Raw genomic sequence first — 227,448 nt, 5'->3', positions numbered from 1 at the left:
CTACCGCACCCGATTCGGGTCGGCGCTCACCGCGGCCATGGATCAGCGCTCGGCGCTGCAGGTCAGTCGCGACGTACAGACCCGATGGCGCAGTTTCAGCCGTACCGGGGTGCCCGGGGATGATTGGCCGCGCTACACCGCTCCAGAGCGCCCGGTACTGGTATTCGACCGGCGCACCCGGGTCGAACACGATCCGCACGCTCATCGCCGCACGGCATGGGAAGGCTTTTCCCTCGCCAGCCGCTAGCCTGACCAGGGCTGAATTGACACCCGTCAAGAAATGGCCGCAAAACCCTATGTGCGGCCGCTGATCTGTCTTACGTTGGTCGCGTGCAGACCAATGACATCGTCATCGAACGCCCGAGTGATCTGACCGCCGAATGGTTGGCAGCCACGATCGGGGCACCGGTGACCGGGTTCAGCATCGACCGCATCGGCACCGGCCAGATGAGCGAGTGTTATCGCATCGGGCTGACCTACGGCGACGGCGACGACGGTCCCGCTTCGGTGGTCCTGAAGGTCGCCGCCACCGACCCGACCAGCAGACAGACCGGACTCGCGCTGGGGCTCTACGAGCGGGAGGTGAAGTTCTACTCCGATGTGGCGCCGGGCCTGGGCGGTCCCATTGCCGAGTGCTATCACACGGCCTATGACCCCGAGACGGGCGTCTTCGCGCTACTGCTCGACGACGCCGCGCCCGCCGAGGTCGGCAACGAAATCCTGGGCGCCACAATCGATGACGCCGTACTCGCGCTGACCCAGCTGGGCCGCCTGCACGCCCCGGTGATCGGCAGCGAGAGCCTGTCGGATGCCGAATGGCTCACCCGTCCGGCTCCGCTGAACCAGGCTTTGGTCGGCCAGCTGTGGGCCGGGTTTGCCGACCGCTACGGGGATGCGATCACCCCCAATCAGCGGCTGGTGTGCGAACGCCTGGTGGCCGGCTTCGATGCCTACCTGGCCGAGGAATCCGGGTCCGATCGGGTCAAGGGACTCGTGCACGGCGACTACCGGCTGGACAACATGCTGTTCGGTCGCCCCGGGTCCCGGCGCGACCTCACTGTGGTGGACTGGCAGACCGTCACCTGGGGCCCGGCGATGACCGACGTCGCGTACTTTATCGGGTGCGCGGTCGGCATCGAGGACCGACGGGCCCGCTACGATGACCTGCTACGCGCGTATCACCAAGGGCTCGGCCCTGATTCGCCGTTGACGCTCGATGACGTGCGCGACGGCGTGCGGCGCCAGAGTTTCGCAGGCGTGATGATGGCGGTGGTGTCGTCGATGCTCGTAGAGCGCACTGATCGGGGCGACCGGATGTTCTTGACGATGCTCGACCGGCACACCAGCCACGTGCTCGATACCGCGGCCCTGGACCTCTTGCCCACCGGTGAGGCTCCTCCGGCGCTGACACCCGACCCGGCAGACGAGGGCGCCCACGCGCCGGGCGACGAGGCGCTCTGGAACGAAAGCTGGTACTGGGATTTCGCCGACCTATCGCAGGGTGTCGGGGGCTGGATCCGGCTCGGCTTGGTGCCCAATCAGAACGTCGCGTGGATCAATGCGCTGGTGTGCGGCCCCGATATGCCGACCGTCGCGCTGGTGAACTTCGAGGTGCCACTGCCCGCCGATCCCACGGTGGCCCGCGCCGACGGCGCCGAACTGCGCCACGGCGCGATCACGCCACTGCAGTCCTATCGCGTCGAAGTCCGCGGTGCCGCAGAGGAATATGACGATCCGTCGGATCTGTTGCTGGACGAGCCGGGACGGCCCGTCGAGCTGACGATGGACCTCACGTGGACGTCGGTCGGAATCCCGTATGCGTACCGCATCACCAGCCGTTATGAAATTCCCTGCACCATTACCGGAACCGTCACCATCGGCGATCGCGTCTGCCAGTTCGAGGCGATCCCGGGGCAGCGCGACCACTCTTACGGTGTGCGGGACTGGTGGAGCATGGACTGGGTGTGGAGTGCACTGCACCTCGAGGACGGCACGCATCTGCACGGTGTGGATCTGCGCATCCCGGGCATCGAGCCGATCAGCGTCGGTTATGTACAGCGCTCGGGCGAGCCGGTCATCGAGACGACGGCTGTCACCGCCCAGGCGAGGTTCGCCGATAACCACCTGCCGGCGACCACGAGCATCGTCTACGAGCCCGGCCCGGTACAGACGACGGTCGACATCCGAGGCCACGCACCCGTTCGGTTAATCGGACCGGACGGACAGATCAGCCTGTTCCCGCGGGCCTGGGTTGGCGTCGAGACTACCGACGGCCGGACCGGTGTCGGCTGGGTGGAGTGGAACCGGAACCTCTGAGGCGCCGGTTACACCCCTGCTGAATTGTGTCGTCGAGCTCGTCGCGGCGCAGGCCCATCGGGGTGGCCGCCGGAACATCGCCGCCGGCGATAACCTGCCGGGTGATCGGTCCGTAACTCGATGTGCTCCTTCAGCGCCTACCCGGTCACCGTTGTGGTGAACCACCACCCATGAACGCCTTATCGCAACGGTCGCTTGGTATCTTGCTCGCGGACGTGCGGGCCACCGCATCGCCGCCACATCTGCCGGAGGTCATCATGCTTTCAACAATGGTGCTGCCGCGGGTGGGTGCCGCGCTCGCGGCTGCAGGCCTTGCCGGTGCGGTACTGGCGGGGTGTTCATCCAGCGCCAGCACCGGGGTGTCGGTGTCGAAAACCGATCTCGAAAAAGACATCTCCCAGCGGTTGGAGAAAGCCGGGCAGAAGCCGCAGACGGTGACCTGCAAGGACGACCTGAAGGGTGAGGTGGGCAAGATCGCTCGCTGCGAGGTGATGCTCAGCAGCGACAACAGCTTCGAACCCGTCGTCACTGTCACGAAAGTCGAAGGCACCACCGTCAGCTATGACATGACCCCGGCGCTGTCGAAGACCCAACTGGAGAAAGGCGTGTCCGGTCTGGTGGCCAGCGCCTCCAATGTCACGGTTGACTCGGTGAGTTGTGACGGCGGCCTTGATGGCAAGCTGGGCAACGAGACTCACTGCGATGTCACGGTCGCCGGCGCGACAGCGAAGCGCACCGTCGTGGTCACCAGAGTCGAGGGTCTGATGATGTACTTCAACGTGCTGCCGGTGCTGGAGAAGGCTCAGGTCGAAAGCTCGCTGCTGGATCAGCTCGCAACGCAGCTGGGTAGCCGGCCGGATTCGGCGACGTGCGCGGGCGACTTGGAGGGCAAGGTCGGCAATTCCCTCACCTGCACGGTGGTCGCGGGCCCCGAGACCCAGGACTTCGCCCTGACCGTCACGGAAGTCAACGGCGACCGGATCGACTTCAACTACAAGCCCGCCGGTTGAGGTCAGGTTGGCCGGGGAGGCAAAGCCTCGGCCAGCGCGGCGGCCGACTCGTCGATGATCGCGCGCATCGCGCATTCGGCGGCGGCCTCGTCGCGCAGTCGGATCGCCCGCGCCACTTCATCGTGCAGTTCGATCGCGGTCGGGTTGGGGCGGGCGGGCATCATGCCGTGATGGGTGCGCCCGGCGAGCACCTCGGCCACCACGTCGTTGAGGGCACGGAACATCTCATTGCCACTGGCTTCCAACAGCGTGCGGTGAAAGAACTTGTCCGCCAACAGGTATGAATCCAAATCCCCGGATCGGCCATGTACCACCATGTCGGACACGGCGGCCGCCATGATGCGGCACTGATGGGGATCGGCCCGCCGCGCGGCCAAAGCGGCGGCTGCGGGCTCGAAACCACGCCGCAGCTCCGACAGTGACGCCAGTTGTACGGTCCGGTCGCCAGCGTCGAGCCGCCACCGAATCACCCTGGGGTCGAAAACATTCCATTTGACGGACGGCTGAATCGTGATGCCCACCCGCCTACGGGGGGCGACCATCCGCATCGACTCCAACACCCGGATGGCCTCGCGGGCCACCGAACGGGACACGCTGTGCTCGGCGCTGACTCCGTCGAGTGTCAGTACCTGGCCGGATTGATAGCGCCCGGACACGATGCCTTCGCCGAGCGCGGTCAACACATTGCTGTGCAGCTCGCTCACGATTGGCTCTGGTGTCACGGATACATCTTGTCATAGATAGGCAATAGCGAGCTAAAAGCCGATTCAAGATGCGTAGGTCTTGCAAAAGTATGACTATTAAAGAACGCTGTGTGGCATGGGCCACAGCAGGGTAGACGCAGGCATGCCATTACCCATCGTCGTTATGGGAGTGTCCGGCTCGGGGAAATCAACCGTTGGCGCGGCGCTGGCCCAGCGGTTGCGTGCTCCCTTCGCCGATGCCGACGACTTCCACCCGCCGGCCAATATCGCCAAGATGACCGCCGGGCATCCGCTCGATGATGATGACCGCTACCCGTGGCTCGAATCCATCGGTCAGTGGCTTGCCGAACACCGCGACGGCGGGGTGATGAGCTGTTCGGCACTCAAGCGCATCTATCGCGACCAACTCCGGCAGCATTGCGCCGACGTCAGGTTCCTGCATCTCAGCGGGACCGAGGATGTCGTCGCCCGCCGGCAGGCAAGTCGGCCGGGCCACTTCATGCCCGCGAGCCTGGTGCACTCGCAATTCGAGACCCTCGAACCTCTCGATCCCGACGAACACGGATTCAGCATCGACGTCGACCAGAGCATCGATTCGATCATCGACACCTACGTAGCCCGCGCCGAAGGAGCATGACGCCGATGAACCTGAACGCCACTCTGTTGGCCGAAGCCCCGAAGTTAGTGACACCGGTCGCTCCCGGCTGGCAGCTCATCCTCGCCTTCGTCGCGGGTATCGCGGTGATCGTCGTCCTCATCACACTGCTCCATCTGCATCCGTTCCTCGCGTTGATCTTTGGCGCACTGACGGTCGGAATCGTCGCCGGGGAAAACCTGGAGAAGGTGCTGAAATCGTTCACCGACGGTTTCGGTAGCACCGCTGCGAGCGTCGGCATCCTGATCGCGCTGGGCGCGATGTTCGCCAAGCTCCTCGCCGATTCCGGTGGTGCGGACGAGATCGTCGATACGATCGTCGGGCATGCCTCACCACGGGCCTTGCCGTGGGCGATGGCTCTGGTCGGCGCCATCATCGGTCTGCCGATGTTCTTCGAGATCGGCCTGGTTCTGTTGATGCCGGTCATCTACCTGGTGTCGCGACGCTCCCAGCTCTCACTGATCACGGTCGGAATCCCCGCGCTGGCAGGGCTTTCCGCGATGCACGGTTTCGTACCGCCGCACCCGGGACCGCTTACCGCGATCAGCTTGCTGCATGCCGACCTGGGGCTGACGCTGGCTCTTGGTGTCGCGGTGGCGATTCCGACGATCATCGTGGCCGGCCCGTTGTTCGGGAAGCTGGCCGGACGTTGGGTCGTCGTGGAGGCGCCCGACACGTTCGGTTCCGGCTCAGCCGCGCTCGGACCCGAGGGTGAAGTGGTTCCTGACCAGAACCGCGGTGCCCGCCGGCCCTCCTTCGGAGTGACGTTGTTCAGCGTTCTGCTACCCGTCGTGCTGATGCTGGGCAAGGCGCTTGTCGACATTTTCATCGACGACGAGAACCAATGGTTCCGAATCACTTTCGACGTCCTCGGCACCCCGCTGGTGGCCCTGCTGATCGCGGTCATCGTCGGGATCTTCACCCTCGGACGCGGCGCAGGCATGTCGCGGTCCGCAGTGATGAAATGTGTGGAGTCGGGCCTGCCCCCGGTGGCCGGCATCATCCTGATCGTCGCCGCGGGCGGCGGCTTCAAGCAGGTCCTTGTCGACAGTGGCATCGGAACGCTGTTGGCCGACTGGGCCAAGAGCGCCAACATCTCCGTAATCCTGCTGGCCTGGGTGCTCGCCGTGCTGATCCGGCTGGCGACCGGCTCCGCGACGGTGGCCACCATCACCGCCTCGGCACTGGTGCTCCAGCTGGTGGAGGGCCTCAGCACCGGCCAGGTATCACTGGTCGTCCTTGCCGTCGGAGCCGGCTCGCTGTTCTTTTCCCACGTCAACGACGCCGGATTCTGGTTGGTCAACCAGTACTTCCGGATCACGGTGGGTCAGACCATCAAGACCTGGTCCCTGATGGAGACGGTCTTGTCGGTGACGGGTCTGGGCGTCGTGATGCTGCTCAGTCTGATGATCTGAGCGGGGCGCTCAGCCCTGGACGACCTGGGTGCCACCGGCCAGTTCGTCGTGCTTTCCCTGTTTGGTCGGGCTGCCGTTGATCGTCACACCGATGATGATGTCGGCGACCAGGCCGAGCGCCCAGCCCACCCACGGGATGATCGACAGCAGCATGAAGGCATTGCGGATCGCCGACTGCTTGGCAGTCGGCTTCGGGGTGCCACCGGGTCCGCGGACCGAGAGCCCCAGAAGCTTCTTAGCCGGTGTCCAACCCTGCGAGACCTCGAAGCCAACGAAGTAGGCGAAGGGCAGCAGGCCGGATAGGACGCCCGCCACAATGCCGTAGCTGTCGCTGGCATAGAACGCAAACGAGAGTGCGAACACGACGACACCGGTGATGATCCCGTCAATCAGCCGGGCGCCGAGTCGAATCCACACGCCGGCGGGTTGCTGGCCGGTAACGGCCGGCGGCGGGTAGCCACCTGGACCGGGCTGACCGTAGGGGAGTGGCGGGGATACCCGGGCTGACCGTAGGGGGGTGGCGGGGGATACCCGGGCGGACCGTAGGGGGGTGGCGGGGGATACCCGGGCGGACCGTAGGGGGGTGGCGGGGGATAACCACCGGGCTGGCCGGGCGGGGGCGCGGGATAGCCGGGCGGAGGCGCGGAATAGCCGGGCGGGGGCGGTGGATAGCTGCCGGGCTGACCCGTCGGAGGCGGCGGGGGATACCCGCCGGGTTGGCCGTAAGCGTTTGGGTCGTAATTACCCGTGGTCATTGATCGCTCCTCCCGCTACCGACAGTCCGGCCCAATGTACCTTGGTGGCCGAACGCGGCAGCGGCTTCACCGCCGCGCGATCCGAATGCTCAGCGCCTGGCCAACTTCTTCGCCTGCTTCGTGGCTTGTTTGTTGGCCTTCTGGGCGCGAGAACGCGTGGTGTCGATCAGTTCGCCGCCCTGATCCCTGGCCACCTCAGCGAATTCGGCCCCGCGCTTGCGGGCCATTTCGGCGAATTCGGCGCTGCGCTCACTGGCGACGTCGGCCAGTTCGGCCCCGCGCTCGCGGGCGATCTCGGCGAACTCAGCGCCACGCTTGCGGGCGGTTTCCAACAGCGGGGCACTGCGCTCACCAGCGGCCACTGCCAGTTCGCGACCGCGTTCGGCGCCAACCTGCAGACCATGGCCGACCTTGGGGCCCACCTTGTCCAGTAGCTCACTGTCCAGCAGGCCATGACTCGATCCCGGCAATCCGGCCGAGACGGCTTCGCTCACCTTGCGTGCCGCGCGGCGGCCACGCCAGCCCAGTGATGGTTTGCCGGCGGTATCGGCCGAGGCGATGATCAGCCCGCCGAGCAGACTGAGATCGGTCAAAAACGCTCGGCGCTTCTCGGCTTTGAGTTGCTGGTCGGACTCGTCCCAGAACATGTGCGCACCGAGATTGGCCGGAATCACGCAGACCGCCAACGCCGCTGAGGCCAGCCGGGGCAGTCGTCCGGACGCCAGGAGCAGCCCGCCGCCGATCTGGACGGCCGCCGTGATCCGTGCCAGTGTCTCCGGGTCGCTGGGGACACCGGAGCCGACCGGCTCCGGCAGCTTCTGTAACCCTTCGAGAGCCGGCCGGGCGGCTTCAGCTGCCGGCTTCGGGCTTCTCAGCGCTTCGAATCCTTGGCCGATGAACACCGCCGCCAACATAGGCCGGGCAACTCTGCGAATCAACATGAGGCCATAGTTCCCTACTGGCCACGGGGTCAAACCCGTTACGTCACGGGTTCGGTGTCAGGTCAGCAGCAGGCGGGCGGACGCTTCCAGCCTGCTGGCGATCTCGGTGTAGGAGGCGTATCCCATGCCGGCCCGCACCAGCGCGCCGGCATAGAGCTGTTCGAGCGATTCGACAACGTTCGAATCGCATTGCGCGCCAAGGGCGGAAATCAATCGCTGATGGATTTCGCGACCGATGCGGAAGCGCAGGTGCTCGACATCGGGATCCTTGCCGAGTAGCGCGGTTGTCACCGCGCCAGCGAGTTCCGGCTCATCGGCGACCAACAGCGCGATGTGCCGCAGCACACCCACCACGCGCTCGATGGGGTCCGGGGAGTCGTCGGGTGGCACTGGTGTCGAGGCCAGCCGACGCCAGAACACCTCGGCGACCAGATGCTCTTTGGACGAGAAATATGTGTAGGCGGTTGCCGCGCCGACACCGGCCTCGGCGGCCACCATCCGGATCGTCAGGCCGGCGAATCCTTCTCGGCTCAGCACATCGACAGCGGCGCGACCCAACCGGTCGACGGTGGCGGCCTGTTTCGCTGACAATCGACGGCGCGTCGATTCCCGAGCTACCGGATCAGACACATGTCCGGACGCTACTACAACTCACCAGCACCGACAAGGTGCGCGCTGGCCATGCACCATCGCGACGGGTTAGGTTCGGAATATGAGCCGCACCGACACTACCCGCGCAGCGCAAACTTCTCGTCTTTTCGAATTGGCTGAGCAGGTTGTGGGCTTTATGCCCGCTGACGAGGGGCGTGCGCTCCACGACGCGGGCCTGCGCTACCTGGACGCCGGGGTCGCCGTCGAAATCGGTACATACTGCGGCAAGTCCACCGTCATGCTGGGCGCCGCCGCGGCGGCGACCGACAGTGTGCTCTACACCGTCGACCACCATCACGGATCCGAAGAGCACCAGGCGGGCTGGGAATTCCACGACACGACCATGGTCGACCCGGTCAGCGGCCGGTTCGACACACTGCCCACCTTCCGCCGCACCTTGGACGCCGCCGGCCTGGACGACACGATCGTCGCGGTGGTCGGCAAATCGCCGGTCGTGGCTCGCGGCTGGCAGACCCCGCTGCAGTTGTTGTTCATCGATGGCGGGCATAGCGAGACCGCCGCACAGCAGGACCTCGCGGGCTGGGCCAAATGGGTTGCCGCCGGCGGCGCTCTGGTCATCCATGACGTCTTCCCGGATCCCCGCGACGGAGGCCGGCCGCCCTACAACATCTATTGCCGCGCCTTGGAATCCGGTCATTTCACCGAGGTTGCCAGCCTGGGTTCGCTGCGGGTGCTGGAGCGCACTGCCGGATCGGCAGGCGTGGATCCGCTCAGCGCCTGACGCATTCACAGTCGTAGTCGCCTTCCAGGCCGCGCGGCAGACCGGCGGCACGGAAGATGTCGCTGCCTCCGGTGGTCGCGGACAACGCGTCGGCGGCAAGGATCACCGCCGCCGCGGTCCAGGTGGTCCGCTCGACGGGCCAGCGCTTGCCGTCGGCGAATACCAGCCCGGTCCAGTAGGAGCCGTCCTGCTCGCGCAGGTGCTGCATCGCGGCGAACTGATTGACCGCCCTCCGCCGGTCGCCCATCGCGTCCAATGCCATGACGAATTCGCATGTTTCGGCCCCGGTCACCCACGGCCGATCGTCGACGCAGCGGATGCCCAGCCCGTCGACCACGAAATCGTCCCAGCGCTGGGCGATTCGGGCGGTTGCGGCCGAGCCGCGCAACGCACCACCCAGAATCGGGTAGTACCAGTCCATCGAGTGGTGTGGCTTCTCGGTGAAGGCGTCGGGGTGTTCGGCGATCGCGTGGCCGAGCCGGCCCAGCGCAACTTCCCATTCGGGCTGCGGATCATCGAGGCGCTCGGCCAGCGCCACCGCACAACGAAGACTGTGATAGATACTGGCGCAGCCGGTCAGAAGCGCCTCCGGAAGAACGCCGGACGGCCCTTGTGCCCAATAGATTTCACCCGTGCCGGCCTGCAGGCCGAGGACGAAGTCGATACCGCCGCGAACCGTGGGCCACATGTGCTCGGCGAACCCCGCATCGCCGGTCACCAGGAAGTGATGCCACACCCCGGCGGCGATGTAGGCGCAGAAGTTGCTGTCGCTATTGGCATCTTCGATCACGCCGCGGCGGTACTGGATGGGCCAGGAGCCATCGGCACGCTGCTCGCGGCGGCACCATTCGTAGGCCGCGCGGGCGGGTTCATGCAGACCCGCTGCGGTCAGGGCCATGGCGCATTCGACGTGATCCCACACATCGGTGTGCCCAGTCTCCGACCACGGGATTTCGCCCGAGGATTCCTGCACGGCCGCAATGGACTCCGCCGTCTGGCGGCATTGCTGCGGCGTGAGGATGCGGGCGACGCCCGGCACACCCTCGAGATCAGACCGGCGAGTCATTCGAGATCGGCTTTTCGAAGTAGAGGGCGACACTCTTGCCAACCAGCGGATTGAGTGCGGCTTCGGTCACTCTGGTCAGAGCGGGGCGAGACATCATGTCCCACACCAGCAGCTGGTGGTAGGCCTTGACTGCCGGGTGATCCGGCTTCTCCACACCGACAGCGCATTTCAGCCACCAGAACGGGGAGTGCAGCGCGTGGGCGTGATGTGAGTGGGTGAAGGTGAGCCCGCCGCGAACCAGTTTGGCCTGCAACTGGTCGGCCTTGTAGATCCGGATATGGCCGCCCTCGTTGGCGTGGTATTCGTCCGACAGCAGCCAGCAGATCCGTTCCGGCAGCCACCGCGGCACGGTCACCGCCAGCGTGCCGCCGGGCTTGAGGACCCGGATCAATTCGGCGATCGCGGCATCGTCTTGCGGGATGTGCTCGAGAATTTCCGAGGCGATCACGCAGTCGAACTCGCCATCCGGGTAGGGCAGTGCGAGCGCGTCGCCGACCACGACCTGCGCCTTGGCTGACGCGGGCGCCTCGCCGGCCTCGCCCATCGCCTGCAGGAGGGTGTCGACATCGGCCAGCCCGGCGGCGTCCATATCGAAGGCGATGACGTCGGCGCCGCGGCGGTACGCCTCGAAGCTGTGACGGCCACGGCGCTCGAATCGAAGTCGAACACCGATCCACCGCCGTCGCCGAACGCGCAGTGCGGCCACAGTCACCTCATCCGGACAGGCCGCTTGGCTGATGGTGCACGATATCGGCCGATACCCGGTCGTCGGCCGATGTGGCTGATACCCAGTTCGGCGATGAGCTTCTCGGTCGGTCCGTTCGGCTCCAGCTTGGCCACCAGCTGCAACTCCAGGTCGTGCTCGGTACGCAGCTTGGCCACGGCGTGCAGCAGGTGCCCGATTCCCTTGAGAGGGCGATCCGCGCTCGAAATCGCGATGATGCGGCCGGGGGCGCGTGGTTGGTCGGAGGGCTTGAACAGATCGGTGTCCACGCCGAGTGGCACGACACGAAGCTGCTCTGGGCTCACGCCGAAATCGTCGGCGATATCGGTGGCCGACGACGAGGACACCGTCAACAGGTCCGGAATATTCTTGGCGACGCGCTTCTGCATCTGCGCAAATCCATACCATCTGTGCACCAACGGCTTTCGCCACCATTTGGCGGCGGCCAGATCGAGCACGCGGTCGCGAGTGATCGGGTGGTGCACGGTGGCCACGACGGGAAGGCCCATCTCGGCGATCCGCAGCAGGCCGGTGCCCAGGCACTGGTTGTCGTGCACGATGTCGAACTCGTCGAGGCGTGCGGCCAGCAACCGGGCTGCCCGCAGACTGAAGGTGCGAGGTTCAGGGAAGCCCGAGGTCCACATGGTGGCCAGCTCGAGCGCGTCGATCCGGTCGCGGATCTCGCTTGGCCGCGGCACCCGAAACGGGTCGGGTTCGCGGTAGAGGTCGAGGCTGGGGACCTCGGTCAGTCGAACCCGCGGATCGAGGATCTCCGGGTAGGGCTGGCCGGAGAAAACCTCGACGTCATGGCCCAGTTCCACCAACCCGCGACTCAGGTGCCGGACGTAGACGCCCTGCCCGCCACAGTGGGTCTTGCTGCGGTAGGACAGCAACGCAATCCGCATCTTCACACTCCTGCAACGTCCATGACCGATACGGCCGAGTCACTCGCGGGGCACGCATATGTCATCGTTTGACTCACATATCTCATCGTGAGTAAGGCCGGACACGATCAGCGAGCTGTCTGGACATGTGTCTGGACTATAATTCGCTTAGCTACATACTGCAACGTAAGTGCCCGACGCCCACCCTATGCCAGGACCGTTTCCTGGTGTTGTCCGCTCCCGGTGGGGAGCGGTTTCCAGCGGCGTCTGCCCTTGCCGCCACCCGGCCCCCGGTGTCACTGCGGCGCTCGGGTGCGGTGTCGATGAGGCTTTGCTGATCGATTGCGGTGCAACACTTTCCGAAGGCGCCGGGAGCGCAGAAGATGTGGTGATCCGCCACCACTTCGGCCATGTCCGTAGCTCGTTCGGCTTCGGTACGGCCGTCCAATATTGCTTCACAAGCTGACTCACCAGCCGGTAGAGAGCACCCGGTCGAGCATATCGGCGAAGTAATCGGCCGATTCGGCCGTGATGCACATCGGCGGCTTGACCTTCAGCACGTTCTGCCGGTCGCCGGTGGGCTGGACGATGACGCCCAGCTCACGCAGCCGCTCGCAGATCGCCGCGGTCTCCTCGACGGCGGGTTCCAGAGTCGCCCGATCACGGACCAGCTCGACGCCCATGTACAAGCCACTGCCGTGCACGGTGCCGATCAGCTCGTGGCGAGTCGCCAGCTCTTCGATGCGGGTCTTGAGGTGCTCGCCGACGGTCAGGGCGTTGTGCTGGAGCCCCTCGGACTCCACCACGTCGAGCACCGTCAGCCCGACCACGCAGGAGACCGGGCTGCCACCGGCCGAGGAGAAGAAGTACCCCTGGGTGCGGTACTTCTCGGCGATCTCTCGGGTGGTGATCACCGCACCGAGCGGCTGGCCGTTACCCATCGCTTTGGCGACGGTGACGACGTCGGGCACCACGTCCTGCTGCTGGAAGCTCCAGAACGACCGGCCGGTGCGGCCGTAGCCGACCTGCACCTCATCGGCGATAGCGAGCCCGCCGGCGGCGCGCACCGCCGCATAGACGGCCTGCAGATAGCCGTCGGGCAGGGCCATCCCGCCGGCATTGCCGTAGAACGGTTCACAGATAAAAGCGGCGGGTGGTTTTCCTTGTGCGGCAAGGCCTTCGATGACTGCGACGGCCTCGGGGGCGTAGCGCGCCGCATCCGCTCCGCGATGCTCGCCGCGGTAGGAGTTGGGCGAGGGCACCGTGTGCACCCAGCCCGGCCGGGTGGCCAGTGCGTTGGGATTGTCGGCCACCGATGTCGAGATGGCGTCGGTGGCGTACGTCCAGCCGTGGTACGCCTCGGCCACCGCCACCACGTCGTGGCGCCCGGTCGTGGCCATCGCCAGGCGCAGCGCCAGGTCTACGGCCTCGGAGCCGGAGTTGACCAGGAACACCGTGTCCAGCGGCTCGGGCAGGGTGGCGGCCAGACGCTCTGACAGCTCGACGACGGCGCCGTAGTTGAACCGGGAATTGGTGTTGAGCCGCCGCCACTGCCGGGCGACGGCATCGGCGAGCACCGGATGGCCGTGGCCGAGGATCGCGACGTTGTTGACCATGTCGAGGTAGCTGCGGGCGTCGTTGGACAGCATGTGCTCGCGCCAGCCGCGCTCGATGCGCGGTGGGTTGAGGTAGTAGTGCTCCTGGACGCTGGCGAAGGAGTCCGTCCGGCGGCGCCACAGCGCCTCGCCGTCGCCGTCCGACGGAGTCACTGGCGCCAGGCCGAGGAGCACACCGGGGTCGTCGACCAGGCTCAGCCAGCCCGCGGCATATTCAGCCCGGACGAAGTCGGGGACCGCCAGCTCTGGCTGCCTACGGCTCTGCAACCAGACATGGCCCTCGATGGTGCCCAGCGCGGTGCCTGCGCTGACACTCTGGCCCGGCTGCAACTGGCCGCTGACCTGCAGCGCACCGCGCAGCTCGAGTGAACCGGCGGTGCCGGTCAGGGTCAGCGAGTCAGCGGATACGGCATCCAGCGCTCCGCTCCACGGAGCCGTGATCGGCAGCGGTGAACCCGGCCAGAGATCCACACCGGTCCCGACGGTGGCCGCGGACTGCGGACTCAAGGGGACCGACCGAGTCAGCCGCGGCTGACCAAAGGTGGTCACTACCGCCGCGGCGCCATCGGCGAGTGCCTCGGCAACCAGGTCTTCTTCGCAGCCGGCGGTCAGCCACCGGCCGCAGTCCATCGCGTCGGATTCGGCGGATAGATCCAGGCGGGTCACCGAGCCAGGTTCCAGCCCGCCGATCAGTAAGCCTTCGACTGCCAGCGGATCTTTGGCGTGCCCCGCACCCAGCGCGGCGCGAATCTGGGCGGTCATCACCTCGCTGGGCACCTCGACAGCGCGTTCGAAGATCCGCCACTCCCACTCGACGGCGCTGGTCGCGTAGTCATTATCGGCATCGATCGTGGCCTGGTGGATACCGCTGACCACCAGCACGGCGGCGCGTAGAACGACCAGCGGCCACAGCGCGTCGATTTCGGCCGGGGCAAGCGGGCGCACGGCGTGGAACGCGGCGATCGCGCCCACGGTGGCCGCGGGTTCACCACCCGCGTGGCGCAACAGCGACGACACCGCGATCGCCAGTTCACCGACGGTCCAGGACCGGGTGAGATCGCCCAGGTCGATGATCCCGTCAGGGAAGCTGCCGCTATCCGGTGAACCGCATACCACGTTGTCATCGGTGAGGTCGCCGTGGATAACCTGGACTGGCAGGTCGTCGCTGAGGTCGGCGACCAGCTGCCAGGCCGCGGCGGCGGCTGCCTCGACGGTCTCCCGGCGTGCTGTATCGGTGATGTGGGGCGCCAGCACTTCGACCGTGCGCTGGGCATGGCGCAAGTCCCACTGCAGGACGCGATCGACGCCCGGGTGGTCGAAGCCGGCCAGAGCCCGGACCGTGCGCCCGGCCAGCGCGCCCAGCGCCGCCGATCGGGCGGGCGTGAGGTACCGCTCGCCGGTCATGGTGCCGCCGTCGAGATGAGCGATGATCCGGGGGTGCAGCACCGTGCCGTCGTCGCGCCGTAGCTCGGCGATCGCAGCGACGCCGGCCAGGTTGACATTCGTGGCGGTGCGGACATCGGGTTCGATCTGCCGGATATGAGCCGCCGCGGCGTCCTGAGCCTCGAGCTCAATGCGGGAAAACGCCGGGTTGGCGATCTTGAGCACCCCGATCGGATCGCCGTCGGGCGTGTTCAGCAGAAAGTTGGCGTCCTGCTGGCTGCCCAGCGGGGTGACGTGCGCGTCGAGCCCGAACTCGGTCTTGGCGATATCGCGAGCCTGTGCCGGAGTGACCGCCGGCACCGGAAGCTCCTCGGCTTGGAAGAAGTCGAACAGTGTCATGGCCAACTCACTGTACTGCCGGGCCCGAGCCGGTAGTCCGGCAACGGATCTGCCGATACGGTGGGCAGATGCGGGCGCTGATCATCGTCGACGTGCAGAACGACTTCTGCGAAGGGGGATCGCTGGCCGTCGCCGGGGCCGGCGCAGTGGTCCGCGCGATCAACGCGCTGCTGGCCGGGGACCACGGCTACGACCACGTCGTGGCGACCAAGGACTATCACGTGAACCCCGGAGCCCATTTCGCCGACCAACCCGACTTCGTCGACACGTGGCCGCGGCACTGTGTGGCCGGAACCACCGGTGCCGACTTCCATCCGGAACTCGACACCGGGCCCATCGAGGCGGTGTTCCACAAGGGGGCCCACACCGCCGCGTACAGCGGCTTCGAAGGGACCGCCGACCATACGCCGTTGACCGATTGGTTGCGCGCCCGTGGCGTCGATGACGTTGATATCGCCGGCATCGCCACCGACTACTGCGTGCGCCAGACCGCGGCCGACGCCGCACGGAACGGATTCAAAACCCGTGTCCTGGTGGATCTTACGGCCGGGGTCGCCCCCGCAACGACGTCAGAGGCGCTCGACGAGATGCGCGATCGCGGAGTCGAATTGGTTCACAGCGCGTGATGGCAGAACTACGCACCACTCTGCTCGACCTCGTCGATCGCTCCCCGCTGATGGCGGCTGAGCACGACCGTGCCGGCTGGGTGGGGCTGTTCGCCGCCGACGGTCAGGTCGAGGATCCGGTGGGTTCCCGGCCCCATGCCGGGCTGGAGAGCATTGGGCGGTTCTACGACACGTTCATCGCGCCGCGCCAAATTGTCTTCCATCATGAGGCCGATCTCGTCTCGGAGACAACGGTTATCCGCGACGTCGTCCTCGAAGTCGGGATGGGACCGTCGGTGACGATGCGCATTCCGGCGCTGTTGCGTTATGACCTGTGTGAGGTGAGGACGCAATGGCGGATTTCGCGTCTGCGGGCCTATTGGGAACTGCCGGCGATGGTCGCGCAGTTCGCCGGCAACGGGTTGGCGGCCGGTCCGCAGGCGCTGGATTTGAGTCGCGCACTGATCCGCAATCAGGGGCTGCGTGGGTCGCTGGGCTTCGCCTCGGGTTTTCGCGGCGCCCGATTCCGCGGCAAGCGCACCGTGCGCGCCTTCCTTGACGCGGTTTCAGCCGGCGACCAATTGCGAGCCTGGCGCTCACTGGGTCCCGGTGCATTGATCACCCGAGGCGAACGAAACCCGGTGAAGTTCAGCACATTCAGCGACGAAGTGGCAGGAACGTCCTGGACCAAGCTGATCGCCGCCGGCTCGTCGGTGACCGCCTCGCTGCGTGGTCCGCGGCCCGCAGTGCTGATCGCCGAACTGGGGGCTGGCGGCGGCGCGATCACCCGGCTGCAGTACTTCGCCGAATAGACGCACATAGACGGCCGCACCGCCCAGCACGATTCCTTTTGCGGTGTAGCCCGCGATATCCATGCCATCCTCGATGGGATGTCCCTGCCGGGTACGCAGCGCGGCGGCCTGGCGGATCGCCTATTCGACGAAGCGGGTGTGCTTGGAGGCCGAGGCCTCCCAGCCGACGATCGTGCCGGCGTGAGCATCGACGACGAACGTGACGTAGACGAACACCCCGGTCACCAACTTCACGTAGGTGAAGTCGGCAACGAGCAACACGTTGGCGCACTGACGCCGAACTGGCGGTCCACCAGATCCGGCGGGCGTACCGCGTCCGGATCGGCGATCGTGGTGCGGACCTTCTTGCACCGGCGAACACCTTGCCAGCCGTTTCGGCGCATCAGCCGCTCCACCGTGGACTTGGCTACCGGGATGCCCTCGCGCTGCAGGTGTGCCCACATCGTCAACGACCCGTAGAGCGACTCGGGCTTCTTTCTGCCGTCTTCGTCGGGTTCGTAGTAGCCGGCCAGGATCTCGGTGATCGTGGCGTCCCACAGGGCCCGTTTCGACGGCGCCCGCGTCACCCACGCGTAGAACGTTCGCGGGGCGATCGGCACCCCGCGCTCGCAGAGCACGCGGCAGATCGGAGCGACCCCGAAACGGTCCCTATGGGCGGCGATGAACTCGCAGACCTTAGCGGTCAGCGGCGGTCGCGCGGGTCGCTCTCCCGCACGAAGAAAGACGTTGCCACCTTGAGGATTTCGATGGTCTGCTCAAGCTCGGCGTTGCGGCGTTGCGGCGTTGCGGCGTTGCGGCGTTTCAAGGCCCGGATCTCCGCGGCGGGGCAGCTGCCCCACATCTACGTCAGAGGTTTGCGCAAGGTTTCCCAGTCGTGCTCGGTCTCGAGTTGGGCGATCAGGCGTTTGGTGCGCTCCTTGAGCAGCATTGTCATCGCGATACCGACACCGATCGCGACGAGCAGGGCGATCCAGGAGAACCGAGACAGCCATTTCTCGGCGGCCAGCCCGAGGTAGTAGACCACCGCGGTGGTGCCGCCGGCCCAGCACAGCGCGCCGGCTGCGTTGGCGGCCAGGAACTGCGGGTAACGCATGTGCAGCGCACCGGCCAGCGGGCCGGCCAGGATGCGCAGCAGCGCGATGAAACGTCCGAAGAAGACCGCCCACACACCCCACCGGGAGAACAGCTGTTTAGCCAGCGCCACATGGCCCGTGCCGAAGTGTTTCGGAAAGCGTTTGGCGAGCCGCTCGAACAGTCCCATCCCGAACTTGCGGCCGATCGTGTAGCCGATCGTGTCGCCGATGATGGCCCCCATGGTGGCTGAAGCTCCCACCCAGACGGGGTCGATGTCGAGGGTGTGCCGCGAGGCCAGTAGTGCCGCACTCACCAGCGCGATCTCGCCCGGCAGCGGGATACCGAGGCTTTCGATGCCGATGATCAGCCCGACGGCCAGGTAGACCGCCAGCGGCGGGATGGATTCCAGAATCGAGTCGACCGTCACCCGCCAAGGATGCCGTATGAACCGGTGCCACCGGCGCGAACCAGCGGCTTCGCGTGTCGGACTCAGGTGTCGCGCTTGCGCCGGTACAGCGTTCCGAGAGCTAATAGGATCAGGCTGGCCACCAGGATCGCCGTGGCGAGCACGTTGATCTGAGGTGGCACAGCGGCTTTCACCGCCGCGTTCACATATAGGGGATAGGTCACCGTCGAGCCGCTGACGAAATAGGTGATGATGAAATCGTCCAGCGACAGCGCGAACGACAACATCGCCGCAGCGACGATGCCCGGCACGATCAGCGGCAGGGTCACCTTGAAGAATGTCCGAGTGGGGCCGGAGCCCAGGTCCAGGGAGGCATCTTCGAGTGTCCAGTCGAAGCCGCGGATCCGTGCGCGCACGGTCATGGCGATGAAGCTGATTTCGAAGGCCACATGAGCGATCAGGATCGTGCCGTAACCGGTGGCCCAGCCCAGGTCGAGGAACAAGGTGAGCAGCGAGGCGCCCATGACGACCTCGGGTGAGGTCAGGGGCAGCACCAGGAAGGTATCGACCGCCTTGCTGCCGCGAAAGCGTTGGCGGACAAGGGCAATCGCGACAAGGGTGCCGAGCACGACAGCGATCAGCGTCGAGACCGCGGCGACGTTCAGGCTCAACTTCAACGCCTCGGTCAGGGCCGGGTACTTGAACGGGTCGGCCCAGTTGTCCAGCGTGAAGCCCTGCCACGTGTAGTTGAACTTGCCGGCCGGCTTGTTGAACGAGAAGACGATGATCACCAGGATCGGCAGGAACAGATAGAGCAGTACCAACCCGGCGATCACGCGTAGGGCGATGTCGCCGAGCTTGAAGGTGCCCCGAATGTTGCGGCCCGGCTTGGCCAGTCTGCCGTGGTCGATGGTCTGCGCGATGGCGGCCCCGGCCTCGGTCGTCATACGAGGTCCTCCGTGCCGAGCGCCTTCGTGTACAGCAGCACACCGACGAGGATCAGTGCCATCAGCACGAAGCTCAGCGCAGCGGCGACCGGGTAGTCCTTGACGACCAGGAACTGCTTCTGAATGACGTTGCCGATCATCCGAGTCTGCGTGCTCCCGAGGTAGTCGGCATTGATGAAGTCGCCCACAGACGGGATGAACACCAGCATGCTGCCGGCGAGCACGCCGGGCATCGCCAACGGCATGATCACCTTGCCGAACATCCTGCGGTTGGTGGCGTAGAGATCGCGGGAGGCCTCCAGCAGGCGTGCGTCGATCTTCTCCAGGCTGACGTACAGCGGCAGGATCATGAAGATGATCCAGTTGTACGTCAGGCCGCCGATCACCGCCCAACTGGTCGACAGCAGGCGTCCATCGGACGGCAGCAGCCCGATCGTGCCCAGGGTGTGGACCACCCAGCCGTCGTCAGCCAAGATCGTCTTCCACGCCAATGTGCGAATCAGGAACGTGACGAAAAACGGCAGGATCACCAGGCCCAGCAGCAGGTTCTTGAATCGTCCTGCCTTGAAAGCGAGCACGTACGCCAGGGGGAAAGCCAGTAGCGCGCACAACACAGTGGCGGTCAACGCATAGCCGAACGAACGCAGGATCTGCTCGCGGTACCCGGTCAGCGCCGCACCGTAATTGCCGAAGTTCCAGGCGAAGGTCAGCTTCGGCAGATAGATAGACCCGCCCATTTCCGATAGCGATGTCCGGAACAGCGACACGAACGGCACGACGTAGAAGACGCCGAGGTACGCGAGCGCGGGCAGGATCATCAGGTAGGGAGCGAGTTTGCTCCGCTGCCGGTTACTACTGGCTACTCCCGCCATCGCGTCAGCCGCCGGTGACTTCGGCGTATGCCTTGTTGAACTCCGCGGTCTGCTCGTCGGTCAGCGCAGCCCAGGCCTTCAGGTTGTCCAGGGTGGCCTTCGGCGGGTTGATCAGCGGGTTTGCAGCCAACTTCGGATCGATCTTGTTGAGCTCGTCGGTCATATCCGACAACACCGGCACGTACTGCGTGTGCGCGATGAGCTTGGCGTAGTTGGGCCGGTCGTAGACGTAGTTGATCCACGCCTCGGCAGCCTTCTGGTTCTGGGTGGTGTAGGGGATCACCATGGTGTCGACGAAGGTGGTGCCACCGGTGGTGGGCACCACGAACTTCAGATCCGGGTTGTCCTTCTGCAGCTGCACCACGTCGCCCGAATATGCTTGGGCGATAACGACATTCCCGGAGGCGAGGTCGTCGGCGTAGTCGTTGCCGGTGAACCGGCGGATCTGTCCGGCGTCTTTCTGCTGCTTGATCAGCCCGACTGCCTTGTTGACGGCGTCGCTGGTCGGATCCTCTACCGAGCCGCCCTGCGAGAGCATGATCATCCCTAGGCCGTCCTGGGTGTCGGCAAGCAGGCTGATCTTGCCCTTGAAGGCCGGATCCCACAGGTCGTCGATCTTGGTGATGTCACGGCCGGTGGCTGCCCGGTTGTAGGCCAGGCCCACCATTCCGGACATGTAGGGCGCGCTGAACTTGCGCCCCGGGTCGGCCTTGGCGTTGAGCAGATCGGGCCGCATGTTTTTCTTGTTGGTCCAACGGCTTTCGCTGATCCCGTTCAGCCATCCCAGCCCGTTGAGCCGAGCCGCCAGGAACTGGGTGGGCACCACCAGGTCGGCACCGATGTCCTGCTTACGCGACAACGGCTCCTTGTTCTTGGCGAACCACTCCTCGTTGTCGTTGAAGTCTTCTTTGTAGTCCACTGTCAGGCCGGTCGCGGTCTGGAATGCCGCCACGAAACCGTCGGCCATGTACAGCGGCCAGTTGGAGATGCGCAGTTTCCCGGTGGCGGGGGAGCCGTCGTCGGACGGGGTGGCGGGTCCGCTGGAACTGCTCGAAGTGTTCGACGACTTGCCACACGCGGCGAGGAACGACGGTCCCAGGACCAGCGCGGCCGCGGCAGCGGCACCGCCACCGATGAAGCGGCGTCGGGAGGACAGCGAAGCGATGATCCGAGGGTCGATCTCTGTGGCCATGTGCCGTAGTGCCTTTCGGTGGTGGAAGGTTCGGGGGACGAAGCGGGAGCCGGACTACGCGAATGGACTAGGAGTCGTCGAGCATCTCCTCGAGATCCTCGGTGGTCGGGATGTCGGCGGCAGGCAGGACCAGCGACGCCTCCGGGGCCCAGCACACGAACACGTCGTCACCGGGACGCAGCAAGGGCAGATCCTGCTCGGGTCCGATATGAGCCAGGATCGGGGAGTCGTCAGCAGCGGCCAGCGAGAGCCGCAGCACCGGTCCCTGGAACGTCAGGTCGACTACCTTCGCGGCGACGCTCGCCACATCTCCGGTGGGTTGTTCCATCGACACCCGCACCCGCTCGGGGCGCACCATCAACGTGGCCTGGCCGCCGGGCTCGATCGTGGTGTCGCCGGGCCGGGCCTTGAGCGTTGTGCCCAGCACCTCCACCTCGACGTAATCGCGGTTGGTGCGGCCGGTCTGTCGGCCGTGCCAGAGGTTGGCCTGGCCGATGAAGCCGGCCACGAACACCGTTGCGGGCCGATCGTAGATCTCGGTCGGGCTGCCGATCTGCTCGACGTTGCCCTGGTTCATCACCGCGATCCGGTCGCTCATCGTGAGCGCTTCTTCCTGATCGTGGGTCACGTAGACGAACGTGATGCCGACCTCACGCTGGATGCGCTTGAGCTCGAACTGCATGACGTGGCGCAGCTTGAGATCCAGCGCGCCGAGCGGTTCGTCGAGCAGCAGGGCGCTGGGGTAGTTGACCAGCGCGCGCGCCAGCGCGACGCGCTGCTGTTGGCCACCGGAGAGCTGGGCGGGCTTGCGCTGCGCGAAGTCGGTGAGGCGGACGATCTCGAGCATCTCGTCGACGCTCTTCGTTACTGTCGCCTTGTCCTTCTTCTGGCTGCGCGGCCCGTATGCCACGTTGTCCCAGACCGTCATATGCGGGAACAGGGCGTAGTGCTGGAACACCGTGTTGACGTTGCGTTTGTGTGGTGGCACCCGCGAAACGTCAACACCCGCGAGGCGAATCGCGCCTTCGGTCGGCTGTTCGAAGCCGGCGATCATGCGCAGAGTCGTGGTCTTCCCGCAGCCGGACGGGCCGAGCATCGAGAAGAATTCACCGGCACCGATCGAGAAGTCGGCGTCGTTGACGGCGACGTAGTCCTCGAAGCGTTTGACGACGTGGTCGATCTCAATGACCGGCGCGCCGGTGGTGCGCTTGGATCCGGTTTGCCCGGTGGTCTGCTGGGTGGCGGTGGCGCCGGTCTCGGTCAGGGCCCGTCTCCTTAAGTCCCGCGGACCGACCGGCACTGCGACCTGACGGCCCCGCCCCTAAACGATTGCGGATTTGCGTGCTCTTCGCAACCGATTCCGCAACGAAATATGAATTCTTCGATGGAATCGCTCGTCACGACCACGGTTGGCGCACGGCTTTCGATCCGACGGCACCACCTGACGGGGTGTCGACGGTCGGATCGTATCGCCGTTCAGGCCGTCGTGAGGCCCCGTGCGATAACCAACCTCTGGATTTGGTTGGTGCCTTCGAAGATTTGGGTGATCTTGGCTTCCCGCATGTAGCGCTCGACGCGGTAGTCGCGGGTATAGCCGACACCGCCGAGCACCTGCACGGCATCGGTCGTCACCTTCATCGCGGCGTCAGTGGCTACCAGCTTGGCGATGCTGGCCTGCTGCGAGTAGGGCCGGTCGGCATCGCGGCGCCGCGCGGCATCCAGATAGGTGGCCCGCGCGCTGGCCACCGCGGCGGCCATGTCGGCGAGCAGGAACCCTAGTCCCTGATGGTCGATGATCTTGCGGCCGAATGTCGTTCGGTCGTTCGCGTAGGCGCAGGCCTCATCGAGGGCGGCCTGTGCGATCCCGACGGCCACGGCCGCGATGCCCAACCGGCCCGAATCCAGCGCGCTGAACGCGATCTGCAGGCCTTGCCCCTCGGTGCCGATCCGGCGCTCGGCGTCGATCGCGGCGTTGTCGTAGAACGCCGATGTCGTCGGGACCGCGGCCAGCCCCATCTTCTCCTCGGGCTTGCCGAAACTCAGCCCAGGCTGGTCGGCCGGCACCAGGAAGCAGGAGATCCCTCGGGAGCCCTCGCCGGTGCGCGCGAACAGCTTGTAGAAGTGGGCGCGTCCGCCGTGGGTGATCCAGGCCTTCGAGCCGTTGATGACGTACCCGGTGTCGGTCCGCATGGCTGTGCACTGCAGGGCCGCGGCATCCGAACCCGCCTGCGGTTCGGACAGGCTGTAGGCCCCGATCTGCTCGCCTGAGAGCATGCCGGGCAGCCAACGTTCTTTCTGCTCGTCGGTGCCGAACGCGAGCAGCGGATTGCACGACAAGCTGTGCACACTGACCGCTACCGCCACTGCGGCCCAGCGGGCGGCGATCTCCTCGAGAACCTGGAGGTAGACCTCGAAGGGTTGGCCGCTGCCACCCCATTTCTCCGGCTGCGGCAGGCTCAGCAGCCCGGCGGCGCCGAGCTGGCCGAACACACCGTCCGGATACGTCTCCGTGCGTTCGTGCTCATCGACGAGCGGGGTCAGCACCTTGTCCGCGATATCGCGGGTCAGCGCGATCAGATCCGCGGCGTCCTGGTCGGGGAGGAGTCGGTCGACGGGCATGTGCGGAACCTCTCGATTGATACTACAAATAGTACTGAATTACATCTATCAGTACTATTTCACGCATGGCCACCCGCACCTCCCCGGCGTTCGGGACCCGGCGTCGCGGCGAGTTATTCGACGCCCTACTGGCCCTTTTTCTCGCCGAGGGCTTCGCACATCTGACCCTCGACGACATCGCCGCCCGGCTGCGCTGCTCGAAGGGAACGCTATACACACTGGCCGGCAGCAAAGAACAGCTGGTCCACGCCGTCACCGTGTATTTCTTTCGGCGGGCGACCGACGATGTGGAACACCGCGTCGCACAGGTACGGGGTGCCCGTGATCGGATCACCGCCTACCTCACCGCCGTCGGCACCGCTCTCGACGTCGCGTCCGATCAGTTCATGGCCGATCTCGACGCGTTCGCGCCGGGCCGGGCCGTCTACGAGCAGAACACCGCTATCGCAGGCCGCCGGGTTCGCGAATTGATCGTCGAAGGTGTTGTCGCCCAGGAATTTCGGGATGTGCATGCGGCGTTCGCCGCGGATCTGGCCGCGGCCATGATGGTGCGAATTCAGCAGGGGACTGTGCGGTCCGCCACCGGTCTGGACGACGCGGCGGCCTACCGCGAACTTGCCGCCATCCTGACTTCAGGCATCAACGCCTGACTGTCATGTGAGCCTGACTCACATGTGCGCGCCGCCGTCGATGCGGATCTCGGTGCCCGAGACGAAATAGGCGTCCGGGCTGCCCAGCATCGCGACCACGTTCGCGACCGCATCCGGCTTCGCGAACATCTCACCCTTGGGCAGCGGCAGCAGCGGCGCGACCCGGCCGAACAAGCCGTAGTCGACATCGGCGGGCAGGCCGGGGCCGACGCTCTGTTTTGACTCGCCGGAGCCGTCGGTCATCCCCGACGAGATCGAGCCGGGCTGCACCGAGTTGAACCGGATACCGTCCTTGGCGAACTCGGCCGCCAGCGCGTGCGTCATCGCTTGGACCCCGCCCTTCGATGCGGCGTACGCGGACATATAGGGGTGGGCGAAGCCGGCCGATGTCGAGCTGAAGTTCACCACTGCCGGCGCGTTTCCGGCGCGCAGAGCGGGAATTGACTCCCGTGTCACCAGGAATGTGCCGACGAGATTCACCCGCAGCACCTGCTCGAATGAGGCGAGTGTGGTGTCGAGGAAGTGATCCGACCGCAGAATGCCCGCGACATTCACCAGGGTGTCGAGGCCACCGAGGGCGGAAATCGCTTCACCGACACCGGCTTTCACCGACTCCTCTGCGCCGACGTCAATAACGACGGTGGTCAGCCGGTCGGCGGCGTCGCCGGCCTTGGCTGTGGTGTCCTTCAGGCCGGACTCGCTGATGTCGGCGGCAACCACTCGGCCACCCTCGCCGAGAATGCGCAGTACACAGGCCTGGCCTATACCAGATCCGCCGCCGGTGATCAGCACACGACGATCGGTGTAACGCTGCAAAATCGCCATGCGGGTCAGCTCCTGCGTCGGATCGGAGATAGCGGCCTCGATCATGGTGGGCCGCACTCGCCGGCACATGACGGTGATCCCGCTGACCGGGAGTCAGTACCGGTGACCGGCCAATGGTGCGATCCACTCATCGGTCGTGAGCGTCGTGCCCGGAATCCCAGCTGTCCCAATCGAGTCGACGCTGGCGAGGGGAAGGACGAGACACATCAGCTCAATTCGTCTCGAAGTCGCGCGGAGAAACACCGACACCACCGGTCACAGGTATCGATTGCCGAGATTCGCTACCGTGCGGGCGGTAAGTGCTCTAATCTTCGTTGGCGTCGTTGGAACACGTTCCAGTTTTGTACTGGTTGGTGCCAGGACGCTGGGGCTGTGACGACTGCGACGACGTTGGAGGTTGTGAAGACACCCATGGCGAATCGCGCAGCGGAACGTTGGTCACCGGGTATTTCGTTGAAGAGTGCTGCGGGTCCGATGCAGGCTATTGGCGGGTTGTTCGCGATGTCGGCGGATGCGGTGCGGTTTGTGTTTCGGAAGCCGTTTCAGTGGCGGGAGTTTTTGGAGCAGTCGTGGTTTGTGGCGCGGGTGTCGTTGGCGCCGACGTTGTTGGTGGCGATTCCGTTCACGGTGTTGGTGAGTTTCACGCTCAATATTCTGTTGCGGGAGTTGGGGGCTGCGGATCTGTCGGGGGCTGGTGCGGCGTTTGGCGCGGTGACGCAGGTCGGTCCGTTGGTGACGGTGTTGATTGTGGCTGGTGCTGGTGCCACGGCGATGTGTGCGGATTTGGGGTCGCGCACGATCCGTGAGGAGATCGACGCGATGGAGGTGCTGGGGATTAACCCGGTGCAGCGGTTGGTGACTCCCCGGGTGTTGGCGTCGGGTTTGGTGGCGCTGTTGCTGAATAGTTTGGTGGTGATCATCGGGATTTTGGGTGGTTACGTGTTCTCGGTGTTTGTTCAGGATGTGAATCCGGGTGCGTTCGCTGCGGGGATCACGTTGTTGACCGGGGTGCCGGAGGTGATCATCTCGTGTGTGAAGGCGGCGTTGTTTGGGTTGATCGCGGGTTTGGTGGCGTGTTATCGGGGGTTGACGATCTCTGGTGGTGGCGCCAAGGCGGTGGGGAACGCGGTCAATGAGACGGTGGTGTACGCGTTCATGGCGTTGTTCGTGGTGAACGTGGTCGTGACCGCTATTGGTATCCGGATGAGCGCGAGGTAGGACCGGTGGCGTCGCTACAGGGTGTGTATCCGCGGATCGCGCGGCAGGTCAGGCGTCCGTTGGGGACGTTTAGTCGTATTGGTGATCACACGATTTTTTATGGGCGTGCGATCGCTGGCACTCCGCACGCGACGGTGCATTTCCGGAAAGAGATCATCCGGTTGATCGCGGAGATCTCGATGGGTGCGGGCACGTTGGCGATGATCGGCGGCACCGTGGTGATCGTCGGGTTCTTGACGTTGGCTGCCGGTGGGACGCTGGCGGTGCAGGGTTATAGCTCATTGGGCAATATCGGTATCGAAGCGTTGACGGGCTTTTTGGCCGCGTTCATTAATGTGCGGATCAGTGCGCCGGTGGTGGCTGGGATCGGGTTGGCTGCGACTTTCGGTGCGGGTGTGACTGCGCAGTTGGGTGCGATGCGGATCAATGAGGAGATCGACGCGCTGGAGTCGATGGGTATTCCGCCGGTCGAATACCTTGTCAGTACTCGGATTGTGGCCGGGATGGTCGCGATCACCCCGCTGTACTCGATCGCGGTGATCTTGAGCTTTGTGGCCAGCCAGTTCACCACGGTGGTGTTGTTCGGCCAGTCCGGGGGTTTGTATGACCATTACTTCACCACGTTTTTGAATCCGATCGATCTGCTGTGGAGTTTCTTGCAGGCGGTGTTGATGGCCATCACGATCTTGTTGATCCACACCTACTTCGGCTACTTCGCCACCGGTGGACCCTCCGGTGTCGGGGTAGCAGTCGGTAACGCCGTGCGGACCTCCCTGATCGTGGTCGTCTCGGTCACCCTGTTGGTCTCCCTGGCCATCTACGGATCCAACGGCAACTTCAACCTGTCCGGATAGCCGAGGAGCCCGATGAAATCAGGTATCGCGCGCCCGCTCGCCGGATTGGCGACCGTGGTGGTCCTCGTGGCGATTGTCGCGTTGGCCGTTGGGCTGTTCCAGGACAGCTTCACCAAAACCGTTCCGGTGACTGTGATCTCGCAGCGGGCCGGTCTGGTGATGTACCCCGACGCCAAGGTCAAGCTCAACGGTGCCCCGGTCGGTAAGGTCGCCTCCATCGAACTGCTGCCCGACGGACGTGCCGCGCTACATCTGGCGCTGAACCCGGACCGGGTCAACGACATTCCGGCCAACGTGAGCGCCGACATCACCTCCTCCACGGTGTTCGGCTCCAAGTTCGTCGAGTTGAACCCGCCCCAGGACGCTTCGCCGAAGAACATCCAGGCCGGGCAGGTGATCGACGGAAAGCATGTCACCGTCGAGATCAACACTGTCTTCCAGCAGCTGGTTTCGGTGCTCTCGCAGATCGAACCCACCAAGCTCAATCAGACGCTCGGCGCGATCGCGAAGTCCTTGGACGGTCGCGGTGACAAGTTCGGTCAGACCCTGGTGGACCTCGACTCCGCGCTTGCCAAGCTCAACCCGAGTCTCGACACGCTCAACCATGAATTAGCGATCGCGCCAAAGGTGTTGGATGCCTACGGCGACGCATCCGATGATCTGGTGTCGACCGTCAAGAACGCGGTGAACATCAGCGACACCATCGTCGACCAGAACCAGAACCTGGACACCCTGTTGGTCAGCGCCATCGGCCTGGCCGATGTCGGCACCGAGGTGCTCAGCGTAAACAAGGACCCGCTGGCCACTGTTGTGCATCTGCTGGTGCCCACCACCGACCTGCTCAGCGAATACAGCCCAGCTCTGAATTGCGGTATCGGCGGTCTCGTTCCGCTGGCCACCGGCCCCGGCTTGCCGCTGCCAGGCGCGGTGCTGTTGCAGTCGTTCTTCCTCGGCCGTGAGCGCTACCGGTATCCGGCCAACCTGCCCAAGGTCGCCGCCACCGGTGGCCCGCAGTGCACCGACTTGCCGAAGGTGCCGTTCGAGACCAGCCCGCCGTTCGTGGTCTCCGACATCGGCGCCAACCCCGCCCAGTACGGCAACCAGGGCATCCTGCTGAACTCCGACGGACTCAAGCAGGCGCTGTTCGGTCCGTTGGATGGTCCGCCGCGCAACTCCGCACAGATCGGACAACCGGGATGACCGCGCTGTGGAAGACGCTCGTCAAGGTCGGCGTATTCGGCGTCGTGATGACCTTGCTGACCGTGGCGTTGTTTGCGATCTTCGGCCAATACCGGACGGGTTCGGATAACTCCTACTCGGCCGTCTTCGCTGACGCGTCGAGCCTGAAGTCCGGCGATTCGGTGCGGGTGGCCGGTGTTCGCGTCGGCACCGTCAAGGACGTTGCGCTGCAACCCGACAACAAGGTGATCGTCGATTTCGACGCTGACCGCAAGATGGTGCTGACCTCGGGAACCAAGGCGACCGTACGCTACCTCAACCTGGTCGGCGATCGGTACCTGGAGCTGGTCGACAGCCCGGGATCGGCGAAGATTCAGCCGCCGGGCAGCCAGATTCCGTTGGACCGCACCGAGCCGGCTCTGGATCTCGACCTGCTTCTCGGTGGGCTCAAACCCGTTGTGCAGGGCCTCAACCCGCAGGACGTCAACGCGCTGACCAACTCGCTGATCCAGATCCTTCAGGGTCAGGACGGCAACATCGAGTCGCTGTTCTCCAAGACGACTTCATTCACCACCGCGCTGGCCGACAACAGGCAGAACGTGCAGCAGGTGATCGACAACCTCAACACCGTGATCGCCACCATCAGCAAGGATGGCGACAAGTTCTCCGGGGCCGTCGACAAGCTCGAGAAGCTCGTGACGGGGCTCGCTGCTGACAAGGACCCCATCGGCCAGTCGATTACTGCGCTGGACAACGGCACGGCGTCGCTGACGGACCTGCTCACCCAGGCGCGCGCACCCCTGAACGGCTCCATCGACCAGCTCGGCCGGCTGGCGCCGCTGCTGGACCAAGACAAGGAATTGCTCGACATCTCGATCAAGAAGGCACCGGCCAACTACCGCAAGGTGGTACGGCTCGGGTCCTACGGCAGTTGGATCAACCAGTACCTATGCGGACTGTCGCTACGTGTCAGTGACCTGCAGGGCCGAACGGCCTACTTCCCCTGGGTCATCCAACACACTGGAAGGTGCGCGGAGCCCTAATGCTCAAATATCGTGGGTCCTCGCTGATCAAGGCAGGCTTTATCGGCCTGGCGTTGATCCTGCTCGTCATCATCATCGGGTTGCAGCCCGAGCGGCTGGTGTCGCTTGCCACCGCGATCCGGCATCAGGCGGTCTTCACCGAAGCCGGTGGCCTGCAGCCGGGTAACGACGTCAAGGTGTCCGGTGTCAAGGTCGGCACCGTCTCGGATGTGTCCTTGCAGCACGGCAAGGCGCTGGTGACCTTCATGGTCAAGGGCTCCGTGCGGCTGGGTGAAGACACCAGTGCCCATATCCGCACCGGAACACTGCTGGGACAACGGATTCTGACCCTCGAGCCCAGCGGTAAGGGGACGCTTCGGACGGCCGATGTCATTCCGGTGACGCGCACCGGGTCGCCGTATTCGCTGACCGAGTCATTGTCGGACTTCGCCGCCAACACCGCCGACACTGACACCGCCGCGGTCAACCAGTCACTGGAGACGTTGAGCGACACCCTGGATCGCATCACCCCGCAGCTGGGTCCGACGTTCGACGGGATCAGCAATTTGTCGCGGATGATCAACGAGCGCAACGACTCACTGACCAACCTGCTCAAGAGCGCGGCCAACGTCACCGGGATCCTCTCGCAGCGCAGCGCGCAGGTGAACACCCTGCTGCTCAATGCCAACGACCTGATCGGTGTCCTGCAGCAGCGGCGTTACGCCATCTCGAACCTCTTGGCCAGCACCTCGGCGCTGTCGAAAACACTGAGCGGGATCGTGGCCGATAACGAGAAAGAACTGGCGCCGGCGTTGGAGAAGCTCAACTCGGTGACTGCGATGTTGGAGAAGAACAATGACAACATCACCGCGGCCATGAAGGGTCTGGCCAAGTTCCAGCTGACCCAGGCCGAGGCGGTGAACAACGGCTTCTACTACAACGCATTCGTCGCGAACCTCAGCCCGGCACAGCTACTTCAGCCCTTCTTCGACTACGCGCTGGGCTTCCGGCGTGGTACCGACGCAGGGCAGCCGGCCGACAACGCCGGACCGCGTGCGGAAATCCCGTTCCCGTACAACGGAATACCGCAACCTAATGAGCGATGGGGGCAGCCATGAAGTCACGCAGCCGGCTGACGGTCGCCGTGGCCGTGGTACTGGCGTTGGTGGTCGTCGGTGCCGTCGGATGGTTCGTCCGGTACGCATTTTTTAAGCCCAACACCATCACCGCGTACTTCACCAGCGCCACCGCGATCTACCCAGGTGACGAGGTTCGGGTGGCTGGGGTGAAGGTCGGCAAGATCGAGTCGATCGACGCTCAGGGGACCAAGGCCAAACTCGTGCTGGCCGTCGATCGAGATGTGCCCATCCCGGCCAATGCCGAGGCCGTGATCGTCGCGCAGAACCTGGTGGGTGCCCGCTACGTTCAGCTGACGCCGCCCTATGAAGACAAGGGTCCCACCATGCACGACGGTGCGGTGATCGGCTTGGACCGCACCGCGATCCCGGTGGAATGGGATGAAATTAAGACTCAGTTGACTCGCCTGGCAACCGATCTCGGGCCCTCCACGCCCGGGGAGACCACGCCGGTCGGGCGCTTCATCGACACCGCGGCCACCGCCCTGGACGGTAACGGCGAGAAGCTGCGCGACACCATCGCGCAACTGTCCGCGGTGAGCAAGACCTTGGCCAACGGCAGCGGCAACATCGTCGACACGATCAAGAACCTGCAGGTTTTCGTGACGGCGTTGCGCGACAGCAACACCCAGATCGTGCAGTTTCAAGACCGCCTCGCATCACTGACCAGTGTGGTCGACGGCAGCCGGTCCGATATCGATGGAGCGCTGACCAACCTGTCCAGCGCCGTTGTCGACGTTCAGCGATTCATCGCCGGTAGTCGTAACCAGACCGCCGAGCAGTTTCAGCGCCTGTCCAGCGTGACCAAGAACCTCGCCGACAACAAACTGGTCGTGGAGAATCTCCTGCACGTGGCACCCAACGCAATCGGGAACGCGTACAACATCTATAACCCCGACTCAATGAGCGCACTGGGTGGGTTCGCGCTGGCGAACTTCTCCAACCCGATGCAGGTGGTGTGCTCGGCGATCGGCGCCGTGCAGAACGCGACCGCTGACGCGACCGGCAAGCTGTGCGCCCAGTACCTCGGGCCGGCCCTGCGGCTGCTCAACTTCAACTACCTGCCGTTCCCGTTCAACGCGTACCTGGGCAAATCGACCAGTCCGGACAAGCTGATCTACAGCTCGCCGGGGCTGGCGCCTGGTGGCGCCGGCGGGACTCCGCCCGGCTACGAGGTTCCACCTGCGGTGTCGGCATACACCGGCCACAACGGCGACGTGCCGGGACCCGCCGGGTGGGGTGGACCGCCGAATACGCACCAGGGTTCCTACGCCCCCAACGGATTACCCGCTGATCCGTCACCTGCGCTGTTCCCCGGTGCGCCGATCCCGCCGGGCGTGCCGGTCGGGCCGGCGGCTCCGGCGCCATCGAACCTGGAGGGCATCCTGCTTCCGGCCGAATCGGCACCTCCGGCGCCGGCTGAAGGGAATCCGCCATCATGATCCGTCGAGGTTCGGTGCAGCGTTTGGTGGTGACCGCGTCGTGTGTGGCGGTGACTGTGACCGGCTGCAGTTTCGGTGGTCTGAACTCACTGCCGCTACCCGGCGCGGTTGGACACGGTAAGGGCTCGAGCACCTATCACGTCGAAATCGCCAATGTGGGTCAGCTGGAATCGAACTCACCAGTCCTGGTCAGTGATGTTGTGGTCGGCAGTGTCGGCGAGATGACGGTGACCGACTGGCATGCCGACGTCGAGATCTCGGTGGAACCCGGTGTGGTGATTCCTGCCAACGCGGTGGCCTCGGTGGGGCAGACCAGCCTGCTGGGTTCGATGCACCTGGCCCTGAACCCGCCGCTGGGTCAGGCACCCAACGGAGTTCTGCAGCCCGGCGCCACCCTTGGCCTCAACCGCTCCTCGACCTATCCGTCGACCGAACAGACCCTCTCGGCGCTGTCGGTGGTCGTCAACGGTGGAGGACTGGGCCAGATCGGCGACATCATCCACGAGTTCAGCGCTGCCCTGGGCGGCCGGACGGACCAGATCCGCGACTTGCTCACCCGGCTCAACGATTTCGTCGGACTGCTGGCCGCCCAGCGCGACAGCATCAACGAGGCGGTGAACTCACTGAACCGGCTCGCCGGCACGTTCGCCGGGCAGCAGCAAGTCCTCACCGACGCGCTCAATCGGATCCCGCCCGCGCTCGACGTCTTGGTGAAGGAACGGCCCCGCATCACGACGGCGCTGGAGAAGTTCCGCGATTTCTCCAATTTGGCCACCGGCTTGGTCAATGACACCAAGACCGACCTGGTGCGCAATCTGCAAAACCTTGAGCCGACGCTGAAAGCCTTGGCGGACGTGGGGCCGAAGCTGGACACCGCGCTGGCCTACCTGCCGACATTCCCTTACACGCAGCAGGTGATCGACCGCGCGATTCGTGGTGACTACCTCAACCAATTCATCATCTTCGACTTCACCGTGCCGCGGCTGAAGAAGACCCTGATGCTCGGTACGCGCTGGGGTGACGAGAACGCCAAACTTGTTCCGGCGCCTGGAGATCCGTGGTACGCGACGTATACCTACGATCCGCTTCACGCCCCGTTCAGCCCGGCGCCGCCGCCCACACAGGTTGCCGATATAGACACCGGTATGCCACCCGAGCCCGGCCAACAGGCGTCTCTCACCGGCGCCACACAACCCGCACCCGTCCCGGCCACAGGTCCGCTGCCGGGTCCCGACGCTGGTCCGCTAGCCGGCCCGGCGACTGGCCCACTGCCCGGCCCGGCGACTGGCCCACTGCCCGGTCCGGCCCCGCAAACAGTGCCACAGGACGGGGGTAACTGATGCTGACTCGGTTTGTCCGAAACCAGCTGATCATCTTCACGATCGCGTCGGTGGTCGGTATCGGCGTCATGGTGGTGGCCTACCTGCAGGTGGGAACCTTGCTCGGTATCGGCAAGATGAACGTCACGCTCCAGCTGCCGAGAACCGGTGGGCTCTACCAGTTCTCGAACGTCACCTACCGCGGTGTTCAGCTGGGCAAGGTCACCGAGGTCCGGCCTACCCGCACCGGTGCTGAGGCCACGTTGTCGCTGGACACCAGCCCGAAGGTGCCCGCCGATCTCGAGGCGCGGGTGCTTAGCGTGTCGGCGGTCGGTGAGCAGTACGTGGATCTGGTGCCGCGCACCGATTCTGGACCGTATTTGCACGACGGCTCGGTGATCTCGGTGAAGGACGCCAGAATTCCGCAGGCGGTCGGCCCTATGCTCGATCAAACCAACATGCTGCTCAAGAGCATCCCCACCGACCGCCTGACCGATTTGCTGAGCAACGCCTACCAGGGTTTGAACGGTACGGGCGATGACCTCACCACGCTCAACGACTCCGCGTCGAAGCTTGCCGCCGATTTCAGCGGTGCCGCGGATCAGGCCCGTACCCTCGTCGAAGACAGCCGGCCGTTGCTGGATGGTCAGGTGGCCTCCTCCGATGCGATCCGCACCTGGGCACGTAGCCTGGCCGGGATCACAGATCAGCTCAATATCAATGACCCGCAGTGGCGCGGCATCCTGGCCAATGGCCCCGGTGCAGTCGATGAGGCTTCGGAGCTGCTGCGCCAGGTCAAACCAACATTGCCGGTGCTGCTCGCCAACCTCACGACGCTGGGGCAGGTGGGCGTGACGTACAACAAGAGCCTGGAGCAGTTGCTTGTTCTGCTGCCGCCCTATATCGGTTCGATCCAGGCGGTCGGCTCGCCGTTGAACAACCCGACCGGTATGACGCTGGGTGACTTCACGCTGACCATCAGCGACCCGCCGCCATGTACCGTCGGGTTCCTGCCGCCGTCGCAGTGGCGCTCGCCGGAGGACACGTCGGACGCGGATACCCCCGACGGGCTGTACTGCAAGCTGCCGCAGGACTCGCCGACCGCCGTCCGCGGTGCGCGCAACTACCCGTGTATGGCTCAGCCCGGTAAGCGGGCGCCGACCGTCGAAATCTGCGACAGCGACAGGCCATTCGAGCCGCTGGCCATGCGGCAGCATGCGACCGGTCCCAACCCGATCGACCCGAACCTGATTGCCCAGGGCATCCCGCCCGACGATCGCGCGACGTTCCAGGACCACATCTTCGGCCCGCTGCAGGGCACGCCGATGCCAACGGGACCGGTCCCGGCGCCGCCGGCTGGTCAGACGGCACCGCCTGGTGGATTCCGCGGACCGGTGGGTGCCCCCGATATCGCACCGGCCGATACCGGCGGTGGCCCGGGAGTCGCGCCGAGCGCGTTTACGCCGGGACCGTCCGGTGGTGGTCCGTCGGTTGCGATCGCGACGTACGACCCGTCGACGGGTCAGTACGCGACGCCGAACGGCAACGTATTCCGGCAGACCGATCTGGCACGCACCGGCGGAGACCAGTCGTGGAAGGACATGTTCCCGACGACATGACCGCACGTGAGGGGAGAGGCCCAATGCGCACACCGCGAATGTTGATCAGCGTTGCGGCGCTGACCGCTGCGACAGTCGCTGGTGTCATGTACCCAGCGACCGCCTCGGCCAATGACAAGTGGGCGCTCAACGGCACGTTCGTCGCCACGTCCAACGGCGAGTGGGCCACCACCAACGATGTGTTCCACGACGAGCGCAGTGTGCGCAGCATGTGGACGATCACGTCGACGTGCAGCTATCCCACCGAGTGCATCGGCACCGTCAGCAGCGACGCGGGGTGGACGGCGCCGATTTTCCAGACCGGCGGAGACTGGCGGGTCAAGCGCACGATTCCGGATTGGATGCCCTGCCAGGACGGCACCAGCGCACCGGGGTTTCAGGTGTTCCGATTCCATAGGTCCAGCCCCGGCGGCGATCAGACCGACCCCACCTCCAACATGCTGGTCGGCCAGGACTCGACCACCGGTGAGTCCGGGGCCTGCGGGCACAGCCTGGCGCTGTTCATCAACATGCCGTTTAAGTTGGTCAAGCAGACCTGACGTCATCGACCATGTCGAGCGCGGCGAGATGGCTGAACAACATTGACGCCCCGATGGGGTTTCCACCACCCGGGTATGTCGTCCCGCTGACCGCTGCCATGGTGTTACCCGCTGCGTACAGGCCGGGAATCGGCCGACCGGATTCGTCGAGCACCCGGGCCCTGGTATCGGTGCGCAAGCCGCCCTTGGTGCCCAGATCGGACAGGCCGAACGCCGCGGCGTGAAAGGGTGCGGTGTCGATCGGCACCAGTGGGGATTCGCCACCGGAGAAGGCGCGGTCGTAGGCCTCGTCACCGCGCCCGAAGTCGGTGTCGGCGCCCGCGGCGACCATTGCGTTGTAGCGGGCGACCGTCTGCTCCAGTGTGTCGGCGGGCACCCCGATGACCTCGGCCAGCTCAGCCAAAGTAGCTGCGCTGCGCCATAAGCCGGCGGCGCGGTACTGCTCGGCATCCACCATCGAGACATTGGTGGCCTTGACCGGCGGGACGTCACCGTCGCGGTTGTCGTAGACCATCCAGAACGGCACATCGAGCCGGCCGGCCGCCATCTCGGCGATGATCTCCCGGCCAATCCGATCGTAGGCCGCGGACTCGTTGACGAACCGCTGGCCGGCCTGGTTCACGAAGATGCCGCCGGTGAACCACAGGGAGAATGCCGAACGTCCATCCGGGTGGGTCAGGCCAGGCGACCACCACGCCTGATCCATCAGATCGGTCGCAGCACCCGCCCGGATGCCGGCTTCCAGTGCCGCCCCGGTGCTACCCGGGCCGCCCATGCTGTCTCTGGTGTCACCCGGTACCCCGTAGATCCGCCGCAGCGCGGCGTTCTGCTCGAATCCACCTGCAGCCAAAAGGACTCCGCGCCTGGCGCCGATCCGTGCCGGGGCTCCGTCACGCTGCACGATGGCGCCCACCACCCGGCCGTCGTCGGTGATGAGGTCAGTCAGCGCGGTGTTGCGGTACAGCGCGGCATCGGGATAACCGGCCAGTGCGGCAAGAAATCGGCCGATCAGCGCCCGGCCACCGAACAGCTTGTCCGGCGCGGGTGTGCCAAGACGATCACGGTCGAGCGGCCCACGTACGAAAGCGGCGTAGGGGCCGAGCTTCTCGCCGCGGATCGGTGCCGCCACGATGTGGCGCATCCCGTCACCGCGCGAGTCGGGTGCCTTGCCGAAGTAGTCCGGCCAGGGCAGCACGCCGAACGTGAAGTGTTCGGGGTCGGCCTCCAGGTATTCGATCAGGCCCGGCCCGCGCCGAATATAGGTCTCCTGCAGTTCCACCGGGGTGCGGTCACCGATGACGGCGTGAAAGTAGCGGAACGCCTTCTCGATTGTGTCGTCGCTGCCCGCGCGTTGCAGCACCGGGTTGCACGGAAACCACATGCCCCCGCCACCGGAGTATGCCGTCGTCCCGCCGAAGAATTCCGTCGCCTCGACCAACGCCACTGACAGACCCTCGCGGGCGGCCGTATAGGCCCCGGCGATGCCGCCGCCGGAACCGGCCACGATGACGTCAACGGTCTCGTCGAATGAGCTGTCCTGCGCGGTCATCGGCCTCCTTTGGTGGGTGCACCTACTGTCGCCGGTGACCGGACGCGAAGCAACCACGACTCCCGGTGAGCGAGTGTCAGGCCGTGAAGCGCTCGCGCGTGGGCCGGGCGATCACGCGGGTGCTCACGGCGTCGCCGATGCTCGGGGCGAACGCCGGCCGTCACCGCACAGCCGGTCTTCGAGCGTCATCGCCTCGATCATGTACAGGCTTATGACGGGGAGGCCAGGAACGGCTGCGACGAGACGCCAACGGCATTCAAACAACTGCGGTGACATCAGCACCGGGAGCAGGCCGAAGATCCCGATCAGGACGGCGGCCTGGGCGGCGGCGTCCAGAGCGGCCTGGGTGTTCCTGATCCGTCGCGGTAGGCGGCGGCGACGAGGTCGGCAGTTTGAGCGAGCTGTCCAATCAGCGGGGTGGCGCAGTGTCCAGCACAGCTGTCTGCCGCGGGTGAATGAACACACCTTCGGCGCGGACGGTCACGCCGTCTTCGGTACTGAGGTGCCCGACCGCGTAGGTCTTCGCTCCCTCGACTCGATCTACGCGAGCTTCAGCCCGTAAGGGTCCGAGTCGCGTCCCCAGCTCGTAACGCAGCGTGAGCGTTCCGGTGACGGCGGGCCGGCCGGGCTTGTGCGCGGTCGCGCCGAGAACGTGGTCAAGAAGGAGCGCGCAGATTCCACCGTGCACATGGCCCGGTGGTCCTTCGTATGCCGCGCCCAGAACGACATCGGCCCAGACACTTCCGTCGGCTTCATGGTGGACGATGAGAGGCGGAGCCAGGGCATTGCGCAATCCGATGACGGCGTTGCCCCACGCCCGAGGCCGCCCGTCGCTGCCCGCTTCAATGCCGAAAGACCCTGGGATCAAGGCGTCGCTCAATTCGGTGGCCGCGGCGTCGATTTTCGCCTTCGCTGACACGATCGTGTCGGGATCGGATTGACTCCGGATGGTGACATCGACGAGCCGGCGAACGGACGAGGTCAGCGACGCGTACAGCGCCTCGGGGTGCATCCCCTCAGGATTCAGTCGGTACGGGTCGCTGTGCAATGCGGCGTCCCGACCAGCGGTTGGTAAGAGCGAAACCGTGTGACCTGGGTTGATACCCTATAAGCCGTGACGGAACCCGAACCTGCAACCATGCCGCCGCTGTCCGCGACCGGCTGGGCACTGCTCGGGATGCTCTCGTACGAGACGGAATTGTCGGGTTATGACATCCGCAAGTGGATCGACTGGAGCATGCGCTACTACTACGGCAGCCCGGCCTTCAGCCAGATCTATTCGGAGCTGAAGAAGCTGGAAAAGCTGGGTCTGCTCACCTCACGTCTGGACGGCGCCGGCGCACGCAACCGTCGCCTGTACAAGATCACCGATTTCGGTATGGACGTCGTCACGCGATGGGCGCGGGAGGCTCCACTCGAGCCCCCGTCGCTGAAGCACCCGGCGATCTTGCGGGTGACATTGGGCCACTTGAGCGATCCCGCCGCACTCAAGCAGATGCTGCAGGAGCACATCGCGTATGTCGACGACATGCAGCGCAGTGCTGCCAAGGAAGCCCGATGGGCCGCAGCGGATCCGTCGTGGGCCTATGCCAAGGTCGCACTGGACTGGGCGGAGCGCTACTACGCGTCCGAGCGCGAGCTCACCCTGAAAATGATCAAAGATCTCGACGAGGCAGAGGCCAAGTTTCCCAAAGTTGGTGAGGGCGCGAAGATCCCGTGGCCGGATCCGGCTTACTGGTATGAGATCGAACGCAAAGCCGATGCCGAAGACGCCGACTGACTATGGTCCGTTAGCCGCGTCGAGGGCAGCGAGGTACCCGTACACCAATCCTTGCGCGATTGTCGCGCCGGCCCCCGGATAGGTGTTTCCGAACGCGTTGGCCGCGGTATTGCCTATCGCGTACAACCCGTCGATGACGGACCCGTCCTCGCGGAGCACACGGGCGCGGTCATCGGCCCGCAGACCACCGCAGGTACCCAAGTCGCTCAGCACCATTTTGACGGCGTAGAACGGCCCTTTGACAAGCGCCCGCAGGTTCGCATTCGGGGTGACCGTGGGATCGCCGTAGTAGCGGTCGTATGCGCTTCGGCCCCGCTGGAAGTCGGGGTCCTCGCCGGCGAACGCGTTTTCGTTGAATCGGGCCACCGTTGCGCGGAAGCCGTCGAGGGGAACACCCATCTTGGTGGCGAGGGCACTGAAATCGTCTGCTCGGACGGCGATTCCAGCGTCATACCATTTTTGGGGGATCGGCATGCGGGGGAACAGTTCAGCGGCGAAGACGTAGCTGTTGCGGTACTGCTGGTCGAAGACGATCCACATGGTGTCCACCGGCGTCCCCGCAGCTTCGAGCTGGAGAACCCGCTGCCCGAAGCTCATGTAGTCAGACGATTCGTTGGCAAACCGCTGACCGTTGTGGTCAACGATGAACGAGCCGGGCAGCGACCGCTCAGCCAGCATCACCGCAGGGGCGGCACCGGGCAGCGGCGCGACAGCGGGAAACCACCACGATTGATCCATCAGTGCAATGTCGGCGCCGATGTCCTGACCGATCCGAATTGCGTCACCGGTGTTGGACTCGGCGCCGAGGCTGAGATTGCTGGGGAGGCTTTCCGATTGGAACTTCCACCGCATATCCATGCTGTGGTCGAAGCCGCCGGCGGCGAGCACGACGCCGCGTCGCGCGGTGATGGCGACGGACTTTCCGGCGTGCTCAACGATGGCGCCGGTGACGCGGGTTCCGTCGGTGACCAACTCCGTCAGGGCAGTTCGGAGCCAGATCGGGATGCCGGCGCGAATGGCGCCTGCGAAGAGACCGGCGGCCAACGCCTGGCCTCCGGCCGCGTAGCGACGGCCCAGGGCCAGGCCCCCGACGCCTTGCGCAAGCCGCTTGATGATCGTCGGTAACCCCTTGCGCGGCACCCGGCTCACGAGGTTCATCCAGCGGTAGTCCGCGCCGGTGGTCGGCATCGGAATGCTGGCCTCCATGATCCCCGGGCGCAGAGCGGGCAAGTACTGGCCGAGAATCGCCGTGTCCAGCGGACGGCACTCGCAGGTGCGTCCGGCGGCCGATCCACCCGACACCTCGGGGTGGTAGTCGGAGTACTCCTTGGCCCAGAACAGCTTCATCGGTGTGGTGCGACGGAGCATCTCGACGGTCGAGGGCAGACCGTTCAGATAGCCCGTGGAACGCTCCCGCGGAGCGGAGCCTGCGACCACGCCATCAAGGTAGGTCTGCGCCCGGGCCGCGGAATCAGAGCCACCGCATTCCTCGATCACCGAGCTTGACGGTAGCCAGAGAGCGCCGCCGGATCGGGCTGTTGATCCGCCGACGTGGGAGGACTTCTCGACGACAAGCACGGACAATCCGAGCTCGTGGGCGGCCAGCGCAGCCGAAAGTCCGGTTCCTGACCCAATGACCAGAAGGTCCACTTCGGCGTCAGCGATGGTCAGTCCGGTGGGGACGGTGTCGTGGCTGGTGGCGATCACAATTGCCGACGATAGGACCGCGCGGGAAGATTTCGGCTTCGACATCCCTTTGAGCGGAACGCTGCCCTTCTGCGGAGCCGTTCTGCGAAGTTCAATGGAGACCAGCCCGCGAATCCATCGATCGAAGGACGGACGCACTATGACGACGCATGTCGAGGCCGACGATATTCGCTTGATCGAGGCCGGCGCGGTGCCCACCCGATTTGCTCGCGGGTGGCATTGCCTGGGTTTGGTCCGTGATTTCGCCGACGGAAGGCCACACCAAATCAATGCCTTCGGCCAGAAGCTGGTGGTGTTTCGCAGCGAGGACGGCGCCATCAACGTGCTCGACGGGTACTGCCGGCACATGGGCGGCGACCTGTCGCAGGGGACGGTGAAGGGTAACGAGATCGCATGCCCGTTCCATGACTGGCGATGGGGCGGCGACGGCCGGTGCAAGTTGGTGCCGTACAGCAAGCGCACACCCCGGCTGGCGCGCACTGTATCATGGCCTACGGTGCAGCAGGACGGCATGTTGTTCGTCTGGAACGACCCCGAACGGAACGCGCCGTCAGACGACGTGACCATCCCACGTATCGCGGGTGCGACGAGTGACGAGTGGACCGACTGGCATTGGTATACCACGGTTGTGCACACGAACTGCCGCGAGATCATCGACAACGTCGTGGATATGGCGCACTTCTTCTACATCCACGGATCGCTTCCGACACAGTTCAAGAACATCTTCGAAGGCCATGTCGCGACGCAATATATGAACAGTGCCGGCCGTCCCGATATCGGGGAACCTGGCGAAAGTCAGATGTTGGGGACGACATCAGTGGCGTCGTACTACGGTCCGTCGTTCATGATCGATGATTTGACCTACCACTACACCGATGTGGACCACCGAACCGTTCTGATCAATTGTCACTATCCCATCGATGCCAATTCCTTTGTGCTGCAATATGGGATCATTGTGAAGAAGTCGGCTGAGCTACCTGATGACCTGGCCATGCAAACGGCAATAGGTCTCGGCGACTTCGTCAAGATGGGCTTCGAGCAGGACGTCGAGATCTGGCGCAACAAGGCCCGTATCGATAACCCGCTGTTGGTGGAAGAGGACGGGCCGGTGTATCAGTTGCGACGCTGGTACGAGCAGTTCTATGTCGACGTCGCCGATGTCACGCCAGACATGGTGGACCGCTTCGAATTCGATCTTGACACCACTCAACCGACCGCGGCATGGATGAAGGAAGTGGAAGCCAATATCGCGGCCAGGGCGTCGGCGTCCGGACCGGTGGGATAACGATGGTCGTCCGTCCGGACAATCGTCTCGCCGACGCGCCGATGGTTCCGGTGGACTGTCGGCGCTGTGGGGCCGGGGTTCAGGTGCGGAAAAGCAGCTGGAACCAGACCAGCGTGCAATGGACAGGAACCGCGCTGGATCGATGTGAAGAGCGTTGCACTGCAGCCCAATTAGCGGGCGACGGTGGTCACCATCTCTTTCTGTCCTGCCGCGCGCTCAGCGAATCGATCACCGACGCAGTGCGCACTGGCATTCTGTTGGTGGTCGACGGCTCAGCCTGAGCCTCATGGATTCGTCAATGGCGGCAGGGCCCCGACGATCATCTGCACGGCGGTCTGGCTCGGCTTGCCGGACATGTACCGACTGATCATCGATTACCAATACCCGGGCCCCCCTTAACCTCGACGAGTACGTTGCCCCCATCGTGGTCTCCTTGCCTTGCTCAAGCGAATTGAAAGGCGCTCACCGGTGCATCATCTGGGTAGCTCGTCGGGCCGCCGAGATCGTAGGCAGCGTTGAGCGCTCCGATGAACTGTGGGTCGTGCAGTGGCTCGCCGGGGACATCGAGGGTGATGCCCTTGCCTGTGAGATCGTCGACCATCATGCCGATCGCCCGTTCGATCGTAATGTCGTCGGAGCCGTCCATGTTCTTTCGTAACTCGTCGAAGTCCTCGAACACTTCGGCTGACCAGTGCACGAGGAACCGCAACTCATTCGTGTGGTGGCGCGCGATGACGTCGTCGCCGTTCCTCAGCAGCCATTGATCACGATCGGCGGGGTCGCCGGTGAACACGGTACCGAAGGCCAGACCGGTCGGAACCTGCTGGCCGAGTGGGCCATTGGCCTCACCGCGATGCACCATCATCTCGTTCTGCACGACAACGCCGCGATTGTTGATGGGTGGTAGGACGCGGGCGGGGGGCTTGAGCGGGCCGTCGGGCCAGTAGGTGAAACCCGACCCTTCATCGAGGGAGAACCAGGTGATGACCTGCGCCATCTTGATCAGGTAGTCGGTGAACAGCCCTGATTTACCCATCACACTGCACAACCAGGTCGGTGCGTTCTCGTGGCGAACCCCACGGAAGCTGGGGGAGTCCAGATGTCCGGGGTCGCGGTTGGCGCACGGCCCATTGATGTTGAACAGCATCATCTCTGGCTTGGCGTACGGGGCGTTCCAGTAGCGCTTTGCCTGCTCGATGAAGCCGGCGTTGTAGAAGCAGTCATGCAGCTCGGGGTAAAGGACCGTTCCGTAGTTGGCCAGATACCCGCGGAACGTCGGGGTCAAGAATAGGTCGAGCGACGGAGTGAAGCCCTCGGGAAACGCACCACTCATGGTGGCGATCAATTCATCGGCCGAGGCGAAGTGCTGAGCGATGATGAGCTTCCACGGCCCCTCAGCGTGCACGACATTGAGCAGTCGCTGTCGCTGATCGTCGGTATAGACATCGCTGATCTCGCGTGGCGGGGCGACGGGACGCAGGACATCGGACAGTTCGAGACGCCGCTCATCGGTCAGCATGGTGCTCTCCTTCGGTGGTGAGGGATTCGATTGTCGGCAGCGCCTGCTCGGATAGCGTGATCGGCGTCCGTTGATCGGGAGAATCGTTCAGAAGGTGGGCAAATTTTGCGCGCAGTAAAGCGCCAATCTCTGCGATGGCCAAGCGGCCGCGGGCCGTGCTGTCCGAGCGCATCAGAAAGCCGTGGTAGACACCGGGATAGCGCGTCAGGGTGGTCTGCACCCCCGCATCGGATAACCGGCGGGGATCGTGGGGCGACCCGGCCTCGCCATCGACCAACTCGTGCATGTACAGGATGTCGTCACGGCGCAGCATCGGCGCGTCCGGCATCGAGGTGATCGACGCCGCACCCAGATCCCTGTCCAGGCCGGGGTAAAGCAACACTTGCGCGCAGAGTGGGGGACTGTTGCGGTCCCTTGCCGCCAGGGCAACGGCCGCGGCCAGCGAACCGCCCGCACTGTCGCCGACGACGGCCAGCCGACCGACGTCCAGATCGAGGTCATCCCCGTGGCTGCTGACCCATTCGGTGGCCGCGTAGGCGTCCTCGAACTGCGCAGGCGGCGGAGCCTCGGGCGCCAACCGATATTCGACGGCGACAACCGCGGCACCGCTGGCGTGGGCCAGCTCCCGCGCCAACGGCTCGAACGAGTGGTTGGTGCCCATCACCAGCCCGCCGCCGTGTAGGTAAACGACTACCGGAGAGCGGGATTCGATGGTAGGTCGATAGATGCGCAATGGAATCGGTCCTGCTGGTCCCGGTACGCTCAGGTCCTCGATACCGACCATTGCCGGCATATCTGGCCGCTGCGCGGATTCGAGGCCAGCGCGCACCGCCGCCAATCCCCGGGTGCGCATCGGCGGCATGTCACCGAATGATGCGACGCGGTCGGCGGCGTCAGGATCTAGCCTGGGGAGGCGCATATCAGTCCTGGGTGGGATCGAACCGGCGTTGGCTACGCAGCCGGGGTGCCTCTTGACTGGTCAAAACGCGTGCCCGCTCCAGCATCGCCGATCCGACATACTCAGGTTGGGTGAGAAGGTAAAAGCGGCCTTCGGCGGCTTGCTCGAACACCGCTTGGGCGGCGGCCAGTGGGTCCATCGCCTCGGCCTTGATGTCGAGCATCGCGCTGCGCTGGGCCTCGGCAGCACTGGTGTCACCGGATTGCACCCCGCCTGCGGACTCAAAGATGTTGGATACCACCGCGCCGGGCAATACCGCCTGCACGTGCACGTGGTGATCGTGGCCGGCGGACTGCACTTCCAGGCGTAGGCATTCGGTGAGAGCGAGCACCGCGTGCTTGCTCATGATGTAGGGCGCCTGCAAAGGGACTACCGCGACCCCGCCGATTGAGGACAGATTCCACACCCAAGCGGGGGCGGTGGTGGCCATCATCTTCGGTAGAAACGCCCGAATGCCGTGGAATACGCCGCTGATATTGACATCCAGAACCCGCTGCCAATTGGCAACGGAAGTGTCCCAGAGGTAGCCGAACTGCTCGACACCGGCGTTATTGACCAACAGCTGCACGGCACCCACATCGCGGTACACGTTGTCGGCAAGGGCCGCCACGGCCTCGGCGTCACGCACATCGCAGACTATGTCGATCGCGGAACCGCCTGCGGCGGTGAGTTCGTCGCGGAGAGCCGCGACCGCTGGGCCGTCGATATCGACCAGTACCACCGTCATGCCCAGTCGGCTGGCGTGGCGAGCCAAGCCGGCACCGATTCCGGCGCCGGCACCGGTGATGACGGCGATGCCGCCGGCGAAGGTGTCGCGAGCGTTCACGCTGGCTGCGTGCTGGCGGCCGCGGCGTGCTGGGCGAACGGCACCGAATCCTCGGCGTCGAGCACAACGGTCATGAACGTGAAGACAAGTCCATCGGCCGAGCGTCGGAGGCCGGCATCGACAACACCGCTGGATACGGCAAACGGAATGTTGTTGGTGATTTGGTTGACGAGCAGGTAGAACCGGACCGTCGTCACATCACCATCGATCCCGGTCCGGAAGACGTTGGTCGCGTGATGCCGGCAGGGGTAGGGGTTTTCGTTGCGGTGCGCAGTCAGCCAGGTCAGAGTTTCTGCACCGCCGTGCAATTCGGCGGCCAGCAGATGTTCGAACGGGCAGCTACCGGAGTCCGAGCGGCTCAGGTACTCCATCTCGTCGCCGACGCGGGCAGCTATCTCGTCGAAGTGGCCCTGGTCGTAGTGAAACCAGAATCCGGCGATGAACTCCTGAACCTCGGACAGGGCGATCTCGTTGCGCATGGTCGGCAGTCAACCTGGATGAGGCACTCGTGACGCTACTGATGACCGATGAGTGGAACACTTGGCAAACCCTAGTCTCCCGCTGAGTAGACAACAGGATCGCCGGCGTTGTGCACCTCTTCGATACTCGGGTGTCATGAGCACTGGATCATCTGCCGCCATGGTGAGCACCGACGTCGAGAGCGCAACGCTGCGGCATCACCTGTTACAGGCCGATCCAGGCGTCCTGTTGGCTGTCCTGGCGCAGATGACCGGTGACGCCACGGTCCTTGACCGGTATGCGGGCAAGATTGACCACGTTCCCGATCCGCCCGAAAAGGCGGGTAGGACCGATCAGGCCACGGCCGAGGCCCTGGCGGACGAGATCGTGGTCGCGCTGCGCGAACCTCGGAGACCCGACGCACCCGCCGCCGATGACCGAGAGCTGTTCGCCCGGCTGTTGCCGGTGGCATTGGGCACAGTCGTCGACGACGAACACATCGATCTGCTCCTCGAGCAGGGCGGCTTTCGGCCCTCGCAACCCACGCTGCCTCGGACCACACCGATTCCGTCAACGACCACGATGGCGATCATCGGCGCTGGGATCGCCGGCATCGCGGTGGCGCTCGCCGCCGCCGAGGAGGGTGTGAAGTTCACCATCTTCGACCGCAACGCCGAAGTCGGCGGGACCTGGCTCACGACAACGTATCCCGGTATCGGTGTGGACACACCGTCGGCCTACTACTCACTGTCGCGGGAAGTGAATCCGGAGTGGTCGAGCTACTATCCGATCGGGGCGGAATACCAGGCATACCTGGTGGGCCTGGCCGACAAACACGACCTGCGGCAGCATATTCGCTTCGGCGCCGAAGTGGAAGCGCTGTGGTGGGACGAACAGTGCCAACAGTGGCAGATACATTCGCGCGCCGCCGACGGCACCCTGAGCTTCGGCTATGCCAGCGTCGTCGTCACGGCGGCCGGGTACCTGAATCGGCCGCGCTTTCCCGATGTGACGGGACGCGACACGTTCGGCGGTATCAGCGTCCACTCGGCGCGCTGGGATCACACCCTCGATCTCACCGGGAAACGGGTGGCGATCATCGGCGCAGGCTGCACCGCCGTGCAGATCGTCGACGCGTGCGTCGACGAGGTCGAACATCTCACTGTATTTCAACGCCAACCGCATTGGGTCGCGCCACGCAAGCGGCTCACTGACGAGGTTCCCGAGCACCGCCGCTACCTAGGAAGGGCGCTGCCCTTCTACGCGATGTGGCATCGACTGAAATCGTATTGGGGCACCGCCGACAACAACTACCCGATCATCCTGCAAGATCCCGAGTGGTCGCAGACCCACCTGTCGATCTCGCCGGCCAACGACGTGCTTCTAAAGATGTGCCAGGAGTACATCGACCGGACATTCGGTGCGGGAACTGCGTTGGCCCGCAAGGTCACCCCGGACTTCGCGCCCTATGGCAAGCGCATCATTCGCGATCCCGGGGGCTACTACTGCGCATTGACCCGTGATCATGTCGATGTCGAAGCCAGTGAGCCCGCGGAAGTGAACGCTGCCGGCATCGTCACCGCCGACGGACGCCAGATCGATCTCGACGTCATCATCTACGCCACCGGATACCATCTGGATTTCCTGTCTACCGTCGACATCCGCGGCCGCGATGGCAAGACCCTGACCGAGGAGTGGGGAATTAGTCCGCGTGCGTACCGGGGCGGGACCGTCCCGGGATTTCCGAACCTGTTCATCACCTCGGCGCCCAACTACAGCCCCGGCCATGGTGCGGGCGCCAACTTCTCGATGGAGGTGCTCGCCCACTACATCCTGGAGTGCCTGCAATTGATGGCGCTTCGCGGCGCGACCACAATCGAAGTCAGTCAGCGTGCCTACGAGGACTACGTCGCCAACCTCGACGAGGCGATGCAACGCACCGTGTGGTGCCACACCCCGAATGCCCACACGTACTACCGGTCCGAGTCCGGACGGGTCGTGGTGGCCACCCCGTATCGACTCGTTGACCTGTGGCAACAGCACCGCGCGCCCATCGAAGACGATTTCATCCTTCGATGAGCCAGATCTTGCTCGGCAGAACGGCATTGGTGACCGGCAGTAGCCGGGGGATCGGTCGGGCGATTGCGCAACGCCTGGCCGCCGAAGGCGCCACCGTCGCGGTGACCGCCCGCGCCGACACCCCCTCGCTATCGGTGCGTTCGGGGGTCAGCGAGGCGATACCGGGCACTATCGCGGAGACCGTCGCGCTTATCGAAGCCGCCGGCGGCACTGCGTTCGGACTGGCCGCTGATCTCGAAGACCCCACAGCGCGCGGTGGTTTGGTCGAGGCGGTGGTAGACCGGACAGGCCGTATTGACATTGTGGTCAACAATGCCGGCTTTGCCGACTACGGTGTCGTCGAAGACATGGCCTTGGAGACGTTTGACCGGACCGTCGAGCACTACTTGAAGACCCCCTTCATCTTGACGAAAGCCGCAGTGCCACATATGCGGCGACAGGGTGCGGGGTGGATCGTCAACATTGGCTCGGTCACCGGGGTTGCTCCGGTTCGGCCCTACCGGGACTACAACAAGATTGCCGGTGATGTGATCTACGCGTCGTGCAAGGCCGCTTTGCACCGCTTCACGCAGGGACTTGCTGCCGAGCTGCTCGACGCCAATATCGCCGTCAACTGTGTGGGCCCCTCGACGGCGGTGCGGACCCCCGGAGCGGCGGCACTGATTCCCGAGAGTTTTCCGACCGAGCCCGTGGAGTATCTAGCCGAAACTGTGTTGGCGATGTGCCACCTGCCGGCCGAACAGCGAACGGGCCTGGTGGCTTTCAGCTTGCACTACCCATGGTCGCAGCAGTTGACGGTGCATTCGCTCGACGGTGCCACGGTGTTGCCGCCGTTGGAGCCGCCGGCTTCGGCGAACCCGAATATTCTGCCCGCTGGGGTCTAGAGGATCGGTGCCGGTATCTCGCAAAAGCTATGGCACACCCGGTCTCGGATGATCACGTCGGTGGTTTCGGGATCGAACCAGCGGTCCACGACCGCCCAGTGGACGGGGTGCATCAGGTAGGGGCCCATCAGGCCGTCTACGTCGGTGAACTCCTGCTCGAAGACGTGGGTCCAGTCACTCGTGCCGACCGCGTCGTCGACTCGGCTCAGCTGCCACGCCGTGATTGTTGACACGTAGCGCGGCATCATCGCTAGCTCGCGTTCGAACGCGGCGACCTGTTCCTCGGATGCTTCGGGGGAGACCCGCACCAGCAGTGTGCGGTACACGGTGCCGGTGCCGCGGCGACGCGGTGTTCCCCGGTAGGTCACCCCGTTGACATGAGTGATCGCCGGGTCGCGCAGTACGTGAGCGAAATCGGTGTCGTTCCATGCGTGGTGGTCGGGGAAGCGGATGTGCACCAGGATATCGCCGCCGTTGCGCGACCCAGGCAACGTTGGTTGCACCAGAGCACGTAACGCACCGCTGGCTTCTGTTGCCGCCCTCAGCGCGCTCAGTACACGCTCGCGGTCGGATTCGACGACATCGAGCAACCGCGTGACACCCGCAGTCGCGACGCCGTCGGACACATCAGGGGGTGCCGGCGGCTCCGCGTCATCCAGGTCGTCGGCGGGTGACGCCACACTGCGGCTGCGTTCGGCGACGAGATCTGAGATTTCCGTCCACCATTGAGCCACCGACGGATCGGGTCGCCCTTGCCACGTCATCTGCCACCAGGCTTGCGGGCTCGGTAATGACCACGTGATCGTCACGACGTTGGAACGGTCGCCGAACAAGATCGGTGGACTCACCAGAACGTCACGCAGATCCATCCCACGCTCGCGGGCTCCCGGGGCGTAGCCGGACAAGTAGGCGTCGATGAACGCTTGTGCGCACCCAGGGGCGGTCACCACCCGGTCGATCACCACGACCTCAGCCATGATTGAGTACATCGCCCAGTGATCGGCTCGCCTCTCGGCGTGCTCGATGGGCGAGGTCGAACATGGGCATCGTCATGAAACCGTGGATGCCGCCGTCGAATTCGCATCGGGTGGTCGGTACTCCCGCGGCATCCAGAGCGTCCGCATAGGCGATTCCCTCATCGCGCAACGGGTCGTGGCCCGCCACGACGACGACGGCCGGCGGCAGTCCGGTCAGGTCGGCCTGCAACGGTGAGGCATAGGGATGCATACGGTCGTCTATGGTCGGCACGTATTGATCCCAATACCATTGCAGCGCAAGACGCGGGTTGTAGAAGCCCTGCCCGAACGTTCGGTAGGAGTCGGTGCCGAAGTCGGCGGCGATCACCGGATACAGCAGGAGCTGCGCAGCGATACCCGGGCCGCCTCGATCGCGAGCCATTACCGCGGTAACTGCCGCCAGATTGCCGCCGGCGCTGTCTCCGCCGACGGCAATGCGGGTGAGATGGCCCCCGAACTCAGGTGCGTGCGCCGCGGCCCACTCGGTGACGGCGAGGACATCTTCGGCAGCGGTAGGCCAGCGATGCTCGGGCGCGAGCCGGTAGCCGACTGAGATCACCACGGCAGGAATGAGATTCGCCAAAGTGCGGCATAGCCCGTCGTGACTGTCCACGTCACAGAACACGAACCCGCCACCGTGGGCGTAGACAAGTATCGGTAGTGGTTTGCTCGATACCGGGCGGTAGATCCGGACGCCGACCTGGCCACCGACCACGTCGACGTGGTGGTCGGTGACAGCAGAGACGGGCTCGGGGTTCGGGTTGGGGACGAAGCGCGCCCGGATCGCGGCGCGGGCCTGGGCGCCGGTCATCATGTGCACCGGTGGGAAGCCGGCGTCGAGAGTGTCGATCAGGCCGGCGATCTGAGGGTCGAGAGTCACGCCGGTTGCAGGGTGGCCGAACCGCCGCGCAGCGGACGCAGTGGCTGCAACGTGGGAGCGACGCGGTCGGGGCCTGCGTCAGCGCTGCGCCAAATACCCATCGCCGTCATCCGCACCGGTGCGACCAGTCTGCTGTCGAAAGCCATCCGATTCATCGGACCGCACACGGAAACCGCCGCCACGGCTCGACCGGCCGGGCCGATTGCTGCTGCCACACAACCGAATCCGGGCAGTGACTCTTCCCGCTCGAAGGCCACTCCGTGGGCGCGAACCTTGGCCAAGTCGGCAGCGAGTTGCGAAGCGGTGGCGATAGAGAACCGTGTCCTTCGGTTGGACAGATCGACCTCCGTGGTGTCGTTGTCGGCCAGGATGGCTTTGCCTACCGCCGTACAGTGCGCAGGCTGACGCCCGCCGACCCGGGTGGGGATCGCTGCCCCCATCTGGTCGCCGATCTTTTCCAGATACACCACGTCCGAACCATCCAAGACCGCCAGGTGCACAACAAGTCCCGTGGCCCTGTGCAGATCGCGAAGCAATGGAATGGCAGCGCGGTGAATGCGGTCCTGGTGCAGTGCCAGCGATCCCAACTCGACCAACCGCATCCCCAGCTCGTAGTCGCGCCCGTCGCGACGCAGCCAGCGCAACGCGACGAGACGTTCAAGCATGCGGTGCGCAGACGACCGCGGTAGCCCGGTGCGGCGCACGATCTGTGCCAGCGTCAGCCGTCCTGGTCCGTCGAATGAATCCAGGACCAGCGAAATCCGATCAATGACGGCGCTCGGTGTCTCGCCCACCTTCTCGACAGCCATTGTCATGAGGGCCTCCTACTCGACAGCATGCCAATCCGGCATATAACTATTAGTCATATGGTTTTAGCACAGTGCTGTGGTCGCTGTCACATGAAACGCGAAGTGAGTTGGCCGTCGCCGAGGTCGGGAAACGCAAACGAGCGCAGCCACGACATGGCTGCGCTCTTCCAGAACTGGGGTTATCGGTCGCTAGGAGTTGGCGGCCGTGCGACCGGCGCGGCGACCGTAGAAGCTGCCATCGCCCAGCGAGACACCGCTCGCGTAGCCCCACGCCGACAGTCCGGCGGTGCAGCGGCCCGCCGCGAACAGTCCCGGGATCGGCTCACCGCTGACGTGCATGACCTCACCGTCCAGCGAGGTCAGCAGCCCGCCCAGGGTGAACCCGCCGCAACTGGCCCGCAGATCGATCGCGCCGACCGGGGTACCGACCGGCTTGATCCACTCCGGTTTCTTGTGCAGCAGTGGGTCCTCGCCGCGCGCGGCCGCCTCGTTGTAGGCGCCCATCGTCGCTTGCAGGGAGCCGGCCGGCAGGCCGATCTCGGCTTCGAGCTCGGCGACCGTGTCGCATACCCACGTCGCAGGTCGCTTCAGAAACGGAGTGGCCGACGTCGCCGCCATTGCGTCGTCCTGGGCGTCGCCGTCGATGATCAGGTAGGCGGTGTCCTCCTGCCGGTACAACGTCAGTTGTCCGATCCGGCCGGAGTACATGTCCTCGGGGACGTATCGCTGACCGAGGCCGTTGACGAGAACACCGCGCGCGGTCTGTTGTGGATCGATCAGGAATGCCACCTCGGTGGCATCCATGTGGGCGAGATCCGCACCGAGCGCCTGCGCCATGCGGATCGCACGCCCGTCGTGTTGTTCGATCGAGGCGGCAGGACGTCCGGCGATTCCTGGTGCGAACTGCTTGATCATCGACTCGCTGTAGGCGAAGCTGCCCGCAGCCAGCATGACCCCGCGCCTGGCGCGTACCCGCACCGTTTCGCCATATTGTCGCGCCAGCACTCCGGCCACCCGACCGTCGGATTCGACTATCAGCGCCTGGGCCCGCACGTCGTAGACGGCTCGCACACCGAGCGACGTCGCAGTCTCGATGAGGGGCTTCATCAACATGAATCCACCACTCTTCTCGCCGGCGACCTTTCCGGTCATCTGCGGAATGTGCCCGCGCGGAGCGGGTTCGGCGATCGTGTTGAACGGGTAGGCGTTCTCGCCGCCGGTGAACATCAGCCCCTGGTCACCCGGCGGCTCCCATCCGGGCTCGCCCCAGAACTCCGGTTTGAACGGCACGCCGCAATCGGTGAGCCAGTCGAAGTGGGCGAGACTGCCGTGGCAGTAGTCGGCGATGCGATCCGCATCGGCGCCAGGCCCCATCGCCACGTTGAGAAACGCCGCCATGTTGTCTACGGAATCGTGGAAGCCACAGGCCTTCTGGATCGGCGTGCCGCCGCCGAGGTAGACGAACCCGCCCGCCATCGACGCGGCCCCACCCCATGACCCGGTGCGCTCGAGCACCAGGACGTCGGCGCCGGCCCGCGCCGATTCCACCGCCGCTGCCGCACCTGCGATGCCGTAGCCGACGATAACCACGTCGGCCTCGTGGTCCCAACTTGTGATTGACGACGCGGCAACCGGGGCGACGTCATCCTCGGCGGTCATGGGCGCATCGCCGCGGGCAAGTCCGACACCCACTGGTGGCCCCAGTAACTGTCGGCGGTGATTTCCTCGGCGGTGTAATACGTTTCGTCCACCCGCGTACCATCGGTGCCGAACTCGATGTCCCAGTCCCCTGGGGAGCGCACGTAGAACGACACCATCTTGTCGTTGGTGTGCCTGCCCAGCGTCGATGACAGCTGGAAGCCGTCCCTGTTCACCCGGTCGAGGGCCTGGCCCACCGCGTCGAGAGTGTCGACCTCGACCATCACGTGGATCACGCCGGGGTCCCGCAGCGTCATCGCAGGGCACAGCGCAAGACTGTGGTGGCGCTGGTTGATACCGAGGAACCGGACCCGAATCGGGCCGAACTCAGGCGGGGCCGGTACCCGGAATGCGCCGCGCGACACGAATCCCAATACCTCGGTGTAGAAATCGAACAAACCGGGCACGTCGAGCGCGGGCAGCACGACATGTCCCAGACCCTGCTCGCCAGTGACGAACCGCGCGCCGAACGGCGTCACTACGGGGCTGTGGTCGAGGACGGCACCGTGGAACACCTCTGTCGAAGTGCCCGCCGGGTCATCGAATGCGATCACCTCTTCGACCCGGCGCGCGTTGGCGTCGGCCTGCGAGAGTTGTTTGACCGGAACGCCTGCGGCGTCCAGCGCCGACTTCACCCGCTGCAACGCCGGGTGGTCGCGGACCTCCCAGCCGACGGTGACGATCCGGTCGGCGTCCCCGGGGACGACGATGATCCGCGCGGCGCGTTCGTCCATCCGCAGATACAGCGCATCGGAATCAGGGCCCGAGCCCTCGGCGAAGCCGAGAACGTCAAAGGCGAACTGTCGCCACCGCGAGATGTCGGCCGCTGCAACGGTGACATAGCCGAGGCTCTTGACATCGCCCATCAGATCATCGCCCGCAGCGGGCCCTGCGGGTCCACGTCCAGCGAGCTCAACGCCGACGCGTGATACACCGTTCCGGGGACGTGAATGGCGTGCGCCTGGCCAACGTGCACATCACGCCAGTACCGCTGCAGTGGATTGTCCATACGGGTCGCATTACCGCCGCACCGCGCAAAGATCTCGTCGACCGCGGCCACCGCGCGCCATACCGCGCGCACCTGGGTGCGCCGACCCGCGGCGCGATCCTCGAAGGACACGTCCTTACCCGCGTCGACCATATCGAAGATGCGGTCGGCGTTGGCGAGCAATTCCTGCCTGGCGGCGTTGATGTCGGCTGCGGCCTCACCGATGGCGTACATGACGTAGGGATCATCCTTGATCGCGGTGCCTGCCGCGCTGACCCGCTCTCGCTGGTAGTCCAGTGCGGCCGCCAGAGCGCCTTCGGCGATGCCGATCGTCGCTGAACTGATGCCCAGCGGGAACATCGTCGACCACGGCATCAGGTACAGGGTCTCGGTCATCCCGGCTTCGCGCTGAGCCGTGCCATCCATCACCTTCGTGGCGTCCATCGTGCGATAGGACGGTACGAACGCGTCTTTCACGACGACGTCCTTGGAGCCGGTCCCGCGCAGCCCCACCACATTCCAGGAGTCCTCGACGATCTCGTAGTCTTTGCGCGGCAGGATCATGTGCAACATCTGCGGCGGCATCAACGGTTTGCCCTCGGCGTCGCCGATCAGCGCGCCGAGGAAGATCCAGTCGCAGTGGTCGGTGCCGGAGCTGAACTGCCACCGGCCGGTGAACAGGTACCCGTCGTCGACCGGCCGCGCCACCCCTTGTGGGGCGTAGGGCGAGGCGACCCAGGTATCGACGTCATCGGCCCAGATCTCCGCGGCAACTCTGGGATCGGCGTAGGCCAATTGGTAAGGGTGCACACCAACGACACCGTTGATCCAGCCGGCGGATGGATCGAGGGCGGCCGTGGTCATGACGGTTTCGGCGAACTCGCGAGGGTGTACTTCGAGGCCTCCGTGGGCTTTTGGCTGCAGAAGGCGGATATTGCCCGCGGACTTCATCAGCTTGACGGTGTTGTCGGTGAGTTTGCCGATCTTCTCAGCCTCGGCGCCCTGGTCACGCAGTTGGTCGGCGATCTCGCGCACCCGGTCGATTACACGCTCAGTCATGATCTGGTCCTATCGTCGGTCGCTATTCTCATCGTGCGCCGCTCGGCTGCCGACACCCGCTCTCAATCCCGTTCAGTGGAAGGCTGTTGCGGTCGCGGCCTTCAGAACTCGATGTGAAGGTCGTCCGAGATCGGCGCCCGCTGACCGGGAAGCATGCCGCACATCCGCGTCAGGACCGCCTAGCGTTCGGGCGCGTGAGCAGTGAATCGAAGACTCCTGTCGATGTCGTTGTGGTGGGGGCCGGGTTTGCCGGCCTGTACGCCCTGCACAAGTTCCGCTCACAGGGGTTGTCGGCACGGGTCCTCGAGGCCGCGCCCGATGTGGGAGGTACGTGGTACTTCAACCGATATCCAGGTGCCCGATGCGATGTCGAAAGTGTGGACTACTGCTACTCGTTCTCCGACGAGTTGCAGCAGGAATGGACGTGGACCGAGAAGTATGCCACTCAGAGTGAGATCCTGGCCTACATCAACTGGGTTGCCGACAAGCTTGATCTGCGCTGCGACATCACCTTCAACACCCGAGTGGTGAGCGCGGTGCTTGATGAGCAGACGTTGCGGTGGAGGATCACGACGGACGCCGGGCACAGCGTGGAGGCGAGGTTCGTCGTGATGGCGACCGGCCCACTGTCGGCGGCGATGACTCCCGACTTCGCCGGACTGAACGCATACGGTGGCGAGGTCTATCACACCGCGCGCTGGCCGCATGAGGACGTCGACTTCACCGATAAACGGGTCGCTGTGATCGGCACCGGCTCCTCGGGCATCCAATCCATCCCGATCATCGCTGAACAGGCTCGACATCTCTACGTGTTCCAGCGCACGCCCAACTACAGCGTGCCGGCAGGCAACCGGCCACTGACAGCCGAAGAGGTGGCCGACATCAAGGCGAACTACGCCGAGCGACGGCGGGTGTCCTGGCGCAGTGGCGGTGGCTCACCGCATGTTGCGCATCCGAAGCTGACGATGGACGCGACGCCCGACGAGCGGCGGGAGGCGTTCGAAACACGTTGGGAACTCGGCGGCGTGCTGTTTTCCAAGACCTTCACTGATCAGATGGTCTCATTGCAGGCCAACGACGAAGCCCGCAAGTTCTACGAAGACAAGATCCGCTCCGTCATCGACGATCCGGATCTTGCCGAACTGCTCATCCCCACCGACCATCCCATCGGGACCAAGCGAATTTGCACCGACTCCAACTACTTTCAGACGTTCAATCATCCCAACGTCACGCTGGTGAGCGTAAGGAAGACGCCGATCGAATCGGTCGACGAGACAGGCATCAACACATCAGAAGCCCACTTCGACGTCGACGCGCTGGTTTTGGCCACCGGTTTTGACGCGATGACCGGCACACTCGCCAAGATCGACATAGTTGGTCGTGGTGGCCACACGTTGGTCGACGACTGGGCTGACGGGCCGCGCACCTATCTAGGCTTGGGCACCGACGGATTTCCCAACCTGTTCCTGGTGTCGGGACCAGGCGCGCCGGCAGTCTTGGCCAATATGGTGCTGCATGCCGAGGCGCATGTGAATTGGATTGCCGACGCTATCGGTTACCTCGACCGACAAGGCTGTGCCGCAATGGAACCGACGGCGGATGCGGTCGACAGCTGGATCGCCGAGTGTGCACAACGTGCTGAGGCAACACTGTTCACCAAAGCCAACTCCTGGTACATGGGCGCGAATGTGCCCGGCAAACCGCGGCAATTCATGCTGTTCATCGGCGGTTTCGCGACATATCTCGATATCTGCGACGAGGTGGCCGCCGCTGGGTACAAAGGATTCGATCTGATCAAGGCACCGTGATGTTCGGTCTACGCGACAAGGTTGCGTTGGTCACCGGCGCCGGCCGGGGCACGGGGCGAGCGCACTGCGAGCGGTTCGCCGATGTCGGGGCTGACCTCATCATGCTTGATCACAGTGACGCCGCCGACGACCTGATCGTGACTGCGCGACTGGTGCGGGACCGAGGCAGACGCGCTGTCACGGGCGTGGCCGACGTGACGAGCCTCGTCGAACTCGGCGCCGCGGTTGACGCAGCTGTTGCGGAATTGGGTCGATTAGACGTGATCGTGGCCAATGCAGGTGTCCACTGTCCCGGCGGGCGGGCGTGGGAGATCAGTCCGCAACAGTGGCAGCGCACACTTGACATCAACCTCACCGGCGTCTGGCACACGGTCAATGCCGGAGTGCGACACATCGGTGCTCACGGCGGCTCCGTCACGATTATCAGTTCCACCAACGGGTTACGCGGGACGGCAGGGACCGCGGACTACACATCCAGTAAACATGCCGTGGTTGGATTGGCCCGTACACTCGCCAATGAACTGGGGCCCAGGAACATTCGCGTCAACACCGTGCACCCAGGCGCGGTCGCCACACCTATGGTGCGTAATTCGGCAACATACAAGCGGTTGCGGCCAGACTTAGACAATCCCACCGAGGCCGATGCCGCCGAGGTCCTCACCGCCCGGAACCTGCTACCGGTGCCCTGGGTGGAACCGATCGACGTTGCGGACGCGGTGGTATTCCTGGCATCCAATTGCGCCCGCTACATCACGGGCACCCAACTCGTCGTCGACGCCGGCCTCACTCAGAAGACGACATGACCGGGCGGCTGGCGGGTAAGACCGCATTCATCACGGGGGCCGCCCGCGGCATCGGCCGAGCCCAGGCAGTTCGCTTCGCGCAAGAGGGTGCGGCGATCGTAGGCGTCGACGTGTGCGGGCCGATCGAATCGGTGCGCGGGCCGTCCAGCGCACCAGCCGATCTCGATGACACCGCACGGCTGGTTGAACAGGCGGGCGGACGGATCGATACCGCTATCGTCGATGTGCGGGATCTGGACGCCCTACGAGCAGCTGCGGATCGCGGTGCCGGCCACTTTGGCGGGATTGACATCGTCTGTACCACAGCGGGTATTACCTCACGCGGCGCTGGCATTGAGATGACGGAATCGACGTGGCGCACCATGCTGGACGTCAACCTCACCGGTGTGTGGCACACATGTACGGCCGCGGTACCGCATCTGATCAGTCGAGGCGCGGGCTCGATAGTCATGGTCAATTCGATCGCTGGGTTACGTGGCCTGATTGGCGTCGCGCATTACACTGCGGCCAAACACGGCATGGTCGGTCTGATGCGCAGTTTGGCAATTGATCTGGCGCCGCACAGGGTCCGAGTCAACTCGGTGCACCCGACGAACGTCGATACACCGTTGATCCAGAACGACGCCGTGCGCTCCGCGTTTCGGCCCGACCTGACCCGGCCACCGACCAAAGACGAATTTGCCGAGGCTGCGACCCGGATGAACATGCTTGCCGTGCCTTGGGTCGATCCGTTGGACGTCGCGAACGCCAGCTTGTTTCTCGCATCCGACGAGGCCCGCTACATCACTTCGGTCAGCCTGCCGGTTGATGCGGGAAGTAGCCAACGCTAGACGGAAGGCTTGACATGACAACACTCAGCAGTGATGTGGTGACCCACGACATCGTCGGCGGGACGGCATTTGTCCAGCTCGACGGCCGTAGAAACTACCGTCCCCCAACGAGATTCCACTGGCATGGCTTTACGAGGCCAGGCCGGCGGTATAGCCAGCGATCACCACATCGGCTTCATGATCCCAGCTCATCACCGAGGCTGCTGGGACAGGGCGCAGGTCGTTGCCCATGTCAGGGCCGCATGGCGGCCGGCATATCGCCGACCCACTTGTGGCCCCAGTAGCTGTCCGCGGTGATTTCCTCAGCGGTGTAATGGTTTTCGTCGACCCTAAGGCCGCCGGTACCGAACTCGATGTCCCAGTCTCCGGGCGCACGCACATAGAACGACACCATCTTGTCGTTGGTATGGCGGCCCAGTGTGGACGACAGCTGGAAGCCCTCGGCGGCGATGCGGTCGAGAGCAGCACCCACCGCGTCGAGCTCATCGACCTCCACCATCATGTGGATCAGCCCGGGGTCGCGATTGTGCATGGCCGGCGCGATCGCCAGGCTGTGATGGCGCTCGTTGATGCCGAGGAAACGAATCCGGATCGGGCCGAACTCCTTGGGTAACGGCACCCGGTACGCGCCCCGCGACACGAAACCCAGCACCCCGGTGTAGAAGTCGAACAGGCCGGGTGCATCCAGCGCGGGCAGCACGACGTGGCCCAGCCCCTGGTCGCCGGTGATGAACCGGGCGCCGAACGGGGTGATCACGGGGCTGTGGTCGAGGACCGCGCCGTGGAACACCTCCAGGTGGGTGCCGGCGGGGTCGTCGAATGCCACGACCTCCTCGACCCTGCGGTCGTCGGCTTCGGACTGTGAGAGCTGCTTGTGGACCACCCCGGCGCCATCGAGGAGTGTCTTCACCTGTTCGAGCGCGGCGTGGTCGCGGACCTCCCAGCCCACGGTGGCGATCCGGTCACCGTCGCCAGGCACCACGATGATCCGGGCGGCCCGCTCGTCCATCCGCAGATACAGCGCCGAGGGGTCCGGCCCCTTGCCCTCGGCGAATCCCAATACACCGAAGGCGAATTGGCACCAGCGGTCGATGTCCGCGGTGTGGATTGTGACGTAGCCGAGGCTCTTGAGGAGGCTCACCAGTCCGCTCCTGTCAGATCATCGCTCGCAGCGGACCCTGGGGCTCGACGCCGAACGAGCTCAGCGCGGCGGCGTGGTAGGTGGTGCCCGGCACGTGGATGGCGTGCGCCATAGCGGTGTGGGCATCGCGCCAATAGCGCTGCAGCGGCTTGTCCATCCGCATGGCGTTGCCGCCGGAGCGGGCGAAGATCTCGTCGACCGCGCTGACCGCACGCCACACCGCGCGGACCTGGGTGCGTCGCCCGGCCGCACGATCGGCGAACGACACCTCCTTGCCCGAATCCACCATGCCGTAGATCCGGTCCACGTTGGCCAGGAGCTCCTGGCGGGCGGCGTTGATATCGGCGGCGGCCTCACCGATCGCGTACATCACGTACGGGTCATCCTTGATGGCGGTGCCCGCCGCGCTGACCCGCTCACGCTGGTAGTCCAGATGCGCGGCCAGCGCGCCCTCGCAGATACCGATGGCCGCCGAAGAGATGCCCAGCGGGAACATCGTCGACCACGGCATCAGGTAGAGGGTCTCGGTCATCCCGGCCTCGCGCTGGGCCGTGCCATCCATCACCTTGAACGCGTCCATCACGCGGTAGTCGGGGACGAAGGCGTCCTTGACAATGACGTCCTTGGAGCCGGTGCCGCGCAGCCCGACGACGTCCCAGGAATCCTCGACGATGGTGTAGTCCTTGCGCGGCAGGATCATGTGCAGCATCTGCGGCGGCATCTGGATCTTGCCGTCAGCGTCGCTCTTGATCGCGCCGAGGAAGATCCAGTCGCAGTGGTCGGTGCCGGAGCTGAACTGCCAACGACCGTTGAAGATGTAGCCGCCGTCGACCGGCCTGGCGATGCCCTGGGGGGCGTAGGGGGAGGCCACCCAGGTGTCGACGTCGTCGGCCCAGATCTCCTCGGCCACCCGCGGGTCGGCGTAGGCCAGCTGGTAGGGGTGCACCCCGACCACACCGTTGATCCAACCGGCGGCGGGGTCGAGTGCCGCCAGTGCCATCACGGTCTCGGCGAACTCGCGCGGATGCACTTCCAGGCCGCCGAACTTCGCGGGTTGAAGCAGCCGGATGTGCCCGGCATCTTTCATCGTCTTGACGGTCTGGTCGGTGAGCTTGCCGATCTTTTCGGCCTCTACTGCCTGCTCGCGCAGCTCATCGGTTAGCTGCATTGTCTTGTCGAGCACCGAAGCGGTCATGATGCATCCTTGTCCGGGTCTGGGCTGTTGGTTTCATCCTCGCCTGTTTTCATCCTCGCCCCGCGAGACGGCCAGTATCGGGCAATGTCCCGATGAGCGGGGCAAGTTTGCCGGTGTCGACTTACGCTGCTCGGCATGTGCGCAGGCGGCGAACGCACGCGATGTGGTGGTGGTCGGGGCCGGTTTCGCCGGGCTCTACGTGCTACACAAGTTCTGCCAGCAGGGACTTTCCTACAGCTACTCGTTCTCCGACGAGCTGCAGCAGGAATGGACGTGGATCGAGAAGTACGCCGCCCAGCCGGAGATCCTGGCCTATCTCAACTGGGTCGCCGACAAGTTCGACCTGCGCTGGGCGGTGATGAGCCGAGGACGGCCAACGGTTCACGGCTCGCTTCGTCGTTATGGCTACCGGGGCGTTGTCCTCGGCCATCACACCGGCATTCGAAGGCCTCGAGGTTTTCGGTGGCGAGATCTACCACACCGCGCAGTGGCCGCACGAGGGCATGGATTTCACCGGCCGGCGGGTCGCGGTCATCGGCACGGGCTCCTCAGGCATTCAATCGATTGCGATCATCGCCGAGCAGGCCCATGTCGATCTCGACGCGATCGTCTTCGCTACCGGATTCCACGCGCTCACCGGCTCATTGGGCACGATCGACACCGTCGGACGCGGGAGAGAGCTGCCGCGCGACGATTGGGCCCACGGTCCGCGCAGTTATCTCGGACTGGGTGACGACGGCTTCCCGAACCTGTTCGTGGTCACCGGCCCTGGCGCGCCCGCGGTGCTGGCTAACATGGTGCTGCACGCCGAGTCGCATGTCGAGTGGATCGCCGAGGCGATCGGCTATCTCGAAGCGCACGGATACGCCGCATCGAGCCGATGCCGGATGCCGTCGAGAATTGGCTCGCCGAACTCAATCAGCGCGCCGCGACCACCCTGTTCCCGAAAGCCAACTCGTGGTACTTGAGCGCCAACGTGCCCGGCAAACCAAGGGTTTTTCATGCTCTTCACCGGCGGGTCAGGCGTCTACAACGACATCTGTGCCGAGGTGGTTGCTGCCTGCTACAAGGGTTTCGAGTTGCTCAAGGCGCCGTGAGCGGCTAGTCCCGCTGCAGGAAGCCCATCACGGTGCTCTCGAAGGCCTGCTTCGCTTCGATCATCACCCAATGCCCGCAGTTGGGGAACACATGCAGCTCGGCGTTTTCGATGGTGCGCATCGGGATCAAGGCCATGTCCAGCGGGCTGACACGGTCGTCGCGGCCCCACGTCAGCAGGGTCGGTGCCGTCACTTTGTGCATGGTGGCCCAGGGCAGCGGGAAATCGGCGTTGCGCATCATCTTCGTCATCGCCGCGAATGCGGCCTTGCCGTACATCCGGCGCGCGCTGGCCAGGGTCTCGGGGTCGGTCGCCAGCGCCCAGCGCTCCTCGATGAGCTGGTCGGTCACCAACGCCGGGTCGTAGACCATCGAGTTGAGCCAGTCGATGAGCCGCTGGCGGGTGGGCTCCTCGGTGAATTCCTGCAGCAGTCGGATGCCCTCGCTGGGCCCCGAGCTGAAGATATTGGTGCCGATACCGCCGATGGTCACCAGCTTGCCGATCCGGTCGCGGTGGTTGGTCGCGAAGTTGATGCCGACCCCGCCGCCCATGGAGTTGCCGATCACGTCGACCGTCTCCAGGCCCAGGGCATCGACGAAGGCTGGAACGGCCGCCTGCGCATCCAGCATCGGGTGCCCGCCGAAATCGTCGCTGACTCCGAAACCGGGGAATTCCAGCACCAGGCACCGGTAATGCTCGGCGAAAAATGCCAGGTTGCCGCGGAAATTACGCCAGCCGGTGACCCCCGGCCCGGAGCCGTGCAGCAGCAGCAGAACGGGGCCTTCGCCGGCCTCGTGGTAGCGCAGCACGCCCTTCTCGGTGGAGATCTCGCGCTGCGTGCCTTCGTAAGTCGTGTCCACGGGTGCTATCCGAACATCGTGGCCGCCGGCGTGGCAACCAGCCGTACCGGTGGGCGGGCCGCGACATCTATAAACTCACCATTGGCCACAGCAGCCTCATCGGTCACATGGTGCGGTAATCTGCTCGCCGACCCGTGTTTTTCGGGTCATGGCGGGCGAAGGGATGCCGATGACGCAGGTGTCTGAACAAGACGCTGCCGAGGCGGTCACCGAAGCGGACCCGGCGGCGGACTTCCCGCGAACACGCCTGGATCGTTTCCGCCGTCGCCGGCTACTGGCCCACGTCAGCATTCTGTCCAAATTGATCCTGATGATGGTGCTCTGCACCGTGATCGCCTCGGTGGTGATCGGTGGTATCGCGTTCCATGCCGGGCGCACTGAGATGCGCGATGCCGTGTTCAGCCGGTTGACCGAGGTGCGGGAGTCCCAGACACGCGAGTTGACCTCTCAGATCACGGATCTCAGGAGTGCGCTGATTATCTATACCCACGGAGTGGTCGCTCGCAACGCGCTCGAGGCGTTCACCGCGGGATTCGACCAACTGGCGAACGCCCAGATCAGCCCAGAGCAATCGCAGTCGATCGCCGACTACTACGACAACGGCTTCATCAAAGAGGTCGAGCAATTCAGCGGCACCAAGCTTGACCCCACCGCCGTGCTTCCGAGATCCAACGCCCAGCGATACCTGCAGGCTAACTACACCGCGAAGAGGCCCCTCAATCTCGATGACGGCGATCAATATGCCATCAGTCTGGATGACGCCCACGATGGAAGCGCGTGGTCAGCGGCCAATGCTCAGTACCAGGACTTCTTCCGGCAGATCACGACACGCTACGAGTTCCAGGACGCGCTTCTGATCGACGGGCGGGGCAACGTCGTCTACAGCGCCTACAAGGATGTCGACCTCGGTACGAACATCGTCGATGGCCCCTATACCGGATCCAAGCTCCACGCGGCGTATCTGAAGGCGATGTCGTCCAACACGGTCAACTATGTCGGGTTTACCGATTTCGAGTTCTATCAGGCGGCCGAAATGCAGCCGACCGCGTGGATGGTGGCCCCGATACTCAAGGACGGCCGCGCGTCCGGGGTGCTGGCGCTGCAGTTCCCGATCACCAAGATCAACCGGTTGATGACGTTCGACAAGCAGTGGCGGCAAGTCGGTATGGGCGACACCGGTGAGACAGTGTTGGGTGGTCCCGACGAATTGATGCGATCGGATTCGCGTCTCTTCCTGGAAAACCCTCAGCAGTACAAGGCCGATGTCGTCAACGCCGGCACGCCTCCGGACGTCGCCGACATGGCGATTCGGCAGGGTGGCACCACGTTGGTTCAGCCGATGACCTCGGCGGCGACCCGCAACGCCCAAAAAGGCGAGACCGGAACCATCATCACTCAGGACTACCTGGGGCAGGACACGCTTCAGGCTTACGCGCCCGTGGTGATCAAGGACTCGGACCTGCATTGGTCGATCGTTGCGAAAGTGGATACCAGCGAGGCGTTCGCTCGCGAAACGTCGTTCACCAAGATCATGGTTTTGGTCACTACCGGGATCATCTTCGTGGTGTGCCTGCTGGCGATCTATTTGGCTCAGATATTCGTACGACCGATCAGACGCCTCGAAACCGGTGCGCAACGCATCAGCGCCGGCGACTACAACGTCACCATCCCCGTCGATACTCGCGACGAAATCGGTGATCTGACAGAAGCTTTCAACGAGATGGGCCGTAGCCTGACGGTCAAGGAAGATCTGCTCAACCAGCAGCGCAAAGAAAACGACCAGCTGTTGCGCTCACTGATGCCAGAATCGCTCGCCGAGCGGTTCAAGCAGGGTGAGGAGACCATCGCCGTCGAGCACCAGAATGTGACGGTCATCTTCGCCGACATCATCGGGCTCGATCGACTTCAGGCCGAATTGACCCCCGACGCATCGTTGACGTTGATCAACGAATTAATTCGCCAGATCGATGCGGCCGCAGAGACTCTCGGAATGGAAACCGTTCGTACCGTGCGTAACGGGTACCTGGCGAGTTGCGGCCTCATCATCCCACGGTTGGACAATGTGCGCAGGACGTTGGATTTCGCGTTGGAGTGCCAGCAGATCGTCGGCCGGTTCAATAGCGAGACCGGCAACGACCTCAGCGTGCGCGCGGGCGTCGACACCGGTGCCGTCAGCAGCGGCCTGCTCGGCCGGCCCTCTGTGGTCTACGACATGTGGGGTTCGGTCGTCAACCTGGCCCACCAGATCAAGGATGGCTCACCGCAACCCGGAGTTTATGTCACCGCAAACGTTCACGAGGTCTTGCAGGAGACGATGCGGTTCGAGTCGGCGGGAACCACGCTGGTTGACGGTCAGGCGCAACCGATCTGGCGACTCTCGGAGAGCCGCTGATGGCTAACGTGTTTGCCTCGGCATGGTTTTACTGGGCCATTGGGATCGCCGTCGGTTTGCCGCTGGGCCTTGTTGCGCTCACCGAGTGGCAACATGTGTTGCAGCGCAGGCAGAGTGTGCTGCTGCGACCCGTCACGATCCTGCGAAACTACTTGCTGCCGCTAGCCGCGCTGCTGCTGTTGATGCTGGAGGCCAACCGGGTTCCGCCGCACGCGACGTCGGTGCGAGTTGTCTCCACACTGGCAGCCTTTGTGGTGCTGGTCCTCATGCTGTCGGGAATCAATGCGGCACTGTTCCAGAGCGCCCCCGACGGCTCGTGGCGCAAACGCATGCCATCAATCTTCCTCGACGTGGTGCGTTTCGTGCTCATCGCTGTGGGTCTGGCGATGATCTTCGCCTACATCTGGGGCGCCAACGTCAAAGGATTGTTCACCGCGCTGGGGATCACCTCGATCGTCGTCGGCTTGACGCTGCAGAACTCGGTGGGACAGATCATTTCCGGGTTGTTGATGCTCTTCGAGCAGCCGTTCCGGCTGGGCGACTGGTTGCAGACACCTCAGGCCAAGGGCCGTGTGGTGGAAGTGAACTGGCGCGCCATCCATCTTGAGACCAGCACCGGACTTCAGATCACCCCAAACTCGGTGCTGGCCGCGGCGTCATTTACCAACCTCAGCCGCCCCGAAGGTAAGCACACGTGCGAAGTGGAGACCGTCTTCGCTCACGACGATCCACCCGAACGGGTATGCGCCATGCTCACCCGGATGGCGTCGGAGCTTCCCCAGCGCGACCCGAGCCGAAACCCCAACACCATTGCCCTCGGCGGCATGCAATACCGGACGAAGATCCCGCTCATCTCCCCGGCTGAGGACGGCAAGGCGACAGCCAGGTTCCGGCGCTGGATCTGGTACGCCGCGCGCCGCGAAGGGTTGCACCTCGACGAAGCCGATGACTCGTTCTCGACACCGGAGCGGATTGAAGAGGCCATCTTCAAGGTCGTCGGCCCAACCTTCCGGTTGAGCCGTGACGAGCACGAGGACCTGGTCGAGCATGCCAGAATCGAGTGTTACGCCGACGGCGAGCGGATGCAGCGGGCGGGCGAGACACCCTTGGGGATGACATTCGTCCTAGCGGGCGCCGTGCAGATGAACGCGATCATGGAAGACGGCTCCGAGGTAGTCGCCTGGACGCAGGAAGAGGGTTCCTTCCTGGGGCAGTCGACACTCACCCGCCAGCCGGTTCTCGGGTCCGCCTATGCGGTCGGGGAAGTCACCGCGGTATACGTTGGCCGTGACAAGATCGCCGAGTTGGTACAGCGCAATCCGCGCCTGCTGCAAGAGTTGGGCCGGACCATCGAGGAACGACGCCAGCACGTCCTTCGGGCACTGGACCAGACGACCGAGGTGGATATTGATTGAGCGGCATGGCTTCTGCCGGTGCACATGACCTGGTGGTTGTCGGCGCAGGCATAGTCGGTCTGGCCGTAGCCAGAGAGTGGACCATGCGCCGCCCCGCCGACTCGGTTTGTGTTCTCGAACGCGAGGACGGACCGGCACGCCATCAGACCGGTCACAACTCCGGAGTGATCCACGGCGGTATCTACTACCAGCCGGGATCGCTCAAGGCCCGGTTGTGCGTCGAGGGTGCTCGCCTGATGTATGAGTATTGCGAGCACAACCGCATCAGCCATGAGCGATGCGGCAAGCTGATCGTCGCGCTGTCTCCCGATGAGTTGGGCAGGCTCGACGACCTGCAGGCGCGAGGCATCGCCAACGACGTGCCGGGGTTGCGCCGGATCGGCGCGCAGGAAATCGCCGACATCGAGCCCAATGCCGTTGGACTGCAGGCACTTCACGCACCCAACACCGGTATCGTCGACTATCCCGCAGTCGCCGGCGCTCTGGTCGGCGAACTCAGGGCGGCAGGTGTGACGGTCCGCTTCGGCAGCTCGGTCACTGCGATCGACGGTGCGGGCAGTCCGATAGTCCACACCTCAGATGGTTCGTTGCGCGCGCGAAACGTGATCGCGTGTGCCGGTCTGTGGGCCGATCGTCTGGCCCGCCGGGCCGGAGCGCCGCGCGAGCCCCAGATCGTGCCATTCCGCGGCGCCTATCTCGGACTGACACCCAGCGAGCGGCCCCGGCTGAACGGGATGATCTATCCGGTGCCCAACCCCGAGCTACCCTTTCTCGGGGTACACATCACCAAAAACATCACCGGTGACGTGACGCTCGGGCCGACTGCCATGATCGTCGGTGCTCGCGACGCATACGCATTGCGCCGGTTGAGTATTCGAGATTCCTGGGAGACGCTGATCTGGCCGGGAACCTGGCGGGTGGCGCGCAGGTACTGGCGGGTGGGACTCGACGAGATCCAGATGGCAGCCAGTCGGCGGGCGTTCGTCACCGCTGCCGCACGCTACATGCCGGGCCTGACGCTGGCCGATCTGGACGGCAGCTCGCACGCCGGTGTGCGAGCACAGGCGGTTGGCCGGGACGGGGCACTGGTCGATGACTTCGTGATCTCCCGCGACGGACACGTCTCACACGTACGCAACGCGCCGTCACCAGCCGCGACCTCGGCGTTCGCTTTGGCGCGCGAACTGGTCGACCGCGTCACCGGCTGAGCGGCGTCACCCCAGTCGCCGAGTGCGCCACCGTGAAAGATCCGCGTCCAGCACCGCAGGATCGCGTTCGGGGAACACCTTCTCGGTGATCTCCAGGTGCCGGATGCGGTCGAGTTGAAATCCTCGGATGTCTTCGCGCAACCGGCACCATCCCACGAACAGCCACGCATCGCCCCCGTGCAGCAGACCCATTGATTACGTCGTCTGATGATCCGGGCACCGACACCGGAGGACGCTATGCGAGGATGCCCGGATGGCCAGCCGACCGGCTCATTTCATTTCCGATCCTGACGGCATCTTCCACCCGACGGAGAACGCCCGAAGTCGCTGGGGTACCGACATGCTCAACGGCCCGGCCGTGGTGGGTCTGGCGGCGTTCAACCTGGAGCACCGGTTCGACGTGCCCGGCTTCCTGCCCGCTCGACTGACGGTCGACCTGTTCAGGGCGGCGAAGCGCGTCCCGACGATCGTCCAGTCGCGGCTGGTCCGGGACGGTCATCGGGTGCGCAACAGCGAGTGCGATGTCATCCAGGGCGACGTGATCGTCGCCCGCGCCACGCTGGTGCAGTACCGGCAGTCCGAACCGCCGCCGGGCGAGGAGTGGTCGTGCGTGGCTTCATTCAACCCGCCGCCTGAGACGGAGGCGCACGCATACGTCATCGGTAGCGATGACGCCGGTTGGAGCCCCGGCGGGGGCATACACCAGAACACGTCACGAAAGCGCGTGTACCACAGCCCGATCGACGTGGTGGCCGGCCACGACATCACCCCGTTTTTGCGCACCGTCATCGTCGCCGAGGCCACCAGTCTGGTCAGCAATATGGGCACCATGGGCATCGGCTACATCAACGGTGATCTCACCGTCGCGCTGAGCCGGCTTCCGAAATCAGAAGGTATTGGTGTTCAAGGTGATTCGCACTGGGTATCGGACGGAATCTCGGTCGGTACCGGAACACTATTCGACGACGAGGGGCCGTTCGGGACCGGTCTGGTGACAGCGATCGCCAACCCGGCGGCTCAGATCGACTTCACCGAACCCGATGCGATGCCTGAGCTGAGCGGGTGACTCACAGCAGGGCGCGCAGCTGATCGTGGGGTAGCGCGGGGGAGCGGTGACCGTCGCGGCCGACCATATCGGCATTGACCACCAAGGCGTTGAGTACAGCCTCTTCGACGCTGTGCACGACCGCGGTGTACAGGTCATCCATCCGTCCCCACGGCAGGAACCGCACCTTGCCGAACTCGTCGTCGTCGACATCGCCGGTGGGGAAGCGGCTGCCGAGATCTGGCGCCTCGGCGGTGGAGAAAGCCACGAAGATATCGCCGGAGAAGTGGCTGCCGGTGGTGCCGGTGCGGGCCAGGCCCAGCGGTACCCGCCGGGCAAGTGCCTTGCACTGGCCGGGAAGCAGTGGCGCGTCGGTGCCGATCACCGCAATCACCGAGCCTGCGCCGGGTGGTGGGCGGTTGAGGTCGCGCTCGAACCAGTCGCCGTCGAGCGGATTGTCGGCAACCACATGTGGGCCGATATGACGTCCGGCAACGGTGAGTTCTTGGCGCGCACCGAAATTGGCTTGCACGAAGGCGCCGACTGTGAAGGTGTGGCGGCCGTAGCGCACCAGGCGCGATGCCGTGCCGTTGCCGCCCTTGAACTCATAACAGTTCATTCCGGTCCCACCCCCGACTGACCCTTCCGGAACTGGCCCTCCGGTCGCGTTGTCCAGCGCGGCCTCGGCATGTTCCGGGCGCACGTGACCACCATTGATGTCGTTGAGGTAGCCGTCCCAGGTTTCGGCGCATACCGGCAGCAGCCATTGGCGTGCCAGTACCGGATCAACTCGATTGACCCACGATATGACGCCGGTGTGGCAGGCGCCGACTGCGTGTGTATTCGATAGCAGGACAGGGAGATTGAAGGTGCCCGACTCTTCGATCCAGGTGGTTCCGGTCATCTCGCCATTGCCGTTGAGTGAGAACCACCCTGCGGCACAGGGTGCTCCGAGCCCGGTTCGGCCGCGGGGAAGGATGGCGGTCACACCGGTGCGCACAGGTCCGCGGCCCACCGTCATCGCCCCGTCGCCGGCCACCAGCGTGATCACCCCGACCTCGATACCGGCGACATCGGTGATCGCATTGAGCGGACCGGGGTCGCCGGGCAGCGGGATGCCGAGTCCGCGGGCTCGGGGCAGGCCATCGGAAGTGAATGCCGCTGGGGATGTCATCGGCCGACCTTACTGTCGGCCCGCAGGGGGTTTCTACCCAGAAATGACAACGGACGCCGGGGAAGGTTGTGAAGCCTTCCCCAGCGCCGCCTGTGCCCGCACCACACCCCCCAGTCGTGGTGCGGGCCACCAGGCGATTCCGGCACCCCCTGCGGAACCCGTGTCGCGACTGATGTTGATGCCAAACTATCGGGCGCCGGTGCCCCCGCGCACGCGTAGTGCACTACTCGATTAAGCCAATTCTCAGGTTGACTACCTGGCGCAGCGGGGCCTCCATGAGTGGGGCATGATCGTCGGTGGCCGGTGACGGAAGGAACGGAGATTCGATGGCAGGTCGCGCGGACGTGTTGATAACTGCCAGAGCACTGGTCAGCCACCTGGCAGCCGGCGATTCGGTGACGGTCCTGGACGTGCGCTGGACCCTCAGCGAGCCCGATGGACGTGCGCACTACCTCCAGGGACATCTGCCGGGTGCGGTGTACGTGTCGTTGGACGACGAGCTGACCGACCACACCGTGCCCGACCGGGGCCGCCATCCACTGCCGTCAGGTGCTGCGGTCCAGGAGGCTGCGCGGCGCTGGGGGATTCACAGCGGCGTTCCCGTCGTGGTCTACGACGACTGGAACCGGGCCGGATCGGCGCGGGCCTGGTGGGTGCTGACCGCGGCCGGCCTGCCTGATGTGCGCATCCTCGACGGTGGCTGGTCGGCTTGGAAGGCCGCCGGCGGTGCCATCGAAATAGGTCCAGTCGATCCAGCACCCGGCGACATCACCGTCACCCACCAGGATTTGTACGCGGGCGCGATGCCGACCCTGACGGCCGACGAACTCGACCGCGGCCCGCTGCTTGACGCCCGCGCACCGGAACGGTTCCGGGGCGAGGTCGAGCCGGTCGACCCGGTCGCCGGCCACATCCCCGGGGCGCGGAACCTGCCCAGCACGGCGCTGCTCGCCGGCGACGAGACGTTCGTCGCCGACGCCGTGGTCGACAAGTTCCTCGGCGAGCGCGCCGTCGACGCCGACACCCCGATTGGCGTCTACTGCGGCTCGGGGATCACCGCGGCCGTCGCCGTCGCGGCGTTGACCGCGGCCGGTCGGGACGCAGCGCTGTTCCCCGGATCCTGGTCGCAGTGGAGTTCGGATCCGGACCGGCCCGTCGCCACCGGCGAGTGATGATGGAGACGTTCCTGGTGTATGTGAAGGTTCAGGCGATGTGCCTGGTGTTCGGCATCGTCGGACATCTTTTTGGTCCTCTAGCTCGCGATTCAGCCAGACCCTTTCAGCGTTGACCGGCAACCGTGGATTCCGGGATTCGAGCCGCCCCACATCGTCGCGATCGTCGAGATCGCTGAGGAACCCGACGTGCGGCTGATCACCAATGTGGTGGATGTCGAACCTGAGGACCTGCGCATCGGGCTCGCGGTAGAGGCGTTCTTCGAGGATTGGACGGGATTGTCGGGCGCGGAGGACACCAGGGTGTGGGTTCCGTTGTTCCGGCCCTCAACCCGCTGAGGAGTCGAGCTCAACCGTTGTGAGACAACGGGACTGGGGTCAGTCGCGAACCCAGACGGAGATGTATCCGATCGGGATGCCGGTGCGGGTGGCGATGCATTCGCGGGCGGCCAGTTCGACCTTGTCGCGCGCGGTCGCCTCAGTGGCATCGTTGATTTCGGGAATCAGGATCACCCATCGGTTGGTGTCGAACCGAATCTCGATCTCGAAGCATTGGCCGGCCATCGGCCGGAGCAGGGAATGGGTGCGAAGACCCCGTTGCGGACGAGTAGAGAAGCCGCGAGTTCGGTAATGAGTACGCATCTTCAGGCTTTCCGGAACGATTCTGGGCCGCGGGAAAAGATACTCTTCTCAGTCACGGAATACAAAATCGTTCGCGTCTATGGCTACATGGGTGTAAGGACGACGACGACATCACCGCCTCACAACGGGTCGAAGAGTGGAGATGGCGTGGCGTGCCGGTGTGGTCGCGTGCCGGCATGATCTGCGCCGGGGGAGACGTACAAGAACGCGGTCAAGATGAGGTTCGCCAAGGGCGCGGCGCTTGCTGATCCATCGGGTCCATATCGTCGTCAATGGACGCGCCGTGGGCGGCAGGCTTCGCCGGCGACGGCGCATCGCACTCGGGTGACTGCGGTGGGGGCGGCCAGGTGGGGTTGGCGCTGGCGGCGCTGGTCCGCCCGGTCACCCGTCGCTCAGCTTTAGGGCGTCCGGTAGATGTCTGAGCGGTGGTCGACGCGGTGCACCCAGACGGTTTTGGTCGTGTCGTCGATGCGGAGGAGGAGGCGGTAGGGGCCTCGCCGGGCACTGTGCTGACCGACGAGGTCGCCGCGCAGCGGCTTCCCAACCAGACGGGGAGCTCGTGCCAGATCTCCAAACGCGAACTCGATCACGGCTGCGAGAATCCGCGGCGGGAGTTTGTCCAGATCGCGCCGAGCCGAGGCTGTGAACCGCGTCGCGTAGTCAGCGTCGGATTCCATCTCAGCGTGGTCGCCGAGGCGCGTGGTACGCCGCGCGAATCTCGTCTTCACCGAACGTGCGCCCCGCGGCGACGTCGGCCTCTGATTCGGCCACCGACTCGGTGATTCCGGGCTGAGAGAGCCAGTACAGCGTTTCCTTGATCGACTCCCACTCATCAACACCGATGAGTACGGCCGCTGGCGAACCGTTCTTGGTGATGGTGATCTGGTCACGCGTCTCGGCGACAGCATCGACGTACTCGTTGATCTTGCTTTTCACCTGAGAAATCGGCAGTATCCGCATGGGTCAATGCTAGTCCTATATTTGGTATCGGATACGACCCAAATAACTGGCGATGCGCGTGCCGTAACGTGTGCGGGCCGCGACCACCGTCGGCGGAGCGTCCCGAGCCGGTTAGGTCCGCAGAAGATTGCGCGACTATCAGTCTCGCCTGCGAGCGCTGTCAGCGGGCGGCCCTACTGCGCTTCGCATGGAGCCAGACGTCCACGCCGAGCACGTCGCTATACTGGCTCTGCTCCACAACCCGGGTGCTGAACTCCAAGTTCACAACACTCGCTACGACCTGCCCAGCCGACACCGCCGTCAGCACGCATGAACGCCAAGCCCGTTGCCCCAGATTCAATGAGAATGCCCCAACTGCGGTGAGAACGGACAGGCATCCGCACGGCTGTCCGTTCTCATTCGAGCTGATACAAGAACAATGCGTTGACCTGCGGTGCATCAGATTGGATGAGAACTCTGATGGCTATTCTTTCTCACTTAATCTGATACAGATGGCCATTGGTGCCCGCGAAATTGGAGGCATTCGGGAGCCGATGGTTGACGGGGCCGTGTTGAGGATCGGCCCCGCCAACTGCGGCTCTATGGTGTGGTCTGGCAAAAGCGGATTGTGTTGGAGAACGGGTCGATGACTTCCATGGTTGGGCCGCCCGGTGAGTCGACCTCGATGCCGGGGTTCATCCGGTCGTATCCGGTGGCGTGGAGTTCCGTGTGCAACGCGGTGACGTCGCTGACGGGTACCCAGACCGTCGATCCGGGGGTGCCGTCCCCGTGGTGCTCAGACAAATCGAGGACGAACTGATCGCGACGCAAGCGAATGTAGAGGATCGACTGGGCGTAATCGAAACGATGTTCCCATTCGACGCTGAAGTGAAGGTAGTCGATGTAGAACTCGCGGGCACGGGCCTCATCGAGGCTACGGAGCACAGGTACCGGGGCGCTCATGCCTTGCCAATTTGGAAGCCGCGCCACGGCGGTGTTCCAGTCGCGGAAGCCGAGCTGTTGGGCCACGATCTCGAGCGCTTTGGAATGCGTGAGATTGATGTCAGGCAGTTGGTCGCGGAGTACGCGGGCTGCGCGTTTTGCGTCGTTAATGGTCATGTCCATCACTTCACCTACGGTTCCGGTGCCGGTGTGCAATTCAGTGCCCGCGTTGCTGAGCTGTCGAGGCACCGTTGCTCGTAGACAAGTGCGATGGTGACCGAACCCGATGTATTCACCTGACCGATGTCTCGGCGCGGGCGGCAGGTCACATCGAACCCGTGTGCACACGTTACGGCTGTGAGCAAGGGGTTTCAAGTCTTAGCCTGCCGGAATAGTCCGTCATGTCGAAACCATTCGATGCACGATCAGCTGTGGTCGCGCCGAAATACGTAGCCAATTCTTGCAGCGAATTCACCCGCAGATCGGCGAGTGCCACTTCATCTTTAAGAGCGTGAATGTGGCCCCATGGTCCGCGTCGGATGAACACCGTGCGCATTCCGATCGCCCGGGCGGGAAGTATGTCGTTATCGAGCCGATCACCCACGTGGATCGGCAGCGTGATGGTGGTCCAAACGGGCTTGCGGCCCGAATTGGCGAAAGGCCGCACCGTCAGCCGCGTATTCGTCCTGGTGATAAACGCGGCACCATTCCCAGCGCACCGCGGCATCGGGCGGTTCCCAGCACCAGGTCGCATCTTTGTCTACGGTCGGCAGCGGCCGCGCCGGTGGCCGTAGCCGTCTGATCATCCGGCTGCAGTAAGCGCTTGTGCGACCTTGATGACCGATGCGCTACCGTGGGCGACCAGTTCGTCACGCGGGGTACGCCCATCAAACTCGATGTTGGGGTGCATGATCCACCGCGACAGGCTGACCGGTCCACCGGGAAACGACGACTGCAGGACGTCGAGATCTGGTAAGGCACCGGTCACGTTGTCCGGGTTGAATTGCCATCGGGGGAGCCGCCATTCTCTACCCACTTTGATACCGACCAGTTTTCGCGATTCGAGCTTGTCGGTGACGCTTTGCGGACTGATGGAAAGCAGCTGCGCAGCAGCTTGTCTGCCAATGCTGTTGGCGGCGAGCTGGCGGCGCTGCGCGAATTGATCGGTGAGGTCAGCGACCACCGCCTCGGTGACGGCCACTGAGTCCGGTGCCGGCCCCCAAAAGCGTTCATCGAGGCCATCGCGTGGCGCTCCAGTCGCCGCAGCCTCCAAGCGTGCCCGTTCAGATTCGTCGGCTTGGTTGACTAGTGCCTCCAACTCGGCGCGAAGCCGAGCCTTATCGACGAGACCTACCGCCGGTGCCGGGTCGACAGTGTCGTCGACGCGTCCGACCGCGACGACGGCCAAGCCAGCATCTTGAAGCGCACTCTCGAGCTGCTCGCGTCCACGAATATCCCATGGCAGATCGTCGGGCAAGGGGCGCGTCTGCTGACCCACCGCTGCGCGCTCTACAATCATGAAAGAGCCCACCTCTGCAGGATACGCTATATACGCGTGTCGCGCTAGGAGGGGCTGACCTACCTCTTTGACTGCTGCACGGAGGCTTATTCTCTGCCTGAAATCGAAAGCCCGCGAGGCCGAATTTCGACATTCGCCCGTAGTCCCGGACGGCCGAATCGGACACCGTGCGCTCGGGCTTGGGCTTCGAGCGTTTGAGGGCTGTCGCCGAGAGTTTCGGCGAGGATGGCGATCGGGGTGGTCTGTGTGAGTTCGTTGAGTGTGCCTAGGCGTGCTTCGAGTGTTGGGGACGACTGATCCGCAGATGGTTACGCAGGTGTGTCGGCGTGACATGCATCCCTGGGCGCTATCCACGAGGAAATACCCAAGGCGAGTTGGGATGTGCCGCGGTCCGGTTGTTGTAATTGCTCGCCGCCAGCGCGCGAACCGGTTCATCCAGCGGAGGCGGGAGCTCGATCGGCGTCCCAGCCAGGTCGATGCTCACGGTGTCAGCGCTGATGGTGATCTGTTTCCAGGTGGAGGCGCTACGGATCTTTGAAGACGTCATGGTCACCGACCCGACGCCAGCGGCATCGCAGCTGCTCGTCGACGGTGACAAGTTCGAAGGTCGCCCGGCCGTCAGGGCTCGCAAACGACCACGTCATCTCCAACACGCCTGGGGCGCCTTGGACGGATTTCACCCGCAGCCCTTTCGGCCAGACTGCTGCAGGATCGACTTCCAGTGCCGCGCATGCGGGTATGAACTTGGCCTTCAGTGCCTCTCGGAATGCCGCTCGATGTTCGGGCTTGAGCCGTTTGAAATCTGCGTCGAAGGCAGGGGTGGTTTCATACCTCATTGGCCGTCTGCGTGCGCGTCGAGCTGGCCGAGGTGTTCCAGTAACGCGTCACCGTCACGGTGCACCGAAACCTCACCCGCGGCGACATGGCTGTCCACCTCGCGCTCCCGCTGCTGCCACCGTTGGGTCCAGAACCATCGCTGATCGGCCGGAATAGGCAATGCGGGCCTGAGTTCCAACACTCCGTCGCTGCGCTCGACGATTTCAACCTGTGCGCCTGGTTCGTCGAGGTGCAGCCTGCGACGCACCTCGACCGGCAACGCCACAACTCCTCTGGACTGAACAGTTACATACCCACGGAACGCCATACGATCATCTTCACACGAGTGCAGTATTACCGCAATACGGAATAACCGTTTTACTGGTACCGGTGCGTGCTCAACAGGGTTCGAGCTGTAGCGCGTCGAGTCGCAACTCGGGCATTCCGTCCAGCAGGAATCAATCAGATGACGGGAACTTGCGTCGATCAGCCTCGAGGCGCCTGCGCATCTCTATCAGTGCCGGATCTAACTAGTTCCGGATCGGACAGCCCCAAAAGTGTCCGATCCGGAAATATCTGAGAGTGCGGGGGAGTGCTCACCAGCGCGCCCTCAAATAGTTCCGGACGGGATGAGGCCGAGAATTCCAAGATGATATGAGAGTGCCGGATGAAATCCGGGAAGACTTGAGAGCGCCGGACAACGCCGGCGCTGAAGGGTCGCGTGCAATCTGAGATCGAGTACTTCTTTGCGGGAGCACCCCCGGTGCGGGACCACTGCGCGATCGCGTCGGTCGTTCGAACCGTCCCTCCTTCGTCGGCCGTCCCGAATAGGCTGCCACCGTGAGTTTCGTGCAATTGAAGCAACTGGTGCTCGACCACAGGGAGCTAGTGAACCCGCTGGCGCTGATCGCGAAGTAAGCGTGATGGCGTCCAACATGCGCGACCAGCTGACAACGCTAGCGACCCTATTGCGCCGCTTCCTCGGCCGCGAACTTCCAACACTCGGCCCCGACTGGTGGAACCAAGGCGTGCTCGCCAAGCTCTCGTATCAGCAGCGAGCGCAGGCCGACGAGCAGCGGTGGTCGACCTTGGACGACCTTGACGTCGCTGCCACGCTCCGAGTGGTCGACCAGAACTGGGATCTGTTCAGGCGCCGTGGACTGGTCAAGTGGGACGATCGGAACTGGCTGAAAGAGGCGGCCAGTGTCCGCAACCGCCACTCACACGATGCCCCCGGTCGAGAGCCGAGCCCGGAGCGCGTCTACAGGGACATCGACACGCTCGCGCTTCTCGCCGAAGCCGTTGACGCAGACAGTGACGAATCCCGTGAGCTTTCGGCGGCAAGGACCCACGCGTTGGGGGCGCTTGCGCCCCCAACCAACGAAGGCGCTCCATCAACGGCCCAGGCGGCCACCGCCTCTGGGCCGTCGTCCAGCTCGTTCGTACCTGGAGCAATGATCCGCTTGAAGGCGCGACCTGAACTCACCGGCGTAGTCACGCAGGCGGATGATTCCGGGTCACAGACGCGCTTGACCGTGTTCCACGGCAGCGTTACGCAGACCTACTACGAGAGCCAGGTCGAGTTGGTCGAGTCGAAGTCCGTCGAACATCTGTCGGCGGATGACATGAAGGCCCGGCTCACGGCGGCCCACGTCTTGCACCCGTCGGTCAGCCGCCTCTATTCGTTGAACAGTGGACGCATTGACTACGAGCCATACCAGTATCGCCCGGTCATGAAGCTGATCAACGCGGACCGGCCAAGGCTCCTGATCGCCGATGATGTCGGTGTCGGCAAGACCATCGAGGCCGGGCTGATCATCAAGGAACTGCAGGCGCGCCAGAAGCTCGACTCGATCCTCGTGATCTGCCCCAAGCCGCTCGTTGTCGAGAATAAGTGGCGGTCGGAACTCAAGCGGTTTGACGAGGACTTCGCCCACCTCGACAGCGCCACCCTGCGGCACTGCGTCGACGAGACGCGGGCGGAAGGTCGATGGCCCGCGCGGTATCGAAAGGCGATCCTTCCCTACTCCCTGCTCGATGAGCGGCTGCTCTTGGGAGAGACCTCGGGACGCCGGCCGAGGACGAGTCTTGCTTCGCTCATTCCGCCGGCCAAGTTCGACTTGGTGATCGTCGACGAGGCACACCATGTTCGCAACAGTGACACTTGGAGCCATCGGGTCGTCAAACATTTGCTGGACTCAGCCGAAGCCGCCGTTTTGATCTCGGCGACGCCGATACAGACAGGCAGCGAGGATCTGCGCACGCTCTTGCGTCTTCTGCGTCCAGACATGTTCGTCGACAACCAAACCTTCGACCTGATGCGTGAGCCCAACGCTCACCTGGCAAACGTTGAAAGCGCGGTTCGAATCGCCGATGACGGTTGGCAAGCGGAGTCGGCTCGAGAGTTGGAGGCCGCCCTCGCCACATCATGGGGCAGCCGTGTCATTCGCACGGACCCTCGCGCTCAGGAACTGCGCGACCTCCTCGATCAGGATTCGATGGACGACCGCAAGCGAGTCAGCGCCCTTCGGCTCACGCAGTCTCTTAATACATTCTCCGGGCTCATCAACCGCACGAGGCGTCGGGATATCGGATCGTTTACAACGAGGAAGCCGGAGACTTTCGAGGTCGACTTCACTCCAGAGCAGCAGACGGTCCACGACTTGTTGCTTGACCTGGCTGGACGTATCTCCACGGCCAAGGGCCACGGCAGGTCGCTCGACTTTGTTCTCTCCACTCTCCAGCGTCAGGCGGCGAGTTGCCTCAACGGCCTGGCGCCATTCGTGGAGGATCTGCTCAGGCGGAAGCTCAGCGCCGAGGAGTGGAGCGAGGCCGACGTCGAAGCGGACGAGCTCGACACCTCTGACCTGGATGGGTTCGTTGACGAGATCCGGGAGATTGCTCAGCAGGCCGCCGACTTGACCGAGGATCCGAAGTTGGACCGGCTGCTTGCTTACGTAGATGAGAAGCAAGAACTCGACAACAACAAGCTGCTGGTGTTCAGCACCTTCAGGCACACGCTCAGGTACCTGGTGGACCACTTGGCGGTCACGGGAGTCCGAGTCGGCCTCGTGCATGGAGGGGTGCCAGACGACGAGAGGCGCGACCTTCGTGCGCGCTTCGCGAAGGCCCGGACCGACCCAGAGGCCCTCGATGTTCTGCTCTCGTCCGAGGTCGGTACAGAAGGTCTCGACTACCAGTTCTGTGACGCCCTGGTGAACTACGACCTCCCGTGGAACCCCATGCGCATCGAACAACGCATCGGACGTATCGACAGACGCGGACAGGCGAGCGAAACCGTAGCCATCAAGAATCTGGTCGTCAGTGGCACGGTCGACGCCGTCATCTTCGAGCGATGCCTTGAGCGGATCGGAGTGTTCAAGCAAGCGCTGGGTGGAAGCGAGTCCATCCTGGGAGACCTCACCCGCGACATCCGGAAGATCGCAGAGGACCTCACGCTGACTGTCGCCGAGCGCGAAGCTCGGTTCCAGCAACTCGCGGACAACAGAATCGGTCGGATACAAGAGCAGGCAGAACTCGAAGAGCGAGAGAGCGCTCTGTTCGGGCTCCCGTTGAGGAAGCTCGACGAGGAGGGCGTCGAGCAGGCGGCAAGTCCCTGGCTTGCTACCGAGCAGCTTGCTCGTCTCGTCCAGCGCTACCTGTCCAGCCGCGGCTACGAGCGGGCCGAAGCGATGTTCGAGCGTCCTGTCGCCCTTTTCCGCCCCGGAAAGGAGATCCGGGCATCGTTGCGGGAGGATCTGCTGGCCGCAGCACCTGACAGCACTTCCCAATGGCGGCGCTGGCTCGAATCCGGTTCGGACCAATCGCGACAGTTCACCTTTGACGCCGCCCTGGCTTCTAGTGGCGACATCGAGCTCCTCTCGCCCGTGCACGACCTTGTGCGGGTCGCAGCCGTACACGAGGAGACGTTCGCGCCCGAGAGCACCGTTGGCCTCCGGGTGCCGTCGACCTCGGTACCAGAAGGCATCTATCCGGTCGCGGTTCATTCGTGGACCTATCTCGGTGCACGGGACGACTTCGAGATCGTTGTGACCGCGACTACCGGCGGCTTGGCCGACGAGCTCGAGCGCACCTTGGTGGACGCCGTCGACTCGGACGTGTCGGCAGCGCAGCTGATCGACTCGCTGGATGACGAGCACTACGCGGCCTGGTCGGACGCGCGAGGGACACACATGGACCGCACGCGCGTCCACGTCGACAGCCAGCTCGCCTCGCTAACCGCCACCCACCAAGCCCGCCAGCAGTTGCTCGAGGACCAGATTCTGTCGGCGACGCATGACAACATCCGTCGCATGCGGGAATCCGAACTGCGCTCACTCGAAGAAGACTTCGTGGCGCGCCGCAGGCGCCTCGAAGACAGCATCCGGCGCAGTGACATCACAACGTCAGTGCTGTGCAGGGCAACGGTCGAGGTCGTTCATGGCTGAGAGCACCGACTTCGAGAATCTGCGTCAGAAGCGCCTCCGGTACGTGGAGTCTGCACGCGAGAACAACTTCGAGGAAGGTCTGAAGAGACTTCTGTCTGACCTCTACCCAGACAAGGCGCACTTCATCTATGAACTTCTCCAGAACTCGGAGGACGCCCTCGCAACGACGGTTGGGTTCACGCTGAAGGCTGACCGGCTCACGGTCAGCCATGACGGGAAGCGGCCGTTCTCCGTTGCCGATATCGAGTCGATCACCAGCATCGGCCAGTCGACCAAGGGAGGCGATTCTACGCAGATCGGCAAGTTCGGCGTGGGCTTCAAAGCCGTCTTCGCCTACACAAGCCGTCCCGAGATCCGTTCAGGCGCACATTCGTTCGCGATCAATGATCTCTTTGTTCCAACAGCGATCGACGGGCTGGCTCAGCCCGGGCTGACGACGTTCACCTTTCCCTTCGATCGCGAGTACAAGCCGGCCGAAACGGCTTGCTCAGAAGTCGAACGGGGACTCTTAACCCTCGACGAGAAGACCTTGCTGTTTCTCGACCACATCCGCACTATCACCTACGAACTGCCTGACGGCACCGTCGGGATTATCGAGCGGCGTCCGGTCGACTCACGGGTCGTTGCGATTAAGCGGTCCGTAGGCGACGAGTTCGTCGAATCACAGTGGCTCAGGCTGAGCGGCAATACCAGCGTCGATGGACCGCCTGGCAGCGCATTGAGGGTGGCGGTGGCTTTCAAGGTGGAGTCCGCAGATGGTTCGCAAAGCAAGAATGCGAAGCAGGCCGAGGGTCAGGGCGCTGCACCTCGGCGATCGATCGTCCCCGTCAACGATGGCGACGTGTCGATCTACTTCCCGGCAGTCAAGGAGTCGTCCGGCCTGCGTTTCCACATCCACGCTCCCTTTGCCTCCACGGTGGCCCGCGACAGCGTGCGGGACGACCCGGGCAACGTGCGCCTGGTAGGAGACATCGCGAGGCTGATCGCCGAGGCGCTACCCGGCATGTGCACGGATGGCCTCATCGACGACAGCTTCCTCGACGCTCTCCCAAACGACGATGACCAGATCGGTCGCCTGTACGACCAAATCCGAGACGCAATCACGGAGGCGTTCAACGACTTAGAGATCACGCCCGTTCGAGGCACAGGAGCCGGCTTCGCGGCTGCCCGGACGCTCGTGGCGAGCCCGAGCGAGTTCCGCAACTGGTTGGACCCCGCTGACCTCCCAACGCTGCTTGACTTCGCCGGCATCGCGTCCGCTGTCACCCCACGTTGGATTCGGCACCGCGATGGGCGTGCTGGCAAGTTCCTTGCGGGTCTGGACACCATTGAGTTCGGCTGGGAGGAGTTGAGCGAAGCACTGAGTGCGGCTATGAGCGCCGACGAGATCCTCGAGGACGCTGACGAGGTCTACGACGACGATGACAAGGTCACGCCGAACGCGTGGTTCGCCTGGCTGGATGCAAAAACCGACGACTCGCTTCTTGGTCTCTATCTACTGATCGGCGTCGGTGCGCGCCACCACAAGCCCTACTACGGACTTGAGGACGTCCCGATCGTGCGCGTTCGGAAGCGCGATGTCGTTAATCATGTACGCGGTTCTGCCACGTTCCTCCCGTCCGGACGCAGCGACACGGTCCAATCGCGGGTGCCCATCGACCTCGCCTACTTCGAAGACGACGAGGACGCCACCCGGTCAGCCAACCTGAAAGCGTTCTACCAGTCAGTCGGAACGAAGCGCTGGGACGAGTCGGCACGCGCCGAGCAGCGGCTTGAGGCATATCGAGACCCGGAACGGGCAATCCCTGATGGCGACGAGCTGACCCAACACCTGGCAGACGTTCGAGCCTTCCTTCGCTACGCGGCGAAGCTGGGTACCGCGGTCGCCCGTGGGAAGCTCGCCGACGTTCCCATGTTCTTGGCAGAACAGTCTCGAGGCGGTCAGCGGTGGGTGACGGCACTGGAGACGTTCGTCGACCTTCCATTCGAGGACACCGGTCTCAGCGGGTTGTATCCCCGAGTGCCGCTGTTCTGGGACGGTGGCAGCCGAGCCGGCGAATACGCGTACGACGCGGAGCCCTATGCGCTGGCAGGCATCTACCTGGAGGTCGAGGGAGTCGTCGACTTCGTCGGCTCGCTTGGCGCGAAGACCGGCATCGAGATCACCAAGGCGAATGTCACGAGGAACGTCGACTTCTCAACGTCTTGGCGCTACCGTGAGTCTTCCCTGGCACAGCGGTCCGACTGGAACATCGATCGCTTGGACGACATCATCGAGATGGGCGATCACGACCTTCTCCGCGCGTTGTGGAGCGCGGTCGTCGTGGCGCCTGCATTGAAGGCGGTTGCTGTCTACCAAGCCAACGCCAGCGTCCAGCGACACCAGATGGCGTCCCAGCTTGCTCGCACCTTGACCTCGACGCCGTGGGTCCTCAATCGCGATGGGGATCTCAAACTTCCGCGCGAGGTCTCAGTTGAGGAGTTACCCGACGACTGGCAGGTACCGCAGCAGACGTCGCTCGTCTACAAGCTCGACTTTGGAGCCGACGCTGGGCGACGGCGACAGAAGCAGAAGGGTGTCACCGATTTCCTCCGCGAGGAGGGGTTCGACGAGGATTCGCTCGACCTACTTCAGCAGATGAAGGAGGCCGGGCTAGACCCAAGAGCGATCCTCCGCGAGCACGCGGCGATGTCGCGATTTCCCGACGGCCCGTCTGAAGATCCCGTCCGTCGAGCCGCAGTGGCGGCAGTCGACGCTGTCTCGGCGCCTGAATACAGCACATCCAATCGCGAACGTAGTGTCGTCGATGGTCAAGCTGAGGCTTCAGCTGAGTCGAAGGCTTACCTACGAGCGCAGTACACGACTCCCGCCGGTGAGATGCACTGTCAGGCATGCCGGAACCCGCTGCCCTTCAAAATTAAGGGCGGCTCCTGGTACTTCGAAGCGGTCAGGCTCGTAAATGCGCGCAAGCAGGTCCACACACCTAACGCCATAGCCCTATGCCCGCTCTGCGCCGCCCTCTACAAGTACGCCCGGGGAACCAAGAACGAAGCGATCCTCGACGAACTCGACAGCACGACCATCGACACCGGCCAAGGGCCGGTCGAGATCCCCGTTGTCCTGGACGGCAAGCGCATCAAACTTGGCCTCACCGGCAAGCACGCGATCGACATCAAGACCGCGCTCGGCGTCGCCGGGGACGAGCGTCCGGAGGCTGACTAGTTCAGTTGCCCCTGTTCAGCAAACATGCCCATCCTTCCGGGATCCATCATCCCGAGCGCTTCCCGCTGGGTGTGCCGGCGGCAAGCTTACCGAACATCCCTCAGGCTGAAGCTTTTGTCTGACGTCCTGTTGAATGCTGCGCCCGGGCGATCTGTTCTGTCAGTCGATGAAGCATGTTGTGAGACTTTATCTTCGGTGTCAGCTGAGGCCGCTGTCCGATCGGGAAAACCTGAGAGTGTGGGGGAGCGCTGACCAGCGCACGTTCAACTAGTTGTAAAATTGTCAGGTCGTGTGAGCTTCCCCAGTTTGAGTGGACACCTGAGATAGCGGGGCCGAGGGTCCTGCTGGAAGGATGTCGGGATGTCTCGAACTCGTCGGTCGTTTACACCGGAGTTCAAAGTGGAGGCTGCTCGGCGGGTGATTGATGGTGGCCGATCGGTCACTGAGGTTGCCCGGGAGTTGAACGTTCATGAGAATCTGTTACGTAAATGGGTTGTAGCTGAACGGGTTCGGGCCGGTGCCGCTCTCGACGCGCGCGAGCTACCGCCGGACGGGGACCGGTCGGCGGTCGAGCACGCGGAGTTGGTGCGGTTACGTGCTGAGCTTGCCGAAAAGGACCGTGATATTGCGTTCCTGAAAAAAGTATCGGCGTACTTTGCGGCACAGCAACACCGGTGAGTCGTTTCGAGCTCATCGCCGCGGAGTGCGCCGACCACGACATCTCGAAACTCACCGAGCTGCTGGGTGTTTCGCGGTCCGGTTTCTACGCGTGGGCGGCACGGCAATGCCGGGTCGAGCTGTCTGCGCACCAGCAGTGGCGCCGGGATCTGGAGGTGAAGATCCTGTCCCATTGGAAGGCCTCACGCCGCACGTACGGGTCGCCGCGGATCACTGCCGATCTGCATGCCGAAGGCGTCACCGTCTCGGAGAACACCGTCGCCAAGGTGATGGCCGAGATGGGCGTCGAAGGCATCAGCCCGCGCACGTTCAAGGTCAAGACCACCGTTGTCGATCCGACCGCATCGTTCCCGCCGGACCGGGTCGGCCGGGTCTTTGACCCAATGCCGTTAACTTTAGCGTCGTCGCAGGTCAGCGGGATTAGGATCGAAAGCTGTTGCTGTAGAGCGTGTTCAGTGGATGTGAACGGTGCCGATCGAGCGAAGGTGATGTGTTGGCCGGCACGTTCTTCGCGCCTCAGATTGGCTCCTAGAAGTATTGCGCTGCAAAGGATTACGCATCACACTTATTCGTGTGGTCGACGAGGGTGCCGGTGGTGAAAGCGGTCGTAGGGACCGGTTGACCGACCGGATCGGCTTGGTGTGCTGACCAGGCTGGTGCACCGCGATCTCGTCGACGAGGTGCTCGCCGACACCGGCCGCACCGAACGGCGCCGTCGGCTGCTGCCGGCCCGGGTGGTCGCCTACTTCGTGCTGGCTATGACGTTGTTCTTCGACGACGCCTACGAAGAGGTAATGCGCAAACTCGTCGACGGGTTGCGGTTTCTGCGGTCCTGGGACGAGGACTGGCAGCTGCCCACCTCCTCAGCGCTGTGCCCGGGCCCGGCTGGGTGCCGAACCGATCCGCGAGCTCTACGCGGGTCGCCCGGCCGCTGGCCGGGGCAGGCACGCCGGGCGCGTGGCTGGGGGATCTGCGGGTGATGGCCATCGACGGCGTCCAACTCGACGTTCCCGACACCGCCGACAACGAAGACGCCTTCGGTCGCGGTGTCAGCCAGGGCCTGGACGCCCCCTACCCGAAGGTCAAGGTGCTCGGACTGGGCGAATGCGGCACCCACGCGGTGATCGACGCCCACCTCGGTGGCGTCCTCGTCGACGAGCGTGAACTCGCCCGCCCCTTGCTGGCCAGTGTCGAACCCGGGATGCTCGTGCTTGCCGACCGCGGGTTCTACAGCCGCGAATTCTGGCAGGAGGCCACTGCGACCGGCCGAATTGCTGTGGCGGGTGCAGTCAGCACTGAAATTGCACGTAGTCACCGACCTGGCTGACGGCTCGTATCTGAGCGTGCTGCTGACCACCATCGAACGTCAACGCCTGCGACGCCACGAGGCCCGCGGCCTGCACGCCGTCCTCGAGGCCCCATGGTGCGCGTCATCGAGTACGACATCACCAACCGCGAGACCCACAGCGGATCGCCCATCCGGCTGATCACCACCATCCTCGATCCGGAGCTAGCCTCCGCCACCGAGCTCGCCGCGGTCTATCACCAACGCTGGGAATTCGAATCCAGCCTCGCCGAGATCGAAACCCGCCAACGCGGCAGCTACCGGGTCCTGCGCTCGCACAGCCCCGAGATGGTGCGCCAAGAGATCTGGGCGCTGTTGTTGACCCACTACGCGATCCGCGCGCTGATGTATGAGGCCACCAACCCCGACGGACTCGACCCGCTACGGATGTCGTTCATCCGCACCCTGCGCATCGTCCGCCGCCACGTCACCGGGCAGGCGGGTTTTCCCTAACCGACTCGCCACCAGCCTGCGTCACGCCGTCGCCGAGATCCTCCAGCGACCCAACCCGGCCAGACGGCACCGCACCTACCCCCGCGTCACCAAACGAGCCAGCGGCACAAAGTTTCCGCGAAAAACCCTGGACCACAAAAACATCAGACACCGAGGGCCACCCGACATCCGACTCACCCGCCTACAAAGTTAACGGCATTGGTCTTTGACCAAGGGCGTATCGATGCGGTGTGGACCTCTGATATCACGTACTTGACCTGCGGTGAAGGGATGCCTTCCTGTGTGCGATTCGCGATGAACACTCGCGGCGGGTGTTGGGTTGGTCGCTGGCCGACCACATGCGCACTGAGCTGGTCGAAGCCGCCGTCGATGCTGCGGTGTTCATCCGCGCCGGCAACGTCGCCGGCACCATCCTGCATGCCGATCGAGGCGGTCAATTCACCAGCCACGACATGGCCCAGGTTTGTTCTGAGCATGGCTTACTGCGCTCTATGGGAGCGACCGGGATCTGCTGGGACAACGCCGGAGCCGAATCGCTATGGTCGACGGTCAAACATGAGTATTACAAACGCCACGCGTTCACCACGTACGCGAATCTTACTGCAGGACTTGACAATTACATCAGATTCTACAACCATGAAAGGCGACACAGTTCGTTAGGGATGATCTCACCCATCGACTTCGAGATCGCCTCACAGCCACGTCAGCAATCAAGCTAACCGTGTCCACTTTTTCTGGGGAACCTCAGTTAGTCCGCAGTCAGGAATGCAATCGAGAAAGACGCGGGGAGGATCGGAGACGGTGTCAAAGTAACCGTTCTCGTACTGGATGGCGCTAATTCTGACCCCGACGGCGCGGCCATCGACGTAACGGTCACGGTTGTAGACGATACGAGACGCAATGCCTTGGTCCACTTCCCATTCTGTGCCGATTGCACCGGCTGGCGTTGCGGGCATTTCATTCCTTCTCGTTACTGCTGCCACGATGGTCCCTCCTGTGGTTGTGGATATGCACTTGCGTATCGATTCGATGCGGCGATTTCGACTTCAGCTGGCGGGTCGTAGAGGTCGGCCAGGATTGCTTGACGGAAGGGATCCGAAGCGCCACCGGGTGACAGACCGGGCACGACGTCGCGCAGTAGGGCGAGGCCGTGTGCGATCACATCCGCGGTCGACGTTCGTGTCGTCGCAATCTCGCGTCGTAGGGACAGGACAGTCTCGGTTAAGGCGACTGCGTTTGGGTACCAGGCGGCTACTTCTCGAGGACTCAAAGGTATTGCATCCTCAGTGATTCCGAGTAGGTCGAGTCGTTGCCTTATGTCGGGAGCACGTGTTATCGCCGGCCACCTCGACCAGGTCCTGAAGCATGTGACAGCGGCGGCGAAACAGGCGAAGGCAGAGTCACGGCCCCACCGTCTGATGAGACCCTGGTGTCTGAGATTTGCTACTGCGATGTCGGGACATCTGCGAACCGAAAACTGTTCGTGCGGAGCGCATTTCAGTTCCAAGCTTCCAGTCCACCTTCGGTGGATATGACAGAGCACCTGTTCATGACTAGCGAAGACAGTAACTGTTGACGGTCCACTGTTGGTTCGTGCGGCGACACAGTGGTTGCACGCGGCACGGACGCCAGCTCTGACTGATGCCTGCCCGGCGATGTGGGGCCATCGCTCGAGGGCATGCCAAGTGCGTAGTTCCGGAAGTGCGGATACCAGGCTGCGCTCGGTCAGTCCGGTCAGCTCACACAGACTCGGAGTGAAGTGAGGTTGGCGTGAGAGTTGGGACAACCAACGCGGGCGGAGGAGATTCTGCTCTGTAAGTCGCCGAAGATAGCTTACGAGCGTCTCCGCGGTTAGGGGCGACGAGGGGAGCGGCAGGCGCTGACGGATCTGGCAGGCAGGCGTTGCTGCAAGAACATACTGCGCTTCTGTGTGAGGCGGCATCAGCGTCCCCCAGGGTCTACGTCATCAATAGCGATTGAGTCGAGCAGATCCAACGTGATTGCTTCAGTACCGAAGTCGATGGCGTCAGTGGCTGCATCGATGACCAGGTCACTTAGGGACGCGATCGAGCCGCCCGTGCGGTGATAAAGGTAGTCGGAGTGGCGTTCGAGCAGCCCGTGTTCGTGAAGCGGCAACGGCAGGATGCGCTCGAGGGCAGCAACCAGCTGCACCCACTCCTGGTGATCGGCTTCGTTCGCGAGCGCGTAATGGCTCAGGTTGACGGGTCGCGTGCGTTTGCGCCATTGCTCGCCGTTCTCGCCGCTGAACAGCGGCGCGGTCTCTAGGGAGATGCCGGCGAAGAGCATGGTTGCGTCGAGGTTCTCGGCGAAGGTCTTGATATTGTCGGCGACTTCGGCCCCTGCGACGCGGTCGGTGTTGAGTCGCTGTACGTCATCAAGGATCACGAATTTTGTGCCAAGACTCTTGAGTAGGCGGGCAAGGTCGACCAGGCGCTCATCGGCGTTGCTTCCGCGCAGTTCCCTGGCACCGACGAAATCGGCGAGGCGTACCCAAAGTTTGTTGGTCGTGGTGGCAGTTGCAATCGTTGTATAGACGACCGGCAGGAACGACAGATCGTTCTCGCGGCCGCAGGCTCGACGTATTTCGGCGTCCAAGCGTTTGCCCGCCGCCATGACGTCGGTGGTCTTACCGGTCCGCGGTTCACCCGAGACCCTAATACCGGGCCTGGCCACGAACTTCTTGGCCCGCGACCTTCGAAGCAGTCGTCGTGCGTGGTCCAAGATTCGGGTCAGGTCCCGCGTGGGAAACACTCGTTCTTCGTTGAGGTAGTCGATCCGCCGTTCGTTGTACGCCGAACGTTCCGCGGAGCTGAGCTTTTTGATGTCGTCCACGCTCAGCAAAGGACGCTGAGAGTCGGGGGTGGGCTCATATGTGCAGTACTCGCGCCACTCTTCCCGAGTGGTCGGTGAGGCCATGGGTCACCACCCTTCCGACAAGCGCATGGGGCGCATCGGCTCTACTCGTCCGGCGGGCACCGGCGCAGCGAGCTCGGTGGGCGGGGCGGTAGCAGTGGGTCCCGGCTCCACTTCGGCGGGAGGGGCGGAGCAGAGTTCTTGTCGTGCAAGGTTCGCCCGGCCCGCCGAGGCTTCCGCTCGAGTCAGTGGCCGGAGTTTCGGCTCCGATGGGCCACCGAGCAACTGGCGGTGGATCTGCTCTGTGCGCTCAAGCACGTGCTTGTCGCTGGGGTTCTCGCCGAGCTCACGGCGCACCGCCTTGAGTACGTCCATGCCGAACGGGATGGCGGCGTATTTGGCCAGAACCCAACGGCATTCGATCCATCCATTGTCCTGAACAGTGCGCTCACCCTCGTCGGCGAAGGACAACGTCTCATCTCGAACCCAAATCTGCATCAGGTTGTTCGGGTCGTATCGCACCTCCCATTTCCCTTTCTGTTTGGAGTTCATGGATTTCGCCTGCCGCATCTGATGGAAGCGCGGCGAGTCGTTGTCATAGACGAGGTTGAAGAGGTTGATGCCGTAGCGGTTGATGCGTCGAAACTCATGGGGGTGCATGGAGATCCATTCGTCACGGGTCAGCGTTCGCACAGGGGTGGGGGCGGATGCGGACATCGCTCGGTAGATGGCGTTCGGGGAGAGCTTCATCCGAGGGGCAGTCGTGAGCTGAAGACCCGCATGTGGTCGGTTCTGGTAGACCGTGATGACCCACTCGTCGAGCAGCGCTTGGAGGACGAACAGGGGCCACACAGCGTCTTTCTCCGGTGCTCGGCCGCGATGGCTGACCGAACGCCCCTTGTATCCAGGGATCCATCGGACGAAGTCGTCGCCGATGGTCTTGAATAGCCGCTCGATATGGGGCTTCGCGGTCGGCGAGTATGGCGGCGCAACGCGACAATTCACGCCACGCAGTTCGGTTGCCCGATCGAAGGCCGCCGATACGAAGATCTTTCCGCGATCGACGACGAGACCCCGTACGTCTATGACGGGCTTATTCTCGAGGGCCTTCTCGAACTCTGCTGTGGGGGACATCGCGTCCGAAAGGTAGCTCCGCGCCAGTGCCATGTTCTCCGTCCATCCGGGGAGCACATGTTGCGGGACCGAGGAATTGGCCCATAGTTCGAGAGCGTCGACAGTCTTGCAAGCGTTGGGGCGCAAGATCGCCGCGGTGATGGTGCCTGTTGCTACGTCGATCCCGGCAGCGAGGTCAACCCGGCAAGGTTGACCGTCGGCCAACACAGCCATCGCATCCAGCGGGGTGGAGTCCAGTTGGACTTCTTCGCCTGGATAGAGGCCGACAATCTTCCCAAACGCTCGGTCGGGGCTGTTAGCGTGGCTACGACGCGAGGTCGCATCGCCTGTGGTGTGCTCGCCTCGGTCCAGCTCGGACAACAACGCGTACATCGACGACTTGCACGGGACCGGAACGCCGTCGTCCGCGAGTCGAGTTCTAGCGATCTCGATGATCTGTTTCTTGGTCGGCGTTGACTTACTCAGATAGTGGCGCTTCACCATTTCCAACGTGATGAGGACGCGTTGATCCACCTTGGACAGCCGCACACGCCCGGGCATGCCGCGCTGATCGATACATCCAAGCAGGCCAGCCTGATTGAATCCTTGCCATCTCCTCCACATGGTGGACATGGAAACACTCCTGCCCAAGCGTTGAATCTCGTCACGCTTCTCAGTGAGCCGTGTTTGGATAGTCGTTGTCGGAACGCCATTTTCGGTACCTCGGTCTGTAAGTGCGACGGCATGTTTGAGCTCGCACATGTGGTCGTACCAAAATTGAGCTTCGCGCCGACGTTCGACGGTGGCCAGGTCAAGCAGCCGCTGATCTGCGACGCTTGGACCGCTAGCATCGGGGGCGACGAACGACGCGTCGGAGAGCAGTATGCCTATGGGCAGGGCGAGGTCGCTTCCGTCATCGAGACACTTGAGACGCAGCGCCAGTCCGTCGCTTTCCCGGATATGCCAACTCTGGTTGCGGAAGCCGATGATGTCGCCGATTTGAAGATTGATCATGCTGCGATCACCGTGTTCCAGGACAGCGGACGAGTCAGGTCGGCGTGCATCGCACCGCTCCACACCAAGTGGTAGATACCGCAGATCAGGCGATCTTCGCCCAGGTGTATGCATTCAGAAGAAGCAGCGTCAATCAGATCGCCTAACCGCGTACCACCGTTTCCAGACTTCTGCAGACAGCGCACGATCGCGGTACGCGCCTCGGCCGGCGGCTCGAACCGTTGGTGGTGGTAGCCGCAGAGCAATCGTAGATTGCGCTCAATTGTGGCATCAATACTGGTGAATTCCTCGTATTCCCAGCCTAATTCGTTGCATACCTCGCGGGTACGGTCATGCTGAAGTCGATCTTTGTCTTTGAGCCGGTCAGCCGGTTTGACGTCGATGACCTGGGCTGACCCATCGCATCGGCGGATGAAGAAATCCGGAGCGTGGCGCATGGGCGCAACACCCTTTGGCCACAACAGCCAGAACGGGTTGGAGCTGACTGCAATTGCGTCGCCACGGAAGTCCAGCATCATCAAGGCCGTCATTTCGAACCGCGACTCGAAACCGACATGGCGCTGCGACCGCGAGAACCAATACTTTCCCTGGTGGGAACGACGCCCGCGGTATGCGGGAAAGTTTCGTATCGGGCGGCATAGCTCAAAGGGAACTCGTGCAATCTCGGGAGTGAGACGGGTGCGCAAGCGCCGTCCGGTCGCAGGGTCGTCGTAGAGCACGGTGGTGTACGGTGCGTCGTTCACCGGCAGGGTCGACTTACCGGGGGCCGATTGTGCGGTCATGCGCGTTTCCGTCGTGGATGCGGACCTGAAGCCGACGCGGCTGTCTCGCGCCCGGTATCGACGAAGGGGTTGACATCGTGCAGAGAGCACGCTGAAATGAACATGTCTCCTCCTGGGGGACGAAGTGAGTAAGAGCGGCGCGATGCCGCACCGAAGAAGCCGGGCTACCGACCCGGCTTTTTCAGCATCTGGAGATGTTTAGCGCCCTGCAGTTAGGCGCAATCGGAATCCTCTGGTCGGTGCGACCTCCTTCTTGGACTCGTCATTCGGCCGTCTTCCGCTGGATACAGAGGTCGAGCCAGCTGCGCCTAGCGGGCGCACAGCCCGCTTCCCAACGGAATTCGTGAATGCAAGTTCAGCACAACATGACAGACCCGCACAAGGGTTTCAGCAACCATGGCGGAATGGCCCGCGATGCTGAATGAGACAAATCGAACGCCGAGCTGTTTCACGGCTGACTTGAATGCGGATCTCCTCCAAATCGCGTGACCCTGAGGCGGAATTCCTGATCATATCGAATGTTAGACAATGTAATCCGGCTTTACTCCATGTCAACGTGCCACAGCGTGTCACCGCTGCGAGCGGTTGAACTTTGCAGATCAGAGTCCGGATGTAGCTCAATGACAACAACCACGAACTGTGTTTCTCAGCAAAAAGGTGTAACTAAACACCTGCCAGGCCGGTTAATATTCATCGAGGAAGAAAAGCCACAAGATCAAGTGCAGATGGCCAGTGCCGATAGGTGTCCTCGACTTCCTCATCGCGCAGCAGCTCTGTGTGCCGGTGTGTCCGGCTATCGCGTCCTTGGATACACACGGAGGAAGTGTTTGACGATCATCTTCGCCCAATTGCCCGGACGCTAATTATTCTGTGCAACAGCCTGATTGATCTTCTCGCTTTTAGCGATCGACAACTCCTCAACTACAGTATCGGGATCGATGATAAGCGAGTACAGACCGTTTTGTGCTGCTGCACTTCGGGTTTCAATACCGGCTGCCGTCACGTAGCGCTGCGATGTCGTCATTGACTCATGGCCGAGCAGCTTCATGAGCGTATAGACGCTGACATTCGCGGTTGCGAGCTCAGTGGCATAGGTGTGCCGGAGGCCGTGTACCAAGGCGCCCGGCACTGGTCGTGCATCTGGTCCAGCACGCTTGAACGCTCGCTTGATTCGAGATTGCAGCGTGCCCCGCGTGATTCGTTCACCATCTCGACCGACGAATAGCGGTACGGAAGCTGGCCATCCCGACAGGGCGGTGCTTTCCGATATAGGTGAGCGCTTCTTGCTCTGCGGGAAACGAACGGCACGACTCGCCATGTAGGTACCGATCACTGCCAGCAGCTCTGACTCGATGGGGACGTTGCGTTCCTTGCCGCCTTTTCCTTTGACATTGACCACGGCGGAGCCGTCGTCGAGGGTCCTCACGTCCCCGACATCGACAAGGCGAAGTTCCTCCGCCCGCAATCCTGCTAGAAGAGCAGTAAGAATGAGGGCGAGATCCCTTTCAGCCCAGTCTGTCTCGCGCGGAACTGGGTCTTGACCGGCGGCGGCGAGTAGCGCCTCGACTGCGGTCCGGGGGAGCGCCTTTGGGAGCGGCTTTTTCAGCTTCGGCCTCCCTACGAGCTGCATAGGATTGGCGGCCATCAGTTCGTTGGTGTAGAGAAAGGTGCACAGCACATTCCACGTGGACCAGCAGCGCCGGATCGATGCAGCTTCGTGTTCGGCGGCGAAGGTGGCGAATGCTGCCCGCATCGAATCGCGAGTTATGTCAGCAGGGGCGAGTCGGGCCGGCTCGCCGTCTGACATGAGGTTGGCGATGGCGGTGAAGTCTTGTCGATAGGCCTTCATAGTGTGCGCCGAAGGCTTGCTGGTCTGCCTGTGGTCCAAAAACTGTTGGAACCATCCAGGGACGTCATCGGTAGCCGTCGACACCGCGTCAGCTCCTTGTGGCGGCAACGGAGCAGTCGCGGGTTGCTTTCTCGGACACAGCATCAGCGTCACAGATAAATGATGGATAATCAACGTTATCCACCAAATGTGCGTAACCCGCTGCAGCGCAGTGACTTCACCGTTACGCACAGTGGGGTAGAAGTGTCACGGTGACGAAAGTCTGGCTTCACGCTGGTGTCGCGGCGTAAAGTATCAACATGAATGGCGGATCCGCCGACCCGGAACCCAGCGACTTGGCACACCCGCCCGAGCTGCTCGATGAGCGCGCAACCATAGAGCGCGAGCTCACACAAGCTGATGCCGACTACGCCGCCGGGAACACGGTTAGCGGCGAAGACTTGCGCAAACGCTTCGGGCTCACCGAGGCAACCCCGGCGCCTCACCGCAAGTTCGGCCAATTGCCCGACCTCGTCATACCGGACAACTTCGGCGCCCCGCTTCCAGACTTCGAAGACGCCACGCCGGAAGGTCCCTTGGACGCCTAGTCCCGCCTGCGCCTTTCCCGCCAGAGCGCAGGGGTTACGTCACTGTGACGATAGTGCGCAAAAGGTCGGAGTGTTGAAGTTTCGTTGGTGACCGCGCCGTCCGGCGTTATCAGTTAGTCCTGGACAGCATGTCCGGCACTGTCAGATTGTCGTGGATTCTGCGATAACCAGGTCGGCCGTGCGGCTACCAACGGCTACAACGGCCCAACACGCTGCAAGAAAAGCACTGTCAAATGGTTCCGGAAACCAGGTGCAGAATCGGACAGCTTTCAAGTAGTCGCGGAACATTCTCAACTAGTTCCGGATCGGACAAAAAGCAGGTAATCGCGAGTATTCATCTAGTGATGACCTCGATAGAAAATTTTGCCGATAAGCCACATTATGTCAACTAAAGTACTGCATATTCCATTTTTGTGACTCTCGCCTGCTGTCGGATGACAACCTATTTGAGACTTTGACACCCTATCTGAGACTCAGTGACAGATAGTTGAGATTGTCGGGCCCGTCAGCTTGTCGTACCCCCGCAATATGGTCGGGCTCATGTCCAGTTGCACGTCCGTGGAATCATCGGCAGATTCGTCGGCGCAGACTGGGATCGACACGGTCTCGTGGATCACCGCCGACGGGAACGAACGATCGGCTGCGGTGTCGCCTGCCCTGCTTCATGAGCATTTCCACCGAGCTCTGCCCTGGCGTGCCGGCGTCCAGTTTCAGAACCGGCTGAATAGGCACTCGCGGCAGTACTTCGCCTCGCAGCGCACGCATGTGTGGTGCGAATCAGGCCTGGAGGCCGAATCATTACTGTCGCTGGACTTCGACGGCCTGGTTCGCCAGATCGCCTCGCAGCCCATGAAAATCAGCTTCGCCGACGGCTCGACCCACTTCCCTGACTTCTTCGCCACACTCCGTAACGGTGACCAGGTCCTCTATGACGTCAAACCATCGGGTCGCATGACCGATGCGACGGCCGAGCAGTTCGCGAAGACGGCGGACGTATGCCGCACGGTCGGCTGGAAGCATCAGGTGCTGCACGAATTGCACCCGACCAAGCTACGCAACCTCGAATGGCTTCGTGCAGCACGGGGCCGGGATCAAGTCCGGACTACGCACGCCTCAACTGCATCAACCTGCTCTGGTCGAGAATGCCATGGGCACAGAGGCATTGGCGCTGCTCGCTGCCTTGGACACCGCGTGCGCCAATGTCGACGAGCTCGGCCGGGCTTCGGCAGAGTTGTTCCAACAGCACCCCGATTACGCGATCATGACCAGTTTTCCGGGGTTGGCGGACTCGACCGGCGCCCGGGTGCTCGCCGAGATCGGTGACGACCGCGATCGCTTCGCCGACGCCCGAGCGTTGAAGGCCTACGCGGGATCTGCACCTGTTACCCGAGCCTCTGGACGCTCTCTATCGGTGACGCATCGCCAGATCAAGAACAACCGGCTGGCCAATGTCGGCTGGATATGGGCCTTTTCAGCGGCGTCCAATTGCGAACCTGCGCGGCAGTATTACCGGCGGCGCCGCGATCACGGCGACCGTCACGCCGCCGCCACCCGCCACCTATTCAACAAGCTCCTCGGCCAGCTCTACCACTGCCTTCAAACCCAGCAGAGGTTCGACGGCGCGAAGGCGTTCGCAGTACCGCTGAGTGAAGCGGCCTAGGGAGAGCGAGTCAAGTTTTGTCCCCAAATCCTGATGACCGCTTAGCGGCAAGCGCCGAGATCACGGACCGCTCCGCGATCTGCGGAGGTCGCCAGCAGTGCGTAGGCGCGCAGTGCTGTCGAGACGGGCCGGTCACGTTCGCGCGGTCGGTATCCGCCGGCGTCCATCAACTCGCTGTGCCGTTGGGCGAGTGCCTCATCAGTGACATCGAGAATGATTGAGCGCGAGGGTATATCGATGACGATGCGGTCACCGTCGCGAACCAGCCCGATGGTTCCGCCTGCAGCGGCCTCCGGTGACACGTGCCCGATCGCCAGCCCGGAGGTGCCGCCGGAGAAGCGGCCGTCGGTGATGAGTGCACAGGTTTTGCCCAGGCCGCGTCCCTTCAAGAACGATGTCGGGTAGAGCATCTCCTGCATACCCGGCCCGCCCCGGGGACCTTCGTAGCGGACGAGCACCACATCACCAGCGGTGACTCGACCACCGAGGATGGCAGCGACCGCCTCCTCTTGCGACTCGACGACGATCGCTGGGCCCGCGAAGGTCAGCATGTTCTCGCCGACGCCGGCGGTCTTGATGACGGCGCCGTCGGGCGCGAGATTGCCGGTGAGGATCGCCAGCCCGCCGTCGGGTGAATAGGCATGTGTCACATCGCGAATGCATCCATTCGTGGCGTCGGTATCCAGGCTCTCCCACCGTTCGGATTGGGAGAATGCTGTGGCGCTACGCCGCCCGCCGGGGGCAGCATGGAACAACTCCAGGGCCTCGTTGGTCGGGTCGGTTCCTCGAACGTCCCAGGCGGCGAGCCAATCGTCGAGTGTGGCGGCGTGAATGGCGTGCACATCGGTGGCCAGCGATCCCGCGCGGTGCAGTTCACCGAGGATGGCGGGGATTCCGCCGGCGCGGTGCACGTCCTCCATTAGGTATGCGCCATTGGGGGCAACCTTGCACAAACACGGGACGCGACGGGAGATTTTGTCGATCTCGCCGATCGCGAAGTCCAGCTCGGCCTCATGTGCGGCGGCCATCAGATGCAGCACGGTGTTGGTGGACCCGCCCATCGCGACATCCGTGGCCATCGCGTTCTCGAATGCCGACCGGGACGCGATGGCCCGCGGCAGCGCCGACTCATCGCCACGGCCGTAGTACCGGGTGGTGAGGTCGATGACGGCGGCGCCGGCTTTCTCGTACAGCGCTCGCCGGGCGGTGTGGGTGGCCAGCACCGAGCCGTTGCCCGGTAGTGCCAGGCCCAGCGCTTCGACCAGGCAGTTCATCGAATTGGCCGTGAACATGCCCGAGCAGGAACCACATGTCGGACAAGCGGCCTCCTCGATACGGGCAAGGTCTTCCTCGGATATCGCCGGGTCGGCGGCGCCGGCCATCGGATCGATCAGGTGCAGCCCGGTGCGGACCCGGCCATCGACGAGCGTGGCGCGGCCGCCCTCCATCGGGCCGCCGGAGACGAACACTGCGGGGATGTTGAGTCGCAGTGCCGCCATCAGCATGCCCGGAGTGATCTTGTCGCAGTTGGAGATACACACCAACGCATCAGCGCAGTGCGCTTGCACCATGTACTCGACCGAGTCGGCGATGAGATCGCGCGAGGGCAGTGAATACAGCATGCCGGAGTGGCCCATCGCGATGCCGTCGTCGACGGCGATGGTGTTGAATTCGCGCGGGATGCCGCCGGCTGCCTGGATCGCTGCGGAGACGATCCGACCGACAGGTTGCAGATGAGTGTGTCCGGGGACGAACTCGGTAAAGCTGTTCGCCACGGCCACGATCGGCTTGCCGAAATCCTCGCGGGCCACCCCTGCCGCGCGCAGCAGTGCCCGGGCTCCGGCCATATTGCGGCCGTGGGTGACGGTGCGGGAACGCAACGGGATCATCACTCCACTGTGGGGCCTGCCGCCGCATGCTGGGAAGACGCCCTCACTACTAGCGGTGGCAGTACTAGTCTTGGCCGGTGCCCACCGATGATGACCGCCGGGCCGAACTCGGTGCCTTCCTGCGTTCGAGCCGCGAACGGCTGGGCCGCGCCGACTTCGGTCTACCTCCGGCGGGCCGGGGCCGGACGGTCGGGTTGCGACGTGAGGAGGTGTCCTACCTGTCCGGGGTGAGCGTCACCTGGTACACGTGGCTCGAACAGGGCCGCGATATCAACCCCTCGCGGCAAGTGCTCGACGCCCTCAGCCACACCCTGCGCCTTGGAGTGCCCGAGCACCGCTATGTTCTCAGCCTGGCCGGTTTCGCGCCGCTGCCCGCCCGATCCGCGGGTGATGTCGAGCCGCCGCCGCCGCACCTTCAGCGTTTCCTCGACGCGATCGGCGACAACCCCGCCTATGCGTTGACCGCGGAGTGGGGTATCGCCGGCTGGAATGAGGCTTACCAACGCCTCTACCCCAACGTCGCGTCGACCGCGGCCACCGAGCGCAACCTGTTGTGGGTCGTCTTCACCGACCCCGCCGTGCGCAACCTGCTCGGCGACTGGCAGCTGACAAGCCAACGCTTCCTTGCGGAGTTTCGCGCCGAAATCGGTTCGCGTCTGGGCGATCCCGCTATATTGGACCTCGTCGCGCGACTGTCCGAGGCCAGCGCCGATTTTCGCGCCGGGTGGGAACGCCACGATATCCACGGCTTCGAATCGCGCGAGCGGGTTTTCCACCACCCCGAGTTCGGCACCGTGCGCTACGAACACCACCAACTGCGCCCATCGGACCAACCCGAGTTCCAACTCGTCGTCTACACACGTGCGTAAAGGAGACGAACGAAGACGCTGACTCCTTAGCCAACCAGACCCTTCTCTGATGCGGCTCCACTATCAGTCGCAAACCCCTTCAGCGGCCGTACTGCCCGACGAAAAGACTCTCGGCGATAAACGGTTTCGCGCCCACCTCATTGACCTGTGCCCGGTACGCGCTTGACACTTGGAACCATCGGAGGTCTGTAACGAGCTGAGGTCCAGATAAGCAGGATCTATTTCTATTCCGTGCCGCGGCCTGTCACGGCTTCGCCAGCAACCGTGTGGGACGTCCGGCGGGGCGCAGTGGTTTGGCAGGTCAATGCCTTCAGCCTTTGTGTTTGAGATCGCGAGCTGCACGTTGCGCGCATGCGAGCCACTGGCGAACGAACTAGCCCGACTCGGCCTATACGCGCCCGCGGTGAGTGAGTGGACGTTGGACAATGAAGGCAACGGGCGCACCGCAGGTCTCGACGCAATCATCAACGGAATGTCATCTGGCACAAAGTTCTTCGTGGAAGTCCATCCTGTGCCTTAATCGGGCCACTCAGCGCCGCCGGTCCCGATGGCGCTGACCGGGGCCTCGGTTACACGCCTCCCGATCCGGTTCGCGTGCCGCCGCCAGGCTCATCGCGCGAGTGCGTAACCACACATGTTGTGCTGCCCCGCGCTACTGTTTACAGGGAGGAATTCGACAGAATCCATTGTCGCGGATTACCGGTCGAGGTCTGTAATTTTATTGCGCCACAACATATTTCAGTGAAGATATCCGACGGGTCGTGCAATCTCCTAGAGATCGACGGCCACCGTGCAGTAGCCGACATCGAGGACATCATGATCTAACAGCTCTGCGTAAGTCTGTTGCCATCGTTGAGAAGCGAGATCGTCCTTGAGTCGACTAAGACCCGGCACTAGCAAGGCTGAATCAGTCCTGGCCAACATCGATATCCCGGCCCGAACCTCGGGATCGAGGTAGGCATGCGGGCGGCGCCAATAGGCGGCCCCGAACCCGTCAGAGCAATCGTGCGGAACGGGCACTGATACAACGTGCATCTCAGACCCCGGCACCGCCGCGGCAACAGTTTCCAGCGGAACTGCCACCTCCGCATCGGCCGCGGCTGCAGCAGGCAGATAGTCCCGCAGCAACCAAAACTGGGCAATCATCTCGGGACGCCACGTGAAGAAGACTAGGCGGCGGCGCGCTACGCGCTGCATTTCCCAAATGCCCGCTGACACATCTGTCCAATGATGGATGGTGAGCACCGCCAACGCGGCGTCAACGGATTTGTCCCGCAGCGGTAGCGCCTCTGCCAACGCCCGCACGGCTGGCGCGGCCTCCGGCTGACGCTGACTGATCATGACTTGACTGGGCTCGACGGCCAGAACCGTATTCGAGGGTTCGTAGGAACCAGCCCCCGCCCCGACGTTCACTACGCTCGTCACGTCGCCAAGAGCAAGTCGAATCGCAGCCGCGATTCGCGGATCGGCACGTCGCGTCTGAGCATAGGTAGCCCCGATCACGTCGTAGATCACCACCTCCAGATCATTGCCTCCCGCCTCAGTCCTGTCGAGATGAAAACGCAGACCCACTGAGATTCCAGCCCCTCATGCCGCACCAACACTTGTTTCAGCAAACTATCTCGCGGGGCAGTGGTGATGAACGGCGCCTCTGATGGCACTGCCGAAACAGAGCGCAGCCACCCAAATGCCCGTCGACATCTCCCCACCGACATTGAGACGGCGTACGAGGAATACGACGGAATCGAATACTGAGGGTTACCAGTACGCCGCTGCGCAACATGTTTCATGCTTATCGCCCGGGTTGCCGGGGCGGTCGGCGGCGGTTTTGGAAGTGCCATTGTCGGTGCTGGAGCTACTCGCCGACGAGGAGGAACCCGAGGTGGCGGCGGGTTCGGCGTGGGCCAGACCCGAACCGTTAATGAGCGCCGCACCCAACCCCACCGTCAACGCCGAATTCGCCACCCACGTCGGCACCGCATGGGCCCCATGTTGACCGTCATCGAGGATGCAGACGTCGCCGTCATGGTTGGTGTCGATGGTTCTGATGAAGCTCGACACATCAAACTAACGGATATAGCCTGGTGTTAACTATCGTTAGAGGAGGCCTCATGTCCGTCTCGCTCCAGCTTGAACAACTGCTGCGTGAACGCTTCGAGATCAGTCCCGATGACTTCGTCGCTGCCCTGAAACACCTGCCGGCTTCGCGCCCGTGGGCGGCATCCCTGACTGAAGCTGAAGCCCGCCTGCTCGACGAAGCCGACTTCCCCGAGGACCGTGACGCCTTCATCGCTGCAGGCACCGAGATCGCCGGACACACGGCCCATCTCGCGGTCACCGCGTTCACCGCCGACGAGGTCGCCAGCGGACTGGGCATCAGCGCTTCCCGCGTACGTCAAAAGCGCCTCGCCGGCGAGCTGTGGGCCATTGCAGACGGGCAGACCTGGCTGTTCCCCATTCTGCAGTTCGAAACCGATGACAACGGCGGCCCCACCCGCCAGGTCCGGGGTATCGACCAGGTCCTCAAAGCTCTCCCCGATAACCTGCATCCCGTGGCAGTGGCCGGCTTCTTGCGCACGCCGCAGTCGAACCTGTTCCATGACCGCCCCATGACCCCGATCGAGTGGCTGCGCGCCGGCGGCGATGTCGACCAGGCTGTCGCTGCGGCTGGCGCCGTCGACTGGTACGCAACGTGACCGCGCGCCTGCCTAACCCGCCTCCAACCGCCGACTTGCGCGCCATCGGCATCCGCGACGGGGAATGCCGATTGGTCCCGGCCGACGAGACTTGGTGGCGAGTACACCGCACCACTGGCGCTCACGTGCTGGGTTGGAAAGCCTTCCGCGAGCACGGACCGCACCTGCGGTTCGACCCCCACCCGCCACCAGCTCGCCACCACGACGGGATCGGTGTCTGGTTCGCCGCTTCCGAGCCGCTGTCTGCGCTGGCCGAAGCCTTCCAAGCTGTCCGCACCATCGACCGGTTCCGCGGTGATCCCTACCTCACTGCGGTGCGGTTCACCCGCGACCTTGCGCTGCTCGATCTCGCCGCCGACAGCGCCGGCTCCTGGCCCACCCGCGCTGGCGGCACCTTCGCGCTGTCCACCGGGCCGCACTCCATCACCCAACGCTGGGCCCGACGCATCACCGAGGCCTTCCCCGACCTCGACGGCCTGCGCTACAACAGCCGCTTCGCCGGCCAACCCTGCATTGTCCTCTTCACCCCCGCGGCCACCGCGATGCCAGCCCGCCCAACACTGTCGCTCCCTTTGACCCACCCCGGGTTAACGACCCGCATCACCGCCGCCGCCCAGCGACTCGGCTACCTCACCATCTAATCGTCCTGCACTCTGCCGACCTAGCTGGATCAGGTCCTACTACCGGGTTCTCTTGAAGGTTTGACCACCTAAGGTGGGATTGCAGTTGTGAGCCGGTGGCGCAGAAGCAGCGGGCGTTGCGCGACATTCGCGACCTAGTGGTCCGTCTCAGATTTTGGCCTTCCCCCGGGACCGTGGAGGCATCAGCTATAAGGAGTAGCGATGTCAGAGAAACGGAAGAAGTACGACCGGGAGTTCCGTGAGGGGGCTGTTCGGATCGTGCGTGAGACGGGTAAGTCGATCGCGCAGGTGGCTCGGGATCTGGGGGTTCACGAGGGCACTCTGGGTAATTGGGTCACTCAGGACCGTGAGGCACGGGAGGGTCGTGGGGAGTTGACCCGCGATGACCTGGCCGAGCTCAAGCGTCTGCGCAGCGAGAACGCCGAGTTGCGGATGGAGCGTGATGTCCTCAAGCGATCGGTGGTCCTGTGGGTGAAGGAGGCGACGAAGTGAGCGTGGCACGTTTCATTGCCGACCAGAGGACCAAATACCTAGTGCCACATGCATTTACGTGTGTGTTGTTGGGTGTGAGCGTGTCGTGGTTCTACAAGTGGATCGCTCGCGCGGGCAATGCCGATGGGTTGCACACTGACACCGATCGGCGTCGCGCGCAGCTCGATGCCGCGGTCGCGTCGGCGTTCACGGCGGCCAGAGGGTTGCATGGGTCGCCGCGGCTGATCGCTGACCTGCGCGATCTGGGCTGGGAAGTGTCGGAGAAGACGGTGGCCGATTCGATGCGCCGTCAGGGTTGGTGGCGCGCCGTATCAAGCGCCGCAATGGGTTGACTAAGCAGGACAAGACGGCACCGAAGTTCCCTGACCTGGTTAAACGGGACTTCACTGCGGCTGCGCCGAACCTGAAGTGGGTCGGTGACATGACTGAGATTCCCACCGAGTGCGGGCAGAAGTTGTATCTGGCTACCGTGATCGATCTCTACAGCCGCCGGTTGCTAGGCGCGGCGATGGGCCTGCATCCGGATGCCGAGTTGGCCTGTGCGGCGATCACGATGGCCGTGGCCGCCCGCGGCGGCCGCCAAGCGATCTGGCGGGACGAGGAGTCCGAGCGGGTCATTTTCCACACTGACCGCGGCAGCACCTACACGGCGAAGGCGTTCACCACGCTGTGCCGCACCGTGGGGATTCGCCAGTCGATGGGTCGGGTCGGATCGTGTTTCGATAATGCCGCCGCGGAGGCGTTCTTCTCCTCGCTGGAATGGGAAGTGTTGTCCCGCAATCAGTTCCGTGATACCTTTCATGCGCAGGCGGTAGTTATCGACTGGTGCTATACCTTCTACAATCACCAACGCCGGCACAGTGCCGCCGACGGGCTATCGCCCGTCAACTATGAGATCAGGGAATCCAAGACCAAGCCGGAAGCGGCATAGGAAACCCTCCACGATTTCGGGGGAACCACATTTGATTGACTTGTTCGAGTTTGGTCCTCGGCTATGATCCGGGTCGCTACGACGCGTGCCGCTGGTCTATGAGGGCCGCCTTGAGGTCGTGAAAGGCTGCGACCCGTGAGGTCACCACGTCAGCGGCCTCAGAGGTGGCCTCTGTCGGCACTCCCTCGGCACCGTAGAGAATTGACCCAAGGCGATTGCGCAGGTCGTCGCGTCGTGCCGCCATCTTCACGTTCTCGCGACCCTCGCTTAGTGCAAGGTCAATGCTGTCGGCTTCTTTGGCGCACTCGAAGATAAGCAGGATGCTGCGTTCGACGGAGCCCTCCAGTTTGGCCACTGCGGCGTTGGCGTCGCGAAGCATTTGCTTGTCCGACTCGGTCAATATGCGGATCGAAGAGGCGTCCGCGGTCACTGATCGGATCTTATCCGCCTTGCGCAGGTTGTCGGCGATCGCCTTCAGGTCTGCGCGGAAGTCGTAGGCGGCGGGATCGTCGCCCAGCCAGCCGGTGCGCGCAGCCTCGGATTTGGCGATTCTTGCCACCGACACTGCGGCCTCCTCATATCGTTGCGCACCCGCCAGTCCGAAGTCCACCTTTCGCTGCTCCTTGAGAGCCGCAAGGCGCCGAACTTCCTCCTCCTCGCGCGCTTTTTCCGCCTTCTCGCGCGCCGATTGGACCCTTGGCACTATGACGATGGACGCCAGGATGATCAGCCAGATCGCCTCGAAAACCCAGCCCGTCACGCTTCGCTCGGTTGACGGATTCTCCGCGCCAGCTCGCACAGCCATCCAGGTGCCCAGCAAGTAGGGCCAAGCGACCGCGAAGAATGCGATAACCGCGAGAATCGCGTAGGCAAGGTCCTGGTCGGAACTCTTTTTTGCCATTCAGAAAATATAAACGCACGCTCGTGCTCGGGCGGCGGAAGTTCATCGGCCCCATTGACCCCGCGCTGCGGCGACGCCGACCGGCGACCGGGCGCAGCCATGGGCCGACCGGTGCGGCCGATCAGCACGAACCCCACTGTTCGTTCGGCATAGTGGATTTCGAAAAGCGCCGCGACAGACATCGCCCGTGGACAGACCGTGGCGCAGAGCGTGCCCGTTACTGCCCGTCCTCAACGAGGGCGTACAGGAGGGAGTCCCGACCAACCCCGCCGATAAGTAGGTGACTGCGCATCAGGCCCTCGTAGTTCAGCCCGGCCTTCTGCAACACACGCGCCGATGCCTGATTAGCGGGGTCGCACGTCGCCTCGATCCGACGCAGCCGCAGGTGCTCGAGCCCGAACTGGACGAGCAACTCAGCGACTTCGGTGGCATAGCCCTGTGACCAGTAATCGCAGTGACGACGTAGCCGAGCTCCCCGCGATGGTGATGGGCGCTCGTCACACCGATCACCCCCGAACCGATCAGCGTGCCAGAGTCGATCTGCACCGCCGCTAACGTGAATTCGGCCCTCTCGGCAGCCTCACGCTGGGCGACAGCACCGGCCAGGAACGCGTGAGTCTCAGCTGCTGTTCGGACCCCAATCAGTGAACGTGGTGACCTCGGGATCCGAGGCGTAGGCGTGCACCGCTGGGTGGTCCTCGGCGAGGAATTCTCGCAGCATCAGCCGGTCACCGAATAGCCACGCTCCAGACTGGGCCACCACCCAGCCCTGTGATGACGCAGCCTCCGGTTTGAGCAGGATCCGATACGACTCCTGCTGCGAACATGGGGAACTGGCCAGCTCACCGACGTCGACGAACCCCAACGAGGCCGCGAACCGCCGACTGCGCAGATTCCACGACTGAATCACCGCGCGCAAGGGGTGCCCAGGATACTTGCGGCCCAGGTGATCGAGCACCACTTCCCCGAATGCGCGACCGCTCCCCTGGCCGACCAGGCAAGGATCCATTCCAACGCCCACGTCCAAGATCTCCGGATCCGCGCTCATGCCACGGACGCGGGCCGCGGACTCTAGGCAAAAGAATCCGATCAAGGTGCCGTCGGCATCGGTGACCGACCAGTACAGGTCGAGTTCGTCCAGGATGTCGGTCGAGGACTGTAGGTCATACACCGACCACCGATGCGGGTAACGCCAGCTAGACACATGCGTGGCGTCATCGACGGTCATCGGACGCACCCGCACCGAGGCCATCGCCATCACAGATCCTTCTGCATAGCTATGCCCAGAGGGCCCCGGCCCTGGCCAATGTCCTCGAAACCCCTGCGCTGATATAGCTTTCGCGCGGGGTTGCGCGCATGAACGTTCAGGCACAGCGCGGTCTGGGTTCCCGCGCATTGCACAAACAGGGCATCCAGTAGTGCATTACCCACCCCGTTGCCACGCATATCGGGCACCACGGCAATGCAGAGTTCCGGCAACGGAACTCCGGCAGAGCCGACGCGCAAGGGAGGCTCGTTGTGAAGTGTCCACACCGCGCCAACTCGCCTACCCCCGGCTTTTACCGCGACTATCGACACCTCACCGTCGGCAGGCAGCAGACTGTGCACGCCTTCAGATTCCAAGTCAGGAAGGGGCCAGCCCTCGATGACGCTGGCGTGACGGGCCATCTCGACGATGAACACGTCATCCTCGGGGATCGCCAGACGCAGCTGCACTGCCGGATCGAGGAGCATTCGGCCAGTGTTGCAGCCTCGGCCGCCGGCTGTCGTCAACATTTCGCCGAGCTGTCGGACGAAGACGGCTCAGGCGACTATTCTCCCCGCAATCCATACCGAGCCTGCAAGGGAAAGCAAACAATCACCGGCCGATTGCTACTCCTGACGAGAGCTCCCACGGGCTGAGCCAGCAGTCAGCCCACCGTCGCGACACTCGAATACGTTGCTACACAACGCAGGAATACGACCAAATGGAATATGGAGACTTACCGGTCGATTGAAGCGCACCCCCGTTGAACTGCCTGTGTCCGGTCTCAGTGTTGTTGTCGGAGATTGCGGCTTGTAGATCTAGCACGGGAATGTGGTCTATCTGCTTCTCAGTTCAGCAGGGCCTTCCGGCGCACCGTTCGTGAGACGCCACACCAATGGCTTATCCGGCAGCGCATCGAGCGCGCGAAGGTCCTGCTCAACGCCGCGTTCGAGCGAGACGTCGCGGCCAATCAGCACATCGTCACCGCCGAACGTCTCTTCGGCGAGCCCGACTTCACCTTGCGCGTGCTCGCCCGCGATCTCGCCGGCTACCAGAACATCTACGACAATGAGCTCGGTGCGCTACCGGGCGTCCAGCGCCTCACGTCGACATTGGTGATGAAGCGGATCGGTGTCGACCGGTCCGTACCGATCCTGTGGGTGCCGCCAAGTGACCTGCTGCGCAGGCATTTTCCCGGCACCGTCGTGATCGGCCTCGCGCGGCTGGGCAGCGAAGGTAGTGTCGACCGATCGACGCATCCGACGCCTGGAGGACCGATACCGGAATGAGCCCAGTCGCCGAGTTCGACTTCATCATCGTCGGAGCGGGCAGCGCAGGCTGCCTGCTCGCCAACCGGCTCAGCGCCAACCCCGATCACCATGTGCTCCTGATCGAGGCCGGCGGCGCAGATGACTGGTTCTGGATCAAGGTGCCGGTGGGCTATCTATACACCATCGCCAACCCCCGCACCGACTGGTGCTTCATCACCGAGGCCGACCCTGGTCTGGCCGGGCGAAGCATCCTGTACGCGCGGGGTCGTGTGATCGGCGGTAGCTCGTCGATCAACGCGATGATCCACATGCGCGGACAGGCCAGCGACTACGAACTGTGGGCGCAGGCCACCGGCGACGACCGATGGCTTTGGGGTGGTTCCGACGGTCCCGGCGAGACGCTGGCGATCTACAAGGACTTAGAAAACTACTTCGGCGGCCCAGACCAGTGGCACGGAACCAGCGGTGAGATTCGCGTCGAGCGGCCGCGTGTCCGCTGGAAAATCCTGGATGCCTGGCAGGCCGCCGCTGCCGAGGTGGGAATTGCTCCGATCGACGAATTCAACCGGGGCGATAACGCCGGCAGTGCGTACTTCCACGTCAACCAGCGACGCGGCCGTCGCTGGTCGATGGCTGACTCCTTCTTGCATCCCATCGCCCACCGACCCAATCTGACCGTCTACACGCAGACGCACGCGTTACGGCTGTTGATGGACGACGAGGTCCATGAGCATCAACGTCGCGGCGCCTGGATCACGGCGCGGCACCGAGCAACCGGCTTACGGTTGCTCAAAAATGGTCACACCATCGACGTCCGAGCCCGTCAGGAGGTGATCCTGAGCGCCGGAGCCATTGGCTCGCCGCATTTGATGCAAGTCTCGGGTCTTGGGCCCGCCGCCCTGCTTGCCCGGCATCACGTGCCGGTGGCAGTCGATCTGCCCGGAATTGGCGAAAACCTCCAGGACCACCTGCAGCTGCGAACGGTCTACCAGATCGGGGGCGCCCGGACCGTCAACACGCTGTACCGGAACTGGATCACGCGTGGCGGCATGGGACTTCAGTACCTGCTCATGCGATCGGGGCCGATGACCATGCCCCCTTCTACGCTGGGGGCATTCGCCAAGAGCGACCCCGCGCTCGGCAGTCCCGATTTGGAATGGCATGTTCAGCCCTTGTCGTTGCCGAAATTCGGTGAACCCCTGCACTCCTTCGCCGCGATCACTCCCTCAGTCTGCAATGTGCGACCCAGCTCGCGTGGCCACGTGCGCATGGCCGATGCAGATCCTCTGACTGCTCCGAAGATCCTGTGCAACTACCTGTCGACCGAGGCCGATCGTGTAGCGGCGGTGACCGGCCTCCGGATGACCCGGCAGATCATGGCGGTGCCGGCGCTGGCCCGCTACCGCCCGCAAGAGTTGCTGCCCGGATCGCAATTGGTGAGTGACGACGATCTGCAGAAAGCGGCAGGCGAACTGGGTACGACGATCTTCCACCCGGTGGGTACCTGCGCGATGGGAGCCTTTGACCCACACGGCATTCCACGGTCGGCCGATACGGTGCTCGACACCGACTGCCGCGTCTATCGCGTCGCCGGCCTTCGGGTGGTCGATGCGTCGGCGATGCCAACCATCACCTCCGGCAACACGAACGCCCCGGTGATGCTGATCGCCGAGCGCGCAGCGCGAGCGATCCTTGGATGAATTGGCAACACCGTCCCAGCTACTCCCCTGCGCCAAAGTTGCTCGATGGCAGCGGTATTCGGGGTTTGAGCCGGCTTGGCCAGTCTTGCCGGTTAGCCTGTGTCGATGAGCGAACGCATCGAGGTTCAACGGTTCATTCCCGCGCCGGCCGTGGACATCTTCGCCGTGCTCTGTGATCCGCAAGGGCACGTTGCGATCGACGCCACAGGCATGTTGCAGGATGCCGACGGGCGGCGGGTGCGCGCGGTCGGCGACAGCTTCGTGGTGCACATGGACCGCGAATCGCTCAACGACTATCCGCTGGGCAAGTACGACGTCACCGTGTCGATCACGCAGTTCGAACAGGACCGGCTGATCGCGTGGACGATCTTCGGTCAACTGAAGCCGGATATCGGGCACGTGTACGGCTACCGCTTGGATCCCGCGGACGGCGGTACGGCGGTCACGTCGTTCTACGACTGGTCCGACATCGATCCGCACTGGCGTGATGCCAAGATCTTCCCGATTGTCGGAGAGTCGGCGTTGCGTGGCACCTCGGGTATCCTCGAGCGAGCCGTGCGGCGGGGCTACCCGCAGTCGTCTACCTAAGGGCCCTCGCTGATCGACGAGTGAGGTCACTTTTCCGGCCACCGACGGATCTGACAATGCGGATTTTCCTGGCCGTAAGCGCAGACGGACGCCGGCAGCGGTCACCGTCTGATCGGAGAACGCATGGGCCTATTTCGAAAGAACACGCACCATGAAGCCCCTCCCACCGATGCGCGCGTCTCCTACTCCACTCGCTTTGGAGGCACCAGGGAGGGCGAGCAGAAACTGTTCTTGCTGCAGCGAGATGGCGCGTCATGATTCCCGGTTTCCGAAGTCTGGACTCGATGAAAGAGTTCTATGAGCGCTCCATTGAACTGTTGAAGGGCGCGCGGATCGTCATCGAGCCGTTGAGCGCTGATCCGGTTGAAGTAATGCCGTCGTAGATATCCAGTCTTTCGACTCGCTTTTCCGGCGGCCGCACCCGCCGGGACCACTCGGTCGTGACCGCCCCCCAAAGAGTCGGTGCATGCAGCGCCGAGGCTCCGCCAAGATGTCGGGCCCGCGGACTACGATTTCGGCGGCACACCCGTGCACGCCGACGTGGGTAGCGGGCGGGGCCTGCGTTTCAGCCCGCCCGTCCCCCAGCCTTGACGGAAAAGGACGAGCAGTGAGTTACACCGCGGCTGACATCACCGAACTTGACGATGTCCAGCACACACGCCTGCGCCCGGCGGTCAACCTCGGGCTGGACGTGCTCAACACTGCGCTGCGCGAGATCGTCGACAACGCGATTGAGGAGGTCGCCGAACCCAGTCACGGTGGGTCTACCGTCACGATCACCCTGCACGCCGACGGCTCGGTCAGCGTGGCCGACGACGGCCGTGGCCTGCCTGTCGACTCCGATCCGGTGAACGGCAAGAACGGCATCGTCAAGACACTGGGTACCGCGCGTGCCGGCGGCAAGTTCTCCGCCCACACCGACGCCGCCAGCACCGGAGCCGGCCTCAATGGCATCGGTGCCGCAGCGGCAGTGTTCATCTCTGCGCGCACCGATGTCACCGTCCGCCGTGCTGGGAAGACCTACCTGCAGAGTTTCGGCGCCGGCTATCCCGGTGAGTTCGACGGCAAGGACTTCGACCCGAACGCCCCATTCACCCGCGCCGACACGCAGAAACTGCGCGGTGTCGGGAACCGCAAACCCGACGCGCACGGCACAGAAGTGCGCATCCTGTTCGACGCGACGGTGGTGCCGGATTCCAGTGTGGACATCAACGAGGTTCTGCTGCGGGCACACGCCGCCGCGCGGATGTCCCACGGTGTGCACCTGATCGTCGTCGACGACGGCTGGCCCGGCGAGGACGTCCGGCCCGAGTTGCTCGAACCGTTCAGCGGCCCGTGGGGCACCGACACCCTGCTCGACCTCATGTGTTCCGCCGCAGGCGCCCCGGTGCCCGAGGCTCGCGCAGTGGTAGATGGCCGCGGCGAATACACCACTAGCCGCGGCCCGACGCCGTTTCGCTGGTCATTGACCGCCGGACCCGCCGAACCAGCCACCGTCGCCGCGTTCTGCAATACGGTGCGCACCCCCGGCGGCGGATCCCACCTGACCGCCGCAGTCAAGGGACTATCCGAAGCGCTGGCTGACCGGGCGTCGCGCATCCGGGACTTAGGCCTGGCCAAAGGCGAAGACGGCCCGGAGGCACAGGATTTCGCCGCCGTCACCTCGCTCGCCGTCGACACCCGCGCACCCGATGTGGCCTGGGACTCGCAGGCCAAGACCGCCGTCTCCTCGCGCTCACTCAACGTGGCGATGGCCCCCGACGTGGCCCGTAGCGTGACCATCTGGGCCGCCAACCCCGGCAACGCCGATGCGGTGTCGCGTTGGACCACATTGGCGTTGGAGGCCGCCAGGGCGCGGCGCAGCGCCGAGGGTGCCAAAGCCCGCTCCCGTGCGGCATCCAAAGCCAAGGGGCTGGGGACGAACCTCTCACTGCCGCCCAAGCTGCTCCCCAGCCGGGAAAGTGGTCGTGGATCGGGTGCGGAGCTCTTCCTGTGCGAGGGCGACTCAGCGCTGGGCACCATCAAGGCGGCCCGCGACGCCACCTTCCAGGCGGCCTTCCCGCTGAAAGGCAAGCCGCCCAACGTGTATGGCTTCACTGTAAGCAAAGCCCGGGTCAAGGACGAGTTCGATTCGATCGAGCGCATCCTGGGTTGCGGAGTGCGGGACAACTGCGATCCCGAGTCGTGCCGATATGACCGGATCTTGTTCGCTTCCGATGCTGACCCCGACGGCGGCAACATCAACTCCAGCCTCATCTCGATGTTCCTGGACTTCTACCGGCCCCTCGTCAAGGCGGGGATGGTGTATGTGACGTTGCCGCCGCTGTTCGTGGTCAAAGACGGTCAGCAGCGGATCTACTGCCAGGACGAGTCCGAACGCGATGCCGCAGTGGCCCAGATGAAGGCCACCTCCAAGCGCAAGGTGGAGGTGCAGCGCAACAAAGGTCTCGGCGAGATGGACGCCGATGACTTCTGGAACACAGTGCTGGATCCGCAGCGGCGCACCGTGATTCGGGTGCACCTCGACGACGGCGATCCGAAACTGCATCACACCCTGTTCGGTGGGCCTCCAGAGGGCCGGCGCACGTGGATGGCCGATGTCGCCTCCCGCGTCGACACCTCGGCCCTCGACCTCGACTAGGAGTATCACGTGCCCGCCACCCTGGACATTCCTGAACAGAATGCCGACCTGGTTCTTGAACAGAGCGCCGACGACTACTGGAACCACTACCAGCTGACCTTTGCGCTCTACAGCGTCAGCGACCGCGCCATCCCGTCCGCGTTCGACGGGCTCAAGCCCGGCCAACGGCGGCTGCTGTATCAGATGTACGATTCCAGGCTGCTGCCCGGCAACAAGCCGCAGAAATCCTCGAAGGTCTGCTCGGCGGTCACCGGTAACCTGCACCCGCACGGCGGCGCATCGATGTACGGTGCGGCGGCGTTGATGGCCGCCGAGTTCCAGCGCGTGAAAGTCATTGACGGGCAGGGGGCTTTCCCCCGGATCCAGGGAGACATTCCCGCCGCGGACCGCTACACCGAAATGCGGCTGTCGGCACCGGGTGCTGCGCTGACGGCCGAGCTCGCCGACCATGCGGTGCCGATGGTCGCGACGTTCGACGGGGAATGGATCGAGCCGACGGTGTTGCCGGCCCAGTGGCCGGTACTGCTGTGCAACGGCGCCATCGGCATCGCCGAAGGCTGGGCCACGAAGGTACCCGCCCACAATCCGCGCGAGATCATGGCCGCCTGCCGGGCGCTGCTGAAGACCCCCAACATGACCGACGACAGATTGGTCAAGCTCATCCCCGGCCCCGACTGGGGCAGTGGCGCAACGGTGGTCGGCACGGCCGGCCTGCGCGAGTACATCACCACCGGCCGCGGGCAGTTCACAGTGCGCGGCACCGTCTCCGTCGACGGAAAGAACGCCGTGATCACCGAACTGCCACCCGGTGTCGCGAGCAACACTGTGCAGGAACGGATCCGGGCCCTGGTCGAGTCCGGTGAGATGTCGGGTGTGGCGGATATGTCGGATCTGACCGACCGCCGCAACGGGCTGCGCATCGTCGTCACCGCCAAACGCGGCCACAGTGCCGAGCAGATCCGCGATCAGCTGCTTGCCTTGACACCGCTGGAATCGTCATTCGCCGCCAGCTTGGTCGCTTTGGACGAGGACCGCGTGCCGCGCTGGTGGTCGGTGCGAGAGTTGATCGCCGCGTTCCTGCACCTGCGTGACTCGGTGGTGTTGCGCCGCAGCGAGTATCGGCTGGAGAAGGTCACCGCGCGGCGCCACCTGGTCGCCGGCCTGATGACCATCCACCTCGACATCGACGCCGCGGTCGCGGTGATCCGCGGATCCGACACCGTCGATGACGCGCGCCAGGGTTTGCAGGAGCGGTTCGGGATCGACACCGAGCAAGCCGATTACGTTCTGGCGCTGCAGCTTCGGCGTCTGACGAAGCTCGACGTCATCGAATTGCAGGCCGAGGCCGAAAAGCTGGACGCCGAATTCGCCGAACTTACCGAGTTGGTGGCCAACCCCGACGCCCGCCGGGTCGTGATCGACAACGAGCTGGTTGAGACGGCGAAATTGTTCAAAGGCCCTGAATTCGACCGTCGCACCGTCCTGGACTTCGATGCCACCCCGATCGCGTCCGGCTCCGACGAGGATGGCCCCCGTGCGCGCAAGACGAACGCGGCCTGGCGCCTTGACGACCGAGGGGTGTTCTCCGACAGTCACGGCGTCCTGCTGACCTCGGGGCTCGGCTGGGCGGTATGGGCCGACGGCCGGATCAAGTTCACCACCGGCAGTGGTCTGCCGTTCAAGATCCGGGATATCCCGGTGGCGCCGGATATCACCGGGCTGCTGAGCTCTGGGGTGCTGGCGCCGGGGTCGCATCTGGCTTTGGTGACCCGACGCGGAAAGGTGCTGCGGATCGATCCGGCCGCAGTGAACCCGCAGGGCGCGGCGGGCAATGGCGTCGCCGGGGTGAAGCTGGCGGCCGACGGCGACGAGGTGATCGCCGCCTTGCCGCTGACCTGCGAGAACGGCGAAGCCATCCTCTCTGTATCCGAAAAGGGTTGGAAGGTAACAGAAGTCGCCGACATCCCAGTGAAGGGCCGCGGGGGCACCGGTGTCGGCTTCCATCCGTTCGTCAATGGTGAAACCACGCTGCTGTCGGCGGCGGTCTCCCCCACCGGATTCGTCCGTGGCAAGAAGGCCGTGCCGCCACAGAACCGTGCCAAGGCGTCGGTCAAAGGCTCCGGCAGCGACATAACACCAGCGACCTAGGCGTTGGCCGGCCGAACAGCGGCACCTCCAGCCCATCTTGTAGCCCCTGGACCTCGACAGCATCCGGCAGCATCACCGATGCGACGAATCGCGCGGTGAGGGCGCGTTGTCCGCGCTCCTCACGGTCGGTCAGCACGTGAGTCCGCAGTGTTGAGAGCTCTGATTGGGCGCTGATCAAGGCCGATACGCCCTGAGTTTGGACATGCCTGGCGGGTTTTTGGGTGCGTAGCGTCGTGACCAGCGCTTTCCCGCATCGGGGTGGGCGATTTGAAACGCCCTGGTTCTGCCGGAGGCTCGGGCTATTGGATTTCGACCAGGTGTTGGTCGCTCCGTTGGGCATCGTAGAACGTGGCTTCGAACTCAGCGGGCGGGACGTCGTTGAGGTAGCCGTGTAAGCGGTTGGTGTTGTGCCAGAAGACCCAACTGAGGGTGGCCAGCTCGACGTCCTCGACGGTCTTCCACGGCCCGCTGCGGGCGGGACCGTAGATCAGCTCGGCCTTGTAGTAGCCGTTCACCGTCTCCGCCAAGGCGTTATCGAAGCTGTCCCCGATCGAACCTATAGAGGGGACCGCGCCGATCTCGGCGAGCCGTTCGCCGTAGCGAATGGAGGTGAACTGCGACCCAGCATCGGAGTGACATCTCAAGCCCGCCAACAGGTTTCCGCGCGACCAGCGCGCCATCTCCAACGCGTCGAGGACCATCGAGGTCCGCATATGGCCGGCCACCCGCCAGCCCACGATCATCCGGGAGTACGCATCGACGATGAAACACGCGTACGCGACGCCGGCCCAAGTCGGCACGAATGTCAGATCCGTCACCCAAAGCTGGTTCGGCGCGGTCGCGGTGAACTTGCGCTTCACCAGATCGGGTGCCGCGCAGCTGGCATCTGGCTTCGTGGTCTTGACCCGTTTACCGCGCCGTGCCCCGCAGATACCGGCAGCCCGCATCAACCGGCCCACCTGATCGCGGCCCACGTCGTGGCCATTTCGGCGGGCGGTCTTCCACAGTTTGCGGGCCCCGTAGACGCGGTAGTTGTCCTCCCAGAGGGCCACCAGGGCGGCCCCAGTTCGGCGTCACGTTGCGCGCGCGCCGACGGACCGCGGGACTTGGCGTCGTAGTAGTGCTCGGGGCCATCACCACGCCTGCCGATCGCAGGACGGTGATGATGGGCTCGACCCCGAACTCCTCGCGCTGGGCGTCGATGAAATCGACTATTTCTTGTGTTGGCGGTCGAGCTCCGCCCCGAAAAAACTGGCCGCACGTTTCAGTATTTCGTTGGCACGCTTGAGTTCTCGGATCTCCTGCTCGAGCTCTTTGATCCGTGACGACTCCGCGCTGGACACTCCCGGAGCGCATCCCTCGTCAATATCGGCTTGACGCACCCAGGACCGCACCGACTCCACCCCGTAGCCGAGTTGGCGGGCCACCCGCGACACGGTTCCCTGCTCGGTCCCCAACTCGGCACGCAGAGCCCGGACCATCCGCACCGCAGCGGCCTTCTCCTCCGGGCTGTAACGACGCGCCGTGGGCTTCCCGGCAGACTGTTCCTTCGGCATACCTGCATCCTCGTTTCCAAGGTCAGGAGCCTCCGGGATTTCCAGGGCGTTTCAATTTGGGGTACTAACGGGGTAGATTCCGGTGGTGGCGTACGTGCGGAAGGTGCGCACCGCGTCCGGTGCCGTCGCGGTTCAGGTGGCGCGTAGAGACCATGGTCGGGTGGTCATCGTGGCCCACGTTGGCTCCGCCCATACCGATGCTGAGCTGGGCGTTTTGCTCGATGAAGCCCGTCAGATCGTCATCGGTGAGCAAGAGTCGCTCGACATCGAGGTACCGGCACAGCCGACCCGAGTCTCGGATGTGTCAGATTGGCGAACCGCGACGCTGATACCCGCCCCAGCCGCCCCCACGGGCGCCCCGGTGGGCTCGGGGCGTACCGCGGCGACGCACTCGCGGCTGCTCTATGACGTCTTGGGCGCGGTCTATGACTGGCTGGGGTTCGACGCCGTGGCCGACCGCGTGTTCCGGGACTTGGTGATCGCCCGCATCGTGGAGCCGACCAGCAAGCTCGACGCGCTGCGAGTCCTGGCCGATCTCGGCGCAGACGTGTTGTCCTACAAGACAATCGACCGCCACGCCCGCAGCATCACCTCGAGTCGGTACCGCGACGTGGTCGCCGAGAAGTGCTTCGCATACGCGCGCGACTGCGGCGGGCTGAGCCTGCTGCTCTACGACGTCACCACCTTGTACTTCGAGGCCGAGAACGAAGACGAGTTGCGCAAGGTCGGTTACTCCAAGGAGCGTCGTGTTGACCCGCAGATCGTGGTCGGTCTGCTGGTCGACCGCACCGGATTCCCGTTGGAGATCGGCTGCTATGAAGGCAACACCGCCGAGACCACCACCATCGTCCCGATCATCACCAGCTTCCTGGACCGCCACGACCTCGATGGGACGCCACTAGTGGTAGCCGCGGATGCGGGCATGTTGTCGGCATCGAACCTCAAAGCCCTCGATGAGTTGGGCTGCTCGTTCATCGTCGGGTCGCGGTCGACGAAGGCGCCTACGGATCTGGAATCCCATTTCCATTGGCACGGCAATCTTTTCGCCGACGGGCAGATCATCGACACCGTCACACCCCGGCACGGCAACACCACAGTCAACGACACAGCGTTGCGCGCTGAGCCGGTCTGGAACCCCGAATCCCATCCCGGGGCGTGGCGGGCCGTCTGGGCCTATTCGGCCAAGCGGGCCCGCCGCGACCAGAAGACCCTGGCCGCTCAAGAAGCCCGTGCCCGAGCCATCGTCGATGGCGAAAAGGTCGCCAAGGCAGCACGATTCGTCAAAACCCTGGGCTCGGCCCGCAGCCTCGACGAGGCTAGCCTGGCTCGCGCAGGATCTCTGGTCGGTCTCAAGGGCTATGTCACCAACGTGCCCGTCGAGGTGATGCCGGCTGCCGAAGTGATCGCCAAGTACCACGACCTGTGGCACGTCGAGAAGTCCTTCCGCATGTCCAAGACCGACCTGGATGCCCGGCCCATGTTCAACCGTGTGCGCGATTCCATCGAAGCCCACCTGACCATCGTGTTCGCCGCCCTGGCTGTCTCCCACGCGATCCAACAGCGGACCGGGCTGGCCATCGCCAAGACCGTCAAGCAACTGCGTCCCCTGCGCAGCGCCACCATCACGATCAACGGCGCCTCGCAAACCTTCCCGCCCGAAATCCCTGCCCCGCAACGCGACATCCTCGATCACCTCGGCTTCAAACCCGGGTACTAAGCCAAATGTCCAAACTCAGGCCTCACGGTCGGTCAGCACGTGAGTCCGCAGTGTTGAGAGCTCTGATTGGGCGCTGATCAAGGCCGATACGCATTCACTGATCGCGATCGTCGGCGTCGGCGTCGGCGTCGGCGTCGATACCGGGAGCCGCTGCGGTCGGCTGTCGTGGGTTAGCTTCGGGCGTTTCTCGTCGGCCGCGGGACGGTTCAAACTGCCCCTGTTTGGGCACCACAAATCCCGTTGTATCCGCAACAATCCCGTGCGCGGACACGGTCACGTACGCGTCATCGGAGGCGCGAAGGAGGGTGACTGCAGCCCCGTCGGCTTTAGGCATGAACGCACAGGTCTGCTCGGCCATACGGCCCATCAGCGATACTGGATCGACCGACGCAGCCAGCGCCCGAACCGGCCTTTCCACAGCACCCGTGCAGGGCCACCCGGGTGACGCAGCCGGAAGGCAGATTCGTCGCCGAGATGCGGTCGCCTGTTCCGGTCCGCACCGTGCGCACATCTGCGTCCAGGCTACCGAGGGCTACGGTACCGACCGGGCCTGCGACACGGGGCGATCTTTTGAAGTCGACCGCTCCGTGGCGCAGCCACATCGCCCTGAAACCGCGAGCGCCCAGTTCCCTGTCGAGCGAATGGGTTTGGAACTGATGGATCGGGTAATTCCAGCTCTACGATGTTTCAACAACTTCACAGATCGGATCGACCATGATCGTGCTTGGCATCATCCTTCTCTTGATCGGGTACTTCACCGGGCTCTCACTCCTCTACACCATCGGTGGCATTCTGATTCTCGTCGGTGTCGTGCTGTGGATTTTGGGTGCGGTGGGGCGTCCGGTGGGTGGCCGAAAAGTCTGGTTCTAGCGCGATTTCGCGGCGCATAGTGATCGTCTACGACTTCCTCGGCTTTGACCGCTGGGGTTATGACCGCAACGGGTAGGACAGCGACGGCCGCAACGGCTGGGGTCAGCGCCGCGACCACCCCGCAGATCCGCGTTATCGGTTCTGGTACAACGGCCGCGACGCCAACGAGCAGTACTACCAATGGAAACTCCAGAACAACGGCCTGAGGCGCCGGCTCGGCAAGCCCCTGTCCACGAAGCTCCTACGCAGCGGGCACCGGACGTGGCTGCGCAGCAGCCCGCCCGACAGGCACCGCCGGCGCACGAAGCGCCGCCTCCTGCCGCGCGGCCTGCGTTAGCCTGCTTGTAGGAGGTTGAGTCTGATGAAGTCGACACAGAGCCAGCCGAGCACCCCGGTGTTGCTGTATGACGGCGCGTGCGGCGTCTGCAATCACGCTGTGCAGGCCATACTTCGATCCGATCGCGAGGGATCCCTGCGGTTCGCTGCCCTGGACAGTGACTTCGCTCGCGGGACAACTTCTCGCCACCCGGAGCTAGTCGGTCTGGATTCCGCGGTCTACGTCCGCAATCCCGGACAGGGCAACGAGGCGGTGTACGTCCGGTCTGCGGCTCTGTTGCAGATTGCCGCGTATCTCGGCGGTTGGTGGCGGCTGACGTTGGCGGCTTATGCGATCCCGGCACCGGTGCGCGATTGGCTTTACGAACGGTTCGCAGCCGTGCGCTACCGCATCGGCGGCCGCCATGACACCTGCCCGATCCCGACACCCGACGTGCGTGGCCGATTCCTCGATACCGCGTAGGTTGATGGCCGTTGCCACAAGCGAAAGTACCGACGTGACAACCTTCGTCATCGAGGCACAGGTGGCCATCGACCTCGCCATTGGCGAAGGGATCATTCCACCGGAGCACGGCTTGACGGCACCCTACGGATCCGTTTGCTCGGCGATCGAGCGCTGCAGGACCGCGCCTGGCGGATAGCCGCACAACCTACCAGGCCGAATACATCGCATTGACCCAACTGCAGGGGGACGCCCTGGCCACCGTGGAACCCACACTTGCCGCTGCGGCGCGGGCGTTCGTCGAAGTCGTCTCCCCCGCCGCCATTCTGCAGCCGTAGGGTCACGGTCGGAACTCAGACCGGACACGGCCCGCATGGATACACCGGTAACAGCAGTCGCATGGTTAACATCACGCGATGCACGATTGGCTTCCGGCTGCCAACCTTCAGCCGTCACGTCCGGTGACTCGCCGTGACGCGCTGCGCTATGCCACGGCATTGGCCGGTTTGGGAGCGGCGTCGTTAGGTGCCTGCGCGCCCACCGCGGCGGCTGCGGCCGCTCCAACGCTGATCGATTTCGCCGCCAAACAGATCCCCGCACAGGACATCCGCGCCGCCGGCCACGCCGGGGTGGTCAACTACGTCTCGACGTCGCGTCCTGGTTCAACGTTTGGTGCCAAGCCGATCACCTTGCCCTACGCTCAATCGCTGGCGGCGGCGGGACTGGTGATCGTGAGCAACTTCCAATACGGCAAGCCAGGCGGGACGGCGCCGTCGGACTTCCTGCGCGGCTATGCCGGTGGCGTCGCCGACGCTCGGACCGCCTGGCAGTTGCACACCGCGGCCGGGGGCGGCCAGAGTGCGCCGGTCTATTTCACCATTGACGAAGACATCAACCGAGACACGTGGAACCGTGTTGCGCTGCAGTGGTTTCGCGGGATCAACTCGGTTCTTGGCGTCCAGCGCACCGGTGTCTACGGTGGCATCGATGTGTGTGAGTGGGCCGCCGCCGACGGCGTGATCGGGAAATCGAGTACGCCGGGCCGCTGGTGGGCTTGGCAGACCAAAGCCTGGTCCGGCAATCAGGTCCATCCCGGTGCCGTTCTCTACCAACGCGTGGTGAGCACCGCGTCGAATCCGGGTCCGTTGGTCGGCGGGCTCGAAGTCGATGTCAACGACGCGCTTGCCGGCGATGTCGGCCAGTGGAACCTACATCGCTGATATCACCACGCAGGGTCGTCGCCGCTCGTGCAGGCCACGCAGCCAACGCCGCGCGCGCGATCCCGAGATCCGAGGTGAAGCCGGTCTGTCGTTCGTTGCTCAGGCCCCGGATCGCGGCGGGCAAGACACACGATGGGCAGCGCAGCGCTTCGTGCGACGTTGACTTTGGGTCATCAACCCTTGGAATTACTTGTTGGCCGCGTTCTCACAGCTGAGCCACGGCATCCCGGTGTACATATGGCGATCAGTCCTTGACGGTGGAGGCTGGGCATATGTGGTGGTTAGGCAGACGAGCTGTTACCGCGCTTGGAGCTGGCATGCTGGTTGCAGTCGGAGGCTGTGCGCACTCCGAGACCGGCATCGCCGCCAAAGCTCCTGGTGGTCTGCCACATGGCGCGGTCGACGTAGAGCTGTTGAGCACGGGAACATTCCCGACCCAGCCATTGCCCGCGCTGGGCCTCGCCGCCACAGCTTCAGTCGGAGCGCTGATCGACGCTCGGCGGATGGCGGACTACGTCGTCGGGCCGTGGCAGGTCGACCCGGCATTAGTGGTTCCCGGCGCCAACCGTGCGATCACGCTGAAGGACGCCGACTCGGTTGATCTTATCGAGCCGTTAGAGGTGGCCAACGCCGTGCGAGCTCACAACCTGATCAATGGATTCGCTTCAGACCGGCAGGACGGCGGTCAAGGGCGACTGGTCAATGCGGTGCTTCGGTTCCCCGACCCCCAGTCGGCGGCAACAGCTGTCCACGACATGGCGGCCGCATCGCGCAGCCAGCAGACCGACGCGACCGCACCTGCCGTCCTCATCCCCGGTTACACCGAGGCCCGGGCATCCGCTGTCAGCTCGTCGTTGGACTCCGGTGCCGACCAACCCGTCACGGTTTACTCATATACGCCCCATGGCGTATATGTGCTGTGCCAGATAGCTCACGCCCCCAATCTCGACACCGCAACCACCCTGATCACCCGCACCCTGGACCTCCAGGTGCCTTTGATTGACCAATTCGTCCCAACTGATCCGGCCGACTTCGCCGGCCTAGCGGCAGACCCCACCGGCCTACTGGCGCACACCTTGCCGTCGCCTTTGTGGCCCGGAGAGCTTCCGGCACCGCCAAACCCGAATGTCGGTGTGTATTTGCCGCACGGCGCACTGCATTTTCAGGATGCCCCGCCTGACGTTTCGGGCGCCTTGTCCGGCGCGGGCGTTCGGGCGGTGTCCTACTACACCACCACCGTCTTCCAGGCACACGATCCGGCCGCGGCTGCCCAGTTAGCCGATGATTTGGCCGACATCGCGATACGCACGCAGCAAGCCGCCTCGATCAACGGGGTGGACTTCATGCCTGCCAGTCGCTGCATCCAAGGCAAAAGCCCCTCTGCGGCAACTACATCCGAGTACTACTGCTTTGCTTCCGTCGACACCTTCGCCTTCGAGGTCCATAGTGCCGACCCAACTGGCGCGCGCGAGCAGACGGCCGCCCAGTACAAGATCCTGCTCGCGCGATAGCCGAACGGATAATGGGTCTTCTCTGGACGCGTGGCGATCGTGCGGCGTCTCGGCGGCAGGATGCCGTCAGCGAACTCGGCGTCGATCCCGCTCGAGCACGCAGATCTGAACTGGCACTGCTGGGATATGCAATCGCCGTAACGGCTGCCGGCCTGACCATCGTCACCTCAACCTTGCAGAGCCCCGGCCGTCCTGTGTTGGGGGCCATCATCGTTTTGGCTGCGGCGCTGCTCTGCGCCCACGGAACAGTGCGTCGGTTCGCCCCCGACGCGGACCCGGTGCTGCTTCCCGTCGCGGCGGTGCTCAATGGCCTAGGGCTGGTGATGATATATCGGCTCGGCGTGAGTCAACAGGACACGACACTACTCAATCCCGTTTTGGCGCAACTGATGTGGACCGTAGTCGGGATCGGCGCATTCTGCGGCGTACTGATCGCGGTTCGTGACCACCAGGTTTTCGCCCGCTACGGCTACCTGTGCGGTAGCGCCGGCCTGCTACTACTGGCGATACCGGCTGTCTTGCCCGCAGCGCTCGCCGAGCAGAATGGCGCCAAGTTGTGGATTCGGCTGTGGGGCCTTTCGATCGAGCCGGCCGAGTTTGCAAAGATCTTGCTGATCATCTTCATGAGCGTTGTCCTAGTAGCCAAACGCGACCTGTTCGAGTACGCGGGCACCAAGGCGGCCTTCCTGAACTTGCCCAGACCGCGGGATCTGGCACCGCTGGCCGCGGCGTTGATCATCGCCATGATCGTGATGGTCTTCGAGACCGATCTGGGTGCAGCGCTGCTGGTCTATCTGACGTTCCTCACCATGGTCTACATCGCTACTGCGCGGGTCGGCTGGGTCCTGATCGGGATTGCGGTGTTCGCCGCCGCCAGCGTCGTGGCGTATCACATATTCCGCCACGTCCAGATCAGAGTGCATAACTGGGTAGATCCGTTCGCGGACCCCGATAACACTGGATATCAGATGGTCCAGTCGATGTTCAGCTTCGCCACCGGCGGACTGCTGGGCACGGGCCTGGGCCGGGGCCAACCCGAACTCATCCCGGTCGCGTCATCCGACTTCATCACGGCTGCCTTTGGTGAGGAACTCGGCCTTGTCGGCTTGTCCGCCGTGGTGTTGTTGTACGGCATACTCACCCTGCGCGGACTGCGTACTGCTATCGCTGTTCGGGACAGCTTCGGCAAGCTACTCAGCGCCGGTCTGGCAACCACACTTGGATTACAGGTCTTCCTCACCGTCGGCGGCGTCACCAATCTGCTGCCCCAGACCGGTTTGACCACACCGTGGCTGTCCTACGGCGGATCGTCATTGGCGGCCAACTATGTGCTCCTAGCGATCCTGTTGCGTGTTTCTGATGCCGCACGCCGGCCCATACGATCCCCTCGCGTTCCGGGACCAGCGCTCGCCGGTGCCCGGACCGAAGTTATCGCGGCCCGGGCACCGGTTCAGGCACCACGCCCAAGCTGAATTGCTTTGACTACTAACAGGATAGCCCCAATAACCAGATAGCCGCGCAGGGCAATCATGCCAAGTCGGGTTCCTGCGTTCCATCGGACCGGCTCCAACAGCGCCAAGGGTGGCATCCGCCATGTTTCGCGGGGCCGAGTGTCCATCGAATTCGTTTGCGCGGTCGCTGGTTGACTACGCGACAGCCAGCGCAGTGCGACCATTCCGATCGCGGCACCCGCCACCAAACCACCGGCAAGATACTCGGTCACTGCGACCACGTCGAGATTGCTGAACAGCGTGGTCGCCATCAATATTCCAGACAACAGCAGCAGTACCCCGACGATAAGCGCGGCAACGGCATTCAACCAGGGACGATTCACCCAGGGCCCCAGCACTTCCCGATCGTTGCACAACAGCAGCAGGAATACGGTGGCGCTGGGCAGTAACAATCCCGCGAGTGCTTGCACAGCGGTGGTGATCAACCCCAGCGGCGCCCCTGGGATGAGCACGATCGCCGCAGCCAGCGCGATCATGGCGCAGTAGGACACATAAAACGCCTTGGCGTCTTTGAATCCGCGGTGTAGGGAGTGCTTTAGCCCGAAAACATCGCCGAATGCGTAACTCGTCGCGAGTGTGACCGCCGCGGCCCCGACGATGGAGGCGTCGATCAGCACGATCGCGAAGATCGAGCCGAGTGCGTGGCTGTGTGCGCCCAGCAGATGAGCGACGTCGCCGGCGTCGATGAAGTCGGTCTTGCCTGATACCCGCGCAGCGAAGTCGCCCACCATCACCAGAGCTGCGGCACCGATGACGACCACGAAGGCGCCGATGACGGTGTCAGCGCGTTCGTATCCGATGAACCGCGGAGTAATGCGCTTGTCCACGATGTTGGACTGTTGAAAGAACAGCTGCCACGGCGCCACCGTGGTGCCCACGATCGCGATAATCAACAGCACCGCATCTGATGTCACGCCGCCGGAAATACGTGGTGTCACAAACGATCTGGCGGCTTCTCCCCACCGAGGCTGAGCCATCAAGAGCATTGGCAGTTGGAGCACGGTGATCGCGATGAACACGAACATGGCCCGCTCCCAACGGCGGAAGCTGCCACTGGCCATGATCGCGATCAACGCCACAGCGGCGGTGGGCACCACAATGTACTTCGATACGTTGAAGTAGTCCGCCGCCAGAGCGATTCCGATGAACTCGGTGACGAGGGTCAGGAAGTTCAACAGAAACAGGTCCCCTACCGAGAACCAACCCCAACCGCGCCCAAACCGTTCGTTGATCAGCCGCGCATGCCCGACGCCCGTGACGGCGCCGAGGCGCACAACCATCTCCTGATTCACGATCAGCACCGGAATCAAGAACAACAAGGTCCACAGCAGGCTGTAGCCGTAGCTCTGCCCGGCTTGGGCGTAGGTGGCCACGCCGCCGGCATCATTGTCGCCGACCATCACGATGATGCCCGGGCCAACGATCGCCAGCAGTGTGAGCAGGCGGGTCTTTAGAGTGGAGCCGGTTTCGGAGTCGCTGATGCTGATGCGGCCGAACGCACCCTCGATATCGCCAAGGTGCGCCGAATCGAGAACCGCGCTCTGCTGTTGCTTCTCGTTGGTCATGGCTGCGTCCCGTCGGTCGCGGTGCCGATGTCGCGGATGGGGCGGGGCGCGGGTTCGCGGCGTCGCCAGTCCTCGGGGATCAGCGCTTCCAGAACGTCGTCGTAGGTCACGACGCCTAGCACCATGTCCCGATCGTCGACCACTGGCACCGTCGCCAGATTGAAATCCGACATCAGTAACGCGATGTCGGTCAGGTCGGCGTTCGGCGCAACCCGCACCGGGTCGGCGTCCATCAATTCGGTGACGCTGGCGGCGGGGTCGGCCTGAAGCAGCGCGATCACTGACGCGACACCTCCCAGCTGGCCGTCATGGTTAAGCACATGCATCTTCAACAGCGCTTCCGGTTGCAGCGCTCGCGCGGCCGATACGATCGAGAGTGCCTGCGCAGCAGTACTTTCTAGTGGGCACGTGACGATATCAATATTCATTAGGCCGCCCGCGGAGTCGCGGTTGAACCCCATGAGCATGGTCACTTTGGTGCGCTGGGGCGCGGGCAACAGATCCAGCACCGCACGTCGCCGAGACTGGCGCAGATCAAATACGGCATCGGCGGCGTCGTCGGAGCGCATGCGACTCAGCACAGCGGCGACGTCGCTGTCAGACATGTCGTCGAACAACTTGCTGGCCTTGTCGGGATCCAGTTCTTCGAACACATCTGCTTCCAGCTCGGGGTTGGAGCGCACCCGGTCGAGAATCTCGCCACCCTCGGACTTGGTGGCTTCTTCGAGCAGGTCGGCAATCTGCGCGGGCCTGAGGGTCTGCACCCGACCACCGACCCGACGAAGCAACACGGACTGGATGTGCCCAATCAATGGCTCGAACGCCTTCCAGTCCCGGCCGGCGTGCCCGCCGGCTGACTTGATCAGACCGAAAAGCCTTCTCGGCCGACGTGTGTCCAGCCGCGCCAACACCCAGCCGTCACCAGTGTCTTCCAGTTCAATGTCGTAGGCATGCACCAGTTCCGCGTTCGGCACATCGATGAATCGGTGATCGAGGACGTCGGCCTTGAGCAAATATTCCCCATCGCGGCGGCCAAAGGAGCGCAGATCGACTTTGTTCTTGGTCAGGCTTACCTGGTGTTCAGCCAGTGATCGCACATTGCCGGCCGACACGAACACCTGCCGACCGCCAACACCAACAACAAGGCCGGTCACCGACGGATACTCCTCGGCATCGCCGAGCCGGACGATGACATCGTCGACTCTGCCGACCGCCTCGCCAGAGCGCGACACCACAGGCGCTTTCAACAGCTGGGAGAACTGGATCACTGGCGTGCCGCCGGTGACCGGACTGCCGTCGCGTGGGTTGGTCTCGTTCACGGGGAACTCCTTCGATCGGGTTCGTCCTGCCGGCCTCGGGAGGCGAAGGCTGCCCACTGGGGCGAAGGCCCGGCATCGCGGTGAGCATGGTCATTGGGCATTGGTTTTGGCGCGTTGGTGGCCGTCAGCCGGCTCTTTGCAGAGGAAGGTGGAGGTCATCGGCGACTCTCCAAAGGTCAGCGGGCAGTAACGTCAATCCGACGAACCATATTGTTGCCCAACATAACTAGACACTCAGCGGGTTCGCCCGCGTTCTATCCACATGTAAAGGCCAGCTGGCCAGACTCATCGTTCATGACGGAATGGCGAGGTCGGGAACAACATTGGGTTCAGATGGGGATAGGGACTATCGCCGGGACTCATCTGGTTGTCCGTCACCTCCTCCGGTCTCGACGCGCGGGGCGCCTGTTCTACGACAGCACCAAGATAACGTGAGAGGACGGCCGTCGCCGTATCAGGCTGACGGGGCACCCCTCTCGTCAGGGCTTCGGCACTATCCGACGTAACCTCGCTGTCGCGGGGAGCCACTTTGGGTCATCCCTTAATCCGGGAAGACCTGTCCTAACCTTAGGCGTCTCTCGACGTCGTCAGATCAGTGGCCTGTGTTCAAATAGGAGCCTCACCTAGCAAGGTGCTGACCGCGGTTCATCGTGAACCCGGCGGGATGAGAAGTCAAGTGGGAAAGCAAAAGACGCGTGAAATGTCCCTCTCGGGTGTGGCTTCACAGCCGCCGAGGCTCCGGTTGTCAGCGACTGCATAGATAACCGCCAGCTGATTGACGGTTTCGGATAATACGGTGGGTCTCGTCCGCATAAGCCTGCGCCTGTTCGCCGAAGGCTGCCGGCCGGCCGCTCGATGATCGGTACGAGGGGGCCACTGACGATCGAATTGGCGAGTTGCGGCATGCGTTGATGTCTCGGGATTGCTCCGAATCGGAGAGTGACAGAGTCTCATTCGCCCCTTCGTACCGATAGCCGAACACGCACCGGAAGAATTATCCGTGTGAACCGTTGTGGCGCATAAGCTTGGGTGTTAACAGCCTATTCGGCGTCTCCGACACTTAGCTAGGAGTCGTACGACCGCAACAATACCCGAGTGCGGGCCCGGCCTTCTGGCGAGGGATCGAACGGCGCCGCGACATAGGCCCGGTCATCCAAGTGCAGGTGCCCGACGCGCGCTCACCGGCAATCTTGAGCAGCCGAAGACCGAGCACTACGCTGCTGGCCACTTCGATGGTGTCCACCTCATGCAACGCGATCGCCAGGACTGTGAGAAAGTCTGGATCCGGACCACAGCGCGGGAACGGTGTAGCCAAGATCCGGGTTGCCGAGCTGGATCTGTGTTCCTGCCGACGCACTGACCGTCGCCGAGCCCACGATGAGCGGGTGGACGATTGGCGGCATCCGCCTGTTCGTCGGCTTCGACCGTGAACCCGCATCCGGGCATCAGCTGCACAGTCGGGCGGTTGCCCACGCACCCGCCCGCGAAGGCGCGCCACGGCCTCAACCGCGTGTCCTGGCACCTCGACAGGAGACGCGAAGCGAGACCCGATCGAGTTCGAGCTCGTCGAGCAGTGCGCGCAGCATCGCGACCTCGCCGTCGATGGTCAGATCGGAATCATGAACCTCACGGTCCGACATGCCGACCCCGAGCGGGCCGTAGCGAATCAGGGTGTCGTCCCGCGCCACGCCTGCCCAGAATCGCCGAACGTCCGCGCCGACGGGCAGGGATCAAATCTCGGACTTGTCGAGGACCGGCTGCGAGCGTACGACGCCGCGACGCGCGCTTACAGCATTAACGGGGCGGATCGCCCTTCCACAGAAAGCTGTTGACGTACTTGCCCAGGTCCTGCGCGAGTTCGAGATTCGCGCCCGACGGCACACCGGGGCCGTCACCGGGTGTGAACTTTCGGTACGGGCCGATTGCGGCACCGACGAGCGCAAGATCGTTCTTTACCGCGACCATCACAACGATGCGGGTTCGCGTCACCGACGTGCCCCCCTGCGGGTACACATCCAGGACCTGACCGAAGCCGAGTTGATAGCCGACGGTGGTGTTGGGCAATATGTACGCCACCGTGGCGTCGGGTTGTTTCTCCTTGAGGAGGTCGTCCATCACGTCCTCGGCCGAACGTCCTTGGGCCGCAACGCTGAAGAGCTCCAACACTCCCCCGTCGCCGCCCAGGTACGTTGCTGACACGCCGTCATCCTCCAGCTTGACGTCGTAGGCCGTTCCCGGTGCCGGATAAGAGACCGAGAATTCACCGTCGGCCGAGACGAAACGCGGGTTGGCCTGCACCGGCACGCCGGCCGGTGGTCGCCCGCAGTCCGGTGGGCAGCTGTAGCGCACGGTCGGCCCGACTGCCACCGACCATGCCGCGGTCGAACCGCCGACCAACACCGCCAGGCTGACCACCACGGTCAGCAGCATTCGGGTGATCGACGTGAACCGTTGCGGCCCTGTGGTGTACGAGCCGGACTGTACTGAGTACCCGGGGAAGAGCTCGACGGGTCGCGCAGCGGCCGGGGCGCTCATTGCTCCACCAACTCGGTGTGGGGTTGCGGCCGGTCGCGTCGACGGGCCGCCCGTGACGTGTGCGAAGCCGAGTGGGAGGCAACGCCGCATGCCGGACAGACCTTGGTGTCGGGTACCACGTGCTGGCACCACATGCAGAGGATCGGCAGCTCCGGATAGACGACCGCGTGTTCCTCCCGCAGCATCATCAGTTGCAGGCCCACCCGCAACGAGACGACGGCGGTCACCGCGAACACCACGTGCACGACAAATTGGAGATACGGCGGTAACCGGTAGGCCTCGGCGAGGCCGACGCAGGCGTAGGTGGCCGCGCCGACCACCACACCGAGACCACCCACCGCAAGCACGCCGCGACGATCGTGCCCGTCGCGCCTGGCATACCACAGGCCCGCGCCCACAAGACCACTGAGCGACAAGCCGGTCAGCGGTTCGGTGATACCCCGGACCCCCGCCTGCAGCAGCATTTCGGGAATGGGCAGGTCCCCCGCGACCGCAGCACCGCCGAGCTGCGGGATCATCCTCGCCACGTCCGTCGCGAGCGTGAATGCGGTGGCTCCAACCAGGCCAATGGCAAAGCCGTGCAGTGATTCTCGGACGGGAGCTCGGGCCAGGCGGACGATTATCGCGGGCAGCTGCAACGCCAGCAAGGCCCCGAACGGGATCACCACCGCATCGAAGACCAGGCGCGTGGTCGGGACTTGGCTGCCCAGCCCAAGGCTGAACGTCTCCTGCACGATGGCATCGGTCAGGGTGACCCAGCCCACCGCGACGGCGATACCGAGTCCTATGGTCAGCGCCCAGACCCACACCGGAAGATCGGCCAGCACCCGAGATTCGACAAGGTAGATCGCGACCAGGACCGGCGGCGCGAAGATGGCCAGGGCCACCATCGGCACGTACCACTGCAGCACGCAGAAGGCGATCAGCACAGCCAAGACCAGGAACAGGCTGAGCCGGAACGCGCGCCGGGATCGCAGCGGCAGGTGCGGGAACAACGTACTGACAATGGCGGGCTGCAGCACGTTTTCGCTCGGCCCGGCGGCATAGGCGCTGACGCGCAGCAGTCCGGGGCGATCGCCGGGAGCCAGGGACAGCCGTGCGCCGCAGCGGGCACAGAACCTGCCCGCGGGAACGTCATGGCGGCAGGCCCGGCACGGCATCGTCGCAATGCGAGCCGAGTCGTCAGAATCTTCGGTCATCGCGGAGCCCGTTGTACATCAAGGATATCGCGGGCCAGGTTGTCGACATCGGGGCTGCCTAACCCGGTGACCATGTCGTAGCCGGGCTGGGATACCGCAACGGCGTTGGCGCCCAACGTGATGTCGTGGAATCCTGGCCGGGTTGCACCGGCTTTGAGGCGGTACAGCATCGGGTTGAGCTCCCCCAGCGGCCGCCCGCCGTTGGAGACCAGGAATTGGTTCAGCACCGCGGCCACGCCGGCCCAGAGGGGTGCCGCCATCGATGTGCCGCCGCCGACCACCAGCTGCTGGTGTTGCACGATGACCGCTCCCGTCGAGCTGTCGGCAACCGCGGCAACATCGGGCGTCAGCCTGCGTACGGTGTTGGTCGTGCTGGAGATGTTGGCCTGCCACGGTGGCCGGTCGAAGAGGCTGGATACCCCGCCCCCACTTCCCTGGGTCAGCGGGCCGTCGCTCCATGCCTGTTCGCTCAGCCACCGATAGTTCTCGTCGGTCGACAAGGTGGTGCCGCCCACGTTGGTCACCTCGGGCAGGGAGGCGACAGCGTCGAGGCCGACGTCGGCCGGGCCGGGCGGTGCTGACCAGTCATGGCCCCGTTTGCATTCGAGGCCGGCGAGGTCACCGCTCGCGTCGAACACGGTGGTGCCATGGGCCAAAGCGGTCGATATTGCGCCCCGGATCGGGGCGAGGTCGGCGGCGGTGATCATCCGGTCGCACCCCCAGCCGATCGACAGAGTCCATATCGCCCCGGGGAACTGCTGATCCACCGAAGCCATAAGCTCGGCGATCTTGACGTAGGTGCTTCCGCCGGCGACCGTGGTGCGTGCGTTGACGAGCACCTTGCGCGCATCGGGCGCGATCGCGTGGGCGACCTGCAGATCCATCGTTGATTCGCCGCTGCGTTGCTCAGGCACCCCACCGATCACCTCTGGGGTGAGACTCGGCAGTCCGTAGGTCGCGGTGAACATGTCCAGATCGGCTTGGTCGAACCCGTCGAATCCGAACACCGCGATCGTGGTGCCTTTGCCGGTGTAGCCGGCTTCTGTTAGCGGCTTGACGTTGTACGTCGTCCGCAACGAGTCCGGGGGCAGGCTGTGATCGGGAACGTCTAACGGCCGAAACGACGGGCTGTTCGAGTGGTACGGCGTGTAACTGAGGATCCTGCCAAGGCCCGCAACCGTGTCCGTCAGCGATGCGGGGACGACGGGTTGTTGGGGTGAAGCGTAGAAGACCTGCCCGGCTCGTCCCCGGTAGTCGTGGACGGCCACTCGTAATGCCGACGCAATATGCGCAGGCGGTCCCTGGACCACTGCCCACCGATCACCGGTGCCCCAGCGAACCGACAGTCCGTTGGCGGCTGCCCACTCTTCGAGGCGGTTGGGACGTTCGGGGCCGCGCAGCTCTGCGGTCAGTTCGACCGACTGTGCTTGCGAATCACCGAGATTCGTCGATATCGCCAGCAGGGTCGCGAACGGACCCGAAATGGGTGGGGGCAGCTGCCAATCCGGGTGGGGCCGCAGCTGGACCGCGGTGAATGTCAGTGCTGCGGCGGTGATCAGGGCGAACGAAACCCACAATGGCCGCGCGCTCCGCTTCATCGGAATGTGTGTTCCCCTCGACACCCCGCCAAGTTAACCCATCTGGGAAGGAAACGTCGCGCTATCCGGCCAGGCAGCCGGCCTCCTACAGTCCGGCGGGAATCTTTGGCGTCCGCGGGCGCCGGGGTGGTCGACGCATTTGTGCCACACACTTTTCGCTTGTCCCGACTCACCCAAGTGGAGCCTTGCTGCTGGAACACCAGCGAGGTGGGCGCACCCATTTCCGGATTGGCTGTGCTCGACAACAGGCCAACGGTGACCGCCCAACCCGCGGCGCACTTCGCATAGTCGATCCGGTAGGTGTTCTCTTTGGCCAGTGTCTGAACGGTGATGTTCACGATCACTCCCCCGTGAGTGTCTGCTGAAATGGGACTATAAGCCATCGGTGCACAAGATAATCGGAGTTTTGCTCCAATTATCCTGTGCACCAAGGGTGTTCTCAGGACTGCAGCTGGCCGAGAGTCACCTGGACGGTTTGTGATGCCCCCGACGGATCGTTATAGGTCACCGTGACGTCATCGCCGGGTGCCTTGGAACGAATCGCCGCGACGAGCGACTCCGGTCCATCGATCACACGGCTGTCGACCTTGGTGATCAATGCACCCTTGGGCAGGCCGGCCGTTGCCGCCGGACTGCCGTCCGCGACTCCCGCGATCAGTGCGCCGCGCGCGGTGTCGTCCGAGCTGAGCTGCACACCCAGCGAGGCGTGCTGGACAGTTCCGGTGGAGATCAATTGGTCGGCAATGCGTTTGGCCTGATCCACCGGAATGGCGAAGCCAAGGCCGATCGAGCCGGCTTGAGCTCCCGGCGAATCCTGGCCGCCGCCAAGGGATGCGATCGCTGAGTTCACGCCGATCAGATCGCCGTTCATGTCCACCAGCGCCCCACCGGAGTTACCTGGGTTGATGGCCGCGTCGGTCTGGATGGCATTCATCACCGAATGCTGACCGCTCTGCTCGTCGCCGGTCGCGACCGGACGGTCCAGAGCGCTGACGATGCCGGTGGTCACTGTGCCCTGCAGGCCCAGCGGCGAGCCGACAGCGACGACGTTCTGTCCCACCTTCAGGTCTTTGGACGATCCGATGGTGATCGGGGTGAGTCCGGACGCGCCTTGCGCTCGAACCACGGCAATGTCGTCAGCGGGGTCGGTGCCCACGACGGTGAACGGCACGGTCCGGCCGTCGGAGAACGTCACCGTGGCCTTCAGGTTGCCGTTGGTGCGGCCATACGGTCGCAGACCCGGGCCGCCCAGGCTGTCGTCGCTGGGGTCGGCTTGGGAAGCCGTCGGTCCGCGGCCGGTCGCCGCCTGCGCGGCCGCCGCCACGACGTGGTTATTGGTCAGGATGAGGCCATCGGAGCTCAGCACGATCCCGGACCCCTCTTCGCTCTGCTGGCCACTGCTGATCTGCAATTTCACGACGCTGGGCAGCACCTTGGCCGAGACCTGCTCCACGGATCCGACGGGTGCCTGAGCGACTGGCTGGGTGGACACGGTCTTCGGAGAAACAACTCCCGCGGCGGCCGGTGCCGGAACCGTGGCGGCCGGCTGTCCGACATGGTCGACCACAGCGACGGCAGCGGCGCCGGCAACCATGGCAACGACCGCCGTCCCGCACACCATCACGCCGGCGCGCGATTTGTTCCGTTGCTTAGGATTTTGCTGTGATGCGTGTCTCACAAATTGACTATGCATATCCGGACTTGGGGCGTACGCAGGCGGATGCATGCGGCTCGGATCAGAGGCGTCGTAATCATATTGATACCGGCCTTGGCCCCACTGGTTCGAGTGTGTCTGATTTGCAGCGGTTTTCGGCTGCCATTGGCGATGATTGTCGTGCGGAACATTCTCTGATCGGTAGCTCATGGCGTTCGATTTCTCTTTCTCATAACAACTTAATGTTTGCGCCGGTCAGCGCCTGAATGCAGTTTGCCTTCGGCGACTGAGCCTTTGCTGAGAATTAGTTCAGCTGCGCCCAAGACTTTGTAGTGGGTCAATATTGGGTGCCGGTCAGCCAGCACCGGGCAATGCGGCTGTAGCGTGGCGACCGTGAATTCCTTCCGCGTGCCCTCCGCCGTCGCACTTGCTGGCTGCACCGCGTCGATCGCCCTGATGGTGGCCGCGTGCGGCTCCGACAACAGCACTCCGTCCGCGAGCAAGACCTCCGGCGCCCCAGCGGTCGCGTCTCCCGTGACCCAGGCGGCCGGACCCGACGCCACCTGCCCGACCGCGCCGCCGGCGAATCCGGGTGCCCCCGAGTGGACATTGCCCGGGGCTACCGGCAGCGTCGCGGTCACCGGATCCACCGATACCGCCGCGCCCGTCGTCACGGTGACCGCGCCGTTCAGCGTCGCTGCCACCCAAGTGCACACGCTGCAGGCTGGTAGCGGACCGGCCGTCGCGCCGACCGCCTCGGTCTCGGTCTGCTACATGGGCGTCAACGGCCGCGACGGGACCGTGTTCGATAGCAGCTATCAGCGTGGAGAGCCGGCCGACTTCCCGCTCGACGGCGTCGTACCGGGCTTCCAGAAGGCGATCGCGGGCCAGAAGGTGGGATCCACCGTCGCGGTTGCCATGGTCTCCGCGGACGGCTACCCGGACGGTCAGCCCAGGGCGGGGATCCTGCCGGGCGACACCCTGGTCTTCGCGATCAAGATCCTTTCCGCCTCGTAGCGGGCGGCTACGGCGGGCAGGTGGGCTGAAGGTCGTTCACCAGCGCGTAGATATCGTCCTTCTGCTGGTCGGCATAGTGGTCAGAGCCGTGGCCAGGGCACACCCGAGACGCGGTGAGTTGAGAGTCGCCGAATATGTTTGCTTCATCTTCCACCAATGCATCAGGACATCAGCATTGATGCCTGTATCCAGGTGGGGTTGACGGTTCTGTTGCCGCCGCTCGGAAATTAGCTCCGGAGCTAGACCCAGTTCCAGACCGACATATCGCCCTTCGGGTAGTTCATGCAGACGTCGGTGGCCTTGGCGACGACGCCCTTGTTGTTGAAGAACAGCTTGGCCCAGTTGCCCCAGCGGGTCGCGACGAACTCGTAGTAGACATTGGTCGCGGTGTTCTCGGAGTACTGGCGACGAGCCACCGGGTCGAGCGAGAAGAACCAGTGGATGCGGTCGAAGGCCAGCTGCTGAACCTCTGGCGGCCGGTTGCTGCGGTCGATCATGTACCGCTCGAAGTACACCGGGCTGGTATCGCGCGCCGCGGCCATGTACTGCTCGGTGTCGCACTCGGTGATGATGATCCGATGCGGGATCGGATAGTCGTCGCTGGCGTCGGCACCGGCCGGACCGGCGGTGATGACACTCGCAGCCGCCACTGCGCTCAACGCCATTCCCGCGAGCTTCGCCCGACGCCTCAACCCTGTCATCGTTCTCCTGCCCTAAACCTTTAAGCGCACTAACTATATAGATGCCTAGGGCGGAGTATCCACCCTAGGTCCGCGACGAACTGTGTTTGTGACGAGTGTGACTCTTGATACGGACAGTGTCATCCGCCGTTGGTCACTGGGTTGGACGACAGCGTGATGAAGTTGTCGTTGATCCACACACCCCAGCGGCCACCCCACATATGGGTCCACACGACGGGGCGCCCGGCCCACACCTCGGCGGGCTTGGCCGGTGCCCAATCGGGCACCTGCTCGCCGACGTTCTGGTCCGTTGGCGGCGGTTCAGCGCTGGCCGGTGCGATGCCGATCGCGAGTCCAACCGCGAGCGCGCCGACAGCGGCCAGCGCCGTTTTGATCAAGGTCATGAGCACGACTCCAGCGTTCCGACGTCATCCAGATACTTAGCGAGTATAACCAGCGTCGGACGCAGATAATCCTCTACCCCGCAATATCGCGCGTCGCTACGGCGTCGGCGCAGGTGTCGCGGTGATCGGGGCCGGCTGTCCCGGCGCGTTGAACTCGTACCCCGGCGGCGGCGGCCCGGAGATCGAGTAGTACCCCGGCGGCAGGGCGGGAGTCCCAGGGGGCGGCGATTCACCTGGGCCGTACTCGCTCGGGGGCGCTTCGGAGCCCGGTGCGGTGTACGACTTGAACCCCGGTGGCAGCGGCGGCGGCGCGCCGGCTCCGGGCGGCGCCGCGACCGAGCCATTGGCGTAGGCAGTGTCATCGGGCCCGTAATAAGGGTCGCGAGCCTGATGCCAGAGGTCTTTAAGTGAGCCGAGGACACCGCTGCCGCCGCCGTTGTTGTGCGAACCGTAGGTCTGGTCGGCGAGCTGAGGGACCGAGGGCGGCGCGCCGGGCGGAGGCGGTGCAGGTGCGGCGACAGCGGCGGGGTCGACGGGCACGGCGACCGGCTGACCGGGCGCGGCTGCCGCGGGATCCCCCGGACCGGGCAGTGGCGTCGATGGCACGGGGTCGGCCGTTGCGGCGGCAGCCCCGGCGAACGCGGCGCCGACGGTCACACCGGCTACGACGATTGCGCGGACGAATGACGCGGTGCGGTGCCTTTCAGTCATGAATCCGCCAGTCCTCTCTCTGGCCGAGGCCCACTCTGGCGTGGCCAAGGCTTGTGGTGAGATCGTCGCACATGTCGGCGATCCCCGTGCCGGGAGCAAACCCGATGCACTCCCGCTCTATCGCCCGCGCGACGCGCGTCGTTTCAACACCCCCCGATGCCCGCGGGGTCGACCGGGCACCAGGGGTTCGCAGATTGAGTCGCAGGTCACGGCCAGTTAGATCGACCAGAGGACACGGTAGATGGATCAGAAGGCCAACAGGCCGGTGCTGATTCCGATGGACACCCTGTACTGGCGGTCGACGCGATCGATCTGCTGCGCGATAGGTGCCGGGACGATCTTCATGGGTTCTTCCTCTCATTACTCGCCGCCTTCGTGGCGCCGTTGCGAGAAGTTGAGAGCCCGGGATCGCCTACCGATCCCAACTAGGACCGGCTACAGCTCGTCGGAGAACTCGGCGCTGAGCCAGCGATCCGGGCGGAATGTGAACAGCACGTTGGCGTGGCCATCCCTGCTCCGAGCAAACTGCCGCGCGGCCTCTTCTCCCAGATACCGCACCGCGATCTCTTCGAGAACCTCCGGCGGTGTGGGGTCGGTGACCTCGGCAACCGAGGCTTCGACCACCACGTACTGGTACGGCGGCTCCTCGTGTTGCACCACCAGCGACACGGCCCCGGCTTGTTTGATCAGCCGTCCGTTCCTTGAAGAGCTACCTGTGGTGACCCGGATATGCCCGTCAGGGGCCGTTCAGCCGGCCCAGGTCGTCCTCGTTCAACGCAAGCGCCCGGAATCAGTTGGAGGTGAGGCCCTCTTCGCGTTGCTGGTGGGTGAAGAAGCCCTTCACCGCTCGGTTGCTGAGCGCGTCGACCTCAGGGACCGCGAGGCGAGAGATACGTGTCGGTGCGAGGCTGGTTGAAGGGTCAGCGGCGGTCGTCATGGGGTGACTGTGGCGTCAACGGCGCCAAGCCCAAATCCTTTGGTATCAGGCAGACTCGAGCTCTTGCGACATCACCTTGACCATTCGTCGGATTGTCGCCGGGGTTCGGTAGGGTCTCGGCGTGACTTCGAGCCCAACCGTCAAATCTGTGAATGCCCGTCTTGCTGAGGAGCTCGCGGTAGCCGAGACGCAGGTGGCCGCTGCTGTGCGGCTGCTCGACGAGGGGGCGACCGTGCCGTTCATCGCCCGCTACCGCAAGGAAGTCACCGGCAGCCTCGACGACGGACAGCTCCGCGATCTCGAGGAGCGTTTGCGGTATCTGCGGGAGCTCGATGAGCGGCGCGATGCGGTGCTGGCCTCCATCGAGGAGCAGGGCAAGTTGACCGACGAACTGCGAGCTGCGTTGCTCGCGGCCGACACCAAATCGCGGGTCGAGGACATCTACCTGCCGTACAAACCCAAGCGGCGCACCAAAGCTCAGATCGCCCGAGAAGCCGGCCTGGAGCCTCTCGCCGATCGGTTGCTCGCCGATCCGGCCGTCGCTCCGGAAAGCGCGGCCGCAGACTTCCTCACTGCCGATGTCACCGACGCTGCGGCGGCACTGGATGGCGCACGACACATCCTTGTCGAGCGGGCCGCCGAAGACGCCGAGCTGGTTGGCGCGATCCGGGCCAAGTTCTGGTCCCAAGGCGTGTTGCGGACCACGCCCCATTCCGAGGAGTCCGCGAAAACCCAAGCCGCACAGAAATTTCGTGACTACTTCGAGTTCAGCGAACGGTTGGAGGATATGCCGTCGCATCGGGTGCTCGCCGTAATGCGCGGCGAGAAGGAGCAGGCGCTTGCATTACGTTTCGACGGCGGTAGCGACGATGCCTACGAGGTGATGGTCGCCCAGTCGCTAGGCGTCGACCTGTCGGCCAATGCGGCCGCGACGCCATGGCTGGCCACCACCGTCCGATTGGCCTGGCGCACCAGGCTGATGATCTCCGGGGCGGTGGATGCGCGGATGCGGCTGCGCCAGCGCGCCGAGGACGATGCGGTGGCGGTATTCGCCAAGAATCTCAAGGATCTACTGCTGGCTGCTCCCGCCGGTACCCGCACCACGCTCGGACTGGATCCCGGTTTCCGTACCGGCGTCAAGGTCGCCGTCGTCGATCCGACCGGCAAGGTGCTCGACACCTGCGCGATCTACCCGCACGCGCCGCAGCGCCAATGGGATTCGGCCAAGGCGATCTTGGCTGCACTGGTCGCTCGCCACGGCGTCGAGCTGGTCGCGATCGGCAACGGCACCGCATCGCGAGAGACGGACGCGTTAGCCACCGAACTCATCGCAGATATCCGCGCCGCCGGCGCGGCCGCGCCGGCGAAGGCAATGGTCAGCGAAGCCGGCGCGTCGGTCTACTCGGCGTCGGCCTACGCGGCCCGTGAGCTGCCGAGCCTGGATGTGACGGTGCGCGGAGCGGTGTCGATCGCACGACGGCTGCAGGATCCGCTCGCGGAGCTGGTGAAGATCGAGCCGAAGTCGATCGGTGTCGGCCAATATCAGCACGACGTCAGTCCGGGCACGCTCGCACGCAGCCTCAACGCCGTGGTGGAGGATGCGGTCAACGCTGTCGGCGTCGACCTGAACACCGCGTCGGTTCCGCTGCTCTCACGGGTGTCCGGGGTGACCGAAACGCTGGCCGAAGCGATCGTCGCGCACCGCGAGAAGACCGGGCCGTTCCGCAGCCGCAGTGCGTTGCTCGATGTTGCACGTCTGGGGCCCAAGGCTTTTGAGCAATGTGCGGGATTCCTGCGGATCCGTGGTGGCGACGACGCGCTCGACGCATCGGGTGTCCATCCGGAGGCCTATCCGGTGGTCCGGCGGATCCTGGACCGTTCGGGGATCGCGCTGGCCGAGCTCATCGGCAACGAGCGGTCGTTGCGGTCATTGAAGCCCGCCGACTTCGCCGACGACCGATTCGGTGTACCGACGGTCACCGATATCCTCGCTGAACTGGAAAAGCCGGGGCGCGATCCGCGACCGGCGTTCTCCACTGCGACCTTCGCCGCCGGTGTGGAGAAGGTGGCCGACCTCAAGGTCGGCATGGTGCTCGAAGGTGTCGTCACCAATGTCGCGGCCTTCGGAGCCTTCGTCGACGTTGGTGTGCACCAGGACGGTCTCGTGCACGTGTCGGCGATGTCGGACCGATTCGTCTCCGACCCACACGAGGTGGTGCGATCGGGGCAGGTGGTGCGGGTCAAGGTCTTGGAAGTGGACGTGGACCGCCAGCGGATCGGGTTGACCCTGCGGTTGGGCGATGCACCAAAGGCCAATCAGGCCAAGGGCTCCGGTAAGGCCAGCGCTCCATCCGGTCGCGGCCAGCGTCGCCAGCCCGGCCGTGGCGGCGACGGCGGCCGGCGGGACAACACCAACCGGTCCTCCGGATCGATGGCCCAGGCCTTACGTGATGCCGGTTTCGGCCGGTAGTCCGGCTGAAGCCCACCGGTTTCGGTACGCCAAGCAATTTCACCGCCTTCCAGATCCTTCGAGGACACCCCCACCGTGCACAACGTGATCGTCTGCGCGTTGTGCTCGTGCTATCCCCGTCCGATTCTCGGTGACTCCCCCGGGTGGTATCGAACCCCCAATCACCCTCGGCGGCTTGTGCGGTGGCGCCGCCAGGTGGCTTGTCGCACTGACGCATTCGCTGCCAACCCGGGGTGTTATCGCTGAAAGTGAACTGCGACAACGGCTTTCCGCCGCTCGCCCTCGACTCCAATCCTTACTCGCACACCGTTGTCCCCCAATCGGTGGACCTCTGATTCATCCGCTATTCCAGCTGATCGGTGGACAGTTTCCTGCCTCGCCGCGGGTCATAGTTGCCTGGTGAGCCGTCAAGCAAGCGGCGGCTCCCCTCAACTAAAGGATGGCAACGATGAACAGCAGCATGGATTTGTCGGAACGCACGGCAGCGGCGTCCAGCGCGATCGGCATCCGCCCCGCCTATTTCGTGCAGCAGGCGAACGGGAGTTTCCGGCCGACGAGGTCGGCCGCGGCCTCCTGGAGCGACGGCGTGCTCAGCGGTCAGGCGATCGCCGGCCTCGCGGCGTCGGCGCTGGAACGCAAGTACGGCGCGATCGGATACCTGCCCGCCCGGCTGACCCTCGATCTGCTCAAACCAGCCCGCGCCGTCCCGACCTACACCCAGACCCGGCTGATTCGGCACGGCCACCGGATGCGGACGGCCGAATGCGACATCATCCAGGACGACTGGATCGTGGCGCGGGCAACGCTGTTGCAGTACCGCCAGACTCCCGCAGCGGTGGACGATCAGTGGGAATCGGCGATGAGCGTCATCGCGCCGGAGGGCGGGGAGAAGGCCGAGAACCATCCGCTGTACGTCGGCGGTGACCGAACCGGTTGGAACCCAATGGGCGCACGGAACCACAGCACTGGACGCAAGCGTGCCTACTACGGCGGCCTCGACGCGGTGGCGGGCCTGCCCGCCACGCCATTCGTCCGCTCCGCAGTCGTCGCCGAGGCGGCCGCCAATCTGGTAACCGATTTGGGGGCCGGCGGAATCGGCTACGTCAACGGCGACCTGACGGTGGCACTGACACGGCCGCCCCATGGCGTGTTCATCGGCGTGCAGGCCGACACCCAGTTCTCCGAGAACGGGGTGTCGGTGGGCAGCGCCACCCTGTTCGACGACGACGGCGCATTCGGCACCAGCATGGTCACCGCGATGGCCAACCCCGCGGCCCGGATGGAGATCAGCGGACGCGGCTAAAAGCCGTCCAGTGTCGAGGTCGCGTCGGGGGCAACCTCGGCACTGGCGTCATTAGAGTGCAGAAATGAGCCTCGTCACCTACCAGCTGACCGATCACGTCGCCACGATCACGCTCAACCGCCCCGAGGCGCGCAATGCCATCAATGGCCCGCTACGGCGGGAGATCAACGCCGCGTGGGACCGGTTCCGCGACGAGGAGGCGGCCTAGGTCGGGATCCTGACGGCCACCGGCGACGTCTTCTGCGCGGGCGGTGATCTCAAGGACGGCGAAGGATCGGTCGGCACCTTCGGCGGCACTTTCTGGGAGAAGCCGACCATCAACAGCTTCGAATCCGGCATGGAGTTGTTCAAGCCGACGATAGCCGCTGTGCACGGCCGTGCGTTGGCTACGGACTGACCGGAGTCCTGTTCTGCGACTTTCTGATTGCCTCGACCGAGGCCACATTTCATTACCCCGAGGTGACGCTGGGGGTCCCCACCATTCGAGGACCTGCAAGCAGAGGCGCGGGCGTGGGCCAAGACCCTGACCGAGGCCGCACCGCGGGCACAGCGAGCCACCAAGGAGGTGGCCTGGCGAACCGCCGATATGGGTTGGATCGAGTCGGTGCGCTTCGGTGAGGTGATGCGCAAGGTGGCCGGCGTCACCGAGGATGTCACCGAAGGCCTCCAGGCGTGGCGGGACAAGCGCAAGCCCCGGTGGCGAGGCCGGTGAGTCTGTCTACCGTGGCGCCTCGGGCGCTGGTGTGTGCAGCCAGCGCTGGTAGATCCCGGCGAACGTTCCGTCGCTGAGCGCGCCCGCCAGCCACGCATTCGCCTCGCCGGCGATCGGGCTGCCGGCGGGCAGCAGGTAGGCCTTGACCTCCGAGGTGAACGGCTGCTCCGGGTGCTGCGCCACCAATTCCGGGTGCAGCGAAGACTGATAGATCGCCTCCACCGCATCAGTGACCATCACGTCGGCATTGCCCGCCGCGAGCTGATCGAAGATCGTGGTGTTATCCGGCCAGATCGTGATCTGAGCGGTCGGGAAGTTCTTGCGGGCGAACTGTTCGTTGGTGCCGCCGCTGTTCTCGATCACCCGCACGCCCGGCTGGTCGATGTCCTCGATCGACGAGAAGCGGCCAGCGTTGGCCGCGGCCACCACCGGTGTCTTTCCGCTGGACAGATATGGCTCGGTGACGTCAGCGCTGCGACGCCGTTCCGGAGTGTCGGTGATCCCGCCCATCGCAATATCGCACATTCCGGGTGCGGTCACATTCGCCATCAGCGTCGGCCAGGTGCTGGCCACGAACACCGGTGTTCGGCCAAGGTGATCAGCCAGATCATGGGCCATGTCGATGTCGACTCCGCTGTAGCGCCCGGTTGACGGGTCACGGTAGGTCAGCGGTGGGTAATCGCCGGTGGTGCAGATTTTCAGGGCGGCCGGGTCGCCGGCTGCCCCGGCCGATGGCGCGAGGGTGCCGGACGTCGCGATGGCCGCAACGAGAGCGAGTGCGCCAAAGCTCAACGGCCCCATGCGGTTCGTGCACCCGCGATCCATCACTGCACTCTATGCGGTTATGGTGAGTGCGATTTCGACCACCACAACCGCGGGGAGACCATGCCGAGCTGGATCGCGGACTTGGTCCGGCTCGACCGCCATGGGCAGACCTTTCATACCTCGGCAACATCCGGGGTCGGCCCCCGGTTGTACGGCGGGTTGATCGCAGCGCAGGCGCTGGCTGCCGCTGCCGCCACCGTCGACTCCGGTCGACTGCCGCAATCGCTGCACGCCTACTTCATCAAAGGCGGACGGATCGGTGTCGATATCGAGTTCACCGTGGAAATCACGCGCGACGGCCGCTCTTTCAACACCCGTCGAGTCACCGCAGTGCAGGACGGCACCGCGATCTTCGAGATGATGGCGTCGTTCCACCTGCCGGAGACCACCACCGACTGGCAGCGCCCGGACCCGCTCGCGGTCGAATTATCGGACGCGACAATCGTCACAACGCTGCCAGTGCGGTGGGCCGATCACTTCGACATCCGGGTCGCGCCCGGACACCATGGTCACGACGACTGGCCGGTCCAGCCGTTCTGGTTTCGGACCCGCGAGCCGATCGAGGACGATTCGATATTGCGGGCCTGCGCACTGACATTCATCTCTGACCTAGGTCTGGTGTCCTCGGCGCGACCACCGGACGGTGGCCGCCCCAGTCCTGGGGGTGCGGCCAGCCTCGACCACGCCCTCTGGTTGCACCGGCCCACCGACCCCTCTCATTGGCATTTGTACGACGCCTCTGCGGTAAGTCACAGCGACGCGCGGGGCTTGGCGCGCGGGTCAATTCACCGCGGTGACGGTACCCTGATCGCCAGTGTCGCCCAGGAATCACTCTGGCGAACCTAACGCCGTACTCTTGCGTTCCTATGGCATGGGAATGCGACAGTGCTGGCCAGGTTGTGGCAACAACTCAGCCAGTGCACAACGACGGTGTTTAGCCAAGACCGGCTACGGGAACAAACCCGCATTCGACTGCGTTGACGCGACGTCGAGTGCGGATGGAACGAAAGGCACGGACCATGACCGTTGATTATGACGCCCCTCGCCGGTCTCAGGCCGAGCCTGAGGAAGAGTCGCTGGAAGATCTGGCGGGGCGGCGCAAGGACACGGCGACAGCCGTGATCGATGTTGACGAGGCTGAAGCTGCCGATTCTTTCGAGCTGCCCGGTGCGGACCTGTCTGACGAGGAGCTCACGGTTCGGGTGATCCCCAAGCAGGCTGATGAGTTCACGTGCACCAGCTGCTTTCTGGTTCACCACCGCAGCCGGCTGGCTGACGCGTCGAGCATGACCTGCACCGACTGCGCCTAACCCGGCCGGATCCGTCCCGCGAGAGCCGGATGGTTGATGGTGCAGTGGTGTGGCGTTGTGTTGTGCGCCAACAATTCTGATAACTCTGATGAATTCTGCGTACACCGAAAGGGTGTGCCGCTCATCGTGGAGACGATGAACGGCGCACCCTGACTTTTTGGGCTGACGTGTTAAGCGATGACGCGGACCAGATAGGGAGCCATGTCCTTGGCGCGCACCGCAGAGACCGCCACGACGGTGTCGGTGACCTCGAGCATCTGATTGTTGCCGAGGAACATCGAGACGCTCTGGGTGCCGTCGGGTCCGTAGAAGATCAGGTCACCGGGCAGCGCCTGGTCGGGGGTGACGCGCTGGCCCACTTTGTACATATCGCCCGAGGAGCGCGGCAGTTTGGCACCGACACCGGCGTAGACGTACTGGATCAGACCCGAGGAGTCGAACCCGACCACGGCCGCACTCTGGCCCTTGCCCAGGGTGGGCCCGTTGATGTCGCCGCCGGCCCACGCATACGGCACGCCGCGCTGGGCGAGTCCGCGCTGGATCACCAGCTGGACGTATTGATCACGGCTCACCGGGCCGGCCGGTGCGGCAGTTGCCACCGGGGCGAGCAGACCCGGCAGACCCAGCATCATCACCACTCCGAGTGCGATAGCGTACAGGCGCTTCATCATCTTCATTTCCACCTTTCAGGACACCTCTGGGCAAAAACCCCATTCTGTTCACAGAGGTCACTTCTGTAACTTCTACAGCAAACAGCGGACAGTCGCTGACCAGCCTTCGAAGCCGACCAGGGCTTTTAGTCAAACCGTGATGTAACAGAGTCCGAAGTGGTGTGCATCCTTGCCCGTTTGGTTGTGATCAGCCACGGGCTCGAGCAACCGATGCCGGGGTCGTTAGCGCCGCCGGTCCCGCACCCGATAGGTGGATGACCACGACTTGCGGGAATCATCGCCGGTGAGAGCCATCCCCATGCCGCCGACCTTCACGTCGTAGGCCTCTTTACCGGCACCCACTTCGCGGTTGGCGTGCTCCTGGGCTAGGTAATACAGCTCATCGATGGCGGCCTCGCTGTACGCGACGAACGATGTCTCGCGTACTCCACCATCGCTCAGCGTCATCTTGTCGGGCAGGATGCGCGACGCCAGCGCCGCCAGGCCCATGAAGGCGAACGGAATGACCCAGTAGCAGACGAATGACAGCGGGGTCTTGGTGTCGAGGATCGTCGCGTCACCCTGCACGATGGGCGGGATCACCGAGGACACCGTCATACCGGCGAACGCGGCGACCCAGATCCAGGTCAGCAGCGTGGTGATCCGTTTGAAGAGCGCGCTCGTGACGATGTCATCGGGCCGGCCAGCCGCGGCGAACTCGCGCACGAACGGTCTGCCGATCAGCGCGCCCACCAACGCGATCAAAAGTATGCCCGCGTTGCTCAGCGGTTGCATCCATTGCTCCTTGAACGACTGATCGGTGACGAAAGTCAGGATCGCCAGCACGGATAATGTTGCGACAGAACCGATTTCAAAGGTCAGGCCCGGCGCTTTCTTGGCGCGGCCGATAATCAGCCCGATGACCGCGATACCGAGGGCGACCAGCACCGCCGTCTCGAACGGCACGTTGCCGACTAGTACCCAATAGACGATCCACGGCGCGAAGCCAACGAGAATGCCCACAGTGGCTCAGTGTATGGGCGGGGGTTGGGCAAGTGCTCAGCGGCGTCCGGTGTCGGCGACGGGTACCCCGCACTGGCCTGGCGTTCTCGATCGGGTCTCTGGCCGCGATGCCGAGGACCCGGCCGACCCGGCGTGATGCGAACCGCTACTCCCCCGCCGGATTCAGGATCAGCATCGCGACGTGCAGTGAGGTTCGCGACTCGGCGTCGTCGAGGTCCAGGCCGACGATGCGGGCCAGGGCGTCCAATCGCGAATACAGCGTGGGCCGCGACATGTGCACTGTCCTGGCCAGCTCAGCCTTGTTACCGCCGACGGCCAAGAAGCGACGCAGCAGGTCGAAGGCTTCGTCGCCGTGTTTGGCGCGATGCGCGAGCAGCCCGGCCAGTTCCGTCTCGGCGAACGCCTGCACGCGAGGATCGGTACGGATCAGCGCGAGCAGCCCGCGCAATCGGACGTCGGAGGCGCGATGAAATGCCAAGGTGCGCAACGGCATCGACATCGCGACCTCGGCAACGTGGCCTGCCTCGCGCAGGCCTCCGACCGCGTCGACGAGCCTGCTGGACTCCGGCCCCAGCCCGATCGTGCAGTCGCTGACCCCGTCCAGGCGGAGGACCGATTGGCGGATCGCTGCACACACCTCCTGCAGAGTGCTGGTCCGCTGGGGTGCCAGCGCAAGGTCGATCTGCCCGTCATCGCGGGTGGATGCCAGGCCGGTGTGGCCGGCGGCGCGCACCGTGTGCATGATCGCGTCGAGGGTCCGCACTCGCCGCTGCGCGATCACGACCTGATCGTGGCCGGCGTTCTCCCGGAGCCGGATCGCCACCGGCACATACGTCAGTGCGGGCCGTAATCCAAGCGCGTGAGCCCGCGCGGTCGCCTCCGCCTCGTCGGTGATCCGGCCGCGGCGCAGATCATCGATGAGCCCACTTTGGGCGCGCAGTTCGAGCGAACTGCGGTTCTGCTCGACCATCCGGTGCAGGGCCAGCGCCTGGGCAGCCCGTTCCAGTGTCATCAGTGCCCGCCCGTCGGCGTCGATTCGCGGGGCGATCAACCGGCCCCATTCCTCGCGATACGGGCCGACCGGGCAGGCCGTCCAGGTGCCGGCAGTCGCCAGCCGCGACCGACGCTCCCAGTCCGCCAGCAGAATCGTGGCCGATATGCCCCAGCCGTCGAACGCCAGGACCTGGCGGTTGAGGTCTTCGAGCACGACCGCGGTGTCGAGCATTTCGGCCGCGGCGCTGACGATCTGGTCGACGGAGGCGCGGCGCATGCTCAGCGCGGTGAACTCCTCGTGCACCCGCTGTCCGTATGCCACCTCGGCGTATTGGTCGGCCACGATCCTGCGGTGCACCTCTTCGGTGACGTCGATGAATCGGACCGGCCGGTGCAGGACGATCACCGGTAGAGACAGCGCCGTCCCGATGGCTCGAACCGAGGCCGGCAGCGAATCGATGTGCAGCCCGAGCTCCACCACCACGCCGGCGGCGCCGGCGTCGGCCAACCCCGGCAGATAGGCGTCGCGCCGAATCGGGTCGGCCAGTGCCTGGCCGGTGGTCAGCACCAGCTCTCCGCCGGTCAGCAGGCCAGACAGGTCGGCCAGATCGCTGACGTGGACCCAGCGCACCGGTTGGTCCATCGGCCCGGTGCACACCACCTCCGGCTCACCACCGCGAATCGATGGCAGCTCGAGGATGTTGGCGAGCGTCAGCTGCATTTACATAGTGTATTGCTGAACGCGATATTTCTGACAGTATGTCGGCGTTGGGTAGGTGAATCGCCCGCAGAATCGCAGGTATGACTCTCACCGCGCCCACCACTCGCGTCCGGACCATCGCCCACTGGGCCGACGGGAAGAACTTCGCCGGCAGCAGTGATCGCACCGCCCCCGTGACGAACCCGGCCACCGGGCAGGTCACCGGTCAGGTCGCACTGGCCGCCGTCGCCGACGCCCGCGCGGTCATCGACGCCGCGGCAGCGGCGTTCCCGGCGTGGCGCGACACCTCGCTGGCCAAAAGGACCGCCTGCCTCTTCTCGTTCAGGGAGCTGCTCAACGCCCGCAAGGAGGAATTGGCCGCGATCATCACCGCCGAACACGGCAAGGTGCTCGCCGATGCCCTCGGTGAAGTCAGCCGCGGTCAGGAAGTCGTCGAGTTCGCTTGCGGTATATCGCATCTGCTCAAGGGCGGGATGACGGAGAACGCCTCGACGAACGTCGACGTCGCTTCAATCCGTCAGCCGCTGGGCCCAGTGGCCGTCATCAGCCCGTTCAATTTTCCCGCGATGGTGCCGATGTGGTTCTTCCCCATCGCCATCGCCGCCGGAAACACCGTGGTGCTCAAGCCTTCTGAGAAGGACCCCTCTGCCGCGCTGTGGATCGCGAATCTGTGGGCCGAGGCCGGACTCCCCGCCGGCGTCTTCAATGTTCTGCAGGGCGACAAGGTCGCCGTCGATGAGCTGCTGACCAACACGGCGATCAAGGCCATCAGCTTCGTCGGTTCCACCCCGATCGCGCAGTACGTCTACTCCACCGGCACCCAGCACGGCAAGCGCGTGCAGGCCCTGGGCGGGGCCAAGAACCATGCGGTGATCCTGCCTGACGCCGACCTGGACCTGGCCGCCGACGCGATGGTTAACGCCGGGTTCGGCTCGGCGGGCGAACGCTGCATGGCGATCTCGGCGGCCGTGGCCGTCGGCCCGATAGCCGATGAGTTGGTCGCCAAGATCGCCCAGCGCACAACGTCGTTGAAGATCGGCGACGGTACCCGCGACACCGATATGGGACCGCTGGTCACCAAGGCCCACCGGGACAAGGTGGCCTCCTACATCGATGCCGGTGAAGCCGATGGCGCCACGATCGTCGTCGACGGCCGCGGCACGGCGGTTGATGGGGAAGCTGACGGATTCTGGCTGGGCCCCACCCTGATCGACAACGTCTCCCCCGAGATGAGCGTCTACACCGACGAGATCTTCGGCCCGGTGCTGTCGGTGCTCAGGGTGGCTACCTACGACGAGGCTGTGGAGTTGATCAATGCCAACCCGTATGGCAATGGCACCGCGATCTTCACCAACGACGGCGGTGCCGCCCGGCGCTTCCAGAACGAAGTCGAGGTCGGCATGGTCGGCATCAACGTGCCGATCCCGGTCCCCACCGCCTACTACAGCTTTGGTGGCTGGAAGAGTTCACTGTTCGGTGACACCCACGCTCACGGAACCGAAGGCGTGCACTTCTTCACCCGTGGCAAAGTAGTCACCACGCGGTGGCTCGATCCCTCCCATGGCGGCATCAACCTCGGCTTCCCACAGAACAACTGAGCACAACTGAGCTCGAAAGAGGCACGCATGACGACTACAGCCCCCCACCTCCTGCCCAACGGCCAAGACCTCGACACCGCCCGCGCCGAAGCCGCCCGGGCCTACGAGCTGGATCGGGCGCACGTCTTCCACTCCTGGTCGGCTCAGGCCCAGATCAAACCCATGACGATCGTCGCCTCCGACGGCTCCTACGTCTGGGACGGCGAGGGCAACAAGCTCCTCGACTTCTCCTCGCAACTGGTGTTCACCAATATCGGCCACCAGCATCCGAAGGTTGTCGCCGCGATCGCCGAGCAGGCGGCCAAGCTCTGCACGATCGCGCCGCAGCACGCCAACGCCGCCCGTTCCGAGGCGGCCCGGCTGATCGCCGAGCGCACCCCCGGTGACCTGAACCGGGTGTTCTTCACTAACGGCGGCGCCGACGCCGTCGAGCACGCGGTCCGGATGGCCCGCCTGCACACCGGCCGCTACAAGGTGTTATCCCGCTACCGCTCCTATCACGGCGGCACCGACACCGCGATCAACCTGACCGGTGACCCGCGGCGCTACGCCAACGACTACGCCAGCTCCGGCGTCGTGCACTTCAACGGCCCGTTCCTGTACCGCTCGTCGTTCTTCGCCGAGAACGAGCAGCAGGAAGCCGAGCGAGCGCTGGACTACCTCGAGCGCCTGATCGCCCACGAAGGACCGGCGACGATCGCCGCGATCATTTTGGAATCGGTTCCGGGCACCGCGGGCATCATGGTGCCCCCGCCCGGATACATGGCCGGAGTGCGGGAGATCTGCGATCGCCACGGCATCGTATTCATCGCCGACGAAGTGATGGCTGGTTTCGGCCGGACTGGAAAGTGGTTCGCAATCCAGAACTTCGACGTGGTGCCCGACCTGATGACCTTCGCCAAGGGCGTGACATCCGGGTACGTGCCGCTCGGCGGTGTCGCGATCAACGATGCGATCTATTCGACGTTCGCCGATCGCGCCTACCCGGGTGGCCTGACCTATTCAGGGCACCCGCTGGCGTGCGGCGCGGCGGTCGCCACGATCAACGCGATGGAAGACGAAGGCATGGTGGCCAATGCCGCCCGGCTCGGCGATCAGGTGCTCGGCCCGGGGCTGCGCGAGCTGGCGGCCCGACACGGTAGCGTCGGCGAGGTGCGCGGCCTGGGCGTGTTCTGGGCGATCGAGCTGGTGGCCAACCAGCAGACCCGCGAACCGTTGGCGCCCTACGGCGGCTCCAGCCCCGCGATGAACGACGTGCTGGCCGCATGCAAGTCCGGCGGCTTGCTGCCCTTCGCCAACTTCAACCGGATCCATGCGGTGCCGGCCTGCAATATCAGCGACGACGAGGTGGCCCAGGGTCTGGCCATCTTGGACAAGGCGCTGGACGTCGCCGACGGGTACGCGACCGGCTAGTACGGCATCGTGTGCTGGGTCAGCATGAACAGCAGCAATCCCAGGCAGACAAGCACGTTGATCGAGATGAGAATCGCGACGACGAGAATGAATCCACGCACGCAATGCCGTTGTGCGCGGGCGCGTTTGGACCGGCGTTTCTCGCTGATCAACTGAGTTGCCGTGAGGGCGAAGCTGACGTCGACCAGCTCGTCGGCGGTGGCGGTCCCGCCCATCGCGATCTGCTGCAGACGCTCGGGCGGGATCCCGACCCCGACGCCGGAGAAGCTGCGACTCATCCGCTTGAGTTGGCGCGGACTGGTCTTTTCAGCGCTGGGCAGCCGCGGATCGGACCAATCGGTCATAACCTTCGGACTCTAATCCCGGGCGAGCCAGAACGCGCGCAAAATGCCGGGTCCACCGCATCCGCTTACAGCCCGGGCTGGTCCTCGATGATGCCGAGCCAGATCTGAGCCACGTCCATCGCGACCTTCTCGCTGATGAATGCATGCTGGGTGCCGGTGTAGATATCGCGGAAGCCGCGCTCCAGCCGGCTGCCCTCCCGGATCGAGGTGGTGCCCGCGGCCAGGTGCGCCCACTCGGCGGCTTGGCGGGAGACGTCAGTCGCATAGATAGCGGCCACCCGCATATCGGCGCGCAGGGCCGGGGTCAGATCATCCCCTCTGGCGACGGCTGCCTCGGCGGTGCCGAACGCGTCGAGCACCAGCAGTCGCGCCGCCCGCCATGCCGCCACGTGATGGGCCAGGTCCTTCTGGAAGGTCTGCCGGCTGGCGAGCGAGGCCATATCGCTCATCCGGAACTTGGTGGCCGCCAGCTCCTGGACATCGTCGAGCATGCTCTTGGCGATCCCCAGCGCCCAGGATGCGTGGCCGGCCGCGGTCACCGGCATCAACCCCATCCGGGTGGCCGGTGAGCTGCCGCGGTGCGGGACGCGGGAGAAGAGGCCGAAGGTGTGGCTTGCGGGAACGAACACGTCATTGACGCCATAGTCGTAGGAGCCGGTTCCCTTCAGCCCCTGGACGTGCCACCCGTCCTTGAAGTCGACATGGGCGCGCGGGATCACGGCCACCAGCATCTCGGGCATGCCGTCGGGGCCATCCTGGGCCCAGCGCATCTCCCCGTTGTCCATCGGGAAGAACCCCGCGCAGACGTACTCGGAATGGCCGGTGCCCGAACCGAAACTCCACGAGCCGGTCAGTCGGTAGCCGCCGTCGACCGCGGCACCCTGGCCGTTGGGGAAGAACTGTCCGCCCAGTGTCACTCGGTTGTCGTTGGCGGTGAACACCTCCGCGAAGCCCTCGTCGGGCAGGTAGGCCGCCGCGGCGAACGACGACGGTAGGTTCGCGATCCCGATCCACCCGAACGAGCCGTCCTGCCAGGCCATCTCGATCCAGGTTTCGATCATCTGCTGAAAGGACGGTTCCACGCCTCCCGCGACTACCGGGTTGAACGACTGCATCAGCCCGCTGGCCCACATCTCGGCCACGACCGCCGGGGCGAGGGTGCGCAGCTGCTCGGATTCACCGGCTTGTGCCACGACGAGGTCGCGCATTCCTTGCGCCAACTCGATGAGCTGGTCTCCCGATTGCAGTGTCGACGTCATGGTCATTTCCGATCTTTCGCGGCAGTGAACACGTCTGCGAAACTGTATAGCCCCGGCGCGCGCGGCGGTACGCGTTCCGCGACGACCCGATCCCTGTCATGGGCCAGGGCCATGACACCGGACCGGTCATCGGCTCGGCGCGCAGCGCGCCCGTTGATGCGCGATAGTTCACGGGAGCGACTCGTGGACCTCGCCTTGCCGAAATCCGGCGGTGCCAGACTTCGTGTCCTCGTAACGGATCGAGAAGCGGTCGTGGGAGCAGGAGAAGTCAATGACAGATGTCGTCAACAACGTGCCGGGTGAAGTCGTCGACCAGGGCGGTGTCCAGGCCGCTCCGCGGCAACACGAGCACAGTCGCACCGGGCTGTCGGCCGACGCGCTGCAGCGCGCGATCAGCGACCACCTGCGCTACTCGGTTGGCCGGCCGGCGGCCGCGCTGCGACCCGAGCACTACTACCGGGCGCTGGCACTGGCCGTGCGCGATCGCATGCAGGACAACCGGGTGGCATCCACCCAGGTCTCCCTCGATCTCGACAAGAAAGTCACCTGCTACCTGTCGGCCGAGTTCCTGATGGGGCCTCAGCTCGGTAACAACCTGCTGAACCTCGAGATCGAAGCCGCGGCGCGCACCGCGCTGGCCGCGCTCGGCCAGGATCTGGACGAGGTGCTCGCCTGCGAGCCGGAGCCTGGTCTCGGCAACGGCGGCCTCGGCCGGCTGGCCGCGTGCTACCTGGACTCGCTGGCGACTCTTGAGCGGCCGGCGATCGGTTACGGCATCCGCTACGAATTCGGCATCTTCAAACAGGAGTTCGCCGACGGTTGGCAGATCGAACACACCGACAACTGGCTCGCCAACGGAAATCCTTGGGAGATTGCCAAACCAGACGTCAACTACCTCGTCAACTGGGGTGGCCACACCGAGCACTACATCGACGACGCCGGCCACAGCCGCATTCGGTGGGTGCCCAAGCAGGTCATCAAGGGCGTCGCCTACGACACCCCGATCCAGGGCTACGGCGTGAAAACCTGCAACGTGCTGACCCTGTGGAGCGCCCGGGCCGTCGAGTCCTTCGCATTGGACGCGTTCAACACCGGTGACTACTACAAGGCCGTCGAGGAAGAAGTCACCTCCGAGACCGTCACCAAGGTGCTCTACCCCAACGACGAGCCCGAGGCCGGGAAGCGCCTACGCCTGCTACAGCAGTACTTCTTCGTATCGTGCTCGCTGCAGCACATCGTGCACATCATGGACGACCTGGCCGACGCGTCCTTGCATGAGCTGCCAGAGCGCTTCGCGATCCAGCTCAACGACACACATCCCTCCATCGGCGTCGCCGAGCTCATGCGCATCCTGGTCGACGAGCGCCGGATGGATTGGGACGAGGCGTGGGCGATCACGGTCCAGACCTTCGGCTACACCAACCACACTCTGCTACCCGAGGCACTGGAGAAGTGGCCCCTCGGCCTGTTCGGCGAATCGCTTCCGCGACACCTGGAGATCATCTACGAGATCAACAGCCGCTTCCTCGATGAGGTGCGCGCCCACTTCCCGGGCGACGTCGACCGGGTGCGGCGGATGTCGATCATCGGCGAGGGCGGGGGCCAGACCGTGCGGATGGCGCACCTGGCCACCGTCGGTAGCCACGCCATCAACGGTGTCGCGGCCCTGCATTCCGACCTGCTGAAGGCCAGCGTTCTCAAGGATTTCTACGAGCTTTGGCCCGAGCGGTTCTCCAACAAGACCAACGGTGTCACGCCGCGGCGTTTTCTCGCGCTGTCGAACCCGGGACTGCGCGAGCTTATCGATCGCACGATCGGCGACGGCTGGCTGACACATCTGGACCGGCTGCGCGGACTCGAGGTCTACGCCGACGATCCTTCGTTCCGTCAGCAGTGGCGGGATGTGAAGCGCGCCAACAAGGCTCGCTTGGCCGAGTATGTGCGCTCGGCGGTCGGCGTGGATCTTGACCCGACGTGGATGTTCGACATCCAGGTCAAGCGGATCCACGAGTACAAGCGCCAGCACCTGTCCGCGTTGCACATCATCCGGCAGTATCACCGCATCAAGCAAAACCCGGGCCTCGATATCGCGCCGCGGGCTTACGTTTTCGGCGGTAAGGCCGCACCCGGCTACTTCATGGCCAAGCGGATCATCAAGTTGATCAACGCGATTGGTGACACGATCAACCACGACCCGGAAGTCAACCGGTTCATGAAGGTGGCGTTCATCCCGAATTTCAATGTGCAGAACGCGCATCTGATCTACCCGGCGGCGAACCTTTCAGAGCAGATTTCGACCGCAGGCAAGGAAGCCTCAGGCACGGGCAACATGAAGTTCATGCTCAACGGCGCGGTGACGATTGGGACATTGGACGGCGCGAACGTGGAGATCCGCGAGGAGGCGGGCGCCGAGAACTTCTTCCTCTTCGGTCTCACCGAGGCCGAGGTCGAACAGGTCAAGCGCAGCGGCTACCGGCCCTCGGACTACATCGACGGTAATGGGGAGCTGCAGGCAGTACTCGGGCTGATCGCCAGCGGACAGTTCTCGCACGGCGACACCGAGGTGTTCAAGCCCCTGGTCGACAACCTCCGCTACGACGACCCGTTCCTCGTCTGCGCCGATTACGCGAGCTACGTCGAATGCCAGGATCGGGTGTCCGCCGCGTGGCAGGATCGCGATGCCTGGTCGCGGATGTCGGTACTGAACACCGCCCGCAGCGGGAAGTTCTCCTCGGACCGGGCGATAGCCGAATACTGCGACGAGATCTGGAATGTCGGCCCGACACCGGTGACCCGCTAGATTTCCACGACGCCGCGTGTGGCCGGGTGCTCGCTGTCGTCGGCGCGACGGTGTCGGCGATCCGCGCGGCGACATACTTCCCGGACAACCAGCGGCTGCTGCCGTTCGTCGTGCTCGGGCTGTGGCTGGTGGCCAGCCTGGTCGTGCTAATCGTCGCGTCGCGCACGCTGCATCGCTCGCCGGCAGAGAGAAGTCCTAGTCTGGGGAGATGATCCCAGCTGGCCGCATTACTTCGATCTGGCGCTATCCGGTCAAGTCGATGCTGGGCGAGCGCCTCGACCGGGCCGAGATCAGAGAACTGGGCCTGCACGCCGACCGCACCTGGGCGGTGCGTGACGTCGAACTCGACGCGACGACCAGCGCCAAACGCCTACCCGGCCTGCTCTGGCTGAACGCGCGCTACACGCAGGCCCCACCGCCGGATGCCGGACCGGGCCACGCACCGGAAGTCGTCATCACATTCCCTGACGGCACCGAGGTGTCGAGTTCTGATGCTGTTGTGCACCAAGCACTCTCGCGCTATCTAGACCACGAGGTGGAACTTCGGCCACTGCCGCCGATCGATCGTCGCGACGAGTACCGCACACCCAGGGCCACCAAGACCGACCTGCGCACGATCTTTGGTCTCGAAGACGGCGAACCGCTGCCAGACCTGTCGATGTTCCCGGTTCGCAAGCTCGCCCAGATCAGCCGCTACGCCACGCCCGTTGGCAGCTACGTCGATGCCTATCCCTTGCACATCGTCACCGAGCAGAGCCTGGCCGCCATGGCCGCGCTGGCTCCGGATTCCGATTTCGACGTCCGGCGATTCCGCCCGACGATGGTGGTGGACGCCCCAGGGGCATCGCCGCATCCGGAGTGGGACTGGTGCGGCGGGACGCTACATGCCCCGGATGCCGAACTGCAGCCGCTGATTCCCACCATCCGCTGCGTGATGCCGTCGCATGAGCAGCCCGAGCTCAAACAGGACCGGGAGATCACTCGCGCGATCGCCGCCCATTCGCGACGGTGCCTTGGTGCCTACGGCACTATCACCAGGGCCGGTCGGATCGCGGAAGGCGATGTGCTGCAATTAGATCCGCCGAACCGATCAACACTCGGCGCGACTGCCGGATCGGGCGCAGCGAAGGTGAAATGGGCCGTCATGCGGGCGGTGTCCGCGGCCATGCCAACCGGGAAAAGGAGCTGAGGATGCGTCATGCCATCGGTGTAGTGGGTGTGCTGGTCGCGCTCTTTGGATCGTTGTGGGCGTTGCAGGGGTTCGGTGTGGTTCAGGGCAGCCCGATGAGCAACACTACGACCTGGTCGGTCATCGGACCGATCACCGCACTGATCGGTGTCGGTCTGGCCGTCTGGGCCTGGCGCCCGCGGCGTTAGGCGCTCGGTCTAGAGAAGTTCTCGGGCGGCGCGCAGACGTCCGCGCCACCACGTGATTCGCTCGGCGTTGTCGAGCGAGAATTCCGCGATACGTGCGGTATCGGGTGCTGGTGCCATCGGGGCCACCGGCAGGTAACCCTCGACCGGAATCAGCGCGCGGCCGTCCGAGACGATGTCGCCGGCCAACGCTGTGGCGGTGCCCAGCCCGCAGGCGAACGGCACCTCGGGCAGCGCACCGGCCAGCGCCAGTCCCCCGGCCAGCCCGATGCTGGTTTCCGACGACCCGGACGCCGCCGAGACCACGCACGGCAGATCGCTGCGTTCGGCGAACCGCAGCGCCCGGCGCACACCGCCGAGCGCGCCGACGGTCAGGATCGCGAGGTCGGCGACCTCCGACAACGCCGGTCCGCCAGCGCTGAGAGTCGACGCGTCGACTGCCAGCCGCACCTCAACGCGGCGGTGTACCGCAGCCAATTCCGCCGCCGTCGCGCACGGCTGTTGCACGAATTCCAGGCCACCGGCAGCCCGGTCGAGCACCGGAATCAGCTGGGCAGCGGTGTCGACATCCCAGGCGTGTTCGACCACGCAGCGGATCGATCCATCCGGTCCCAGCGCTGTGCGCACCGCCTCGAGTCGGGAGGCGTCTTCGGGCTGTCCGGTGACTCGCACATCCGCCGCGCGGCACCCGCTGCCCGCAACGATGGCACCAGCATCCTGCGGATTCACCGCGGGCACCGGCACCGCCACCGCGACCCGGCCGCGGACCGCATCTGGCCAGCCGACCGTGCCGCCCTCGATGGCCGACGTCAGCCAGCGTGCCGCCGTCAGGTCATCGCTGCCGCGGGGTGGGCAGAATTCACCCCACCCCTGTGGTCCCTCGATCAGCATCCCCTCGGCGGCGGTGAAGCCGCGGTAGGAGTCGCGAGCCGGGATGGCGAAAACCGGTGCCCCGTCGAAATCGATCAGTGCTTGCACCGGACTAGGACAGGGATCCCGCCGGCGACCAGTAGGCCAGCATCTCGGCGAAGGTCTCGAAGGCTGGCCGGGACATGCCGTAGGTGGCCTCGAAGTGGATGCTCAAGGGGAAACCGAGCTCGGCGACGCCGTCGATCACCCGCTTGTACAGGTCGACCAACAGCCGTCGCTTGACGGCAGGGCCGCTGTCGGCGAGTGTGCGCACGAAATCCTGCTCGGGGCCGACGGCGGCATTGCCAGGATCCTGGATCAGCCAGTTGATCAGCCCGACCCGGCCCTCGACCTTCGGGACGAAGCCGAACGACAGCAGGATCTCCGGGCGGAAGTCCGTGGTGGCGGCGAAATCGGTCAGGAAGCCGACGATGGCATCGGAGTAGAGCAGCTGGGTCATGCCGTAGGTGGCGCCCTGGCCGCACTTGAAGCCGAACCGGCCGGCTTCGCCGTCCCTGGTCGGGATCAGGATCGCCCCGCGGTTGGGCACCAGATCGCGGTAAATCGTCAGCGCATCAGTCGGCGCGACGCCGGCACCCTCACCGTCGTTCATGGTGCGCGGGACACCGACGAAGACGATGCCTTCCATGCCCGCATCGAGCAGTTCGGTCAGCCGATCGCCCAGCGTCTGTTCGTTCATGAACGCGGTCACCTGGGTGCACAGGCCGCGGACGCCAGGCAGTTCCGGGGAAATACGCGACCAGTAGTCGAGCACGTCGAGTTTGGGTTTCATCTCGACGGGACGGTCGTCGTCCTCTTCGATCATGCCTGGGATCATCACGTGGCCGATCCGGCCGGCGAGGCCGGTCTCGCCGGAGAACTGCACGACCTTGCGCGCCTCCTCCAGAACTTCGTCCGCGCTGCGATCGGTGTTGGGCGGGACGAGTTCGAGCGCGACGGTGTTGAGGGGCACGAAACTGCTCCTGACGAGACGACTGGGTCCACGGGGTAAGACCCCGGATGGCCGCCGGACGCGATCCGCCGATCACCATACAGAAAGCCCGGTCGGGGCCTCGCGTCGCGCCGAGGGCACGTTGCGCAAAGCGCGTTGCGCAAGCCCGTGAGAGGGTAACTTTCCAGGTGGTAGCGCCCGTTAGGGTGCCTCCATGGTCGAGGGGTCAGCGATGAAGCGTCGGAGTCGAACCCGAGTGGCCTGTGCGGTGGTATCGGTGGCCGTAGGCATCATCCTGGTTGCGGCCTGCGGGGCAGGCGGCAACCAACCGGCTGCCCCGTCGAATCCCTCGGTATCGCCGACGAGCAAGGCCACCCTGCCTGGCCCGAACAACTTCAGCCCGTCCCCGATTGCGCCGCTGAACCCCACTGCCAGCCCGGGCAGCCAGGTCGCGCCGCGCCCGTGACCATGGTGTATGAAACCGATTGAGATCAACTCTTGACCGATTCCAGAAAAGGGACGACGATCGCATCGTGACGTCAACGTCGGATATTGCCGACCAGCTGCGGACAGCGCAGCTGCGGGTCACCCGCCCCCGCGTTGCGGTGCTCGAGGCCGTGCATTCCCATCCGCACGCCGACACCGAGACCATCTTCGGAGCTGTTCGCACCGGCCTGCCCGAGGTATCGCGCCAGGCGGTCTACGACGTTCTGCACGCTCTGACGGCCGCCGGGTTGGTGCGGCGCATCCAGCCGTCCGGCTCGGTCGCCCGCTACGAAGCGCGCGTCGGCGACAACCACCACCATGTCGTCTGCCGGTCGTGCGGCGTCATCGGCGATGTCGACTGTGCCGTCGGTGATGCACCCTGCTTGACGCCATCCGATCACCACGGATTCGTCCTGGATGAAGCCGAGGTCGTCTATTGGGGCCTGTGCCCCGACTGCTGCACCCGGCAGATTTCGCGAGCACAACCGTGATCGCAGCCCAATTCACCACCCCCGAAAGGAAATACAGTGCCTGAGGAAACCAGCCCCCCCATCGGAGCGGCTCAGACCGAGCCCGCCGAAAGCGGCTGCCCGATGCGCATCAAGCCGCCCGTCGAGGGTGGCAGCAACCGCGACTGGTGGCCCAACGCGGTGAATCTCAAGATCCTGCAGAAGAATCCGCCCGCCATCGACCCGACGGACGAAGGCTACGACTACCGCGAGGCCGTCAAGACGCTCGACTTCGAGGCCTTCGAGCGCGATTTCGATGCCCTGCTGACGGATTCGCAGGCCTGGTGGCCCGCCGACTTCGGACACTACGGCCCGCTCTTCGTCCGGATGTCTTGGCACGCCGCCGGTACCTACCGGGTGGAGGACGGCCGTGGAGGCGGCGGGCGAGGGATGCAACGCTTCGCGCCGCTGAACAGCTGGCCCGATAACGTCAGCCTGGACAAGGCCCGCCGCCTGCTGTGGCCGCTCAAGAAGAAGTACGGCAGCAAGATCTCCTGGTCCGACCTGATCGTCTACGCCGGAAACCGGGCCCAAGAGCACATGGGGTTCACGACCGCCGGTTTCGCTTTCGGTCGCCCCGACTTCTGGGAGCCCGAGGAGGACATCTACTGGGGCGCCGAGCACGAGTGGCTGGGTTCGCAGGACCGCTACTCCGGCAGTGACAGGACCAAGCTGGAGAACCCGCTGGCCGCCAGTCACATGGGTCTGATCTACGTCAACCCCGAAGGCCCCGAAGGCAATCCGGATCCGGTTGCAGCGGCTGTCGACATCCGCGAGACGTTCGGCCGGATGGCGATGAACGATATCGAGACCGCGGCCCTGATCGTCGGTGGCCACACCTTCGGCAAGACCCACGGTGCCACCGATATCGAGAACGGCGTGGAACCCGAAGCGGCCCCGCTCGAGCAGCTGGGCCTGGGCTGGAGCAACCCCGGCGTCGGCAATGAGGCCGTCAGTAGCGGTCTGGAGGTGACCTGGACCCATACCCCCACCAAGTGGGACAACTCATTCCTGGAAATCCTTTACGGCAACGAGTGGGAGCTCACCAGGAGCCCCCAGGGTGCCAACCAGTGGAAGCCCAAGGATGGCGGCTGGGCCAACTCGGTGCCCATGGCGCAGGGCAGCGGTAAGACCCACCCGTCGATGCTGACCACTGATCTGTCGATGCGGATGGATCCGGTCTACGGCGAGATCACCCGCCGGTGGCTGGATCATCCCGAGGAGCTCGCCGAGGAGTACGCCAAGGCGTGGTTCAAGCTGCTGCACCGCGATCTGGGTCCGGTGGTTCGTTACCTCGGACCGCTGGTGCCCAAGCAGACCTGGCTGTGGCAGGACATCATTCCCGCCGGCAAGAGCCTGTCGGCCGATCAGGTCGCCACGCTCAAGTCCGCGATCGCAGACTCGGGTTTGACTGTGCCGCAGCTGGTTTCGACGGCATGGAAGGCTGCCTCGTGCTACCGCAGCAGCGATATGCGAGGCGGCGCCAACGGTGGCCGGATCCGGCTGCAGCCACAGCTCGGCTGGGAGGCTAACGAGCCCGACGAACTGGCTCAGGTGATCAGCAAGCTGGAGCAGATCCAGGCCTCGGCGGGTGTCGACGTGTCCTTCGCCGACCTGGTGGTGCTGGCCGGCAACGTTGGTGTCGAAAAGGCCGCCAAGGCAGCCGGTTTCGACATCGAGGTGCCGTTCACCCCAGGTCGCGGTGACGCCACCCAGGAGCAGACCGACGTCGACTCGTTCTCCTACCTGGAGCCGAGGGCCGATGGGTTCCGCAACTACGCGGGCAAGGGGCTGTCCCTGCCAGCCGAGTACCACATCATCGACAAGGCCAATCTGCTGAATGTGTCGGCTCCGGAGATGACGGTGCTGGTCGGCGGCCTGCGGGTGCTTGGCGCCAACTTCGGTGGCACCAAGCTTGGTGTGCTGACCGACAAGCCGGGCGTATTGACGACCGACTTCTTTGTCAACCTGCTCGATATGAGCACCAAGTGGGCGCCGTCGTCGGCCGACGACGGAACCTACGTCGGCACGGACCGCACCAGCGGTGCCGACAAGTACACCGCCAGCCGCGTGGACCTGCTCTTCGGGTCCAACTCGCAGCTGCGGGCATTGGCCGAGGTTTACGCCGAGGACGGCGCCAAAGAGAAGTTCGTGAAGGACTTCGTCGCGGCCTGGGTCAAGGTGATGGACGCCGACCGGTTCGACGTGGCCTGAACTCAGCAGTAAGCGAAACCCCGCGGGCACTGCCCGCGGGGTTTCGTCGCTCTAGCGGCAGCCGCCAGCGCTGACCCAGCGGCCGTTGTATCCCACGCACCCGGTGACCGGCGGCGGGGGTGGCGGAGGCGGCGGCGGATAGTCCTCGGGCAGCGGCGCGTAGTACGACGGCGGCGGCACATAGGGGGCCATCACGTCGGACAAGTCCGCGCAGCCACTGACGGAGATCCGCCGGCCGGCGCTTGCGCAGACATCGGCGTGGGCCTGTCCGCTCGGCTGAATTGTCACGATTGCCGCGGGCACTCCGCTCAGGGTCAGCGCCGCCGCCCCGGCGATCCCCCAGGCTCGTACCGGATGTCGTTTCATCGGCTTCACTCCCCTGTCGTGGTGTAGCGGACTCTACCGACGTCGGCTATGGGACAGCTGTGCTTCAGGACCGATGCCGGCGGGCGCGTCGCAGCCGCAGCACCGCCGCGGTCGCGACCAGCACCACCAGCGCGACGACCCAGGGCCACGCGCCGGTGCGATAGACCCAGCCGGCGACTGTCCCCTGCAGCCGGCCGGCCGCGGCGATGATCGGGTCGGCGGGGTTGCCGCCGGTGCTGAAAAGGCGAATCTCGTAAAGACCGTAGTAGCTGACGTAGAGACCGACGGCGATCAGCACCAGACCGCTGATCCGGCTGACATAGGGCAGCAGCCGTCGCAGCCGATCGACCAGTGCGGTATTGGTCAAGGCGATGCCGACCGCGAGTACGCCGACCACCAATGCCAGGCCGGCGGCGTAGGCCGCGTACACGAGCACGCTACCGGCGACCGAACCGCTGCGCAGGGTGCTCCCGGTGACCGCGAGAAACGGCCCGATGGTGCACGACAGGGATGCGATGGCGTAGCCCACTCCGTAGCCGAACATCGAACCGAGCCGCGCGGTCGGCGCCCATCGCCACTTCGATCCGACCGGGGTCCAGGTCAGTTCGCGCCCCGCCAATAGCCAAATGCCAAGGGCGACAAGGCTGATGCCGACGACAACGGTCGCATACGGAAGATAGCGCTGCACAGCGCTGGCGACCGGGACCGTGAGCAGGCCGAACAGGCCGAACACCGCGAGGAAGCCCAGTGCCATCGCGGCGGTGGCGGCCAGCGCCCGGCCCACCGCCGCGGTGCGGCTCGGGTCGGCTCCCTCACCGCGGACGACGAGCGTGAGGTAGGCCGGCAGCATGGCGAACCCGCACGGGTTGAGGGCCGCGACCATGCCCGCGGCCAGTGCCAGCCCGGTCAGGTTTGCATCCACGGATACCTCAGGAGACCAGGGCGTGCACCCGGTCGCTGAGCTCCTGTTCCGACATCGCCGAGGTCGGGTTGTTGATGAACGTCGAGGTCCCGTCGGGGCGGAAGAACACATACGCAGGCTGCCAGGGCACGTTGAACCGCGCCCAGATCGATCCGTCCGCATCGTTAAGGTTGGTGAAGTTCAGGTTGTACTTCGACACGAAGCTCTCCATCTGCCCGACGTCGGAGCGCGCGGCGACCCCGACGAAAGTGACCTTGGGGTTGGCTGCGGCGACCTGGCTGACGTTCGGGGCTTCCTGGTTGCAGAACGGGCACCACGGGGTCCAGAACCACAGCACCGCCGGTTTGCCCTGCAGGCTGGCGCCGTTGAACGGCGCTCCGCTCAGGGTGGTGCCGGTGAATCCCAGCTGGTCTTCGGCGATGGCCGCAGGTGCCGTCGCGACGGTGATGCACAGCGTCGCCAGCAGCACGGACAGCGTTCGGATCAAGAGTTTCATGGCGTGGCCTCCTGGCCGTCGGGGCGGACTGTTCTCGTTGTCTCGATTACCCGAGGCTGGCCGGTTCAACCGCTCACATTGACAGATTACGTGACATTATGGAACATAAATGGCGTGACAGCCCCTGACCGCGGCATTCCGTCGGTGAGCCTAGACCCGGTGCGCGGTCGTCCCCGAGATCCGCGCACCGACGAAGCGATTATGGCGGCCACGCGTCAGCTTCTCACTGATGTCGGCTATGACCAGGTGTCCATGGACTCGATCGCTCGCGTTGCCGGGGTGAGCCGTCCGACCATTTACCGGCGCTGGCCGTCCAAGGCGCATGTGGTCTTCGATGCCGCATTCGGTGCCGTCGGCGACGGCGGCGCCGCGTTGCCGCACTCGGGCGACTTCGAGACCGATCTGCGCGAGTTCATTCGCGGTGCGGTGGGCTTCTGGCGCGAGCCGGTGGTCGAAGCGGCGACCCTGGGCATCCTCGCCGAGCGCCGCCGCGACTCCGACTTGCAGATTCGCACACAGCAATTACTCGACGACAGGATTCGTGGCGAGCTAGCCGACTTGGTCCGTGCCGGTGCCGACCAAGGAGTGGTGCGCGCCGATATCGACACCGACGCGCTGTTCACCGTGCTGGTCGGTACCACCCTCTACGGCGCGCTGATCGACGGGCGCGACGGCACCGACCAACTGGTCGACGAACTCTGCTCCCTGGTCATGCGGGGCGCGCAGGCACGAGAGAAGGAATGACGATGGCAGGTGACGAACTGTCGGAAGCTTTTCACGAATTGCTGGACGAGCTCGGCTCGTTCGAGCGCAAGTTCCTGGCCGCTGATCCCCCGCTGGAGGAAGCCGACGTCCTCGACGGGTATCGGCTGACCTTTACCTTGCTGCGCGTGGCGGTCGACGCCTACGTGTGGGGTGACAAGGCCAATCCCCGATTCGTCGACGTCATCGGGCCGTACCAGCGCTGGGGCGGTGACAATACCGATGCCTTCTACCAACTCGCCCCGATCGACCCCAACCGCACCTACCGGGTAACCGGGAACCGCGGCGACTCGGTCTACCTGTCGATCACCGTCTACGGCGGCCCGGACGACGGCCACTACTCCAATCGCATCGTCGGAACGATGAACGACCGCTCGCTGCAGTTCGACGACGATGGCAACTTCGAGTTCACCATCAGCCCCGATCCGCAGCCGGGCGCATGGCTGAAGCTCGAATCGGATGCCGTTGTCGCGCTGACCCGCGATTACCTGGAGAACCCCGAGACCGACCGGCGGGTGCAGTGGAAGATCGAGTCCGTCGATCCGCCCGCCCGAAAGCACGACGACCGTGCCGACCTGATCCGCCGGTTGCGTTCGGCCAGAACATGGTTAACCGAGCAGTACTCGTTCATCCCCACCCGAGTCGAGCCGCCCAACGAGATCGCCGAGCCGTATCCGGTGCCCCAGCAGACCTACGGTTGGGCGGCCGGTGATGCCGCCTACGCGATGGGTGCCTACGAACTGGAACCAGGGCAGGCACTGATCCTCGAAGGCACCTCGCCGGAGTGTGTGTTCTGGAACCTGTGCCTGTGGAATCCCTTCTTGCACACCTACGACTCCAGCTACGAGCGGGTGACCATCAACGGCGCGCACATCACCTATGAGCCCGACGGCTCGTGGCGAATCGTGGTGAGCGACACTGATCCCGGCCACCCCAACTGGGTGTCGACGGCGGGGCGCACCAAGGGCCTGATCTGGCTGCGCTGGTTCTTGCCCGAAGAGACGCCGAAGCGACCGATCTGTCGCGTCGTCGATGTCAGCGAGGTGACCGCGTGACCGCCGGCCTGGAGCGCCCCAAGCCGATCAGGCTCACCGACCTGGCCAACCCGGTGTTCCCCGAGGCGGCTCAGCCGATCCGCGACGCGCTTGCTGGCTACGGCTCGATCTTGGAGCTGACCTCAGAAGCGTTACTGGCCACGGCACGTGAACGCACCGGGCTCGACGGCTGGGGCGACGATGCTTTTCGTGAACGCCTCGATGTGCTGACCGGATCGCTGCGTGAGGAGGCCGGGCTGTCCGATGTCGGTGTCGCGGTGGTTTTCGAACAGCTGGTCGGCAATCTGGTCAACCGGCTTCGCTTCGAGGCGCTGATCGCCGAGCACCCCGAGATCGAAGATGTCGAGATCGAGCGGCCGATCATCATCTGCGGTCTCCCCCGCACCGGTACCACCCACTTGCACAACCTGATCGCCGCCGACCCGAACCTGCGCTACCTGTCCTATTGGGAAAGCCTGGAGCCGTTCCCCGGTCCCGAGGACACCGAGCAGGCGCGCCGCGATCGATGTGCGACCGGACTGGAATTGGTCGACATGTCGATGCCTGATTTCAAGCGGATGCACGATATGACCGTCGACCATGCGCACGAGGAAATCCAACTGCTGGCCAACGATATCTCCGGCATGCTCTTCGAAACCACCTACCACATACCGACATTCGCGGCCCACTACAAATCGCACGACCAGGGGCCGTCCTACGCTCACCTCAAACGGCAGCTGCAGGCCATGCAGTGGCTGCGGGGTGGGACGCGCTGGGTGCTCAAATCCCCCCAGCACCTCGAACAATTCCCCAGCCTCTACGCGACCTTCCCGGACGCGACATTCGTTGTCACCCATCGTGATCCGGTCGAAGTAACGCGATCGATGCTGACGATGATCGTCTACGCATCCCGGATGGCGTGCACGCAGCCCGATCCCGCCAAGATCGCGCGATCCTGGTTCGACCGCGCCGACGATCTGTTCGGTGGCTGTCTGCACGGCCGCGATGTGCTTCCGGTCGATCAGTCGATCGACGTGCGTTTCACCGATTTCATGGCCGACGAACAGGGCACGCTGTCGGCGATTTACGAACTCGCCGACCAGCCCTACGGCGACGACGTGCGCGCCGCAATGGCCGATTTCATCACCGCACATCCGCGCGGACGCTACGGCGAGGTGGTCTACGATCTCGCCGACGTGGGACTCGACGCGGGCGAAGTGGAGGAGCGGCTGGGCGCCTACCGGGAGCGGTTCATCGGGTGAGCGGGAATCGGTGACGGCGGAGCCAGGTAAACGTGCAGTTCGGCCCTACGCCGCGGCGAGAGCCTCGATGGTGAACCGTCGATTACGGCCACTGAGGTTGGGCAGCACCCATGCCGCTGCACCGGCGACGGGTTCGGCTTGCAGCCCCCAATTCACCGTCGGGGTGCCGAGCACAACCAACCCGACAGCTCGCACGGCCGAAGCCTTTCTCTACGAGGCTGAAGCCCAAGGGGTCGTGTTCGTCCCGTGGTTCCCGCTGGCGGCCGGGCCATCGACGCGGCGACCGCCGGGAAATGGCACCGCAATGCCGCCTTCGACCCGGCCACCGTCCATGACCTGGACACCGAATACTCGATCGTGTGCGGTGCCGCCCTGCCCTCAACGGGAGCGCGACAGCCGGGCCAGCCGGGTGCGGTCGACCAGAACGCAGCCATGCACGTCGGCCAGCTGTGTAGCGGCCCGGGTGTAGCGGTGGTTGGACACCACCATCGTCGCCTCGCAGTCGTGCACGGCCGCACCAGCCACCACCTGCTGGATGGCGGAGCCGTTGACCACCCGGCTCTGCCGCTTGCACTGCACCGCGGTGCGGACACCGTCCCGGGTGGCGATCAGATCGACACCGAAATCGCCAGTCGCCCTTGTCAGCTCGACGGTGTAGCCGATACCCCGGAGCACAGCGGCGACGTAGCGTTCGAATTCCACACCGGTCATGGCGTCCACCGCGGCCTGCCCGGAGGCGCGGTACAGCGCATCGCGCCGGAGGCTCCGGCGATAGTCGAGCCAGGCCAGCAGCGCCCGCCAGGCGCATACCGCAGCGGCCACGGCGCTGGCCGCGGCCAGCGCCCACACCGCCCGGTTGAGCTGGCCGATGAACGCCAATAACGCTGTCGTGACGCCCCACAACCCCAGCCACTGCAGTGCCGTCCTGACTGCGGCCGCGTCCTCACGCACGGTGCCACCGTAGCGGCGAGTGCCGACAGGAAGCCGGGCAACCAGGCGCAGCAGCCAAATCGTGATCCGTTCGCATCGAGTGTGGCGCAACGGCGCCAATACAGCGCTGTGATGCTCGCGATTCTCCGATTCAATTTCGCCTCGCCCGGAGGCGATCCCGGCGTGCAGGGCGAATTGGTCTCCGCCGCATTGGAGTTGGCTCAGTTCGGTGACCGCCACAGAATCGCGGCGCTCAGTGTCGACGAGCAGCACGCCACCGGGTATGGCTGGATTTGCAATCCGGTGATGATCGCGGCGATGTTTCTGGCCCGTACCGCCAACATCTTCGCCAGCATCGACTGCGCGCTGGGGCCGGGAAGTGGAGTACGAAGCCCTCGGGGTGGAACCAAGCCCCACCCGCCGCTCTACGTCGGCGGCGGAGTGCGGGCCACCGTGCGCCGGGCCGTCGTCCTTATGCCGCCTGCGGTCAACCGCGGAATGATCTGCCTGCACGACGATCCCGAGCGGGCCTGGCCCGCGCTCGGCGAGCACATGCTGTGGGAGGCCGTCATTTACGGACGGTGGTCGGACGACCCGTCACAGTCGGTGATGCATCTTGCCCGGGGTGCAGACTCTGGACGAAGTACGGGCCTCTGGCAGGTACCGGTTTTTGACTCCTGACCAGCTGATCAACGAGGTGCGTGCATCGGCACATTACGGCCCGATCGTCCTACATCCCCTGGTCGGCGGCATGCCGGTGGAGAAGGCTTGGAAGTCGGTAACCCTCCTTACGGATGAGGTTCTGCCCGCACTGGGTTAGCCATTTCAGCGCTCGAGGTTGCCCGATTTCGAGAGTCGAGGGCGAAAACTGGTTCTTAACAGAGTTTTAGCCACAGCTCCCGGTGACCTTAGATTTGCCACATAACGTTCGAGTCAGGTTGAGACAGCCGATAGGCCGTCACATACGCAACATGACCGAATGGAGCACCCATGACGAGCTTCACGTCGCGGTACGGAAATCCCACCGTCGATTACAAGGGTGCCCACATTCGAGCACACTCCCGCCACGTCGCAACCGTCCTCGCGGTGAGCGGGCGCGTCGACTCCGCCAACCTCGACCACGTCGCCGATTACGCGAAGAAGCTGGTGCTGGCCGACAAGCCGTTCGTTCTGGACCTGTCCGGGGTCAGCTCATTCACTCCGCAGTCAATTCGCCTGCTGTGCGATATCGATGACATCTGCTCCTCGATGGGTGTGGAGTGGGCGGTCGTGGCCAGTGACGCGGTAAGCCGGCGCCTTCGCCGGGACAGCGATGTCATCTTCCCGGTGGTCCGTTCGGTCGCCAAGGCCGAGCACGAGTTCGACGACGCGATTCTCAATCGACGCCGGCTGCTGCTACCGCTGTTGAGCAAGACCGCGTAACCCACTTGACGGTTAGGTCGGCTAGACATCGCCGGGTTACCCTCGTTGACGTGGGTCACATAACGAACACGATCGCTGCCGGTGCGCTGGCGATGGCCGTTTGCACACTCAGTATCGGCGTCGCGACGGCCGACCCCAGTACCACGCCAGCGCCGGTACCTGCGCCGACGACGTCTGACGCGCCGACGGGTCCGCCACCCGGGCCCGCGCCCGGACCCACATCGACTACCGCCTCCCCCGCGCCGACCGCATCTGCCGGTGCGACGACGTCCCCCGCGCCGGCGCCGGCCGGTGGCCCGAAGAGCTCGATGGACCAAGACGGCACCTACCGGGTCGGCGTCGACATCGTGCCCGGCAATTACTCAACGGCGGGGCCGGTCGAGGGCAGGGCCTGTTATTGGAAGCGGGTCGGTGGACCGGACGGTCAGACCAACCTGGACAACGGCTTGACCAAGAAGCCTCAGATCCAGCAGATCGATCCCGGTGATGCGACGTTCAAGACCGACGGCTGCCAGCCGTGGACTCTGACCGATGCCCCGCCGCCCGCCGCCCCCGGCCCGCTGATGTCACAACTCCAGCTGCGCCACTATCTCGACCAGCTCAACGGGATGGCCGGCGCATCCGGCAACGGGCAACTGCCGCCCTACTGATCTCTAGGCGGCGCCGACCCCCCAGTGCAGCACCCGCGAGGTGACCAGGACCAGGCCCAGCGACACCACGGCCACCACCACCAAGCCGATGACGGCCACGACCAGCGGTCGCCACCCGGTGCGGGCCAGCCCGCGGAAGTTCGTGTTGAGCCCGACGCCGGCGAAGGTCAGCAGGAACGCCCACTTCGAGACGTTGCCCAGGTTGGCGACCTGTCCCTTGGACAGCAGATGCGCCGTGGCGAGTGCCGACACCACCAGGAAGCCCAGCACGAACTTGGGGAATTTCTCCCACACGAACTTGGCCTTTGGGCCGATCCCGGGTGCGAGCCGGTCGGCCTCGCTCTTCGACGCCCAGTACAGCGCAAAGCCCAGCACCACGAACCCGATCAGCGCGTTGCGGACTGACTTCACCAACACCGCGAGCTTGCCGGCCTCATCGGAGAACAGGTAGCCGGTCGCGGTGGTCTCTGCGGTGTTGTCCACGGCCAGACCGGCCCACAACCCGAACTCGTGGTCGGACAGGCCCAGCGCGTGACCCAGCACGGGCAGCGTGAACAGTGCGACCGCCCCCAGCGCCAGGATCGCCGCGATCGCATAGCTGACATCGGAGTTGCGGGCCCGGATCGCGCCCTTCGACGCGATGATGGCCGAGACCCCACAGATCGAAGTGCCGATGGCCAGCAGTGAGCCCAACTTGCCCGACAGGCCGAAGAACTTGGCGGCCAGCAGGATGATGCCGCCCGCGATCGTCATGTCCAGCAGGATCTGCACCAACGAGATCCCACCCAACTTCACGATGTCGCCGAGGACGAAGCGGGCACCCAGCGCCACGATGCCGATCTTCAACCAGAACTCATAAGTCTGAACGCCGGGCTTGAAGATCCGGTGCACGCCAATGGTATTGGTGATCAGCAGGCCGATCACAATTGCCCACAACACGTATTCGATATCGGGAACCGTCCAATGTTCCTTCTTGGCAAGCGCATTCCACCAGATCTGGGAGTACTTGCCCAGCACCCCGATCGCGATCAGCAACAGCACACCTGGGACGTAGTCCAGAAGGTTGCGGCTGGTGAAGATCGGCTGTTCTTCGTCGGTCTGTACGACGTCAGTTGTGCTCATCGGGTCACCACGGAATCTTGGGGAGGACGTTGGCGACGGCGAGGACGACGAAGACGCCGGCCACGATGGTCGCCCACCAATCGACGCCGATGGACAAACCGCTCCGGCTGGTGTCGCCACCATCGGGTTGTGTGGACTCCGCCACGGTTACCTCCCCGCTCGAGTGCGCATGTACACGCCGATGTTGGCGATCGGGCGCGGGCCTGACCAGCAATGCGCTCGCGATGATTTGAGCGGCGGCCCTGCTACTTCGCGGTGGTCCGCGTCGCCGGTTGCGGGCAGGAATCGTGGTCCTGCAGTTCCTCAGCGCCGGCGCCGGTCTGGGCATCGGCACGGTCGGCCAGGACGACGAAGCCGGGCCGGCCCGCGGCGTCGGTGGCCCCGACCACGACCAGCGTGTAGAACCCCATATCGGCGCGCGCGCCGTCGAGGCCGTCGGCGAGGACAGCGCGTCGTGGACATCGGCGCGCAGACAGTCGACGTGGATGTGCAACTGGTTCTGGGTGCGTGCCACCGCGGAGTTGATTGCCAGGCTCATCCAGTCCCGCGCGATGGTTCCGCCGGCTTGCTGTTCGACGAACGACCGAGCCTGCCAGGCCGCGGCGAAATAGTTCGTCGTGCCGGGGTCCAGCAGCTCGGGGCTTTCGATCCCGGCGATGCGCGCGGTCGGGATCAGGCAGGTCCTGCCGATCCCCCACGATGTCTTTGAGCGCTGCGTAGCCGCGGTCTTCCCCGCCGCTGAGGTCTACCCGGGAACACGGCGCGGGGTCGCGATACTGCTGCACATCGGCGACGCACTTGTCGTGGAGGATCGTCTACAGGGCGTGGGAGTCGGCGTGGGCCCTGGGCGAGCCGAACAGAACCAGAATCAGCGCCACTGCCGCTGCCAGCGGTGCGCTGCCACGCATATCTCGCGCGCACCACACGCTACTGGGGTGAGACGAGCGCGCCCTCCCCCGCTACGCCGCATGTGCGGGTCCAAACCGGAATATGGTCCGTAGTTGCGGATGGGATCGGCTAGCATTCGGCCGTGCCGATGCTGCGGGTCCGAGAAGCCGCCGAGTTACTCGGCGTGAGCGACGACACGATCCGGCGCTGGATCGACGGCGGTGAGCTGCCAACGGGCAGTGACCAATCCGGCCGCAAGACCGTCGACGGCGCGGCGCTGGCGGCCTACTCCAGCACGCATGCCGCGGCGGCGCCCAAAGACCCGCTGTCCGTTGCCAGCTCGGCGCGCAACAGGTTCGCCGGTCTTGTCACCCGGATCATCACCGACACCGTGATGGCCCAGGTGGAGATGCAGTGCGGTCCCTTCACCGTTGTCTCGCTGATGAGCACCGACGCGGTGCGGGAACTGAACCTCGAACCGGGAAGCGTCGCGGTGGCCGTCGTCAAGGCCACCACCGTCATCGTCGAAACGTCAGGAGAATCGTGATCAAGAAGTTGGTACTGGTACTGGCTGCCGGTCTGCTGATCGCGGCCACCGCGGGGTGTGGTTCCTCGTCGCAGCCGTCGACCTACCCGTCGCCGTCGGCGGCGCAACAGAAGATCGTCGTGTTCGCCGCAGCGTCGCTGAAGCAGACCTTCACCAAGATCGGCGATCAGTTCAGTAAGGACAATCCCGGTGCCACGGTGGAGTTCTCGTTCGCGGGCTCCTCGGATCTGGTGACCCAGCTGACTCAGGGTGCCCACGCCGATGTGTTCGCCTCCGCCGATACCAAGAACATGGACAAGGCCGCCCAGGCGGGTCTGCTGGCGGGCTCACCGGTGAACTTCGCCTCCAACACCCTGACCATCGCGGTCGCCCCCGGAAACCCGAAGGGCATCGCCGCATTTGGCGATTTGGCCAAACCCGGTCTCAATGTGGTGGTGTGCGCCCCTCAGGTGCCGTGTGGGTCGGCCACCAAAACCGTGGAGACCAAGACCGGGGTGACGCTGGCGCCGGTGAGTGAGGAGTCTTCGGTCACCGACGTGTTGAACAAGGTGACCAGCGGTCAGGCTGACGCCGGCCTGGTCTACGTCACCGACGTCGCCGGCGCCGGCGACAAAGTCAGCGCGGTATCGTTCCCCGAGGCGGCCGGTGCGGTCAACACCTACCCGATCGCGACCCTCAAACAAGCCGGAAATGCCTCTCTGGCGCAGAAATTCGTCGAGATTGTGACCGGTCCCGTCGGCCAGCAGATCCTGACGAAAGCCGGTTTCGGCAAGCCGTAGTCCTGTGGCAGGCTCGAAGTGTGGGCCTGCCGCGCCCTGAAACCTGCTACGGCTACCACGCGGACCTCGACCTGATGGGTCACGTGTACGGGCCGGGTTCGCCGGCCTGGAGGTGTCAAACACTGGTGGACCAAGCGTGCGGCGTGGTTGCCGAGATCGGCGCGCGCCCCGCTACGGTCTGGGGCGTGATCGTTCTGCTTCCGCCGTCAGAGACCAAGCGCAGTGGCGGCGACGGGCCCCCGCTTCGGTTCGGTGAGCTCGCCAACCAAGCGTTGAACCCGGTGCGCGCCGAACTGGTCGAAGAGCTCGTCGCGCTGGCGGCCGAGCCGTCCGCCTGTCGTCGCGCCCTCGGCATCTCCCCCGCCCAGGACGCCGAGATCGCACGCAATGCCACGCTGCTGAGCTCACCGACGCTGCCGGCGATCACCCGTTACACCGGGGTGCTCTACGACGCGCTGGACGTGGAGTCGCTTCAGGGTGCCGCAGCCGCCCGCGCGCATTCTCGGCTGGCCGTCGGCTCCGCACTGTTCGGACTGCTTCGGGCCGATGACCAGATTCCGGCCTACCGGCTGTCGGCCTCGTCCAAACTCCCGAGCAGTGCGACCTTGGCCGCCCGCTGGCGTCCCGTCCTGGAGCCGGTGCTGGCCGAGCTGGCCGCCGCCGAGCTGGTGGTCGACCTGCGCTCGGGGTCGTATGCCGGCCTGGGCAAGGTCCCCGACGCGGTGCGCGTCGACGTCCTGGCCGAACATCCCGACGGCCGCCGCACTGTCGTCACGCACTTCAACAAGGCGCACAAGGGGCGACTCGCCCGGGTTCTCGCCACGACCCGGTCCGAACCCGGTGACGCGGCCGCCGTCGCCGCGGTGGCGCGACGGGCCGGCATGCAGGTCGAGCGAAGCGGCAACGAACTGACCGTCATCGTCGCCGCCTGACCGATAGCCGAGGCACCGGTGTCAAGATGGGGACATGAGCTCCCGCTGGCGCACGTCATCGGCACCGCGCGGCGACGAATACGACGCCCGGTGGAAATCGTTGGCCGCCGCCGGCCACAACATCCACGGTGAGGCCGATCTGGTGGAGAGCATCCTGCGCGAATCGGGAGGCACCTCGGTCCTCGACGCGGGCTGTGGCACCGGGCGGGTGGCCATCGAATTGGCCAACCGCGGGTATTCGGTGGCCGGTGTCGACTCCGATGCGGGCATGTTGGCCGCCGCGCGGGCCAAGGCGCCGCAGCTGCGGTGGATCGAGGCTGACCTGGCCGCCGATCTGACGTCGGCGGGAATCGACCGCGTCAACCTCGTTCTACTGGCCGGCAACGTGATGATCTTTCTGGAACCGGGCACCGAGGCACAGGTTCTCGCCGGGTTGACGGGACGGCTGAGGCCGGGGGGTCTGCTGGTCGCCGGGTTTTCCATTCGGCCCGACGGGTTGTCACTGAAGCGGTACGACGAGGCGGCCGAAGAGGCCGGCCTGTTGCCAGTGGTGCGCTGGGCGACGTGGGATCGCAAGCCGTTTCGCGGCGGCGATTACGCCGTGTCGGTGCACCGGTCTCGCCGTTCGCCGCGCTGACAAAACCGTCGCCGGTGCAAGTTTTCGTAAAACCGGGGGGTGGCCAGTGCAGAAACCGTTCGCTAGGCTCGTTGTCCGGGCCCGGTGGGTTGACAGCGAGATCGTTGCTGGCAAGCCTGTTTCATCGGTGCGATCAGGGAGGGATTGGTTGATGCGTTCGGCGTTCTCGGGCCGTCCTGCGAACCAGTACTACACCCTCACGGCGTTGCTGGCCGCCCGAGGCGCGCAGACCTGCACCGCCCGCGTGATCGCCGGCTGCGTCTTCACTCTCGGCTTGATCACGCTCGGAACGATCAGCAGTTCGGCGAGATTCCAGGGGAATATTGGCCATGAGCTGCTGATCGCGGTGGGCATCCTCTGCTTCGTCTCCACCTTCATCTGGCTGCGTCACCGCTGGCCGACCAGGACGGAATCCGCGTTGCTGGTCGTGATCACGGCCGTGGCAATCCCGATCGGAACGGTCATTCTGGCACCCCCGATGTACGGGCTGCTCGGGTCGTCGTCATTCGCGTTGATCATTGGCTACACGGCCTTGTTCCACGGACCGCGTCTGCTGGCGTCGATCCTCGCCGTAGCCGTCGCCACGCTCGCCTACCAGGGTTCCCGGATGGTCCACGTCGACCTCCAGCTGGCGCTGGCCGGGGTCGCGTTGATGCTGCTGCTGTATGTGTTCGCCGCGCTCTCCTGCCGGCTGGTGGTCTGGTTGAGCGGCACCGAGGCTGACGCCGACGCCGTGGAACCCCTCACTGGGCTGCTCAACCGCGACGCCTTCTATCAGCAGACCGCGACGCTGTTGGCCTCGCGTAATCGCGACGACGATCGCTATCTGGTGATTGGTGTCGTCAACATCGACAGCTTCGCGGCGGTGGTCGCCGTTGCCGGCAACCGTGGTGGTAACCGTGCGCGGATCGCCGCCGGGCAGGCGTTGCGCGAAACCGTGCGCCGCGATGCGATCGTGGGTCACGTCGGCGACGCCGAATTCTTCGTCGCCGACTGCTTCACCACCCCCGACTCGTCACCGTTGATCGAGCGGATCCGCGGCGCGATAGCGGCGACGCCGTCCGGCATGACGGCCAGTATCGGGGTGGTCAGCACGCCGCTGCGACCGCTCGTCGAACATCCGCCGCACCAAATCCTCGACGAAATCGTCGCGCTGGCCACCACCGCGATGTACGAAGCGCGCCGCGCCGGTGGGAACCAGGCGCGCTATGTGGTGCGGCCGAACCTGAGCATCTTCGACGACGAGACCGATGGGTACGACACCCCGATGTTGTAAATCAGGGCGCCGCAGGCGATTCCGGGTCGATGACGCCGCGCCCGCGAACCTGGCCCACGGCGGCCCGATCGCGCCGGTAATGTCTGCCGAATGAGCCACGGCCACGACCACAAACCCGAGCGTGAACTTCCACCCGGTATGGCCGAACAGCTGGATCTGCCGTATGCGGGAATGGTCTCGTTCGGGCAGCGCCCCTTCCTGACCGAGCCCGAGCAGTTGGACAACTGGAAGCCTGATGTGGCGATCGTTGGGGCGCCGTTCGACATCGCCACCACCAATAGACCCGGCGCCCGGTTCGGCCCGCGGGCGATTCGTTCCACCGCCTACGAACCCGGGACGTATCACATGGATCTCGGGCTGGAGATCTTCGACTGGCTGGAGGTCGTCGACTTCGGCGACGCGCACTGCCCGCACGGATCCACCGAGGTGTCGCACGCCAACATCCGCGAGCGGGTGCACACGATCGCCTCGCGCGGCATCGTCCCGGTCGTACTGGGTGGCGACCATTCGATCACGTGGCCGTCGGCCACCGCGGTCGCCGATGTGCACGGCTACGGCAATGTCGGGATCGTGCATTTCGACGCGCATGCCGATACCGCCGACATCATCGACGGCAACCTGGCCAGCCATGGCACCCCGATGCGCCGGTTGATCGAGTCCGGTGCCGTGCCGGGGACGCATTTCGTGCAGGTCGGGTTGCGCGGTTACTGGCCGCCGCAGGACACCTTCGAGTGGATGCGAGAACAGGGCATGGTCTGGCACACCATGCAGGAGATCTGGGACCACGGCTTCAAAGAAGTGATGAAACGGGCGGTCGGCGAAGCGCTGGCCAAGGCCGACAAGCTTTATGTCTCAGTCGATATCGACGTTCTCGACCCGGCCCATGCTCCCGGTACCGGAACCCCTGAGCCGGGCGGAATCACCAGCGCCGACCTGCTGCGCATGGTGCGTCAGCTCTGCTATGAGCACGACGTCGTCGGCGTCGACGTCGTTGAGGTTGCCCCGGCGTACGACCACGCCGAGCTGACCGTCAACGCCGCGCACCGGGTGGTGTTCGAGGCGCTGGGCGGGATGGCGGCCCGCCGCCGCGACGCGGCGAACGTCAAACCGGGGCCGCCGTCCCCGTTGGCCTAGCGTCGCGCACGGCCCGGAGGGCATTCTTCTTGCTGATCATGCCGGCCATCGGGTTCTTCAGGTCGGCGCCGGCCGCCTCGCCGGTGATCGTGCAGGTTGCTCGTGAACAGCTGGGCTGGATTGTCATTCACGTGATCGCCGAGGATCGCCCGACGACATCGTGGTGCACGTGAGGGAAGCAATCAGACGCGCGACTCGGGACACACCTAGGCCTTGGTGAGCTGCTTCGCCTCGTAGAGCCGCGCCCACTCCGCTCGCGGCCTGATGGAGACGTCGACGTCGGCACCCTTCGCCCGTAGTGCTGCGACGGTGGTTTCCTCACGTAGAGCGCGGGCGAACGGATCCCAACCGAAGAACCGGCAGGAGTTCTCCCAGGTGATCTTGTTGATATCGGAGTCCGAGGCGCCCGCGGCGTTCAACTCGGCCAGCACCTGCTCGGGCGCATCGGGCCAGAAGCAGTCCGAGTGCGGGTAGTCGCACTCCCACGCGATGATGTCGATGCCGATCTCGTGGCGCAGCTTCAACGACGTCTTATCGGTGACGTAGCAGGCTAGTGAATGCTCGCGGAACACATCGCTGGGCAGTTTGGCGCCGAAGTCGCGGCGCAGCCACTTCTGGTTGGTGTAATGCCGGTCGCTGCGGTCCAGATAGAACGGGATCCAGCCGATGCCGCCCTCGGAGAACGCGAACTTCAGGTCTGGGTAATTTCGCATCGCCGGGCCCCACAACAGATCTTGGGCGCACATCGCCGAGATCTGGGTGGCCAGGACAATGAGATTGTCGATCGGCGCATTGGGCGCCATCGAGATCGCGCCAAATCCGGTCCCGATGTGCAGGCACATGACAACCTGCTCCTCGGACAGCGTGCGGAACACCGGCCCCCAGTAGTCCTCGTCGTGATAGCTCGGCAGACCCTCGAGGTGCGGCAACTCGGGCATGGTGACCGCCCGGCAGCCCTTGGCCGCCACCCGCCGGACCTCGGTGCACATGCCCTCAGGAGTCCACGTCGGCAAGATCGCGATCGGGATGAAGCGGTCGGGGTACGAACCGGCCCACTCGTCGATGTGCCAGTCGTTGTAGGCCGACACCATCACCAGGGTGACGTCTTCGCGAGTCATGTTGAGGTGGCGTGCGGAGAAGCCGGTGAACGTCGGGAAGCACATCGAGGCCAGGATGCCGTTGCGGTCCATATCGCGGACCCGCTCATGCACGTCGTACACGCCGGGACGCATCTCGGCGAAACGGGCCGGGTCGCGGCCCCACTCCTCGGCGGGCCAGGAGACCACTGCGTTGAGGCCGCTGACGCCCTGCGGGCGACCCTGGTACATCCATTGATCGACGCCGTGAGAGTCGGTGACGACGATCGGCGCGTCGGCCTTGTACTTGGCGGGGACGTGGTTGAGGAACATATCCGGGGGCTCGACCACGTGGTCATCAATGCTCACCAGAATCAGATCGTCGACGTTCATGACATAAGTTGTACCCTCGATAATCGTGACCGTCTCCGCACATTCGGCCAGATTTTTAGCTCAACCGGCCAAGAATCGCCCTGGCGCTCAACCGGCCAATATCGGCCAGGTGGAGCTGCGCCGGGGCGGGCGGGTGCTGGCCGGTAGCTATCTCTACGAGGGCGAACTGCTGGTCACCGGCTGGCATTTTCATGATGTACACCAGATCGAGTACGCGATCGGCGGGGTGGTCGAGGTCGAGACGGCGTCGGCGCACTACCTGCTTCCTCCTCAGCAGGCGGCGTGGATACCGGCCGGCCTTGAGCATCAGGCGACCATGAATCCGTCGGTCAAGACCCTGGCCGTGATGTTCGATCCCGAGCTCATCCCTGACCCCGGCGACCGGGCGCGGATCCTGGCGGTATCCCCCCTGGTCCGGGAGATGATGCTGTACGCACTGCGGTGGCCGATCTATCGGGGGTCGACTGACGCCGCAGAGGACAGAGCCTCCGACGCGTTCTTCCAGACGCTGGCCAATTTGGTGGCTGAGGCATTGGATCATGAAGCCCCGCTGAGTCTTCCGAGTTCCGATGACCCGGTAGTCTCGGCCGCGATGGCCTACACCAAAGAGCATCTGCAATCGGTGAGTCTGCAGCAGGTGTGCCGTGCGGTTGCAGTCTCCGAGCGCACACTACGCCGCCAATTTCAGAATGAGGCCGAAATGACTTGGTGTACTTATCTTTTGCATGCCAGGATGCTGCGCGCGATGGCCTTGCTGGCTGCACCAACACAGAGCGTCCAGCAGACCGCGACCGCGGTCGGCTTCGACAGTGTCGGCTCATTCACCCGGGCCTTCAGTCAGTTCTGCGGGGAGACCCCGTCGTTATACCGAAGGCGTGTCACCAGCGGATGAGGTGAGCTCGCGCCGATGCGTGCGCTCGTGCCAGCGCAGGCGCAGCAACAACAACCCGCGGTGCGCTTCGAACCCCAACGCCAACGGGTGGCGCAATTGGCTCGATCGTGATCGCCGTGTCTGTGTCACGACTCCACTGTGCCAGCCGGCTGAGACCCGCCGCCGTGCCACACGGCTGGATGTGCGGTTTATCACCGGAAGTTCGTTGTCTGTCAAGATTCCTCGTCGGCGCCGCTGATCGCGGCGACCAGGATTCCGAGTTCACCGCCGACGGCGCCGCGGATCTCCCGGCTTGCGCGCTTGGCCGATTCGCTCACGTCACCGCGAGCAGCGACCGCCGTGGCGCGTAACTCGGTAACGTTGCGGACGAACACCTCACGGACATTGTCACCCTGGGCGGCGGCGCTCGCCACCGCGAAGGCACCATTGAGGGCCGAACCCGCAACAGTTCCTTGGGCGGAGGCAAACGATCCGGCCACCTCGCCCGCATATCCGAGTACGGCGACCGGCAGCGTGGCCTGATGCCCGACGTAGTTGGTGACGGCCGTGCGCAACCGGCCGCCGGCCTCGCCGAGCACATCCTGCACGCCCGAGCCGGTGCGTTCCCACGCTGACGCGATGGTCTCGCCGTCCTGGATGGCTCCTGCGAACGCTGCCGGCGCGTGGGCGATAACAGTGGTGATATCCGTTGCGGCGTCGACCAACTGGCTGCTCAGAGCCTGACCGACGGCGATCTGGCGTTCGAGGACCTGGCGGATGATGATGTTCATCGGTGGCTCCTGCTCATCGTCGGCGGGCGCGTCTTGCGCTACGAACTCCTCATCGAACTCCTCGAGGAGCGCGTCGACGGGTTCGTCAGCGGTTTCTTCGATGACGATGTGGGCGACGACGTCGTCGACGGGCGAAGTGGCAGATACGGTTTCGGACTCGGTGGTGGAATCAGACATGCGCCTAGTCAACTCGTTCGGGCCGACCGGACGATATCGGTGAAGTGACGAGTGGAACTCCGGCAGGCAAAGAGTCGGAAAGCCCGGTTTTCGGTGGCTACCAGGATTCAACCGGCTGTCCCCCAGCGTGTTGACAGAATCAGGTCTTATTCTCATTGTTCGCGTCCCGGCGACTGTGACGCGCCGTGGTGGTGGCTGGGCTGGAGGTCTCTTGTATGACGAACTTCATTCGAATCGGATTCGGGACCGTCGCCCTTGGCGCGGTGTCGCTCACCCTTGGATCCGTGGTGGCGCAGGCCGATGACTACGCCGGAAAGTCATACGCGGACGCTTCTGCGGCGATCAGCAGCGCCGGGCAAAAGGCCGTCATTGCCTCGTCGGTCGGTGATGGGGTAAGTCAGAGCGACTGTGTGGTGACGCACTCGCAGAAAGCGCCCTGGCTCAAAGGCGACAACTTCTCCCCGGTCACCAACACCGTGCTGCTGTACCTGAACTGCGACGCCAAGCTCGCGAAAGCGGGCACGCCTGGCAACTCGTTGGCCAGCCCCGAGGGCCGAGCCGAGAAGGCGGCCGAGGACGCGCAGGCCGCAAAGCAGGCCGCCGCGCAGCAGGCCGCGGCCCAGCAGGCCGCTGCCCAGCAGAACGAAGCCACCCAACTGGTTTCACCCGGCGGTAACTGACCATCTCGCGCCCGGGCTTGCAGCCTGGGCCCACGGCGGCGAGGATTCGGTGCCAATGGATGCCACATACGCCGCTGAACTCGCCAGTCTCGACGCCATCGGGCAGGCTGCGCTGGTCGCGTCCGGGGAATTGTCGGCGGTAGAGCTTCTCGACGCGGCGATCACCCGGACCCAAGCCAGCCGCGGGATCAATGCCGTGATCACCGATCTGTTTGACCGCGGTCGCAATCAGGCCGCTGCCCTGGACCAGTCCGGCACACTGCGCACCGGCGCGGCCGATCCATTGGCCGGAGTTCCGTTCCTGCTCAAGGATCTTGGCGCCTCGCTGGCCGGTGCCCGGGAGGCGATGGGTTCCCGGGCGCTGCGCAACCACGTCGCGACCCAGACGGCATGGATCGTCGAGCGCTACCTGGCGGCCGGTCTGGTGGTGTTCGGCAAGACCAACACCCCGGAATGGGGCAACCACTGCACCACCGAGCCGTCGTTGTTCGGCCGGACCGCCAATCCGTGGGCGCCGGACATCACGCCGGGCGGTTCCAGCGGCGGGTCGGCCGCGGCGGTGGCCGCCGGCGTCGTACCTGCCGCCTCGGGTGGTGACGGGACCGGCTCGATCCGGGTACCCGCCGCCTGTTGTGGACTGGTCGGGCTCAAACCCCGTCGGGCGCGCACCTCGTTCGCACCGTCCGGTCATCTGCTGGAGGGGCTGGCCGTCGAACATGCGCTGACCCGCACCATTCGTGACAGTGCCGCACTGCTCGACGCGGTGACCGGCGCGGCGCCGGGCGATCCCTATAACGCTGCGCTGCCTACCCAGTCATTCCTGAGCGCGCTGCACCAGTCACCGCCGCCACAGCGGATCCTGATCGCGACCCACTCCCCTTTCCCCGCCCCGCGGACCGACCCTCGGGTGGTCGCCGCCGTCGAAAATGCCGGGCGCACACTGGAATCGATCGGCCATCACGTCGAGCCCGGAGCGCCTGGCTTCGACGCCGACGCCGTCGCCACCGCGATCGCCGTACTGCACAACGTCAGCAACGTGCAGCTGTACAACTTCGCGGCAGCACATCTGGGCCGCGACCCACTCGAGGACGAGTTCGAAGCCAGCAGCTGGGTGATGATGCGCGAAGGCTTCACCACGACCGGCGTCGACTATGCCGGGGCGATCGACACCATCCACGCCCAGACCCGCCGGTTCGCCGACGGCATGACTGCGCACGACGTACTGCTGGTTCCGACGCTGCTGGCGCCGCCACCGCCCTATGGCGTCTTGGACCGACCCCGGGGAACCACGCGGGCGTTCTTCGACGTCGAGTTCGCCCACACCGGCTGGACGACGATGGCCAACGTGACCGGCTGGCCCGCCATCTCTCTGCCGCTGGCGGTCACCGAGGACGGTCTGCCCATCGGAGTCCAGCTGATGGCACGCGACGAGACCATTCTGCTGCAGCTGGGCGGCCAGCTGGAACAGGCCACGCCATGGGCTCACCGACGTCCGCAGGGGTGGCTCGGCGCACCCTTGTCCTGACCATCGCGCCTTTGGGTGAACCGCGCGGACGGTGTCATCCGCGTGACACACTGTGACCATGGTCGTCTCTATTGCGCGTCCGAAGCTGGAAGGCAATGTCGCCGTCGGCGAGGACCGCCGGATCGGTTTTGCCGAATTCGGCAGCGCGTCGGGCCGGGCCATTTTCTGGTTGCACGGCACTCCGGGGGCCAGGCGCCAGATTCCGATGGAAGCCAGGGTATTTGCCGAACAGAACAGCATCCGGCTCATCGGCATCGACCGGCCCGGGATCGGGGCGTCCACCCCGTTCCAATACGACAACGTACTGGCCTTCGCCAGCGACTTGGCGATCATTGCCGACACCCTCGGCGTGGACAAGATGGCCGTCGTCGGACTGTCCGGTGGTGGCCCGTACACCCTGGGCTGCGCGACCGCGATGCCCGACCGGATCGTCGGTGCCGCGGTGCTCGGCGGAGTGGCTCCGACCGTCGGCCCGGACGCCATCGGCGGCGGATTGATGAAGGTGGGGATCGCGGCTGCCCCGCTCATCGAACTCGCCGGGGCCCCGCTGCGGCTGGCTGCGGTCGGTCTGATCCGGTTGATCAAACCGGTCGCCGAGCCCGCTCTCTATATCTACGCCGGGATCTCTCCAGAGGGTGACCGCAAGATGCTGGTCCGCCCCGAATTCAAGGCGATGTTCCTCGACGATCTGCTCAACGGCAGTCGAAAGCAGCTCGCGGCGCCTTTCGCCGACGTGGTGGTCTTTGCCCGGGATTGGGGGTTCCGCCTCGATGAGGTCAAGGTGCCGGTTCGCTGGTGGCACGGGGACCGCGACCACATCGTGCCGTTCGCACATGGCCAGCACGTGGTGTCCAGGCTGCCTGATGCCGAACTCAACGTGCTGCCCGGCGAGAGTCATCTCGCGGGTCTTGGTCGCGCCGAGGACATTCTGAGCACCATGCTCGAGCTATGGGATCGCAGCGAAACCAGCCTGTGATTATGGACCGCTGCGCTCGCGCATTGAGTCGATGACTACAGGCTGGCAACGTCTTTCGCTATGCGCCCAACTGGCTCTTGGTCAGTGAGTCTTGTGCCTTGCCGAAGTCGGTGACCAAATCAATCGGTGACCAAATCAAGTGGTACCGGGTCGACGATCGGGCCGGTGAATTCCAGAGCCGAGGCCGCATTGCCCTCGGTGAAATACCGAACACTCAGTGATCTCGTTGCCATCCGGGGATTTCGGGGCGCGGATGTTCGCGCTGTGCAATCCGGAGCCGGCCGAGAGCGAAGCCGAAGTCTGCCTCGCTTAGTCGCGCAACCCGAGCAGGATCCGTCGCAGCAGGTGCATGGCTACGGTGGTGGATCGCTCGCGGATATCAGCGCGCTCGCCCGGCAGCCGGACCGCTCGGCTCACCGCGGTGCCGTCGGCCAGCGCGACGCAAAACCACACGGTCCCCACCGGTTTGGCCTCAGTACCGCCGCCAGGCCCGGCGATCCCGGTGATCGCCACCGCGGTATCGGCGCCGAATCGGCGTAATGCACCAGCCGCCATGGCTTCAGCGACTTCCTGCGACACCGCCCCGTGTGCGTCGATGAGCGCTGAGTCGACCCCGAGAACGTCGGCCTTAGCCTCGTTCGCGTAGGCCACGACCGCGCCCGCGACATAGGCCGACGCGCCGGGCTGATCGGTGAGGCGGGCAACCAGCAGCCCGGCGGTGCACGATTCGGCAGTGGCGATGCGTCGTCCGCTAAGCAGCCGGGCGACCAGATCGTCGATCAGTGAACCGTCTTCGGAGAACACCATGTCCCCGTGCCGGGCACGCACCAAGTCCATCAGCTTCTCGTATGCCGCGACACTGTGTGGTTCGTAACGGGTGACCATCTCCACTTCGCCACGGCGAAGGCAGGTGGTGATCTCCAGATCGGTGAAGCCCGAGATGCTTTCGGCCTCGCGCAGCGTCTCGGCCAGTCCCGACTCCGCAAGACCGAACATCCGGACCGTGGCCTGGCGGTAGATGGTCCGGCCGACGATCGCGCGCTGGACGGCGTCGTTCGCGATCGCGGCCGGCCACATTGCCTGAAGCTCACGCGGTGGCCCGGGAAGGACCAACACCGTCGGTGCGCCGGGGACCACGACGCCCGGTGCTGTCCCGACCGGGTCGAGGATGTCCGCCCCCACCGGAACCATCGCCTGCTTGCGATTGGCCGCGCGCACAGCGTCGAAATCAACCCCGCTGAATCGGGCCATCAATTTCTTCAGGATGGCCGCGATCTTGGCTTCGAGTTCGATGTCGAGTGTGAGCTCGCGACCGCAGAAGCGGGCCACGATCTCGACCGTCATATCGTCGGCGGTCGGCCCGAGGCCCCCGGTCGTGACGATCAGGTCCACCCCTTCGGCTGCCAGGAAGCGCAGCTGCGCCTCGATGTCGGCGGCGCGGTCCCCACAGATGGTGATGTGCGCCAGTTCGACACCCAACTCCAGGAGCCGGTCGGCGACCCAGGGGCCGTTGGCATCGGCCACGCGTCCGGTCAGAACTTCGGTGCCGGTGACCACGATTCCCGCGCGCACGCTCATACCGAGCGAGCCTACGCAGGAGGGTCTAGGTCACCGGATCGGGAGCAAGCCCGAGGGTCTGCAGCCAGGCGTTGGTGTCCGGCACGTGACCGATCTTGCCGGCCGCGGTGCAGCACCACCAGATGGCGCGGTAGTTACCCTTTTCGAACGGCCGGATGGTTTCGGCGGCCAGTTCGGTGCTGAGCTGGTTGGCGCCGGAGCGGTACCTATTGCGATAGATCAACACGGCCCGTCAGTGCGGCGCCGCGCCGGGCGTCCGGACCACCAGGGGCACAGCGGGGAACGCGGCCGCCATCTCACTGCGCGACCTGCGCAGGGCGCTGGTCCCGTACCCCTTCTTCCGGTGGTCGGGGTGAATCCAGACCCGCACGTTGACCTCGCCGCCGACCAGCTCGCCGAACACCAGGCCCACCTTGTCGTCGCCGTCGACGGCGACGAACCAGGCCGCCTCCTCGGCGCTCAAACGGCTTCGGGCGGAACGAATTTCGTCGTCCAGCGTGCCGGCCGGCGCGCCCGAACCGTCACCGGCGGCACCGATCTCCTGGGTGCGGGTAGCAAAGATATCCCGGTCGTCATCATCGGAGAAAGGGCGAAGCTGCAAACTGTCATCCGAGCTCGCCGGACGCTCGCCGACGAGGAACGACAGCTGGCTGTTGAGATCGTTGATCTCGGCGGCGATACGGTCACGCGATGCCTTGGTCACCTGGTCGAACGACAATCCCAGGACGGCTTCGCTGCCCAGGCGGGACGTGCCGAGCATCGCGCTGATGGCATCTACGGCTGAGGCGCGATCATCGGCGTCGACAATCACGTCGAGTACTTCATGGCGGCGTTCGAGAGCCTTCAGCAGAGCGTAGGCAATCTCGCGGCGGGCGGCTGCGCGGTCGAGGTCGGTCATGGGCCTAAGCCTAGATCGGCGCGCTGAGTTCGGTGGGCTCCACGCGAACTCCGTCGGCGACGTGCATCGATCGTCGTCGACATGCCGTTGGGTGCCGGGTTGCGCACCATGGAGGGGCCCGCCGAATGCGGCGTGTGCACTGCGGCTCTGTCAAGATGAACGCGCGGCAGATGATCGGTTGCGCTGGGATGTCCTGTCGCAGATCTCGACACGAGGAGCTTGGGGACGTTGGCGAAGACCTTCGGGACGATCTTCGTCATCCTGCTCCTGCTGGTGTGTGCAGGTGATCTGCGGGTGCTCAGCGGCCCGCCGCCGCAGCCCGCCCAGGACATCGAGCTGGCCGACGGGTGGCGGCTCTCGTCGGCGCAGGATCTACCCGACGGTGGCGCGGCGATCTCTGCGAACACCTACGACGCCGCTTCCTGGCACCCGGTGCGCCGGATGCCCGCCACCGTTCTGCAGACCCTGCAGGACGACGGTGTCTACCCGAACCTCTATTACGGCAAGAACTTGCTCGAGGACGTGCCTCAGGATCTCTACCAGCAGGACTGGTGGTATCGCACCACGTTCACCGCGCCGGGTGACTATCCCAACTACGTCCTGGACTTCACCGGGATCAACTACCGCGCCGAGGTCTGGCTCAACGGCCGCCGCGTTGCCGACAGCAGGCAGGTCGTCGGCATGTACAACGACCACCAACTCAACGTCACCCGCTGGATCGCACCGGGCAAGCCCAACACCCTAGCCGTCAAGGTCACTCCCGAGCGGGCCATCCAAGACGTCAACGGCGTCGAGCTCGCTGACAGCTGGTACGACTGGATCAACTGGCGCTACCTGGGCTACCAGGGGCCGGACAAGAACCCCGCCAACGGCAATTCCTTCGTGCCCGACCGCAATGCGGGCATCTGGAAACCGGTGTACCTCAAGACGTCCGGGGCGGTAGCGATCGGCGACGCGACGGTCAACACCGTGCTTCCGCTGCCCGACACCGACAGCGCGCGGCTGACGGTCTACGCGCCTGTGCGCAACTACTCCGCCGAGAGGGTGCGCGGCGTACTGCGGGCCACGATCACCCGCGACGGCAAGGCGCCCATCCACGTCGACGAGCCGGTTTCGCTGATGCCCAATGAGGAGCGGGAGGTCACGCTGAGCCCGGAGAAGTTCGCCGCGCTGGTCGTCGACCACCCCGATCTATGGTGGCCCTACACCATGGGCCGGCCCGATCTGTACGACCTCAAGCTGGAGTTCGTCCAGGGCGGAAAGGCAACAGAGGAGTCCAACCTCAAGTTCGGTGTCCGGCAGGTCGCCCAGGGCCGCGACTCCGACGACACCTTCGCCGACCTGGGCACCGGCGGCAACTTCTACCTGCAGGTCAACGGCAAGAACTTCCTGGTCCGCGGTGCCACCTATACCCCCGACCTGCTCTACAAATACGATCCCGACCGCGACGCCGCTATCCTGGGCTACGTCAAGGACCTCGGGCTGAACATGCTGCGGCTGGAGTCGAAGATCTCCTCGCAGCGGTTCGTCCAGATGGCCGACGAGCTCGGCATCCCGCTCATGTACGGCTGGATGTGCTGTAACCAGTGGGAGAAGTGGCAGCAGTGGGACGACGAGGACCGCCGCGTCTCGCAGGAGAGCATGCGAAGCCAGATCGCGATGCTGCGCTCGCACGCTTCGGTGTTCGTGTGGGCCAACGGCAGTGACGGTCGCCCGCCAGCCGAAGTGCTGGGCGAATATCACCAGATCCTGTCGGATCTGCATTGGCAGAACGCCACCGTTGACACGGTGTCCTCGCTGAACCGGGACGCCGACGGCCGGCAGCTGTGGGACGGCATCCAGATGGCCGGCCCCTACAGCTGGCGCCCGCCGTCCTACTGGTTCGCCGGTGAGTACGGGGCGGCCCGCGGCTCGTCGGCCGAACAAGGCGATAACGAGCACATCCCGCCTTATCCAAGCCTGCAGAAATTCATCCCTCCCGACAAACTGTGGCCGATCAACGACACCTGGTTTTTCCACGCCGGATCCGATCCACAGAACTCCCGGCTGGCCAACGTCCAGCGCGTCATCGATCGCCGCTACGGCCCGTCGACCAATGCGCACATGTTCGCCGACAAGGCCCAACTGGCCCATTACGAGGCCACCCGCGCGCAGTTCGAGTCGTTCGCCGCGAACGGCTGGGACGGTCACAAGATGACGATCTACTGGATGCTCAACAGCCACTGGCCGTCGTTCTTCGGCAACATTTTCGACTACTACCTGCGGCCCGGCGGCGCCTATTACGGTGCCAAGAAGGGCCTGCAGCCGTTATCGGTGGTGTTCGACTCGTACGCCGCCGGCAACCATCGTCAGGCGCGCGTGACCGTCGTCAACCAGACTCCGGACTCGCACGAGAACCTGCGGGTGCGGGTGCGCACCTACGACCTGCTGGGCGCGCTGCGCGACGACCGTGCCTCCGACGACATCAGTGTCGATCCGGGCGGAGCGGTCGCGGCGATGACGCTGCCGCCCGGGCCGGCCGACTCGCCCGTGTTCTTCGTCCGCGCCGAGCTGCTCGACCCTGCGGGCAACGTGCTGGCCAACAACGTGTACTGGCAGTCCCAGCAAGCAGATGACGTCGGACCGCCCGCCAACGACGCGGCGTTCAACTCCAATCAGGTCAGCTGGGCCGATATGACCGCGCTGAACTCGATGGCCAAGGTGCCGTTGGACGTCACCGCCACCGCCGATCAGGACGCCGGGCACGACGTCACCATCAGCCTGCACAACCCGACGCGTGGGGTCGCGTTCTTCGAGCGGGCCGAACTGCTGGCCAGTCCACTGGCCGACGAGATCCTGCCGATCGAATACGACGACAACTACGTGACCGTGTTCCCGGGAGAGACCGTCCAGATCACGGGCCGGGTGCCCGACTCTGGGCCAACCCCGAGCTGGGTCAGGGTCAGCGGATACAACACCACCCCGGTGGTCGTACAGGTGCGCTGACATCCGCCGCGGCCCTGTGCCGGTCATCGTTTGCCCGCGTGCCCTACATTCGGTGCTAACGCCCACCGCCCATACATCGGCAACAACACCACCATTCGGAAGGGACGGATCTTGCTGCAACACGCCCTCGTCGTGGCAGCCGCCCTTGCCGCCGCGGTGTTCGCCGCCATCGGAATCGTGGTGCGCCAGCGCGCCACCATGGACGTGCCCCGCGATCAGGGCGTCAGCACCGTCATGTGGTCCACGCTGCTGCGCCGCCGGCTGTGGTGGGCCGGGACCGCCGCCGCGGTCACCGGATACGCCTTCCAGGCGGTCGCGCTGGCTTACGGTTCGCTGCTGCTGGTCGCCCCGCTGATGGTGTCGGCGCTGCTGTTCGCGCTGCCGCTGAGCGCGCGGCTGGCCCACCGGCGGGTCTCCCGCACCGAATGGGTGTGGGCCATGGTCCTAACGATCGCGTTGGCGGTGTTCGTATCACTGGCGCGCACCAAACCCGGCGACTACGAAGGCTCGGAACTGCCCGCGATCATCGTGGCCGGGATCAGCCTGCTGTTCGTGGCGGGCTGTCTGCTGGTATCGCTGCGACTGTCGAACTGGCGGCGCGCGCTTCTGCTGGCGGTCGGCGTCGGCGTCCTCTTCGGCGTGGTGGCCGTACTGACCAAACTGGTCATGCACATCGTGCGCGAAGGCAGCATGATGCGCCTGATGACCACACCGGTGCTCTACGTGGTGATCGCCGTCGGAGTCATCGCGACGCTGCTGCAGCAGTCCGCCTTCCATTCCGGAGCGCTGCGGGCCTCCGTGCCGGCAATGCTTGTTCTCGAACCGGTGGTTGCCGTATTCCTCGGTGAAGTGGTGCTCGGGGAGCACCTGGCGGTCAGCAAGCCGGCCGCGGCGATACTCGCGATCGCCGTCGTCACCATGGCTGCTGCGACGATCGCTCTGGGGCGCGACGAGGGAGCCTGGGAAGAGGAACTGGAGGCCAAAGCCAAGACCCGGGTACCCGGGGGCGATTAGTCTGCCCCATCCTTACCCCGCCCAAGGGCCGACGCCGCCCACCGAGTCGATCCGGATTCGGGTGAGGTGTAGCCCGGTGGTGCGTCATCGGGCGGGAACGGCACACCCTCAGCGGTGATCATCACGTTGGCGAGCTCCCGCAGGAGTTCGGGTGCGCCGTCACCAACTCGTCGCCATCCTCACCGGACTGCTTCATGTGCCGCTCGACGCGGAGCAATCCCGGATGATCTGACTTGTTCGGGGTCACGGTGCGTTGCCGAGGGACAGCGTCACCGTTCCACCCTGCGGATCGACGCCGTCGAGGATGCTCGATGGCACCCGGAAGACCCGCCCCGGCGACGCCGGCCAGGGCAAGGTCTTCCTTCCGAAGGTCTTACCATCTTGGCGCGCAACGACTTTGGGCGTGCGAACCAATCTGTCGGTCCACAACAGCAGCCGATGCCGGGCGGGCGCGGGATCGCCTGGTCGCAGGATGTTCGGCGCGACCCAGCGCAGCGGGTCCGCCGCTTCGATGCGCACACCCGATGGGGCCGGGCGGCTGCCGTTGAGGTGGGCGTGAACGTGCGTGGCCACGTGGCGGCCGTCGAGGGCGGCGATATCGGCGGTGTCCACCGGATGTAGAAGGTTGCCCACCGCGAAGACGCCGAGCCTGCTGGTACGCAGGGCGGTATCGACGGCCGGACCCAATGTGCCGGGATCGATGTCCAATCCGGCGGCCCTGGCGATCTCGTGGTCGGGAATCCAGTCGCCGGTGAACACCACCGTGTCGCACGGGACGACGCGCCGTTCGCCGGTATCGAGATTTTGGATCTCGACTCCGCTGACGACGGGCTGTCCGATGATGCGGGTGACTCGGGTCCGGCGGGCGATCGTCACGTCCATCAGCGGCGTCTTACCGGCAAGATTGAACAGTCCGTAAGACTCGGGCGACGGATACTCGGTTGTCATGAGTTCGGTCCTGCAGCCCGCGCGCTTGAGCGTGAGAACCGCCGAATAGCTGACCAATTCGGCACCCACCACCACGGCTCGCTGCCCGACGGCACGGTGTTTGAGGTGAACCAGATTCTGCAACTGTCCTGTGGTGTAGACGCCCGCAGCGCGGTCGCCGGGGATCAATCGGGCCGGCCTGGCTCGCTCCCGTGCGCCGGTGGCCAAGACGATGGCCCGAGCTTCGAGGTGTATGCGCCCCTTCGGTGAGGTGGTATCCAGCGTCATCTCGCCGGTCCAGCCGGTGACCATCGTGTCGGTCTGGATCGTGACGCCCGCCGCGAGGGCACGGTCGGTGAGCCGCCGGGCGTAGGCGGGTCCGCTGATGAACGTCTTCATGTCGCGGATACCGTAGCCCGGGTGCTCGCTGTGTCGCGGGATGCCGCCGGGTTCGGATTCTCGTTCGGCGACAATGACTTTGAGGCCCTCGCCGGCAAGAATCGCGGCGGCGGTGAGGCCGGCGGGGCCGGCCCCCACAATGGCGACGTCTGCGGTGTCGATGGCGGTCATCGCTGGCTTTCTGAGCAGGTGTCGAAAAGGTCTTGCACGTCTGCCCCACAGTAGAACGCTTGGCAGCGGCCGTTCATCGCCCGCGTGCGCCGCCGCAGTCCGTCCAGTCCAGCCGGCGGAATCACCGACTGACATGCGTCGCGAATCTCGCCGTGGGTGACCCGTTCGCAGAAGCACACGATGCGGCCGTATGCAGCATCGGCGGCGATGGTGTCGGCCTGCTGGTATGGGCGTGGAAACGCCTCGCCGAGGTTGGGCATCCGGGGTGGATCCGGGAGTGTGCGGCGTGGAATGAGAGTCAGTCCCGCCGTGCCGAGTTGGCCGCGGACGTACTCGGCGACGGCCATCCCCGCGGAGAGACCGGTGGAGCGGATGCCGCCCACCAGCAGATAGCGCTGCGCAGGGTCGGCCTCGATGAGGTAGTCGCCGCGATCGATTGCCGCGCGTAGGCCGGCGTAGGTGGCGGTGACCTCTTCGTCGAGCAGCTTCGGCATGAGCTGACGGCCCTTGCCGAGCAGGAACGCCAAACCGGCTTCGGAGGTGCCGGTAGCAGCGCGGTCCTGCAGATCCTCGGAGGTGGGGCCCAACATGACGTTGCCGTAGATGGTGGGGCTGATGAGGACGCCTTTGCCGCGGGCGGTCGGAACCGGGAGCACGATCTTGTCGACCAGAGGACGGGCGAGTTTGTCATAGACGATGAGCTCGCCGCGGCGGGGGGTCACCGTGAACCTGCGATACCCGAACAGGCCGTCGAGGTGGTCGGCACCAAGGCCTGCGGCGTTGATGATCCATTGGGCCGTGACGGTTCCCTGATTGGTGTGAACCGATGTGGTGGCCGAGGTGACGTCGATGCCGACGACGCGGTGGTTCGTCAGCAGTGTCACGCCGCGGTTCACGGCGTCAGTGGCTAAGGCGAGATTGACCGTCCAGGTGCAGATGATCGATTCGTCGGGCACGGTCAGGCCGCCGAAGGCGCCGGTGCCGAGGTGCGGTAATTCGGCGTATACGGCTGGTGCGCTGATGATTTCGCATCGCTGGTAGCCGTTGGCTTGGGCTTTCTCCAATAGACCGGGTAGCGCGTCGAGCTGCTCCTGGTCCCAGGCGACCAGGATCGCGCCGGTGTGTTCGATCGGAATGCCTGTACATCCCGCATAGTCGGACAACAGGCGGTAGCCGCGGCTGACCAACGTCGATTCCAGGGTGCCGGGCTTGGTGTCGTACCCGGTGTGCAGGATCGCGGTGTTGGCCTTGCTGGTGCCGTCGCCGACGTCGTCGCGCGCTTCGATCAGCGCGACCGACAGCTCGTAGCCTGCCAACTCACGGGCGATGGCAGACCCGACGATGCCGCCACCGATCACCGCCACGTCGTAGCCGACGGTCATTTCAGGCCCTCCTGGGAGTAGGTGGTGTCGGCCAATTGCCGCCAGCGGTCGGCGAATTCGGCCGCTCGGGTCGGTGTCCAGCTCGGCTCGTACGTGGCCGATGGTTGCCAGTGAGCGACGACCTCGCGCACCGATTGCTGCGGTTGAAGACTGAGCCGGGCCAGCGCCGCGGCGCCGAGTGCTGTGGCGTGCGCTGATGGATAGATTTCGACGGGCAACTGGACAATGTCAGCGCAAGCCTGCATGAGCACCTTCGACTGCGTCAATCCACCGTCAGCGCGCAGCGTCGTCAATGCGCTGGTGGTATCGGCGTTGATGGCACTGACCAGCTCGGCGATTTGTCCGGCAATGCCCTGCAGGACCGCCAACACGATGTGCCCGCGGCCGGTGGACAGCGTCATACCCGAAATCGATGCAGTGGCACTCGCTTTCCACCGCGGTGCGGCCAACCCGGCGAAGGCGGGGACGCACATGACCCCACCGTTGTCGGGGGCGGCCAGGCCGTCCATTTCCTCGGCACCGGTGATGACGCCGAGCGAGGAAAGCCACCGGATCGCCGATGCCGCGGTGTAGACCTGACCGTCGACGCAGAAGGTGTCGTTGCCGGCTATCCGCCATGCCAGGGACGAGGTGAGGCCGCTGGCTGAACGAACTGCAGTCTCTCCGGTGTTCGCCAACAGAAAGGCACCGGTGCCGAACGTGCATTTCGCCATCCCCTGGTCGAAGCACCCTTCGGCCAGAAGTGCCGCCTGCTGGTCCACGACTACGCCGCCGACGGGTATCTCGGCGCCGAATTCAGCAGTGGTACCGATGATTTCGTCGTTGGACACGATCGTTGGCAGCTGCTCGTCCTCGAGCCCGAACAGCGCCAGCAACTCCGGGCTCCAATCCTGCCCGCCGAGCTCGACGGCCAGGGACCGGCTGGCCGTCGTGGCGTCGGTGACGAACGCGCCGGTCAGCCGGTACAACAACCAGCTGTCCGATGTCGTGATCACCCCACCGGTCTCCCGGTTGCGGCGCAACCAGGCCATTTTCGGTGCCGAGAAATAGGGGTCGAGCACCAGTCCGGTGCGCTCAGCCAGCTGTTCGGCGTGCGCGCTGAGTCCGTCGCACACCTCGCCGGCCCGCCGGTCCTGCCAAACGATCGCCTGCGTCAACGGGCGACCGGTCTGGCGGTCCCAGGCCAGCACCGTTTCGCCCTGATTGGCCAGCGAGACAGCGTGAATGGGGCGACCAGCCTGAGCGACTGCGGCGCGGCCAGCACCAAGAACAGACTCAAGCAGTTCGTCGGGATCGTGCTCGACGCCGCCGCCGTTGAGATACCGCGGGCGCACGGCGACCTCGGCCAGGCCCACGATCCCGTCTGCGGGGTCGACCACAATCGCCTTTGTACCCGAGGTGCCCTGGTCGATCGCCAGCACCGTCACTGAGTCACCGCCCTCGTAGCGTCCTGCCAGCAGCAATCTGGTCGAGTTCGACGTCGATCGACCGCAATTCGGGCATCTTGAGCTCTTTTACTCCGAGCAGCAAGCCCGCATGGATACCCGACGGTGCGGAAGAGTCTGTCATGGGATCGGACTTTCGGGAAAGCGGTTCGGTCCCGCGGGAACCACACCTGCGGGCTCTTGGAAGGCGGCCGCAATCGCTGTCGGGGTGTTCCGGTCGGTGATCAGGCCGTCGACCTCCCCGAGTCCGCAGACCCGATAGGGCGCGACCTGACCGAGTTTCGCGGAATCGGCCAGAATGTAGCTACGGGCGGCATAGATGTCGGCGAAGAAGGCTTTGGTGTGGGCGTTCGAGCAGGCGAGGTCGCCCGGCCGGACGCGGCCACCGGCCAGCAGAATCTCGATGCCGGGGCGATCGGCCAGTTCTACCGCGACTGGCACCGACGGCGTGATGACGGTTCCGGTGAAGCTTCGAGGGATCGCGCGAGCCACCGCGACCGCCGTGGGAGCCGGCGCACCAATTCGTCGGTTCTGACGACCTGACCGGCGCTGACTGCCTCGACGATCGCCTCGTGCCGTTCGACCGGGAGCATGTCAGATGACCAGAATGGTGGGTTTCTGACTGCACATGACGGCAAGTGTGGAGTGGTGTGGGAATCACGTCAACCCAGCCGACGCGGGAGTGGGCTATCGCTCCGTCGGCGACGTGGCCCGCGCGCGGTCGGCATGATGGTGTGGTGACCCTGTCATCGGATCCGCTCGCGCAGATCGCCGGTAGCCCGCCAGGCGCGGCGGTTGGAGCGTTCTTCGACCTGGACGGCACGCTGGTGGCCGGCTTCACTGCGACCGCGCACGCCAGTGACCGGGTCCGTCGGGGACAGGCCAGGATCGGCGAGATTATGGGCGTGATCGAGGCCTCGCTGCGGTACAAGCTGGGCCGCATGCAATTCGAGCGGCTGCTGAACCGGGCCGCGGGCTACCTGCGTGGTGAGTCATTGATCGAGCTCGACGAGATCGGCGAGCGACTCTACGTCGAGCAGGTGTCCGCACGGGTGTACCCACTGATGCGCGAGATCGTGTCCGCCCACCTGGCTCGTGGGCATACCGTTGTGCTCAGCTCCTCGGCGCTGACCATCCACGCCGAACCGGTAGCCCGTGCGCTCGGTATCGAGCATGTGGTGTGCAACACCTTCGAACTCGACGCCGACGGCCGGCTCACCGGCTTGATCACCAGACCGATCGTCTGGGGGCGGAATAAAGCCGCTGCGGTGCAACGGTTTTGCGCGGCCAACGAGATCGACCTGAGGACCAGCTATTTCTATGCCGACGGTGACGAGGACGGCGCGCTGATGGCGCTGGTCGGCCATCCGCGACCGGTCAACCCGCGCCCTGGCATGGCGGCGAAAGCAGCCGCCAACGACTGGCCGGTGCTGCGGCTGAGCATTCCCGGACGGCGAAGCATCGCGGCGAATGCGATCGGCCACTTCCCCGCTGTGGGCCGGGCCGTCCTCGGCTCGGCATTCGCGTCCCTGGCGCTCCGCACGCGCCGACTACCCAAGGACTGACTAGGGCATCTTGCGGTGCGGAACGTCCGTAATCAGGCCGCCGTCGACCACATACTCCGAACCGGTGGAGAACGACGACTCGTCGCTGGCTAGGAACACGATAAAGGTGGCCACTTCCTCCGGCTTGCCGGGGCGGCCCAGCGGGGCGCTGACCATGTCCTCGGGTAGGTGCTTGGTCATCGGGGTGCGGATGAAGCCCGGGTGCACCGAGTTGACCCGGATATTGTCCGGCGCCAGCTCGAGGGCGGCGGATTTCGTCAGCCCGCGCAGGCCCCACTTGGAAGCGACATAGCTGTGCACCCAGGAGGCACCGCGCATGCCCTCGATCGACGACACGTTGATGATCGAACCGCCGCCGGACTCCTTCATCGACGGCAGCACCGCTTGGATACCAAGCAGCGCGCCGGTCAGGTTCACGTCGAGAACCCTCTTCCAGCGCTCCACGTCCAGCGATTTCAGCGGTGCCACCTGGACGATGCCGGCGTTGTTCACCAGCACGTTGACCTTGCCGAATTCGGAGATCGCGGTGTCGACGGCGGCTGCCCACTGATCGGCTTCGGTCACGTCGAGGTGCACGTAGCGCGCGGCGTCGCCCAGCTCGTCGGCCAGCTCTTTGCCCTTGTCGTCGAGGATGTCCCCGATCACAACCTTGGCACCCTCGGCGACAAGCATCCGCGCGTCAGCGGCTCCCATCCCCTGTGCGCCGCCGGTGATGATGGCCACTTTGTCGTCTACGCGTCCCATGGGGCGTCAGGCTACCGATAATGCCGTCCCAGAGGTAGAACCTGTTCCAGGTTCGCGCCTCAATGCGCATACTGATGCCACCGACCCCCCGAGCGTCAGGAGAACTCATGGCCATCCGCGTCGCCCACATCGGCACCGGAAACGTTGGCCGGATAGCCCTATGCGAGCTGATCGAGAACCCGGCGTTTGAGCTCACCGCGTTGTGCGTATCCGCTGACGAGAAGGTGGGCAAGGACGCGGGCGAGCTGGCCGGCCTGGACGTCACGACCGGGATTCTCGCTACCAAGGACCTAGACGCCGTGCTGGCGACCGAACCCGAATGCGCGGTCTACTGCGCGATGGGCGATACCCGGATGCCCGAGGCTATGGAAGACGTCCGCAAGATCCTGGCCGCCGGCATCAACGTCGTCGGCTCGGCTCCGGTGGTGTTGCAGTTCCCGTGGGGATCGATGCCCGACAAGTACATCGAGCCGCTGGAAGAGGCTGGGCGCCTTGGCAATTCCAGCATCTACATCAACGGGGTCGACCCGGGCTTCGTGACGGATCTGATTCCGCTGGCCGTCGCCAGCACCTGCCAGAACATCCAGCAGGTGCGTTGTACGGAGATCGCCGACTACGCCACCTATGACGGAGCCACCGTGATGTTCGACGTCATGGGCTTCGGCGACTCGCTCGACGACGTGCCGATGCTGTTCCTGCCCGGCGTGCTCGGCATCGCCTGGGGCTGCGGCATCCGCCAGCTGGCCGCCGGACTGAACATCGAACTGGACTCGATCGCCGAGAGCTACGAACGTGAGCCGGCCCCAGAAGCTTTCGACGTCGCCGCCGGCCACATTCCCAAGGGTGGCGTGGCCGCGGTGCGCTTCGAGATCAAGGGCATGGTCGGTGACCACGCCGCGATCGTCGTCGAGCACGTCACCCGGCTGCGCGAGGATCTGCGCCCCGACTGGGCGCAACCGGCCCAGCCCGGCGGCTCCTACCGGGTGGAGATCACCGGTGAGCCGTCCTACGTCGTCGATATCTGCCCGACGAGCAAGAAGGGTGACCACAACTACGCCGCGATCGCGGCCGGGGCCGGTCGCATCGTCAACGCCATCCCCGCCGTGATCGCCGCTCCCCCGGGAATCCGGACCACGCTGAACCTGCCGCTGGTGTCCGAGGTGGAGTTGTTCACCAAGCCCTAGCTGAGCACGTTTGGAGACCTACGGGCGATAACCCGGGACGATCAGAGTGCCCGGGTAATTCACGTAGTACGACAGGCAGATCGGGTTGTGCCGGCACGCGATGAGTGCCCCGGCTATCGGTGGACACCCAACGCTACTCCGCGCTGCACCGATCAAGAGCAGACTGGGCGGATAGCCATTCATCCGCTCGCTGATGGTGGACACCCGCAAATCACTCAGCAACGGCGTACTAAACTAGAACACGTTCTAGTCTGCTTACGCCCCCCGCTTGAAGGAGCCGGTCCATGCACACTGCCCTCTGCGATGAGCTGGGTATCGAATTCCCCATCTTCGCGTTCACCCACTGTCGTGATGTCGTCGTTGCCGTCAGCAAGGCCGGCGGCTTCGGTGTCCTCGGTGCGGTCGGCTTCTCACCCGAACAGCTCGAGATCGAGCTGAAGTGGATCGACGAGAACATCGGCGACCACACCTACGGCGTCGACATCGTCATCCCCAACAAGTACGAGGGGATGGACGCCACGGACCTGTCCCCCGAAGTGCTGAAGAAGACGCTCAACGACCTGGTGCCCCAGGAGCACATCGATTTCGCCAAGAAAGTCCTCGCTGACCACGGTGTGCCCGTCGAGCATAGCGACGACGACGCGATGGGGCTGCTGGGCTGGACCGAGGCGACCGCGACCCCGCAGGTCGAGGTGGCGCTCCAGCACCCGAAGTGCACGCTGATCGCCAACGCCCTCGGCACGCCGCCAGCGGAGATGATCAAGCACATCCACGCCGAGGGCCGTAAGGTCGCCGCGCTGTGCGGCTCGCCGTCGCAGGCCAAGAAGCACGCCGAAGCCGGCGTCGACATCATCATCGCCCAGGGTGGCGAGGCCGGTGGCCACTGCGGTGAGATCGGCTCGATCGTGCTGTGGCCGCAGGTCGTCAAAGCGGTGGCGCCGATACCGGTGCTGGCCGCCGGCGGTATCGGAAGTGGTCAGCAGATTGCCGCTGCGCTCGCGCTGGGCGCGCAGGGAGCGTGGACCGGTTCGCAGTGGGTGATGGTCGAGGAGTCTGAGCACTCCGAGGTGCAGCACGCCGCGTACGTGAAGGCCGAAAGCCGCGATACCGTGCGCAGCCGTTCGTTCACCGGGAAGCCCGCGCGCATGCTGCGCAACGAGTGGACCGAGGCATGGGAGAAAGAGGGCAACCCCAAGCCGCTCGGAATGCCGTTGCAGTACATGGTTTCTGGCATGGCTGTCGCGGCCACGCGCAAATACCCGAACGAGAGCGTCGACGTCGCGTTCAACCCGATCGGTCAGGTTGTCGGCCAGTTCACCAAGGTCGAGAAGACGTCCACCGTGATCGAGCGCTGGGTGCAGGAGTACCTCGAGGCCACTGGCCGGCTCGAGGAGCTCAACGCGTCCGTCTAGTCCGTATATGACTGTGCCGCGGGGGTTCTCGCCCTGGCGGCACAGTCATTTTTCTCGCCTGTTCTAGCTGGCCGGGTAGAAGTCGTTTCCGTTGCCCCAGTCGCCAGAATGCATGGATCCCGGCTGCCAACCCTGCGCACCGAGGCACAGCATCGGCAGCCCGTCAGGCGACTGCGCGGCGGCTTGCGAGCCGGGACACGGCGAGCCGACGGCTTGCACGCCATAGATCTTGGGTGAGAGGACCCAGAAGCCCACGCCCTCCGGTGGCCGGTCCATACCGATCGACGACTGCCCCGGAATCCAGTGGCACGCCAGCGGCTCGCCACCGGGGCCGCGGCCGAACACGAAGCGGTCCCAGCGATAGCAAGGTGCGTTCAGGTAGGCCTCGTAGCTCATTCCCGGCGGGTCTCCCGGGAACGGGCCGTGGGGTTCGTCGGCTGCGGCAGCCGGCACCACTGCCAGCGCCGTGGCTGCGACGGCTGCTGCGATGACGAATTCGCGGAGCATGTATCCACCCTCTGGTTCTCTGCCGCCGGGCCTGTGCCCCTGCCGGCCTGCGCTGAGCCTAACGGGCCGTACGGGTGTGGCGGGTGCGCTTCGGGTTAAACCGCAAAGCTGCGGCGATTGCGCCATCGGGGGTGAAGAGGACGACCGGAGGCGTTCCGTGGCAACGGCATGTGCTGCCGACATGGTGAGCACGGCCGCGGTAGGTGCGGTCTTCGCCCTGGCCGCCACCACCGAGCTCACGATGATCGTCGCTGAAGAGGGGCCGATCAGAACGCTGCTGGCCATCTCGGGCCTGCGGGTTGGCGATCACCATGCACGACCGGCGCCTCGATGAGGGCGAGCTGACGCTACCGGCCGCTCGCGGCCATGACGATTACTCCGGAGAAACGCCGCCGCGCCAGCGCGGTAATCGCCGCCTGAGATGGTTCGCTTAGGCTATGTCCGCTCAGAATCTGCTCTCGTCGTCGAAATTGTTGCCGTGGCTGGGGATCGGCGGGGTTTTCGCGGCGGTCGGGTTGGTGGTCGGAGTGACCGTGGCCACCGGGGCCTCAGATGCGCTGCCGGTCGCCCGGGCCGCGCCCACCACGTTGACGACATCGCCGTCGGCCTCGGAGACCGCGACATCGTCTGCGGCCGCCTCTGCTACCACCGCCACCACGTCGACGACGAGTTCGGGTGCGCCGCAGTCCTACCGGGCCGACTCGCGCGGCTATGTGGATACCGGTGCGCGCTGCGACGAGAACCAGACACTGATGGCGTACGGCCGCACCTCCAAGTCGCTGGTGGTGATCTGCGTGAACCGTGACGGCGGACTGGAGTACCGCGGCGTACGGCTGTCCGATAACGCTCCCCTGCACCTACCCATCACCCGAAGCTCGGACGGGACGCTGGTGGCCTCCAATGACGGTGTCACCTATGCGGTTTCACCCACCCAGATCCTGGTGTCCTCGGGCAACGACGTGATCTACAAGGATTCGTGGATCGAGTTCAAGGAAGCCAGCTTCTCGCAGTCGGGTACCTCGTCGAGCGCGACCACCACCGGGAGCCCGACGACGACGGTGAGCACCACGACCGTGACGGTCACGTCCTCGGTGACCCCGACGACAACGAAGCCGGCGGGCTGAGGCTTACGTGTTGCGGCCGCCGTTGACGCCGAGGATCTGGCCGGTGATGTAGCCGGCTTCTTCGGAGATAAAGAACGCGCAGGCGGCCGCGATGTCCTCGGGCTGGCCCATTCTTCGCACCGGGGTGGCGTCGATGGTGGCCTGAACATCGCCCATGTTTCCGCGAGCTTCGGCCTTGCGCAGCATCGGGGTGTCGATGAATCCGGGCGGGACGGCGTTGACGGTGATACCGGCCGGTCCGTACTCCAGGGCAAGGCTTTTGGTCAGGCCGTTGACGCCGGACTTGGCTGCGACGTAGGCCGACATGTAGGGCACACCGGAGTGGGTGCTCGAGGATGAGATGTTGACGATGCGGCCCCAGCCGGCCTCGATCATGTCGGGCAGTACGGCCTGGATGGTGTGGAAGACCCCGTGCAGGTTGATGTCGATGGTCTGCTGCCACTCGTCGAAACTGAGATCGAGGAACCGGCGAAAGCTGTCCTTGCCTGCGGCGTTGACCAGGATGGTGACCGGCCCCAGGGCGGCGTGGACCTCGGCCAACACGGCATCGATCTGCGCGCGGTCGGTCACGTCAGCGACATAGGAATGGTCGCCCTCCGCCGGATTCAGGTCGAGGATGACCACCGTGTAGCCGTCCGAGCGCAGCCGGGCAGCGATGGCCGCACCGATCCCGGAACCGCCACCGGTCACCAATGCCGTCTTCGTCGTGGACACAAGCTCCCCTTTCCGGCGGCAAGCGCCGCCTGGTGAATGCAAAACTGTTGTGGTTCTAGGACGTTCACTGTGGGGACGTTCGTCTCGGCGTACGCAGGCCCAGCGCCTTCCGGCCGGCGTCGAGTAGTTGGGCGTGTAGCCACTCGTCGTCGGCCGCGCGTTTGGGATCGGCCGAGCCGGCGATCCCGGCGAACACGAACTGCGCGCGGATGAAGCCTTCCGGGCCGGGATGGACGTCGGCCAGCAAGACCATCTGTCGCGAGATGATGTGCGTCCACTCGCGGTTGGCCTTCAACACGGTGTGCACGCTCGGATCGGCCGCCAGCACGGACACCAGCATGGGACTCTCGACGGCCAGCCGCGCGTAGCCGTTGATCATGCGTTCGGCACGGGCGTGCACGCCACGCTGCTGCTCGGCGTCCTCGACCACCGCGGCGACCCGGTTGATGATGGGTTCCAGGATTGCCGTCAAGAGCTGTTCGCGGGTTCGAAAGTGGTGGTAGATAGCGGCTTTGGTGAAGCCGAGCTCATCGGCGATCATCTGCAGCGAGGTGCCGGCGAAGCTGTGCCGGATGAACAGTGCAATCGCTGCGTCGATGAGCCGTTGCCGGGTATCGGCGGGCGAACCGGTGCTGGCAACAGCGACTGCGCTCATCATCAGCTCCCTTCGCTAACTTTACGATCGGCTAGCAATCTACCATACGATCGACTAGCATCGCCCTTGCCGATCGTATGGCAGCTTCCTTGCCTGAAGGGACCCCTCAGTGACCGATGTCGACAGCGTGAACTTCTTCATGGATCGCGATGTGGTCGCCGATCCATACCCGTATCTGGAGGCGCTGCAGTCCCGTTGCCCGGTGTCGCGCGAGCCGCATAAGGGCGTATGGATGGTCACCGGCTGGGAAGAAGCCACCGAGGTCGCCGGTGACGCCGACCGCTTCTCGTCCTGCATCGCGGTGACCGGACCGTTCCCCGGGTTCCCCGTGCCCGTCGAAGGTCGTGATGACGTCGCCGAACTCATTGCCGCGCACCGCGATGAGCTGCCCTTCAACGATCAGCTGCCCGCGCTGGATCCCCCGGTACACACCGACCACCGCGCACTGCTGATGCGGCTGATCACGCCCAAGCGCCTCAAGGAGAACGAGGACGGGATGTGGACGATGGTCGACCGCGTCCTCGACGATTACCTGGTTGGCGGTAAGGGCGAGCTGATTTCGGGCTTCGCCCAACCGTTTACGCTGGTGATCATCGCCGACCTGCTGGGCGTGCCTGACGCCGACCGCGACGAGTTCCTCGCCGAGATGCAGCGCGGCGCGCACCACGGCGGGGGCGTCGGCAGCGTCAAGGGCGAGGCCCTGTCCAAGTCCCCGCTGGAATACCTCTACGACAAGTTCAGCGCCTACATCGAGGACCGCCGTGCCAACCCGCGCGGTGACGTGCTGTCGGAGATGGCCGCGGCGACCTTCCCCGACGGTTCGGTGCCTGATCCCGGCGATGTGGCCCGCGTTGCAGCGAACCTGTATTCGGCCGGCCAGGAGACCACCGTGCGGCTGCTCAGCGCCGCCCTGCAAATCCTCGGTGATCGCCCTGACATCCAGGCGCTGTTGCGCGCGGATCGCTCCAAGGTCGCCAACTTCATCGAGGAGACGCTGCGCTTCGAGAGCCCAGTCAAGGGGGACTTCCGGCTGTCCAAGGAGCCGGTCACCCTCGGCGGCGTCGATGTGCCATCCGGATCAACCCTGATGGTCGTCCAGGCCGCTGCCAACCGCGACCCGCGCCGATTCACCGATCCCAACACCTTCGACCCGGCACGGTCGAATGCGCGGCAGCACATCGCCTTTGGTCGTGGCATCCACACCTGCCCGGGCGCGCCGCTGGCCCGTGCCGAGGCGCGCGTCGCGCTCGAACGGCTGCTTGATCGCACCACGGATATCCGGATCAGCGAGGAACATCACGGCCCCGCCGATGCGCGCCGATACCACTATGTGCCCACCTACATCCTGCGTGGGCTCACCGAACTGCACCTGGAGTTCGATCTCGCATGAAAGCCACCATTGACGACGGCCGTTGCCGCGGACACGGCGTGTGCACCACCATCTGTCCGGAAGTCTTCGCCATGACCGACGACGGCTACGCCGAAGCAATCGTTGATGAGGTGCCCGACGAGCTCGTGGACAGTGCCCGCGAGGCGGCGGAGGCCTGCCCCGAGAATGCCGTCGTCCTCGACTAATCGCTAGTAGTTGACGATGGAGCGCCAGTAGTCCTCGGGGATTTCGGTATTCGCGCGCATGACCATGGCCAGCCCGGCGGCTATCGCAACCCCGAACAGGCCCAGCCACAGCCCGGCCAGCTGATGACGCCACGGCCGAGGTGCTGCGCCCGTCGTGAACAATGAACATAGAACACGTTTCAGTTACGAGTTTCCGTCAAGCCGGCCCGAGGCTTCCGCGCGTGGTGTAAGCATGGATCACCGGGCGCTGGATCACGTCCTATGGAGGTGCGCTTTACTATGCCGAGTCCGAACCTTTCCCCTGGTTTCGACTTCACTGATCCTGATCTGAACAACGAACGGCTGCCGGTCGAGGAACTCGCCGAGCTGCGCCGGGTCGCCCCGATCTGGTGGAACGAGCAACCGCGCAATGTCGGCGGGTTCGATGACGAGGGCTACTGGGTCGTCAGCAAGCACAAAGACGTCAAGGAGGTCTCCCGGCGCAGCGACGTGTTCTCCAGCCTGGAGAACACCGCGCTGCCGCGCTACCCCGATAATGCGGCTGTGTCGCACAAGGACACCGGTCAGTTCATCCTGCTGAACATGGATGCGCCGCGGCACACCCATCTACGCCAGATCGTCTCGCGGGCGTTCACGCCGCGGGCCGTCGAAACGCTGCGTGAGAATCTGCGGGAGCGTGCCCAGGCGATCGCCAAGGCCGCAGCGGCAGAAGGCTCCGGCGACTTCGTCGAACAGGTCTCCTGCGAGCTGCCCCTGCAGGCTATCGCCGACCTCATGGGTGTGCCCCAGGACGAGCGCAAGAAACTGTTCGACTGGTCCAATCAGATGGTCGGCGAAGCCGACCCCGAGTTCGCCCGCAACGATCCGCAGGGCGCGGCCGGCGAGCTGATCATGTACGGCATGGCCATGGCCGCCGACAGGACCGCCAATCCCGGCGACGACTTGGTGACCAAGCTGGTACAGGCCGACGTCGACGGGCACAAACTCTCCGATGACGAGTTCGGCTTCTTCGTCATTCTGTTGGCGGTGGCCGGCAACGAGACCACCCGTAACTCGATCACGCATGGCATGACGGCGTTCGCGGACTTCCCCGACCAGTGGGAGCTGTACAAAGCGCAGCGCCCGATAACCGCGGTCGACGAGATCGTGCGGTGGGCCACCCCGGTGACGTCATTCCAGCGGACGGCCCTGGAAGACGTCGAGCTCTCGGGTGTCCCGATCAAGAAGGGGCAGCGAGTGGTGATGTCCTACCGCTCGGCCAACTTCGACGACGAGGTCTTCGAGGATCCGTTCAGCTTCAACATCCTCCGCAACCCGAACCCCCATGTGGGCTTTGGTGGCACCGGCGCGCACTACTGTCTCGGCGCCAACCTGGCCAGGATGACGATCGATCTGATGTTCAACGCGATCGCCGACCACATGCCGGATCTCGCCCCGCTGGCGAAACCGGAGCGGCTGCGGTCGGGTTGGCTCAACGGCATCAAGCACTGGCAGGTCGACTACACCGGAGCCGGCAAGTAAGAGCAGTCGATACAGTCGAGGCGTGACGGACACAGCCTGGACATTGACCGCCGCCGAAGGCGAACTGCAGATCCTCACCGCGGTGGCCGGTCCGGCCGCCAAGATGGGTCACCGGCTGACCATCGCGATGGCGTCGTGGCGTGCCGACGTCCAGTGGCGTGGCAAGCAGCCGGTGACTGTCGCGCTGCTGGTGGACGTCGATTCGCTGCAGGTGATCAAGGGTGAGGGCGGTATCACGCCGCTGACCGGGCCGGAGAAGGGTGTGGTGCGCTCCAATGCGTTGAAAGCGTTGGACGCCAGGAAGTTTCCGCAGATTACGTTCACTGCCGAGGACATCGCCAAGACCGCGGGCGGCTATCGGCTGGGCGGCGACGTCGAGATCCATGGCACGTCGCGGCCGCAGACGGTGGACCTGACCGTCGAGGAAGTGGGTGGCGTGTGGGAGATGACCGCATCCGTGCCCGTGCTTCAGACGCAGTTCGGGGTCAAGCCGTATTCGTTGTTCGTCGGGTCGTTGAAAGTGGCCGACGAGGTGACCATCCGGTTCACGGCGCGTCATCCCACGTAACGCGATGCGCTCACTGGTCTGACCACTTGGCCTCTGTCGGCTCGGTGGGCATGCCGGCGCTGGGAGTGGACGATTCACGTCTTCGTCCTGCATTGGCGGCCACGCTGCCTACCGGGTGATCTGGCGCGATCACCGGCTTCATCATTTCACGAACGAACACTACTGGTTCGGCGTCACCACACCGGGTACCGCTAGGCGTTGATGACCACCGGGTCGCCGATGTGCACCTGGTTGAAGTACCACGAGGCGTTGTCGGGGCTCAGGTTGATGCAGCCGTGGCTGACGTTGGCGTAGCCCTGTGAGCCCACCGACCACGGTGCGGAGTGCACGTACACCCCACCCCAGGTGACTCGGACGGCGTCGTTGACCGTGAGCTTGTAGCCCTCCGGATCGTTGAGCGGGATACCGATGGTGCGAGAGTCCATGACCACCGTGGACTGCTTTTCCAGGACGTCGAAGTTGCCCACCGGGGTCGGGTGCTTGGGTTTGCCCATGGATGCCGGCATCTGACGCGCCACCTGGCCGTCGATGCTAACGGTGAACGTGTGCGCGGAGATATCGGCGACGCCCAACACAATGGAGCCGGTGCCGAAGGTCCGCGGGATGCCGCCGGCCATCATGGTGATCTCCGAATGCGCTGGCCAGTACTGGATCGGCACGAACTGCACGGTCTGATCGTCGAGCCAGTCGTAGCGCCCCACGACATCGGCCGGTGCCATGACGCGGATCGATTGCTGAGCACCCCACCGGTCGATGACCGGCTTGGTGAACGTCACGGTGATCGGCATGGCGACGCCCACGACCTGGCCGTTGGTGGGCTGGACGGACGCGATGGACGTCCCGTCGATCGCCGGGGCGACCGCGGCCATGCTGGTCTGCATCGAAGTCGCCATTGCCACCATCACAATCCCTGCGGCGGCACATGCTCGTCGAACTGCTCTGGCCATGGATCCCCTCCTCGCGTGGGCGATCAGCAAAGACCCACTCTAAGCGGTCGGCGCGATCGCGCCCGCCAGATGTCCGGGGACATGCCGCAACTGCGTCCGGGTAGCGCCCCGGATACGTCCCGGGGCGCAACGTCAGCGAAACCGTGCCGGTTATCCGCCGCCGAGGCCGGACAGGCGATCCCGCAGGCGGGTCCGTAGTGACGGCTTGGGCTGCACGGGCGGCGGCGCGATAGAGGCCGGAATCGGCGGCAGCGCCGCGGGATCAAGCGGCACATCGCTGGGCGGAGCCTCCGGCGGCGGCACGTTCATCGTCATCGCAACCACCGGCGTCGCATCGAAGGTGGGCTCGGGTTCGGGCGATGCGACCGGAAGCGATGGCGCGGCTTCGGGGGCGGCCAGCGCCGGTGCTGGTTCGGAGGCGGGCGGTGCCAGCGCCTCGGGTGCACGCTCGGGCGCCAGCGCGGGAGTCTCGGCGGTATTCACCACATTGCGGTGCTCGGGGCGCACCCCGTGGTCAGGCAGCAGTTCCAGGCCCACCGCCACCGACGCCGACACCACGAACGCCACCACACCTCCGGCCAGCAGCGCTGTCGCGCCGCGCATAGCCTTCGAGTCTCGGTGCCGATCGGCCGGCAGAGCTGGGAGGGTGAACAGCGGATCGTCGAGGATCCCGATGCCGTTCACCGAGGCCAGGGCCGCGCCGCGGGCCAAGGCCAGCTCGGCCTCGGCCGGCGCGAATGCCGGGATGCCCACAACCTCTTCGAGGCGGCGCGCGATCGATTCAAGACCGTCGCCGGAGCCCAGCAACACCAGCCCGTCGGGAGACCAATCGCTGCCGCCCAGAATGTCGGACAGCCAGCCGATCAGGTCCTGATCGGTTTCCAGGTCGTAGCTGACGCAGGTCTGCACGGCACCTTCCTGGGCATCAACGACCAAAGCGACGACCGCCTCGGGCTCGACGACGCACACCGCGGTCACGTCAGAGCCGATCACTCGACCGATGCCGCGCGCAAAGGCTTCGGTGGCCTCTGGCAGGCGGATGGGGATCACGTTGTCGAATCCGGAGTCGGCCAGCGAGTCGAGCAGCAGCGAGGCCTCGACCGATGCGTCATCGCTCCAGGTCACCCCGATGGACTGCAGGCGCTGGCCGCCGGCGATAGCTTGGGTGCGCGATAGCGCCTCGGCAACGAATTCCGATGTCGTGACCGGACTGAAGCCGCCGCGGCGAACGTCGAACGCGTCGTGCCCCTTCGTCGCACCGTCAACTCCATCACCTTGGACGAGGACGAGTCCGACGGTGGTCGGCGTCATCGACAGTCCCAGGACCGTGTCCAACTGAGGCACTCCTCTCCGGTCCTGACTTCGCCGGCCTGACACAGCACGCGCGCACAGTCGCCAAACACCTGTTGCGTTGCGCTGGAAGCGCCGGAAGCGAACCGGGACAGCGTGGTCGTCTTCGATCTCCGTGGAGCCTACCCGCAGTCGCGCATAGCGGCGAATGAGCACCGGACCGTCCCGCTTTGGCGACGATCCGATAACGACTCGACCCTGGAGTTACCGAAGACGAGGAGGTGGCCGCTCAGTCCTGTCGAGGAGGCAGCGCGGCGACCATCGGGGTGTCCACGCCGACCGGACCGAGCTCGTAGGCCCCGCCCGGGTCCCCGATCGGGGCATCCCGGCCCGGCAGGATGTCGCTGAAGAAGGCGGCATTGTCGGCGAGGAACTTCCTCTCCTCTTCGGGCAGGTCGCCCTCGAAGTAGATGGCGTCGACCTCGCAGAGGATTTTGCAGGCGCCGCATTCCACACACTCGGTGGGATTGATGTACATCGTTCGGTCGCCCTCGTAGATGCAGTCGACCGGGCATTCCTTCATGCAGGCCTTGTGTTTGACATCGACACACGCACTGCTGATCACGTAGGTCATGTCCGGAAGCCTATCTGTGACTCGCCGTAGCAGACACGAGCTAGAGGGCCTGTAGAACAGGGACAAAAGTCCCCAATCCGGGAACGCGCGCCACTCAGCGGGGTAACGCCGCCGTGACATCCACCCACCCAGTCGGGTCGCGTCGGTGGTCGGTGGTGTTGCGGCATTCGCCGTAGATCTGCATGGTGGCCCGCTCGGCCTGATCGGATGTGCGGAAGAAGATGGCAGTCACCCCGTTGCGGCTGAAGGCCCGACCACCGGGATGACGGTTTGGCGGCATCGCCGCGGTCCAGCCCTTGGCCGTCATCGCTGCCGCGATCGAGTCGAAGTACTTCGGGGTCTCCAGCACCCCCGGCACATCGAAGTTGAGGTAGACCGCGCCCTGATAGGGCGGTTCGTCGGCGTTCGCGCACGACATCAGCAGATAACTGGCACTGACACCCTTCAGGGTGCCGGCGATCTCGCGGGCCGGATCAAGGACCTGCGTTTTGGCCTGGTCGTCGGTCAACGGGTACGCGACCGGATCGACCGCTGCGCCACGCATATCCCGAAACCTGTGCAGGGCAACGAAACCCAGCCCCAAGGCCAGGCTGACGAGTAATGCTGACGCGATCAGCAGCTGGGCGGGTCTGGCGCGAAGGCCGGTCGCGGCGGGCATCAGATCACGACAGCGGGGTACAGCTGTAGGGGCGTTGATCGAAGAAGTGGACTCCCGGCATGCCGTCGAGGTAGGTGTATTGCACGCCCGGTCCCCAGGTGGTGCCGGGTACCACCCACGGCGGGACGCCGACCGGGTAGGCGACGGTGATATCGGTGAAGAACGCCACGTTGTCCGGGCAGCCCGGACGGCCGCGGACCGGGTTCCAGGCGTGCACGACGATCGGGTTGCGCAGGTGCGGCCCCTGTGCGCAATTCGGTTGGCATTGAACGGAGTTATCGGTGCCGGTGCCCGTGGCGCCGTCGGCTCCCCACGAGCTCCAGGTCATGTCCTCCATGATGCTGGTGGAATCGCATCCGTAGACCACGCGCTGCGGTCTCTCCTGCAGTGGCTGGCTAGGGTCGTAGCAACTGCCGAACATGTACACGGTCGTGCCCGGATCGGCTGCCGCATCGGGAGTGCCGGGGTTCAGCCCCGCCGCCATCAGCACCAGTGCCGCGCCCCCGAGTGTCACTGCCCGGACCATGGCTTCTCCCTTACCGACATCGACGACGCGCGCATGCTAGCACCCAGGTTGGGACCAAAGGCCCTACGAGATGCGGGCCTTTGACTCGGGACGCAACTGGGGCAGAGCCCATAACGTCAGGGACGGCACCGAGCTAGAGGCGCACACCGGGGGATGCGTCCAGGTGTTCACCCGCAGAAGATCGAGGCCAAGGGCTGGCAGTGACCTGTCAGCCCTTGGCCAGGGTGAACTGGCAAATGTCGGTATAGCCGTCGCGGAACAGTTCAGCGCAGCCCGTCAGATACCGCATGTAGCGGTCGTAGACGTCACGCGACTGTAGAGCCACGGCTTCTTCTTCGTTGGCTTCCAATGCTGTCGCCCACAGATCCAGAGTGCGGGCGTAATGCAACCGCAGCGGGTGGACCCGATTGATGGTGAATCCGGCGCTGGTGGCGTGCTCTTCGACATCGGTCACCTTGGGCAACCGGCCACCGGGGAAGATCTCGTCCATGATGAATTTGAAAAACTTCAAGTGCCGCATCGTGATTGGCATTCCGCGTGCGGCGAATTCTTCGTCACTCGGCAGAACGATGGTGTGCAGCAACATCACTCCATCGGCGGGCAATGCGTCGTACGCCATTTTAAAGAATGCGTCGTGGCGGTCTGATCCGAAATGCTCGAACGCACCTATCGAGAGGATCCGGTCGACCGGTTCGTCGAACTGCTCCCAGCCTTCGAGCAAGACGCGCTTGGAGCGGGTGCTGTCGAAGTCATCGAACAGCTGTTGGACGTGCAGCGCCTGGTTCTTGCTCAGGGTCAGCCCGACCACGTTGACGTCGTATTTCTCCAGAGCGCGCACCAACGTCGCTCCCCAGCCGCACCCGACGTCGAGCAGCGTCATCCCCGGCTGCAGGCCCAGCTTTCCCAGCGACAAGTCGATCTTAGCGATCTGCGCCTGCTCCAGCGTCAAATCGTCGCGCTCAAAATAGGCGCAGCTGTACGTTTGTGTTCTGTCCAGGAAGAGCCGATAGAAGTCATCGGAGAGGTCGTAATGGTGCTGCACGTCGTCGAAACGCGGCTCCATGTGATCGGCGTCGGCCGGTGTCTCTAACAAAATCGTGTCCTGTTCTTGCGTCGCACTCCGGCCTACCCACTCAAGACCGGCCACACTCCCCGGGTGACCCAACCCCGACATCCTACGGGACCACACCGATAAATCCCCAGTCGAGCAAACTGCGAGACGGCTAAGCGTCGAATGCTATCCGGATTTTTCCTAGGGCCCATCCTGGCCGTAAGTCGGCTCTCCCTCGTCGTCCCGCCAGTCATTGACTGCAGTGCCCGTGACGGTGTCGGGCGATCCCGGCAAAGTAGCGGTAGGCCGGTCTTCGTCGGCCGTCATCATTTCTTCCGCTTTGGCCCGGGCATGCTCGTCGGGCACCGGCTTTTCGGGCTGTGCTCGAGCGTCGGGGGCCTGGCCGGAAGGCCTTTCGGAGCGTTCTGGAGTGCTCGCGATCGGATTCCCTTCTCGTCCGTGAGGGCGATGTCGAGGATTGGGTCGAGCGAGATCAATGCTGTCGACGGGACTGCCCAAATGTCCCTGCCGCCAAACCGTGGCGTTGTGCTCAGCGACGCCACGAGCGGCCAAAAGGCCGTCCGAGTGCCAAATGAACCGCGTTTCAGGCAAAGTTGAGCTATGGACGCAAAGCTTCCGCTTCGCCGCGGCCGCCGGCTGATGACCTTGCTGGCGGCCCTTCTGCTGGTGCCGGGTCTGCTTGCGGGGCCTGCGCACGCCACCCCGGCGCCGGTGGCCCCGGCTCCCCTGGCACCGCTGGATCAGTCCGCGGTGCTCGGGCAGGTGACCCCGGGACTCGTCGATATCAACACGACTCTCGACTACCAAAGTGCGGTCGGGGCGGGCACGGGGATCGTGCTCGACGCGGGCGGTGAGGTGCTGACCAACAACCACGTCATCGAGGGCGCCACCGGGATCACCGCAACCAGCCTGGCCAATGGGCGGACCTACCCCGTCGATGTCATCGGCTACGACCGCACCAATGACATCGCCGTGGTCCGGTTGCGCGGCGCCAGTGATCTTCCGGTTGCAGCGCTGGGCACGTCGTCGGGTATCGCCGTGGGCGATCCGATCGCGGCGATCGGTAACGCGGGTGGGGCCGGCGGCGCGCCGAGCTTCTCACCGGGCAACATCACTCAACTCGGCGCCTCGGTGCGCGCCTCCGATGAGTCCGGTGGCGGGACGCGTGAACTCAGCGACCTGATCCGGGTGGCCGCCGACGTCCGCCCCGGCGACTCGGGCGGTCCGTTGGTCAATGCGGCCGGCCAGGTGGTCGGCGTCAACGTCGCCGCCACCTTGACCTACCGGATGGGCAACGTCCATGGCGGCGAGGGTTTTGCCATTCCGATTGACCGCGCACTGGGCATCGCCAATGCCATCCGATCCGGGGGCGGCGCGGGAGTGCATATGGGCGACACCGCCTTCATCGGCGTCGGCATCGCTGACGCGAACGACGGGGGCCCCGCCGGAGCGGTTGTGCGCCAAGTGCTTCCGGATACCGCGGCTCGCGGGGTCGGCCTCGCCCCAGGCGATGTCATCACATCTGTCGACGGGATGGCCATCAATGCCGCCGCCGATCTGTCCAACGTGATGGACGCCCACCATCCAGGTGACACCATCACGCTGAGCTGGGTGGACCGTGAAGGCAATCCGCGCACCGCACCTGTGGTCCTCGGCGCTGGCCCAGTCGGCTGATCCCAGAGGCGCAGCTCGGCCTGCGGCTGCATGAACCGGACGTGGCCGGCGCAGCTCGCCAGGGGGTTGGTACGCGGCCACCACCAGGACAGTTAACGTCAAGGGCGGTATCGCCGGCACCAACGAGGATGGAACCCATGAGCACTGCCCTGGCGCGCGGCACCGCAGCGACGATGACCGTGCTGGCTGTGGCGACCGCCGCACCGGTACTCGCCGATTCGACGGCACCGTTGTACAGCTTGGTCGACGCCGCGGCGCAGCGCCTCCAGACCGCCGATGCGGTGGCCGCCAACAAGTGGCTCACCGGTGGCCCGATCACCGATCCGGCCCGGGTCAAGGTGGTGTTGGACGCGGTAGCCAAGGACGCTGAGTCCCGAGGTGTGGCAACTGATTACGCGACGGGCGCGTTCACCAACCAGATCAATGCCACCGAGGCGATAGAGTACGCCAGGTTCGCCGGCTGGAAATTCGACGGCGCGGGCGCGCCGAGGTCGGCCCCAGATCTGGCGGCGTCACGATCGATCATCGACGGGCTCAATCACCAGATCGTCGAGCAATTCGCCGTGCAGTGGCCGCTGCTGAACTCGCCGGGCTGCGGTCCCGCGCTGGCGGCGGCGAAGGTCGTTGTCGCCGGCGAGCGAGGATTCGACGATCTCTACCGCACGGCTCTGGACACCGCCACCCGGTCATACTGTCCCACAGGCTAATTCGCCGGGTGCGGATTACCCAGATACGGGAAGACGTCGAGAACGTCGGTGTGCGGAGCCAGCCCACTGGGCGGGCAGTCACCTTTGGTCAGGAATGCCAGCCGGTAATCGATGACATCGTCGGTGGTGACCCGCCCGTTCGGGTACTTCGCCGGCTTGGCCGGATTGAAGTGCAGCATGTCGGGCAAAGTCCCCTCGCGGTCGATCTCGGCGACAGCCTCGTCTTCGGTGTAGCCGCCGGTGTGGCCCATGAGGTGCACGAATTGCGCGGTCCACCGCTCGCGGTCGTTGACCGGCACGCTCGCGTTGTACTCGAGTTTCGTGTCATCGGTATTGAAGAAACTGCTCACCGACGGATGCCCGGCCCGGTCAACGTGGTTCAGGCCACCATCCTGCCTGAGGCTGCACCGGCCCCAGATCCGGATGTCGGGATTGGCGCCGAGCTCGGCGGTGGGCAGTTCGATCGCGATCGAGAACACGTTGGCGGTCAGATTGGAGTCCACCCCCGTCCACGGTGAGGAGTCACCAAGGTGGGGTGCGGTGAAGTTGCGCCCGCCGGTGATATCGAACAGGTTCTTGATGCCGTCGAAGTCGAAGAAGAAGGCGTCACTGCGGGAACCGGCGGCGAACGTGTGGCCGCCGGATTGATGGACGTTGGCGGTCGGCCCGAACGACACCTCGACCGCGTCGAAGATCTTCTCCCCCATCGGAAATGGTGATTCAGCATCGTCGCCGACCGCCAGGTGCACGTCGACTGTCTGGCGGCCGTCGACAGGCCCGGAGAAGATGAAGCTGAACGCGATGTCGTTGAGCAGATCGCCGTCATTGTCGACCGCGAGACGGTAGATGGCATCGGGATGCAGGGCGTCGGCGTTCGGGTTGGCGTTGAGGATCAGCACGGTCCGGGTCGGGTCGGCCGGCGCTTGGAAGGCATACAGGTCGCAGAGATCCAGGCGCTGATCTCCCAGCGGCGGGCCGAGGCTCAGCCCGGTGAAATGATTCGACATTGCACAACTCCTCCGCCGCGGCCGTCTGTCGACGCTGCATCAGTGGGCATCAATACCCACCAGGGGTCACTGTGCCGGATCAATTCTGCCGAGGCAACAGCCCGTCGATCAAACGGTCGAGTTGGGAGTGCTGGGCGGATACCCAGCGATGCCGCGGCGAGCTGACAGAACCGGCCCGCGAAGGTCACCTCGTCACCAGTTAGCAAGAGGCACAACACTTCCAGTGCTTCATCGAATACCGCGGCACGCTGGCCGGTTGGCACGGTGAACAGATCCCATCCCGCCTGCGACGCGGGGCGCAGCCCAGCACCCGCTTCGGGCCGAGAGCGGCCAGTGACGCGAGCTGTTTGGCGACCAGGGCCGGATGGCGGCCGGGCAGTACCGCCACCGAGGTGCCGACCTGAGGCCGAACCGGATCTTCACGTCGCTCACCCCGCCACGGTCGTCCGCATCCGATTTAGTGACACAGTTGCGGATGTGCCACGTTTCGCGGTGCGCGGACCTTAACCTAGGGGTGTGACAGATGTTTCGGATGTGGTGCCTGGGACTCGCCAGTGCCCGAGGTGACCCGGCGCCAGTTCGTCATCGGATTGCTCACGTCGGCCAGCTTGGTCGGGGCGTCCAGCGCGATCGGGATGTCGCAGACCAATCCCCCGCTGGCTGCCCCCAAGGGTCCCCCTCCGCCGGTCGGCGCGGCCCCGCTGTTGCCCCCGCCCCCGCCGATCGATCGCGTGCCTCTGCCCGGAGGCGGTGAGTTGACCAAGCTGCCCGGCAACGGTGATCTGTTGGCGCTGACCGTCGATGACGGAGTCAACTCCGAGGTGGTACGGCTCTACACCCAACTGGCCAAGGACACCGGAATCCGGATGACGTTCTTCGTCAACGGCGTGTACGACTCCTGGCGCGACAATGCCGCCCTGCTGCGGCCGCTGGTGGATTCCGGTCAGATTCAGCTCGGCAACCACACCTGGTCGCATCCGGATCTGACCACACTGCCCAAGGATCAGATCGCTGATCAGTTGCGGCGCAACGACCAGTTCCTGCGTACCACGTTCGGTGCCGACGCCACCCCGTATTTCCGGCCGCCCTACGGCAGCCACAATGACGATGTCGATGCCGTCGCCGCCGATCTCGGTTACCGGGTCCCGACCCTGTGGGCGGGATCGCTGGCCGATTCCACGGAGGTGACCGAAGACTTCATCGTGAAGATGGCCGACCAATACTTCATTCAGCAGAACATCGTCATCGGCCACCTCAATCATCTGCCGGTCACGCATGTCTACCCCGCGCTGGTGGACATCATCCGATCCCGCAACCTGCGTACGGTCACGCTCAACGACGTCTTCCTGCAGCCGGAGATCCCACACGTCACCTCGGCATAGGATCACACCATGGAAGGCTCCGTGACCGTGCACATGGCCGCACCGGCCGACAAGATCTGGAATCTCATCGCCGACATCACCAGGACCGGTGAGTTCTCGCCGGAGGTGTTCGAGTCCGAATGGCTCGATGGCACCACCGGGCCGGCACTGGGGGCGACGTTCCGCGGCCATGTGCGCCGCAACGAGATCGGCCCGGTGTACTGGACCACCTGCCGCGTCACCGCGTGCGAGCCGGGACGCGAATTCGGGTTCGCCGTGCTGGCTGGCGACAAGGCCCTCAACAACTGGCACTACCGCCTGGACCCGAGCGGTGACGGCACCGACGTGACAGAGTCGTTCCGGCTCGCCAACGCCGCGCCGATGCGGCTGTTCTGGTTGTTCGGCGGATGTTTGCGGGGCCGGCGCAACCGGCGGGACATGCGCACGACGCTGGAGCGAATGAAGAAAGTCGTTGAGAAGGAATGATCTTCCATGGGTATCGAGACACGTGTCAACGGTCAGCAGCCACCCGAGATCGCACTTGGCGACATCAATCTGGGCACCTTCGAGTTCTGGGGCCTCGACGACGCGGCCCGCGACGGTGCGTTCGCCACGCTGCGTCGCGAAGCCCCGATTAAGTTCTTCCACGAGGTCGAGATGGAGGGCGTGCCCCACGGCAAGGGGCACTGGGCACTGGGCACTGGGCACTGACGAAGCTCGACGACGTCTTCTACGCCAGCCGTCACCCGGAAATCTTCAGCTCGTATCCGAACATCACCATCGCCGATCAAATCCCAGACGTCGCCGAGTACTTCGGGTCGATGATCGCCTTGGACGACCCGCGGCACTCGCGGCTGCGCAACATCGTGCGCAGCGCGTTCACGCCGAAGGTGGTGGCCCGCACCGAGCAGTCGGTACGCGACCGCGCCGAGCAGTTGGTATCGGCGATGCTCGAGAACCACCCCGACGGCCATGCCGAGCTGGTCTCCGAGCTATCCGGACCGCTTCCCCTGCAGGTCATCTGCGACATGATGGGCATCCCGGATTCGGATCACGACCGGATCTTGCAATGGACCAACATCATCCTCGGCTTCGGCGACCCCGACCTGACTACCGACTTCGACGAGTTCCTCAAGGTCGCACTGGATATCGGCGCCTATGCGACGACGCTGGCTGAGGACCGCAGGGCCAACCCCCGCGAAGACCTGACCACCGCACTGGTGGTCGCCGAGGTCGACGGGGAGCGGCTGACATCGGCCGAGATTGCCTCGTTCTTCATCCTGCTGGCCGTCGCCGGTAATGAGACCACCCGCAACGCGATCAGCCATGGTGTCCTGGCGCTGACTCGCTACCCCGAGCAGCGTGGCATCTGGTGGGACGGTTTCGACGCGGTCAGCGATACCGCCGTCGAGGAAGTGGTGCGGTGGGCATCACCGGTTATCTACATGCGCCGCACTGTGACTCGTGACATCGAGTTGTCCGGGGTCGCGATGGCCGAAGGCGACAAGGTCACCATGTGGTACGCCTCGGCCAACCGCGACGAGGACAAGTTCGCTAACCCCTGGCTCTTCGATGTCACCCGCACACCGAACCATCACGTCGGCTTCGGCGGCGGCGGGGCGCACTTCTGCCTCGGCGCCAATCTGGCCCGCCGCGAGATCGCCGTCGTTTTCGAAGAACTGCATCACCGCATACCGGATATCGCGGTGACCGAGGAGCCGGCGATGCTGCTCTCGGCGTTCATTCACGGGATCAAGCGGCTACCGGTCAGCTGGGGCTAGGCCTGAGGTTGTGGCGCCGGCAGTGCCGCCCTCGTAGCGTTGGTGAGCATGAAGCAACGGCTGCACTGGCTGGCGATGCACGGGGTGGTCCGAACGGTCGCCACAATTGCGGCGCGACGCGGTGATCCGCAGGCCCGGATGGTGGCCGATCCGGGGGTGCGCGCCAATCCGGTCGCCTTCTACACCGAGCTGCGCCCGCGCGGCCCGCTGATCCGCACCCGGGTCGGTCACATGACCGTCGATCATGCGGTGGCTCACGAGCTGTTGCGCTCCGAGGATTTCCGGGTGATCGTGCTCGGCGGCAATCTGCCCGCGCCGGTGCGCTGGCTGGAACAGCGCACCCGCGCCAATCTGCTGCACCCGCTGCGCCCACCGTCGCTGCTGGCGGTCGAACCACCCGAGCACACCCGATATCGCAAGACCGTCTCGTCGGTCTTCACCAGCCGTGCGGTGGCCGCGCTGCGCGATCGAGTCGAAGACAGCGCCGGGGAGCTGCTCGACGGGCTGGCCGCCGGTCCCGGAGTGGTCGACATCATCGAGCGGTACTGCTCGCAGCTGCCGGTCGCGGTGATCGGCGACATTCTCGGTGTGCCGGATGCCGACCGGCCGCGCATTCTCGAGTTCGGTGAGCTCGCGGCTCCGAGCTTGGACGTCGGGCTGTCCTGGCCGCAATACCAGCGGGTGCAGCATGGCCTTTCCGGATTCAACCAGTGGCTGTCGGCACATCTGCAGCATCTGCGTCAGCACCCTGGCGATGACCTGATGAGCCAGCTGATCGCAGCCTCCGAGGACGGCGCGCATCTGAATGAGGCCGAACTGCAGGGCGTCGCGGGACTGGTGCTCGCCGCCGGGTTCGAGACCACAGTGAACCTGCTGGGCAATGGAATTCGGCTGCTGCTGAACTATCCCGACCAACTCGCCCGCCTGGTAGCCGATCCGTCGCTGTGGCCGAATGCGGTCGAGGAAATCTTGCGACTGGAATCACCGGTGCAGCTTTCGGCACGGCTGGCCCTGCGCGACACCGAGGTGGCGGGGACGCGGGTGAAGGCCGGCGAAATGGTGGTGATCTATCTGGCCGCCGCAAACTGTGATCCCGCCGTCTTCGACGATCCCCACCGCTTCGATATCGGCCGGCCCAATGCCGGTAAGCACCTTGCCTTTTCGGGTGGCCGCCATTTCTGTCTGGGAGCGGCGCTGGCGCGAGCCGAGGGTGAGGTGGGCTTGCGCCAGTTCTTCACGCGCTTCCCCGAGGCCCGGCTGGCCGGCCTCGGCAGTCAGCGCGATACGCGGGTGCTGCGCGGGTTGGCCCAACTACCGGTTAGCCTTGGCGCGTCAGCCTCCCCCGAGCACCCAAACCGACGTTTCGCCGAGAAGGGATGAATGCACCCCGGCGAAACATCGCGGTGCTTGGCGGCGTTTTCCTCGGCCTACCTCCGACCCAGACCAGTGCGCCGATGACGACCAACGCCACGACCACGGCGATGACAATCCAGACAGTGTTCGTGGCCGTCCGTGGTTCCACTCATTGAGCGGACCGCGAATGCGGCGCCATCAATCAGCGGCGTTCCCGCCGGGGCCGTGCGTCAAACCGCTCAACGCGGTCAGCATGCCGGCCGCGGCGCGCGGCCAGGTGAAGGTTTCGGCTCGTCGTCGCGCACAGAACCGTCGTTGGTGTTCAGGACGGTCCATCACGCCGGTGACAGCTTGGGCGATGGCGTGCGGATCATTGTCGGCGCACGCGCCGCTGTCGGAGGTCAGGATCTCGGTCAGCGCGGAGGTACGGGACACGACGGCTGGCGTGCCGCACGCCAGCGCCTCGAGGGCGGCCAGGCCGAAGGTCTCATGCGGACCGGGCGCCAATGCGATATCGGCGGACGCCAAGAGCGTGGCAACGGCATCCCGAGATTCGACGAAACCGGTGAAATCCACCGGCAACCGCGCCGCCTGCCGTTGCAGCCGGGTCCGCATGGGCCCGTCGCCAGCGATCACCAGGCGGGCGTCGATGCCTGAATCACGAAGGGCAGCAAGGGCGTCGATGCTTCGATCGGCACGTTTTTCCACCGAAAGCCGACCGCAGTGCACCAGAAGCAATTGACGCGGATCGGCCCAGCGGTTGCGGGTGAACGTGCAGAACCGATCGGGATGGAACATGTCGAGATCCACCCCCAGTGGCACTGTCATCACGTTCTGGGCACCGATACGATCGAACTCTTCGCGGGCAAAGCTGGTGGTACACAGCACCGTGTAGTACCTGGCCGCGGTCCGACGGTTGGCCATATCGGCGATCCGGCGCGCCAGCCGTTTCGGCAGCAGCTGTCCGGTCAACCGGTCGAGGCGCTCGTGGGAGATCATCACCGTGGTAATCCCCTGCCGGGCGCCCCATCGGCCCAGCGATCGCAGGGTGAACCGGTCGGACACCTCGATCGCGTCGGGTGCCAGCTGCTCCAGCAGCGTGGTCACCGGGGCGGGCACGACCGCGCGGTATCCTCCGGTGAATGGAATCTGTTTGGCAGGCAACGTTATTCGGGTGACACCACTGGGAAGCAGGGTGTGGGCGGCAGTGGATCCGGGCACGATGAGGAACACTTCGTGCCCGGCCGCGCAGTATTCGGCACCCAGGCGGTCGACGGCGGTGCGCAGGCCACCGGATCGGGGGCCGTAGAAGTTCGCGACTTGCGCGACCCTCATCATGGCCGTATCTGAACCCGCGGCGGTGTGCGCATGGCTACGCCCGCCCTTCGGCGTCCTGAACATGCGGTGAACAGCCACAAGTGCACTACCGTTGATCACGTGCAGATTTCGGATGTGTTGCAGGTTGTGGCGCGGCGCACCGCTCACTATCCTGCTGGACGGCATCGAGCGACCCGGCCACGCCGTCGCCACCAGGGATGCCCGCGGCCGGGTCATGGTCGCCGTGCGGCTCGACAACTAGAGGTTGCGAGAGAACCAGTCCTGCAATCGATTCCACGCATCTGCGGCTGCGACCGCGTTGTAGCGCGGTCCGCTGTCGTTGAAGAACGCATGGTCGGCGTCCGGCTCCACCACCAGGACATTGACCACACCGGCCTGATCCAACGCCGCCTTGGCGGCCGGTTCGGACGACGTGACGCGCTGGTCGAGCGCGCCATACAGGCCCAGCACGGCAACGTTCTTCGACCTGCCGAAATTTGGATTGTCCGGCAACGGACCGTAAAACGGCACCGCCGCCGCCAGCCGGGGCTCCCCCGCGGCCAGCAGTCGCCACACCAGGCCGCCACCGAAGCAGAAGCCGACGACGGCCAGATTCTGGCCCGGTGAACGGCGCGCCAGCTCGTCAAGCCCGGATCTGAGATCGGCGATAAACCGGTCCGGTGCGATATTGCCCAGTGCGGCGGTCGCCGCGGCCGGGTCGGTGAATGTAGCTGTGCCACCTTCCTCGGAGAGCAGATCGATGGCCAGCGCGTTGTACCCGATGCCGGCGAGTCGGCCGGCGACCGTTCCCACCCAGTCGGTGAGGCCCTTGTTCTCGTGGATCACCAGGACCGCGCCGCGCGGTGTGGCGGCCTGCGCCCAGGCACCCCGGAGTTGCCCCTTCGGCCCCACCCAGGTGATGGGTGTGGTGGGCAGCGCACCGGCCATCCCGGGTGGTGGCGCAGCCGATGTCGGCGCGGTGGTGGACGGGGACAGTGAGGACGAAGACGCCGGAGCGGGCTTGTCCGTGGCGCACGCAGCGATCAACGAACTCGCCGCCGCGGCGCCCATACCCAGCAGTGCCAGGCGCCGCATAGCTTCTCGGCGGCTCAGCAGACCGTCGACGTGATCGGTGGCGATCTCTTCGGCGATGTAGCGCTGTAGTTGAGTCACCCACGCGAGTATGCGCCTTTTAGGTAAGCGTCAGGTGAAAGCAGGATCTTCGAGGAGGTGGCCATGACACATCGCGCCGTCCACCTGCTCGCCACGGAGCAAAGGGAACTGGCCCGGCTGTTCGGCGGTGAGACCGGCGACCAGGTCAAGACGTTCAGCCACTGCCGTTGGGAGGACGACCCCGAGGGAACCGGCGTGGCAATCCAAGTCGATCATCTAGACGCCGCGCAGGTGCGCGGGCTCGCCGACCGAAGCCGGGCCGACTATGGCCGAATTGATGTGCTGGTCAACGACATCTGGGGTGCCGAGATCCTCAAGGGGCCGCCACCGGAATGGAATCGCCCCATCTGGGAACACGACATCGACAGCGGGTCGATATGACGGACGGCACCGCCGAGTGCAACGCACACGCCTCCCGGCTGTCGGCGTTCTACGACGCGGTGAAATCCGCGGTCAACCGGTTGGCGTGTGCGCTCGGGCACGAGCTGACGCCCTATGTTCACCGATCTCGACGGTCGACAGCCCGACGCCTGTTCACCCCTGTGAGTAAACACATCTGAGAAAGTGTCCACTAAATCGTTGACACCCGTCCGGGCGGACGGTTCTATTGACGTTCGTGACCTACGACACGATCATCCGCAACGGCCGGTGGTTCGACGGCACGGGAGCCCCGTCCGGAATCCGTGACATCGGCATCAAGGACGGCCGGGTCGCCGTAGTCAGCCTGCGCCCGCTCGACGTGACCGGCTGCGACGATGTCGTCGATGCAGGGGGCAAATGGGTGATGCCGGGCATGGTCGACATCCACACCCACTACGACGTCGAGGTGCTGGGCGGCCCCGGCCTGCCGGAGTCGGTGCGCCACGGCGTCACCACAATTCTGCTGGGCTCCTGTTCACTGTCGACCATCCACGTCGACGGCAGCGATGCCGGCGATCTGTTCGGCCGGGTGGAGGCGATCCCACGCGAGCACGTCATCGCCGCGGTCGACGGGGCCAAGACCTGGAATACCGCCGATCAATACATACAGGCCCTGGAGTCCCGGCCGCTGGGCCCGAACATCGCGGCGTTCATCGGTCACTCCGATATGCGCACTGCCGTCATGGGATTGGATCGCGCCACCCGGGACGACGTGCGGCCCAGCGCAACGCAGCAGGCCGAGATGGAGCGCATGCTCGCCGAAGCCCTGGATGCCGGATTCGTCGGGATGTCCTCGATGCAGTTGCTTTTCGACAAGATCGACGGCGACACCTGCCGCTCCCGCACACTGCCGTCCACGTACGCCAAGCCGCGTGAGCTGCGCCGCCTCAAGTCACTGCTGCGCAAGCGTGGCCGCGTGCTGCAGTCCGGCCCGGACATCCAGAACCCAGTGAACCTCTTATCGCAAGTGGTGCAATCACTTCCGGTACTGCGCGACAAGCTCAAGACCAGCCTGCTGTCGGCGGCCGATGTCAAATCCAATCCGTTCGCCATCCTGTTGCTGGGCCCGCTGGCCAAGGCGGCCAACACGTTCGGCGGTGATTTCCGCTGGCAGCACCTGCCGGTTCCGTTCGAGGTCTACGCCGACGGCATCGATCTGGTGGTGTTCGAGGAGTTCGGCTCCGGAGCGGCCGCGCTGCATCTACGTGACGAGGTCGAGCGCAACACGCTGCTCAAGGACGAGAACTACCGGCGCCAGTTCCGCAAGGACTACGACACCAAATACGGGGTTCGGGTCTGGCATCGCGACTTCTTCGACGCCGATATCGTCGGCTGCCCCGACGAATCCGTCGTGGGTAAGTCGTTCGGACAGGTCGGCAAGGACCGCGGGCTGCACCCGGTCGACGCGTTCCTGGACCTCGTGCTCGAGCATGGCACCGCCCTGCGCTGGCGTACGACCATTTCCAATCACCGCCCCGAGGTGCTCAAGAAGCTGGCCAAGGATCCCGGCATTCAGATGGGCTTCTCCGATGCCGGTGCGCACCTGCGCAATATGGCGTTCTACAACTCCGGGCTTCGGCTGTTGCGTCATGTGCGTGACGCCCAGCGCAGCGGACGGTCGTTCATGTCCGTCGAGCAGGCGGTGCACCGGATGACCGGCGAGCTGGCCGATTGGTATCAGATCGACGCCGGCCACCTGCGCGTCGGCGATCGCGCTGATCTCGTCGTGGTCGACCCTGCTCACCTCGACAGTCGTCTCGATGACTACGCCGAGGAGCCCGTCGAGCAATACGGGGGCCTGTCCCGGATGGTCAACCGCAACAACGAAGCCGTCGAGCTGGTGTTGATCGGCGGGCGCGCGGTGGTCCGTGACGGGGAGCCCACGCCCGTGCTCGGTGTGCAGCGCACCGGGAGCTTCTTGCGGGTGGGCCGGACAACGCCGGCACCGGGAACCACCCCCGGACCTACCAAGGAATCGGAGCTGGCACATGTCAATTGACACTTCGGCGGTCCCCACCGACATCGCACAGACGGTGCTCGGCATGTGGAAGGCGTTGTCCAACCGAGACTGGGAGACGGTCAAGACGTTCCTGTCCGACGACTGCATCTACGTCGACATGCCGGTCGGACCGATCGCGGCCGCGCGCGGTCCCGAGGACATCGTCAAGCGGCTGAAAATCGGGCTCGAGCCGTTGGCGGGCTATGAAAACCACGACGGCGTGTTGGTCAGCAACGGCGTGGACACCATGTACGAGCATTCCGAGACGTGGACGTTCACGACCGGCGAGCAAGGTGTGCTGCGCTTTGTCACCGTGCACAAGGTCGAGAACGGCAAGATCACGCTGTGGAAGGACTACTGGGATATGAACGGGCTGACGAGTTTCGCTCCGCCCACCTGGCTGGAAGATCTTGCCCAGGCGGACATGTCGTGGATGTTCGACGCCACCGGGCTGATCTGAGATCCCTCGTCGACCTCGCCTTGGCCACGATACGCGCGCCCGGTCCTGGCAGACTTCGGCCATGCGGACCGCCTCACTCGCGAGCACAGCACAGCGGGTACCGCGGCCCGGCCAGGAGCCAGCCGGTTGCGAACCACTGGCAGAGGACCATCCGCGAAACCTGCCAGTTTCTCATGGGGGAAAAAATTTCGCCAACGACGGATGCCGGTCCGATCAGCAGGAGGCAGAGATGCGCACGATCGTCATTGCGGCGGTTATCGCGGGCGGACTGTTCACAACGACGATCTCGCTGGCCGCTCCGTCGTCAGCCACGTCGTGCCACTCAACGAGCTGCGTACCGAACGTGGCCCGCAACGTCGTCAGCGGAACGCCATGCACGCCGAGCCCCTCATTCGTGTTCGGTATGGACGCCAACAACGGAACTCTGATCTGCGCGGCTAGTGGCGTATGGATGCCGACCGGCCCGCTCGTCGGCGAGGCTCAGAACGCGCTGTCCTGCTCGACGCCGGGTACCACCGCCCAGGAGCGGATGGCCGGCGACGAGTGGCAGGTCAACGTGCCCGGCGTGCCGCTGCTGTGCACGGGTCCGGCCGATATCGCCAGATGGACCCACTTCCCGCCCACCTGATCAACCTACAACCGGTATCGGGCGTTCTCCCGCCCGATCAAGTCGACCACGCCGAAATGCGTCGGCGTCGTCACCCGCGGCCGGTAGGAACACCCGCGCCAGCTGATCTTCAGTCATCTCGTGGCGTCGGTCCCAATAGCTATGCGGGTCAACATGTTCGGGCAGGCCCAACAGCGGTGCACAGTGCGCTCGCACCGCGAAGCAGAGCTGGCTGTCGAAACCCGACGCGACGTCGGCCAACGGCTCGATATTGGCCTCGTTGAGGCCGTTCTCGAAGCGCCGGCGATCACCGGGCGTCAGCCAGTAGCCATGTAGGTGGTTGTCCACCAGGGGCACATTGGCGATGTGGTCATGGCAGCTTACTGTGCCGACCACACCCCGTTGTTGCGCGGAATAACCGCTAGGCGCGGCTGGGCAGGGTCAGCTTGCAGCTCTGCCCGATGTCCAGAGTGGACAGCATGCGGCCCATGCCGATCCACATCGCGCACGACAACGTCAGGTCGGCGAGCAGCTCATCGGAGAACTGGGCGTGGGCGCGATCCCAGAAGTCCTCGTCGTACTTGAGGTTCACGTGGTCGGTGCCGAACCGGTGCGCGAACTCCGCAGCGACGCGCTCCTGGTCGCTGTAACCCGGCCAGGTCTGCCATTCCAGGGCGTGGTCGTAGAGCTCCTCATCGACTCCGGCGGCGGGTCCGTCGGCGTCGCGGGTGTTCTGGCACAAGACGCATTCGTTGTCGTGGGCGATCACAGCGCGGGCGAGCTCGCGCACCCGCATCGGCAGGCGGTTCTTCTCGCTGTAGACCGCACCGCTGAAGCCCGCCATCGCCGTTCCGATGTCCGGGGACTTGACGATCCAACCGGCGACGTCATCTTCGGCGAAATTTCCGATTCGGCTCATCGCGCGACCGTACGCCACGAGAGGCGAATCTGGAACGCGTTCTAGTTTTTCCGACGAGGTTTTATGTCAGCTCGGCGGGCGCGACACGCACTGCGCGGAGTAGAGCTCGACGCCGAGTTTGTCCATCAGCTCGAGCTGCGTCTCGAGGTAGTCGATATGGTGCTCCTCATCGGCAACGATCTCCTCGAAGAGGTTGGCCGTGGTGGAGTCCAGCTTCTCGCGACACACGACGATGGCGGGTTTGAGCCGGGCGACCACCTCGTACTCGATCGCCAGATCGCTTTCGAACTGCTCGCGCAGGCTCTGGCCAATTCGAAGTGAGCCCAGCCGCTGGTAGTTGGGCAGACCGTCGAGGAGCAGGATGCGGTCGGTGATCGCCTCGGCGTGCCGCATCTCGTCGAACGATTCGTCCCTGGTGTGTTTGGCCAGCTCCGTGAAGCCCCAATTGTCCTGCATCTTCGAATGCAGGAAGTACTGATTGATCGCGGTCAGTTCGCTGGTGAGCTGCTCGTTGAGCAGGCGCAGAACTTCCGGGTCACCTTGCATGACGACTCCCCTTGGGTGGCTGTGGAAATAACCCTAATGCAGGGCCGATACCGGATTTGCGAACTTTGATCGGTCGGGGTGTTGTAGGCGGGCCTAACTAAGGTTAGTCTGCACTAACAGTGTCGAGTCGAGGTGGCCTGCGATGAGAGGGATGCCCTGATGTACGTGTGTCTCTGCGCCGGTGCGACCAGCGCGACCGTCAAAGAGGTCGTCGCCGGTGGCGCATGTACGTCCAAGCAGGTTGCTGCGGCCTGCGGCGCAGGCGGCGATTGCGGCCGCTGCCGCCGCACCGTGCGGGCCATCATCGAGCAGCACTTCGCCGCGACGGCCACAGAGGTGCCCTGCCGCCAGTGCACCGGCAGAGTGTTCTGCCAGCTGCATGCCGGCGGCTCCCGGCGCTCCTCGGCACGGGCCAGCTGAGCTACGCCTTGCCGCGGTGAAAATCCGCCAGCGCCTCAGCGTTGGCAGCCGCGCCCATCAACTTCTCGAAGAAGGCGTTCTCCCGCGCGGTCGCATCGGCGATCCCCGGGCGCAGTGGTTCGACCATCGTTTGCTTGACCGCGATCAGGCTTGAAATAGGCCGGGAGGCAAGCACTTCGGCGTGCTTGCGAGCATCGGTGATCAATTCATCGGGTTCGCTCACCCGCCAGACCAAGCCCATCCGCAGCGCTTCGGCGGCGTCTACCCATTCCGAGGACATCAATAACCACGCGGCGTTCTGCCGACCGATCAACTGCGGCAACAGGTATGACGAGGCCGCCTCGGGGGCGACGCCCAGACTGGTGAAGGGGCACTTCAGCCGGGCCGTCGAGGACATGAACGCCAAATCCGCGTAGCCGAGGATGGTGGCGCCGATGCCAAGGCCTACGCCGTTGATCGCGCAGATCAATGGCTTGGGAAACTGGCTCAGCGCGGTGATTAGGCCGGGAAACCCATGTGCGCCTTGGACGAAGTCGGGATCGGTGATGCGCGCCTGCATATCGCCGAGATCCTGGCCGGCGCTGAATGCGCGACCGGCGCCGGTGATGAGGACGACGGCCACCTCGGGATCGTCAGCCGCGGCCAGCAGCGCTTCGGCGGTAGCGTCGTAGAGCGCCTCGTTGAATGCATTGAGGGCCTCGGGCCGATTGAGGGTGATCGTGCGGACCCGGTTCTCGTCTTCGATGAGCAGCGTCACGCGCGGAAGCCTAACGGTGCGCCAATGAATCGCGGCTGCCAAAGCCCGGCAGATGAGACTAGAGAACCGGGCTCCTTCGTCGAGTCAGCCGTTTGAGTACACCCGCGTCGGCGCGACCAGGATGGCGACGCGGCCTTGCTCCGCCATGATCTGGTCGTATACGGCCCAGTTGTCATGGGTGCCAACGCAAGCGGTGAACACCTTGGGCAGCAGCCGCCGCAGCTGGTCCGGGCCGCCCAGCCAGCCCGGCGTTGATCAGCGAGGCCTGAATGGTGTTGTCGGCGCGCAGCGTGGAGACCACCGCGAGACCACGGTCGGCCTCGGCCCGGGCGACGGCCTCGTCCAGCGTGGTCATGACTGGAACGGGCTCCGGTAGAGGTAACGACTGGTCGGCACCGCGTCGATGTTCACGTTGGCCCCGAATGCCGCTGTGCTGGCGACCATCTGCTCCATTCGGCTTTGCAGGTCCGCATCGTCGGCGGCACCGAAGAATGCGTGCAGACTGCTGACGGACTCGATGGGGAAATGCTCCTCAACGATCGCGTTGATCACCGGAGCATCCTCGGTGAGCGGGCGCACCACGTAGTTCTGCACGTAGGTGAACGTCGACTGGGTGGCGATCGCCACCGGCGTGTGGTTGCCGTGCCAGCGGGACAGCCACGTCGGCTCGTCCATATCGACCGGCCGGCGCAGCAGCGCCATATTGGCCAGCCCCGGCGTCCGCTCGCCGGGTGCCGTCACCGGCGGGGGCAGCGGAGCCGACTCGGTCACCAGGTAGGCGGCGATGTACTCGGCCTGGTGGCCGAGCAGTTCGAGGGCCATGAGGACCTGATCGCCGTAATACTGCTGGGTCCACAGGCTGACCAACGCCTGAACCGGCGGATCCAGCACCGTCAATGTCATCATCGAATCGCGGACATCGGCGTCACGGACGTTGATCGTCAGCCCGGGCAAGCCAAGCGCCAGCAGCTCCTGGGCCACCGGACCGCGCAGGTTCTCGGCCCACTCGTCGTCGGCCGCGCCGGTGCGCAGCG

214 protein-coding genes, 17 pseudogenes, 1 riboswitch and 1 other annotated feature (2 of these 233 running past the window's edge) are annotated in these 227,448 nt (G+C 64.8%); of the genes and pseudogenes, 116 read left to right on the top strand and 115 right to left on the bottom strand.

The annotated features are described in order from the left end of the window. The 3 genes from G6N13_RS20490 to G6N13_RS20480 form a co-directional block, all read left to right on the top strand. On the top strand, positions 1-247 hold the final stretch of the coding sequence (locus G6N13_RS20490; protein ID WP_163699907.1) for a carboxylesterase/lipase family protein. Its footprint begins 1,274 nt before the window's first position; 247 of the gene's 1,521 nt are visible here — the last part of the coding sequence; the start codon falls outside the window, past its left edge; it ends in the stop codon at positions 245-247. Between the two features lie 83 nt (positions 248-330). Beyond that, complete coding sequence (locus G6N13_RS20485; protein ID WP_163699905.1) at positions 331-2,316, top strand: DUF7064 domain-containing protein; 1,986 nt, start codon at positions 331-333, stop codon at positions 2,314-2,316. Between the two features lie 170 nt (positions 2,317-2,486). Next, entirely contained in the window at positions 2,487-3,326 is an 840-nt protein-coding gene (locus tag G6N13_RS20480; RefSeq protein WP_235677845.1) for a DUF4333 domain-containing protein, read from the top strand. A 2-nt stretch (positions 3,327-3,328) separates the two neighbouring features. Here G6N13_RS20480 and G6N13_RS20475 read toward each other — a convergent pair whose 3' ends face one another. After that, positions 3,329-4,048 (bottom strand): FadR/GntR family transcriptional regulator, encoded by a 720-nt coding sequence (locus G6N13_RS20475; protein ID WP_163699903.1) that lies wholly within the window; start codon positions 4,046-4,048, stop codon positions 3,329-3,331. A 124-nt stretch (positions 4,049-4,172) separates the two neighbouring features. Between G6N13_RS20475 and G6N13_RS20470 the strand changes: the two genes are divergently transcribed. Together G6N13_RS20470 and G6N13_RS20465 are read left to right on the top strand one after the other, a co-directional pair. Continuing rightward, positions 4,173-4,667 carry a gluconokinase gene (locus G6N13_RS20470; protein WP_163699900.1) on the top strand — a complete coding sequence of 165 codons (495 nt, stop codon included), beginning with the start codon at positions 4,173-4,175 and terminating at the stop codon, positions 4,665-4,667. A 5-nt stretch (positions 4,668-4,672) separates the two neighbouring features. Further along, complete coding sequence (locus G6N13_RS20465; RefSeq protein ID WP_163699898.1) at positions 4,673-6,100, top strand: GntP family permease; 1,428 nt, start codon at positions 4,673-4,675, stop codon at positions 6,098-6,100. A 9-nt stretch (positions 6,101-6,109) separates the two neighbouring features. Here G6N13_RS20465 and G6N13_RS20460 read toward each other — a convergent pair whose 3' ends face one another. The 3 genes from G6N13_RS20460 to G6N13_RS20445 all read right to left on the bottom strand — a co-directional run bounded on the left by G6N13_RS20460 (position 6,110) and on the right by G6N13_RS20445 (position 8,426). Further along, complete coding sequence (locus G6N13_RS20460; RefSeq protein WP_163699896.1) at positions 6,110-6,517, bottom strand: RDD family protein; 408 nt, start codon at positions 6,515-6,517, stop codon at positions 6,110-6,112. Between the two features lie 427 nt (positions 6,518-6,944). Next, entirely contained in the window at positions 6,945-7,796 is an 852-nt protein-coding gene (locus tag G6N13_RS20450) for a DoxX family protein (protein WP_163699894.1), read from the bottom strand. A gap of 57 nt (positions 7,797-7,853) precedes the next feature. Beyond that, positions 7,854-8,426 carry a TetR family transcriptional regulator gene (locus G6N13_RS20445; protein ID WP_163699892.1) on the bottom strand — a complete coding sequence of 191 codons (573 nt, stop codon included), beginning with the start codon at positions 8,424-8,426 and terminating at the stop codon, positions 7,854-7,856. An 82-nt stretch (positions 8,427-8,508) separates the two neighbouring features. Here G6N13_RS20445 and G6N13_RS20440 point away from each other — a divergent pair, with 82 nt between their 5' ends. After that, positions 8,509-9,189, top strand: coding sequence for a class I SAM-dependent methyltransferase (locus G6N13_RS20440; RefSeq protein ID WP_163699890.1), 681 nt, complete (start codon positions 8,509-8,511; stop codon positions 9,187-9,189). Here G6N13_RS20440 and G6N13_RS20435 read toward each other — a convergent pair. From G6N13_RS20435 to G6N13_RS20420, 4 genes and pseudogenes are all read right to left on the bottom strand, one after another. Next, positions 9,179-10,255 (bottom strand): MMP endo-(1,4)-3-O-methyl-alpha-D-mannosidase, encoded by a 1,077-nt coding sequence (locus G6N13_RS20435; protein WP_163699888.1) that lies wholly within the window; start codon positions 10,253-10,255, stop codon positions 9,179-9,181. The two genes, G6N13_RS20440 and G6N13_RS20435, sit on opposite strands and share 11 nt — an antisense overlap. Continuing rightward, positions 10,239-10,952 (bottom strand): class I SAM-dependent methyltransferase, encoded by a 714-nt coding sequence (locus G6N13_RS20430; RefSeq protein WP_235678109.1) that lies wholly within the window; start codon positions 10,950-10,952, stop codon positions 10,239-10,241. The genes G6N13_RS20435 and G6N13_RS20430 overlap by 17 nt, the downstream gene beginning before the upstream one ends. Before the next feature lie 77 nt (positions 10,953-11,029). After that, positions 11,030-11,884: pseudogene (locus tag G6N13_RS20425) on the bottom strand (glycosyltransferase family 4 protein); the annotation flags it as partial. Between the two features lie 446 nt (positions 11,885-12,330). Continuing rightward, the gene (locus tag G6N13_RS20420) at positions 12,331-15,261 is read right to left on the bottom strand and encodes an aminotransferase (RefSeq protein WP_163699886.1); all 2,931 of its coding nucleotides are present in this window, start codon (positions 15,259-15,261) and stop codon (positions 12,331-12,333) included. Positions 15,262-15,329: 68 nt separating this feature from the next. Between G6N13_RS20420 and G6N13_RS20415 the strand changes: the two genes are divergently transcribed. Both G6N13_RS20415 and G6N13_RS20410 read left to right on the top strand, forming a co-directional pair. Further along, positions 15,330-15,887 carry a nicotinamidase gene (locus G6N13_RS20415; protein WP_163699883.1) on the top strand — a complete coding sequence of 186 codons (558 nt, stop codon included), beginning with the start codon at positions 15,330-15,332 and terminating at the stop codon, positions 15,885-15,887. Next, positions 15,887-16,678 (top strand): ketosteroid isomerase family protein, encoded by a 792-nt coding sequence (locus G6N13_RS20410; protein ID WP_163699881.1) that lies wholly within the window; start codon positions 15,887-15,889, stop codon positions 16,676-16,678. The genes G6N13_RS20415 and G6N13_RS20410 overlap by 1 nt, the downstream gene beginning before the upstream one ends. A gap of 123 nt (positions 16,679-16,801) precedes the next feature. On the opposite strand, the pseudogene G6N13_RS20405 reads toward G6N13_RS20410, so the two are convergent. From G6N13_RS20405 to G6N13_RS20375, 7 genes and pseudogenes are all read right to left on the bottom strand, one after another. After that, positions 16,802-17,501, bottom strand: a pseudogene (locus G6N13_RS20405) (IS3 family transposase); the annotation flags it as partial. An 18-nt stretch (positions 17,502-17,519) separates the two neighbouring features. Further along, complete coding sequence (locus tag G6N13_RS20400; RefSeq protein WP_163699879.1) at positions 17,520-18,179, bottom strand: DedA family protein; 660 nt, start codon at positions 18,177-18,179, stop codon at positions 17,520-17,522. A gap of 62 nt (positions 18,180-18,241) precedes the next feature. Beyond that, complete coding sequence (locus tag G6N13_RS20395) at positions 18,242-19,105, bottom strand: ABC transporter permease (protein WP_163699877.1); 864 nt, start codon at positions 19,103-19,105, stop codon at positions 18,242-18,244. Further along, positions 19,102-19,977 (bottom strand): ABC transporter permease, encoded by an 876-nt coding sequence (locus tag G6N13_RS20390; RefSeq protein ID WP_163699875.1) that lies wholly within the window; start codon positions 19,975-19,977, stop codon positions 19,102-19,104. Before G6N13_RS20390 ends, G6N13_RS20395 begins: the two co-directional genes overlap by 4 nt. Before the next feature lie 4 nt (positions 19,978-19,981). After that, positions 19,982-21,169, bottom strand: coding sequence for a polyamine ABC transporter substrate-binding protein (locus G6N13_RS20385; RefSeq protein ID WP_163699873.1), 1,188 nt, complete (start codon positions 21,167-21,169; stop codon positions 19,982-19,984). A gap of 67 nt (positions 21,170-21,236) precedes the next feature. Continuing rightward, positions 21,237-22,265: an ABC transporter ATP-binding protein gene (locus tag G6N13_RS20380; protein WP_235678108.1), complete on the bottom strand. Its 1,029-nt coding sequence runs from the start codon at positions 22,263-22,265 to the stop codon at positions 21,237-21,239. A 380-nt stretch (positions 22,266-22,645) separates the two neighbouring features. Next, a complete protein-coding gene (locus G6N13_RS20375; RefSeq protein WP_163699871.1) occupies positions 22,646-23,788 on the bottom strand; it encodes an acyl-CoA dehydrogenase family protein in 1,143 nt (380 codons plus the stop codon). A 65-nt stretch (positions 23,789-23,853) separates the two neighbouring features. On the opposite strand from G6N13_RS20375, the gene G6N13_RS20370 reads away from it, so the two are divergent. Then, on the top strand, positions 23,854-24,438 hold the full coding sequence (locus G6N13_RS20370; RefSeq protein ID WP_163699870.1) for a TetR/AcrR family transcriptional regulator: 585 nt from the start codon (positions 23,854-23,856) through the stop codon (positions 24,436-24,438). Positions 24,439-24,456: 18 nt separating this feature from the next. Here G6N13_RS20370 and G6N13_RS20365 read toward each other — a convergent pair whose 3' ends face one another. Further along, positions 24,457-25,263, bottom strand: a complete 807-nt coding sequence (locus G6N13_RS20365) for an SDR family NAD(P)-dependent oxidoreductase (RefSeq protein ID WP_163702366.1) — start codon at positions 25,261-25,263, stop codon at positions 24,457-24,459. Between the two features lie 411 nt (positions 25,264-25,674). Here G6N13_RS20365 and G6N13_RS20360 point away from each other — a divergent pair, with 411 nt between their 5' ends. The 9 genes from G6N13_RS20360 to G6N13_RS20320 are packed head-to-tail and all read left to right on the top strand — an operon-like array spanning position 25,675 to position 35,591. Next, entirely contained in the window at positions 25,675-26,481 is an 807-nt protein-coding gene (locus G6N13_RS20360) for an MlaE family ABC transporter permease (protein ID WP_163702364.1), read from the top strand. A gap of 5 nt (positions 26,482-26,486) precedes the next feature. Continuing rightward, the gene (locus tag G6N13_RS20355) at positions 26,487-27,335 is read left to right on the top strand and encodes an MlaE family ABC transporter permease (RefSeq protein WP_163698282.1); all 849 of its coding nucleotides are present in this window, start codon (positions 26,487-26,489) and stop codon (positions 27,333-27,335) included. A 12-nt stretch (positions 27,336-27,347) separates the two neighbouring features. Further along, the gene (locus G6N13_RS20350) at positions 27,348-28,535 is read left to right on the top strand and encodes an MCE family protein (RefSeq protein ID WP_163699868.1); all 1,188 of its coding nucleotides are present in this window, start codon (positions 27,348-27,350) and stop codon (positions 28,533-28,535) included. Beyond that, entirely contained in the window at positions 28,532-29,557 is a 1,026-nt protein-coding gene (locus tag G6N13_RS20345) for an MCE family protein (protein ID WP_163699866.1), read from the top strand. The genes G6N13_RS20350 and G6N13_RS20345 overlap by 4 nt, the downstream gene beginning before the upstream one ends. Then, positions 29,557-30,654 carry an MCE family protein gene (locus tag G6N13_RS20340; RefSeq protein ID WP_163699864.1) on the top strand — a complete coding sequence of 366 codons (1,098 nt, stop codon included), beginning with the start codon at positions 29,557-29,559 and terminating at the stop codon, positions 30,652-30,654. Before G6N13_RS20345 ends, G6N13_RS20340 begins: the two co-directional genes overlap by 1 nt. Then, entirely contained in the window at positions 30,651-32,114 is a 1,464-nt protein-coding gene (locus tag G6N13_RS20335) for an MCE family protein (RefSeq protein WP_235677844.1), read from the top strand. The genes G6N13_RS20340 and G6N13_RS20335 overlap by 4 nt, the downstream gene beginning before the upstream one ends. Continuing rightward, positions 32,111-33,454 (top strand): MCE family protein, encoded by a 1,344-nt coding sequence (locus G6N13_RS20330; protein WP_163699860.1) that lies wholly within the window; start codon positions 32,111-32,113, stop codon positions 33,452-33,454. The genes G6N13_RS20335 and G6N13_RS20330 overlap by 4 nt, the downstream gene beginning before the upstream one ends. Beyond that, positions 33,454-35,052 (top strand): MCE family protein, encoded by a 1,599-nt coding sequence (locus tag G6N13_RS20325; RefSeq protein WP_163699858.1) that lies wholly within the window; start codon positions 33,454-33,456, stop codon positions 35,050-35,052. The genes G6N13_RS20330 and G6N13_RS20325 overlap by 1 nt, the downstream gene beginning before the upstream one ends. Before the next feature lie 23 nt (positions 35,053-35,075). Then, positions 35,076-35,591, top strand: a complete 516-nt coding sequence (locus G6N13_RS20320) for an Rv2253/PknI dimerization domain-containing protein (protein WP_179965026.1) — start codon at positions 35,076-35,078, stop codon at positions 35,589-35,591. Here the strand turns inward: G6N13_RS20320 and G6N13_RS20315 are convergent. Together G6N13_RS20315 and G6N13_RS20310 are read right to left on the bottom strand one after the other, a co-directional pair. Further along, on the bottom strand, positions 35,578-37,140 hold the full coding sequence (locus G6N13_RS20315) for an FAD-binding protein (RefSeq protein WP_163699856.1): 1,563 nt from the start codon (positions 37,138-37,140) through the stop codon (positions 35,578-35,580). The genes G6N13_RS20320 and G6N13_RS20315 overlap by 14 nt on opposite strands. Before the next feature lie 409 nt (positions 37,141-37,549). After that, on the bottom strand, positions 37,550-38,152 hold the full coding sequence (locus tag G6N13_RS20310) for a PaaI family thioesterase (RefSeq protein ID WP_163699854.1): 603 nt from the start codon (positions 38,150-38,152) through the stop codon (positions 37,550-37,552). A gap of 126 nt (positions 38,153-38,278) precedes the next feature. Here G6N13_RS20310 and G6N13_RS20305 point away from each other — a divergent pair, with 126 nt between their 5' ends. After that, the gene (locus tag G6N13_RS20305; protein ID WP_163702360.1) at positions 38,279-38,920 is read left to right on the top strand and encodes a helix-turn-helix transcriptional regulator; all 642 of its coding nucleotides are present in this window, start codon (positions 38,279-38,281) and stop codon (positions 38,918-38,920) included. On the opposite strand, the gene G6N13_RS20300 is transcribed toward G6N13_RS20305, so the two are convergent. Next, complete coding sequence (locus G6N13_RS20300) at positions 38,921-40,585, bottom strand: 3-ketosteroid-delta-1-dehydrogenase (RefSeq protein ID WP_407663944.1); 1,665 nt, start codon at positions 40,583-40,585, stop codon at positions 38,921-38,923. A gap of 181 nt (positions 40,586-40,766) precedes the next feature. On the opposite strand from G6N13_RS20300, the gene G6N13_RS20295 reads away from it, so the two are divergent. Continuing rightward, on the top strand, positions 40,767-41,912 hold the full coding sequence (locus G6N13_RS20295) for a 3-ketosteroid-9-alpha-monooxygenase, oxygenase component (RefSeq protein ID WP_163699844.1): 1,146 nt from the start codon (positions 40,767-40,769) through the stop codon (positions 41,910-41,912). Between the two features lie 2 nt (positions 41,913-41,914). Continuing rightward, positions 41,915-42,193 carry a ferredoxin gene (locus G6N13_RS25445; RefSeq protein ID WP_170310460.1) on the top strand — a complete coding sequence of 93 codons (279 nt, stop codon included), beginning with the start codon at positions 41,915-41,917 and terminating at the stop codon, positions 42,191-42,193. Between the two features lie 161 nt (positions 42,194-42,354). Here G6N13_RS25445 and G6N13_RS20290 read toward each other — a convergent pair whose 3' ends face one another. From G6N13_RS20290 to G6N13_RS20275, 4 genes are read right to left on the bottom strand one after another with little or no spacing between them, the layout of a single operon-like run. Next, a complete protein-coding gene (locus G6N13_RS20290; protein WP_163699842.1) occupies positions 42,355-43,431 on the bottom strand; it encodes a hypothetical protein in 1,077 nt (358 codons plus the stop codon). Beyond that, complete coding sequence (locus tag G6N13_RS20285) at positions 43,418-44,350, bottom strand: alpha/beta hydrolase (protein ID WP_163699840.1); 933 nt, start codon at positions 44,348-44,350, stop codon at positions 43,418-43,420. Before G6N13_RS20285 ends, G6N13_RS20290 begins: the two co-directional genes overlap by 14 nt. A 1-nt stretch (position 44,351) precedes the next feature. Then, positions 44,352-45,215 (bottom strand): SDR family NAD(P)-dependent oxidoreductase, encoded by an 864-nt coding sequence (locus G6N13_RS20280; RefSeq protein WP_163699838.1) that lies wholly within the window; start codon positions 45,213-45,215, stop codon positions 44,352-44,354. Beyond that, positions 45,212-45,694: a nuclear transport factor 2 family protein gene (locus G6N13_RS20275; RefSeq protein ID WP_163699836.1), complete on the bottom strand. Its 483-nt coding sequence runs from the start codon at positions 45,692-45,694 to the stop codon at positions 45,212-45,214. The genes G6N13_RS20280 and G6N13_RS20275 overlap by 4 nt, the downstream gene beginning before the upstream one ends. A 136-nt stretch (positions 45,695-45,830) precedes the next feature. On the opposite strand from G6N13_RS20275, the gene G6N13_RS20270 reads away from it, so the two are divergent. Beyond that, positions 45,831-47,753 (top strand): flavin-containing monooxygenase, encoded by a 1,923-nt coding sequence (locus tag G6N13_RS20270; RefSeq protein ID WP_163699834.1) that lies wholly within the window; start codon positions 45,831-45,833, stop codon positions 47,751-47,753. Further along, positions 47,750-48,637 (top strand): SDR family NAD(P)-dependent oxidoreductase, encoded by an 888-nt coding sequence (locus tag G6N13_RS20265; protein WP_163699832.1) that lies wholly within the window; start codon positions 47,750-47,752, stop codon positions 48,635-48,637. The genes G6N13_RS20270 and G6N13_RS20265 overlap by 4 nt, the downstream gene beginning before the upstream one ends. Here the strand turns inward: G6N13_RS20265 and G6N13_RS25955 are convergent. The 6 genes from G6N13_RS25955 to G6N13_RS20235 all read right to left on the bottom strand — a co-directional run bounded on the left by G6N13_RS25955 (position 48,634) and on the right by G6N13_RS20235 (position 55,087). Next, positions 48,634-49,263: a Dabb family protein gene (locus G6N13_RS25955; RefSeq protein ID WP_322789330.1), complete on the bottom strand. Its 630-nt coding sequence runs from the start codon at positions 49,261-49,263 to the stop codon at positions 48,634-48,636. The two genes, G6N13_RS20265 and G6N13_RS25955, sit on opposite strands and share 4 nt — an antisense overlap. A 343-nt stretch (positions 49,264-49,606) precedes the next feature. Continuing rightward, positions 49,607-50,533 carry a LipP1 family hormone-sensitive lipase gene (locus tag G6N13_RS20255; RefSeq protein WP_163699828.1) on the bottom strand — a complete coding sequence of 309 codons (927 nt, stop codon included), beginning with the start codon at positions 50,531-50,533 and terminating at the stop codon, positions 49,607-49,609. Next, positions 50,530-51,348, bottom strand: coding sequence for an IclR family transcriptional regulator (locus tag G6N13_RS20250; RefSeq protein WP_163699826.1), 819 nt, complete (start codon positions 51,346-51,348; stop codon positions 50,530-50,532). Before G6N13_RS20250 ends, G6N13_RS20255 begins: the two co-directional genes overlap by 4 nt. Positions 51,349-51,531: 183 nt before the next feature. Then, on the bottom strand, positions 51,532-53,001 hold the full coding sequence (locus G6N13_RS20245) for an FAD-dependent oxidoreductase (RefSeq protein ID WP_163699824.1): 1,470 nt from the start codon (positions 52,999-53,001) through the stop codon (positions 51,532-51,534). Further along, on the bottom strand, positions 52,998-53,906 hold the full coding sequence (gene bphC, locus G6N13_RS20240; RefSeq protein WP_163699822.1) for a biphenyl-2,3-diol 1,2-dioxygenase: 909 nt from the start codon (positions 53,904-53,906) through the stop codon (positions 52,998-53,000). Before bphC ends, G6N13_RS20245 begins: the two co-directional genes overlap by 4 nt. Further along, positions 53,906-55,087 (bottom strand): acyl-CoA dehydrogenase family protein, encoded by a 1,182-nt coding sequence (locus G6N13_RS20235; RefSeq protein WP_163699820.1) that lies wholly within the window; start codon positions 55,085-55,087, stop codon positions 53,906-53,908. Before G6N13_RS20235 ends, bphC begins: the two co-directional genes overlap by 1 nt. 194 nt (positions 55,088-55,281) lie before the next feature. Between G6N13_RS20235 and G6N13_RS20230 the strand changes: the two genes are divergently transcribed. Genes G6N13_RS20230 through G6N13_RS20220 form a run of 3 tightly spaced genes read left to right on the top strand, consistent with a single transcriptional unit; the run spans position 55,282 to position 58,528 of the window. Then, positions 55,282-56,895 carry a flavin-containing monooxygenase gene (locus G6N13_RS20230; protein ID WP_163699818.1) on the top strand — a complete coding sequence of 538 codons (1,614 nt, stop codon included), beginning with the start codon at positions 55,282-55,284 and terminating at the stop codon, positions 56,893-56,895. After that, positions 56,895-57,698 (top strand): mycofactocin-coupled SDR family oxidoreductase, encoded by an 804-nt coding sequence (locus G6N13_RS20225; protein WP_163702358.1) that lies wholly within the window; start codon positions 56,895-56,897, stop codon positions 57,696-57,698. Before G6N13_RS20230 ends, G6N13_RS20225 begins: the two co-directional genes overlap by 1 nt. Beyond that, positions 57,695-58,528, top strand: coding sequence for a mycofactocin-coupled SDR family oxidoreductase (locus G6N13_RS20220; RefSeq protein WP_163699816.1), 834 nt, complete (start codon positions 57,695-57,697; stop codon positions 58,526-58,528). The genes G6N13_RS20225 and G6N13_RS20220 overlap by 4 nt, the downstream gene beginning before the upstream one ends. A gap of 232 nt (positions 58,529-58,760) precedes the next feature. Here G6N13_RS20220 and G6N13_RS20210 read toward each other — a convergent pair whose 3' ends face one another. Together G6N13_RS20210 and G6N13_RS20205 are read right to left on the bottom strand one after the other, a co-directional pair. Beyond that, complete coding sequence (locus tag G6N13_RS20210; protein ID WP_163699814.1) at positions 58,761-59,669, bottom strand: VOC family protein; 909 nt, start codon at positions 59,667-59,669, stop codon at positions 58,761-58,763. A 13-nt stretch (positions 59,670-59,682) separates the two neighbouring features. After that, entirely contained in the window at positions 59,683-60,864 is a 1,182-nt protein-coding gene (locus tag G6N13_RS20205; RefSeq protein ID WP_163699812.1) for an acyl-CoA dehydrogenase family protein, read from the bottom strand. A gap of 166 nt (positions 60,865-61,030) precedes the next feature. Here G6N13_RS20205 and G6N13_RS20200 point away from each other — a divergent pair. Continuing rightward, positions 61,031-61,961: pseudogene (locus G6N13_RS20200) on the top strand (flavin-containing monooxygenase). A gap of 4 nt (positions 61,962-61,965) precedes the next feature. Here G6N13_RS20200 and G6N13_RS20195 read toward each other — a convergent pair. Continuing rightward, positions 61,966-62,820: an alpha/beta fold hydrolase gene (locus tag G6N13_RS20195; RefSeq protein ID WP_407663762.1), complete on the bottom strand. Its 855-nt coding sequence runs from the start codon at positions 62,818-62,820 to the stop codon at positions 61,966-61,968. Between the two features lie 178 nt (positions 62,821-62,998). On the opposite strand from G6N13_RS20195, the gene G6N13_RS20190 reads away from it, so the two are divergent. From G6N13_RS20190 to lhgO, 3 genes are all read left to right on the top strand, one after another. Further along, a complete protein-coding gene (locus tag G6N13_RS20190) occupies positions 62,999-65,212 on the top strand; it encodes an adenylate/guanylate cyclase domain-containing protein (protein WP_407663943.1) in 2,214 nt (737 codons plus the stop codon). Continuing rightward, positions 65,212-66,627: a mechanosensitive ion channel domain-containing protein gene (locus tag G6N13_RS20185; protein ID WP_163699808.1), complete on the top strand. Its 1,416-nt coding sequence runs from the start codon at positions 65,212-65,214 to the stop codon at positions 66,625-66,627. The genes G6N13_RS20190 and G6N13_RS20185 overlap by 1 nt, the downstream gene beginning before the upstream one ends. An 83-nt stretch (positions 66,628-66,710) precedes the next feature. Further along, on the top strand, positions 66,711-67,835 hold the full coding sequence (gene lhgO, locus G6N13_RS20180) for an L-2-hydroxyglutarate dehydrogenase (RefSeq protein ID WP_235677842.1): 1,125 nt from the start codon (positions 66,711-66,713) through the stop codon (positions 67,833-67,835). Positions 67,836-67,841: 6 nt separating this feature from the next. On the opposite strand, the gene G6N13_RS20175 is transcribed toward lhgO, so the two are convergent. Next, positions 67,842-68,027, bottom strand: coding sequence for a WYL domain-containing protein (locus tag G6N13_RS20175; protein ID WP_235677841.1), 186 nt, complete (start codon positions 68,025-68,027; stop codon positions 67,842-67,844). Positions 68,028-68,088: 61 nt separating this feature from the next. Between G6N13_RS20175 and G6N13_RS20170 the strand changes: the two genes are divergently transcribed. Further along, the gene (locus tag G6N13_RS20170) at positions 68,089-68,901 is read left to right on the top strand and encodes an acyl-CoA thioesterase domain-containing protein (RefSeq protein ID WP_163699804.1); all 813 of its coding nucleotides are present in this window, start codon (positions 68,089-68,091) and stop codon (positions 68,899-68,901) included. A 1-nt stretch (position 68,902) separates the two neighbouring features. Here G6N13_RS20170 and G6N13_RS20165 read toward each other — a convergent pair whose 3' ends face one another. Beyond that, entirely contained in the window at positions 68,903-70,054 is a 1,152-nt protein-coding gene (locus G6N13_RS20165) for a DmpA family aminopeptidase (protein WP_163699802.1), read from the bottom strand. A gap of 326 nt (positions 70,055-70,380) precedes the next feature. Here G6N13_RS20165 and G6N13_RS20160 point away from each other — a divergent pair, with 326 nt between their 5' ends. Together G6N13_RS20160 and G6N13_RS20155 are read left to right on the top strand one after the other, a co-directional pair. Further along, positions 70,381-71,226 carry a sulfurtransferase gene (locus G6N13_RS20160; protein ID WP_163699800.1) on the top strand — a complete coding sequence of 282 codons (846 nt, stop codon included), beginning with the start codon at positions 70,381-70,383 and terminating at the stop codon, positions 71,224-71,226. A gap of 129 nt (positions 71,227-71,355) precedes the next feature. Beyond that, entirely contained in the window at positions 71,356-71,565 is a 210-nt protein-coding gene (locus tag G6N13_RS20155) for an OB-fold domain-containing protein (RefSeq protein WP_322789329.1), read from the top strand. A gap of 39 nt (positions 71,566-71,604) precedes the next feature. On the opposite strand, the gene G6N13_RS20150 is transcribed toward G6N13_RS20155, so the two are convergent. Next, positions 71,605-71,790: a long chain fatty acid-CoA synthetase Faa4p gene (locus G6N13_RS20150; protein ID WP_163699798.1), complete on the bottom strand. Its 186-nt coding sequence runs from the start codon at positions 71,788-71,790 to the stop codon at positions 71,605-71,607. A 206-nt stretch (positions 71,791-71,996) separates the two neighbouring features. On the opposite strand from G6N13_RS20150, the pseudogene G6N13_RS25440 reads away from it, so the two are divergent. Beyond that, a pseudogene (locus G6N13_RS25440) lies at positions 71,997-72,165 on the top strand (DUF1801 domain-containing protein); the annotation flags it as partial. Positions 72,166-72,266: 101 nt separating this feature from the next. Here G6N13_RS25440 and G6N13_RS20140 read toward each other — a convergent pair. From G6N13_RS20140 to G6N13_RS20110, 7 genes are all read right to left on the bottom strand, one after another. Continuing rightward, a complete protein-coding gene (locus G6N13_RS20140; protein ID WP_163699795.1) occupies positions 72,267-72,545 on the bottom strand; it encodes a type II toxin-antitoxin system RelE family toxin in 279 nt (92 codons plus the stop codon). 1 nt (position 72,546) lies between these two features. After that, entirely contained in the window at positions 72,547-72,828 is a 282-nt protein-coding gene (locus G6N13_RS20135; RefSeq protein WP_163699793.1) for a type II toxin-antitoxin system Phd/YefM family antitoxin, read from the bottom strand. Between the two features lie 579 nt (positions 72,829-73,407). Further along, a complete protein-coding gene (locus G6N13_RS20130; RefSeq protein WP_163699791.1) occupies positions 73,408-73,932 on the bottom strand; it encodes a glyoxalase superfamily protein in 525 nt (174 codons plus the stop codon). Positions 73,933-74,098: 166 nt separating this feature from the next. Beyond that, complete coding sequence (locus G6N13_RS20125) at positions 74,099-74,416, bottom strand: HAD hydrolase-like protein (RefSeq protein ID WP_235677840.1); 318 nt, start codon at positions 74,414-74,416, stop codon at positions 74,099-74,101. Between the two features lie 135 nt (positions 74,417-74,551). Next, on the bottom strand, positions 74,552-75,268 hold the full coding sequence (locus G6N13_RS20120) for a helix-turn-helix domain-containing protein (RefSeq protein WP_163699787.1): 717 nt from the start codon (positions 75,266-75,268) through the stop codon (positions 74,552-74,554). A 524-nt stretch (positions 75,269-75,792) separates the two neighbouring features. Further along, positions 75,793-76,104, bottom strand: a complete 312-nt coding sequence (locus tag G6N13_RS20115; RefSeq protein ID WP_163699786.1) for a hypothetical protein — start codon at positions 76,102-76,104, stop codon at positions 75,793-75,795. Then, complete coding sequence (locus G6N13_RS20110; protein WP_235677839.1) at positions 76,101-76,370, bottom strand: AbrB/MazE/SpoVT family DNA-binding domain-containing protein; 270 nt, start codon at positions 76,368-76,370, stop codon at positions 76,101-76,103. The genes G6N13_RS20115 and G6N13_RS20110 overlap by 4 nt, the downstream gene beginning before the upstream one ends. Positions 76,371-77,007: 637 nt before the next feature. Between G6N13_RS20110 and G6N13_RS20105 the strand changes: the two genes are divergently transcribed. From G6N13_RS20105 to G6N13_RS20080, 6 genes and pseudogenes are all read left to right on the top strand, one after another. Continuing rightward, positions 77,008-80,532 (top strand): DEAD/DEAH box helicase, encoded by a 3,525-nt coding sequence (locus G6N13_RS20105; protein ID WP_197746810.1) that lies wholly within the window; start codon positions 77,008-77,010, stop codon positions 80,530-80,532. Next, on the top strand, positions 80,525-83,755 hold the full coding sequence (locus G6N13_RS20100; protein WP_163699784.1) for a sacsin N-terminal ATP-binding-like domain-containing protein: 3,231 nt from the start codon (positions 80,525-80,527) through the stop codon (positions 83,753-83,755). Before G6N13_RS20105 ends, G6N13_RS20100 begins: the two co-directional genes overlap by 8 nt. A gap of 417 nt (positions 83,756-84,172) precedes the next feature. Then, positions 84,173-84,433 carry a transposase gene (locus G6N13_RS20095; protein ID WP_407663760.1) on the top strand — a complete coding sequence of 87 codons (261 nt, stop codon included), beginning with the start codon at positions 84,173-84,175 and terminating at the stop codon, positions 84,431-84,433. Continuing rightward, positions 84,430-85,032 (top strand): IS3 family transposase, encoded by a 603-nt coding sequence (locus G6N13_RS20090; protein ID WP_163696624.1) that lies wholly within the window; start codon positions 84,430-84,432, stop codon positions 85,030-85,032. The genes G6N13_RS20095 and G6N13_RS20090 overlap by 4 nt, the downstream gene beginning before the upstream one ends. Beyond that, positions 85,001-86,231, top strand: a pseudogene (locus G6N13_RS20085) (IS4 family transposase). Before G6N13_RS20090 ends, G6N13_RS20085 begins: the two are co-directional and overlap by 32 nt. A gap of 311 nt (positions 86,232-86,542) precedes the next feature. Further along, entirely contained in the window at positions 86,543-86,950 is a 408-nt protein-coding gene (locus tag G6N13_RS20080) for an integrase core domain-containing protein (protein ID WP_163697892.1), read from the top strand. A 1,222-nt stretch (positions 86,951-88,172) separates the two neighbouring features. Here G6N13_RS20080 and G6N13_RS20075 read toward each other — a convergent pair. The 4 genes from G6N13_RS20075 to G6N13_RS20060 form a co-directional block, all read right to left on the bottom strand. Then, positions 88,173-89,168, bottom strand: coding sequence for a TniB family NTP-binding protein (locus G6N13_RS20075; protein WP_220096763.1), 996 nt, complete (start codon positions 89,166-89,168; stop codon positions 88,173-88,175). A gap of 3 nt (positions 89,169-89,171) precedes the next feature. Then, the gene (locus G6N13_RS20070) at positions 89,172-91,232 is read right to left on the bottom strand and encodes a TnsB C-terminal domain-containing protein (RefSeq protein WP_163699782.1); all 2,061 of its coding nucleotides are present in this window, start codon (positions 91,230-91,232) and stop codon (positions 89,172-89,174) included. Further along, positions 91,229-91,951 carry a TnsA-like heteromeric transposase endonuclease subunit gene (locus tag G6N13_RS20065; RefSeq protein ID WP_163699781.1) on the bottom strand — a complete coding sequence of 241 codons (723 nt, stop codon included), beginning with the start codon at positions 91,949-91,951 and terminating at the stop codon, positions 91,229-91,231. Before G6N13_RS20065 ends, G6N13_RS20070 begins: the two co-directional genes overlap by 4 nt. A 922-nt stretch (positions 91,952-92,873) precedes the next feature. Continuing rightward, entirely contained in the window at positions 92,874-94,007 is a 1,134-nt protein-coding gene (locus G6N13_RS20060) for a tyrosine-type recombinase/integrase (protein ID WP_163702349.1), read from the bottom strand. 155 nt (positions 94,008-94,162) lie between these two features. Between G6N13_RS20060 and G6N13_RS25430 the strand changes: the two genes are divergently transcribed. The 3 genes from G6N13_RS25430 (at position 94,163) to G6N13_RS20045 (ending at position 96,110) form a co-directional block, all read left to right on the top strand. Beyond that, positions 94,163-94,450, top strand: coding sequence for a hypothetical protein (locus tag G6N13_RS25430; protein ID WP_235677836.1), 288 nt, complete (start codon positions 94,163-94,165; stop codon positions 94,448-94,450). 528 nt (positions 94,451-94,978) lie between these two features. Beyond that, positions 94,979-95,773: a TnsA-like heteromeric transposase endonuclease subunit gene (locus G6N13_RS20050; protein ID WP_322789282.1), complete on the top strand. Its 795-nt coding sequence runs from the start codon at positions 94,979-94,981 to the stop codon at positions 95,771-95,773. Further along, positions 95,712-96,110 (top strand): transposase, encoded by a 399-nt coding sequence (locus tag G6N13_RS20045; protein ID WP_235677834.1) that lies wholly within the window; start codon positions 95,712-95,714, stop codon positions 96,108-96,110. Before G6N13_RS20050 ends, G6N13_RS20045 begins: the two co-directional genes overlap by 62 nt. A 41-nt stretch (positions 96,111-96,151) precedes the next feature. On the opposite strand, the gene ilvD is transcribed toward G6N13_RS20045, so the two are convergent. Continuing rightward, positions 96,152-97,999, bottom strand: a complete 1,848-nt coding sequence (gene ilvD, locus G6N13_RS20040) for a dihydroxy-acid dehydratase (protein ID WP_163699780.1) — start codon at positions 97,997-97,999, stop codon at positions 96,152-96,154. A gap of 77 nt (positions 98,000-98,076) precedes the next feature. Here ilvD and G6N13_RS20035 point away from each other — a divergent pair, with 77 nt between their 5' ends. Then, positions 98,077-98,868 (top strand): helix-turn-helix transcriptional regulator, encoded by a 792-nt coding sequence (locus G6N13_RS20035; protein ID WP_163699779.1) that lies wholly within the window; start codon positions 98,077-98,079, stop codon positions 98,866-98,868. A 771-nt stretch (positions 98,869-99,639) separates the two neighbouring features. Here G6N13_RS20035 and G6N13_RS20030 read toward each other — a convergent pair. Together G6N13_RS20030 and G6N13_RS20025 are read right to left on the bottom strand one after the other, a co-directional pair. Beyond that, entirely contained in the window at positions 99,640-100,386 is a 747-nt protein-coding gene (locus tag G6N13_RS20030) for a class I SAM-dependent methyltransferase (RefSeq protein WP_163699778.1), read from the bottom strand. Positions 100,387-100,626: 240 nt separating this feature from the next. Further along, positions 100,627-100,929 (bottom strand): hypothetical protein, encoded by a 303-nt coding sequence (locus G6N13_RS20025; protein WP_163699775.1) that lies wholly within the window; start codon positions 100,927-100,929, stop codon positions 100,627-100,629. A 50-nt stretch (positions 100,930-100,979) separates the two neighbouring features. On the opposite strand from G6N13_RS20025, the gene G6N13_RS20020 reads away from it, so the two are divergent. The 4 genes and pseudogenes from G6N13_RS20020 (at position 100,980) to G6N13_RS20005 (ending at position 103,628) form a co-directional block, all read left to right on the top strand. Next, positions 100,980-101,564 carry a helix-turn-helix domain-containing protein gene (locus G6N13_RS20020; protein ID WP_163699773.1) on the top strand — a complete coding sequence of 195 codons (585 nt, stop codon included), beginning with the start codon at positions 100,980-100,982 and terminating at the stop codon, positions 101,562-101,564. Further along, a complete protein-coding gene (locus tag G6N13_RS20015) occupies positions 101,561-102,205 on the top strand; it encodes an RES family NAD+ phosphorylase (protein ID WP_163699771.1) in 645 nt (214 codons plus the stop codon). Before G6N13_RS20020 ends, G6N13_RS20015 begins: the two co-directional genes overlap by 4 nt. 201 nt (positions 102,206-102,406) lie before the next feature. Then, a complete protein-coding gene (locus G6N13_RS20010) occupies positions 102,407-102,697 on the top strand; it encodes a transposase (RefSeq protein WP_163696061.1) in 291 nt (96 codons plus the stop codon). Further along, positions 102,694-103,628, top strand: a pseudogene (locus G6N13_RS20005) (IS3 family transposase). The gene G6N13_RS20010 and the pseudogene G6N13_RS20005 overlap by 4 nt, the downstream one beginning before the upstream one ends. A 76-nt stretch (positions 103,629-103,704) precedes the next feature. Here G6N13_RS20005 and G6N13_RS20000 read toward each other — a convergent pair. From G6N13_RS20000 to G6N13_RS19990, 4 genes are all read right to left on the bottom strand, one after another. Next, the gene (locus G6N13_RS20000; RefSeq protein WP_235677831.1) at positions 103,705-104,388 is read right to left on the bottom strand and encodes a hypothetical protein; all 684 of its coding nucleotides are present in this window, start codon (positions 104,386-104,388) and stop codon (positions 103,705-103,707) included. Between the two features lie 358 nt (positions 104,389-104,746). Next, entirely contained in the window at positions 104,747-105,091 is a 345-nt protein-coding gene (locus tag G6N13_RS26240) for a GNAT family N-acetyltransferase (protein WP_197746834.1), read from the bottom strand. 57 nt (positions 105,092-105,148) lie between these two features. Further along, a complete protein-coding gene (locus tag G6N13_RS24490; RefSeq protein WP_197746809.1) occupies positions 105,149-105,787 on the bottom strand; it encodes a GNAT family N-acetyltransferase in 639 nt (212 codons plus the stop codon). Beyond that, positions 105,787-106,263 (bottom strand): GNAT family N-acetyltransferase, encoded by a 477-nt coding sequence (locus tag G6N13_RS19990; protein ID WP_163699767.1) that lies wholly within the window; start codon positions 106,261-106,263, stop codon positions 105,787-105,789. Before G6N13_RS19990 ends, G6N13_RS24490 begins: the two co-directional genes overlap by 1 nt. 315 nt (positions 106,264-106,578) lie before the next feature. Between G6N13_RS19990 and G6N13_RS19985 the strand changes: the two genes are divergently transcribed. The 6 genes from G6N13_RS19985 (at position 106,579) to G6N13_RS19960 (ending at position 114,123) form a co-directional block, all read left to right on the top strand. Further along, complete coding sequence (locus G6N13_RS19985) at positions 106,579-107,064, top strand: Lrp/AsnC ligand binding domain-containing protein (RefSeq protein ID WP_163699765.1); 486 nt, start codon at positions 106,579-106,581, stop codon at positions 107,062-107,064. Beyond that, positions 107,061-108,746, top strand: coding sequence for a GMC family oxidoreductase (locus G6N13_RS19980; protein WP_163699763.1), 1,686 nt, complete (start codon positions 107,061-107,063; stop codon positions 108,744-108,746). Before G6N13_RS19985 ends, G6N13_RS19980 begins: the two co-directional genes overlap by 4 nt. Before the next feature lie 105 nt (positions 108,747-108,851). Continuing rightward, positions 108,852-109,334 (top strand): SRPBCC family protein, encoded by a 483-nt coding sequence (locus G6N13_RS19975; RefSeq protein ID WP_163699761.1) that lies wholly within the window; start codon positions 108,852-108,854, stop codon positions 109,332-109,334. 254 nt (positions 109,335-109,588) lie between these two features. After that, a complete protein-coding gene (locus G6N13_RS26235) occupies positions 109,589-109,717 on the top strand; it encodes a hypothetical protein (protein ID WP_407663758.1) in 129 nt (42 codons plus the stop codon). A 224-nt stretch (positions 109,718-109,941) separates the two neighbouring features. Beyond that, a complete protein-coding gene (locus tag G6N13_RS19965) occupies positions 109,942-111,975 on the top strand; it encodes a toprim domain-containing protein (protein WP_163699759.1) in 2,034 nt (677 codons plus the stop codon). Between the two features lie 9 nt (positions 111,976-111,984). Beyond that, the gene (locus G6N13_RS19960; protein ID WP_163699757.1) at positions 111,985-114,123 is read left to right on the top strand and encodes a DNA gyrase subunit A; all 2,139 of its coding nucleotides are present in this window, start codon (positions 111,985-111,987) and stop codon (positions 114,121-114,123) included. Positions 114,124-114,422: 299 nt separating this feature from the next. Here the strand turns inward: G6N13_RS19960 and G6N13_RS19955 are convergent. Continuing rightward, a pseudogene (locus G6N13_RS19955) lies at positions 114,423-115,679 on the bottom strand (IS3 family transposase). Then, positions 115,249-115,380 (bottom strand) — a sequence feature (AL1L pseudoknot). (Overlaps the previous pseudogene by 132 nt.) Before the next feature lie 85 nt (positions 115,680-115,764). On the opposite strand from G6N13_RS19955, the gene G6N13_RS19950 reads away from it, so the two are divergent. Continuing rightward, positions 115,765-117,396 (top strand): IS1634 family transposase, encoded by a 1,632-nt coding sequence (locus tag G6N13_RS19950; RefSeq protein ID WP_163699755.1) that lies wholly within the window; start codon positions 115,765-115,767, stop codon positions 117,394-117,396. Positions 117,397-117,490: 94 nt separating this feature from the next. Here the strand turns inward: G6N13_RS19950 and G6N13_RS19945 are convergent, their stop codons facing one another. Continuing rightward, entirely contained in the window at positions 117,491-117,754 is a 264-nt protein-coding gene (locus tag G6N13_RS19945; protein WP_163699753.1) for a hypothetical protein, read from the bottom strand. Between the two features lie 356 nt (positions 117,755-118,110). Here G6N13_RS19945 and G6N13_RS24200 point away from each other — a divergent pair, with 356 nt between their 5' ends. From G6N13_RS24200 to G6N13_RS19920, 6 genes are all read left to right on the top strand, one after another. Beyond that, complete coding sequence (locus G6N13_RS24200) at positions 118,111-118,266, top strand: hypothetical protein (RefSeq protein WP_170310459.1); 156 nt, start codon at positions 118,111-118,113, stop codon at positions 118,264-118,266. A 361-nt stretch (positions 118,267-118,627) separates the two neighbouring features. Further along, entirely contained in the window at positions 118,628-119,065 is a 438-nt protein-coding gene (locus G6N13_RS19940; RefSeq protein WP_163699751.1) for a thiol-disulfide oxidoreductase DCC family protein, read from the top strand. Positions 119,066-119,274: 209 nt separating this feature from the next. Further along, entirely contained in the window at positions 119,275-119,382 is a 108-nt protein-coding gene (locus G6N13_RS25420; protein ID WP_235677830.1) for a pyruvate ferredoxin oxidoreductase, read from the top strand. A 78-nt stretch (positions 119,383-119,460) separates the two neighbouring features. After that, positions 119,461-120,264 (top strand): DUF1906 domain-containing protein, encoded by an 804-nt coding sequence (locus tag G6N13_RS19930; protein ID WP_163699749.1) that lies wholly within the window; start codon positions 119,461-119,463, stop codon positions 120,262-120,264. 317 nt (positions 120,265-120,581) lie between these two features. Beyond that, positions 120,582-121,775 (top strand): DUF7373 family lipoprotein, encoded by a 1,194-nt coding sequence (locus G6N13_RS19925; protein WP_163699747.1) that lies wholly within the window; start codon positions 120,582-120,584, stop codon positions 121,773-121,775. 11 nt (positions 121,776-121,786) lie between these two features. Continuing rightward, positions 121,787-123,247, top strand: a complete 1,461-nt coding sequence (locus G6N13_RS19920; RefSeq protein ID WP_163699746.1) for an FtsW/RodA/SpoVE family cell cycle protein — start codon at positions 121,787-121,789, stop codon at positions 123,245-123,247. Here G6N13_RS19920 and G6N13_RS19915 read toward each other — a convergent pair. The 7 genes from G6N13_RS19915 to G6N13_RS19880 form a co-directional block, all read right to left on the bottom strand. After that, positions 123,226-124,851, bottom strand: coding sequence for an Nramp family divalent metal transporter (locus tag G6N13_RS19915; RefSeq protein ID WP_163699744.1), 1,626 nt, complete (start codon positions 124,849-124,851; stop codon positions 123,226-123,228). The two genes, G6N13_RS19920 and G6N13_RS19915, sit on opposite strands and share 22 nt — an antisense overlap. Further along, positions 124,848-126,116 carry a magnesium transporter MgtE N-terminal domain-containing protein gene (locus G6N13_RS19910; protein ID WP_163702348.1) on the bottom strand — a complete coding sequence of 423 codons (1,269 nt, stop codon included), beginning with the start codon at positions 126,114-126,116 and terminating at the stop codon, positions 124,848-124,850. Before G6N13_RS19910 ends, G6N13_RS19915 begins: the two co-directional genes overlap by 4 nt. A gap of 518 nt (positions 126,117-126,634) precedes the next feature. Further along, positions 126,635-126,808: riboswitch (M-box (ykoK) riboswitch) on the bottom strand. Positions 126,809-127,672: 864 nt separating this feature from the next. After that, on the bottom strand, positions 127,673-127,858 hold the full coding sequence (locus G6N13_RS19900; protein ID WP_235677829.1) for a hypothetical protein: 186 nt from the start codon (positions 127,856-127,858) through the stop codon (positions 127,673-127,675). A gap of 106 nt (positions 127,859-127,964) precedes the next feature. Then, on the bottom strand, positions 127,965-128,705 hold the full coding sequence (locus tag G6N13_RS19895) for a hypothetical protein (protein ID WP_163699742.1): 741 nt from the start codon (positions 128,703-128,705) through the stop codon (positions 127,965-127,967). Then, the gene (locus G6N13_RS19890) at positions 128,702-129,904 is read right to left on the bottom strand and encodes a zinc ribbon domain-containing protein (RefSeq protein ID WP_163699740.1); all 1,203 of its coding nucleotides are present in this window, start codon (positions 129,902-129,904) and stop codon (positions 128,702-128,704) included. The genes G6N13_RS19895 and G6N13_RS19890 overlap by 4 nt, the downstream gene beginning before the upstream one ends. Beyond that, entirely contained in the window at positions 129,901-131,502 is a 1,602-nt protein-coding gene (locus G6N13_RS19885) for a S53 family peptidase (RefSeq protein WP_163699738.1), read from the bottom strand. Before G6N13_RS19885 ends, G6N13_RS19890 begins: the two co-directional genes overlap by 4 nt. Before the next feature lie 439 nt (positions 131,503-131,941). Beyond that, positions 131,942-133,228: a S1C family serine protease gene (locus G6N13_RS19880; RefSeq protein WP_163699736.1), complete on the bottom strand. Its 1,287-nt coding sequence runs from the start codon at positions 133,226-133,228 to the stop codon at positions 131,942-131,944. Between the two features lie 321 nt (positions 133,229-133,549). Between G6N13_RS19880 and G6N13_RS19875 the strand changes: the two genes are divergently transcribed. Beyond that, on the top strand, positions 133,550-134,173 hold the full coding sequence (locus G6N13_RS19875) for an FKBP-type peptidyl-prolyl cis-trans isomerase (protein WP_163699734.1): 624 nt from the start codon (positions 133,550-133,552) through the stop codon (positions 134,171-134,173). Between the two features lie 7 nt (positions 134,174-134,180). On the opposite strand, the gene G6N13_RS19870 is transcribed toward G6N13_RS19875, so the two are convergent. The 6 genes from G6N13_RS19870 to G6N13_RS19845 all read right to left on the bottom strand — a co-directional run bounded on the left by G6N13_RS19870 (position 134,181) and on the right by G6N13_RS19845 (position 136,905). Beyond that, entirely contained in the window at positions 134,181-134,327 is a 147-nt protein-coding gene (locus G6N13_RS19870; RefSeq protein ID WP_163699732.1) for a hypothetical protein, read from the bottom strand. Between the two features lie 85 nt (positions 134,328-134,412). Next, entirely contained in the window at positions 134,413-134,874 is a 462-nt protein-coding gene (locus G6N13_RS19865) for a DUF5078 domain-containing protein (protein WP_163699730.1), read from the bottom strand. A 119-nt stretch (positions 134,875-134,993) separates the two neighbouring features. Continuing rightward, entirely contained in the window at positions 134,994-135,257 is a 264-nt protein-coding gene (locus tag G6N13_RS19860; RefSeq protein ID WP_163699728.1) for a hypothetical protein, read from the bottom strand. Between the two features lie 96 nt (positions 135,258-135,353). Further along, the gene (locus G6N13_RS19855; RefSeq protein WP_163699726.1) at positions 135,354-135,968 is read right to left on the bottom strand and encodes a hypothetical protein; all 615 of its coding nucleotides are present in this window, start codon (positions 135,966-135,968) and stop codon (positions 135,354-135,356) included. Between the two features lie 435 nt (positions 135,969-136,403). Next, complete coding sequence (locus G6N13_RS19850) at positions 136,404-136,628, bottom strand: hypothetical protein (RefSeq protein WP_163699724.1); 225 nt, start codon at positions 136,626-136,628, stop codon at positions 136,404-136,406. Positions 136,629-136,758: 130 nt separating this feature from the next. Next, complete coding sequence (locus tag G6N13_RS19845; protein WP_407663756.1) at positions 136,759-136,905, bottom strand: hypothetical protein; 147 nt, start codon at positions 136,903-136,905, stop codon at positions 136,759-136,761. 121 nt (positions 136,906-137,026) lie between these two features. On the opposite strand from G6N13_RS19845, the gene G6N13_RS19840 reads away from it, so the two are divergent. The 4 genes and pseudogenes from G6N13_RS19840 (at position 137,027) to G6N13_RS19825 (ending at position 141,390) form a co-directional block, all read left to right on the top strand. Continuing rightward, complete coding sequence (locus G6N13_RS19840; protein ID WP_163699722.1) at positions 137,027-139,375, top strand: Tex family protein; 2,349 nt, start codon at positions 137,027-137,029, stop codon at positions 139,373-139,375. A 5-nt stretch (positions 139,376-139,380) separates the two neighbouring features. Next, positions 139,381-139,573 (top strand): annotated as a pseudogene (locus tag G6N13_RS19835) (nitrile hydratase subunit alpha); the annotation flags it as partial. A 250-nt stretch (positions 139,574-139,823) separates the two neighbouring features. Continuing rightward, positions 139,824-140,678 carry an acyl-CoA thioesterase domain-containing protein gene (locus G6N13_RS19830; RefSeq protein ID WP_163699720.1) on the top strand — a complete coding sequence of 285 codons (855 nt, stop codon included), beginning with the start codon at positions 139,824-139,826 and terminating at the stop codon, positions 140,676-140,678. Between the two features lie 64 nt (positions 140,679-140,742). Further along, positions 140,743-141,390 (top strand): annotated as a pseudogene (locus tag G6N13_RS19825) (enoyl-CoA hydratase/isomerase family protein). Positions 141,391-141,396: 6 nt separating this feature from the next. On the opposite strand, the gene G6N13_RS19820 reads toward G6N13_RS19825, so the two are convergent. Beyond that, positions 141,397-142,215, bottom strand: a complete 819-nt coding sequence (locus G6N13_RS19820; protein WP_197746808.1) for a transporter substrate-binding domain-containing protein — start codon at positions 142,213-142,215, stop codon at positions 141,397-141,399. A 60-nt stretch (positions 142,216-142,275) separates the two neighbouring features. On the opposite strand from G6N13_RS19820, the gene G6N13_RS19815 reads away from it, so the two are divergent. Both G6N13_RS19815 and G6N13_RS19810 read left to right on the top strand, forming a co-directional pair. Then, positions 142,276-143,061 (top strand): acyl-CoA thioesterase, encoded by a 786-nt coding sequence (locus tag G6N13_RS19815; protein ID WP_163699718.1) that lies wholly within the window; start codon positions 142,276-142,278, stop codon positions 143,059-143,061. A gap of 173 nt (positions 143,062-143,234) precedes the next feature. Beyond that, entirely contained in the window at positions 143,235-143,525 is a 291-nt protein-coding gene (locus G6N13_RS19810) for a DUF4193 domain-containing protein (protein WP_163699716.1), read from the top strand. 176 nt (positions 143,526-143,701) lie between these two features. Here the strand turns inward: G6N13_RS19810 and ripD are convergent. The 3 genes and pseudogenes from ripD to G6N13_RS19795 all read right to left on the bottom strand — a co-directional run. Beyond that, positions 143,702-144,193, bottom strand: a pseudogene (gene ripD / locus G6N13_RS19805) (NlpC/P60 family peptidoglycan-binding protein RipD); the annotation flags it as partial. A 225-nt stretch (positions 144,194-144,418) separates the two neighbouring features. Next, entirely contained in the window at positions 144,419-145,198 is a 780-nt protein-coding gene (locus G6N13_RS19800; protein WP_163699714.1) for a hypothetical protein, read from the bottom strand. A gap of 145 nt (positions 145,199-145,343) precedes the next feature. Further along, positions 145,344-146,912 carry a PucR family transcriptional regulator gene (locus tag G6N13_RS19795; protein ID WP_163699712.1) on the bottom strand — a complete coding sequence of 523 codons (1,569 nt, stop codon included), beginning with the start codon at positions 146,910-146,912 and terminating at the stop codon, positions 145,344-145,346. Positions 146,913-146,992: 80 nt separating this feature from the next. On the opposite strand from G6N13_RS19795, the gene G6N13_RS19790 reads away from it, so the two are divergent. Beyond that, the gene (locus G6N13_RS19790; RefSeq protein WP_163699709.1) at positions 146,993-148,510 is read left to right on the top strand and encodes a CoA-acylating methylmalonate-semialdehyde dehydrogenase; all 1,518 of its coding nucleotides are present in this window, start codon (positions 146,993-146,995) and stop codon (positions 148,508-148,510) included. Between the two features lie 27 nt (positions 148,511-148,537). Beyond that, complete coding sequence (locus G6N13_RS19785; RefSeq protein ID WP_163699707.1) at positions 148,538-149,923, top strand: aspartate aminotransferase family protein; 1,386 nt, start codon at positions 148,538-148,540, stop codon at positions 149,921-149,923. Here the strand turns inward: G6N13_RS19785 and G6N13_RS19780 are convergent. Together G6N13_RS19780 and G6N13_RS19775 are read right to left on the bottom strand one after the other, a co-directional pair. Beyond that, positions 149,920-150,267 carry a hypothetical protein gene (locus G6N13_RS19780; protein ID WP_163699705.1) on the bottom strand — a complete coding sequence of 116 codons (348 nt, stop codon included), beginning with the start codon at positions 150,265-150,267 and terminating at the stop codon, positions 149,920-149,922. The two genes, G6N13_RS19785 and G6N13_RS19780, sit on opposite strands and share 4 nt — an antisense overlap. A gap of 65 nt (positions 150,268-150,332) precedes the next feature. Next, positions 150,333-151,526 carry an acyl-CoA dehydrogenase family protein gene (locus G6N13_RS19775; RefSeq protein WP_163702341.1) on the bottom strand — a complete coding sequence of 398 codons (1,194 nt, stop codon included), beginning with the start codon at positions 151,524-151,526 and terminating at the stop codon, positions 150,333-150,335. Between the two features lie 271 nt (positions 151,527-151,797). On the opposite strand from G6N13_RS19775, the gene G6N13_RS19770 reads away from it, so the two are divergent. The 4 genes from G6N13_RS19770 to G6N13_RS19755 are packed head-to-tail and all read left to right on the top strand — an operon-like array spanning position 151,798 to position 155,703. Then, entirely contained in the window at positions 151,798-154,326 is a 2,529-nt protein-coding gene (locus tag G6N13_RS19770; protein WP_163699703.1) for a glycogen/starch/alpha-glucan phosphorylase, read from the top strand. Between the two features lie 26 nt (positions 154,327-154,352). After that, on the top strand, positions 154,353-154,538 hold the full coding sequence (locus G6N13_RS19765; protein WP_163694297.1) for a hypothetical protein: 186 nt from the start codon (positions 154,353-154,355) through the stop codon (positions 154,536-154,538). Continuing rightward, the gene (locus tag G6N13_RS19760) at positions 154,535-155,515 is read left to right on the top strand and encodes an MOSC domain-containing protein (RefSeq protein WP_163699701.1); all 981 of its coding nucleotides are present in this window, start codon (positions 154,535-154,537) and stop codon (positions 155,513-155,515) included. Before G6N13_RS19765 ends, G6N13_RS19760 begins: the two co-directional genes overlap by 4 nt. A gap of 2 nt (positions 155,516-155,517) precedes the next feature. Beyond that, positions 155,518-155,703, top strand: coding sequence for a hypothetical protein (locus G6N13_RS19755; protein WP_163699699.1), 186 nt, complete (start codon positions 155,518-155,520; stop codon positions 155,701-155,703). 9 nt (positions 155,704-155,712) lie between these two features. Here the strand turns inward: G6N13_RS19755 and G6N13_RS19750 are convergent, their stop codons facing one another. Then, complete coding sequence (locus tag G6N13_RS19750; protein ID WP_163699697.1) at positions 155,713-156,678, bottom strand: enolase C-terminal domain-like protein; 966 nt, start codon at positions 156,676-156,678, stop codon at positions 155,713-155,715. Between the two features lie 4 nt (positions 156,679-156,682). Further along, on the bottom strand, positions 156,683-157,582 hold the full coding sequence (locus G6N13_RS19745) for a mycobacterial-type methylenetetrahydrofolate reductase (protein WP_163699695.1): 900 nt from the start codon (positions 157,580-157,582) through the stop codon (positions 156,683-156,685). 256 nt (positions 157,583-157,838) lie between these two features. On the opposite strand from G6N13_RS19745, the gene G6N13_RS19740 reads away from it, so the two are divergent. The 3 genes from G6N13_RS19740 (at position 157,839) to katG (ending at position 160,770) form a co-directional block, all read left to right on the top strand. Continuing rightward, entirely contained in the window at positions 157,839-158,027 is a 189-nt protein-coding gene (locus G6N13_RS19740) for a hypothetical protein (RefSeq protein ID WP_163699692.1), read from the top strand. 67 nt (positions 158,028-158,094) lie between these two features. Continuing rightward, positions 158,095-158,538 carry a Fur family transcriptional regulator gene (locus G6N13_RS19735; RefSeq protein ID WP_163699691.1) on the top strand — a complete coding sequence of 148 codons (444 nt, stop codon included), beginning with the start codon at positions 158,095-158,097 and terminating at the stop codon, positions 158,536-158,538. 102 nt (positions 158,539-158,640) lie between these two features. Further along, entirely contained in the window at positions 158,641-160,770 is a 2,130-nt protein-coding gene (gene katG / locus G6N13_RS19730) for a catalase/peroxidase HPI (RefSeq protein ID WP_163702339.1), read from the top strand. 51 nt (positions 160,771-160,821) lie between these two features. Here the strand turns inward: katG and G6N13_RS19725 are convergent, their stop codons facing one another. The 3 genes from G6N13_RS19725 to G6N13_RS19715 form a co-directional block, all read right to left on the bottom strand. Next, positions 160,822-161,136, bottom strand: coding sequence for a hypothetical protein (locus G6N13_RS19725; protein WP_163699689.1), 315 nt, complete (start codon positions 161,134-161,136; stop codon positions 160,822-160,824). A 64-nt stretch (positions 161,137-161,200) separates the two neighbouring features. Further along, on the bottom strand, positions 161,201-162,058 hold the full coding sequence (locus tag G6N13_RS19720) for a cytochrome c biogenesis CcdA family protein (RefSeq protein WP_163699687.1): 858 nt from the start codon (positions 162,056-162,058) through the stop codon (positions 161,201-161,203). Positions 162,059-162,065: 7 nt separating this feature from the next. After that, positions 162,066-162,554, bottom strand: coding sequence for a protein disulfide oxidoreductase (locus G6N13_RS19715; protein ID WP_163699685.1), 489 nt, complete (start codon positions 162,552-162,554; stop codon positions 162,066-162,068). A 114-nt stretch (positions 162,555-162,668) separates the two neighbouring features. Here G6N13_RS19715 and G6N13_RS19710 point away from each other — a divergent pair, with 114 nt between their 5' ends. From G6N13_RS19710 to G6N13_RS19700, 3 genes are read left to right on the top strand one after another with little or no spacing between them, the layout of a single operon-like run. Then, complete coding sequence (locus G6N13_RS19710) at positions 162,669-163,298, top strand: TetR/AcrR family transcriptional regulator (RefSeq protein WP_235677827.1); 630 nt, start codon at positions 162,669-162,671, stop codon at positions 163,296-163,298. Positions 163,299-163,300: 2 nt separating this feature from the next. After that, positions 163,301-164,371 carry a DUF1214 domain-containing protein gene (locus G6N13_RS19705; protein WP_163699683.1) on the top strand — a complete coding sequence of 357 codons (1,071 nt, stop codon included), beginning with the start codon at positions 163,301-163,303 and terminating at the stop codon, positions 164,369-164,371. Continuing rightward, on the top strand, positions 164,368-165,612 hold the full coding sequence (locus G6N13_RS19700) for a sulfotransferase family protein (protein ID WP_163699680.1): 1,245 nt from the start codon (positions 164,368-164,370) through the stop codon (positions 165,610-165,612). The genes G6N13_RS19705 and G6N13_RS19700 overlap by 4 nt, the downstream gene beginning before the upstream one ends. A gap of 45 nt (positions 165,613-165,657) precedes the next feature. Here G6N13_RS19700 and G6N13_RS19695 read toward each other — a convergent pair whose 3' ends face one another. Together G6N13_RS19695 and G6N13_RS19690 are read right to left on the bottom strand one after the other, a co-directional pair. Beyond that, positions 165,658-165,807, bottom strand: a complete 150-nt coding sequence (locus G6N13_RS19695; RefSeq protein WP_163699678.1) for a uracil-DNA glycosylase family protein — start codon at positions 165,805-165,807, stop codon at positions 165,658-165,660. A 183-nt stretch (positions 165,808-165,990) separates the two neighbouring features. After that, positions 165,991-166,563 carry a restriction endonuclease gene (locus G6N13_RS19690; protein ID WP_163699676.1) on the bottom strand — a complete coding sequence of 191 codons (573 nt, stop codon included), beginning with the start codon at positions 166,561-166,563 and terminating at the stop codon, positions 165,991-165,993. Between the two features lie 108 nt (positions 166,564-166,671). On the opposite strand from G6N13_RS19690, the pseudogene G6N13_RS19685 reads away from it, so the two are divergent. The 3 genes and pseudogenes from G6N13_RS19685 to G6N13_RS19675 all read left to right on the top strand — a co-directional run bounded on the left by G6N13_RS19685 (position 166,672) and on the right by G6N13_RS19675 (position 168,614). Then, positions 166,672-167,362 (top strand): annotated as a pseudogene (locus G6N13_RS19685) (LLM class flavin-dependent oxidoreductase). Positions 167,363-167,532: 170 nt separating this feature from the next. Further along, a complete protein-coding gene (locus G6N13_RS19680) occupies positions 167,533-167,964 on the top strand; it encodes an STAS domain-containing protein (protein ID WP_163699675.1) in 432 nt (143 codons plus the stop codon). Between the two features lie 50 nt (positions 167,965-168,014). Then, positions 168,015-168,614: an Rv1352/Rv1906c domain-containing protein gene (locus G6N13_RS19675; protein ID WP_235677826.1), complete on the top strand. Its 600-nt coding sequence runs from the start codon at positions 168,015-168,017 to the stop codon at positions 168,612-168,614. 3 nt (positions 168,615-168,617) lie between these two features. Here G6N13_RS19675 and G6N13_RS19670 read toward each other — a convergent pair whose 3' ends face one another. The 3 genes and pseudogenes from G6N13_RS19670 to G6N13_RS25415 all read right to left on the bottom strand — a co-directional run bounded on the left by G6N13_RS19670 (position 168,618) and on the right by G6N13_RS25415 (position 170,367). Further along, the gene (locus G6N13_RS19670; RefSeq protein ID WP_163699673.1) at positions 168,618-169,736 is read right to left on the bottom strand and encodes a YeiH family protein; all 1,119 of its coding nucleotides are present in this window, start codon (positions 169,734-169,736) and stop codon (positions 168,618-168,620) included. 4 nt (positions 169,737-169,740) lie between these two features. Further along, complete coding sequence (locus G6N13_RS19665; RefSeq protein ID WP_163699669.1) at positions 169,741-169,881, bottom strand: hypothetical protein; 141 nt, start codon at positions 169,879-169,881, stop codon at positions 169,741-169,743. Positions 169,882-169,981: 100 nt separating this feature from the next. Next, a pseudogene (locus tag G6N13_RS25415) lies at positions 169,982-170,367 on the bottom strand (CDP-diacylglycerol diphosphatase). Between the two features lie 399 nt (positions 170,368-170,766). Here G6N13_RS25415 and G6N13_RS19655 point away from each other — a divergent pair. The 7 genes from G6N13_RS19655 (at position 170,767) to G6N13_RS25745 (ending at position 176,102) form a co-directional block, all read left to right on the top strand. Further along, positions 170,767-171,171, top strand: coding sequence for a TOBE domain-containing protein (locus G6N13_RS19655; protein ID WP_163699667.1), 405 nt, complete (start codon positions 170,767-170,769; stop codon positions 171,169-171,171). Next, positions 171,171-171,950: a molybdate ABC transporter substrate-binding protein gene (gene modA / locus G6N13_RS19650; protein WP_407663942.1), complete on the top strand. Its 780-nt coding sequence runs from the start codon at positions 171,171-171,173 to the stop codon at positions 171,948-171,950. Before G6N13_RS19655 ends, modA begins: the two co-directional genes overlap by 1 nt. A gap of 185 nt (positions 171,951-172,135) precedes the next feature. Continuing rightward, complete coding sequence (gene yaaA, locus G6N13_RS19645) at positions 172,136-172,882, top strand: peroxide stress protein YaaA (RefSeq protein ID WP_163699662.1); 747 nt, start codon at positions 172,136-172,138, stop codon at positions 172,880-172,882. 34 nt (positions 172,883-172,916) lie between these two features. After that, a complete protein-coding gene (locus G6N13_RS19640) occupies positions 172,917-173,519 on the top strand; it encodes a class I SAM-dependent DNA methyltransferase (protein ID WP_163699660.1) in 603 nt (200 codons plus the stop codon). Between the two features lie 151 nt (positions 173,520-173,670). Continuing rightward, positions 173,671-174,795, top strand: coding sequence for a GGDEF domain-containing protein (locus G6N13_RS19635; protein WP_163699658.1), 1,125 nt, complete (start codon positions 173,671-173,673; stop codon positions 174,793-174,795). A gap of 90 nt (positions 174,796-174,885) precedes the next feature. Continuing rightward, positions 174,886-175,929, top strand: a complete 1,044-nt coding sequence (gene speB, locus G6N13_RS19630) for an agmatinase (RefSeq protein WP_407663755.1) — start codon at positions 174,886-174,888, stop codon at positions 175,927-175,929. Between the two features lie 38 nt (positions 175,930-175,967). Next, a complete protein-coding gene (locus G6N13_RS25745) occupies positions 175,968-176,102 on the top strand; it encodes a hypothetical protein (RefSeq protein ID WP_268949064.1) in 135 nt (44 codons plus the stop codon). Between the two features lie 33 nt (positions 176,103-176,135). Here G6N13_RS25745 and G6N13_RS19625 read toward each other — a convergent pair whose 3' ends face one another. Further along, positions 176,136-177,398, bottom strand: a complete 1,263-nt coding sequence (locus tag G6N13_RS19625; protein ID WP_163699656.1) for an amidohydrolase family protein — start codon at positions 177,396-177,398, stop codon at positions 176,136-176,138. A 25-nt stretch (positions 177,399-177,423) separates the two neighbouring features. Between G6N13_RS19625 and G6N13_RS19620 the strand changes: the two genes are divergently transcribed. Beyond that, positions 177,424-178,290, top strand: coding sequence for an AraC family transcriptional regulator (locus tag G6N13_RS19620; protein ID WP_163699654.1), 867 nt, complete (start codon positions 177,424-177,426; stop codon positions 178,288-178,290). A gap of 212 nt (positions 178,291-178,502) precedes the next feature. Here G6N13_RS19620 and G6N13_RS19615 read toward each other — a convergent pair whose 3' ends face one another. Then, entirely contained in the window at positions 178,503-179,237 is a 735-nt protein-coding gene (locus tag G6N13_RS19615) for a hypothetical protein (RefSeq protein WP_163699651.1), read from the bottom strand. A 215-nt stretch (positions 179,238-179,452) separates the two neighbouring features. Here G6N13_RS19615 and G6N13_RS19610 point away from each other — a divergent pair, with 215 nt between their 5' ends. Genes G6N13_RS19610 through G6N13_RS19600 form a run of 3 tightly spaced genes read left to right on the top strand, consistent with a single transcriptional unit; the run spans position 179,453 to position 182,418 of the window. After that, positions 179,453-179,917, top strand: a complete 465-nt coding sequence (locus G6N13_RS19610; RefSeq protein ID WP_163699649.1) for a hypothetical protein — start codon at positions 179,453-179,455, stop codon at positions 179,915-179,917. 55 nt (positions 179,918-179,972) lie between these two features. Continuing rightward, positions 179,973-181,442, top strand: a complete 1,470-nt coding sequence (locus G6N13_RS19605) for an amidase (protein WP_163699647.1) — start codon at positions 179,973-179,975, stop codon at positions 181,440-181,442. Between the two features lie 58 nt (positions 181,443-181,500). After that, complete coding sequence (locus G6N13_RS19600; protein WP_163699645.1) at positions 181,501-182,418, top strand: alpha/beta fold hydrolase; 918 nt, start codon at positions 181,501-181,503, stop codon at positions 182,416-182,418. Positions 182,419-182,727: 309 nt separating this feature from the next. On the opposite strand, the gene G6N13_RS19595 is transcribed toward G6N13_RS19600, so the two are convergent. The 3 genes from G6N13_RS19595 to G6N13_RS19585 are packed head-to-tail and all read right to left on the bottom strand — an operon-like array spanning position 182,728 to position 184,894. Next, positions 182,728-183,996 carry a competence/damage-inducible protein A gene (locus tag G6N13_RS19595; RefSeq protein WP_163699643.1) on the bottom strand — a complete coding sequence of 423 codons (1,269 nt, stop codon included), beginning with the start codon at positions 183,994-183,996 and terminating at the stop codon, positions 182,728-182,730. A gap of 25 nt (positions 183,997-184,021) precedes the next feature. Then, positions 184,022-184,222 carry a hypothetical protein gene (locus G6N13_RS19590; protein ID WP_179965025.1) on the bottom strand — a complete coding sequence of 67 codons (201 nt, stop codon included), beginning with the start codon at positions 184,220-184,222 and terminating at the stop codon, positions 184,022-184,024. A gap of 6 nt (positions 184,223-184,228) precedes the next feature. Next, the gene (locus G6N13_RS19585) at positions 184,229-184,894 is read right to left on the bottom strand and encodes a GNAT family N-acetyltransferase (protein WP_163699641.1); all 666 of its coding nucleotides are present in this window, start codon (positions 184,892-184,894) and stop codon (positions 184,229-184,231) included. A 228-nt stretch (positions 184,895-185,122) separates the two neighbouring features. Between G6N13_RS19585 and G6N13_RS19580 the strand changes: the two genes are divergently transcribed. Together G6N13_RS19580 and G6N13_RS19575 are read left to right on the top strand one after the other, a co-directional pair. Next, positions 185,123-187,879, top strand: a complete 2,757-nt coding sequence (locus G6N13_RS19580) for a glycoside hydrolase family 2 protein (RefSeq protein ID WP_179965024.1) — start codon at positions 185,123-185,125, stop codon at positions 187,877-187,879. Between the two features lie 111 nt (positions 187,880-187,990). Then, positions 187,991-188,893, top strand: a complete 903-nt coding sequence (locus G6N13_RS19575) for a DMT family transporter (protein WP_163699639.1) — start codon at positions 187,991-187,993, stop codon at positions 188,891-188,893. 12 nt (positions 188,894-188,905) lie between these two features. Here G6N13_RS19575 and G6N13_RS25410 read toward each other — a convergent pair. The 6 genes and pseudogenes from G6N13_RS25410 to G6N13_RS19545 all read right to left on the bottom strand — a co-directional run. Beyond that, positions 188,906-189,066, bottom strand: a pseudogene (locus G6N13_RS25410) (PPOX class F420-dependent enzyme); the annotation flags it as partial. 70 nt (positions 189,067-189,136) lie between these two features. Beyond that, the gene (locus G6N13_RS19565; protein WP_179965023.1) at positions 189,137-190,390 is read right to left on the bottom strand and encodes an NAD(P)/FAD-dependent oxidoreductase; all 1,254 of its coding nucleotides are present in this window, start codon (positions 190,388-190,390) and stop codon (positions 189,137-189,139) included. Next, entirely contained in the window at positions 190,387-191,772 is a 1,386-nt protein-coding gene (locus G6N13_RS19560; RefSeq protein ID WP_163699637.1) for an NAD(P)/FAD-dependent oxidoreductase, read from the bottom strand. Before G6N13_RS19560 ends, G6N13_RS19565 begins: the two co-directional genes overlap by 4 nt. After that, positions 191,769-193,199, bottom strand: coding sequence for an FGGY family carbohydrate kinase (locus G6N13_RS19555; protein WP_163699635.1), 1,431 nt, complete (start codon positions 193,197-193,199; stop codon positions 191,769-191,771). Before G6N13_RS19555 ends, G6N13_RS19560 begins: the two co-directional genes overlap by 4 nt. Positions 193,200-193,203: 4 nt before the next feature. Next, positions 193,204-193,341, bottom strand: coding sequence for a hypothetical protein (locus G6N13_RS19550; protein WP_163699632.1), 138 nt, complete (start codon positions 193,339-193,341; stop codon positions 193,204-193,206). Then, entirely contained in the window at positions 193,338-193,709 is a 372-nt protein-coding gene (locus G6N13_RS19545; protein ID WP_235677825.1) for a DeoR/GlpR family DNA-binding transcription regulator, read from the bottom strand. Before G6N13_RS19545 ends, G6N13_RS19550 begins: the two co-directional genes overlap by 4 nt. Positions 193,710-193,951: 242 nt before the next feature. On the opposite strand from G6N13_RS19545, the gene G6N13_RS19540 reads away from it, so the two are divergent. Next, entirely contained in the window at positions 193,952-194,782 is an 831-nt protein-coding gene (locus G6N13_RS19540; RefSeq protein WP_163702328.1) for an HAD family hydrolase, read from the top strand. Here the strand turns inward: G6N13_RS19540 and G6N13_RS19535 are convergent, their stop codons facing one another. Further along, entirely contained in the window at positions 194,783-195,526 is a 744-nt protein-coding gene (locus G6N13_RS19535) for a glucose 1-dehydrogenase (protein ID WP_163699630.1), read from the bottom strand. Between the two features lie 107 nt (positions 195,527-195,633). Here G6N13_RS19535 and G6N13_RS19530 point away from each other — a divergent pair, with 107 nt between their 5' ends. Both G6N13_RS19530 and G6N13_RS19525 read left to right on the top strand, forming a co-directional pair. Next, entirely contained in the window at positions 195,634-196,710 is a 1,077-nt protein-coding gene (locus G6N13_RS19530) for an NAD(P)H-dependent amine dehydrogenase family protein (RefSeq protein ID WP_163699628.1), read from the top strand. 284 nt (positions 196,711-196,994) lie between these two features. Next, on the top strand, positions 196,995-198,122 hold the full coding sequence (locus G6N13_RS19525) for a nitronate monooxygenase (protein ID WP_163699626.1): 1,128 nt from the start codon (positions 196,995-196,997) through the stop codon (positions 198,120-198,122). 63 nt (positions 198,123-198,185) lie between these two features. On the opposite strand, the gene G6N13_RS19520 is transcribed toward G6N13_RS19525, so the two are convergent. After that, the gene (locus G6N13_RS19520) at positions 198,186-198,629 is read right to left on the bottom strand and encodes a hypothetical protein (RefSeq protein WP_163699624.1); all 444 of its coding nucleotides are present in this window, start codon (positions 198,627-198,629) and stop codon (positions 198,186-198,188) included. 181 nt (positions 198,630-198,810) lie between these two features. On the opposite strand from G6N13_RS19520, the gene G6N13_RS19515 reads away from it, so the two are divergent. Continuing rightward, on the top strand, positions 198,811-198,963 hold the full coding sequence (locus G6N13_RS19515) for a hypothetical protein (protein ID WP_163694296.1): 153 nt from the start codon (positions 198,811-198,813) through the stop codon (positions 198,961-198,963). Positions 198,964-199,066: 103 nt separating this feature from the next. Next, positions 199,067-199,753, top strand: coding sequence for a hypothetical protein (locus G6N13_RS19510; RefSeq protein WP_163699622.1), 687 nt, complete (start codon positions 199,067-199,069; stop codon positions 199,751-199,753). A 3-nt stretch (positions 199,754-199,756) separates the two neighbouring features. On the opposite strand, the gene G6N13_RS19505 is transcribed toward G6N13_RS19510, so the two are convergent. After that, on the bottom strand, positions 199,757-200,467 hold the full coding sequence (locus G6N13_RS19505) for an SDR family NAD(P)-dependent oxidoreductase (protein WP_163699620.1): 711 nt from the start codon (positions 200,465-200,467) through the stop codon (positions 199,757-199,759). Positions 200,468-200,531: 64 nt separating this feature from the next. After that, positions 200,532-201,122 carry a TetR/AcrR family transcriptional regulator gene (locus G6N13_RS19500; protein ID WP_163699618.1) on the bottom strand — a complete coding sequence of 197 codons (591 nt, stop codon included), beginning with the start codon at positions 201,120-201,122 and terminating at the stop codon, positions 200,532-200,534. A 139-nt stretch (positions 201,123-201,261) separates the two neighbouring features. On the opposite strand from G6N13_RS19500, the gene G6N13_RS19495 reads away from it, so the two are divergent. Both G6N13_RS19495 and G6N13_RS19490 read left to right on the top strand, forming a co-directional pair. Next, the gene (locus G6N13_RS19495; RefSeq protein ID WP_163702326.1) at positions 201,262-202,512 is read left to right on the top strand and encodes a cytochrome P450; all 1,251 of its coding nucleotides are present in this window, start codon (positions 201,262-201,264) and stop codon (positions 202,510-202,512) included. Next, positions 202,509-202,697, top strand: a complete 189-nt coding sequence (locus G6N13_RS19490) for a ferredoxin (RefSeq protein WP_163699616.1) — start codon at positions 202,509-202,511, stop codon at positions 202,695-202,697. Before G6N13_RS19495 ends, G6N13_RS19490 begins: the two co-directional genes overlap by 4 nt. Before the next feature lie 3 nt (positions 202,698-202,700). On the opposite strand, the gene G6N13_RS19485 is transcribed toward G6N13_RS19490, so the two are convergent. Further along, positions 202,701-202,859, bottom strand: coding sequence for a hypothetical protein (locus tag G6N13_RS19485; RefSeq protein WP_163694295.1), 159 nt, complete (start codon positions 202,857-202,859; stop codon positions 202,701-202,703). Positions 202,860-202,976: 117 nt separating this feature from the next. On the opposite strand from G6N13_RS19485, the gene G6N13_RS19480 reads away from it, so the two are divergent. Together G6N13_RS19480 and G6N13_RS19475 are read left to right on the top strand one after the other, a co-directional pair. Further along, positions 202,977-204,218 (top strand): cytochrome P450, encoded by a 1,242-nt coding sequence (locus G6N13_RS19480; RefSeq protein WP_163699614.1) that lies wholly within the window; start codon positions 202,977-202,979, stop codon positions 204,216-204,218. A gap of 22 nt (positions 204,219-204,240) precedes the next feature. Next, a complete protein-coding gene (locus tag G6N13_RS19475; protein ID WP_163699613.1) occupies positions 204,241-204,786 on the top strand; it encodes a YceI family protein in 546 nt (181 codons plus the stop codon). 191 nt (positions 204,787-204,977) lie between these two features. On the opposite strand, the gene G6N13_RS19470 is transcribed toward G6N13_RS19475, so the two are convergent. From G6N13_RS19470 to G6N13_RS19445, 6 genes are all read right to left on the bottom strand, one after another. Further along, the gene (locus tag G6N13_RS19470) at positions 204,978-205,733 is read right to left on the bottom strand and encodes a L,D-transpeptidase (RefSeq protein WP_163699611.1); all 756 of its coding nucleotides are present in this window, start codon (positions 205,731-205,733) and stop codon (positions 204,978-204,980) included. Positions 205,734-205,883: 150 nt separating this feature from the next. Beyond that, complete coding sequence (locus G6N13_RS19465) at positions 205,884-207,068, bottom strand: DUF7159 family protein (protein WP_163699608.1); 1,185 nt, start codon at positions 207,066-207,068, stop codon at positions 205,884-205,886. Between the two features lie 244 nt (positions 207,069-207,312). Continuing rightward, positions 207,313-207,657 carry a ferredoxin gene (fdxA, locus tag G6N13_RS19460; RefSeq protein WP_163699606.1) on the bottom strand — a complete coding sequence of 115 codons (345 nt, stop codon included), beginning with the start codon at positions 207,655-207,657 and terminating at the stop codon, positions 207,313-207,315. A gap of 94 nt (positions 207,658-207,751) precedes the next feature. After that, positions 207,752-208,315, bottom strand: coding sequence for a lipoprotein LppJ family protein (locus tag G6N13_RS19455; protein WP_163699605.1), 564 nt, complete (start codon positions 208,313-208,315; stop codon positions 207,752-207,754). Positions 208,316-208,319: 4 nt separating this feature from the next. Then, the gene (locus G6N13_RS19450) at positions 208,320-208,841 is read right to left on the bottom strand and encodes a hypothetical protein (RefSeq protein WP_163699603.1); all 522 of its coding nucleotides are present in this window, start codon (positions 208,839-208,841) and stop codon (positions 208,320-208,322) included. A 208-nt stretch (positions 208,842-209,049) separates the two neighbouring features. After that, a complete protein-coding gene (locus tag G6N13_RS19445; protein WP_170310501.1) occupies positions 209,050-209,904 on the bottom strand; it encodes a cyclopropane mycolic acid synthase family methyltransferase in 855 nt (284 codons plus the stop codon). Positions 209,905-210,513: 609 nt separating this feature from the next. Here G6N13_RS19445 and G6N13_RS19440 point away from each other — a divergent pair. Both G6N13_RS19440 and G6N13_RS19435 read left to right on the top strand, forming a co-directional pair. Continuing rightward, entirely contained in the window at positions 210,514-211,587 is a 1,074-nt protein-coding gene (locus G6N13_RS19440) for a S1C family serine protease (protein WP_163699601.1), read from the top strand. Between the two features lie 137 nt (positions 211,588-211,724). After that, positions 211,725-212,294 (top strand): chorismate mutase, encoded by a 570-nt coding sequence (locus G6N13_RS19435; RefSeq protein ID WP_163699599.1) that lies wholly within the window; start codon positions 211,725-211,727, stop codon positions 212,292-212,294. Here G6N13_RS19435 and G6N13_RS19430 read toward each other — a convergent pair. Beyond that, positions 212,291-213,301 (bottom strand): DUF4331 family protein, encoded by a 1,011-nt coding sequence (locus G6N13_RS19430; protein WP_163699597.1) that lies wholly within the window; start codon positions 213,299-213,301, stop codon positions 212,291-212,293. The two genes, G6N13_RS19435 and G6N13_RS19430, sit on opposite strands and share 4 nt — an antisense overlap. A gap of 554 nt (positions 213,302-213,855) precedes the next feature. Here G6N13_RS19430 and G6N13_RS19420 point away from each other — a divergent pair. The 4 genes and pseudogenes from G6N13_RS19420 to G6N13_RS19405 all read left to right on the top strand — a co-directional run bounded on the left by G6N13_RS19420 (position 213,856) and on the right by G6N13_RS19405 (position 217,823). Further along, positions 213,856-214,683, top strand: a complete 828-nt coding sequence (locus tag G6N13_RS19420) for a polysaccharide deacetylase family protein (RefSeq protein ID WP_407663754.1) — start codon at positions 213,856-213,858, stop codon at positions 214,681-214,683. 9 nt (positions 214,684-214,692) lie between these two features. Then, positions 214,693-215,148 carry an SRPBCC family protein gene (locus tag G6N13_RS19415; RefSeq protein WP_163699595.1) on the top strand — a complete coding sequence of 152 codons (456 nt, stop codon included), beginning with the start codon at positions 214,693-214,695 and terminating at the stop codon, positions 215,146-215,148. 6 nt (positions 215,149-215,154) lie between these two features. Then, a pseudogene (locus tag G6N13_RS19410) lies at positions 215,155-216,443 on the top strand (cytochrome P450). A 48-nt stretch (positions 216,444-216,491) separates the two neighbouring features. Further along, positions 216,492-217,823, top strand: a complete 1,332-nt coding sequence (locus G6N13_RS19405) for a cytochrome P450 (RefSeq protein ID WP_163699593.1) — start codon at positions 216,492-216,494, stop codon at positions 217,821-217,823. A 171-nt stretch (positions 217,824-217,994) separates the two neighbouring features. On the opposite strand, the gene G6N13_RS19400 is transcribed toward G6N13_RS19405, so the two are convergent. After that, on the bottom strand, positions 217,995-219,131 hold the full coding sequence (locus tag G6N13_RS19400; RefSeq protein WP_163702320.1) for a glycosyltransferase: 1,137 nt from the start codon (positions 219,129-219,131) through the stop codon (positions 217,995-217,997). A 240-nt stretch (positions 219,132-219,371) separates the two neighbouring features. Next, positions 219,372-220,286, bottom strand: coding sequence for a dienelactone hydrolase family protein (locus G6N13_RS19395; protein ID WP_163699591.1), 915 nt, complete (start codon positions 220,284-220,286; stop codon positions 219,372-219,374). 186 nt (positions 220,287-220,472) lie between these two features. Here G6N13_RS19395 and G6N13_RS25400 point away from each other — a divergent pair. The 4 genes and pseudogenes from G6N13_RS25400 to G6N13_RS19375 form a co-directional block, all read left to right on the top strand. Beyond that, positions 220,473-220,783, top strand: a pseudogene (locus G6N13_RS25400) (short-chain dehydrogenase); the annotation flags it as partial. Between the two features lie 119 nt (positions 220,784-220,902). Then, a complete protein-coding gene (locus tag G6N13_RS19385; RefSeq protein WP_179965021.1) occupies positions 220,903-222,705 on the top strand; it encodes an N-acyl-D-amino-acid deacylase family protein in 1,803 nt (600 codons plus the stop codon). Then, positions 222,695-223,165 (top strand): limonene-1,2-epoxide hydrolase family protein, encoded by a 471-nt coding sequence (locus G6N13_RS19380; RefSeq protein WP_163699579.1) that lies wholly within the window; start codon positions 222,695-222,697, stop codon positions 223,163-223,165. The genes G6N13_RS19385 and G6N13_RS19380 overlap by 11 nt, the downstream gene beginning before the upstream one ends. Positions 223,166-223,394: 229 nt before the next feature. Next, on the top strand, positions 223,395-223,793 hold the full coding sequence (locus G6N13_RS19375) for a hypothetical protein (RefSeq protein WP_163699577.1): 399 nt from the start codon (positions 223,395-223,397) through the stop codon (positions 223,791-223,793). A gap of 72 nt (positions 223,794-223,865) precedes the next feature. Here G6N13_RS19375 and G6N13_RS19370 read toward each other — a convergent pair. The 3 genes and pseudogenes from G6N13_RS19370 to bfr form a co-directional block, all read right to left on the bottom strand. Continuing rightward, positions 223,866-224,168: pseudogene (locus G6N13_RS19370) on the bottom strand (amidohydrolase family protein); the annotation flags it as partial. A 25-nt stretch (positions 224,169-224,193) separates the two neighbouring features. Further along, positions 224,194-224,691, bottom strand: a complete 498-nt coding sequence (locus G6N13_RS19365) for a carboxymuconolactone decarboxylase family protein (protein ID WP_163699575.1) — start codon at positions 224,689-224,691, stop codon at positions 224,194-224,196. A gap of 66 nt (positions 224,692-224,757) precedes the next feature. Further along, the gene (gene bfr, locus G6N13_RS19360) at positions 224,758-225,237 is read right to left on the bottom strand and encodes a bacterioferritin (protein WP_163699573.1); all 480 of its coding nucleotides are present in this window, start codon (positions 225,235-225,237) and stop codon (positions 224,758-224,760) included. A 159-nt stretch (positions 225,238-225,396) separates the two neighbouring features. On the opposite strand from bfr, the gene G6N13_RS19355 reads away from it, so the two are divergent. Further along, positions 225,397-225,657, top strand: a complete 261-nt coding sequence (locus G6N13_RS19355) for a (2Fe-2S)-binding protein (protein ID WP_163699571.1) — start codon at positions 225,397-225,399, stop codon at positions 225,655-225,657. A 1-nt stretch (position 225,658) separates the two neighbouring features. Here the strand turns inward: G6N13_RS19355 and G6N13_RS19350 are convergent, their stop codons facing one another. The 3 genes and pseudogenes from G6N13_RS19350 to G6N13_RS19340 all read right to left on the bottom strand — a co-directional run. Then, positions 225,659-226,414 carry an enoyl-CoA hydratase/isomerase family protein gene (locus G6N13_RS19350; RefSeq protein ID WP_163699569.1) on the bottom strand — a complete coding sequence of 252 codons (756 nt, stop codon included), beginning with the start codon at positions 226,412-226,414 and terminating at the stop codon, positions 225,659-225,661. An 84-nt stretch (positions 226,415-226,498) separates the two neighbouring features. Further along, positions 226,499-226,769, bottom strand: a pseudogene (locus tag G6N13_RS19345) (hypothetical protein). Further along, positions 226,766-227,448: the 3' portion of an EthD domain-containing protein gene (locus G6N13_RS19340; protein ID WP_163699567.1), read on the bottom strand. The gene runs 19 nt beyond the window's last position; the window shows 683 of its 702 coding nt (coding positions 20-702); its start codon lies beyond the right edge, outside the window; it ends in the stop codon at positions 226,766-226,768. The pseudogene G6N13_RS19345 and the gene G6N13_RS19340 overlap by 4 nt, the downstream one beginning before the upstream one ends.

This window comes from Mycolicibacterium sarraceniae (assembly GCF_010731875.1).
GTDB lineage: Bacteria > Actinomycetota > Actinomycetes > Mycobacteriales > Mycobacteriaceae > Mycobacterium > Mycobacterium sarraceniae.
Note: the sequence above shows the minus strand (reverse complement) of the source record. Positions and strands in the feature narration are given on the sequence as shown.

What these genes read in the sequence shown, in the direction of transcription:
- G6N13_RS19640 (WP_163699660.1), top strand. Translation starts at nt 172,917, where the DNA reads ATGAGCTCCCGCTGGCGCACGTCATCGGCACCGCGCGGCGACGAATAC.
- G6N13_RS20330 (WP_163699860.1), top strand. Translation starts at nt 32,111, where the DNA reads ATGATCCGTCGAGGTTCGGTGCAGCGTTTGGTGGTGACCGCGTCGTGT.
- G6N13_RS20185 (WP_163699808.1), top strand. Translation starts at nt 65,212, where the DNA reads ATGGCTAACGTGTTTGCCTCGGCATGGTTTTACTGGGCCATTGGGATC.
- G6N13_RS19845 (WP_407663756.1), bottom strand. Translation starts at nt 136,905, where the DNA reads ATGACGACCGCCGCTGACCCTTCAACCAGCCTCGCACCGACACGTATC.
- G6N13_RS19890 (WP_163699740.1), bottom strand. Translation starts at nt 129,904, where the DNA reads ATGACCGAAGATTCTGACGACTCGGCTCGCATTGCGACGATGCCGTGC.
- G6N13_RS19565 (WP_179965023.1), bottom strand. Translation starts at nt 190,390, where the DNA reads ATGACCGCCATCGACACCGCAGACGTCGCCATTGTGGGGGCCGGCCCC.
- G6N13_RS20385 (WP_163699873.1), bottom strand. Translation starts at nt 21,169, where the DNA reads ATGGCCACAGAGATCGACCCTCGGATCATCGCTTCGCTGTCCTCCCGA.
- G6N13_RS19980 (WP_163699763.1), top strand. Translation starts at nt 107,061, where the DNA reads ATGAGCCCAGTCGCCGAGTTCGACTTCATCATCGTCGGAGCGGGCAGC.
- G6N13_RS19930 (WP_163699749.1), top strand. Translation starts at nt 119,461, where the DNA reads ATGCACGATTGGCTTCCGGCTGCCAACCTTCAGCCGTCACGTCCGGTG.
- G6N13_RS20410 (WP_163699881.1), top strand. Translation starts at nt 15,887, where the DNA reads ATGGCAGAACTACGCACCACTCTGCTCGACCTCGTCGATCGCTCCCCG.
- G6N13_RS19615 (WP_163699651.1), bottom strand. Translation starts at nt 179,237, where the DNA reads ATGTCTGATTCCACCACCGAGTCCGAAACCGTATCTGCCACTTCGCCC.
- G6N13_RS19880 (WP_163699736.1), bottom strand. Translation starts at nt 133,228, where the DNA reads ATGCATCCGCCTGCGTACGCCCCAAGTCCGGATATGCATAGTCAATTT.
- G6N13_RS20165 (WP_163699802.1), bottom strand. Translation starts at nt 70,054, where the DNA reads ATGACATCCCCAGCGGCATTCACTTCCGATGGCCTGCCCCGAGCCCGC.
- G6N13_RS20115 (WP_163699786.1), bottom strand. Translation starts at nt 76,104, where the DNA reads ATGAGGTATGAAACCACCCCTGCCTTCGACGCAGATTTCAAACGGCTC.
- G6N13_RS19440 (WP_163699601.1), top strand. Translation starts at nt 210,514, where the DNA reads ATGGACGCAAAGCTTCCGCTTCGCCGCGGCCGCCGGCTGATGACCTTG.
- G6N13_RS19480 (WP_163699614.1), top strand. Translation starts at nt 202,977, where the DNA reads ATGCCGAGTCCGAACCTTTCCCCTGGTTTCGACTTCACTGATCCTGAT.
- G6N13_RS19810 (WP_163699716.1), top strand. Translation starts at nt 143,235, where the DNA reads ATGACCGTTGATTATGACGCCCCTCGCCGGTCTCAGGCCGAGCCTGAG.
- G6N13_RS20345 (WP_163699866.1), top strand. Translation starts at nt 28,532, where the DNA reads ATGACCGCGCTGTGGAAGACGCTCGTCAAGGTCGGCGTATTCGGCGTC.
- G6N13_RS20380 (WP_235678108.1), bottom strand. Translation starts at nt 22,265, where the DNA reads ATGCTCGGCCCGTCCGGCTGCGGGAAGACCACGACTCTGCGCATGATC.
- G6N13_RS19885 (WP_163699738.1), bottom strand. Translation starts at nt 131,502, where the DNA reads ATGAAGCGGAGCGCGCGGCCATTGTGGGTTTCGTTCGCCCTGATCACC.
- G6N13_RS19520 (WP_163699624.1), bottom strand. Translation starts at nt 198,629, where the DNA reads ATGCTCCGCGAATTCGTCATCGCAGCAGCCGTCGCAGCCACGGCGCTG.
- G6N13_RS19945 (WP_163699753.1), bottom strand. Translation starts at nt 117,754, where the DNA reads ATGGCCGAGCAGACCTGTGCGTTCATGCCTAAAGCCGACGGGGCTGCA.
- G6N13_RS20350 (WP_163699868.1), top strand. Translation starts at nt 27,348, where the DNA reads ATGAAATCAGGTATCGCGCGCCCGCTCGCCGGATTGGCGACCGTGGTG.
- G6N13_RS20365 (WP_163702366.1), bottom strand. Translation starts at nt 25,263, where the DNA reads ATGGCGATTTTGCAGCGTTACACCGATCGTCGTGTGCTGATCACCGGC.
- G6N13_RS24490 (WP_197746809.1), bottom strand. Translation starts at nt 105,787, where the DNA reads ATGGCGATGGCCTCGGTGCGGGTGCGTCCGATGACCGTCGATGACGCC.
- G6N13_RS19430 (WP_163699597.1), bottom strand. Translation starts at nt 213,301, where the DNA reads ATGTCGAATCATTTCACCGGGCTGAGCCTCGGCCCGCCGCTGGGAGAT.
- G6N13_RS19600 (WP_163699645.1), top strand. Translation starts at nt 181,501, where the DNA reads ATGGTCGTCTCTATTGCGCGTCCGAAGCTGGAAGGCAATGTCGCCGTC.
- G6N13_RS19365 (WP_163699575.1), bottom strand. Translation starts at nt 224,691, where the DNA reads ATGAGCCGAATCGGAAATTTCGCCGAAGATGACGTCGCCGGTTGGATC.
- G6N13_RS20440 (WP_163699890.1), top strand. Translation starts at nt 8,509, where the DNA reads ATGAGCCGCACCGACACTACCCGCGCAGCGCAAACTTCTCGTCTTTTC.
- G6N13_RS19510 (WP_163699622.1), top strand. Translation starts at nt 199,067, where the DNA reads ATGTCCGCTCAGAATCTGCTCTCGTCGTCGAAATTGTTGCCGTGGCTG.
- G6N13_RS19755 (WP_163699699.1), top strand. Translation starts at nt 155,518, where the DNA reads ATGCGTCATGCCATCGGTGTAGTGGGTGTGCTGGTCGCGCTCTTTGGA.
- G6N13_RS25430 (WP_235677836.1), top strand. Translation starts at nt 94,163, where the DNA reads ATGAATGGCGGATCCGCCGACCCGGAACCCAGCGACTTGGCACACCCG.
- G6N13_RS19500 (WP_163699618.1), bottom strand. Translation starts at nt 201,122, where the DNA reads ATGAGCGCAGTCGCTGTTGCCAGCACCGGTTCGCCCGCCGATACCCGG.
- G6N13_RS19820 (WP_197746808.1), bottom strand. Translation starts at nt 142,215, where the DNA reads ATGGATCGCGGGTGCACGAACCGCATGGGGCCGTTGAGCTTTGGCGCA.
- G6N13_RS20170 (WP_163699804.1), top strand. Translation starts at nt 68,089, where the DNA reads ATGGCCAGCCGACCGGCTCATTTCATTTCCGATCCTGACGGCATCTTC.
- G6N13_RS24200 (WP_170310459.1), top strand. Translation starts at nt 118,111, where the DNA reads ATGATCGTGCTTGGCATCATCCTTCTCTTGATCGGGTACTTCACCGGG.
- G6N13_RS20050 (WP_322789282.1), top strand. Translation starts at nt 94,979, where the DNA reads ATGGTCGGGCTCATGTCCAGTTGCACGTCCGTGGAATCATCGGCAGAT.
- G6N13_RS19670 (WP_163699673.1), bottom strand. Translation starts at nt 169,736, where the DNA reads ATGAGCACAACTGACGTCGTACAGACCGACGAAGAACAGCCGATCTTC.
- G6N13_RS19920 (WP_163699746.1), top strand. Translation starts at nt 121,787, where the DNA reads ATGGGTCTTCTCTGGACGCGTGGCGATCGTGCGGCGTCTCGGCGGCAG.
- G6N13_RS19760 (WP_163699701.1), top strand. Translation starts at nt 154,535, where the DNA reads ATGATCCCAGCTGGCCGCATTACTTCGATCTGGCGCTATCCGGTCAAG.
- G6N13_RS19405 (WP_163699593.1), top strand. Translation starts at nt 216,492, where the DNA reads ATGAAGCAACGGCTGCACTGGCTGGCGATGCACGGGGTGGTCCGAACG.
- G6N13_RS19990 (WP_163699767.1), bottom strand. Translation starts at nt 106,263, where the DNA reads ATGCTCCTCGATCCGGCAGTGCAGCTGCGTCTGGCGATCCCCGAGGAT.
- G6N13_RS20340 (WP_163699864.1), top strand. Translation starts at nt 29,557, where the DNA reads ATGCTCAAATATCGTGGGTCCTCGCTGATCAAGGCAGGCTTTATCGGC.
- G6N13_RS19355 (WP_163699571.1), top strand. Translation starts at nt 225,397, where the DNA reads ATGTACGTGTGTCTCTGCGCCGGTGCGACCAGCGCGACCGTCAAAGAG.
- G6N13_RS19625 (WP_163699656.1), bottom strand. Translation starts at nt 177,398, where the DNA reads ATGAACGTCGACGATCTGATTCTGGTGAGCATTGATGACCACGTGGTC.
- G6N13_RS19895 (WP_163699742.1), bottom strand. Translation starts at nt 128,705, where the DNA reads ATGAGCGCCCCGGCCGCTGCGCGACCCGTCGAGCTCTTCCCCGGGTAC.
- G6N13_RS19470 (WP_163699611.1), bottom strand. Translation starts at nt 205,733, where the DNA reads ATGGCCAGAGCAGTTCGACGAGCATGTGCCGCCGCAGGGATTGTGATG.
- G6N13_RS19855 (WP_163699726.1), bottom strand. Translation starts at nt 135,968, where the DNA reads ATGACTGAAAGGCACCGCACCGCGTCATTCGTCCGCGCAATCGTCGTA.
- G6N13_RS20435 (WP_163699888.1), bottom strand. Translation starts at nt 10,255, where the DNA reads ATGACTCGCCGGTCTGATCTCGAGGGTGTGCCGGGCGTCGCCCGCATC.
- G6N13_RS20265 (WP_163699832.1), top strand. Translation starts at nt 47,750, where the DNA reads ATGAGCCAGATCTTGCTCGGCAGAACGGCATTGGTGACCGGCAGTAGC.
- G6N13_RS20105 (WP_197746810.1), top strand. Translation starts at nt 77,008, where the DNA reads ATGGCGTCCAACATGCGCGACCAGCTGACAACGCTAGCGACCCTATTG.
- G6N13_RS19445 (WP_170310501.1), bottom strand. Translation starts at nt 209,904, where the DNA reads ATGGAGCCGCGTTTCGACGACGTGCAGCACCATTACGACCTCTCCGAT.
- G6N13_RS19560 (WP_163699637.1), bottom strand. Translation starts at nt 191,772, where the DNA reads ATGACCGTCGGCTACGACGTGGCGGTGATCGGTGGCGGCATCGTCGGG.
- G6N13_RS19495 (WP_163702326.1), top strand. Translation starts at nt 201,262, where the DNA reads ATGGATCGCGATGTGGTCGCCGATCCATACCCGTATCTGGAGGCGCTG.
- G6N13_RS19450 (WP_163699603.1), bottom strand. Translation starts at nt 208,841, where the DNA reads ATGGTCCGGGCAGTGACACTCGGGGGCGCGGCACTGGTGCTGATGGCG.
- G6N13_RS20060 (WP_163702349.1), bottom strand. Translation starts at nt 94,007, where the DNA reads ATGCTGTGTCCGAGAAAGCAACCCGCGACTGCTCCGTTGCCGCCACAA.
- lhgO (WP_235677842.1), top strand. Translation starts at nt 66,711, where the DNA reads ATGCGCCGCCCCGCCGACTCGGTTTGTGTTCTCGAACGCGAGGACGGA.
- G6N13_RS20235 (WP_163699820.1), bottom strand. Translation starts at nt 55,087, where the DNA reads ATGACTGAGCGTGTAATCGACCGGGTGCGCGAGATCGCCGACCAACTG.
- G6N13_RS20160 (WP_163699800.1), top strand. Translation starts at nt 70,381, where the DNA reads ATGGCAGGTCGCGCGGACGTGTTGATAACTGCCAGAGCACTGGTCAGC.
- G6N13_RS20220 (WP_163699816.1), top strand. Translation starts at nt 57,695, where the DNA reads ATGACCGGGCGGCTGGCGGGTAAGACCGCATTCATCACGGGGGCCGCC.
- G6N13_RS20375 (WP_163699871.1), bottom strand. Translation starts at nt 23,788, where the DNA reads ATGCCCGTCGACCGACTCCTCCCCGACCAGGACGCCGCGGATCTGATC.
- G6N13_RS19915 (WP_163699744.1), bottom strand. Translation starts at nt 124,851, where the DNA reads ATGACCAACGAGAAGCAACAGCAGAGCGCGGTTCTCGATTCGGCGCAC.
- G6N13_RS20415 (WP_163699883.1), top strand. Translation starts at nt 15,330, where the DNA reads ATGCGGGCGCTGATCATCGTCGACGTGCAGAACGACTTCTGCGAAGGG.
- G6N13_RS19435 (WP_163699599.1), top strand. Translation starts at nt 211,725, where the DNA reads ATGAGCACTGCCCTGGCGCGCGGCACCGCAGCGACGATGACCGTGCTG.
- G6N13_RS20325 (WP_163699858.1), top strand. Translation starts at nt 33,454, where the DNA reads ATGCTGACTCGGTTTGTCCGAAACCAGCTGATCATCTTCACGATCGCG.
- G6N13_RS19815 (WP_163699718.1), top strand. Translation starts at nt 142,276, where the DNA reads ATGCCGAGCTGGATCGCGGACTTGGTCCGGCTCGACCGCCATGGGCAG.
- G6N13_RS20140 (WP_163699795.1), bottom strand. Translation starts at nt 72,545, where the DNA reads ATGGAATCCGACGCTGACTACGCGACGCGGTTCACAGCCTCGGCTCGG.
- G6N13_RS19865 (WP_163699730.1), bottom strand. Translation starts at nt 134,874, where the DNA reads ATGACAGGGTTGAGGCGTCGGGCGAAGCTCGCGGGAATGGCGTTGAGC.
- G6N13_RS19380 (WP_163699579.1), top strand. Translation starts at nt 222,695, where the DNA reads ATGTCAATTGACACTTCGGCGGTCCCCACCGACATCGCACAGACGGTG.
- G6N13_RS20150 (WP_163699798.1), bottom strand. Translation starts at nt 71,790, where the DNA reads ATGGCCGGCCAATGCTTCGAGATCGAGATTCGGTTCGACACCAACCGA.
- bphC (WP_163699822.1), bottom strand. Translation starts at nt 53,906, where the DNA reads ATGGGCGATGTCAAGAGCCTCGGCTATGTCACCGTTGCAGCGGCCGAC.
- G6N13_RS19525 (WP_163699626.1), top strand. Translation starts at nt 196,995, where the DNA reads ATGCACACTGCCCTCTGCGATGAGCTGGGTATCGAATTCCCCATCTTC.
- G6N13_RS26235 (WP_407663758.1), top strand. Translation starts at nt 109,589, where the DNA reads ATGATTCCCGGTTTCCGAAGTCTGGACTCGATGAAAGAGTTCTATGAG.
- G6N13_RS20075 (WP_220096763.1), bottom strand. Translation starts at nt 89,168, where the DNA reads ATGGCCTCACCGACCACTCGGGAAGAGTGGCGCGAGTACTGCACATAT.
- G6N13_RS19780 (WP_163699705.1), bottom strand. Translation starts at nt 150,267, where the DNA reads ATGACCGATTGGTCCGATCCGCGGCTGCCCAGCGCTGAAAAGACCAGT.
- G6N13_RS19415 (WP_163699595.1), top strand. Translation starts at nt 214,693, where the DNA reads ATGGAAGGCTCCGTGACCGTGCACATGGCCGCACCGGCCGACAAGATC.
- G6N13_RS19455 (WP_163699605.1), bottom strand. Translation starts at nt 208,315, where the DNA reads ATGCCCGCCGCGACCGGCCTTCGCGCCAGACCCGCCCAGCTGCTGATC.
- G6N13_RS25745 (WP_268949064.1), top strand. Translation starts at nt 175,968, where the DNA reads ATGCCGGCCATCGGGTTCTTCAGGTCGGCGCCGGCCGCCTCGCCGGTG.
- G6N13_RS19830 (WP_163699720.1), top strand. Translation starts at nt 139,824, where the DNA reads ATGAACAGCAGCATGGATTTGTCGGAACGCACGGCAGCGGCGTCCAGC.
- G6N13_RS20135 (WP_163699793.1), bottom strand. Translation starts at nt 72,828, where the DNA reads ATGCGGATACTGCCGATTTCTCAGGTGAAAAGCAAGATCAACGAGTAC.
- ilvD (WP_163699780.1), bottom strand. Translation starts at nt 97,999, where the DNA reads ATGATCCCGTTGCGTTCCCGCACCGTCACCCACGGCCGCAATATGGCC.
- G6N13_RS19595 (WP_163699643.1), bottom strand. Translation starts at nt 183,996, where the DNA reads ATGAGCGTGCGCGCGGGAATCGTGGTCACCGGCACCGAAGTTCTGACC.
- G6N13_RS19680 (WP_163699675.1), top strand. Translation starts at nt 167,533, where the DNA reads ATGACGAGCTTCACGTCGCGGTACGGAAATCCCACCGTCGATTACAAG.
- G6N13_RS19940 (WP_163699751.1), top strand. Translation starts at nt 118,628, where the DNA reads ATGAAGTCGACACAGAGCCAGCCGAGCACCCCGGTGTTGCTGTATGAC.
- G6N13_RS20175 (WP_235677841.1), bottom strand. Translation starts at nt 68,027, where the DNA reads ATGGGTCTGCTGCACGGGGGCGATGCGTGGCTGTTCGTGGGATGGTGC.
- G6N13_RS20070 (WP_163699782.1), bottom strand. Translation starts at nt 91,232, where the DNA reads ATGATCAATCTTCAAATCGGCGACATCATCGGCTTCCGCAACCAGAGT.
- G6N13_RS19400 (WP_163702320.1), bottom strand. Translation starts at nt 219,131, where the DNA reads ATGAGGGTCGCGCAAGTCGCGAACTTCTACGGCCCCCGATCCGGTGGC.
- G6N13_RS20305 (WP_163702360.1), top strand. Translation starts at nt 38,279, where the DNA reads ATGCCGCCGCTGTCCGCGACCGGCTGGGCACTGCTCGGGATGCTCTCG.
- G6N13_RS20320 (WP_179965026.1), top strand. Translation starts at nt 35,076, where the DNA reads ATGCGCACACCGCGAATGTTGATCAGCGTTGCGGCGCTGACCGCTGCG.
- G6N13_RS19605 (WP_163699647.1), top strand. Translation starts at nt 179,973, where the DNA reads ATGGATGCCACATACGCCGCTGAACTCGCCAGTCTCGACGCCATCGGG.
- G6N13_RS20250 (WP_163699826.1), bottom strand. Translation starts at nt 51,348, where the DNA reads ATGACAATGGCTGTCGAGAAGGTGGGCGAGACACCGAGCGCCGTCATT.
- G6N13_RS19785 (WP_163699707.1), top strand. Translation starts at nt 148,538, where the DNA reads ATGACGACTACAGCCCCCCACCTCCTGCCCAACGGCCAAGACCTCGAC.
- G6N13_RS20130 (WP_163699791.1), bottom strand. Translation starts at nt 73,932, where the DNA reads ATGGACATGACCATTAACGACGCAAAACGCGCAGCCCGCGTACTCCGC.
- G6N13_RS20295 (WP_163699844.1), top strand. Translation starts at nt 40,767, where the DNA reads ATGACGACGCATGTCGAGGCCGACGATATTCGCTTGATCGAGGCCGGC.
- G6N13_RS20315 (WP_163699856.1), bottom strand. Translation starts at nt 37,140, where the DNA reads ATGACCGCGCAGGACAGCTCATTCGACGAGACCGTTGACGTCATCGTG.
- G6N13_RS25445 (WP_170310460.1), top strand. Translation starts at nt 41,915, where the DNA reads ATGGTCGTCCGTCCGGACAATCGTCTCGCCGACGCGCCGATGGTTCCG.
- G6N13_RS19795 (WP_163699712.1), bottom strand. Translation starts at nt 146,912, where the DNA reads ATGCAGCTGACGCTCGCCAACATCCTCGAGCTGCCATCGATTCGCGGT.
- G6N13_RS20270 (WP_163699834.1), top strand. Translation starts at nt 45,831, where the DNA reads ATGAGCACTGGATCATCTGCCGCCATGGTGAGCACCGACGTCGAGAGC.
- G6N13_RS20290 (WP_163699842.1), bottom strand. Translation starts at nt 43,431, where the DNA reads ATGCTGACCGATGAGCGGCGTCTCGAACTGTCCGATGTCCTGCGTCCC.
- G6N13_RS20395 (WP_163699877.1), bottom strand. Translation starts at nt 19,105, where the DNA reads ATGACGACCGAGGCCGGGGCCGCCATCGCGCAGACCATCGACCACGGC.
- G6N13_RS19550 (WP_163699632.1), bottom strand. Translation starts at nt 193,341, where the DNA reads ATGACAGACTCTTCCGCACCGTCGGGTATCCATGCGGGCTTGCTGCTC.
- G6N13_RS19725 (WP_163699689.1), bottom strand. Translation starts at nt 161,136, where the DNA reads ATGAAACGACATCCGGTACGAGCCTGGGGGATCGCCGGGGCGGCGGCG.
- G6N13_RS19635 (WP_163699658.1), top strand. Translation starts at nt 173,671, where the DNA reads ATGCGTTCGGCGTTCTCGGGCCGTCCTGCGAACCAGTACTACACCCTC.
- G6N13_RS20100 (WP_163699784.1), top strand. Translation starts at nt 80,525, where the DNA reads ATGGCTGAGAGCACCGACTTCGAGAATCTGCGTCAGAAGCGCCTCCGG.
- G6N13_RS19530 (WP_163699628.1), top strand. Translation starts at nt 195,634, where the DNA reads ATGGCCATCCGCGTCGCCCACATCGGCACCGGAAACGTTGGCCGGATA.
- G6N13_RS19715 (WP_163699685.1), bottom strand. Translation starts at nt 162,554, where the DNA reads ATGAAACTCTTGATCCGAACGCTGTCCGTGCTGCTGGCGACGCTGTGC.
- G6N13_RS20450 (WP_163699894.1), bottom strand. Translation starts at nt 7,796, where the DNA reads ATGTTGATTCGCAGAGTTGCCCGGCCTATGTTGGCGGCGGTGTTCATC.
- G6N13_RS19585 (WP_163699641.1), bottom strand. Translation starts at nt 184,894, where the DNA reads ATGACCGACCTCGACCGCGCAGCCGCCCGCCGCGAGATTGCCTACGCT.
- G6N13_RS19975 (WP_163699761.1), top strand. Translation starts at nt 108,852, where the DNA reads ATGAGCGAACGCATCGAGGTTCAACGGTTCATTCCCGCGCCGGCCGTG.
- G6N13_RS20420 (WP_163699886.1), bottom strand. Translation starts at nt 15,261, where the DNA reads ATGACACTGTTCGACTTCTTCCAAGCCGAGGAGCTTCCGGTGCCGGCG.
- G6N13_RS19775 (WP_163702341.1), bottom strand. Translation starts at nt 151,526, where the DNA reads ATGACGTCGACACTGCAATCGGGAGACCAGCTCATCGAGTTGGCGCAA.
- G6N13_RS20225 (WP_163702358.1), top strand. Translation starts at nt 56,895, where the DNA reads ATGTTCGGTCTACGCGACAAGGTTGCGTTGGTCACCGGCGCCGGCCGG.
- speB (WP_407663755.1), top strand. Translation starts at nt 174,886, where the DNA reads ATGAGCCACGGCCACGACCACAAACCCGAGCGTGAACTTCCACCCGGT.
- G6N13_RS19535 (WP_163699630.1), bottom strand. Translation starts at nt 195,526, where the DNA reads ATGGGACGCGTAGACGACAAAGTGGCCATCATCACCGGCGGCGCACAG.
- G6N13_RS19610 (WP_163699649.1), top strand. Translation starts at nt 179,453, where the DNA reads ATGACGAACTTCATTCGAATCGGATTCGGGACCGTCGCCCTTGGCGCG.
- G6N13_RS20045 (WP_235677834.1), top strand. Translation starts at nt 95,712, where the DNA reads ATGACCAGTTTTCCGGGGTTGGCGGACTCGACCGGCGCCCGGGTGCTC.
- G6N13_RS20390 (WP_163699875.1), bottom strand. Translation starts at nt 19,977, where the DNA reads ATGGCGGGAGTAGCCAGTAGTAACCGGCAGCGGAGCAAACTCGCTCCC.
- G6N13_RS20245 (WP_163699824.1), bottom strand. Translation starts at nt 53,001, where the DNA reads ATGACCGCCGAGGATGACGTCGCCCCGGTTGCCGCGTCGTCAATCACA.
- G6N13_RS19925 (WP_163699747.1), top strand. Translation starts at nt 120,582, where the DNA reads ATGCTGGTTGCAGTCGGAGGCTGTGCGCACTCCGAGACCGGCATCGCC.
- G6N13_RS20205 (WP_163699812.1), bottom strand. Translation starts at nt 60,864, where the DNA reads ATGACCGCTTCGGTGCTCGACAAGACAATGCAGCTAACCGATGAGCTG.
- G6N13_RS20020 (WP_163699773.1), top strand. Translation starts at nt 100,980, where the DNA reads ATGTCCGTCTCGCTCCAGCTTGAACAACTGCTGCGTGAACGCTTCGAG.
- G6N13_RS19860 (WP_163699728.1), bottom strand. Translation starts at nt 135,257, where the DNA reads ATGACCTTGATCAAAACGGCGCTGGCCGCTGTCGGCGCGCTCGCGGTT.
- G6N13_RS20335 (WP_235677844.1), top strand. Translation starts at nt 30,651, where the DNA reads ATGAAGTCACGCAGCCGGCTGACGGTCGCCGTGGCCGTGGTACTGGCG.
- G6N13_RS20370 (WP_163699870.1), top strand. Translation starts at nt 23,854, where the DNA reads ATGGCCACCCGCACCTCCCCGGCGTTCGGGACCCGGCGTCGCGGCGAG.
- bfr (WP_163699573.1), bottom strand. Translation starts at nt 225,237, where the DNA reads ATGCAAGGTGACCCGGAAGTTCTGCGCCTGCTCAACGAGCAGCTCACC.
- katG (WP_163702339.1), top strand. Translation starts at nt 158,641, where the DNA reads ATGCGCATCAAGCCGCCCGTCGAGGGTGGCAGCAACCGCGACTGGTGG.
- G6N13_RS19490 (WP_163699616.1), top strand. Translation starts at nt 202,509, where the DNA reads ATGAAAGCCACCATTGACGACGGCCGTTGCCGCGGACACGGCGTGTGC.
- G6N13_RS20275 (WP_163699836.1), bottom strand. Translation starts at nt 45,694, where the DNA reads ATGCGCAACGAGATCGCCCTGTCCGAGGTTCAGGAGTTCATCGCCGGA.
- G6N13_RS20120 (WP_163699787.1), bottom strand. Translation starts at nt 75,268, where the DNA reads ATGATTGTAGAGCGCGCAGCGGTGGGTCAGCAGACGCGCCCCTTGCCC.
- G6N13_RS19770 (WP_163699703.1), top strand. Translation starts at nt 151,798, where the DNA reads ATGACAGATGTCGTCAACAACGTGCCGGGTGAAGTCGTCGACCAGGGC.
- G6N13_RS20310 (WP_163699854.1), bottom strand. Translation starts at nt 38,152, where the DNA reads ATGCACCCCGAGGCGCTGTACGCGTCGCTGACCTCGTCCGTTCGCCGG.
- G6N13_RS20360 (WP_163702364.1), top strand. Translation starts at nt 25,675, where the DNA reads ATGGCGAATCGCGCAGCGGAACGTTGGTCACCGGGTATTTCGTTGAAG.
- G6N13_RS19790 (WP_163699709.1), top strand. Translation starts at nt 146,993, where the DNA reads ATGACTCTCACCGCGCCCACCACTCGCGTCCGGACCATCGCCCACTGG.
- G6N13_RS19515 (WP_163694296.1), top strand. Translation starts at nt 198,811, where the DNA reads ATGGTGAGCACGGCCGCGGTAGGTGCGGTCTTCGCCCTGGCCGCCACC.
- G6N13_RS20465 (WP_163699898.1), top strand. Translation starts at nt 4,673, where the DNA reads ATGAACCTGAACGCCACTCTGTTGGCCGAAGCCCCGAAGTTAGTGACA.
- G6N13_RS20480 (WP_235677845.1), top strand. Translation starts at nt 2,487, where the DNA reads ATGAACGCCTTATCGCAACGGTCGCTTGGTATCTTGCTCGCGGACGTG.
- G6N13_RS19705 (WP_163699683.1), top strand. Translation starts at nt 163,301, where the DNA reads ATGGCAGGTGACGAACTGTCGGAAGCTTTTCACGAATTGCTGGACGAG.
- G6N13_RS20470 (WP_163699900.1), top strand. Translation starts at nt 4,173, where the DNA reads ATGCCATTACCCATCGTCGTTATGGGAGTGTCCGGCTCGGGGAAATCA.
- G6N13_RS19375 (WP_163699577.1), top strand. Translation starts at nt 223,395, where the DNA reads ATGCGCACGATCGTCATTGCGGCGGTTATCGCGGGCGGACTGTTCACA.
- G6N13_RS20010 (WP_163696061.1), top strand. Translation starts at nt 102,407, where the DNA reads ATGTCAGAGAAACGGAAGAAGTACGACCGGGAGTTCCGTGAGGGGGCT.
- G6N13_RS20285 (WP_163699840.1), bottom strand. Translation starts at nt 44,350, where the DNA reads ATGCGCCTCCCCAGGCTAGATCCTGACGCCGCCGACCGCGTCGCATCA.
- fdxA (WP_163699606.1), bottom strand. Translation starts at nt 207,657, where the DNA reads ATGACCTACGTGATCAGCAGTGCGTGTGTCGATGTCAAACACAAGGCC.